Raw genomic sequence first — 204,696 nt, 5'->3', positions numbered from 1 at the left:
AAGTGGCGCAGCGGACGGGGCTCGAACCCGCGACCCCCGGCGTGACAGGCCGGTATTCTAACCAACTGAACTACCGCTGCACTTTCACAATATCGCAATTGTGGGGTAAACGATGTTAAGTCTTAAGTGGCGCAGCGGACGGGGCTCGAACCCGCGACCCCCGGCGTGACAGGCCGGTATTCTAACCAACTGAACTACCGCTGCACTTGAGAGCTTAACGTAAAGGCTTGGTGGGCGCTGACGGGATCGAACCGCCGACATTCTGCTTGTAAGGCAGACGCTCTACCAACTGAGCTAAGCGCCCTTAACGTCTTCATCGTTTGTGAGGTGCATTATAGAGAATCTTTAACAGGTGTCAAACGCTTTTCGACAACTTTTCAAAAAAATGCGAATGAATGATTAAAAATAAGTCATTATTAAGCAAAAAACAATTTTTTGTATTTTATTTAAGCACTTATTTTAATATTTTGATCATTCGGCTAATTAAACAATAATCTTTAAAATCCCATTTTAGGTTAAAGATTGTTCAGACAAATAGACAAGCGCATCTTCAGAGACTAAATCAAACAATTCAATAATTTCTTCATTACGCATTCGAATGCACCCATGTGACATTGGAACCCCCATCGGTTCTTTATCAGGTGTACCATGAATATAAATATAACGTTGCATAGTGTCGTGGCCTTCGCCTTTATTAAAGCCCTCTTCTAGACCATCTAGCCAAAGAATGCGTGACAATATCCAATCTCGCTCAGGAAATTGTGCGGCTAATTCACTGCTATAGACTTCACCTGTGGGTTGTCGTGCAATAAAAACTGCGTTTTTGGGAGATTGCATACCAAATTTTTTGGCAACCCGATGCCATCCGCGTGGGGTTTTCCCCGTATTTTCCTGTTCCCCAATTCCATTCTTACCCGTAGAAACCACATAAAACTTATTATGTTTAGGGAGGCTTAAAGTTTGATTTGCTAAATCGATAAGAATATCTGCATCTTCAAGTTTAAATTGGGACATCGAATTTCTTCTCTTATATCAACTCAACTATTTTGAGCTTTAATAAAAATTAATGGAAAACTTGTCATACGTCGCAAGTAAAAGATTATCAATTTTCTTTTATCCACGCGCGGCTTCACCGCTTGTCTTGCGCCAAAAATAAAAGATTATCAATCTTCTTTTATCTACGCGCAGTTTCACTGCTTGTCTTGCGCCAAAATTAAAAGATTATCAATCGTCTTTACTCTACGCACAGTTTCACTGCTTGTCCTGAGCCAAAATTAAAAGATTATCAATCTTTTAATTTTGGCTCAGGACGTAGCCATAACCAAATTGCAACAACGAGCATGGTAGTATCAGTGAAAACTTTCACCCAAAATGGTGCAGAAGTAAACAGCATTAAAATACCGCTTGCGGTCATCATAATACTGGCAATCCACTTCGCTTTACGCGGTACTGTGCCATTTGCTCGCCAGTCACGTAGAGTTGGTCCATATTTTGGATGATTTAACAACCATGCATCCATTTGAGGCCATCCCTTTGAGGCAGCCCAAGCAGCCAGAATAAGAAACACTGTTGTCGGCATGCCTGGTAAAATTGCTCCAATAATACCAAGCGTGATAAAAATCACGACCAGAGTTCGCCAAAACAATGTTCGCATATATAAACCTTAAGCTATTGTTGATCGTAGTATAAAGTGTTTTTCTGGTATTGTTTTGTTGATCGACCATGAAATTGGGATGAATTATTTCGAGTACTAAACGTATGAATATTGCCTCAGTTAAGACATCCTATTTTGAACCATGGTTACAGTTCAACCACCCAATGGTAAGACAATTAGCATTTACCATTGCTAGTCCTAATTTACTTTGCCAACTTCCCCAAAGCCTCTCTATTCGGCATAGTTTTCAATTACATTCTGATCAGACTTGGAAACAACATTTTCAAAATTATTTACCACGTTTACACAAGCTTGATGAGATGCCTGAGCCTTTACTCCAATTTATGTCTCGCCTTAAAAGTACACGTTTAGGTTTACGTTTTGAGAATTTACTTTGGTTTTGGTTACAGGAAGATCAATACCATTCTTATCAGTTGTTAGGCCATAGTATTCAAAAAATTGAGGGTGCAAGAACTTTAGGTGAACTTGATTTCTTAATTTTAAATAAAGAAACACAACAAGTTGAACACTGGGAAGTTGCTCTAAAATATTACTTGGGTGAAGGTCAGTTAAATTTAGAACAATGGATTGGCTTAAATAGAGAAGATACTTTGAGCAAAAAGCTGTATCACTTTACCGATAAGCAGTTCCAATTTTCAGAAGCTTTAGATTTTAAGGTACAACAGCGTTTTGCTGTTTTAAAAGGCCAGCTCTACCTACCTTTGAATTTAGGCCAAAAACAATCCATACCCAATTGGGTAAATTCAACACGTCGACTCGGATACTGGGGCACAACTATTCCTGACTCTAAATTTTATCGTCTAGAAAGACATGAATGGCTTTGTCCTAATAGACAAGCAAGTTCAAACGCTGCTTATTGGTGGACAGATGGCTTATATTGTAAGAACAAGGAAGATACACAGTTTTATATGTTTAGACGTCCTCCTCTACTAAGCCTAGCACCGGTTAACAACGAAAAAATGCCACTTTACAAGTAGGTATGGACTTCTAGAAACAATTTATAACGTTTTTACTATTAAATAGTCATGTTTCTTTTTACGTTTGTTTTTTAATCTAAATTTACTTCATTATTAAATTTAAACGGAGAAAATGATGAAAAAAGTTTTAGTCGCGTCTGTAATGATTGCATTTGTATTAACTGGCTGTAATACGTTCAAGGGTTTTGGTAAAGATGTCTCTAAAGCTGGTGATGCTGTAAGTAATACCGCACAAAAAACTGAGAATAAAATGTAAGTTATGCACAGCTTCGAAAAACCTTATCACTTCGATAAGGTTTTTTTATTTTTAAATACCCAACCTTCAGAGATTCGCCTATTATATTGGACTATATTTCCCCTACTCAGCATGCAATTTCCGGTATGAACCACTCAGACACTCTCTCGCTTAGCTTAGAACTTTTACAACAGCCTTCTGTTACTCCTGTTGACCATACTTGCCAAACTATTATGGCTGATCGTCTAGCCAAAGCTGGCTTTCATATTGAACCAATGCGTTTTGGGGACGTTGACAATTTATGGGCTCGACGCGGCACTGAAGGTCCTGTGTTTTGTTTTGCTGGACATACCGATGTTGTTCCAACAGGTCGTCTAGATGCATGGAATTCAGACCCATTTGCACCAGAAATTCGTGATGGCAAACTTTATGGTCGTGGTTCAGCTGATATGAAAACTGCGTTGGCTGCAATGGTGGTTGCATCTGAACGTTTTGTAGCAAAGCATCCAGACCATAAAGGTTCAATTGCTTTTTTAATTACTTCAGATGAAGAAGGCCCTGCTGTTAACGGTACAGTTAAAGTTATTGAAACACTTGAAGAGCGTAATGAAAAAATTACATGGTGTTTGGTCGGTGAACCATCAAGTACAAGTAAATTAGGTGATATTGTTAAAAATGGCCGTCGTGGTTCTTTAAATGGCGTACTACATGTTCATGGTAAGCAAGGTCATGTGGCTTATCCTCACTTAGCTCGCAATCCCATTCATGAAGCTTCGGCTGCCTTAGCAGAGTTATGCCAAACTGTTTGGGACAATGGAAATGAATACTTTCCTGCAACTTCATTCCAAATTTCAAATATTCATTCGGGTACTGGTGCAACCAACGTCATTCCAGGTACTTTAGAAGTTATTTTTAACTTCCGTTATTCAACAGAAGTTACAGCTGAGCAGCTTAAACAGCGTGTTCATGAAATTTTAGATAAACATGGTTTGCAATATGAGATTGACTGGAACTTATCTGGTTTGCCATTTTTGACGCCAGTAGGTGAATTAGTTAATGCCGCTCAAACTGCTATTTTGAACGTAACTGGTACTGAGACTGAGCTATCTACTAGTGGTGGTACATCTGACGGACGTTTTATTGCACCAACAGGTGCACAAGTTTTAGAACTAGGTGTTCTAAATGCAACTATCCATCAAATTAATGAACATGTAGATGTACATGATCTTGATCCTTTAACTGATATTTATGAGCAAATTTTAGAAAACTTACTTGCTTAAAAGCTTAAAGATCATTGATCTATATAAAAAGCATCCTCTTTAGGATGCTTTTTTATTATTTTTAATTATGAATATGTATTTGAAAATTCTGAAATATAATACGTAGTTATTAAATTAGATAATTTATTTTTGAGAATCTTTATATAGCATTCTTTTGAATGCTTATCTCTATACTGGAATATATGATTTTATATTTTAAAATTTATTTAATTTTTATAAAAAAGGAACTCATTTGAGTTCCTTTTTTTCTTTATAAACCTAGAGTTTTTTCAATATATTCTAGGTTAGGTATGTGGTAGCGTTGATCTTGCATACGCACATATTTAAATACTGTAGGGTGCTGTTCAGCTTCTTGGTATTCATCTATTTCATCAACAATTTCAGAAATACGTAAACGAACAGAGATCGGCATAGTTTTACACATTAAAGCAAAACGTTGGCTGATATCTTCCCCTTCAATTACCAGTGCTACAGCATATTGATCAGTTGCATTATGGACTGAGTATATAGGTAGCTTTACATCATGCCACTCAATATGTTTTACGCCATTTTTTACGTCCATGGCGGATAACACAATATTTTGCGGCAACAGCATAGGTACCTCATCATTACATTCAATGATATAGGCATCAATAAAACCAGTTGAAACCGTAATAAGATGCTGTAGCTCTTGTTGGTCCATATTACCGATCAAAGATGTATTTACACTACCTTTCATGATTTGACCTCGCTTTCAAACGCTACAAGTAAAGCATCAATATTTTCTAGTAGCTCTTCCTCTTGGAACGGTTTACCCATATATTGACTTACACCTAACGAGAATGCCCGTTCACGATGTTTTTCACCTGTTCTGGATGTAATCATAATAATTGGCATGTATTGATGCATATCATGATGTCGTACAAGATTAAGTACTTCGAAACCATCCATACGTGGCATTTCAATATCAAGCAGCATCAAATCCGGCTTAATATTTTCTAGCTGTTCTATGGCATCAACGCCATCTTTAGCCGTAACAACATCGTAGCCTTGGCGTTCAAGTAATCGAGACGTTACCTTACGTACAGTTACGGAGTCATCGACAATCATAACGAGGCGGCGCTCGTCTGATTCACGTTGTCTATATACTGCTTCATTGAGCTGTTTATGACGCGGTGTAGACTGAATTTGTCGTGCAATATTTTGCCCGTCTAAAATTAAACAAACCTGTCCATCACCTAAAATCGTGGCGCCTGCAATTGCCCCAATGCTAGCGAACTGTTGACCAATTGGTTTCACTACAATTTGAGCTCGAGAACCAATTAACTGATCGACAAGTAACGCCACAGTTTGACCATTGTTCGCTTTAATCATTAAGACAGGTAATGAATACATCATGCCATTTAGTCGTGGCATTGGTTGATTACCAACAAATTCAGAAAGATAACGTAATGGATATCGCTTATTTTCATATTCAAATAGTTCTTTAGGGCTTTCAAAATACTGCTCTAAAGAAGCTGGCGAAACTCGAACAATTCGATCAATTTGAGCAAGTGGAATTGCAAATTGCTGATCTGCCACTTTTACCATTAAGGCATCACTTACAGCTACAGTAGTCGGTACACGTATCGTAAATGTTGTTCCCTTACCATAAACAGAGTCAACGCTAACATGTCCACCTAAAGCTTTAATATCGCTCTGTACGACATCAAGACCAACACCACGTCCAGAAATCTGAGTAATCTGTTCTGCGGTACTTAAACCTGGATGGAAAATTAGCTGTAGAATATCTTGCTCTTCTAAATCTTGTTCTGGCTTGATCAGACCAGCAAGCAGTGCTTTTTGGCGCACTTTTTCAACATCAATACCTTGTCCATCATCGCTAAAGACAACAACAACGTCTGTTCCTTGACGCTGAATGTTCAGTTCAATACGCCCTGCTTCCGGTTTATTCACCTTTTGGCGCTGTGCCCGGTCTTCTAGACCATGGTCAATTGCATTTCTGAGCATATGCTCGAGTGGTGTCACTAAGCGTTCTAAAATGTTACGGTCTAACTCACCTTCGGTATTATTTACGAAAAGCTCAGCAGGTCTATTCAAGGCTGTAGATGTTTGACGCACAATTCGCTGCAAACGCGGTAACAAACGTGAAAATGGAACTAGACGTGTTCGCATTAAGCCTTCTTGAATTTCTGCCTGAATACGCGACTGTTGTAAAAGCAAACTTTCTGTATCTCTGATCTTGTGAGATAACGTATTTTTAAAGTCGACCAAGTCCGATGCAGATTCAGCAAGAGATTTCGATAACTGGTTTAAAGATGAATATTGGTCCATCTCTAAAGGGTCAAAGTCGGTATAGCGAGAATGCTCAATACCGTGTTTAGCAATAATTTGTGTTTCTAACTCGCCTTCCATTCGTCGTAACTGATCGGCCAGTCGTTGAATAGCTAATTCCATTTCAACCAATGTATGACCGAACTGGCTCAAGTCCATTTCAATTCGTGAACGGTTAATTGAGTTCTCACCAGACAAGTCAATCATCTTCTCGATCAAGTCGGCTGAAACACGGATCATTTCATTGTTCTGATCCAGACGTTCTGTTTGCTCCCATGCGCCCATCATTGGTGGTGGTTCTGTACCATCACCTTGTATGAAAGTCATCACAGGTTCTGAGCTAAACAAATCAGTTTTCGTTAACTTAGCCGGAATTTGGATATTCGTTTCAAAGAATTGAATATTTTCTAAACTTTGTTGTAATCCATCGAAATGCTGATAGTTATGCTTGAAAATAGCATCTTTTAGCCATGCAATTGCACTTTCGAGCAAATGGTCATAAATATTCGAGTTGAAGTGATGCAGTGCAAATTGTTCGAATGTATTTTCGAGTTGATAGGCAATCGCGTAGACGGCTTCTAAACCGACCATTCGTGCACCACCCTTCAAACTGTGCACAGCTCTTTGTAATTGAAGCAAGATACTTCGGTTTGTACGCTGCTCAAACCATTGTTTCAATAGCCCATCAGCCATTTCTAACAATTCAGCAGCTTCTTCTAAGAATGTCTGCTCAACAACAGCCGTAATATCCTGTTCTTCAACTACCGCTTCATTCTCTTCTGATGTAACGGATGTTATTGCTTCAACTGGCGTAGCTAACTCAGAAACAACGTTCTCAAATACCAGCTGATCATCATGAACTTCTAATTCTGTAAGAACAGGCTCAATTTCTGCCGGTATTTCATTGATTAATACTTCAGATATCAGCTCTTGTTCAGAGAAGATCTCACTTTCACTATCAAATACTTCAACCACTGGTACAGGTTGGAAGTTAGAGTTTTGACCTGCTCGTTTTAACGCATTAATTGTGTAAGGAGCTGCATAATCTAATTGTTGTTCACGCATGATTTGCAGACGGTCAGCCAAGTCATCTTGTACTAAACGGATAAAATCAATTAAAGGTGAAGTTGCAACTAACTGCTTTTGAATTAAACGCTCATATATGCTTTCTAATTCATGGGTAATCGAACCTAGATAAGTCGCCTGAACCATATTTGCTCCACCTTTCAAGGTATGCAAATAGCGCATTAGATTATTCAGGGCTGCAAAGTTTTCTTGCTCACCTACCCAAATATTGAGATCGGTATCAATTCCCTCAAGTAGCTCATCAGCTTCTTCAAGAAAGATATCTAAAAGGTCAGGATCAAAGTTTTGATTTACCTGTGTAGAGGAAATATATTGGCGATCTTGCTGTACACTCTGGCTTAATACTGCCCAGTCTGCAGAGTCTGATAAATTCTCTACCGTAACAGCAGCTTCTGGCTCTGGTTCGATATTAAGTAGTGGCTCAACAGAAGCAGGATCTTGCTGAGACAGGTCATTGTGTACGCTCGGAGTATGTAGGGTATAAAGTTTTAATTCTTCTAGAATACTTTGATGTTGCTTAACAATACCAACTCGCTGACCAGCAGCCAAGGCATCGAACAATTGAATAAGCTGTTGATGCGCTTTTTGATAAATTTCAAATATATAGTCTGATTGCAATAATAGAGGTTTATCAAGTAATACATCATAACTTTCTTTCAATTGACTGGTATATTCATGTAAACCCAGCATTGCTTGAGAATGTGTATGTTGTAACAGTAGATCAGCTTGTTCACTTAGACGTTCAAGATAATCTGGAAACTCATTACGAATTCCTTTCTCAAAATCTAATTCTGCATCTAACAATTCAGAGACATCTAACAACAATAGTTGTGATACCAAACCATGAGAAGGTGTTAATGGATCTGTTCGGTCACCATGTTGCTCAACGTAAGCATCCCATGATTGATTAAACTGCTGCAATCGAGCTTCAAGCTGTTCATTTGAACTATGTTTAGATAGAAGCTCTAAGCTATCTCTAATAAACTCACGATATTCTTGTAATAATAAAATTTCATCTGACTTAGAAGAAAGTTCTTCTTGCAACAGTATTTTAAATAAGTGCTCAACTTTGGTACTGGCTTCAAAAATTGTTTCGACCTGTGCCATCGCAGAACTGCCACGCAAAGTATGTAGCGCGCGTATTAAGGCATTATAACTATCATACTGATGCAGCTCTTGATTTAAGAACTGATGAATTGTAGTTAAATGCTCCTCTGCCTCTTCCATAAACAAGGTCAAAGTTTCATCTAGATTTATTGCAATTTCAGTATCTACATCTTCAACAATTGGCTCAGCCAATGAGTTTTGCTCAATATAGTCTAGCTCAAGCCCAGTTATTGTTTCGGCAGTAAGCGTATTTGAAAGCTGTAAAAGCTCTTCTAAAGCAGGTTCTAAACTTTGCTGTTGTTGTAGTTGTTGGCCTAATAAAATAAGCGGTCGAAAATCTACTGCATGTGCTCTTTTTTGCTTAAAGTTATCTACTAATTTAAGAAAATAGAACTTAAATACTAATTGAACATAGCTCTGGATTGCTGGAGTCAATTTAAGGGTTTGATTGATTACGCGATTAAGCGTGTCTTCAACTGTCCAAGCAAGCTCAGCTGAAGATTTAGCACCAATCATTCTTCCAGAACCTTTTAAAGTGTGGAAATGGCGGCGAATTTCAGTGAGCGTAGCAGTATTCTCAGACTGCATCCATTCATTTAATAATGGTTGCAAATCAACAAAAATTTCTTCAATTTCTTCAACAAAAATTTCAAGAAACTCAGCATCTTGTTCAGAATAGCTATCTTCAGGTAGCGTCATTGCTTCAGTTAAAGTTTTTAATATTTCTTTCATAGCAAAGGCTTCTTTTGCTTACCCCCTGAATGGGGAAAACTACAGAGTCAACACCAGAAAAATAGCTATTTCCCCAATATTTGTCTGGCGCTGCTCATACTTTTAAAAGAATAGCTATTATGAGAATAGCTATTCTCATCCCCCAATTTAGTCAGGTAATTTAAAGTCCGTTACTGACTCACGTAATGACTCCGACATATTCGCCAATTCAGATACAGAACGAGCAGTATCGAAAGTTGCCGTTGTTGTTTGTGAAGTAATTTCTTGTACAACAGTCATGGTTGCAGCAATGTGACTCGCAGAAGCTGATTGAAGTTTTGCTGCATCAGAAATGCTCGCAATTAAGTTTGCCAAGTCACCCGATACTTTTTGAATTTCATCAAGTGCAATACCCGCATCTTTCGCTAAGTTAGCACCACGTACAACCTCTGTTGTCGTTTGTTCCATTGAAATAACGGCTTCGTTGGTATCCGTTTGAATCGTTTTAACAAGCGTTTCAATCTGTTTAGTTGCCGAAGCTGAACGTTCTGCAAGACGTTGGACTTCGTCAGCAACCACGGCAAAACCACGACCTGCTTCACCGGCCATAGATGCTTGAATTGCTGCATTTAAGGCTAGAATGTTTGTTTGGTCTGCAATATCGTTAATAAGCGATACGATGTTACCAATTTCTTGTGAAGACTCACCCAAACGCTTAATACGTTTCGAGGTTTCCTGAATCTGTTCACGAATGGTATCCATACCCTCAATAGAACGGTTTACAACTTGTGCACCATTAGATGCAATATATACCGAACGTTGTGCTACTTGAGCAGATTCAGAGGCATTGGCAGATACTTGGTCAATCGACAATGCCATTTCATTCATTGCAGTTGATGCACCGGCAATTTCTTGTGCTTGGTGCTCAGATGCCTCTGCTAACTGGTTAGTAATATTTTGAGTATCTTGCGTATAACGTGCAACTTCCTGAGAAGTTTCATGGATTCGTGATACTAAGTCACGTAACTGGTCAATCGCAAAGTTAATCGAGTCGGCAATCGCACCAGTAAAGTCTTCAGATACCGTTGCATATGAACGTAAGTCACCATCTGCAAGATCGGCAATTTCATCAAGTAAACGTAAAATCGCATTCTGGTTACGATCATATTCTTCTTGTAATGTAGCTACACGTTGTTTATCTGCTTTACTACGAAGTGATAAAAGCTTTAAAACAGAAGTAATTAAGCCAAGAAGTGATAATGTCAGTACAGCAACTAACGCAAAAGCCTTCCAGCCATATTGGGTTTGCTCTGAAAGATCACCTAAAGCAGTTAACATTGCATCAGATTGAGAGAAGATCTCACTTGATGATTGACGTACGTTTACGATCTGGTTTGTATGCTTGAGGACAGAAGTTGCAGCAGATTTTAAAACTTTATCATATTCAGTTTTGATACCTTCCAAAGATTCACGCACTTCAGGAGATTCAACTTTAGCTACCCCCAACTCCGCATTTCCATTTAGCTGTGCATCTAAGTACACACCAAAAGTCTCAATATCAACACTAAAGTCATGCGCTGAGTTTTCAGAGTTCTCTGTACCAACGAAAACCGAGTTAATAGATCGTAAAATACGTTCCGCAATAAATACTTGGTTTTTAGCAATTACGACCTGATTACTTGATACTTTTTCGCGGACCATCTTATCAACCATCAAGTTTATTCAGCTTGAATCTCAGGAATAGAATCACTAATCGAGATATTCATATTATATAACTGGTTAATTACGTCCTGTTGTGATGAGATCAAGTCAATGTCATAAGACAAAGATTTCCACAGAGTCGCTACTTTTTTATATTCTTTTGAAGATGTACCATAAATATTTTCGACATTTTTTATATTTTTGGCAAAAGTTTGACGCGATTCAACCAAGTCTTTCATGGCTTGAGGTGAACCAGAAGCGGTCGCTTCTGTAGCCTGTCTAGAAATCGTTTGTGATAGTAAACGTAACTCACCCATACTACGTGTTAATTCGTTATGTCGAGGTACACTATAAAACAAGTAAGCAAGCGAAGTTGAAGCTAATACTAAACATAACAACGCTACATAAAGGATAGGCTTGGACTTTTTACTTTCCCCAAATAAACTGGCGTATTGCTCAATTTGTGACTGAATTTTCGCAATAAAGTTGACACTCGATTTTTCGTTTACACTACGATTGCCACTTTTCTTTTTAAGTTTAAAGCCCATACAGCTTCTCCCCAGAAAAATACACTGTGTATTAACAGCATAAAAATTAGTTTATAAATTTTGTCGATGCATTCATGTAATGTGGGTTTTGCAATAATCGACTAAATAAAAAAACATGCCAATGCTGATTGTGTTGGTGAAAATACCCTTGGCAATATTCTTTTAAATTTTCCTCCAAGTTTGAACTTTGAGAAAAAAAGCTTTTCTTATTAAAGTGTTGAATCCCCAAGACCTGATCAACAACCAATCCCACATATTGGTCGTGATGGCTAATACATAACACTTTTTGGGCAGCCGAAAATGAACTTCGTTGCCCTGAAATAAAATGTGCCAAGTCAGAAACTGAAAGTAATCTTCCCCGAATATTTGCCAGTCCCTTCACCCAACTTTGGGTATTTGGAACAGGTGTATATTTTGGTGGATAGATAACCTCTGACACTTCCCCAAGTGGTGCGACGAAGTATTGCCCTCTCATTTCAAAAGCAATTCCTGACCATCGCTCTGCTTCATTTTGGACTGAAGCGTAATTCTTGTTACCCCGTTTAGACAAACGAAGTAACTCAATAAATCCGTTCGCGGCCATACTCGATCCTATAAGACGGGTGTAGACCCGCCATTTATGTTTTTATGGATGGATGAGTTAATTTAGAAATTGTTTAATTACATCGATCAGTTGCTTTTCTTCAATAGGCTTAATCAAGTAATCAAGAGCACCCTGACGTTTACCCCATACTCGGTCAGTTGCCTGATCTTTAGTACTTACAATAACAACTGGAATATGCTTAGTGTCTTCATCACGGGTAATCTGGCGTGTTGCCTGAAAGCCATTTACACCTGGCATTACAACATCCATTAACACTAAGTCAGGCTGTTCTGCTTTTGCCAAAGTTACACCATCTGCACCATTAGATGCTTCAATTACATCGTAACCGTGCTTAGTTAGAATTTCTCTAAAACGATAAGTTTCTGTTGGTGAGTCATCAACAATAAGAATACGTGCCATTTCTTCTTTGCCCTTAAATTACTTAATTATGAACTTACATGATTACGAATCGCATTTAACAATTCATCTTTGCTAAATGGTTTCGTCAAGTATTCATCTGAACCTACCACACGCCCTTTTGCCTGATCAAATAGACCATCTTTACTAGAGAGCATGATAACGGGAATGTTCTGATAATTTTGAGAGTTCTTAATCAGAGCACAAGTTTGATAACCGTCTAAACGAGGCATCATGATATCTACAAAAACGATATCCGGATTCGCTTCAGCAATTTTAGATAAAGCTTCAAATCCATCGACAGCAGTAATCACTTCACAACCTTCACGTTGCAATAATGTTTCTGCTGTACGGCGAATAGTTTTTGAGTCATCAATAACCATTACTTTCAGATTTTGGAACGCATCTTCCATTTAATCCTCCATCCCCATAACATAAAATATAAATGCAATTTAACTTAAATTTGTTTTACAGATTTATACGCATTTTTAACATATCTATACTTCTATTTTCAATGAAAGGTTTTTGTCTACTTTCTCATTTATAAACAATAACTTTTAACCTCATCACACTTTCGAAAAAATTATCATTTTTTTTAGAATGTCGATATTTTTATTCAGTTAAATAATAGACCTCTTGCGAAAGTCGTTATTGCAAGTTCATCCGATTTACCAGTGCAGCGATTAAGTTAATGCGTAAACCGAATCTTTTCCGTCTATTTCGATAGCGTTCACTTAATATTCTAAATGTTTTCAATTGACTATTAATATGTTCGATCACAACTCGTATTTTTCCAATCATTTTATTGTACTTTTTCTCAACATCAAATAAGGGTAAATTCTTCTTTTTCTTTATTGGCATCAATAATTTAAAGCCATCTTGCTCTAATCCGTAGTACCCTAAATCGGTCATAACATATTTACAATGTTTGAATTTTTTAACCGTTCTTCTTGCCAATTTAATGTCATGCTGACTGCCATTCGATATATCTAGCCCTATGATTTGTTTGCTGTTCGGATGATAGATCACTTGTGCTTTTAGCGTATGTTTCTTCTTTTTACCACTGTAGAACTTACTCTGATTTTTTTTTCGGACGTTCTATTGAACATTCTGTCGCATCAATAATGACCCAGTTAAACTGTTCGTCTGCTGTGGTAATGCTTCGTTTTGGCAGAGTAAACCGTCTTGATTTCATCAATGCATCTTCAACCTTTTTAATGGTTCGATTCACATTACTTTCAGCGATATGGTAATTTGCAGCCAACTCCAATTGAGTGCTGTAATTCCGTAAGTAATTGAGTGTTAATAATAATTGATCCTCTATAGCTAAAGTATGAGGACGCCCAGATTTCTTTTTAAGTGATTCTACTTCTTTTAAAACTTCGATCATTTCACTAAAAACTGGTCGAGGTACACCAACCAAGCGCTGGAATTCAGAATCTGAAAAACGATTTAATTTCTGATATCTCATGAAATTTAGATTGAGGTGGTTTTTACTTTCGCAAGAGGTCTAATAACTAATATATTTAAGATTAATTATTTAAAAATAAGCGGTTTAGCTTTCTTTTTTGGGGAATTTTATGAATAAGCGGATGAAATATGCCTTTTATAGGACCTGCTTGTCTATTTTTATAAGCATTGCTTCTTGCGGAGCCCTGTTTTTCTCATCCCCAACTTTAGCTGCAAATGGTGCTCCTAAAGCTGTTTGGTATCGCTATTACGACCAGCATGGCATTGCTAATATTAGTACATCTGTAACCCCCGCTCATATTCGCTATGGATATGAGGCACTTGACCAAAATATGCAGGTCATTAAAAGAAATCATCCCTATAATTCTGAAGCTGATCTAAATCAATCTTCACAACGTGCATTATCTGCTCGATATAGGGAAGAAGATAACAAGTTAAAAAAAGCATATAGCAATAGTAAAACTGCGTTGATTAAAAGAGACCAAGCTTTATTGGCAATCAAAAAACAAATGAATTATCAACAGGAACAACTGAGTCAATTACAACAAGACAAAATTTTATTTAAACGTCAGGAAATGGAATATTTTCGTAAAGGTGAAAAGGTTCCTGAAAGGCATAAAACCCTAATTGAAAACAATCTGATGAATATTAATAAGGTTAAACAAACACTTGAAATACTTTCAAAAAACTATAACCGCACCAATAAAGACTATGAAAATATTATCGAACGTTTAAAAAAGCTTGAATAAGCGCACAGCTTTATCAAGAATAGGGGCAAAATAAAATTTGAATTACAGGATGATGCTGTATGCGCACAACGCATCTTACCCCTTCTACTTTTTTTAAATTAAGCTTAATTAGCTTGAGTTTGATTTTAGCTGCATGTCATCAGCAAGAAGCACCAAAAACCACAGCATCTGAACCAAAAAAAATTGAACTTATTCCTCAAGATTTAATTACTGTAAAAGAAGGTTCGCTTGCTGCTCAGACTGCCTTTACAGGAACTATTCGTGCGGTACAACAAAGCTCTATTCAAGCTCAAGTCAGTGCGACAGCAACATCTGTTAATGCAAATGTGGGACAAAAAGTACAAAAAGGCCAAGTTTTAGTCAGATTAAACAATCAAGATAATGCTGCACGTTTAGCTCAAGCTGAAGCAAATCTTGCTTCAGCTCAGGCACAAGCAGAGCTTGCACGTAATTTGATGAATCGAAAACAAAGACTACTTAATCAAGGCTTTATTGCCCGTGTAGAGTTTGAACAGAGTCAGGTAGATTATAAGGGTCAACTTGAAAGTGTTAGAGCTCAGCAAGCCAATGTTGATATTGCTAAAAAGGCTGATCGAGATGGTATTATTAATAGCCCGATTTCAGGTGTCATTACTAAACGACAAGTTGAACCGGGACAAACTGTATCGGTTGGACAAACGCTCTTTGAAATCGTTAATCCTGATCAATTAGAAATACAGGCAAAGTTGCCTATTGAACAACAATCTGCACTAAAAGTCGGCAGCCCTATTCAATATCAGATTCAGGGTAATTCAAAACAATTACATGCCATACTGACTCGGGTCTCACCTGTAGCAGACCAAGATAGTCGACAAATTGAATTCTTTGCGAGCCCTAAAGAAGCAATTGATTCACTCAGTATCGGCGCTTTTATTAATGGCATTATTTTGCAAAGTGATCACAATCAAGGACAAACTATTCCTTTAGATAGTATTCAAAACCTGCAACAAGATCCTTTCGTATGGGTGATACGCAATCAAACCATTCAAAAGGTCAAAATTCGGGTAGTTGAGCAGCGTTACAATGAAAATATTGCTTTGGTACAAGGTCTACAAAGCACAGATCAGGTAAGTCGTATCCAGTTTGACGATTCCGATATCAATAAAAAAGTGACGCTTACAGCCGAAAAAAATAAATAAGGTAGCAAATAGCTTATGTGGTTTACCCGAATCAGTGTGAAGTACCCCGTTTTTACCATTATGATGATGCTGTGCTTAATGGTACTCGGGTTAGCCTCTTGGAAACGCATGACCGTTGAAGAGTTTCCTAACGTAGATTTCCCATTTGTAGTGGTTACCACGCAATATGCTGGTGCTTCACCTGAAGCGGTTGAGTCTGATATTACAAAAAAACTCGAAGATCAAATCAATACAATTTCGGGCATTAAACAAATTACTTCACGTTCAAGTGAAGGATCATCGATGGTGATTGCCGAGTTTAATCTAGACACCTCTTCAGCAATTGCTGCTCAAGATGTTCGCGACAAAATTGCTCCGGTTATCGCTCAATTTCGTGATGAAATTGATACGCCGATTGTGCAACGCTACGATCCTTCATCTAGCCCGATTATGTCGGTGGTGTTTGAGTCGAATACGATGAGCTTGGCTCAATTAAGTTCTTATGTAGACAAAAAAATTGTGCCGCAACTTAAAACCGTTTCTGGTGTAGGTAATGTCAATTTACTAGGTGATGCGAAACGTCAAATTCGTATAAAAGTTCATCCTGAACAATTACAAAGCTATGGTATTGGCATTGATCAGGTCATTAACACACTAAAAAATGAAAATATAGAAGTACCTGCAGGAACTTTACAGCAAAAGAATTCTGAACTAGTGGTACAGATTCAATCAAAAGTTATTCATCCTTTTGGTTTTGGTGACTTGGTCATTGCTAATAAAAATGGCTCCCCTATTTTTCTAAAACAAGTGGCAACCGTTGAAGACACTCAAGCCGAACTGCAATCCAGTGCTTTTTATAATGGAAGAACCGCAGTCTCCATCGATATTTTAAAAAGTTCAGATGCCAATGTAATTCAAGTTGTCGATAAGACTTACCAAACCTTAGAGAAGCTAAAAGCTCAAATGCCTGCTGGATTAAACTATAAAGTCGTCGCAGACAGCTCCAAAGGTATTCGCGCTTCAATTAAAGATGTAGTACGTACCATTCTTGAAGGAGCAGGTTTAGCAGTTTTAATTGTTTTACTCTTTTTAGGTTCTTTCCGATCTACCGTCATTACAGGTTTAACTTTACCGATTACCCTGCTTGGAACATTAACGTTCATATGGGCTTTTGGATTTAGTATTAACATGATGACGCTGTTAGCTCTATCACTCAGTATTGGCCTATTAATTGATGACGCGATTGTAGTTCGAGAAAACATTGTTAGGCATACCGAGCTTGGCAAAGATCATGTCACCGCCGCTTTAGATGGCACCAAAGAAATTGGGTTAGCGGTACTCGCAACTACACTTACCATTGTGGCGGTATTTTTACCTGTTGCTTTCATGGGGGGGTTAATTGGGCGTTTCTTCTACCAGTTTGGGGTAACTGTAAGTACAGCTGTTCTTATTTCCATGTTTATCAGTTTTACACTCGACCCAATGCTTTCAGCACATTGGAAAGACCCGGTAAAGAAAAAGGAAAGTCGACTACAACGTTTCTTTAATCACATTTCTAGATTACTAGATGGCCTTACCCATATTTATGAAAAGCTGTTGAAACTTGCTCTGCGCTTTCGTTTTATTACAGTCATTATTGCGATTGCTTCACTGGTTGCGGCCTTAGGTTTATCTAAATTGATTGGAACCGAATTTGTACCAGTTCCAGATAAAGGTGAAATCCGTATTCAGTTCGAGACGCCGGTCGATGCTTCTTTAGAATATACTCAAGCCAAGTTACATCAAGTCGATCAAATTATTAGGCAATTTCCCGATGTGGTATCTACCTACGGGGTTGTAAATAGCACAATAGACTCTGGTAAAAACCACGCTGGTTTAGGAGTGACTTTAAAACCAAAACAACAGCGTAGTTCAGATTTAACAACGCTCAATAATGAATTCCGTGATCGTTTGCAAACCGTAGCGGGTATTCGTGTTACCTCCGTTGCTGCGGCTCAAGATTCAGTGTCTGGTGGTCAAAAGCCAATCATGATTTCGATTAAAGGAACTGACCTGAATGAACTTCAAAAAATTTCAAATCGATTTATGACTGAAATGGGTAAAATTAAAGGTGTGGTCGATTTAGAAAGCTCGTTAAAAGAACCGAAACCAACTTTAGGTGTTCATATTAATCGTGTACTGGCAAGTGACTTAGGGTTGTCTGTTTCCCAAGTTGCAAATGCGATTCGACCACTCATTGCGGGCGATAATGTCACAACGTGGGAAGACCGTGACGGCGAAACTTATGATGTAAATATCCGTTTAAATGAAAACAAACGTATGCTTCCGCAAGACGTGCAAAACCTATATCTCAACTCAAACAAAACTGGTGCAAATGGACAACCGATATTAGTTCCATTGAGTGCAGTAGCAACAACCGAGCAAAAATTCGGTGCGTCACAAATTAACCGACGCGATCTTGAGCGCGAAGTACTCATCCAAGCCAATACGTCAGGACGCCCAAGTGGGGATATCGGGAAAGACATCGATAAAATGCAAAAAGCATTTAAGTTGCCTGGCGGTTATACCTTCAATACCCAAGGTGCCAATGCAGATATGGCAGAGTCTGCGGGTTATGCATTAACTGCTATTACGCTTTCCATTGTATTTATTTATATTGTTTTGGGTTCTCAGTTTAATAGTTTTATTCACCCAGCTGCGATTATGGCATCTTTGCCCCTGTCATTGATTGGGGTGTTTCTTGCACTGTTCTTGTTCAGAAGTACCCTAAACCTATTTTCAATTATTGGCATTATTATGCTCATGGGGCTAGTAACCAAAAACGCGATTTTACTTATCGACTTTATTAAAAAGGCCATGGAACATGGGGAAAGTCGTTATGATGCTATTTTACAAGCGGGTAAAACCCGTTTACGCCCTATTTTAATGACTACTAGTGCTATGGTCATGGGTATGGTTCCATTAGCTTTAGGCTTGGGCGAAGGCGGAGAGCAAAGTGCGCCGATGGCCCATGCTGTTATTGGTGGTGTAATCACCTCTACCTTATTGACTCTTGTAGTAGTACCCGTCATTTTCACTTATCTGGATGACTTGAAAAACTTTATGCTGCGTCAAACTCGACGATTCATGTCATAATGCAGCAACTATCGTATAATCTGCGTTTTTATAACGCTTAACTTTTTAGGACTTTTTCCATGCGCGCAAGCCGCTTTTTATTTGCAACGTTGAGAGAAACCCCAAACGATGCTGAAGTGATTTCACATCAGCTTATGTTACGTGCGGGGATGATTCGTAAATTGGCATCTGGTTTATATACATGGCTGCCGATGGGAACACGTGTGCTTAAAAAAGTTGATGCGATTGTTCGTGAAGAAATGAATCGTTCAGGTGCTATGGAAGTGTTCATGCCCGTGACTCAACCCGCAAGCTTGTGGGAAGAATCAGGTCGTTATGAACAATACGGCCCTGAATTATTACGCTTCAAAGATCGTCACGACAACCCGTTTGTGCTTGGTCCTACACATGAAGAAGTAATTACCGATTTAGCACGTAACGAGCTAAAAAGTTATAAACAACTTCCTGTAAATTTCTATCAAATTCAAACCAAATTCCGTGATGAAATTCGTCCACGTTTTGGTGTAATGCGTTCACGCGAGTTCATTATGAAAGATGCATATTCTTTCCATGCAACTCAAGAATCATTACAAGAAACTTATGATGTAATGTACGACACTTATAGCCGTATTTTTACTCGCTTAGGTTTAGACTTCCGCCCAGTTCAAGCTGACACAGGTTCAATTGGTGGTTCAGCTTCACATGAATTCCATGTATTGGCTTCAAGTGGTGAAGATGACATCGCATTTTCAACTGAATCTGATTATGCAGCAAACGTTGAAATGGCTGAGGCTGTTTTAGTAGGTGAACGCGCAGCGCCTGCACAAGAATTTAAGTTGGTTGAAACACCAAACCAAAAAACAATTGCTGATGTATGCCAGTTCTTAAATGCTGATCCTAAACAATCAGTAAAAGCGTTATTGGTTCAAGGTATTGCAGACGAAAAAGGTAATGTACCTGTGGTTGCCCTATTCTTACGTGGCGATCACGAACTCAATGAAATTAAAGCTGAGAAACATCCTTTAGTTGCCGCTCCTCTTACGTTTGCAACAGAAGAGCAACTTCAAGCATTTGGCTTAACTGCTGGCTTTACAGGTCCACAAGGTTTGGTTGAAAAAGGTATCACTGTAATTGTTGACCGTGCTGCATCTGTTCTTTCTGACTTTGTTGCTGGTGCAAATGAAGCTGATAAACACGCTGTAGGCGTAAACTGGGAACGTGATGCACAAATTACTGAAATCTTTGATTTGCGTAATGTGGTTGAAGGCGATCCATCTCCAGATGGTAAAGGCACACTACAAATTAAACGCGGTATTGAAGTGGGTCATATTTTCCAACTTGGTACTAAATACTCTGAAGCATTAGGCTGTAAAGTTTTAGGTGAAGATGGCAAACCATTTACAGTAACAATGGGTTGTTACGGTATTGGTGTAACGCGCGTAGTTGCAGCTGCAATTGAGCAAAACTACGATGACAAAGGGATTATTTGGCCACAAGCAATTGCTCCTTTTGAAATCGCAATTGTTCCAATGAATGCACACAAATCACCTCGCACTCTTGAAGCAGCTGAAGCACTTTATGCTGAGCTACAAGCTCAAGGTTTTGATGTATTACTTGATGACCGTAATGAACGTCCAGGTGTTAAATTCTCTGACCTTGAGTTAATGGGCATTCCACACCGTATTGTAATTGGTGAGAAAGGCCTTGATGCTGGTACGTTTGAATATAAAGGTCGCCGCGATGCTGAAGCGAGCAATTTAACTAAAGAAGAACTTTTAGCTAAGTTAGCGCGTTAATAAAGACATAAATAAAAAAGCAGCTTTTAGAAGCTGCTTTTTTTACATTTAATTTTACGCCTGAACCGTTAAGTCTTTAATGGTTGCTGAAGATCCATTGGTTTTCACCGATTCAATCCCTTTATCGCGTGATGCTTCGCTCGCATAGAATTGGCTTGTACCAATAATTTGATGATTAGCAGCTTTTAAATTGAAGTAAGGTTTTCCATTTTTTGCAGTTAAACGATCATATCGTCCATCGTCACCACTATTTTTTTGAACTGACTCAATACCATTGACTGCCGATGCTTTCGCTTTATATAGCTCACTATTTAAAATAATTTCGCCATTACCAGCCTTAAGTACAAAGCGATATTGTCCATCACTCGCTTGTGAAATCTCGTACCATCCTGCCATAAGAACCTCGTTTTTTTGTTGGTGTGGGTATGACTTTCGTTATTATTCTGGACGAAAGTTATTTGTTATTAATGACAATATAAATGAGCAATGTAACTTTGGATAGTCTACTTTTTATACATTATCGTAATAAAATTATAAGGATGTTGAAAGTTTAAAAAGGTAGAGGACTGATAGGTACCTCTACCGAAATGTAATTAAAATTAACAAATTAAGCTTTTTTTACAAATTCAGATTTTAATTTCATCTGACCAATACCATCAATTTTGCAATCGATATTATGACCATCAGTTGCATCTGGTACTAAACGAATTGTTTTTACTTTTGTTCCCACTTTAACAACTGACGATGAACCTTTAATTTTTAAGTCTTTAATCACAGTGACACTATCGCCATCTGCCAAGGCATTACCATTTGCGTCTTTAATCACTTCTTGTTCATCAGCAATTGAGGCTTCCCCTTCCTTCCACTCATGTGAGCATTCAGGGCAAATTAATAAGTCGCCGTCTTGATAGGTATATTCTGATTGGCATTTTGGGCAATTTGGTAAAGACATAAAAAAATCTCAAAAAGTATATTATGCGAGATATGATTCATTTTTTAAAGTTTTAAATAAAAGACTTTTACCAAAAAAAAATTTATATATTTAACTTTTGCTGTTTTCTAATAAGTATTCTTTTAAAATAATTGCATGGTTATGTTCCACATCTTTTGCCGAATATAAAAGCGTGACTTTATGATGTGACACAAGGTCTTGTAACTCTTTAACTGCCGGGTTGCTTCTTAGTTCTTTTAAATAACGCTGTTTGAACTCATCCCAGTGTACTGCAGACTCTGCATGAAACCACTTACGTAGCTCAGTTGAGGGAGCTATTTCTTTTAACCATAAATCCAAGTGAGCATTTTCTTTACTTATCCCTCGGCTCCATAGCCGATCAACTAATATTCGTTTTCCATCCTCGGTACTTGCTTGTTCATAAATTCTTTTAATTTGTATGTTCATCTCTTTTTCTCACTAGAACGCCTCATTGTTTAGGCTTTATAAACAGATTTAATATTTTGTTCTCTTTTAATGTACTTAAAAAGAAAAGAGTGAGTAGCCTCTCTACTCACTCTTTTCTTATTTAATATTTAAAATTTTAAAAGGCGATTACTGATCTGGGATTTCGGCTTCCACCAACAACTTCAATAAAGATAAAGATTCTTGCCAACCTAAATAACATGCTTCCACAGGAATAACTTCTGGTATGCCTTCTTGGGTAATGTGAATTTCTGTGCCTACCAATACAGTTTTTAATGTAATAGTGACCTGCATCGTACCAGGTAAATTTGAGTCATCAAATTGGTCGTTATAGCGAATTAATTCATTTGGAATGAGTTCAACATAAGTTCCCCCAAATGAGTGTGTTGAACCTGTTGAAAAGTTGGTAAAACTCATTTTATATGAGCCACCCACTTTTGCATCAAAACTATGAACCTTCGCAGTAAAACCGTGAGGTGCCATCCACTTAACTAAAGCATCTGGATCGAGAAAAGCACGATAAACCCGTTCAGCGGGTGCTTTAAATACGCGATGTAATTTTACTGTACCTGTTGCCATTATGTTCTCCTTATTTTAAGTCCATTTAGGTTATAGAAATTATGTTTAGTAGCTTAAACCCTAGAATTTCATTTAACGTATATTTTTGGTGTTTTTTCCATTTATATAACCAGTTTCTGACAAAACTAAATTACGAAAACTAAGGCTGATTTTTTGATAAAAATGGAGCAAAATAGTCAGCAATCATAAAGAAACATATTGAATTTGAGATTAATCATGAGTCTGCTCGCTTTCTCCTCATATGCATTAAACGGTGTAGATGCACAGAAGTTTTTACAAGGCCAAGTGACTGTCGATACTGAGCGTTTAGCTGAAAATGAAACACGCTATACAGCCATTTGTGATCTTAAAGGCCGTATTCATTTTGGCCTATGGTTGAAAAAGATTAACGCTGAAAGTTTTGAGATTGTTGTTACTCAAGATCAAGCTGAAGAGTTTGCTAAGCATATTAAAAAATATGGCGCATTTTCAAAAATGACCTTAAGTGAACAAGGCGTTGTGTTTCCAAAAGTTGTAAATGGTCACACTGAGTTCAGCTCTACAGAAACTGATATTTCCGAATGGCAAAAACAAGCCATCATGACCGGTCAAGCATGGATTGCTCAAGCGACCGAACATGAGTTTCAACCACAAGAATTACGTTTACATCAACGTGAAGGCGTCAATTACGATAAAGGCTGTTACTTAGGTCAGGAAATTGTGGCGCGCCTTTGGTTTAAAGCAAAACCAAAACACTGGTTGCATCTAGTTCAAGGTACAGGTGAAGCACCTGCTCCAGCTACTCAATTAAATAACGATATTGAAGTAGTAAATAGTACCCAAACTCCTGACGGATATATTGCGTTAGTGGTTGCAAAACCAGCTGCTCTAGCTGAACTCGGCCTTCAAGTTCTCGATTTACCGGAAGCTTTAAGTGGTGATGTTGCTAGACCACAATAAACAGATTTAGCAAATAAAAAGCCCGTGGATGACCCTACGGGCTTTTCTATAGATACAAAATTCTAATAAATTCATTTAATTAGGGCATCAATTTTTTAATTTTTCTATGCCATCATAATCCAGATTGAAATCTAAGAGAAAAAATATGAAAACTAAACTTGCTACACTCATGTTGAGTCTGGCTTTTTTCGGTTCTGCTCATGCTGATGTCAAAACACTTGAACAAAATCTGAAAACAAATTACCCAGACTTACCTGTAAAAGGTGTTTATCAATCACCTGTGCAAGGTATTTATGAAGTGTATACAAGCGGTCGTATTGTTTATACCAATCAAGATGCTAAATACTTTTTTGTAGGCAATTTGGTTGATATCAAACAACAAAAAAATATGACAGAAGAACGAATTGCCGAATTGGGTAAAATTGATGTTAAAAGCCTACCTCTAAACCAAGCGATTAAATATGTAAAAGGTAAAGGAGAACGTACTCTTTATATTTTCAGTGACCCTGATTGTCCTTACTGTCAGCGTCTAGAACAAAATATGGTTGGGGTTGATAACGTAACGGTATATGTATTCTTATATCCGCTGACCAGTTTGCACCCCAATGCTGAAAAAGTTTCAAATCAGATCTGGTGTTCAAAGAACCCGTCTGAAGCTTGGACAAGTTATATGCTTAATCGCAAATTGCCGACTAACAGCAAAAGTTGCTCAAGCCCAATTCAAAAGAATATCGCTTTAGGTCAGAAATTAAATATCGATGGAACACCAACCCTATTCTTGCAAGATGGTCAAAGAATCTCTGGTGTACCAAGTGATGCAAAACAAATTGAAGCATTACTTAAATCAGTAAAATAATGCTATATGCCACTCTAGTTCTGAGAGTGGCATATTATTTTTCTCCATAGTTTGCTTTATAGACATCGTTTTATATACAAATCGGCTGTTTACTTTCATCTATCAATATTTATGATGAGAAGTTGAGTTGATTCAATACATCGATGGAATGATGTAGCTACAAAGTAAAAGGTTAAAAAGAAATGAAGAAATTACTCATCGCCAGCCTAATCGCCATTTCAAGTTCATCAATCTTTGCGGCAGACACTACAGCATCTGTGGCAAAAAATGATGTCTTTAAACAGGCTGAACAATTGTATGCGGCAAAAAATTATCCTGCTGCTTTCCAAGAAGTGCAGCGCCTTGCGCAGACAGGAAATGCTCAAGCGATCTATAACTTAGGTTATATGACGCAAATGGGACAAGGCACCCCTAAAGATAATGCCAAAGCTCTAAAATATTATGAAGACGCTTCAAACAAAGGTTATGCTCAGGCCAGTTATAGACTTGCACAGATTTATGAAACGGGTGAATTAGGCGTTGCAAAAGATAGTAATAAATTTAGCCAATATGTGCAAAAAGCATCAGCTCAAGGCTCTGATGATGCAACGGTAAAAATTGCGACCATTTTATTTGCTCAGAAAAAGCCACAGTCTCATCAAATTGCTTTACAAAAGCTAGCGCCTTTAATTCGAAAAGGAAACTACCCTGCTATTCAGGTCAAAGCACTTTATGATATTAGCCAAGGGGTTGAAAATAAAAACCCTCTCATGAAACGCCAAGGCATTGAAGCTTTACAAGCAATTGCACAAAAAGGTTATGCACCAGCGTCTATGGCTTTAGCGACTATGATGGCAAATGGCAATATCATTCCTCAGAACTTGCCTCAAGCAAAACAGATTTTTACTGAACTTGCTAACCAAAATGTTCCTAATGCTAGAGAATCTTTAGCTTCAGTCGAAAAGATTATTGCTGAGAAGAATAAACAAGCTGCAGCCGCCCCTACACAGCCTGCACCTAAAAAATAGCAAAGAAACAATAGCCCCGTATGGGGCTTTTCTTTTACCACCACAAAGCGATAAGTCCACTTACCCCAATAAAACCAATAATGGTACTTATCATTAAAGGTGTTAATGTTCTTTCATTTAAACCATATGCTTGCCCAAAAATACCAAAAGCAATTGGCATTGGAAGTGCCGCAATTAATGTTCCGGCATATAACATCTCTTGACTGACGTTTGGTAATAAAAGGAATAACCCAAAAATCACAACTGGCATAAGAATGACATTAAACCCAGCCAACAATACACTTTGTAAATTCACGGCGGTAATACCTATACCAACCAAGCTGCCGCCAATAGCAAATAGTGCTAGAGGCGAAGCTGTCCTTCCTAAAAGTTCTAAAGCTTGCCCAAGTTTTGAAGGCAGATGAATACCTAGCAAGATACAGCTCATCCCCACCAAAATTGCAATAATTACAGGATTTTTAATTAAATTTATGAATGTTTTTTTCAGTAAAGGCAAAAGCCGCTGCTGTTGATGTAATCCCGCTTCTGCCAAAATAAGCATTAAAGCGACGATTAATAAGTTTTCAATAATTAAAGTTAAAGATATATAGATTGCAGCATGACTACCCATGAGCATAGTCAAAATAGCAGTACCCATAAAACCTGTATTTGACATAGAAGCACCCATTGATATGACTGCACTATGGGTTAGGCTGTTTTTAAAATATTTCCGATAAATGATAAAAGCCAGAAAAAACAAGATTAAAGAGCCACCACCATAAGCAATAAAATAAGCGGGGTGCCAAATATCTTGTAAATTTTTATTGGCTAAGGATTGGATTAAAAATGCAGGAAGAGCAATTTTAATAACAAATGCGCTAAGAGCCTTAATTTGCTCAGGTGTCACCAATTTAATGAGAACACTACAGTACCCCATCAATAATAAAATCAAAATTGGTAAGATTACCTGAAAAACCACAGACTACTTCCTCACTCATTTCAAAAGAAAAACGGGCAAATCTTAATTTGCCCGCATATTTAAAAACTAAAAAGAATCAAAAAGCTGTTTTAAGCCATGTGGTTGACAACGCAAATATTGAGGAGCAATTTTGACTTTTGCCCCCAATGTAGCTGCAGCATGCCATGGCCAACGTGGGTCATATAACATTGCACGTGCAAGACCAATGGCATCAGCTTGTTGGTTTTCTAAAATTTGTTCAGCATGCTGTGGATCAGTAATAAGACCTACCGCAATCACAGGAATAGATACATGTTTTTTAACCTGCTCCGCGAATGGTACTTGGTAACCTGCCCCGATGGTAATATTTTGGTGTTCATGTAAGCCACCACTAGAGACATGGATATAAGCGGCTCCCAGTTGCTCTAAAGCTTTTGATAACCCAACTGTAGACTCAACGTCCCACTGTTCGTTACCATCCATCCAATCAGTTGCAGATAAACGCACCCCTACAGGATAACCCGCAGGAACAGCAAGTTTAATTGCCTGAAGTACTTCAAGCGTCATACGCATACGGTTTTCTAAAGAGCCGCCATATTCGTCAGTACGTTGATTGGCAATTGGAGATAAAAATTGATGCAACAAGTAGCCATGCGCCGCATGTACTTCGATTAGCTCAAAGCCCGCTTCAACTGCACGTTTTGCTGCAGCTGCAAAGTCTTGTTGAATTTGTTTAATTTCATCAACTGTTAATGCATGTGGCGCAGCATCGTGAACTGAAAAAGTACTTGTACTTGGAGCAACTGTTTGCCAACCATGTGGCTGATCTTTTGCAATTTGACCTTTCCCCAACCAAGGCTTTTCAGTTGATGCCTTACGTCCAGCATGTGCTAACTGAATTCCAAATGGCATAGGAGAAAGTGTTTTAACTTTTCCTAATAAAGTTTTGATTTGGTCACGTTGCTGATCATTCCAAAGTCCAAGATCTGCGTAACTAATTCGACCTTCCGCTTGTACAGCCGTAGCTTCTACAATGCATAACCCAGCTCCAGACAACGCGTAATTTGCCCATTGCTGCTCATGCCAATAGGTAATTTCGCCTTCATCAGTTGCCGAATACTGACACATTGGGGCAATTACAATTCTATTGACCAGTTGTAGCGAATCAAAATTAACCGTTTCAAATAATTTTGCCATTTTAAATTCCTAGAATTGTTTAATTACACGTAAACCTGCACTCCAGTTACGCCCATCAGCGGGTTCAAAGTAACGATCATTACCATCATTTACGATAACTGAACCCGCATAGTTTTTATCAAATAGGTTATCTACACGAGCAAAGCTTTTGACCTTCCAAGCACCTAAATCCCATGCATAACCAATATTTGCTGAAGTTACACTGTAGCTTGGTGCTGCGTCACTGTTGGTATCATTCACGTATACTTTGTCCATATACTGTACATCTACACCACCATATAGTCCGTGGCTCGGTTGCCAAGCTAAAGAAATGTAAGCCTGATTTTTAGCAATTCCAGGAATCGCATTGCCATCTGGAATTTGAGCAATATTGCCTAAAGCAGGAATATCCGCATCAAAAGTAGCATCTAAATAGGCATAGCTTGCTGTCGCTGTTAAATCTCGCCACAACTTTTTATTCCATGCAAACTCTACCCCTTCACGCAAAGTTTTATCCGCATTTCGGAAGGTAGAACGACCATTTGAGCTTCCTGCTGAAACAATGTCATTTTTGGTTTTAGTTTGAAAAACTGCCAAAGTAAAATCACCTAATTGGTTTTGTGATTTTAAACCAGCTTCATAGGTATCACTGGTCGATGATTTTAAATCAAAATTAAAACCTGACTTTGACGTATCGGCTGGATAAGCCATTTCAGTAAAGGTCGGTGTTTCAAACCCTTTGGCATAACTCATATAAGCCATGAGCTCAGGTAAAATTTGCCAACTTAAAGCAAGCGACGGTAAAACTTTATCGTAATCTGTTTTGCCACTATCATCACCGTTAACAGTCCCATACTGATCAGGCCCTGAAGTAAAATGATCTTTTGACTTGTAATGCACATTACTATAACGCACACCTGTATCTAGACGCCATGTGGGTAAGAACTGCCACGAAGCTTGTAAATATGGATCGATATTCCACAAAGTATTGTCTTCATTACGGCGTAACTTACCTTTCACACCATAAACACTATTCGCATTAAAATTTTCATAACCTTTACGGTCTTCATCCATTGCATCGATTGCAACCCCGACGCTTACAGTGGTATTTGGAAGTAACTCTTTACCTGTCCAACGGAAATCAGCACCATAATAATTACGTTCAAAATCAATTACACCACCCGCATGATTAGGATTTGCTTGGCCTGTGTAAATAGGTTTACCATCTTTTAATGTTACATCGCCTTTTGGAATAGATTGATACTGAGTGACTTGACGATTACCCAAATATGCCATGGCATAAAGTTCATTTTTATCATTAATAGGTTTAGACCATGTCATGCCCGTTTGAGTTTGTTCGATATCTTTACGAACATTAAATTGCTTTAAAAACGGAACTTGTTGCTTTGGATTCGCATTCCACTGATCATGCGTTAAACCCTGTGGATCATCGGCATTAATTTTGACATAGTTAGTCACCCAGTTGATTTTACTTCCATCATTAAGGTTCCAACTGAGCTTTGCATTATTTAATATTTTTTCTGCCCCGCTATGTTCTCGGTAACCATCAGTATCGAAGTATGATGAGCTAATAATATAACTTGGTTCATTCGCCCCTTTTGCTCCACCTTGTAGCACTAACCCAGCTCGGCTTTTATCGTGACTACCACCCGAATAGCTCAGCTCAATTGAGTCTTTCCCTTGCCCTTCTTTAGTAGAAGTTAAAATAGTCCCGCCTGATGAATTTCCATAAAGTGAAGAAAAAGGCCCTGTTAGGACTTCAACATGATCTAGACTGCTTAAGTCGATATTAGATGTTTGGCCCTGCCCATCTGGCATTGTTGCAGGGATACCATCCACATAAAGACGAATACCACGGACACCAAACGTAGAACGTGCACCAAAACCACGCATAGAAAGCTGTAAATCTTGCGCATAATTTTCACGGTTACGAATCTGTAAACTCGGTATGCCCTTCACAACTTCAGTTAAATTTACTTGTGAAGAACTATCCGCCTGAGGTGCCTCGATTCGGAAAACCGAAGCAGGTGTTTGTAAGTAAGTAGTATCAGTACGCGTTGCTTCTACATGTAAAGTTGGCAATTTGGCAACGTCTGAATTTAAGTCTTCTGCCCAAACAAGTGGGCTAGAAATACAGCCCATACTCATCAAAATACAGTAATGAAGTCGGTCTAAGCGTAATAAGGACATGCTTATTTCCTTTATTTATATTGTAGTTATGATAACAAAAAGCAGTGTCTTGTCTGGATATAGAATTCGGTTTACATTGTTGTAAATCTGGAACAGTCGTTTTGCGATATAAAAATTGATTTCCAGTTTAAGAGTTATCGGCTCAAAGATGGATGATCTTTCCAGCAATATCGTTCAGGCCAATCTTTTGCTTCCTCGGCATAATCAATTCCAATACGTGGCGTTAAAACCACTTCTGGCTGTGTAGTGGCTGCCTCAATCCATAGTCCAGATTCTTCACCTAAAGTGTGGCCTTTTAAAGTCCGATTAATGCCTAAATAACGCGTCAGTTTGCCAGGTCCAGCCAAAAGCTTATATTCTTTTTTAGTTGAAGCACCATTTAAAAATGCTGATCGAATCATCACTCCTTCAGGTACACCTTCTGTTTGAGTAATAATGTTGAGCATTTCATACATGCCATAAATTAAATAGACATAAATGGTACCACCATGGCGATACATCACTTCTGTTCGTGCGGTACGTTTGTCATTGTAGCTATGGCAGGCTTTATCACACACGCCTAAATAAGCTTCTGTTTCACTAATTGTACAGCGGATAACTTGTCCATCAGGTTGTCGCTTACATAATACGCAGCCGATTAAATCATATGCTACTTCCGAAGTTTCTCGTTGAAACCAGCTTAATGGTAAAATATCTGACATAGTATTCTCTGAAATATTACATACCACACGTTATACTTGATTAATCCAGTATATCTGTTAATTCTGCGAGTTGGCATGCCTGAGTTACCTGAAGTTGAAACCACCAAAACCAGTTTATTTCCCTTATTGAATCAAAAAGTTTTAAGTGTTGAAGTACGTAACCCTAGCTTACGTTGGCCAATACCAGATGATATTCAAAGACTTGTTGGGCAACGCCTGATTGGATTAAATCGTCGCTCAAAATATATTTTGGCAGAGTTTGAACAAGATCAAATGCTCTGGCATTTAGGCATGTCAGGTAGCTTTCGTCTGTGTCAACCAAACGATGAATTGAGAAAGCATGATCATCTGATTATTCAATTTGAAGATCAGCAGTTACGTTACCACGACCCACGTCGTTTTGGCTGCATTCTTTGGCTTAACCCTGAAACTCAAGGCAAACTCATCGATACTTTAGGCCCAGAGCCTTTAAGTACTGACTTTCATGCAGAATATTTAGCTTCCAAACTCAAGAATAAAGCTGTCGGCATAAAAATTGCACTCATGGATAATCATGTAGTGGTTGGTGTTGGCAATATCTATGCAACCGAAAGCTTGTTTAATGTTGGCATTCACCCAGCTCAGCCTGCTGGCGATTTGACTATGCAACAAATTGAGAAACTGGTTATCGAGATTAAGCGCATTTTAAAATCGGCAATTGATTTAGGCGGCTCGACTTTACGAGACTACAGCAATGCCATGGGTGAAAATGGTTATTTTCAGCAAACATTGCTCGCATACGGTCGTGCCGGAGAAATGTGTGTTAACTGTGAAACCACATTAGAAAACTTAAAACTTGGTCAACGCGCCAGTGTATTTTGCCCACAATGCCAACCGCTTAAAAAGCTGAAAAAGCCTTAATTTTTTGGAGAAAGACAACATGCAAACAGCAATTGTCCGACATATTTTAGTCAAAGATAAAGACTTAGCCGAACAGCTAAAAAAGAAGCTACAAAGTGGGGCTGACTTTGCCAAACTTGCCAAGCAATATTCTACCTGTAATTCAGCTAAACGTGGCGGTGAACTTGGTGAAGTCAAAAAAGGACAGTTGGTACCTGTTATCGACAAAGTCGTTTTTACTGCTGCTGAACGCGTGTTACAAGGTCCTATCAAAAGTCAGTTTGGCTATCATCTTTTAGAAGTTAAATTCCGAATGGGCAGCTTACGTTAGGACTCATTAATTTAATTATCGTTTTCAAAAGTATTAGCCTGGGCATTCATTTGATATGTCCAAGCTTTAATATATTCACCCGACTCTAGTTTTATATCAGCTGTCACGCGTTGGTATTGAAAGCCTTCAAAATCATCTAACATTTGCCAGTTTTCTGCTAACTTTTCTGTGCTAAACAAATAGCCTTCTACCCAATCTGCTTGTGGATCTAACTCTAAGGCCTTTAAGCCTTTGTCTGGCCCCCAATCTAAAATATGAATTACCCCTCGTACACTAGCTTTCGTCCAGCTTCCACCAATCTGCTCTAAAATATGAGCATTTGCTTTATTAGGGCATAAGGTTCCATATACAAAAAGCTGATTCATTAATTTATGTTCCTTGTTCAATATGCTTAGCTAAACTTAACTGTGACCTTGCAATTTTATCAATATCTCTAATCCAGTATAAAATACGATGTAATAAAAAACGGTACTCTAAGTACCGTTTTTTATTTGAAATCTGCTTAAGCTTTCTTTTTCAACTCATCACGAATTTCGCGCAATAATTGTACGTCTTCAGGAGTTGCAGCTGGAGCTTCTGGCTCATTCTTATCACGGCGAAGTTTGTTTAATAATTTAACCATTAAGAACACAACCCAAGCCAAAATCAGGAAATTAATTAAAATGGTCAGGAAGTTACCATAACTTAGTACATTGATACCTGCTTTTTGTAAGGCATCTAGAGATTGTAAATTATTAGGATTTGCACCTAATACGATAAATTTCTGCGAGAAATCAACACCACCACCAGTAATTACAGTGATAAGCGGCATGATGATATCTTTTACTAACGAGTCTACGATTTTGCCAAAAGCACCACCAATAATTACACCAATGGCTAAATCCATCATATTGCCTTTAATGGCAAATTCTTTAAATTCTTGAATAATACTCATCTAAACATCTCCAGATGTAGGGGGGAGGAACACATCATATTTTTCTTTTTTCACTGGCCTCTTATCCGTCTAGATAGTACTCGCCATGATATTGATAATTTAATATTTTTTTCAAAAAAAGAAAGCTATTTCACACTTTAACAACATATTTGCTTACAAGAAAAATATGATTTTAAGTTTACTTTCAGCTTTACCAGTAAGCAATAAAAAACCGCTAAACGAATTTAGCGGTTTGTCTTTTTTCATTTAAGAAAAATTATTTATCACGATTACGTTTACGTTCGTTTTCAGTCAAGTAACGCTTACGGATACGGATTGATTTTGGAGTAACTTCTACTAACTCGTCATCTTCAATGAATTCAAGCGCTTGTTCAAGCGTAAATTCAATTGCTGGTACTAAAGTTAAAGCATCATCTGTACCAGATGCACGAACGTTAGTTAATTGTTTCGCTTTAGTTGGGTTTACAACCATATCGTCTGAACGAGAGTTAATACCCACGATCATACCTTCGTAAACTTCTAACTGTGGTTTAGCGAACAAACGACCACGGTCTTGCAAGCTGAACAATGCATAGCCCAAGCAAGTACCTTGAACCATAGAAATCAACACACCGTTTTGACGTTTCGCAACAGTACCTTGTTTAACAGGGCCATAATGCGAGAAGCTTGAAGTCATGATCCCTGTACCAGAAGTCATAGTCAAGAATTCAGAACGGAAACCGATAAGACCACGTGAAGGAACAGTCGCTTCAATACGGATACGGCCTTTACCGTCAACTTCCATATTAGTCATTTCGCCTTTACGGTGACCCATTTGTTCCATTACAGCACCTTGATGCTGTTCTTCAACGTCAAACGTTACGTTTTCGTAAGGTTCTTGTCTTTCACCATCAATTTCTTTGATGATTACTTGTGGACGTGATACGCCCATTTCAAAACCTTCACGACGCATGTTTTCAATTAAAACTGAAAGGTGAAGTTCACCACGGCCAGATACTTTGAAACGGTCTGGACTGTCAGTATCTTCAACACGTAAAGCTACGTTGTGAATTAATTCGCGATCAAGACGTTCACGGATATTACGTGAAGTTACGAATTTACCTTCTTTACCAGCAAACGGAGAGTTGTTTACTTGGAAAGTCATAGATACTGTAGGTTCATCTACAGATAAAGCTGGTAATGCTTCAACATTTTTCGGATCACAAATCGTGTCAGAAATGTTAAGTGCATCAATACCAGTAATACATACGATGTCACCAGCAGATGCTGAGTCAACATCAATACGCTCTAAACCATGGTAACCCATGATTTTTAAGATACGACCGTTACGTGTATTGCCATCTTTGTCAATTACAGTAACAGGAGTGTTTAATTTTACTGAACCGCGTTGAATACGACCAACACCGATAACGCCTACGAAGCTGTTATAGTCAAGTGATGAAATCTGCATTTGGAATGGACCATCAACGTCAACCGCTGGTGGCTCAACGATGTCTACAATCGTTTCGAACAACGGAGTCATATCTTCTGCAAGTTCTTCAGGAGCAGGACCCGCTACACCACGTAAACCTGATGCATAAACGATTGGGAAATCAAGTTGCTCATCAGTTGCACCAAGGTTATCAAACAAATCAAACACTTGATCGATTACCCAGTCTGGACGCGCACTTGGTTTATCAACTTTGTTGATAATAACGATTGGTTTTAAACCACGAGCAAAGGCTTTTTGTGTCACAAAACGAGTTTGTGGCATTGGGCCTTCTTGAGAGTCAACAAGAAGTAATACGCAGTCAACCATCGACATAACACGTTCTACTTCACCACCGAAGTCGGCGTGTCCCGGGGTGTCCACGATGTTGATACGGTAAGTTGTATCAGTACGCTTATCCAACCAAGTAATAGAAGTGTTTTTCGCTAAGATGGTAATACCACGTTCACTTTCAAGCGCATTCGAGTCCATGACACGCTCAATCTCGCCTGCTCGGTCACCGAGAGCACCTGATTGCTGAAGTAGTTTATCGACAAGTGTGGTTTTCCCGTGGTCGACGTGCGCAATAATTGCGATATTACGGAGATTTTTGATATCTGACATGAAAATTAGAAACGCCTGAAATTTGAGGGCAAATTATACAGAAAAACACTACTCTTGAGTAGTGACAGTTTATTGACATTGACAAAAAAATTTCCCAATAGCTTGTATTTCGTTTTGTAAAGATAGGTATCTCGATTAGAATAGCGCCAATTTGCGAAATTGCGGCGTACTTACCCCCATGTCCAATCAACCATCACAAGACCATCTTGACCTCGTTTATGGACTAGATGACCGACCAAAACCCTTCGTGGCTTTTCTAGCAGCTTTTCAACATTTGCTTGCAATTATTGTCCCGATTGTTACACCTGGACTTCTCATTTGTTTAGCTTTGGGCGTTTCACGTACCGAAACTAACATGATTTTATCCATGTCTTTGGTCATTTCAGGAATTGCAACTTTCTTACAATGCAAAAAAGTTGGTCCTTTCGGTGCAGGTCTGCTCATTGTTCAAGGAACAAGCTTTAACTTTATTGGACCAATTATTGGTATCGGTAGTGCAATGGTTGCTGCAGGTACGCCAGTAAATCAAGTTATGGCTGCTATTTTTGGTGTGGTGATTGCTGGTTCATTTATTGAAATGGGTGTTTCACAAATTCTGCCATGGGTAAAAAGACTGATTACTCCGCTTGTGACAGGTATTGTTGTCCTTCTGATTGGCTTGACACTTATTAAGGAAGGCTTGATTAGTATGGGTGGTGGTTATCAAGCCATGCAAGATCATACTTTTGCAAGTTCTGATAACCTTATAATGTCTTGTACAGTTCTTGCCATCATTATTATCTTAAACCGCATACGCATAGTGTGGATTAAAAGCTCAGCTATTTTGATTGCTTTAGTTATTGGCTACATTCTTGCCGGCTTCATGGGTTATTTAGATTTCTCTGGTCTAAAAGACGCCCCAGTCATTCAAATTCCAACACCAATGCACTTTGGCTTAAGCTTCTCATGGGGCTTATTTATTCCAATGGCATTCATTTATTTGGTGACTTCATTAGAAGCAATTGGTGATGTCACAGCAACCAGCAAACTTTCAAACCAACCTGTAGATGGCCCTCAGTGGATGCAACGCATTAAAGGTGGCGTGTTAGTAAATGGCGCAAACTCTTTACTTGCAGGATTATTTAATACTTTCCCTAGTTCTGTTTTTGCCCAAAATAATGGGGTTATTCAACTCACGGGTGTGGCTAGTCGTTACGTAGGGATCTGGATTGCAGCTTTACTCATTATATTAGGTCTATTCCCTGCTGTAGCGGGTGTAATACAAGCTGTACCACAGGCAGTATTAGGCGGAGCAGTTATGGTAATGTTTGGTGCAGTTGCTGCCTCAGGCATTAACATTCTTTCATCTATCCATCTCGATCGTCGCGCACTTTTAATTATTGCAATATCACTTGCACTCGGTTTAGGTGTTGCCCAAGTTCCACAAATTTTGGAGCACTTGCCAGAGTTATTTAAAAATATTTTTAGTTCTGGTGTAGCAACAGGTGGTATTGCAGCACTAATTTTAAATATTGTTCTACCTGAAACCCACAAATAACCTATTTTTTAATTTTTTGATTACTGCCCAGTTTCCACTGGGCATTCTTCTTCATGAGAGATGTACATGGATCCTAGAAGTGAAGTGGTTTTAAGACAGCAAGACTATTTAAAAGGTAGACTCTTGTTGATTAATGCACCCAATGATGCCTTAGTCAGTCAATTACCTACTGCGGTTGATGCCTCAGTCTGGACATGGAATTATGCTGACTACCAAGGTTTCATTAATACAGGTACCCCAGCACATTTCTCAGTTGAGTTTCCATCACAAGAATTTGATCAGGCTTTAATTTTTGTGCCTAAATCAAAAGAGCTTTTAAACTATATATTGCATGTAGTGATGAGCCATTTAAAGGCTGATCAATCAGTTTTTCTAGTAGGCGAGAAAAAAGGCGGTGTTGAAAGAGCAGCTAAACAATTACAAAGTTTTGGCCAGATACTTAAACTCGATAGTGCACGCCATTGTCAATTATGGCATTTAAAAATTGAAAAAACTGAAAAAATCAAGCCTCTTGAAAGCTGGTTAAAAACCTATACTGTTCAAGCAAATGAACAAGAACTTACCATTTGCGCGCTACCTGGCGTTTTTAGTCAAAATCATCTAGATGTCGGAACTGCTGTTTTACTCCCTTATCTAAATCAGGTGAAATCAGGTAGAATTGCCGACTTCGGGTGTGGTGCGGGAATTATCAGTTGCTATTTGGCAAAAGTAAATTCAAGTAATATTATTCATGCCCTAGATATTGATGCCTTCGCTTTACGGTCAACGGAAATGACTTTTAGTCGAAATGGAATAGGTTCAGACCAGTTGAGATTGCAGCCCGTTACAGGAATTGCAGACGCCCCAACAGAACTTGATGCCATTGTCAGTAATCCCCCCTTTCATCAAGGTATTCATACCAACTACGATGCAAGTGAAGGACTCTGCCAGAACGCTAAAAAACATTTAAAGGCATCAGGTGAGCTATGGATTGTAGCAAACCGTTTTTTAAACTATCCGATCTTAATCGAGAAGCACTTTGGTCAGTGTGAGATTAAAACTGATCTACAAGGCTTTAAGGTGTTATATGCCTGTGCATAACAAACTATGTAAGGAATCTCCATGAGCGAAACACATGCTCCTGAAAAACTCCAGCGAAAGCTTGGGGCTCGTCATCTGAATATGATCGCCATTGGTGGTTCCATTGGTACAGGTCTCTTCCTTGCTTCTGGGTCAACCATTGCAAATGCAGGTCCAGGTGGGGCGTTACTCGCCTATTCCCTCATTGGTATTATGATTTATTTCTTAATGACCAGCTTGGGCGAACTTGCAACTCATACACCGACATCTGGCGCATTCTTCACCTATGGCAGTCGCTATGTGGAAGAAGGCTTTGGTTTCGCACTAGGTTGGAACTACTGGTATAACTGGGCAATCACGGTTGCGTTTGAACTCGTTGCAGTACAGTTTATTATGAAGTTCTGGTTTCCAGATATTCCTGGGTTCTATTGGAGTGCGCTCTTCCTCGTCATTATTTTTATGATTAATGCGATGAGTGTAAAAGGATTTGGCGAAAGCGAATTCTGGTTTTCAATGGTTAAAGTTATCGCTATTGTTGCCTTCATTATCATTGGTATTGCCATGATTATTAAGGTGATGTTGACACCAGGTGTGGCCACTTTTGGTAATTGGACTTACAAAGATGCGCCTTTTGTAGGTGGTTTACAAGCCATGATTGGTGTTGCCATGATTGCAGGGTTCTCATTTCAGGGAACCGAAATGGTGGGGGTGGCTGCGGGTGAATCGAAAGATCCAAAGAAAACGATACCACTTGCGATTAAACAGATTTTCTGGCGAATTTTATTATTCTATGTATTGTGTATTTTCATTATCGGTACACTCATTGCCTATGATGATCCAAACCTATTACAAGCTGCGACAACAGAAAATGTTGCACTTTCTCCTTTTACCTTGCTTTATGAAAAAGTAGGCTTTGCTTTCGCTGCGAGCTTAATGAATGCGGTTATTTTGACAGCTATTTTGTCGGCAGGTAACTCAGGTATGTATTCTTCTACCCGTATGTTATTTGATATGGCTCAACAAGGCCGCGCACCAAAATGGTTTGCAAAACTCGACAATCGTGGTGTTCCAATGAATGCCTTATATGCGACTACATTTATTGCTGCATTCTGCTTCTTAACGACTTTTATTGGGGAAAAACAAGTCTTTAACTGGCTTCTCAATATGTCTGGGATGTGTGGTTTCATTGTTTGGCTAGGTATTGCAATTTCACATTATCGTTTCCGTAAAGGTTATATTGCTCAAGGTTATAAGCTTGAAGATCTTGCCTACCGTGCTAAGTTTTTCCCATTTGCTCCATGGTTTGCCTTTATTCTTTGTTCTGTCATTATCCTTGGCCAGAACTATCAAGCTGTTTTAGGTGGAAAAATTGACTGGATGGGCTTACTTTCTACCTATATTAGCTTGCCTTTATTCTTAGTAATTTGGCTCGGATATAAATGGAAAAATAAGACTAAATTAATACCTTACGATCAAATGGATGTAAAACCAGAGCAAGATTAATAGTAAGCTTAAAGAGCTAATCAAAAATATCTAAATGTCAAAAACTTGATCTTTAGTTAAAAACAGGTAAAATGCCGTTCAGATTTTCAACGGCACTTTTTAAAAAAGGAGGACATCATGCCAACACTACAAGGTAAAACACAGTAACGATTTGGCACGATGTCAGCTCACGGACAAGTGTACAAATTTAATTCACTTGTCCGAATGCTCGAATTTAAGACCTAGCATTCGCTAGGTTTTTTTATGCCTATTCGGACAGAAAAATAAGAGAAAAATTATGGGCATACAAAAAATATTAAACGAAGAGGCGCTCTATGGTGTGCCGGTTAAAATTTTCACTCAAGATATAGATAGTGAAAGTATCGAACAACTAAAGAAAATGGCACAGCTGCAATTCATATACTCACATATTGCTGTTATGCCAGATGTTCACGTAGGAAAAGGCGCGACTGTAGGTAGTGTTATTCCGACTAAACATGCAATTATTCCAGCTGCAGTTGGTTTAGATATTGGTTGTGGAATGAATGCAATTCGTTTGAGTCTAAAAGCGTCACAACTTCCAGATAACTTAAGCCGTTTACGTGATGCAATCGAACGTAAAGTACCCGTCGGTTTTGCTTTACATAAACAGGTCAAAGCGAAAGCGTCGAGTATTATTCCACTCGAAAAGCGTTTACAACCGATTATAAAGAAACATCCAGGTCTAGTTCGTATGCTTCGGCAGTTTGATGCAACTTGGCAAAAACAATTAGGGACATTAGGAGGTGGTAATCATTTTATAGAGTTATGTATTGATGAAAATCAAGATGTATGGGTCATGCTCCATTCAGGTAGTCGCGGTCTTGGTAATGTCATTGGTACTTATTTTATTGAACTCGCCAAGAAAGAAGCACAACATCGCTTCGGGCATGTACCTGATAAAGACCTAAGTTATTTTGCTGGAGGTTCAAACAGTTTCAATGATTATGTAGAAGCTGTGGAATGGGCACAAGAATATGCTTTCGAAAATCGCAAAGAAATGATGCGATTAATCTTAGAAGCAATTCGACCTCTTCTACCCTCTTTTCAAATGACAAAAGAAGCAATTAATTGCCATCATAATTATGTAAGTCGAGAAACCCATTTTGGTGAAAATCTTTTAGTTACCAGAAAAGGAGCGATTAGAGCGGGTTTAGATGAGTTAGGAATTATTCCAGGTTCTATGGGAGCACGCTCTTATATTGTTAGAGGAAAAGCTAATCCTGAGTCTTTTTGTTCTTGCTCTCACGGAGCTGGCCGCAAAATGAGCCGAAGCAAGGCAAAAATACTTTTTAATCAACAAGACTTAATTGAACAAACGCAAGGAATTGAATGTCGTAAAGACAGTGGTGTTGTCGATGAGATTCCAAGCGCTTATAAGGACATTGATGAAGTTATAGCGAACCAGTCAGATCTTATTGAAGTGGTCCATACACTGAAACAAGTTTTATGTATTAAAGGTTAAAACATGAAAATTAAAGAAATGCCAAAAATTAAGGCTCGCAACCACGTAGCCCTTTCACCTTTACTTCAAAAAGGTGGCATGCATGAGACAGAAAAACCTCGTGCACAGCATCGTCGAGATAGACAAGATACTAAACAGCAATTAAAAAAAGGTGTTTGGTAAAACTGATCTAACCATGAACAACTGAGTACATATTATCAAGGAGATAGAGAAATGAAAAAATATTTTAAAAATCGCAATAAAAAAAGCGACTCTAACGAGTCGCTTTTTTACTGTTCAGAAACTCAAATTATTGAGCTTGTTGACCAGGTTGAACTACTACAGTACGGCTACCAGTAATTGTCGCGAATACACGACGGTTCATAGCACGACCTTCTTTAGTTTTGTTGTCAGCAATCGGTTGATCCCAAGCGAAACCTTGAGTAGACAAACGAGAAGCGTCAACATTGTATTCGTTTACAAGAGCTGATTTAACAGAGTTAGCACGAGCTAAAGATAAACGTTCGTTCAACTTACGTGGACCAGTGTTATCTGTGTGACCTTCGATACGTGCAGTAGCGTTAGGGTATTCAGTTAACTTCTCAGCAACTTTAGCGATTTCTGGCTTGTATTGGTCTTTGATGTTTGATTTGTTAGTATCAAAGAACACACGAAGTTCCATGTTAAGGTCTTCAGTTAACTCTTGTGGTTGTGGAGCAACTGGAGTTGGTTCAACTGGAGCAACTTCTACTACAGGAGCAGCAGGCTTCAAGTGACCACCAAGAACTACGTTTAAACCAGCAAGAGCTGTATAGTTCCAGAATTGTTCATCAAAGTTATAAGTACCACGAGCTTCTGTACGAAGAGATAAAGCATCGTTTAAGCGATAGAAAGCACCGATACCAGCGTTACCTAAAGTACCTTCTTCACCATTATGATAAGCTAAACGAGCATCATCAAAGTCATATTTATAATGACCAGCACCTAACAATACGTAAGGCTTAAATTTACTGTCATAGTTTTTAGTGATTAAATCAGAAGTAACATAGAAGTTACCATTGATTTGTTTTTGTTTGTATTCACCGTAGCTCGGATCTACATCACCTTTAACTTGGTTATATTCAGCTTCAAAACCTAACCATGGTGTTAACTCAATACCTAAAGCTGCACCAACGAATAAATCATTTTGAAGTTCAGGGCTGTTTGTTAAACTACCTTTGTCACCACCATTGTTGTGTTGGCTGTCTTGCCAAGTGTAACCAAGCAATAATGGAGTAACTGTTACGCCAGCATTAGCAGCAGCTAATGGAGCAGCAACAAGCATAGTAGCAAGTGCAATACGACTCAATTTCATGGATATCCTCCAGAGATAACAATTGTTGTTCAAGCTCAGCCTAAATTTATTGGCCCCTGAGATATTTTTACCCCAGTATTATTTTTAAGCTATTCACATTTGAATCATACAAACACTTGATAAACTTTCCAAGTGCTTGATAATTTTAATCAAGTAAATTATTGACAAAATTACTTACAATTTCCGTTGTAATTCGGTAATTTTTTACTCAACTAGCAAAAATGAATAACTTCTTTGTTTCGCTTACGGTGATTTTACCAGTATTCTAGCCAACTGATAACCCTTATTTAATTTTGTGTTTCCTTATTATAAAAAATAATATAAATCATTGTCAGAAAACATAAAATTGCTCTATTTATACATATATTAAGGTTTCTTAATGTTTAGATCTCCTGGTTTTACTATAGTTGAGCTCTCTATAACCCTCGTAATTCTTGTGATTATGTCAGTTATAGCCATTCCTTTATACCATCAATTTATGGCATCTGTAGAATTAAAAAATACTTCGCGTGTACTCACAATTCATATACAAAAAGCCAAATCGGACGCAATTATTAAGCATAAGAACATTGTTCTGTGTCCAAGTTCAGATCAGGTAATCTGTAATACAGATTGGAATAAACACTTAATCAGCTTCATAGATAGTAACCGTAATCTACAGCATGATTTAAATGAAGAATTATTAACCTCTATAGATCTTAACCATACTTATGGTTCTATGAAATTACAACGTTTTGGTAAAAAACAAAATAGTATTGTTTTTCAAGGAAGCTCGGGACTTCCAATCGAGTCTAATGGTAGTTTTATTTACTGTTCTTATGATCAGCTTAAAAATTTTAAATTAGTTCTTAGCAAAATGGGGCATGTGCGTGTCGAAGAATTAAAAAATTGTTAGAACTCTACAGTCTAATGCCGAGACCAATACATCCCTCATTTTGCAATATACTGCTTAAGTTTTAATGTTTTCTTAATTTGAGATAAAGAACAATCGGAGATTACAACAATGACTGACATCGTAATTGTTAATGGTGCTCGTACTGCTATGGGTGGTTTTCAAGGATCACTATCTGGTCTAACTGCTCCTGAACTAGGTGCAGTAACAATTAAAGAAGCAATCGCACGAGCAGGCTTGCAACCTACTGATGTCGAAGAAGTCATTATGGGTTGTGTACTACCTGCGGGTTTAAAACAAGGCCCTGCTCGTCAAGCGATGCGTAAAGCTGGTTTACCTGACTCTACAGGTGCAGTGACGATTAATAAGCTTTGTGGGTCAGGCATGAAAGCCGTGATGCAAGCAGCAGACATGATCAAAGCAGGCAGTGCTGAAATTGTGGTTGCAGGTGGCATGGAGTCAATGACTAATGCTCCTTATGTATTGCCCAAAGCACGTGCTGGTTACCGTATGGGTCATGGCGAAATTAAAGACCATATGTTCTTCGACGGTTTAGAAGATGCTGAAACGGGTCGTTTAATGGGTTCATTTGCTCAAGATATGGCAAATACACGTGGCTATACACGTGAGCAAATGGATGACTTTGCCATTCGTTCTTTAAAACGTGCTCAAACTGCAATTACTGAAGGCTATTTCAAAGATGAAATCGTCCCTGTTACTGTCTCTACACGTAAAGGCGATGTGATTGTTGACCAAGATGAACAACCTTTAAATGCGAAGATTGATAAAATTCCTTCACTTAAACCAGCTTTTGCAAAAGACGGTACAATTACCGCAGCAAATGCGAGTTCTATTTCTGATGGTGCTTCTGCATTGGTGTTAACATCAAGTGAAGTTGCAGCACAACGTGGCTTACAACCGCTTGCTAAAATTATTGCGACAGCTTCAAATTCTCAGCATCCTTCAGAATTTACCATCGCTCCTGTGGGTGCTATCGAGAAAGTTCTTAAAAAAGCTGGATGGAATGCTCAGGACGTTGACCTTTGGGAAATTAATGAAGCATTTGCTATGGTTACCATGTGTCCAATTGATGATTTCAAACTTGATGCAGAGAAAGTAAATATCAATGGGGGGGCTTGTGCCCTAGGTCATCCGGTAGGTTCTACAGGTTCTCGCATTATTCTTACACTTATTCATGCGCTTAAACGCACTGGCGGTAAAAAAGGTATTGCCGCACTTTGTATTGGTGGTGGTGAAGCAACAGCTGTTGCCATCGAAATTCTTTAATTAAAATCTGTTTAAAATCCCACTTCGGTGGGATTTTTTATGAAAAATTTACAAAAAAAGACCCACAAAATCACTTTTAAGTTTTAACTTATTCCTTTAAACGAAAACAACAATGGACAATAACAATGCAACTCAATCACTATCTCAATTTCCAAGGTCAGGCAGAACAAGCCTTTAATTTTTATAAATCGGTCTTTGGTGGTGAATTTGCTATGCTGAGCCGTTATAGCGACATGCCACCTAATGAGGGTGTAACATTATCTGAAGCCGAAAAAAATTTAGTGCTGCACGTTTCTCTACCGATTAATGAGTACACAGTACTCATGGCATCAGACACTATCGATCAATTCTGTACCCCGAATAGTGTATTTACTAAAGGTAATAATCATTACATCGCAATCAACCTTGAAAAAGATGAGCAAGAAAAAGCAAAACAGCTGTTCGATGCTCTATCTGTAAATGGACAAGTTGAAATGCCATTAGAAAAAACTTTCTGGGGTGCATTATACGGTGCATTTACCGATCAGTTTGGCATAAAGTGGATGGTTAACTGTCAGCTTGATACATAATATTTTTTAAGATCAGCCCCTTATAGAGACACTTACTATTTCTATAAGGGTCTTAAACATTAATATTAGAATACTGCGCAATAATCATTAAACCAACGGTAATAAAACCTATACCTACCCATCCAGCTACATCAATATTCTGCCCAAGAAAAATCTTTGCAAGAAAAGCAGTTGCTAATACACCTATTCCAGACCAAAGCACATATAAAATTCCCGCCTGCATATATTTCAAAGCAATAGCTGCACATGCAAAAGACCCAATATATAAAACTAGAGCAATTCCTTGAGCAGTTTTATTAACTAATCCATTGCCTTTAGCCGAATAAAATGTTGAGAGCACATCTGTCGCAATAGCAAATATTAACCACCAAGCACCGGGATTTATTTTTGAAATTAAGCCTAACATTCTTATTCTTCATTCATTTATTAAAAAGTAATTATAAAAAAAGCTGAACCTAAGTTCAGCTTCTTCATTTAAAATTATTTAAGCACCAGTTTGATAACTTGCTTGCGGTACGGCTGTTGAAGCTTGGTACGGGTTGGTAAAGTCTTGCAAACCAGCTGCCGCCTCTTGCACATCTTTACCTTCCTTAATTACAAAACTATCAAAACCTGAGCGCTTTAAGTAGTTTAAGACATCCTTAAACACATCGCCAGTTGCACGCAGTTCACCTTGGAAACCTTGACGACGTAATAACGCTGCAAATGAATATCCACGACCATCACCAAAGCCAGCAAACTCAATAAAGATCGCATCGAGTTCGCTAAGTGGGAATGTATGATCTTCTGGTGAATCGCTCACAGTCACATACAAAGCTTTTTTGCCTTGAACATTAGTTAATTGATCGAGTTGAGCTGTTGTTACAACAACATCACCTTGAGGAACCACACCATCTTCTGCAATGATTTGATAAGTATTGTCTGCAATCGTGCCGTCTTTATAAAGCACTGGTAGAGCTGTATTAAGCATATGCACGCTCCTTAAATGGTTGAATTCCTACACGGCGATATGTATCGACGAAACGCTCACCTTCAGTACGTAAATCAAGATAAGTATTTAATACTTCTTCAATAACGTCTGGAACAGCATCTGCTGCAAATGATGGGCCTAAGATGTCACCGATAGAGGCATCATGGTCTGAATTACCACCTAATGTAATTTGGTAGAACTCAGCGCCTTTTTTATCTACACCTAAAATACCGATGTTACCCACGTGGTGGTGACCACAAGCATTCATACAACCAGAAATATTTAGGTCTAAATGACCAAGATCATAAACTTTGTCTAAGTCTTCAAAACGACGTGTAATCGCTTCAGCAATTGGAATTGATTTCGCATTTGCAAGTGAACAGAAATCACCACCCGGGCAGCTAATAATATCGGTAATAAAGCCGATATGTGCACGTGCCATATTGTGTTGTTCAAGTGCTTGCCATACATCGAACAAGTCTTTTTGAGGCACATCTGCCAAAGCAATATTTTGTTCGTGAGTGGTACGAAGCTCACCGAACGTATATTTATCAGCAAGATCTGCAATAAAATTCATTTCTTCGGTGGTCATATCACCCGGTGCGATGCCTGCACGTTTTAGAGAAATCGTAACAATACGATAGCCTTTCACTTTATGTGCATGCGTGTTGATATTGAACCATTGTTTGAATTTTGGATGCTCAGCGAATAAATCCGTGAAATCTTCATCTGCCAAATCTTGATAATCAAACGGAGTGAACTCTTCATCCAGTTTTTTCAAGATTTCTGGCTGAATTTTTAGTGCTTCACGTGTGTGTTCAAATTCAGCTTCAACTTTCTGTGCAAATACTTCAGGTGTTAATGCTTTAACCAAGATTTTGATACGCGCTTTATATTTGTTATCACGACGGCCATGCAAGTTATAAACACGTAGAACAGCTTCTAAGTAAGCAATTAAATCTTCACGTGGTAAAAACTCACGAATGACACTACCAATGATTGGAGTACGGCCTAAACCACCACCAGCCATAATTTTATAGCCAATTTCACCTGCCTCATTACGCACGATATAAACACCAATATCGTGAAATGCAGTTGCTGCGCGATCTTTTTCTTCAAGTGCAGAAACAGCAATTTTGAACTTACGTGGCAAGAATGCAAATTCAGGGTGGAATGTACTCCACTGACGAATCAATTCACATGTTGGGCGAGGGTCTGCAATTTCACCAGCAACCACACCCGCATATTGGTCAGTTGTCGTGTTGCGTATACAGTTACCACTAGTTTGAATAGCATGCATTTGTACAGTTGCAAGTTCTGCCAAAATATCTGGCACATCTTCAAGTGCAGGCCAGTTTAACTGAATGTTTTGACGTGTTGATACGTGTGCATAACCACGATCATATTTTGTTGAAACTTCAGCAACTTTACGTAATTGTTTAGAATTCATTAAGCCATACGGCACAGCAATACGCAGCATAGGCGCATAACGTTGCACATATAAACCATTTTGCAAACGTAATGGACGATATTCATCTTCAGAAAGTTTGCCAGCTAAATAGCGTTCAGTCTGATCACGGAACTGAGCAACTCGTTCATTAACCAGCTGCTGGTCGAAATCGGTATATAAATACATGGCGTATGGCTAGTAGATTCATTATTAAGGCGGATAGCATAGCGAGCTTTTATTCATCAATAAAATGCTTTTTTTGCATATTTAATAACGATTTTATTGATAAGCTTATATACATCGATATAAAAAAGCCCAGATAAATCTGGGCTTTTTTGATAGCAAACGTTTATTTGTTATCTGGCAATGCATAAGCCACTAAATAGTCGCCCATTTTTGTACCAAATGAACCATGACCACCGGCCATGATCACAACATATTGCTTACCGTTGATTTCATAAGTCATTGGTGTTGCTTGTCCACCTGCTGGTAAACGTGCTTCCCATAATTTCTTACCATTCGTGACGTTAAAGGCACGGATGTAATTATCTTGAGTTGCACCAACAAACATAACATTACCGGCAGTAGAGATTGAACCACCTAAACCAGGAACACCAATTTTCACAGCTGGTAATTGGAACAGTTTTGGTAAGCTATCACGGATAGTACCAATACGTTTTTTCCAAACGACTTCATGAGTTTTCAAATCTACGCCAGCCACATATCCCCAAGCTGGTTGTTTACAAGGTAAACCAAGCGGAGATAGGAATGCGCTGATTTCTACACCATACGGTACGCCATACATTGGCTGAACACCTTGCTCAGTACCTGCACCTTTTGCAGTTTGCGCGCGGTTTGGATCAGCAGGAATTAGACGACTTACAAATGGCAAGCCAATCGGATTCATGACAGCAACTTGACGATCAGGGTTAACTGACATACCGCCCCATTCAAACACACCTAAGTTACCAGGGAAAACTAAAGTACCGTTTTCAGATGGTGGTGTATAAATACCATCGTAATTGAGACGTTTGAATGACACACGACACATAAGCTGATCAAGCATAGTGGCACCCCACATATCTTTATCAGTCAATTTATCTTGTGGTGCCAAGTTCAAGTCAGAGAATGGCTGAGTTTTTGAATAATGCTCGCCTTTAGTCTGTGGTCCGCGTTTAACTGTTTGTGGAACTGGTTTCTCAGTTACAGGAACAATTGGCTGACCATTACGGCGATCAAGAACAAAGGCATTACCTGTTTTGGTCAATACATAAATTGCTGGAACAGTTTTACCAGATTTGTCTTTAATATCTGCCAAAGATGGTTGTGACGGTACGTCCATATCCCATAAGTCGTGATGGGTTGTCTGGAAGTTCCAAATCAATTTACCAGTTGAAGCATTAATCGCTAACATAGAGTTTGCATAACGTTCTTTCAACTCGGTACGGTCACCACCCCAAATATCTGGAGTACCTACACCTGTTGGAACATAAACGATATCAAGTTTGGCATCGTATGCTAAAGGAGCCCAAGCATTTGGAGAGTTATGAACAAAAGTTGTGCCTTCACCTGGCATAGCATTTGGATCTGCTGCGCCAGTATCAAATACCCAAAGAAGCTTACCAGTGTTCACGTCATATCCACGAATCACACCAGATGGCTCTTTATTTGAATAGTTGTCTGTCACAGAACCAGCAATAACTACTGTTGAACCTGTCACAACACCAGGAGACGTTGGGTTATAACCACCTGGATAAGCATATGGCATAAACTCTTGTAAGTTCACTTCACCATTTTGACCAAAGTCAGTACATGCTTTACCAGTGTCAGCATTCACAGCAACTAAGCGCCCGTCATTAACTGGAACAAAGACTTTACGTGGACATTGTGTAGAGCTAGATTTCTTGCTTTGGAGGCTCGTTGCAAACTCAGTAGTATTGTTTGCATCGTAGTACATTACACCACGACAAGTTAAATGCTGGAACGATTTATCCGTTTTAAGTTTCGGATCAAAACGCCATTTTTCTTTACCAGTAGCCGGATCAATCGCAATTAATTGTTGGTGAGCCGTACAGATAAACATGTTATTACCAATTTTAATTGGCGTAACCTGATTGGTTGTTTCACCAGAATCATTATCTGTTTTGAAATCACCAGTACGTAGTGTCCATGCTACTTTCAAATCTTTGACATTTTGGTCATTAATTTGTTTGAGCGGAGAATAACGCTCACCAGCTTGAGTACGACCATAAGCTGGCCAATCACTCTCTGCTACACCTGGAACGGCTTGAGCAGTTTCTGGTTGAGGAGTTTTGATCTCACCATTAATTTCTTGTGGATCGTTGAAGATAGAATAAACCATCAACACGATTGCAATCGCTAAAGTTGAAGATAAGGCAACTTTACTTGATCCAAGGTTGTTGATTCCACGAGTCACTGCCGGAACCAATAACCATAAACCAAGAATACCTAAAATATCTAAACGAGGTGCAAGCGCCCAAAAGTCTGTTCCAACTTCCCAGACACTCCAGATAATAGTACCTAGCATTAATGCAGCATAAACCCACAAAGCAGTTGAAGCGCGCTTGTAGAGTTGCCATGTAACAATGAGAAGTAAGACTCCAGCTACAATGTAGTAAATTGAACCGCCTAGTGTAGCGAGCCAAATACCTCCAATTAACAGGAATAACGCCAATAACCCAATAATGATTACGGTAAACGTCGTTAATCCTGATCTTGAAGAAGGTTGATTCATAAACCACCTCTTATCAATCATCATTTTTATCGGAAAGATGTGCCAAAAACCTTATAGAAAAATGGCATCACCAATACATATAAAACAAAATTCAGGCATAAAGAAAAAAACGGAAGGTCTGGATACTTCAATCAATGATTTAGCCCTCGACAATCCGTTTTTCGGAATAATTACTTAGAATACGGTTGAGAATTTAATACCGCCTACCCAAGTGTTATCACCATTTTTTAATGCACCAACATGACGAACATATTGCACATTTGGACGAATAGTTAGCCAGTTAGTGGCATGAATACCATAGTAAAGCTCGGTATTGTATTCAGTGTCATATTCTTTGGCTTGAATATCGCTCCAGTCATCATTGATATGAATACGAGCAACGCCAAGTGCCAACTCATCTTGTGGACGTTGATTGAGCAAACCTTTGTAGACTAAGCCTACATTTTGCATATTATCAACTTTATTAGTATCTGAATCGTGGAAAGTAAGGTTCACAAAACCTGTTAAACCGCGATCAGTTTGATCAGCTGGCTGGAATAATTTTTGTTTCGCAGTTACCCAAACACCTTGCTTATGAGACGTTTTGGTTGGATTAGTAATTTCCTCTGCATCAGCAGTGCTGTAGTAATAACCTAAACGGTATTCACCAGGCATGCTTTGCACGCCTAATTTAGGTGACCAAACGACCTCTGCCGGAATAATTGCACCGTGAGAACCATCTGTGCTTAGGTTGAAACCTTTGCCACGCTCCAAGTTCTCTGGGTTATATTCATATACACCAATTTGCGTATATAAATCGGGTTGCACATTATATTTAACACGCATTGCCCATTGGCTAACTGGCCAGTTATACCACTGATCGCCTACCCAGTTACCCACTTGTGAACCACAGAGGGCCAAGTTCTGGAAGTCACAGTCAAAACTATTAAAGTCTTCACCTTCACCAAAACGACCAACTTTCACATCTAACTTCTGATCAAGGAATTTTTTCTTAATCCACAAGTCTGTTAAACGCCAAGTTTGCTCACGCCCCCACACTTCTTGTGCAGAACTAATGTGTCCAGCTAAAGCTGGAGAATGTTCAGAAAGCGATTGCCCATCACGATAAGTTAAAGTGATTTGAGCTTCAGTATCTTGCCACCCTAAAATTTTACCTAGGTCCAAATGCGAACCTAAAGCAAGTTGCCCTGTATAAGCGCTACCGTGTGTAGAAGTATTCTTTGAATCTAAAATACCGGCATATTCACCGGTATATCCAAAAGAAAAATCATAACCTTGTGCTTGTAACGCTGTACGTTGCCCGTTCCAATCACCCAACATCCAAGAACTATTTGGGTCAAATGCAGCAGCAGCTTGTGCATGCTGAACAAAAAGAGTAATTGATAAAACGGATAAACAGGAAACCATCAAAGATTTATGCGTTTTCATGTTTACGAACCTTTTATGTCTTTGTTTATAAAGGTTACGCTAATTTTATGTAAAGAAATTATTCAAAATGTTAATCAATTGATTAATCAGATAATAATCTTAGTACTTACTGTATAAGAAATAGCCCTCTAACCTTACCACTGCCCCTCGCCAAGCTTTTGACCTACAAAGGAATATCGCATTTGGGAACGTGAGAACTTAATTGGGCATGCAATTTGAGGTTCTGTATCTGCCGTATTATTTTGCAAAGGTACATTCACAATCCATCCACGTTGTTGTGCTAACGGTGAATTTAAAGCCTCACTTAAACTCAATACTGGCTCTACACACACATCAAGATTTGCAAAAATTTCATGCCACTCTTTAAATGTTTTGGTTTTAATTTTTTCCTGAATGGCTTGTTTAACTTCCTGTCGATCTTCGGCATCTAATGATGCACCTTTTTGCAATAACACAGGTAAATCTAATGCAGCAGATAAGCCAGCCATAAACTGCGGTTCAAGACTTCCAATCGAAAGATAACGACCATCTTGAGTCATATAATAGTCATAGAAAATACCTCCATTAAGCATTCCCTGTTCTGGCGCCTGTTCAACTTGTCCTGCAAGCGTAGCTGACGCAGCCATACTATTTAGACTCGCCACACAATCCGTCATGGAAATATCAATATATTGGCCTATACCACTACGACTGCGCTCAACGACCGCAGCCAAAATCGCAATAACTGCATGTAATGATCCACCTGCAATATCGGCAACCTGAATGCCAAGCGGTGGTGGACCACTATCTTGTCGGCCACTATATCCAGAAATACCTGCTAAAGCTAAGTAATTAATGTCGTGTCCAGCTCGATCTTTGTAGCTTCCTGTTTGTCCATAACCTGTAATTGAGCAATAAATTAAACGCGGGTTAATTTCTGCAAGCGTTGCATAGTCCAATCCTAAACGGCGCATGACATCTGGTCGAAATTGTTCTATGACAATATCAAACTCGGAAATCTTGGCTTTTATCAGATCAATACTGGCAGCATCTTTTAAGTCGAGAACAATCGACTGTTTATTTCGATTTAGATAACTATGTGCAGTCGCCTGTCCATTGGCATATGGCGGCATTATCCGAATGAGATCTGGACGTGATGGAGATTCGATATGGATGACTTCTGCCCCCATATCGGCCAAATACATTGTGGCAAAAGGTCCAGGTAAGAGCGTCGAGAAATCGAGAACTTTAAGTCCATTTAATGCTGTCGTCATCGTATTTTTAACCACTATTATTCGAATTTTCTTTTATATTAGTTAAGCAAATATTCTAAAACAATGTCATGTTCAGCCATTTACCTTGATCATTTCGGCAATTTAACATGTAAAAAGTGCTTTTACACTGTTGTAAATCGCCAATTTATTTTTTTAGACGGTCATTTAGGTCAATTTAAAGTGAACATCAAAGAGACTGAAGGATTCAATATGAGTCGCGATACGATTAGCATCCACTTCGTGAATGCGGCTTTGACAGGCGTAAAACGCCTTGGCATGGATGTCGAGACGTTACTTTCACATGTGGGTATCGAAGCGGAACTATTACGTCAACCTAAAGCTCGAATCTCACCAGAACAATATACCCGTTTTATAAAAATGTTATGGATGGTCACACAAGATGAACACGTCGGCTTTGATGTACAGCCGCGTCGTTTGGGCACTTTTGCCATTATGTGTCAGTTGATTATTCATGCAAAAACCTTGGGCCAAGCCCTTGAACTCTCATCTCAGTTTTATAAATTATTTGGTGATGAATGGTCAGTAACGCTAGAGCGTGACAAACACGAAGCACGTTTAGTACCTCTCATTCCAAAAACATTAGATCCAGATCATTTCATTACTGAAAGTATGCTCATGATTTGGCATGGTTTGGCATCTTGGCTGATTGAACGCCGCTTACCATTAGAACGTGTTCATTTTAGCTATCCGCGCCCTGCACATGCAGATGAATATGATGCTTTATTCTTTGCGCCAGTTATGCAGTTTGATGCACCACGTACTGAAATAACCTTTGCAGCTGATTATCTTGATTTACCAATCCGTCAAGATGAAAAAACGCTAGAAGAGTTCTTGAAAGCAGCCCCTGCTCAGCTTTTAGTAAAATTCAAGAACACCAACTCGCTGACTTCTCGTATTCGTGACGTACTTAAGAGTCAAATTGGTGAAGAAATGCCAACGCTTAACGACGTTGCATCAATGCTGTATTTATCTCCGCAAACTTTACGCCGCCGCTTAGCTGCTGAAGGTAAAAGCTATCAAGGCGTAAAAGACGCTCTACGTCGAGATGCTGCGATTCACTTATTGCTCAACCCTGAATTAACACTTGAAGATGTTGCTCAACAGGTAGGCTTTAGTGAAACCAGTACATTCCACCGTGCATTTAAAAAGTGGACTGGTGTAACTCCTGGCTTATATCGCCAACTACATGGTTACCACTAATTCTTAAATCTCTTTATATTCACATCTAGCCCAAGTTCAACTTGGGCTTTTTTATATCTCTATTGGCAAAAATCATCACCTGACTGGTGTGCTTATCGTCATTGCACTCCCTCTTAAAAACAGTACACTCAAAACACGACAAAGTTTAAGTAATAAAAAAAGGAACTGTTATGAGCGAGGCTTATATTATTGACGCCATTCGCACACCACGCGGAAAAGGAAAAAAAGACGGCTCTCTTTACGAAGTAAAACCAATCACATTACTCACCACTCTATTAAATGAATTACAGCAACGCCATCAGCTTGATACATCTAAAGTGGACGACATTGTTCTGGGCTGCGTAACGCCAATTGGCGATCAAGGTGGGGACATTGCCAAAACCGCAGCAATTGCCGCAGGCTGGAATGATGATGTTGCTGGCGTACAAATTAACCGCTTTTGTGCTTCAGGTTTAGAAGCCGTCAACATGGCAGCCATGAAAGTCCGCTCTGGTTGGGAAGATTTAGTGGTTGCTGGCGGTGTTGAATCAATGTCGCGTATTCCAATGGGTTCTGATGGCGGACCATGGGCGTTAGATCCAGAAACCAACCTTAAATCATCTTTTGTTCCACAAGGTATCGGGGCTGATCTTATCGCAACCTTAGACGGCTATAGCCGTGAAGATGTTGATAATTTTGCGGTGAAGTCGCAACAAAAAGCAGCGGCAGCTCAAGCAAATGGTTATTTCGATCAATCAGTTGTGCCAGTCAAAGATCACGCAGGTGTGGTGATTTTAGAAAAAGATGAATTTATTAAAGGCAATACCACACTCGAAGGCCTTGCAAAACTCAACCCAAGTTTTGAAATGATGGGGCAAATGGGTTTTGATGCAGTTGCTTTACAAAAATATCCAGAAGCACAAAAAGTAAATCATGTTCATCACGCAGGTAACTCATCAGGCATTGTCGATGGAGCAGCTCTCGTTTTACTGGCTTCAGAAAAAGCAGTCAAACAACAAAATTTAAAACCACGCGCTAAAGTTTTGGCGACTGCTCTCGTTGGTACCGACCCAACCATCATGCTAACTGGTCCTGCACCTGCTGCACGTAAAGCCTTGGAAAAAGCTGGACTAACAATTGATGATATTGACTTATTTGAAGTCAACGAAGCATTCGCAGCAGTTGTTATGCGTTTTATTAATGAACTCAACGTCCCTGCTGAAAAAGTCAATGTAAATGGCGGTGCAATTGCTTTAGGACATCCTTTAGGCGCAACTGGCGCTATGATTTTAGGCACCCTACTTGATGAGCTTGAACGACAAGATAAAAAGCGCGGTTTAGCGACGCTCTGTGTCGGCGGTGGTATGGGTATTGCGACCATTATTGAACGTGTATAAAAATTTAGGGATAGATAAAGATGAGTGCAATTCAATACGAAAAAAATGCCGACAATATTGTCATTTTAACGCTTGATTCAACTGGACAATCTGCAAACACCATGAATGCTGAGTTTCGTGACTCGGTTGATGAGGTCACTCAGAAACTTAAAGCAGAAACGGAACTTTCAGGCGTTATTTTCCGTTCAGCTAAAAAAACATTCTTTGCTGGTGGTGATTTAGATGAACTGATTCAAGTTCAACCTGAGCATGCAACTGACTTTTTCAATATGGTTGAGAAGTTAAAAGGACATCTAAGAACGATTGAAACACTAGGAGTTCCAGTTGTTGCAGCATTGAATGGCACGGCCCTGGGCGGAGGATGGGAAATCGCATTAAGTTGCCATCACCGTATTGCAATCAATGACCCAAAAAGCAAATTTGGCCTACCAGAAGTTACTTTAGGTTTACTTCCGGGTGGCGGCGGGATTGTACGTATGGTCCGTTTGCTCGGTCTTCAAAATGCATTTCCATTTTTAATGGAAGGTAAGCAGTTCGGTGTCGATAAAGCCAAATCTTTAGGCTTAATTCATGACACAGCTGAAAATGAACAAGAACTTTTAGATAAAGCGATTGCTTGGATCAAAGCCAATCCGAAATCTCAACAGCCTTTTGATGTGAAGGGGTATAAAATTCCGGGTGGCGATCCAAAAACTCCGGCAGTTGCACAAGTTCTTGCCATTGCACCAGCCATGTTAAAAGACAAAACCAAGGGCTGCTACCCTGCTCCTGAAGCGATTATGGCTGCCGCAGTGGAAGGCGCTCAAGTTGATGTTGATACAGCGTTGCGCATCGAGTCTCGCTATTTTACTCAACTAACAACAGGCCAAATTTCTAAAAATATGATTGGCACGTTCTGGCATGGCCTAAATGCAATTAAGTCTGGTGCAAGCCGCCCTGCCGATGTTGCCAAATGGCAAGCGACTAAAGTTGGTGTGTTAGGTGCGGGCATGATGGGTGCCGGTATTGCATATTCAACAGCCATTAAAGGCATTCCTGTTATCCTTAAAGATGTATCTGTTGAAAATGCTGAAAAAGGCAAAGCATATTCTCAGAAATTGCTAGATAAACGTGTTTCACAAGGCCGCATGACGGCAGAAAAACGTGACCAGATTTTATCGCTTATTACAGCTACAGCTTCTGCTCAAGACCTTCAAGGTTGTGATCTGATTATTGAAGCCGTATTTGAAAACCAAGAGCTCAAAGCGAAAGTCACTCAAGAAGCTGAACAATACTTAGTGCCTAATGGCGTAATGGCATCAAATACATCGACCCTGCCAATTACAGGTTTAGCGCAAGCAAGCAAGGATGATAAAGCGTTTATCGGTCTGCATTTCTTTAGCCCTGTCGACAAAATGCAGTTGGTTGAGATTATTAAAGGTAAAAACACCTCGGCAGAGACGCTTGCTAAAGCCTACGACTTTGTACAGCAAATTGGAAAAACGCCAATCGTTGTTAATGATAGCCGTGGCTTCTTTACCAGTCGTGTGTTTGGTACTTTTATTCAAGAAGGTATGCGCTTGCTTGCCGAAGGTGTCCACCCAGCACGTATTGAAATGGCAGCACTGAAAGCAGGCATGCCTGTGGGACCACTTGCGATTCAAGATGAAGTGTCTTTAACGTTGACCGAGCATGTTGCCAGTGAAGCACGTAAAGCACTGCAAGCCGAAGGCAAAGAGCTACCGAAAACACCGGTAGATGAAGTAATTCATACCATGATTCATGAGTTAAACCGTAAAGGTAAAGCTGCTGGCGCAGGTTTCTATGACTATCCTGAGAATGGTAAAAAGCACCTATGGGAAGGCTTAAACCGCTGGCAGAAAGATCACGATATTTCTGAGCAGGATATGATAGATCGCATTTTGTTTGTACAAGCCTTAGATACCTTACGTTGTTACGAAGAAGGTGTGTTGGAGTCGGTTATTGATGCCAATGTCGGTTCTATTTTTGGAATTGGTTATGCACCTTGGACTGGCGGAGCGATTCAATTCCTAAATCAGTATGGTGTTGATAAAGCAGAGAAACGTGCTGAAGAGTTGGCTGCCAAATATGGTGAGCGCTTCACGCCCCCAGCGTTACTCAAAACCAAAGCTGAGCAGAAACAAAATATTCAATAATTTAAATCTATTAAATATTTAAAAACTGCATAAACCTTACCCATATAAATATATTTTATTTATATGGGTTTTTCTTTATGACCTTTAAGATTTCAGCCTACTGCCTAAATATGCTATAAATAGACTTCATTTTTGTGCTTCTACAGCACATTCGAGAAATCCTTATGTCCGATAAAAATTCTTCCGAGTCAGCAGTTTTAGGCTGGAAATTTGTTCTGATCGTTGGTGTTTTAAGTGCGATTTTCCTTGGCTTTTTCTATTTAGCAATGAGTAATGAACCTGACTATATGCCAGGTGCTCAGCGCAAAGCTCAACAGCACGAAATGCAACAAAAAGCTGAAAAATCGACAGATCAACAAAGTCAGCATGACAACATGCCTGAAATGGACATGCAAGAACATCAGCATTCACATCAGTAATCAGATATTTTTAAAATGACAGATTTTTCCCGCAACGCACTGGTTGTAGAAGGTGGAGGCATGCGTGGTGCCTTTACCAGTGGTGTACTTGATGCTTTTCTACAACAACAGTTCAATCCTTTTGACTTATACGTTGGTGTATCTTCTGGTTCGACCAATGTGGCTAACTACTTGGCAGGCCAACAGGGCCGGACTTTAACCTTCTATGTTGACCACTCATTACGTCCTGAATTTATCGATTATAAGCGCTTCTTTAAAGGTGGCGATTTACTCGATTTAAAATGGATGTGGGAAATTGGCGAGCAAGAACATCCTCTTGATCAACAGAGCCTTTTTGCCAAAAATCCAGATTTTTATATGGTATTAACGCATGCTAAAACTGGTCATGCTGAGTATCTTCGTGCTGGTAAAGATAATTTGCTAAATGCACTGCGTGCTTCTAGCTCAATTCCGGTTTTGACTCGTCATCCCGTCGATATTATGGGTGAACCCTACTTTGATGGCGGCGTTGCAGATGCTCTACCCGTTCGCTGGACGGCTCAGCAAAGTGGTGTCAAAAAGCTATTAGTTTTACGTACTCGCCCGAAGAACTACTTTAAAGCAAGTAGTCGAGGCGACCAATTCCTTGCAAAATATGCTTTTAAACACCATTACGGTTTTGCAAATAGCTTGCGTAACCGCTGTGCTCGTTATAATGCTTCAGTTGAATTTGTTCGTAGCAGTAACCCTGAACAGCAAATTTTAGAGGTATGTCCACCGCCTCTTAAAAATATGGCAGGTCGTTTAACGACAAATCCGAAAAAGCTTCGTTACAGTTATGAAGTTGGTTTGGAAACAGGCTTACAAGCCATCGAAAACTGGAATGCGATGAAGTAATTCAAAGTTGAGATTTCTAAAAAGGAATCTCAACTTAACGCTAAAGTCATATCAATATGTGGAATACCACAATCTTGGTAAACCTCACCCTGCACTTTAAAACCTAGAGCTTCATAAAAAGCTGTCACATAAGTTTGCGCGGAAAGCTTTAAATAAGGCAATTTTTGATTACGGGCATAGTCAATAATATGCTGCATTAAAATTTTACCTATACCCTGCTTTCGATAAGGTATTAAAACAGCAACACGTCCTACACTATGCTGCGGTAACAAGCGTGCTGTAGCGATAGGCTGCTCTTTGTCATACACCATAAAGTGTACAGCAGTAGCGTCAAAATCATCCCACTCGTCTTCGGGTGCAATACCTTGCTCTTGAATAAAAACTTGTTCACGGATGTATTTGGCGTCCTTCTCAAGCTGTTTCCAATCACCCGCTATAATTTTATACATCCACTCACCTTCCTAGCATTTGCAACCAATATTTTCGATTGGCAACTGATCTTGTAATAACAATTCCAAGGTCTGTTTTTTAATCCCATACATTTCTTTCAATGCTTGAATTTGAGCCATAATTTTCGCATCAGGTTGAGAAACGTCTTTGCGTTTTGTTGCCAAAATCATTTTATTTTTGCTGGTATGCTCAAGTGATACAAACTCAAAAACTTTGGTTTCATAACCATACGCTTTTAAAAGTAACGCACGCAAAGTATCGGTCAACATCTCAGCTTGCTGTCCAGCATGAATACCAAACTGTAGCATGGGTTGTAAAACTTCAGGACTATGTAGTTGTGGACGTAATTCTTTGTGACAGCACGGCGCGCACATAATCATTGAAGCGTTCAAACGAATTCCGGTATGAATGGCAAAATCAGTCGCGATATCACACGCATGCAAAGCAATCATAACGTCCAGTTTTTCTGGCTGATAACTACGAACATCACCTTCAAAAAAGTCCAAATGATTAAAATGCACTTTGTCTGCCACATTCTGGCAAAACTCAACCAAGTTACGGCGCAGCTCTACACCTGTAATGAGCGGTATCTTTTGTTGTTCCTGCAAATAATCATACAAAGCAAAAGTTAAATAGCCTTTCCCTGAACCAAAATCGACGATGCGTAACTCTTTTTGCTCTGCATCGATCTGCTCATACGCATTCGCAAAAATTTCGATGAATTTATTAATTTGCTTCCATTTACGAGCCATGCTTGGAATGATTTGAGCTTTTTCATCGGTAATACCAAGCTCTTTTAAAAATGCACTACCTTGCTGTACATAACGCTGTTTTTCACGATCATGCGCTTGTACTGTTGGAGTCGTATTCGTACTTTGCTTTTTACCCATATTAAGCATGGCTTTTTTCTTATTTTTTTTAAGCTGAATTTCTTGCAGAGTTGAAAATAAATTTGCTTGTTTGCATTGAACAATCAGTGTTGCGATCTGCTCTAAACCCTCTTCAAAGGTATAGTTTTTGGTCACATCTTGAGTAGTATAATGATATAAAGCTGAAAGCTGTTTTTTCCCATTTAACTCCACAATACGGAAAGTGATTTTTTCTAGCTGTGCCACCTCTCCTTTATATTGGCTCAAAATCAAACGCTCAAAACTTTGCTCATCAAGCATTTGTTTGATTTCATGAAAGAATTGCTGTTCTTGCTCAAAGGAGAAAACCGACACAGATATACCTAAAGAATGGTGACTCATATAAAGTGAAAGTTTAAAGGGTATAGGATTAAAAATAAAATAACTTTACGACTGTTTTGTATTTCTATACATTTGTATTTTTAATCAAAAAAATAAACTTATGAGCAAATCGGTGTTAGAAACTTACGATCCTAAAGAAGAACTTTTTAATGCCTATAGCCATGGTGCTGGCGTTGTTATGGCCGTGATTGCATCTATCCTTTTAATTATAAAAGGTTCTTATCTTTCCACCGCACAGTGGGTAGGTTTGTGGGTATATTCATTTAGCCTCATTCTCGTTTTTACCAGTTCGACTCTCTATCATTTTGCCCAGACCCAAAACTTACGTTACTGGTATAAGAAACTCGACCACACTGCTATTTATTATTTAATTGCTGGGACATATACCCCGTTCTTGAGTATTGCGATACCTACACAAAAAGCTCATATTCTGCTTATTGCACTCTGGAGCATTGCTGCAATTGGTACACTTTTCAAGTTAGTTTTTATTCATCGTTTTCAGAAAATCTCTTTGCTCGCTTATGTTCTTATGGGGTGGCTTGCCGTTTTTGTAATGGATGATATGCGTATCTATTTAAGTAAAGATGCTTTGATGTTATTGATTACTGGAGGTTTAGCTTACACCGTTGGAGCATTGTTTTACGCGTTAAAAAAGGTAAGATATACCCATGCGATATGGCATATTTTTGTACTTTTAGGTGCAGGTGCACACTTTCTTGCAATCTATTGGTACGTTGTTTAATCCATTTTTCACTCATATTCAGTGATCCTGAAAGAGTCATGGAAGATGTTCTTTCACACTATTCTTTGAAGAAAAATATGCCTTTAAAGAGAATAGTAAACTAAAAATAAATTTTAACTGATATAAGGACTTATATGGAGTCAACCTCTGCGACAGCTGCTCCTGTAGTAGCCACCAATTCAAAAACACGGGTTTTGTTTGCAAGCTTAGTCGGTACAACCATTGAGTTCTTCGACTTTTATATCTATGCAACTGCTGCCGTGATTATCTTTCCACATCTGTTTTTCCCTGCTAGCAGTGGCAGTGCCGCAGTCTTACAGTCACTAGCAACCTTTGCGATTGCCTTTATTGCCCGTCCTATTGGTGCAGCGCTATTTGGCCATTTAGGGGATCGTATTGGACGTAAAGCAACCCTAGTGGCAGCATTACTCACTATGGGTATATCAACGGTATGTATTGGCTTACTTCCGACTTATGCTCAAATCGGGATTGTGGCTCCATTACTATTAGCGGTTTGCCGTCTAGGACAAGGCTTAGGTCTAGGGGGTGAATGGAGTGGCGCTGTACTACTTGCAACCGAAAATGCACCAGAAGGTAAGCGTGCATGGTATGGCATGTTCCCACAGCTTGGCGCCCCTATTGGTTTTATTTTAGCAACGGGTTCATTCTTACTTTTAAGTGCAGCTATTCCTGAACAAGCATTCATGCAATGGGGCTGGCGTATTCCATTTATTGCCAGTGCAATATTGGTTATTGTTGGTTTATATATCCGTTTAAAACTCCATGAAACTCCAGCTTTCCAGAAAGTTTTAGATAAGCAAAAAGAAGTTAATATTCCATTTAAAGAAGTTGTCACGAAACACACTGGAAAGCTTATTCTCGGCACAATTGCCGCAATTTGTACTTTCGTGGTGTTTTATTTGACCACAGTGTTTGCACTTAACTGGGGAACGACAAAACTGGGATATGCACGTGGTGAGTTTTTAGAACTTCAACTTTTTGCCACACTTTGTTTTGCAGCCTTTATACCTTTATCTGCTATTTTTGCAGAAAAATTTGGACGTAAAGCAACTTCAGTGGGTGTATGTATCGCTGCTGCGATCTTCGGATTATTCTTCTCTAGCATGTTAGAATCTGGAAATACTCTTATCGTTTTTCTTTTCTTATGTACTGGCCTATCAATTATGGGTTTGACCTATGGCCCGATTGGTACGGTTCTTTCTGAGATTTTCCCAACTTCAGTTCGTTATACAGGTTCAGCATTAACCTTTAACTTAGCTGGTATTTTTGGTGCATCGTTTGCGCCATTAATTGCCACAAAACTTGCTGAAACTTATGGTTTGTATGCTGTAGGTTATTATCTTACAGCGGCATCACTTTTATCATTGGTCGCCTTTTTACTTATTCGTGAAACCAAGAATGAAGATGTGAATAATCAGATTTAAGTATTTTCAAACACCCTAATATAAAAAAGCCGGTTCAAAATTGACCGGCTTTTTTATATATGAAAATTAATTCATTGATGCAGGGTTTGCTGGTGCAACACTGTTTGTCGCTGCAGGAGCAGTTACATTACTTGCCGCCACAGCTGCTGCGCCCGCAACTGCTGCTTCACCAATTAATGCAATTTTTGCTTTTTCTTGGCTTTTTGCAGATAGAGCTGGGTTAGTTGCCACAATACGATTAATGTTTGCAGAGTTTGCTGGAGCAATTGCAGCAGTTTGTAAAATGATTGGGCGATTACCTGTGTTACCCAATGTATAACGAATACCTGTACGAGGGCTAATTACCGTCGTATTCTCTTGTTTCACTACAGCCTGAGCCGAAGTTGGGCCTTTTGCCGCAAGAACCTTATCAACCGTTGTGGTTTGAGGTGCTGAAGCTGTTTCTGCTGCGAAAACAAAACTTGGTACAGCAAGAACAGTTAAAAATAAAGGTTGTAATACTTTTTTCATTGTCTTTCCAACATACACTCTGGATGAGAAGTAAATAGCATTTAATACTTAAAACTGCAAACATTATTCACAGGCTTACTACAAATGAAAAAAAAGCAGAACGATTGTTCTGCTTTTTTTATCACGAAAATTAAATTTTACCGTGACACTGTTTATATTTTAAACCAGAACCACATGGACATGGTGCATTACGACTTTCTGGTACTGGGAACATTTGTTGTTCACCAGCCGGCTCATTGAGTGCTTCTTGAGAGGCAGTCACTTCACCTGTTAAGCCATCTACATCGTCATGTTCAAAAGAAAGCTTCATCGACTCAGCTTGTTGCTGCTGTTGAGCTTCCATTTCTGCAAGTTCTTCTGGTGTTGGAATATGTACACGAGACAAATCAGTCACAACATCAGTTTTAATGACGCCTAACATGTTCACAAACAGGTTAAACGCTTCTTTTTTGTATTCCTGCTCGGGGTTCTTTTGCGCGTAGCCACGTAAGTGAATACCTTGGCGCAAATAATCCATTGCAGCTAAATGATCTTTCCAGTGGCGATCAAGAGAGTTTAGAACGAAATGACGCTCAAGCATTGCTGCTGACTCATCACCCATTTGCGCACGGCGTTGACGATAACGTTCGAGCACTTCATCACTAATACGCTCAACCAGACCTTCTTCATCAAGACGGCGGTCTTGTTCTAACCATTCCTGAACCGGAAGTTCAATACCTAAATCAATACGTAATGCATTTTCTAGACCTTCAATATCCCATTGGTCATGAATTGACTCAGGTGGAATAAAGTTGGCAATCATGGCTTGCATGACTTCACGATGCATCTCTTCAACGTAATCTTGTAAAGTATTTTCAGCTAACACTTCATCACGTTGTGAATAAATGATCTTACGTTGTTCATTATTCACATCATCGTATTTCAATAAGTTCTTACGGATATCGAAGTTACGTGCTTCAACTTTACGCTGAGCATTTTCGATAGAGCGACTTACCATTTTGTGTTCAATCGCTTCATTTTCTTGTAAGCCCATTGCACGCATCATGGCAACAACACGGTCACCTGCGAAAATACGCATGAGGTCATCTTCAAGAGATAAATAGAAACGAGAAACACCAGGGTCACCTTGACGGCCCGCACGACCACGCAGCTGGTTGTCAATACGACGTGATTCATGGCGTTCAGAACCAATAATGTGCAAACCACCTGCTTGCAATACATCTTCGTGGTCCTGCTCCCACTGTGCTTTTAGACGTGCTTCATCTTCTGCTGTTGGGTTTTCAAGCTTGGCAAGTTTCGCTTTCCAGTTACCCCCCAAGATAATATCTGTACCACGACCAGCCATGTTGGTTGCAATTGTTACTGCATTCGGGCTACCCGCCTGAGCAATAATGTCTGCTTCACGCTCGTGCTGTTTAGCGTTCAACACTTCATGGTGAATACCAGCTTGCATCAACTTAGAAGATAGAATTTCACTGGCTTCAATGGTTGCTGTACCAATTAGAATCGGTGCAACACCTTGCTCACGAATATTCATAATTTCTTGAATAATCGCATTATATTTGCCGTTACGGTTTAAATAGATTAAATCGTTTTGGTCATTACGAATCATTGGACGATGTGTCGGAATAATAACAACATCAAGACCATAAATTTCCTTCATTTCCGCAGCTTCAGTATCAGCAGTACCTGTCATACCTGAAAGCTTTTTATAAAGACGGAAATAGTTCTGGAATGTAGTTGTCGCTAATGTCTGGTTTTCAGGCTGAATTTCCAAACCTTCTTTTGCTTCAACTGCTTGGTGCAGACCCTCTGACCAACGACGACCCGGCATTGTACGGCCAGTATGCTCATCAACAATGATGACTTCACCATCATGAATAATATAATGAACGTCACGTTGGAATAAGAAATGCGCACGAATAGCTGCAGATACATGGTGAACAAGGTTTAGGTTTGTTGCCGAATATAAGCTTTCGCCTTCAGCCAACAAGCCCATTTGAATAAGTTCTTGCTCTACAGTTTCATAACCGATTTCAGTCATTTCAACTGAACGTTGCTTTTCATCAATCCAGAAATGCCCACCATCCGCAACTTTTTCTTCTTTTTGCGGGCGTAGTTTTGGTGGAATTGTATTGATTGCCGTATAGAGATGTGAAGAGTCTTCACTTTGACCAGAAATAATTAATGGGGTACGCGCTTCATCAATTAAGATTGAGTCAACTTCATCGATAATGGCATAGTGCAAGCCACGTTGTTTCTTTTCTGCTAAAGAAAACACCATGTTGTCACGTAAGTAGTCAAAACCAAATTCGTTATTGGTCCCATAAGTAATGTCAGCAAGATAAGCCGCTGCTTTTTCTGACGGTTCTTGCATTGAATAAATTGTACCAATGCTTAAACCTAAAAACTCAAATAATGGACGGTTTAACTCAGCGTCACGCTGTGCCAAGTAATCGTTCACGGTAATCACATGAACGCCTTCGCCACTTAATGCGTTTAAGTAACACGCCAAAGTACCCATAAGGGTTTTACCTTCACCGGTACGCATTTCGGCAATTTTGCCTTCGTGGAGAGTAATACCACCAATCAATTGCACATCGTAGTGACGCATGCCCATCACACGTTTTGCTGCCTCACGACAAACTGCAAACGCTTCAGGGAGTAACTTATCTAAACTTTCGCCATTGTTATAACGTTGTTTGAATTCTGGAGTTTTTGCAGATAAGTCTGCATCGCTTAAAGCTGATATCGTCGGCTCGAGCGCATTGATTTGCTCAACAATTTTGCGCATGCGTTTGAGTTCACGCTCATTTTTTGTACCGAAGATACCTCCGATCAGACTTGCCAACATGGATAAACTCTCTAAATCTTGCTTGGTCAAATGAATAAATTTTTTCTCAGTCGTTTATTATGGTGTCAGAAATTTGAAGTACAAGGGGTTTGCACAAAACCCATAAAAAAAATCTGATAGTTAGATAAACGGTTTTACCCTTTATCTAAGCCCCTTTAATGCATCTGGCACCTAAAACTCAACATTAACGCTTATCTATTGAACACAACTTCCGAGAAATCTAATTTAGCAAATTTATCTTAAAGTTACATTGATTCAGGCCATAAATTAACGAGTTTTAGTCATATATATTTACACTTATATAAAAAGTTCATAATAAAATACAAAAACAATAATTTTAATAATAAATAAATTGCGGCATAGTCATTTCAACATATAACAAATTTTAAGCAACTGAGGAAAGATCATGACATTACGATTAGGAGACACTGCCCCTGATTTTCAACAAGAATCAAGCGAAGGCACAATTAATTTTTATGATTTTTTAGGTAATAGTTGGGGTATTTTATTCTCGCATCCCGCTGACTATACCCCTGTATGTACAACAGAATTAGGCTATACAGCGAAATTAAAAGATGAATTTGAAAAACGTAATGTTAAAGCGATTGCCCTATCTGTAGATGACGTGGAGTCGCATAAAGGCTGGATTAATGACATTAATGAAACTCAAAATACTACAGTTAATTTTCCAATTATTGCCGACAAAGACCGCAAAGTATCTGAACTCTATGGTTTTATTCATCCGAATGCCAGTGAAACCCTTACTGTTCGTTCTTTAGTGATTATTGACCCAAATAAAAAAGTTCGTTTAATCATCACCTACCCTGCTTCGACTGGTCGTAACTTTAATGAAGTCTTACGTGTTGTTGACTCATTACAATTAACCGATAAGCATAAAGTGGCTACACCAGCGAACTGGCAACAAGGTGAAGATGTGGTCATTGTTCCTTCTTTAAAAGATGAAGAGGAAATTAAACAACGCTTCCCTAAAGGTTATACTGCGGTGAAACCTTATTTACGCCTTACACCACAGCCTGAGCAAGATTAAAGCCTTTAAAAAAGGCTTTAATCGAAGCGTAAGATAAGCGAAGCGCGTAGGCAAACATTTGAAAATTTGACTACAAGACAAACGCAATGCGTAGGCAAGCATCTGAAAGGTTCCCTGCAAGACAAACGCAGTGCGTAGGCAAGTGTCTGAAAGGTTCCCTGCAAAACAAGCGAAGCGCATAGGTAGACATTTGAAAAGTTGCCTAAAAAACCAATAAAGCGCGCAATCAATAATGAGAAAAAGCAAAGAAAACTAACTAAAGCTCATAAACGAATATTTCCATCTCCAAGCCATCTCATCCGATGGCTTTTTTTTGCATTATTGAATATACATGGTTTTTACTGTCGAGATCAGTTATAACTCCCAAGGAGTTTGTGCAAAAAACAAAAATCATGATCCATAAAATTCATCATTTGAAATGCGGCAGTATGTGTCCTGTCTGCGCACCATTATTTGGGCAGAAAGGCTGGAAAGCTGACGTTGTATGCCATTGTCTTTTGGTCGAAACTGATCGAGGCCTTGTGCTCATTGATACCGGATTTGGTCTGCAAGACTATTTACACATGCAACAGCGCCTTGGCTCTTTAGTCAAACGTTTGGGGAAAATTGAGCCGAATCTTGAATTCAGCGCGATTCAGCAAATACAAAAATTAGGATTTCATCCTAAAGATGTACAACACATCTTTGTGACTCACCTCGACTTTGACCATGCAGGTGGCATTTCGGATTTTCCTCATGCCACAGTTCATGTGTTAGCCGCTGAATATAATGCTGCACAATTGCCTAATTTTAAAGGTAAGCTTCGTTATAGAACCAATCAATATAATCATCATCGATACTGGAATTTTGTTGAATATCAGCAGGGTGAAAAATGGTTTAATCTTGAAAAAGTCAAAGGTTTCCCGTTATTCCAAGACGAAATTTTAATGGTGCCATTATTAGGCCATTCCGCAGGACATTGTGGTATTGCCATCAAACAGCAAAATCAGTGGTTATTGTTCTGCGGAGATGCTTACTACTCACACCTAGAGTTAAATCCTAAAAATAAATTAAGATCGCTGACCCTTCTGGAAAAAACATTTGCAGAAGACAATGAAAAGCGTCTTGTTAACCTGAAAAAAATACAGCATTTGGCTCAACATGAGCCAACGATTGAAATTATTTGTGCCCATGATCCTCATGAGCTTCGACGGTATCAAACATGAAAAAACTCTCCCTCATTGCTTTTGTTCTGTGTTTAAACCTACAAGGATGTATGCAACATGAAAGCATTGCACATGAGCATAGACCCAAAGATTGGGGAACTTTAGTTTCTCAAACCCATAATTTCTATCAAGTGAGTAATGATGTTTTTCGTAGCGAACAACCAAATGCAGCAATGATTCCCGAGTTAAAGCACCATCAAATTGGAACTATTATTAATTTAAGAGCTAAAGACTCAGATGAATTAGTATTTAAAAATGAAAATTTTAATCTTGTTCACATTCCTATCGACACATGGGCTATTAACAGACAAGATCTATTAAAAGTCATGCAGCAAATTAAAATTGCCAAACAAAATCACCAACGTGTTTTATTACACTGTTACCATGGTTCAGACCGTACCGGTGCCAGCGTTGCAATGTACCGAATTATTTTTGAAGATTGGACAATTGATGATGCTGTTAAAGAAATGAAACAAGGTGGATATGGTTACCATATTATTTGGAAAAATATTGACCGTTTATTCACCCCTGAAAATGTAAAATGGATTCAACAACAATTGTCGAATCCATCTTAACTAGATCTTGAATAAACTTATGATCAGATTAGCGCTGATCTAATGGCACCCAATCAATCACCCAAGCTGACTTCATGTTTAAACTGGAGTCAGAGGTAATTTTCTTACGAGCTGCATCTGCAGTATCACGGTCTTTTGCTGGTCCAACCATAATGCGAATACCTTTACTGGTTGGGCTTGTCGTGACCTTATAACCTTTAGCGCGTAGTTTAGAAACAACAGCATCTGCATTTGCCTGATTAGCAGCCAATGCAACCTGTACCATCCATTTCTTATCGCCATTTTCAAGCAATTCACGCGCTTTCTCAGCTTCAGCTTTTTTCTCTGCTTCAGCTTTATGTTTAGCTTCTGCTGTTTTCTTTTCTGCTTCAGCATGTTTCTTAGCTTCAGCTTTCTTTTCCGCCTCAGCTTGATGTTTAGCTTCTTCAGCCTTTTTCTCTGCTTCAGCCTTATGCTTTTTAGCTTCAGCAGCTTTCTTTTCTGCCTCGGCTTGTTTCTTAGCTTCTGCTGCTTTTTTATCAGCTTCGGCCTGACGCTTTGCCTCAGCGGCTTTTTTGTCGGCTTCTGCTTGCTTCTTCGCTTCAGCAGCTTTTTTATCTGCATCTGCTTTAGCTGTATCTACTGGCTTTTTTGTATCAGTCTGCTGTCCTTTTGTCTTACCTTCACCACCTGCAACTTCAGGAGGGATATTATCTGAACTTTCCTGCGCAGCAGCACGGCGTGCATTAATCGCAGCATATTCTGCAGCGGCTTTACGCGCTGCATCTGCTTCTGCTTGTTGTTGCATTGCCAAGAACTGAGCAGCACGAGCTTCTTGTTCCGCGACAGCTTTTTCACGGGAACGGCGTTGTTCTTCCAGAAGACGTTTCTCTGTTTCCACATCTACTGCAAGCGGCTGTAGCTGTACCATCTGCCCTTCTTGTGCGGATGGCTTTGGCTTAGCTTGTGGCTTCGGTGATGTAGAGGTTTGTGGTTCAGCGCCCACATGTTTTATTTCTTCATTTCCTTTTAGAAGTAATGCTGCCAATAAAACACCACCACCTAATAAAACAACGCCACCCATCCAGCGTTGTTTGTTATTCATTGACATTCTTCCAAATACTCCCAAATCGCTTCTAAAGTATGAAACGAACCACAGGCTAAAATCAGCTGATTGTTATTTGTCTGCTCAAGCGCTGATTTAAAAGCCTCTTTGATATTGCAAAATTGTTGTATTGTCTGGCCTTGTAGGGCGTCATTCAATTGCTGAATCGGTGCAGCACGCGGCACATTCAACTCAGCAATTTTCCAATGTAAAACAGTAGGTTTCAATAAATCGACTACTGATTTTATATCTTTATCTGCCAGCATTGAAAATACTGCGACAACTTCTGTGTACTGTTTATTGTATTCTAAGAAATTTCGCAATTGCTTTAACAAAAATTCAACACCATGTGGATTGTGTCCAGCATCGAAAATTATGGTTTTTCCATTGACTTGACGCACTTCAAAGCGTCCTGCCAAGCGAGCATTTCCAATGCCCTTCTCTAGCGCCGATTGTGAGATTTCAAGTCCGCTATTTAAGACAGCAGCAACTGCTCCTGCAATATTTTCAATTGCAAGTGACCCTAGTGGCAGTTTTAAAGTAGTTCCTTCACTTGCAAAATACCAGTGTTTTCCATCATTTGCGAGTTTATAGAAATAGTCTCTGTTAATCGCGTATAGTGTCGCTTTTGAACTATTGGCTTTTTCTTGAATGGCTTGAGGTAAAACTTGCTCACCTGCAAAAATGACTGGAATATCAGGGCGAATGATACCTGCTTTTTCAAAAGCAATTTTCTCGATGGTATCGCCTAACCAGTCAGTGTGGTCAAGTCCAATATTGGTGATCACAGCAATATTAGGGTCAATGACATTGACGACATCCAGACGTCCGCCTAAACCGACTTCAAGCACCCATACATCGCATTGTTGCTGTTTAAAAATGACAAAAGCAGCCAAAGTGGTTGCTTCAAAAAACGATAAGCTTAAATCGCAATCGCGACGAGCCTGATCAACTTGTACAAAAGCATCAATCAGGCTTTGATCATCAACCTCGACTCCACCTAATTTGACTCGTTCGTTAAACCGATAGATATGCGGCGATTGATACAACCCAACTTTATAACCTTGTGCTTTTAATATAGACGCAAGTGTTGTTGTAGTTGAACCTTTCCCGTTTGTTCCGGCAACAGTGAAAACTTTAGCAGTGGGTTTTGTCACTCCTAATTTTTCTGCTACGGGAATAACACGTTCCAGACCAAGATCGATCCCTGTAACGTGAACATGGCTCCAATAATTGAGCCATGTATCTAAAGAGTCTGTTGAAAGTGGAGCTTGTTGTTTCAAGGTAAGTTCATCAATTTCGATACAAGTCGAGATACAGTATCACGTAAAGCATGACGATGAACAATCTGATCGATTACACCATGATCAAGCAAATATTCAGCACGTTGGAACGGTTCTTCCAATGTTTCACGTACAGTTTGCTCAATTACACGTTTACCAGCAAAGCCGATCATTGCTTTAGGTTCTGCAATATGGATATCGCCCAACATTGCTAAAGAAGCAGTTACACCACCATAAACTGGGTGTGTTAACACTACGATATAAGGTAAACCTGCATCTTTTAATTTTTGAATTGCAGCAGAAGTACGCGCCATTTGCATAAGTGACAACATACCTTCTTGCATGCGTGCACCACCAGAAGCTGCAAAGCAGATTAAAGGTTGGCGTTTTTCAATTGCAAGCTCAGCCGCCTTAACAAAACGGTCACCTACTACAGTACCCATTGAGCCACCCATAAAGTCGAACTCAAAAGCACATGCAATCATGTCTACGCCATTTAAGTTTCCTTGCATAGCAATGAGGGCTTCCGTTTCACCAGTTTTAGTTTGCGCTTCACGCATACGTTCCGGATACGGTTTGCTATCGACAAACTTTAAAGGATCTTTCGCGCTAAATTCTTGACCTAATTCAGCTACAACATTGTCGAAGAACCAGTTTAAGCGATCGCGAGCTTTCATTTTTAAGTGTTCGTCACACTGTGGACATACATACGCATTGAAAGATATAGCTGTACGTGTCACTAAAGCATGACATTCAGGGCACTCAATAGTCGGCTCAGTAAATGTTGCTTTGAGAGTCTGTTGCTCATCTGCAACTTCAATACCTGGAACTGGACGCTGTGTCCATGGCGTCGAAGGGCTAAGAACTTTCCCTGATTTCACTTCTTGATTCATACTAACTCATCGAGCGCTGCTCGAAGCTCCTTGACTTTATTCACCGTCTGTTCAACAGCTTCATCAGCTGTTAACGTTGCAAAAGATTTAACGAAAGCACTACCTACAATCACGGCATCTGCAACGCTACCCATCGCTTTCGCTGATGCAGCATCACTAATTCCGAAACCAACGCCAACAGGAACGTTAGTTATACTTTTGATTTTTTCAATACGCGCAGCCGCTTCAGAAGTATCTAAAGTCGCTGCACCTGTTACACCCTTAAGTGAAACATAGTAGATAAAACCGCTTGCCTGATTTGCTACGTGTTGAATACGTTGATCAGTTGAAGTTGGTGCAAGTAAGAAAATTTGGTCCATATCATGCTGTTTTAAGATCGCACCAAATTCTTTTGACTCTTCTGGTGGTAAATCCACAAGTAATAAGCCATCTACACCACATTGTTTCGCATAAGAAACAAACTTCTCATAACCAATCACTTCAACAGGATTGAGATAACCCATCAAAACAACAGGTGTTTCTTGATCCTGTTCACGAAACTCTTTTACCATGTTCAATGCATCTAAGGTGTTCGTCCCTGCCGCAAGCGCGCGTTCCGCAGCAAGCGCAATAACCGGACCATCAGCCATCGGGTCTGAAAATGGTAAACCAAGCTCAAGAACGTCTACTCCTGCCGCAACCATTTTATGAAGTAACTGAACTGTTACTTGTGGCTGTGGATCACCCGCCATGACATAAGATACAAGCGCTTTACGTTGTTGGGACTGCAGCTTTTCAAAACGGGTGGCAAGACGTGACATAGGGTTGTGCTTTCCTTGAATTATTTAAAATTGAGGAGTTGTTTGTAGAAATACAAGAACACCGCATTTTAACGCTATTTTTTGCTCATTGAACAGGCCTAACGTTATGGCGATATTCGATTGTATGATTCATACAACCCATGGCGTACATTTATCAATATTTTGAAACTTTTCTCAATGATCAAAGCTTCCTATTTTTGAGCCATTATTCGTTTGCAATGTGAATAAAAAATCATCAAAAAATCTATTTCTCTGTATTTTTATGGGTGAGTTGCAATTGCTTTTTACGAGTTAATAATGTTTGCCCTGTTAAATTTTTATGTGCCCTCGCAAGTGCAGACTGATCGGAATAACCCAACTGGTCAGCAATCGCAGTAAGACTTTCATTTTGACTTAACAATATCTCGCAGCGCTTCATACGCTCAGTATCTAAAATTAATTTAAATGAAGTGTTTAATGCCTGTAGTTGACGCTGCAAGCTTCGTACTGAAACATTAAGTTCGATGGCAATATCTTCTATTTTTGGAGCCTGCTGCTTATGCTTTAAATATTCTTGTACGATCCAATGTATTTGCTGAACTAAATCGGTATGTATTTTCCGTTGAACCAAAGCTTCTTCAGCTTGTTTTACTAAAAGCTGCACTAAAGTCGGGTCTGCATGCTGGGGGCGAACATTTAAACTTTCACTTGCAAAAGTTAATGCATAGTACGGTCGGTCAAATGACAATTTGCACTGAAAGAAGCGTTGATAAAGAACCAATGGCCCCCGAGGTCGGTGTACAAATTCGACATGTTGTAAAAGAAAATCATGTAAGGGAGCAATCTCTTTAGCAAGCTGTACCATTGCGGCTAAGGTTAACTCACTAAGCACAATATTACTGTCATCAACCAAAGGCCAATATAAGCGAATTTTGGAAGCATCTTGCTCGATTTGTATAGGTACAACTTGCTCCCCATCTATTACTAGGCGATGAAATTTAGCAATATATTTAACCACTTGACCTAAGGTATCACTTCTGGAGGCCATATAACCCAACACGCCAAAATTGGCAGGTGTAATACAGGCTGCCATTTCTAAAGCCAAATTGGTCACTTGCAATCGAGATTCGGTTAGTTCTAAAAGCTCAGTAAAAAGATGTAAGGAGGACTGAGCATCAATAGAGGCAGATAAAATATTTTGTATTTGCCGAGTTTGAGTGTCATTTAAATTGAGTGACTGCCACGCTATTCCCTTTTCTTTTAAATACGTATTCCAAAGGTAAAAGTATCCATTTGAGATCGTAAACTCTTGCATGGCGTTTCCTTTTTTTACTGCCATATTGTCGCAAACTGTATAAAAATTGGCGATAACTGTCAAAACAAAGCCGACCATTCACGACATACTAATGAAAAGCTTAGTTGCGAGAAATACAAAGATGAACGCACATGTTTCTTATCAGGTCGAGCCAGTGGTTCGCAAAGATCTAGATTTTCATTTAAACGAAGCACCACGCTTTTGGTTTAATAACGATCCTTTTTTGACTCGCATGTTTGATGCACTCAGCTTAACCTTTCCCGACGGAGAGCGTTACTTCATTGAATGTGTGCGAATGTTCCGTGACAAAATTGATGATCCGGAACTACAAAAGCGAGTTGCAGATTTTATTAAACAAGAAGCTCAACATGGTATTGCCCATGACAAAATGAATCAGCTCATGAAAGAACAAGGTATGCCTGTGGATGAGTTCACAAGCACACTTAAAAAAATTTTCCGTTTTGAGCTCACCAAACGTTCACCACAATACAATATTGCAATGACGGCCGCGGCTGAACATTTAACAGCATTAATGGCAGAAACCTTTTATAACAATAAAAAAACCTTGGAAAATGCTCATCCTTACGTTCGCGCATTATTTGCATGGCATGCTATCGAAGAAATGGAGCATCGTGATGTGGCATTTGATGTCATGAGACAGGTGGGTGAAGTTCCAGAGTCAACCCGTCGCTTTGTACTTGTTTTAACAACTGTACTCATGTTTGGTTTTACCCTCTATAGAACCAACATCATGTTGAAATGTGATGGGTTTAGCCCTAAAGAAAGGTTATCGATGACACTCAAAGGTTTACCTTGGTTCTTTGGCAGAAATGGCACATTAACGGCTATGAAAAAGCAATATCTGGACTGGTTTAAAAAAGATTTTCACCCAAGCCAACATCCAGTTATTCGTCAGTACCCTGTTTGGATTGAGACTTTAGAAAAAACAAATGACCCTATCGCAGCGGGTGAGGCATTTTGGCAAGCAGGTTTATAACCTGCTTGTTACCATTTTGCATAATGTTGTTCTAATAGACCGTATTGCTCATTACAAGTAATCGTATCAATTGCTTCATGTTCAATAGTGCCAGTAATTTTAGCCTGCCACTGGTTGAATTGACTGCCAATCATTCTTAAATTTATATTTTCGTATCGGCACCAACCAATATGCACTTCTAGATTAAGTTTTCGATCTAAAGAGCTAATTTTCCATTTTTCATTATTTATTTTTTCGAACAAAACATCAGTGAGTGGAAATAAAACCCCATTTACCCATAAACAGTTTTCATTACCAAAACTTTCATTGACCCCAGAAGCCAAATTCAACCCAATACGTCGCCCCTGTTCATCCCAAAAATTACATGAAAGCCAGAACCATGCTGTCTCGGGACGTAAAAATCCACAAGTATCATCAAGCGATGCAAATGTCTTTTCATCAAATTGTATAAGTTGATTCTGTTTATTCATGAACATTCCCTCTACAGCTAAAGTAGTCTGCTTTTGGGTATAGGTCCAACCATTGATACCTGTTGGGGTACACAAACTTAAAATATCTGTTCCAGCACAAAAAATACGGGCACTCAGGCAAATTTCCCCATATTTAGTCACCCGAATATATCGCACACCATTAGCATGTTGAATATCTAGTTGATAAGGCGATTTAGAAAAATAACTTTGATTAAATAATGGCTGTTCATCAAGATGAGTTTTATGACCTAAAGGTTGAATGGCGTTCCACTCAATGACTTGTCCTGTTTCATGATCAAAAATATAGAAAAAACCATGTCCAACCCAACCAATATCTGCAATAGCTAGACCAATACTGTAGTGTTTATGCTGAATGCCACAGAATTTAAATTTTTTATACTTTAATTGCTTACGCCAGCCCTTTAAAACCTTACCATAAGGCGTTTTATAGATATAACGTTGTACATGAATAGTCGACGGTACAGATTCAAAACGCCCATAACGAGGCTGTCCATTTTCTTGAATTAAATCCATTATTTATTATCCGTTGATTTCCTGTTCATCTATTGACTAATAATAGACTGATCACTGACCAGTTGGCTACTTATCTGTTTTGGTCTTCAAATGACTTTTATTTAGCCATAAAAAAAGAGCATATTGATATGCTCTTTTTTCTGATATTCACTTAAATCTATATACGATAACTTAAACTCTTTGAGGGTCTATTTCAGTAGCTATGACCCACTCCATCAACAAAATCAAATTCAACTCTCGATTTAAGTGTAATTCAATTTCTAAAAGTTAAGCATCATCGTCACTTGCCTGTTCTGGCTCTGATTCTTGCTCGTTACTGTCCTGATTTTCCAATTTTTTCTCAGCGATTTTTGCTGCTTCATAGCCAGCAAAAGCACCAGCTGCTTTTTCTAGAAAACCTGCATCTGGATCTAATTTATCGACGCCTTGTTCCGCGATAATTGCACCAGCAATTTTACCTACTTCATCTAGAAGACCCATTTTGATTACTCCAAAGAGCTTATGTTGAGCTTCTAGTCTAAGCAGATGAATTGTAAATAGTGGTACAAAAAAGTTGCGATTTGAGCGAGCTATACATGAGATCAGCAACTTTTTATATTTTATTTTTGCCTTTAAGCTTTTTTTAAGAACAGTTAAAGAAGTAAATAAGTATTTTCCCAACGTGTTGGATTGAACTCACCTTGCACTAACTGTATATAACGACCCGCAATATGGTCAATAGGAATACAATCATCAATATCCACTACACGGTCAGTGTGTGGTTTATGCCACTCTTGATCTATAAACTGTTTACCTAATTGTTTTGCACTTACCCCATCAGGTGCAACAACCAAATGATAACTATGCAACTCACCAAAAGCTTGGGGTGTATATCCACCCAGATTAATCAAATATAACTTTAGATCTGAAGCTGATGGGGCTGCATCGGTAAACTGGATTTGATAGTTCTGCCCTTGAGAGCTAACCCCTGAAAGCTTGGCCCAAGCATCGATATGCAACCCTTGAGCCTCACCAAACCAAGCCTGTTTAAGTTGAGGGTAAACTTCTTCTAAAGTATCCCCTACAGCCATAACGATGTCATGGACTTCTGTATTGGCACGCGCATGACGGCCACCCAACATTACCATAAACAAACTTGGCATTTTTTCCTCTTACATCTCAACCATTTCTACGCCATCAATGCGTGCAACTGTCATTAAATCTTTATCGCCACGGCCTGAAACAGTCGCAATAATAATCTGATCTTTAGACATGGTTGGTGCAAGCTTAGATACATATGCCATAGCATGTGAGCTTTCAAGCGCAGGAATAATCCCTTCAATTTTGGTTAAGTCACGGAAACCTTGCAGCGCCTCAGTATCATTAATTGGCACGTATTCAACGCGCTTCATATCTTTTAAGAAGCTATGTTCAGGACCCACACCCGGATAGTCCAAACCTGCCGAGATACTATGTGTCTCGATAATTTGGCCTTGTGCATCACTCATGAGGTAAGTACGGTTACCATGCAATACGCCCACATGACCTGCATTTAAAGGCGCGGAGTGTTTACCAGTTTCAATACCGAAGCCAGCAGCCTCAACACCATACATTTTCACATTGGCATCGTTTAAGAACGGATAGAACAAGCCCATTGCATTTGAACCACCACCTACACATGCAACTAATGCATCTGGTAAGCGACCTGCTTGCTCCAAAATCTGTTTACGTGCTTCACGGCCAATAATCGACTGGAAATCACGAACGAGTTGAGGATAAGGATGCGGACCTGCAACTGTACCAATGACATAGTAAGTCGTATCAACGTTAGTTACCCAGTCACGCATTGCTTCATTCATGGCATCTTTAAGCGTTTTAGAGCCACTTTGTACAGGTACAACTGTTGCACCCAACAAACGCATACGGTAAACGTTCATGGCTTGACGTTTAACGTCTTCAGCACCCATATATACAACACACTCAAGACCTAAACGTGCTGCAATTGTTGCTGTTGCCACGCCATGCTGGCCTGCACCTGTCTCGGCAATAATACGTTTTTTACCAGAAAGCTTTGCAAGTAGTGCTTGACCAATCGTGTTGTTTACCTTGTGTGAGCCTGTATGGTTCAAGTCTTCACGTTTAAGGTAAATCTGCGCACCACCTAACTCTTTTGACCATCGCTCAGCATAATAAAGTGGACTAGGACGACCTACATAGTAGGCGAGGTCACGGTCGAATTCTGCCAGAAACTGTTCATCATTTTTCATGCGGGAATAGAGATTTTCTAAATCTTCTAATGCCGCCATTAAAGTTTCTGACACAAAACGTCCGCCATGGATACCGAAATGCCCATTTGCATCTGGGAATTGGGTATAGTCAATCACATTATTTTGCTGATCCACGTTGGACTCCTTGCATAAATCTTTCAATGAGTTGTTGGTCTTTTATACCTTTTGCGGACTCTACGCCTCCGCTCACATCTACTGCAAAAGCACCGGTAGTATGAATAGCGTCAATGACATTGTCAGGGGTTAAACCACCTGCCAAAATTAATGGAATATCAAGTTTCGGGAATTTAGACCAGTCAAACTGATGTCCTGTGCCCCCTTTAAGCTCAGGATGCCATGCATCGAGCAATACAGCACTGGCACCAGCTGCCTGATATTTTTGAATTTCAGCAACTACATCCAGATCAGGTTTAACCTGAATTGCTTTATACCAACGACGTTTACAATGGCGAGCGATGTCTTGGCATTGTTCTGGAGTTTCATCGCCATGTAGTTGTAATACATCTAGGGGAACACAATCAAGTACATCCTGAATTTCAGTGGCACTTGCATTAACAAACAAACCAACCATTTGTACATAAGGTGGAATAAGTTTTGCCAATTCTTCTGCCTGTTCAACTGTTACGTTTCGTGGACTTGGCGGAAAAAAAACAAAACCTATCGCATCTGCTCCAGCTGTGACCACTGCTTGAACATCTTGCTTACGAGTAATTCCACAAATTTTTGCTCGAGTACGCTTTTGGTTTGATGGGCTCATGATCTGCCTAAACTACAACCATTTTTTAAAATAAGTGTCATTGTAATGCAATTTTAGTCCCTTGCGTAAAAGTTCTCCGGGAATTGCTCGAAATGACATTGTAGGAAGCAATTCAGCACTTTATACTGCGTTCAAATGGAAGCAAGTGTAAGCAATTGATGCTTTAGGGAAGCTGGTGAAAGTCCGGCACTGCCCCCGCAACGGTAACAATGTAAAGCATATTTTTTAAGTCGAGATCGACTTACACCACTGCAGTGATGTGGGAAGGTGAATATGTCCATAAATGAATTATGGCGCTGAAGTCCGGAGACCTGCTTGTTTCATCTATCTACCCGATCATTCACGTGGGGTGAATGTATGGAGCATGTTATGTCTAAGTCTTTTCAACCTACTCGTCTGGTAGGTGCTATCGCTATTGCGATGGGGTGTTCGCCTATTATTTTTGCTGAAGATACAATAAACGCAACTCAGCTTGATCCAATTGTGGTAACTGCTTCTAAAAGTGCTGAAAAAGCAAGTGAAGTTCCGGCTCGTATTTCCGTGATTGATGAAAAAACCATTGAGCAGAATCCATTATTAAACGTTTCAGATATTATTCAACGTGACCCATCCATCTATGTAAAACAAAGCGGTGGTCTAGGTCAGATTTCTGAAATTTCGCTTCGTGGTACTAAATCAGTTCATACATTGGTTCTTAAAGATGGCGCTCGTTTAAATAGTCAAAATGAACTTGGTCCACTATATCCCGCATTTTTAGATACAACAGATGTTCAACAAATTGAAATATTAAAAGGTCCAGCATCAGTTCAGTATGGAAGTGATGCTATTGGCGGTGTAGTTCAGTTAATTTCTAAAAAACCTGAGAAAACAGGTGCTGAGCTAACGGGTATTTATGGTGAAAATAATACCTATAAGACTATTGTTAATGCCAATCTTGTAAGTGATCAAGGTTTCTATGCGCAACTAGGCGGACAGCGCTTAGAAAGTGATGGAACACGTATTTTTGAAAGCCAACCAGAAAATGAAAAGGCTGGATATGATCAAAAAGGTTATCACGCTAAAGTGGGCTTCTTTCAAGAAAACTTAATAGATGCTTCTGCTTCAATTAGTGAAAATAAAGGCACTAATATTTTCAGTAATGATTACATAACCAACACAGCACAGCGTCTATTCGAAAATCGAGTTATCAACACAAAAGTTGCTTATAATATTTTGCCTGATCTCATCATCAATGCACACTATGCAAATGTCCAAGATAAACAAAATGTTCCTGCTTACGACTCATATTACAATACTGAAAACAATGAAAGCGATCTAAACCTGAAATGGAAATTTACTCCAAATCAGAACATTTTGGTTGGTGCAACATATAACGATGCAAATTATAAAAGTAATACCATTCTTAACTCAGATAAGAGTGTAAATAGCACGGGATATTATTTACAGCATCAACTAAAGAATGATCTTTTTGACACCCAAGTTGGCGTTCGTTTAGAAGATAACCAGCGCTTTGGTACTCATACTGTTGGACAAGGTGCTATCCGTTATCACTTCTTACCTAATGCTAGTGTATATGCAAATATCGGTAGTGCTTTCAGGGCTCCGACCTTGAATGAACTATATTCACAATGGGGGGGTAATGAAAACTTAGCGCCAGAAAAAAGTACTTCTTATGAAATGGGTGTGAACTATGATCTTACTTCCAATGTGAGTACTAATTTTTCTGTTTATCATACAAAAATTAAAGATCTTATTGCCTACAATGCAGGCACTAATACAAATATAGCTAAGGCGAACTTTACTGGTGGCGAAGCTGGAGTAAAGTGGCATCAAGATGATCTGTTCTTATCTACTGAATATGCTTACGTAAAAACAGAAAATGAAAAAGACAATACAGAAATTGCTTATCGCCCTCGCCAGACTCTCACTGTAAGCACTGGTCTAGAAAATGCAGTGTATGGAATTAGTGCTTCGTTAATCGCTAGAGCTAAATCTTATGCAGATTCTACGAACTCTATGCGAGTACCAGGTTACGCAACAGTAGATTTAAATGCTTATTGGAACGTTATTCCTAACGTAAAATTATTTACCAATATTCAAAACGTAGGTGATGTTCAATATCGTGAAGTATTAAATACATATCCTTCAAATGACTGGTATGTTAATACAGGCCGCCAAGCTTCTGTTGGTGTAACTTTCCGCTATTAATTTTTCACCCTCATTATAAAAATATTTTCTTAACTCCAGTTTCGGGGTAATGTTCTGACCGACATTATCCCCTTTTTTATGTTCAGGATATCCATCATGGGACACCGTTTAAGCAAAATCTATACACGCACAGGCGATTCAGGTACCACAGGTTTAGGCGATGGCTCTCGTGTTGCCAAAGATGATTTACGAATTGCGGCACTTGGTGATGTCGATGAATTGAACGCCATTATTGGTGTACTGCGTGCACAAATCACAGCCAGCCAAGTGACTAATAAAGCAGAATGGGACAAAAGCCTGAGCTTGATCCAACATTGGCTTTTCGATTTAGGCGGCGAAGTTTGTATTCCCAATTACAATTTGCTTCAGCCCATTTGTATTGAATTTCTGGAAAAAGAAATTGATCGTATGAATGAAGATTTGCCTATGCTGAAAGAGTTTATTCTGCCATCTGGCTCTTTATCTTGCAGTTACGCTCATCAAGCGCGTGCTGTTTGCCGTCGTGCAGAACGATCACTTATGTCGGTACAGACTCGTGACCAAAATATTCAAGCCACAGCACTCCAACTTTTAAACCGCCTATCTGACTGGTTATTTGTCGCATCTCGTGCTTTACAACGTGCAGAAGGTGGACAAGAAGTGCTTTGGCAAAAAAATATTAATGAGATTATTTAAAAATAGACTAATTTAAGTATGGTCTCTGCTTTTGAAGAGACCATAACCAACAATAACTGAATAGAAGAAAATTATGCGCATTATTGGTCATCGTGGTGCACGCCGAGAAGCCCCTGAAAATACATTAGGCGGTTTTCAGCACATAAAAAATTTAGGTATTCGTGGTGTCGAATTTGATATTCGCCAGCTTCAGGACCAAGAACTGGTCGTTATTCATGATGATAATTTTTTACGTACAGCTGGAGTCAACCAAATTGTTGAGCAATCCACTTTGGCTCAAGCTTTATCATTTGATCATCGACAAAACTGGCCCAATTGGCCAAATTCAGAGCCAACCCCTACTCTTACAGGCGTTTTAAATTTACTTGATAACTTTGATCATATTGAAGTTGAGGTTAAAGCTGTCAGAGATATGGCATTTGCAGAAAAGTTAGTTCAAAAGCTTGAGTCTGAATTACAGGGGTATGAAAAAGTCGTGACTATTACAAGTTTCGATCTTCAAATTCTAACTGCCTTACGTGATATCAACTCTCAATTTAAACGCGGTTTGTTAGTTGAACTTCCGGTTGGAGCTACAGCGATTGAACTCGCTCATCAATTTGGTTGCTGTCATATTGGTTGGTATGACCAGCTTGCTACAGATGAAATGATTCAATTGTCTCACCAAGCAGGTTTAAACATTAGTGTCTGGACAGTAAATGATGTAGAAAGAGCGAAGAAGCTCCGTGATTTAGATATTCAGGGCTTAATTACAGATATTCCTACAACAATGCTCGAAACACTTTAAATGAAAAAAGGTGGTATTAACCACCTTTTATTTTTTCTCGGCCTGAATCAGGCGTTGTCCATTCTGATCAAGTAAATATAGGGTATTACCTACCAACTGGAAGCGTTGAATACGTTGTAAGGAATCAACTAGTTCTGCTTCTTGAGCCAAAGCACCATCACAACTTGAATGTCCCGCATTAACTTCCATATCAAGTTTCTTTTGGTTGAAATCAAATGTGTATCGTCCAAAAATACGGTTACATCCGGTATGGCCAGTTACAGTTTTGACTGCTGAGTTCAGTGAAAGAGTCGGCCATTGGTTAAAGAATTTTGCCTTATGACCATTAATCTGAGTGATTTGCCAATCAATATCTTGAACACCTTCCGGGCTCACTTTCTTTTTAACTACCGGAGTTTGTGCATGGTGTATGGGTTTTACATGGCCTTTTTGAACATTTTGTTGCGGCGCGCTTTGACATGCTGCCAATACAAGGCTGATTGCGATGAAAAGACATTTCAATGGCAATTTTCCTGCAATATCAATGCTATTCTTTTTTCTCAATCGCTGTATTTTCATTACACAACTTCTCCTATCTGAAATGTTGCCAAGCATGGTTTAATTCTGTTACGGTTCTTTCGATACATCTGTACAATAATGTTAGTGATTCTCACTATGCACGTGCTAATATGGTGTGCAAAATAGCAATAAATCTTGATGATTGGTTTTGCTATGTCGTTTTGTCTTTTTACCTTGTATGACAAGGTTTCTAGGAGCGCTGCCGGATATGACTTCCGCCCCACTCAAGGCCCCAATTAACTGGACCGCTAGCATTACCTTAATTGGTTTACCAATTCTTGCTGCAATCATAATCCCGATTTACGCGTATTATTATGATTTTAGTGTAAGCGCATGGGTAAGCTTATTTTTTCTTTTAGCTTTAAGTAGCATGGGGATTACTGCTGGTTATCACCGTCTTTGGGCACATCGTGCTTATGAAGCGTCGTTACCTCTTAAAATTCTTTTAATGATTGGCGGCACATTTGCTGTACAAAACAGTATTCTGTTTTGGGCATCTGGTCACCGTACCCACCATCGCCATGTTGACGATGTAGATGAAGATCCATATTCAATTGAACGTGGATTCTGGTATGCCCATATGGGGTGGATGATTCGCGATCATTCTCCATCTGAGCCAGACTTTAAAAATGCGCCTGATTTACTCAATGACAAACTGGTGATGTTCCAGCATAAATACTATGCTTTACTTGTCGTAGCAGTTCACGTTGGTATTTTAGGTTTAGTCGGCTGGGCAACTGGCGATTTATGGGGAGTTGTTCTTCTCGGTGGTTTAGTACGTTTAATCATTAGCCATCAAGTAACTTTCTTCATTAACTCTCTTTGCCATATGTTTGGTAAACGTCCTTATACCGATGAAAACTCAGCACGCGATAACTTCTGGTTAGCGATTGCAACATGGGGCGAGGGTTATCACAACTATCACCATATTTTCCAATACGATTATCGTAATGGTGTGAAATGGTGGCAATATGACCCAACTAAATGGCTAATTTGGACATGTTCTAAGATTGGTTTAGCAAAAAACCTGCGTCGTATTCCAAGCTTTAATATTAAAAAAGCAGAATTGGCAATGAAGTTTAAATATGCTGAACAGGATCTTGCGATTTATGGTCACGATGTAAATGCCGACATTAGTCAAATGAAGCAACGTATTGCTCAAGAATATGAAGCATTTACGCATACTTTAAATGACTGGGCGAAACTCAAAGAACAAGAGTTACAAGCAAAGAAAGCAGCAATGGCTGAAAAGATTCATAAAATGGATCATAAGTTAAAAGTTGATTTCCAATTGCTTGAACATCGTTTGAGTCATCACCGTGAGTGTCTAGAAACTTTAATGCGCAACATTAAAAAGAACACAAACGTCGTACCAGACTAATACGTCTCTAGTTCGAAATAGCGCCTGTAAAGCCATGCTTTGCAGGCGCTATTTTTTTGGCTCGTTTTTAACTATGGTATAGTGAAGTTCGCCTCAAATATTTAGTCCAGCCTATGCAATTTAATCCACTTTATTCATCACTCAATTCTAAGCTTTTTCATATACAGCAGCCTTCCCCTCTTCGCGGTGCAAAGGCTGGACACTTTAATCTAGCTTTAGCCGAAGAATTACAATGGACAGATGAAGAAAAAAAAGCATGGGTTGAGATCTGTAGTGGTCAGCGGACTTTCCCAGAGTTTCCACCTTTGGCAATGGTTTATGCAGGCCATCAATTTGGACAATGGGCAGGTCAGCTAGGCGACGGACGCGGTTTACTCATTGGACAAATTCTGAATAAAAAAGGTCAAACCATCGATTTGCATTTGAAGGGTGCAGGCCCTACCCCTTATTCACGCATGGGAGATGGCCGAGCAGTTTTACGTTCAGTTATTCGCGAATATTTAGCAGGTCATGCCTTAAATGCTCTAGGAGTCGCCTCGAGTCATGCAGTAGGTTTTACAAGCTCTAACCAAGGTGTACAACGTGAAAAACTAGAACCCGGTGCAATGTTGCTTAGGACATCTGAATGTCATATTCGTTTAGGGCATTTTGAATGGATCAATCAATATGCACCAGAGTTATTAGCTGAGTTCACTCAAAAATGCATTGAATGGCACTATCCAGAATGCCAACAAGAAGAACAGCCTATTTTAGCTTTTGCTAAAGCTGTGATTAGAAATACAGCCATTATGATTGCTAAATGGCAGCTGGTCGGTTTTGCTCACGGTGTGATGAATACCGATAACTTGAATATTACGGGCTCTACACTCGATTTTGGCCCATACGGTTTTATGGAACGTTTCCGTCCAAACTGGATTAACAACCATTCTGATTACCAAGGACGTTATACCTATCAAAACCAACCGAGTATTGCGCACTGGAATTTATGGACTTGGTTAAATAATCTCATTCCACTTGCTGAGCCTGAGCAAAAGGAGCAATTCAAAGAAACGTTGGCCGCTTGTCTAGAAGAATTTGAACCCACTTTTATTGAGCATTACACCACTGGGTTATGCAAAAAAATGGGGCTTCCTCATTTTCATAAAGACAGTACTGAATGCGGCTTAAGCTTTTTACGTATTTTGCAAACAGAGCAGCTTGATTACACTCAAAGCTTTATTCGCCTTCAAAATAAAGAATATAAGGTTTTACGTGATGATTGCCTTGATATTCGACAATTTGATGCTTTCCTTACGCAATACGAAAATATTCGTGAACATCAAGATACCGATGAACTTGATGCGAACATGCAAGAAGCAAATCCGATTTATATTTTACGTAATCATATGGCACAGCGAGCGATTGAAGCAGCGGAGCGAGATGATTTTAGTGAAGTAGACCGTTTGTTTAAGTTACTCAATCATCCTTATACAAGACAACCAGATTTGGAAAAACCTGAAGACTTAGGGCCATTGCCAAGCGATGTACCTGATGTAGCGGTGAGCTGTTCGTCTTAATTTTTTATCCACATTTTCTGTGGATAACATTGTGGTTATCCACAGAATAACTTTTCTAAGCAATTATTCTTCAGGATATTCGAAGCGATACCCTACACCGTAAACAGCTTGAATCCACTCATGACGGTTACCAGTTTCCGCCACTTCCGTGATTTTTCGACGCAAGTTTTTAATATGGCTATCAATAACTCGGTCAGCAACATCAAAGCTATCCGGATTAATATGGTCTAATAATTGTGCACGTGAATAAACTTGCCCCACATGTTCTAAAAATAGCTCAAGTAGGCGAAATTCTGTCGGCGTTAGACTTAAAGATTTTTGTTGATACCAAATTCTTTGTTGGGCTTTATCGATGCGGAACGAATCATTTTGTTCTGGCTCAGCCTTACGTTCCAAACGGCGTAAAACTGCTTGTACACGGGCAACTAACTCTTTTGGACTAAAAGGTTTGCACACATAATCATCTGCTCCCATATTTAGCCCTAAAACACGGTCAATTTCTTCAGTACGTGCAGTTACCATAATAATTGGTAAGTCTGACTGTTCACGTACCTTACGGCAAATCGTTAAACCATCCATTCTTGGAACCATTAAGTCCAGAATCATTAAATTAGGTTTACGTTGTTGAAAGCTCGTATAAGCATCTTGACCATCATGAAACATGCTTACTTCGAAACCAGCAGCCTCAAGATAATCACGCACTAGATGCGCTAACTCGACTTCATCTTCAACCAACATTACATGTTTCATGGGCCATTTTTCCTTTTATTTAACTCTGCTTTTTAAAGGTAAGTACACAACGTAAACCACCTAATGGTGAGTGTTCAAAACTTAGTGTACCACCAAGCGCTTGCGCAATTTTACAAGATAAAGCTAAGCCTAGTCCTGTTCCACCTGTACTACGCGTGCGCGAATCATCTACACGATAAAAACGTTCACCTAAACGTGATAATTGCTCATCACTTAAACCAAACGGACTGTCATCGACATATAAAGTCCACTCCTGAGACGTTTGACTTGTATGAATATGAATCTTTCCACCTGTTTCGGTATAACGAATACTATTACTAATTAAATTAACAATAATTTGTTTAAAGCGATCACGGTCTAATAATAATGGAACGCCCTCACCTTCCACCTCAATTTCCAGCGCTGCCTGTTCGAGTTTAGGTCTGAAATTTTCGACTTCTTGCAGTACAACATCCCAAGGGTTGACCGAACTTAAATAGCATTTAAGTTGCTGGGCATCGGCCTGTGCCAAGTCTGCAAGATCTTGAGTGAGTTTCTTTAAGCTTGAAACTTGTCGCATCATGGCATCGAGATGTTCAGGAGTCGCCTTTCGAATACCATCTTGCATTGCCTCGATTTGCGCTTGCAATACAGCTAATGGTGTTTTTAACTCATGAGATGTATCTGCAACCCATTGACGTCGTGATTCTTCATGTTGATGTAAAATCTCGGCTAAATGATTTAGTTGAGTTGATAAGTCACCTAGTTCATCATTTCGTTTAATCACAACTTGATGCTGATAATTACCTTTAGTTAATTCATTTGTTGCATTTAATAAACGCTGAATTGGCTTTTTAAAATAAGTTGCCATTAAAAGTGCTGCAACTAAACTCGACAGCAATGTTAAGGCATAAATTAAAAGTAAATAACGCTTTTGATTACTAAAGAAATTAATACTTAAAGCATCTTCTTTATCTAGGACTGGTTTTAGTCCTAAGTACCCTACCACCTCATTGTTGACGATGATGGGACGGTACGACATTTGATCTGAAGATGGCGGTTCACCCACTACAAACTGATGTTTGGCATCATATAAGGATAAACGAGAACTTAAGCCTAAACGGTCTGGTAAAGCAATAAAGCGCTTCTTACCATTTTGTGTCTCAATATCTTTGAGACTTCCTCTTTTTGACTTGTTTTTATTGTCATCACGTGGACGAAACTGGTTAGCACTTAACGGGAATTTTAAACCTTCAAATGGTTGATATTCAGAAGGTAAGTTTTTTTCTAGTGTGCGTAACTCTTCATCGCTAAAAATAGAATTTTTATTTGGAGATGCACCATCTGGAGAAACATTAATGAGAGTGTGTTCATCAAAAGAATGCTGCTGAATGGCAATGTCATATTGGCGTCTTAACCACCACTGTGAAAGACGATCGTAATCATCTGGAGCGGCTGTTCCTTCAATTTGTAAGATTTGGGCCTGAATCGCGTTTCCCCAATCATGATAAACGTTATAAACATTTCCAAGATTCGTCATGAGCCGATCTAGCTTTTGCATTTCAACATCGGCCACATATTTGGCAAAGTTCTTTTGCATGGTCCAGTGCAGAACACTCAAACTTGCAGTTGCAATTAACAGCGTGGTAAGCAAGACCGTTAAAAATAGCCGCAATGCAATGGGAACACGTAGAACGTTCAAAAGCACTCTCTCATTTTTATCCTATATTTTGCATTGTAACCAACAACGAAAAGAAAAACTCTCCATTGTTTCTTCATCTTTATTATCTAATCTTTAAGTCATCTTAAAACAAACATTAAAGGGCTTTAAACATGAAAATGACGGCTAAAATCGCATTATTCAGTGCAGCAATTGTAACTATGGGCAGTTTGGCAGCTTGTCAATCAAACCCTCAAACGCCTAATTCAGACCATCATATGATGAAAGATGGTCCACGTGATGGTCATCACCGCATGAAACATCGTGAATTTACACCTGAGCAAAAAGCAGCGTGGGAACAGCACCGCGCAGAACGTCAAGCTCGTTTTGAACAGATTCAAAAAGCATGTGAAGGCAAGGCAAATGGTCAAGCTGTAAATGTCCAAGTTGGAGATAGAACACTTGAAGGGACTTGTAATCTTCGTTTCGAACCAAAGCGTCCTCAACCACCAATGAATGCTCCTGCTCCAGTAGCACCACAAGCAAAATAATTTTAAAAATACCGCAATAAAAGGCGCCTATCGGCGCCTTTTTTGTGTACATAACTACTTACGATTTTGACTATTTGTCTCATCTAAACTTCACCAAAAGTGTTTACACTCAAAGCACTTACATAGTTCAAGTATTTTTTTCTTGACTTTGCAGTCACAAAGTAAAGGCCCTGAGGTGCTTGTACAGTTATGCAAGTTGTTGCACGATGTAATGGTTCAAGGTGCCTCTTATGGCACATTATCGTAGATTAGGATTATAACTCTGGTTTCACCAGTATTGAGGAACCCGATATGCCACAATACAAAGCGCCCTTACGTGATATGCAATTTGTTTTGCATGAATTATTAAATGCTGAAGAACACTATGCAAAATTACCTGACTTTCAAGGTAACGTAAGCCGTGAATTGGTTGATCAATATTTAGAAGCTGCGGCAGACTTCTGTGAAAATGAACTTTCTCCTTTAAACCAAGTTGGCGACCGCGAAGGTTGTACTTGGAATGATGGTGTTGTTACTACACCAACAGGCTTTAAAGAAGCTTATCAAAAATACATCGAACTTGGCTTCCCGTCTTTATCAGCAGAAGAACAATACGGCGGTCAAGGTTTACCTAACTCTTTAGGTATCGCAATTTCAGAAATGGTAGGTAGCTCTAACTGGGCATGGGGTATGTACCCTGGCTTGTCTCACGGAGCAGTACGTACATTAGAACATCATGGTTCTGATGAACAAAAAAATACTTACTTACCAAACCTTGTTTCAGGTGTTTGGACAGGTACGATGTGTTTAACTGAATCTCATGCAGGTTCAGACTTAGGTATTATCCGTACTAAAGCAGAACCAAATGCAGATGGTAGCTATGCAATCTCTGGCGAGAAAATCTTTATCTCTGCTGGTGAACATGATATGGCTGAAAACATTATCCATATCGTTCTTGCTCGCCTTCCAGGTGCACCAAAAGGGACTAAAGGTATTTCGTTATTTATCGTTCCTAAGTTCAATGTCAATGCAGACGGAACGATTGGCGAGCGTAATGCAGTACGTTGTGGTTCTATTGAACACAAAATGGGTATCCATGGTAACGCAACTTGTGTCATTAACTTTGACCAAGCTAAAGGTTACTTGATCGGACCTGAAAACCGTGGTTTGAACTGTATGTTCACCTTCATGAACACAGCACGTATTGGTACTGCGGTTCAAGGTTTATCTGCATCTGAGTCATCTTTCCAAGGTGCTTTAGCTTACGCGAAAGAGCGTTTAGCAATGCGTTCACTTTCTGGTCCTAAAGCTCCAGAAAAAGAAGCAGATCCAATTATTGTTCACCCTGCTGTTCGCAACATGCTTTTAACTCAAAAAGCATTTGCTGAAGGCGGTCGTGCACTTGTTTACTTACTTGCTCAATATGCAGATATCGTTGAAAAAGGCGAAACTGAAGAAGAGCGTAAGTTTGCTGACAACATCTTGTCTTTATTGACTCCAATTGCAAAAGCATTCTTAACTGAAACAGGTTCTGAGTCTGCTAAGCACGGTGTTCAAGTCTTCGGTGGTCATGGCTTTATTTCTGAGCATGGCATGGAACAAATCGTACGTGATACACGTATTGCCTGCTTGTATGAAGGTACAACTGAAATTCAAGCACTAGACTTATTAGGCCGTAAAGTTTTACAAACTCAAGGTGCAATGCTTCGTGATTTCACTAAGATTGTTCACAAGTTTGTAGAAGCAAATAAAGACAATGCTGCCATGAAAGAATTTGTTGAGCCACTTGCTGCGCTTAACAAAGAATGGGGCGACCTCACTATGCAAATCGGTATGCGTGCAATGCAAAATCCGGATGAAGTGGGCGCTGCTGCTGTAGATTACCTCTACTTCGCTGGTTACGTGACTTTAGCTTATCTATGGGCTCGTATGGCGCTTGTAGCACAAGAGAAATTAGCAGAAGGTACAACTGACGTTGATTTCTATAACGCGAAAGTTACGACTGCTCGCTTCTACTTCAAGAAAATCTTGCCACGCGTACGTTCTCACGTAGACGTTATTGCTGGTGGTTTAGACCCATTGATGTCATTAGATGCTGAACATTTCGCTTTCTAACCATAGTTAGTTGCGATATGCAATGTTAAAAACTAAAAAAGGACTGCTCAGTTTTGACGGTCCTTTTTTTATAAGATCAGTGATAAATTTAGACTTTAAATTCAATATCCATTTCGTTTTACAGGATATCTAGCACAAGTTGATGTGCATAAAAAAGGTGAACGATTATGCCAATTTACAATGCTCCTTTAGCTGATATGAAATTCATCTTAAATGATGTATTTAAAGCAGAACAATTTTGGCAGTCTAATGAGAAACTCGCTCATGTAGATGCTGCAACAGCTGAAGCAATTTTAGAAGAAATGGCTAAATTTGCTCAGAACGTGACTCATCCATTAAACCGTACTGGTGATGAAGAAGGCGCTCGCTATGAAAACGGCGAAGTCTTTACGCCTACTGGCTTTAAAGATGCATTTCGTCAATATGCAGAAGGTGGTTGGATTGGCTTAGGCGCAGATGAAGAATGGGGTGGTCAAGGCATGCCAAAAATGCTGACCGTTCTTGCCGATGAAATGTTATTTGCGACAAACCCATCTTTCATGCTCTACCCGCTTCTTTCAGTAGGTGCTGGTATGGCTTTAAGTAGCTATGCTTCTCAAGAGCAAAAAGAAACTTATTTACCTAAGATTTATTCCGGTGAATGGTCAGGTACCATGTGTTTGACTGAACCACATGCAGGTACTGACTTAGGTATTATTAAAACTAAAGCAGAACGTAATGAAGACGGTACTTATAACATTACAGGTACTAAAATCTTCATCACTGGCGGTGACAACGATTTAGCAGAAAACATCATTCACTTGGTACTTGCTAAAACTCCAGATGCTCCTGCTGGTTCACGTGGTATCTCGCTATTTATCGTACCGAAATACCTTGTAAAAGAAGATGGTTCTTTAGGTGACCGCAACCATGTTGGCCCAGGTTCTATTGAACATAAAATGGGAATCAAAGCCTCTGCTACTTGTGTAATGAACTTTGATGGCGCAAAAGGTTACCTCGTTGGTAAAGAAAACGAAGGTCTTGCTGCGATGTTCGTTATGATGAACTACGAACGTTTATCAATGGGTATTCAAGGTTTAGGTGCTTCTGAATTTGCTTATCAAAATGCTGCTCAATATGCGACTGACCGTTTACAAGGCCGTAGTGCAGCTGGTGTCCAATCACCAAGCAAGCCTGCTGATAGCATTTTAGTACATGGTGATGTACGTCGTATGTTGTTAAATGTACGTGCAAACAACGAAGCTTCTCGTGCATTTGCAGTCTATGTAGGTCAACAGCTAGATATCACTAAGTTCTCAACTGATGCAGAAGCTGTGAAAAAAGCGAATGATCGCGTTGCGCTTTTAACACCAATCGCAAAAGCTTACCTTACAGATACCGCATTCCAAGCAACTTTAGATGCTCAGATGGTATTTGGTGGTCATGGATATATTCGTGAATGGGGTATGGAACAATGTATTCGTGATCTTCGTATTGCGCAAATCTACGAAGGTACCAACGGCGTTCAATCTCAAGATTTAATTGGTCGTAAAACTATTAAATGTGGCGGTGCATTCATTGCTGAATACATTACAGAAATCCGTGACTTTGCAAATGATTTAGACACCGATTTGAACTTCATTAAAGATGCAACTTTAGATGCTGCAACTGAAATTGAAGCAATCACTCAGTTTATTATTGAACAAGCTGCTGAAAATGTAGATTTCCCAAATGCTGCTGCTGTTGATTACTTACATGCAGTTGGCTTACTCAGCTTCTCTTATATGTTTGCAAAAATTGCAGCTGCTGCTAAAGATAAATCTGGTGATTTCTACCAAAACAAACTTGCTTTAGCTCAATACTTTGTTGAACGTATCTTGCCAGATATTGATGCACGTATTGCTAAAATCAAAGCTGGTTCAGAATTAATTATGGGCTTTAGTGAAGACTACTTTACAAACCAAGCATAATTAAGATTTTTATAAAAAACGCCTGAGTAATCAGGCGTTTTTTATTTTGTATTTACTATTTCTATTGGCATAAAATTTGTTTATTTTCTAGGCATACTCATATTAAAAAGATTTTACTATGCCTGATCCGAAAAAGTTTGAAAGAACGCTCGACCGGTTTGGTCACTATGCCGTTGAAGCTTTTCATTATTTGGCTTTATTCATTATCGGTTGTATGGTGGCATGGTCAGCAGCACATACAGTTTATGAAATTTTAACTGTCAAAAAGTATGCTTCAATCGATGACATCTTATTGTTATTTATTTATCTGGAACTCGGCGCAATGGTCGGTATTTATTTTAAAACCAATCATATGCCTGTACGTTTTCTTATTTATGTGGCGATTACAGCCTTAACGCGTTTACTGATTTCAGATATTCAACATGACCATAAAGCAGATATCGATCAAGTGATTATTACTGGTTCAATTTTAATTTTAGCGATTTCAATTTTAGTGGTTCGTTTTGCTTCTTGGCACTACCCATCTGTAATGAAAGAAAAGCATTCAAAAACATCCAACTCTTTAAAAACTCCTCAACCACAAGATGACGAATTAGCATAAAAAAGGCCTCAATATTGAGGCCTTTTCATTTTTATATTTTAGTTTTAACGCACACGATAAACTTGGTGATGTGAATCAACTAATAAATATTGATTCGGTGTTTTCACCCAGTGATATCCACGTGGTGGTTCATATAAACGATGGGCACGCCAGTCCGAAACAAAATAACGGTTATCACGGTATTCTACAGGAATACGCTCCCCTCGCTTGAACACAACATATTCATGGCCACGGTTTGCATTTGACCAAACCGGTGGTCTATGGTCATCGCGTCGATCATAACGATGATCGTAGCGCTGTTCATAATGTCGATAGTCTTTACCGTGATAGTTATCCCAGCGATTATTTGAATCCGCCATCGCAGTAGCAGACATACCCAACATTAAAGTTGAAAGTACAAGAACGATTGGCTTTTTCATGGTGCATCCCTTTTGTCTTGATATAGAGCTAGATTAAAAGAGAGTCAAGGAGAAACCATGAATAAAACAGGCTTGATTGATATTGTTTGTAATGACTATAAAGAAAATATGAAGAATCTGTATCTGTGCTACCATTAGCATTTTCTAAGCTAGGTCAATTGCTGTGTCTGAAATCAGTTTTGAACGTCTTCATCAATTTTTCTGCAAAGTTCCAAGTGTACAAGAAGCCCGTATTATGGCGCATGGAGCAGATGGCGAACACGCTTGGTGGTTTAAGTTCAGTATTGATGTAGAACACCCACTTGCATGGCAAACCGTGCAAGAACTCGGCCATGTTTTAAACTATCTATCGACGAATGAACGTCTGCCTACGTTATTTTTTCCAGTGTCACCACCGCCTTATATGAATGGCGAAGCAAAAGACTTTTTGTCATGGATTATTCAATGTAATCATCCTGAATTTAACCCTGATGCCGTATGTGATTGGCTTGAAGCACGTTTACCTAATCCGGTAGATGATGAATCGCAGTGGAAGATTAAGACTGATTTGAGTGAAATAGAAAAGTTAGATGATAAGGCTTTGGATCAATTGATTCCGCCAACACCTTAAAATATTTCAAGTTTTATTCTCTATTTTTAATTAGCACGACGGGGTCTTACCGCTTTAAGTTCTACTTGTAGTAGCTAATTCGTTACTTTGGTTTTGCCCAAAGTAACCAAAAGCATTTGTCATCCACAAAACCTGAGGTGCGAATAGCAAAGATTAATAATCTTTGCCGTACCGCAAGGCGAAAGCTATGCTTGAGTTTGAACTACGCACTTTGTTTGTCTTGCGCTCGAAGCAAACGATGTTTGCTTTCCCTCGCTCAGGTTGTGGATGACTCTAGGCACACGGCATTTTTTGGAAAACTCCAAAGGTAGTGATTAAAAAGTCGATAACCCTGACCATTCCATAAAGCGATAAATCCAATACTTCACTTTAGACTCGTCTGCATACTTCGCATAATCGACGCTCATCTGTCTACCTTGTAGATTTGACCAAGAAGTATTGAAGTAATCCTGAGCATCTTTAAAAACTTGATCTTGAACTTTGCCTATAACCAACATATCCGTTTCAAGGTTGTAATTTTTTAAATTACGAGCAGTGAAATTGGCAGAACCTACAATCAACTCAGCTTGCTGGTCGTTATATTTCACAATCATTTTGCTATGGTTCTGTTCACCATGCGTGTCACACCAGCGAATTGGTATACCAGCAGTATGTAGTTCTGAAGCAACCTGACGGTTTGGAATACCATTCTTTTGTCTTCCAAATGCATCTTTATTTGGATCAAGCAGAACCCGAACCATAACCCCTCGTGCTTGTGCATTTTTTAGAGCTTGAATAATCTTGCGTTCAGATAGATAGAACATACTTAGATCGAGATGTTCTTTGGGTTTAGCCGAATTAATTAGTTTCAGTACAGATTCATAGATTGCGCCCTCAGTTAACACTTGAACCTGAGGCTTGGTTATATCTTTTTCGAAGTCACCTAAAATGAGTGATGGTGAGCTACTTCCAGACATCTGCGCAACAGCAGCTTCTGTTTGAAGAATATCAGTAGCTGTGGCTCCTGTTACAACCAACGCCACATTAGAGTGTCTCGAACTACCATCGTGTGGATTTGCTGAGGTGACCAATGATTTCCAACCAGCGTCAGTATCAACAACCAAGGTTTTACGGTGATTCGCTTTAAAATTAAATAGGTTCAGATAACTGCGTAATGTAATTTTTTCATTACCAAAAGGATTGGGTAACCAACCTTTGTCTGGATTATTTCCGATATTTTGGCAACAAATATACCAAAAACCAGACCAAAGTGGATTTGAAGCACGTAAAGGTGCCAGATTCGTTTCGATAACATCAACACCGGCTTGTCGTAATTGCCGATAATGCTCCGGACTTAAACCGCCATAAACTGAGTTAATCGGGTCAGTAATTAATACAATCTGGATTTGACGGTTTTGTCTTTTTTTACTAATCAACGCATTAGTAAGTTCCTGCATCAATGGTCTTTGCTTTATTTTTGAATCACCCACCTCTGAATTAAATAAAAACATATCGACCACAATAGTAGTCTTTGCCTCATCAATCATTTTTAAAATTTCATCAAAAATATGTTGATCAAGCTTCTGTTGACCATTGGCATCCAGATAAGTTTTATCTGCTAAAAATTTGACATCGGCATGTCTAAGCTTGCCACTAAAGTTAATGCCCTGTGGTAATGGTTTTACTGTGTGGTAAATTGCCGATGCAATATATGCAATAGCAACAACGCAAAGTAATACCGCCATATAACGACGCCCTGACCAATTTATTTTTTGATGAATTCGCTGAAAAATACGCATAAAAAAGACCTAACTTGATCATTCCAAATTAGGTCTTTTAGCTTGATTTTTCAAGTTTAGTTTCGTGTTAGGCCTTAGAAACTAAAGTTTACACCGACAGTAAAATTACGTCCGACTTGTGGAACATTTGCAAGGAAAGACTCATGTTGATAAATTCGGCTATCAAGCAAGTTGTTGGCATTTAAGAACACTCGGTAATCACCAATATTACTATATTTGCCGTTATAACCAACGCCTAAATTCAGCATGTTATAGCTCTGCCCTTTGGTTTCATAATTAGCAATATCATCTTGTTTGAATACATGATAATACTCGGCAGAACCATCCCATCCATCACCAAAATCTGCTTTAACTTTAGTACCTAAACGCCCACCCGGAATACGTGGTGCATTTTCATTATCAATTTTGCCGCGAACATAATCACCAAATAGCCCTAAATTATATACAGGTGAAATTTGGTAGCTTAGGTCAGCATCGACACCATAGAACTTAGCTGCATCTTGACTATATTGAATAAGACGGAAGCCTTGGAAATCATCCAATGTATTAGCATAAATGAAATTATCAAAACGGTTATGGAACACGCTTACGTTGTATTTCAAAAGATCATTATTAAAGTGCAAACCTAACTCAACATTATTTGAGCGCTCTTTCTTCAGGTCATCATTACCCAACTCATAAGTATTGGTCGCCATATGCACACCGTCCGAATACAACTCTTGAGCAAATGGCAAACGTTCTTGGTGTGATGTTGTGAGGGACAATTTGTATTGCGGAATAAATTCCCAGCTTGCTGTACCAGCAACCGAATATCCAGTACCCGTGTAATTCTTTTGATCTGACTCAATGTCGATAGTTTGATGATCAATACGCGAAGAAACTGCAAGATTGACGTTATTGATTTGTTTTTGTTGCAAACCAAATACGCTATAACGTTGGGTTTTGCTTGGATCCATAATCGACTCATCACCAACAATATTCAGTTTTTGTTGGGTATATTGCGCGCCAATTTGTCCTGTCCAACCCGCCCAAGCATTATTTTCTAATGTAACTCGGCTATCAATCCCTTTGCTTTTAAAAGTTGTTCCGACATCAGTATTATGCATTTCTTCATGTTGATAATCGGTATAGCTTGCTTGCGCTGCAACTTTAGCAAAACCTGCAAACGGGTCTCTTAACTCACCTTTTAAATCGTAACGCTTTTCTTTGAGATTAATCCATGAGGCATCATGTTCATGCTCATGCTCATGCTCATGCTCATGATCGGTTGATGGGTCGTCAGTTCCACACACAAGGTGCAAGCCATCACGTTCACATGAACCAAAAAGCTCATTATCGGCAGGAATACCATATTGATCATGACGCTGGCTAAATGAAGCACCGATAAAACCACGATCCCCAATCCAAGATAATCCAGCATTATAATTTTTAGAGTCGGCAAAAGTGCTATCCTGACGACGCTCGTCTGTTTGTAAATCTCTAGGCAAAATATAGTCATTCGCATCGCGCTTTAAACCACCGACACGTAGCGCAACATGGTCCCCTAAACCGACTGTCGCTTGCCCTGAATATAGTAGCTCATCACTACCTGAGTTGTAGCGGACACCGGCTTTTCCTTGATAGCCCTTGTCTGGCATGCTGGTTGGAATTTTTTCATCAACAACATTTACCAGTCCCCCCACAGAGCCTGCACCATATAATAATGCTTCAGCACCATTTAATATCTGAATATCTTGGGCAGAGTTTGGATCAACCGTAACGGCATGGTCTGGCGATACAGATGAAACATCCATTACATCTCCACCATTTTGTACGATCTTGACACGTGTACCGTCTTGACCACGAATGACAGGACGGCTCGCCCCTCCTGTATATTGAGCTGAATAACCCCCTGCCTGACCATTTAAGGCATTACCAATACTCGTTGCACCTTCTGCTAAAGACGTATTATTGGCTGGTGCTGTGGGTTCTGCTTTAACCGTAATTGTTGCCAATTCGGCAGGTTTCTCTTCCTTAGTATTTGTGTCATCCGCTGCCATCACTTGCTGAATAGAAAGTGATAATAATGAGAGAACAAAAAGCTGTGTTTTGAGCTGCATAGTCAATGCCCCATATTTTTTACGTTATATTATAACATTCCAAATGTTTTGCAATAAAAAACATTAACCAAAGGCATGTTTCGTTAGACTCGTTGTTTTGATGATGTGAGAAGCTTCGTTTTCCAATGCCTTTTACAATCTCTCATGCTGTTCTTGCTCCACCGATTGCTAAACTAAGTCGAAACACTTTGCCTGTTGCTGCCCTAGCTATTGGCAGCATGACACCTGACCTTTACCGCTTATTTACAGTTCAGTCAGGTATGCTGACTCATCAATGGAAGGGTTTGCTTTACCCAAACCTTGCATTAGGTTTATTGTTTTGCGTCATTTGGTATTTACTTTATCGACCTGTGGTTTACCGTTTTTTTGGTATTCAGCATGATTTGAAATTAGACTCTTTTAAACGTTTTATCTACTTTTTAATTGGAATTATATTTGCACTCATTATCGGTATTGCCACTCATCTCATTTGGGATGGTCTTACTCATTCTGACTTTCGAACTTTTATCTTCCAAGATTTTTTATCCCAAACGGTTCATTTCTTTGGTCGTCCCTATCCTTTGCATCGACTACTTCAACTCGGTTCTTCTGCTCTAGCATTACCTTTTTTAGGCTGGATGAGTATTCATTACTATCAAAAACATAAACAGCACTGGAAAATAAGTCATAAAATTAAAATTTTTGCATGGTCTCTGTTTATTTTATCTACCCTTTTGGGCTTATTTTCACTTTGGGATTATGCCCGTTACATTCCTCATGAGGTTTGGCATACCGACACCTATTACTTTACAGGTCGATCTATTAATGAATTCATGCAAGGCTGGTTAAGCACTTTTAGTTTAGGGTGCTTATTATTCCTGTTTTTAGATCGACAACAAAGAATGGGCTAAAGGGTAAACTTGCTGCCAAATTGCTCATTTTTAGCTAAATTATAGCTGTTTTTTGATCTAGTTCTTGTGGCATGCCATTCAACAGGGCATAATCGAAAACTTACTTTTTTGACGGTGCGCGGTTTACGCATCCGTCTTTTCAGCCAATATAGTTTGGATAATCTTCATCATGATGCGAACTCATTACTGTGGCTCTTTAACTGAAGCCCAAATCGACCAAACCGTTACATTATGCGGTTGGGTACATCGTCGCCGTGACCATGGCGGTGTTATTTTCCTTGATATGCGTGACCGTGATGGTCTCGTTCAAGTGGTTATTGACCCAGATACTCCAGAAGCATTTGCAACTGCAGATAAAGCACGTTCTGAATATGTATTAAAAATTACAGGTCGTGTTCGTCGCCGTTATGAAGGTACTGAAAACCCAAATATGGTGAGTGGTCAAATCGAAGTTTTAGGCAAAGAAATCGAAGTTCTTGCTGCTTCTGAAACTCCTCCATTCCCATTAAATGATGACACGATTAACGTGTCAGAAGAACACCGTTTAAAATATCGTTTCTTGGACATTCGCCGTCCTGAAATGTTAGAGCGTTTACGTTTCCGTTCTAAAGTAACTAACTTGATCCGTAACTATTTAGATGATCACGGTTTCTTAGACGTTGAAACTCCGATTTTAACTCGCGCAACTCCTGAGGGTGCACGTGACTATTTAGTACCAAGTCGCGTACAAAATGGTAGCTTCTACGCACTTCCACAATCACCTCAATTGTTTAAACAATTATTGATGGTTGGTGGTATCGATCGTTACTACCAAATCGCGAAATGTTTCCGTGATGAAGACTTACGTGCTGACCGTCAGCCAGAATTCACTCAAATCGACATTGAAACATCGTTCTTAAATGACGATGAAATCATGGATTTGATGGAAGGCATGACTGTTAAACTATTTAATGACTTGCTTGGCGTAAAGTTTGAAAAATTCCGCCGCATGCCATATAGCGAAGCGATGCGTGACTATGCATCTGATAAACCAGATTTGCGTATTCCATTGAAACTCGTTGACGTTGCAGATTTAATGCAAGAAGTTGAGTTCAAAGTATTTGCTGGTCCTGCAAAAGACCCTAAAGGCCGTATTGCAGCACTTCGTGTACCTGGTGCAGGTTCATTAACTCGTAGCCAAATTGATGAATACACTAAATTTGTTGGCATCTACGGTGCGAAAGGTTTGGCGTACATCAAAGTCAATGAAATCGAAAAAGGAATTGAAGGTCTTCAATCTCCTATCGTTAAATTCATTGAACCAATCGTAATGAAGTTACTTGAGCGTGTTGGTGCAGAGAATGGCGATATCGTATTCTTCGGTGCTGATAAAGCCAAAGTTGTAAACGATGCTATGGGTGCACTTCGTGTCAAGATCGGTCATGACTTGAACCTTGCAACTTGTGAGTGGGCTCCACTTTGGGTTGTTGACTTCCCAATGTTTGAAGAAACTGACGATGGCAAATGGACTTCTGTTCACCACCCATTCACACTACCTAAATCTAGCGTAGAAGACGTGAAGAGCAATCCAGGCGAAGCACTTTCTGTTGCTTATGACATGGTATTGAATGGTACTGAAGTTGGTGGCGGTTCTCTTCGTATTTACACATTAGAAATGCAAAAAGCGATTTTTGAAGCGCTTGGTATTTCTGATGAAGAAGCAGAAGAGAAATTCAGCTTCTTGCTTAACGCACTTCGTTATGGCGCCCCTCCTCACGGTGGTTTGGCATTTGGTCTTGACCGTTTAGTAATGCTTATGACTGGCGCGACTTCAATTCGTGACGTTATTGCATTCCCTAAAACGAAAACTGCTGAATGTCCACTTACTCAAGCACCTGCTCCTGTTGAAGCAAACCAACTTCGTGACTTGGGCATCCGCTTACGTGAAAAGCCAAAAGCTGAAGAATCTAAATAATTATTAGATTGTGAAATTAAAAAACCCTGCTTATGCAGGGTTTTTTAATAAATAATTTTTAATGAGATATTTCTTTTTCAAAACTCGAAACTGTATTAAATTTTTGTTCAAAAATCTGAATAATTTCTTTTTTTAGTTTTTCAAAATCAACCACTTGCTCATCATCATTTAAACAAATCTGTGGAAGGTGCTCATTTTTAATAACATGATTAATTTCAGGAAGATTTTGGATTCTTAAATTAAAATTTTGACCACGCTCAAATATATTTACGGGGCAAAAACGAGCAGAACATAACTGCCACAATCTGAACAAGTACTGATTAACATCTAAAGGCTGTCTAAATCGATGACTTGATACTTCCTTTAAGTAGTTTTCTTCTTTTTCCCAAACCTCTTCAAATATCGATTTCAAAAACGGTTGAGGTAAATGATTACTATAAAAGCTTGAGAATTTTCGATTATATAAACTTAAAAAGTTACCCCAATTATTACTGATTGAATAACGATGATTAAAAAGTGCGTAAGGATTTTTTCGAAATAATTTTCTCTTATCAAAATATTTATTAATAATCGCAACATCGGTCAAAGCAACAGCACCTAAAAAGTTCTCTTCTCCCACTACCATTAAAGGCTGTAGCCTAACTCCATCGCAAGGTAGACCATTTCTAAAGAAAAACTCAGGTTCTAGGGGGCTATTAATAAAAGTATCATCATTAAAATAGACAAAGTGCTCTGCAAGACCTTCTATTTTATGAATATTAATTTCGATAGCATGAGAGTTAAAAGTAGGTAAATAGTCTGGATTTATAATTTGATCATGGGTCACCAAGTTTAATTTTGGATGATTTTGTACTAAAAATTCTGGAAAATGACCACAAGTTACTAGATGAATTTTTCGTACCCAAGGACAGAATTTTTCAACAGATCTAAACCAATATTGAAGATTATCCCAATCACGATAACGGCATTCATCAATGACCTCAGTCACCTGTGTATTTGCTTCTTTAGATTTATAATATTTATAATCTTGCTGCCATTTAGTATCAGTTGAGTCGACCCAAATCATTACAAAATCAATAGGCTGCATTATTCTCCCCTAAGCTAAATTCAACAAGATAATGAAAGTTTTAGCAAATAAGAGGGATATTACTATTTATTAATGTTAATTAAAGTTCACAATTTCTTCATATTTTTATTATTTCTAAACAATTTCGTTAATTCATAGTCTATTGAGGTGACAGTGGGCAAATGGCATAATAGCTGCTCTTTTCTCCCGCATGGTAATTGATTATGGCAATGCGTCCTGACGTTCGTCGACATGCTTTAGTCGTGATTGTATTCTCTCTTGCGCAATGGTTTTTCATGCGCTATATCCTTTCACATGAACTATTTAATTTAACGACCAACCAACGCATTCTTTATTTCTGTGTAAGCAGCCTCGCAGGTGCATTACTTATTTTTGTAGCACTCATTTATATGGTGCTTAAAGGAAATGCGGATAAAAATTAATATCCGCCCTTTCATAAGAATTAGATAATTCTCAACCTATTTTCCAATATAGTTTTCACATAACTGAAGCAATTCCGGATGTCTATCATGCTGATGGACAATCGGAATAATTTCTTGTTTGCGATTGATAATAAAACCTTGATCATTAACTGCAATTTGATCTATTGGATACAGCCCAAGCGTTACAATAATAGATTCAAATGGCTGACAACGAATTGTGTTTGCTAACTCATTAGTAATTAATAATTTATTATGCATGGCTTGATCATAAATTCTTTCAGACATTTTTTGATATGGCTGTTTGCAGAATTCTTCAATCATCTTATTAATATAGACTTTAATTGATTCATAATCCCCAATAGTGACCCCAGAACAAGACACTTGCTTATCTTTTGCAAAATTATAAAAACTCTCTCCATATGCATCTAGAATCCATTTTTGGTTATATTGCTCAGTGCCTATCGTAAAGGCTGGATTTTCCATTCCTACAAATAATCCTTTACCAAGATTTTTAAAAGGATTACTTTGGAAAAATACATCTCGAACGTCGCTAAGCAATACATGTGAAGCATCAGGATGGCTTTCTACAATTTCCTTATATTCAAAGAAACGGCTCACATGCGGATAACCTGTGATTTTAAGCGCTTTTATCTTTGATGCAGAGTTTTCCTCATTTACTGTTAAGCTAATAATTCTCTTTAGAATATTTTTAAAAAATTTAAATTTATAAATACCAGAATATTTTGATTTGGATTTAAATTTCCCAATTGTTGAAATTTTAAAATCAATTTTAAATTTCTTAATATGAGAAAATGCCGTAACAAACTCTGCAAGTTGCTCTTGATATATAATTAAAACCAAGACCCCATTAAAATCTGACTTTTCCAAAGAACATACAAAGGAAGAGATAAGGCCAGCCTGATATCCTGTTGCTGACCCAATAATAATATTTTTTTGCTTAATCATAAAATTAGTAAGAAAACCTAAAAAAAACGGCTAAATTATATATTTATTAAGTATATATTTCTTTAATTTAACTCTTAAGTAATGTAAAAAATCACTGTCATCTTGAGAAAGAGGCGTAATTAGACTCCTTTCCTTTTCTAAGTAACTTAAAGCATCATTATTTTCAATAATGGGATGATCGAATAAAAAGCTGACATAGAAGCTAAAATCCCCTCGTCCTACAAGGCCCTGCCAGTGATCATAAATTTTTATCGGTTGATGATAATCAACCAACATTTGTGCCATTTTACGATCTACAACATAGGCATAAGCATAGGCAAGTTTTTCAAGATAGTCGTAATCAACTTTCAAAATTTTCTGGCTATATAATTCTTCAGGTAAAAATTTTCCACGAACGCGGTTGCAAATTTTCATTTGAATACCGCCCAAGCTTAGGAAAAAACAAGGACCTAAATTCAAAGAACGGATGTGTTTTTCTAAATCTTGAAAATCAATTTCAAATCTTTCGATCACATCATCTTCAAAAATAATTGCATATTCTTCATCGGAGCTTAAAAAATCTTTTAAAGCAGCAATATGAGACATGGCACAACCAAGCTCACCAGGCGTCATCGGTTTTTTCTTGCCAGCTACACCTTGTTGAAAATACTCACTAACACTTAAATTTTTCCCTATAACCCCAAATTGCTTAAATTCATCGCGATATTTGTAAAATGTTGGCTGAGAGTACAGCTTTTTTAAACGTTCACTATTCGTAGATTCAATACTGATTAAATATTTTTTCATTTCATTCAAATGTTAAAATGAGTCAGGGATAGTCTATCTAATTATAGTTATATCGAGTGTAAAATTTAATGCTAAATCGCCTAATCCAAAAAAAATGGTACAAGTACCAACAAGCAAAAAAAGCAAAAACTTTTGACTCCCATTGGTATATGCGTTTTGGCTGGTTAGAGCAACCTTTTACTACACTTGAGCAATTAGAATCACTCTTTGAAATCCACTCCCCTAGAAAGTTTACCTTTGCAGATAGTTTTTATGCTTATGAAAATGATCGTCATTTTATCTTCTTTGAAGAAGTTGATGATGAGCATCCTGTTGGTTTCCTTTCTGTTTTAGAAGTCTTTAAGGATGGCACCTACACACCACCTGAGACAATCTTAAAACTCGATTATCATCTATCCTATCCTTGCGTATTTAAAATAAATAGTACTTGGTACATGGTTCCTGAATCTTCTGCCAACAAAACTATTGAGCTTTGGAAATGTACTGATTTCCCGTTGAAATGGGAAAAGCATTCTAACCTTATCGAAAATATTGAAGCAGTCGATAGCACTCCTTTTTACCATGAAGGCTTATGGTATCTTTTTACCTCAACGCGTCGTGATTGTAAGAAATTCGGTGACCGTTTAGATTTATTTTTTACCGAAGATATTTTAAATCCTAACTGGCAAGAGCATCCAATGAATCCAGTATGCCGAGGCAGTCAGCAGTTCCGTATGGCGGGTAAACCTTTTATTTATAAAGGGCAACTGGTTCGACCAAGCCAAGATTCTTTAAAACGTTATGGCGGCAATATCGAATTAAAAGCGATTACTCAACTGAGCCCGACAGCTTATGAAGAAAAATTACTAGAAGTGGTTTTACCAGAATGGAATCAGGCAGATGACGGTTGCCATACAATTAATGTCGAAGATAACTTCGTGGTGCTTGATGCCATCCGCCTTACACCAAAAAATAGTTAAGTGTTCAGCAAACCTTTATAAATATTAAGCGTCTGCTCAGCCATGGCTGGTACAGTCAGTTCAGCCTTGGCCTTTGCATATAGTGGGCTGAAGTCATTTTGAGCCTCAGGTTGAAGTGCATATTCAATCGCTTTTGCTAAACTTTGTGCATCTCCAATTTCGGCTAGATATTGTTCTGGTAACCACTCGATCACTCCGTTCACTTTGGTTGAAGCCATTGCTTTATCAGCCTGTAAAGCTTCAACCATAACAAGTGGAAAACCTTCACGGTCTGATGATAAAACCACAATATCAGCCAATTGCACCAGATCACGTGCATCAGTTCTAAAGCCAAGAAAAGCGACCCGATTTTGCATGCTCAATTCGCTTACTTGCTTTTCCAAACTTGCTCGAAGTGAACCATCACCAACAATCCATAAATTGGCATCGATCTGCTGCATCGCCTCAATCAATAAACTGATATTTTTTACTGGTTCTAGACGTCCAATACACATAACAATTTTTTTGCTTGCGTCTAGCTCAGTAACATCTTTTTGAATCAATTGAAGTAGCTTTTGTTTATTTTCAGCAGTAAGTACGGGCTGAGGATATACACCGTTATAAACTACGTGTGCTTTAGACTCTGGAATGCCTTGCGTGAGGGCTTGGCTCACCGCAATAACGGCATCACCTACTAAATAAGCAGACTTATTCTTTTTCGTTCCGTGTACGGTCGTTACAAACTTTGGGCCAGATAAAAATGGCTTAATTCGGGCAATCAGTTCAGCCGCCTTTCCTGCTTGTGCATGAACAATAGCAGGTTGGATCTGTTGAATGAGATTTTTGAGTTGCCAGAGTAAAAAAATATTCCAACGGCTACGTGCAAAATCAACGGCATGAAAATGTACTTGTTGGCTAAACTTGTCTACATAGCAAGGATGTGCAATCACATGTACTTCATGATTTAAAGCAAGCTCATTAACAAGATTAAAAGTGTGCTGCTCTAAACCACCAACTCCACCGCTAGTTGCCAATACCTGAACAATTTTCATAGATTGCCTACTTATTTTTATCTTTATTCATCGTCTGTTCAAACAGTTTGGCTTCTTTTAAAAATGCATAAAACGCGTTAATCATACTATTTACGAAACCACGCCAACCATTTAAGAAACTACGGCGAATAAAATAAGACTTCATAAAAGTCACTGGCATCACCAAAACCAATTTTGCAATGCTTGGAGACTTTCCTTTTTGGAATTTCTCTAATGCTTTTAAGTTGGAATATTGGTTATTTTTTTCGACTTTAACGAAAATACTCGACTCACCATAATGATAAATATCGTGTTGAGCGCGCTGAGATTCACCATCTACAATTACATTTTCATGGACTTTATTGGCAAGATCATAATGCCCTTTAGACTTACGGAAAAAACGCACCTTTGCATGTTTTTTAGTATGTTTACTGTTCGGGACACCTAAAAATACATCATTAATTGGAGTGATTAATGCATCAAGCTTGTTCTGCTGAATAGTCTCAACAATCTCTTGTTTTAACTCCTTAGATAAGACTTCGTCGCCATCTAAATTGAGTACCCAATCATTTCGGCATTTTGCTAAGGCCAAACTTTTTTGCCCAGCATAACCCTGCCAGTCTTGATGAGAAATTTGGGTATTTTCAAAGCGCTTTGCAATTTCATAAGTATTATCAGTACTACCTGAGTCTAAAATAATAACTTCATCAAACTGACTGACACTTTGCAAAGTTCGCTCTAACCAAGCACCACAATTTAAAGTGACAATATAAACACTACATGGAATTTTATTCATAACTTATAACGTCCTTTAGCAAGGGCGATACGCATCTGTAAAGCATTCATGGCACCATGCGTGCTGACACGTGGAATATTAAATTGGTTATCTGCTTCATACGCTTCGATTTTTTTACGAGTCGATACTGCATTTTTAAAGCCAATATCTTGGGCCATTTTCTGGTGCTTTTCATTAAAACGACCAAATGGATAAGCAAAGCTAGGGCATTTTCCAACTAATGCTTCAACATCACGCTTAGACTGAAGCATCTCATTGTAAGCCGTTTGGTCATCAAGCTTAAGCAAGTTCACATGATGTTGAGTATGCGCACCGAACTCAATCAAACCAGAGTTCGCCATTTCATGGATTTGATCGTGAGTGAGCTTTTCAATACCTTCAATTTGCGTTGCCAAATAAATGGTTGCCTTTGCATTATATTTTTTAAGTAATGGATAGGCATAAAGATAATTATCCATAAAGCCATCGTCAAAACTTAAAGCAACCACATTCTTTTGATTCCGATATTGTTCAAGCTCAGAAACAAAGCAGAAGATAGCCCCTTTACGCGTCAACAACTGTAAGAGTTGTTCAAACTTTTCAGGGGGCATGTTCATACCAGAGGCAGCATCCTTAGGGGTAACCTGATGCAACATCACTATGCGTGGTAGTTTGTTCGAACGGAACGGAAGCCAGAATGTATAATTACCCAGCACATATAACAGTGCAGCAAGTATTAATAGGCCTACCGCAACGTACAAAAACCACATCATGCATAAACCTCATGTGACCATTCATAATTTTCTGAAAGGGGCTGCTTAAATGTCACCTCAACCATAAATTGAGTGATACGTTTAGCATTGAAAGATTTACGCGTTTTCTCCCAGCCCTCTTTCGCTATTTTTTCAGCCTGCTCTGGATTTTGATCAAAGAATTGGATCTTCTTAGCCAAATCAAACTGATCATCAAAGTAAACCACTTCCTGCTCAGTGTAGAGTTTCTCAAAACCTGGAATTCTTGGACTAAAGGTGAGTAAACCATTACCAGTCAACTGTACAATACGGTCAGAACTATACAAGGTTACATCATTACGACGTGAGTAATTAAGTCCCATTTTTGTTTCAGAAAGAACCTTATAATAAGCTTTACCGTAAACACCTGGTTGCTCAAAACAACCATAATATTGATAGTTTACATGACCTTGTTGCAGGGCATCTGCCAAATCTTTTAAGAATTTTTCACGTTCAGGTTCTTTATAGACCACACCGCAGAAAATAAATGTCTTATCAGTCTTAGAGTTTGAAAATTGCTGTAGTGTTTCAACGTTACGATGACCCACATTAGGCAGATAGGCTACGCTTAAATGAGGCTGCTTTAACTTCTGTAAATACTCACCACCCGTCGTACAAAAGATAGCGTCTAAATACGGGGAGAATGCTTTTACAAAGCCAAGTTTGCTCTCTAAATAAAGCGGATCAACATACCAAAATGCAATTTTAGTATTTGGATAAGATTCTTTAATTTGTCTTAGAACATCTGGACTCATCAAGTCACTATGTCCAATGAGCACCAAATCGGGTTCAATGTTATTGACGACTTTTAATACTTCTTTGTTGGCCCAATTGGCACCCAATTTTTTTGTTTTAAAAATCGTCCCCATTCGTGCCATATCACGAAAACTAAAATCATAAACGAAATGGCCATTTTCAATTAATCCGGCAGAAATTTTACGGTCTGTACAGTAAAAATGCGCGCCTTGTTTATTAAAGCCAAAATTTGCGATATGCAATATTTTCATTCTAAACTCTATAATTCCATCAATTCTGGAGATGAACTAAAATATTATATCATGCCTTAATTTATGTAGACCGTGTTATCAAAATATAGGATGATATCGCGCTTTTACACTTGGAACAGCTTGGCGTGATTTTTCGATTCAAAACAGGAAAGTTATGGTTCTTTATTTATTGCTTTATGCTGCTTGTTCCATCATGCATTATTTCCAGTGATGGTTTTTTCAAAGCTTTATATCCGCTTATTTTTTTCGTTTTTTTAATTTATCATTACCGCCGTTTTTTCTGGCTTAGTTTACCTATTTATCTTTTAAGCCCTTTTGCACTGTACTATGAAATTACCTATAACGCCCCAACTGAAATTTCAGTGTGGCTCACAATTTTAGGCAGCTCTACAACTGAAGGCAAAGTTTATTTATCGACATTAGATCTTCCTTTAGCAATTGGTTTGATTATTGCTTACATCATTCCTTTGATTTTCTTTTATTATTTCATTCCAAATCAAAGACTAAGCACTCCAATATGGCTACGCATTTTAGCGTTATGTCTTATTTTTTCGCCAATTCAACGCTACCTTAAAGCACCTGATCATCAGCAAGGGTTTCTAAATGTATATCGCCATTTTAAACAATCTTACCCCTTAAATTTACTTCTTGGTTTACCAGCAGCGAGTCTTGAAGTAAATCGAGTAAAAGATTTCATAGCCACACAAAACGAAATTGAATGTACACAAGTTAAGGAAACTCGCCCTACCATTACAGTACTAGTTATTGGGGAAAGTGCTCGACGCGACCGTTTAAGTTTGTTTGGCTATACCAAAAATAATACAACGCCTTATCTAGAAAAATATAAGAAAGATTTATGGTTATTTAATAATACGATTTCAGGCTCTTATATGACCAGTAAGTCTGTACCGACCTTATTAACAGGAAAGTTAAACGGGACTGATAATTTAAGCCCTTCTATTGTGAATGCTTTCAATGCAGCAGGCTACAAAACTTACTGGTTTAGCGCACAATCTCAATATGGAGAATATGATTCTCTTGTTTCAGCGTATGCCTCTTCTGCTCAAGAAACCCAATTTTTGACGCAACATTCATATTCAGCCTCACTAGAAACTCATTATGATGAGGAGCTACTCAAATCATTTGATCGAGCATTGGCAGAAAAAACACATCATAAATTCATCGTGTTACACCTTTATGGCTCACATGCTGATTTTACAAAACGCTATCCACCGCAATTTAATAAGTTTAAAGATACGTATGACAATACAGTACTTTATACAGACTATCTGCTCAATGAAGTTATTCAAAAATTAAAAGCAACCAATGTGGACGCCAACTTAATTTACACATCTGACCATGGACTGAACCTTGGAGAATGTAAAGAAAATAGTTCACTGCATTTAGATATGAAAAATAATTTTGATGTCCCTTTAATTATGTGGAGTTCAAGCTCATGGAAGCAACATCATCCAGAGATGGCGAGTACTCTTTCTAAAGAACAAAGCAGTGCAATCAGCTCAATTAATATATTACCTACACTCTTAGATATGAGAGGTATTCACTGTAAAAACATTTCTCAAGAGAGATCGTTATTTAATTCGAAGTTCAAAACATATCCAAGAGAAATTTTAGCAACATCAGAAACCATCAACTATGATAAAGGTCACGATGACAGCCAATGTCATTTAGTGAGCTGATAAACGACCCGATCCGCTTCCTGCAGGACCTGCCCTTCAGGAAGCAAATTTATATCAAACACATTTGCTATTAACTTTTTCTCTAGCAGTATATCAACCGAATTGGTAATACGATCTTGTTTGAGTCTGTCCATTGCAATCACACCGACTCGGCAACCTGCAGTAAGTGCCTCATAAATCATAGAAACACTATCTTCGGTTACCCACACAGCTTCTGCCTTTTGCATTTCCTCAAAAATCCAGCCTTGAGGAGTTTGCTCCACTGGAAATATCTGCAAACACTTAGCAAAGCTTTGTTGTTTTAAAATATCAATGAAACCTACAGGAGTACGACGTGAGGTGGTCAGGATAATCTCAGAATTTGAATTACACTCAACAATTTTTTGGACACTTAATAATACTTTTTCATGGTTCCACTGATGTCGTTTAGATGAACCACCCAATGCAATTAAAATTCTGCCTGCCTGATGTCGGTTTTCATTACGAATTGGATTCAATGCTCCACGCGTAACAATAACGCGCTCATTTGAAAGAATACCGTCATGCTCTGGAATCACAGCATAGTCAAACCAAGCAATAGGTAAATTTGGCTTCATTAAAATAACAGTCTTCGCCTTTTTAAAAATTTTACCCAGCAACCAGACACGAAAGTGCGTATGGCTCCCGACACCAAATATGAAATCGGGTGCTTGCTGAAGTAGAGAATTTTTTGAAGAGAAAAGCGCTTTAATTAAGGAAATAATAGGCAAGTCATTAATAGAAACTTCTTCAAAAGTTGCATTTGCCTGCTGTCTTTGCATTGCCTGAAACAAGCCTAAAGCCTGTGAACGATGCCCTGCTTTACCATCAGAGACATAGACAATATGCATAAAAGCTCCCTAACTAAAAAATAAAAAGGCGAAACCAATGTTCGCCTTTTCATGTTAACGGATTAACTTATTTTACGTAAGTTAACCAGTGTTCATATTTTGGATTTTTACCTTGAACTGCATCAAAGAAAGTCTTTTGGATTTCAGTGGTAATTGGACCACGGCAACCCGCACCGATTTGACGGTCATCGTATTCACGGATTGGTGTAACTTCAGCAGCAGTACCTGTGAAGAATGCTTCATCGGCAATATAGAATTCGTCACGTGTAATACGGCGCTCAACAACTTGGTAACCAAGATCTCTAGCAATCGTCATCACAGTTTGACGTGTAATACCGTCAAGTGCACCACCAGCGATATCTGGAGTATGTAAAACACCATCTTTAATCAAGAATACGTTTTCACCAGAACCTTGGCACACATAACCTTGTGGGTCCATAAGCATTGCTTCATCGTAACCAGAGTGCGCAACTTCTTGGTGAGCAAGAATTGATAATGTGTAGTTACCAGATGCTTTTGCTTTACACATGGTCACGTTTGGATGGTGGTGAGTAAATGATGAAGTTTTAACGCGAATACCTTTAGCCATTGCTTCATCACCAAGGTATGCGCCCCACGCCCATGCTGCTACTGCGGCATGAATAGTGTTATTTGTTGCAGCAATGCCTAGTTTTTCTGAACCGATCCAAATAAGCGGACGTAAATAGCAAGAAGCTAATTTATTTTCACGAACAACATCGATTTGTGCTTGCTCAAGCGCTGCTTGGTCAAACGGTACTTTCATTTGATAAATTTTTGCTGAATTTAACAAACGTTTTGTGTGGTCTTGAAGACGGAAAATTGCTGTACCCTTAGGAGTTTCATAAGCACGAACACCCTCAAATACGCCCATACTGTAGTGTAGTGTATGGGTTAAAACGTGAATCTTTGCATCACGCCAATCAATTAATTGTCCATCTTGCCAAATAAAACCATCACGATCAGCCAAATTCATGGAACACTCCAAATTGTTATAAAATCATTCACTATCCAACTCAACCGAGGCGGTTGGGTCTATTAATCTTTGCCATAAATTGCAAACGACCGCACGGGTACTACGCCAGTCCGCTGCGCTGACTTGCATGGATTGATTCGCAAGGGCTAAGCGGTGGCTTTCGGCACGTTCACTAAGATAGGCTCGAATTAATGCTGTGGCATCTTCACTGGATAAGCAGTCTGCTTTAGCAGCATCTTCTAATATTCTTACATTATCAGAATAATGGGCGAGATCGGGTTTCGTCCCGCTCCATGCAAGTACAGCATACTGTGCCATAAATTCGATATCTACGATACCACCTGCGTCCTGTTTTAAATGAAAAATACCATGTTTTTTTTGTTCAGAAGACGAACCTAAGTGGTCTTTCATTTTCTGACGCATTTTCAACACTTCTTCACGAACATAAGCCTCATCTCTAGATTGAGTCAATATCTCGCGGCGAAATATTTCAAATTTTTGGCAAAGCGTTTCATCACCAGCAATAGAGCGAGCACGAACTAATGCCTGATGCTCCCAAAGCCATGCACTTTTCAACTGATAGTGTTCATAGGCTTTTAGACTGGTCACTAATAAACCGGCCTCACCAGAAGGTCTCAAGCGTGTATCAATTTCATAAACGCGGCCATCAAGCGTTTGAGTGGTCATCAGTGACATGAACTTTTGAGCGACACGCATGGCAAACTCAAACCCACTAATAGCCTTAGTTCCATCGGTGTCAGCTTGTTCATCTAGATAATGAATAAAGACAAGGTCCAAGTCAGAACCATAGCCCAGCTCAATCCCACCTACTTTGCCATAACCAATGACAGCAAAGGCTTTATAGTCAAGAGAACAACGTTTTCCCTCGACATCTTTTGGGTAACCATGACGTTTTGCTACGGTCTGATAAGCTAAATGAAGAGTTGCATTGACACTAACTTCAGCAATATCTGTTAATGCATCAGATACTTTCATAAGAGGGCTTTCAGCTAAGACGTCACTTGCAGCGACCGTGAGCACATTGCTCTTTTTAAACAAGCGAAGTACCCGCATTTGGTCTTCAACCTGATCAATTTCAATACGAAGCAATTGCTGACGTAAAGAATCTTCCAAGTCCTTACGTTTTGGTAACTCAAAGTCCATCGATAAGAACTCATCCAACAGTACTGGATACTGAGTCAGCTCTTCACAAATCCACGGGCTTACTGTCGCCATTTTCACTAGGCGCTGTAATGCGCCCTTACTTTCAATCAACATGACCAAATACACTGTTCGACGCATGACTGATTCAATCAGCGGCATTAAACGTAACAGTGCAGTTTGTGGTTGTTCGGACTGCAAAATCGCTTCAATCAAATGAGGCCAGAAGGTTTTTAAACGCTGCACGGCATTTGAAGGAAGTTTTTTAAGTGCATGACCATGCCAAAACTCATGAATCAGATTTTTCGCATTATCATCTAACACTTCATCTAACTGCTGCTCTAACTGTCCAAAGTTCTCAGTTGCAGCATTAGAGCTAGTATCTTCAATCAGCTGTTTAAATTGAACTTTTACTTTTTGGCGTTTCTCGTTAAGAACATCAATAAATTCATTCCAACTCGTAAAACCCAAGGTATCTATAATGCGTTGTCGTAAATCTGCTTCTTCGGGTAATAATTGCGTTTGCTGATCGTTAAGAGCCTGAATTGCATGTTCAACACGGCGTAAAAACAGGTAAGCATCTTCAAGCTCTAATACGGCCTGTTTTTCCAACAAGCCTGCCTCACCAATATGCTCTAGACTGACCAAACACTGGCGGTCTTGTAACTCACGTTTAGAACCACCGTAAATCAGCTGAAAAACCTGAACAATAAACTCAATTTCGCGTATACCGCCTGCCCCGAGTTTAATATCATCCTCAATATGGCGACGTAAAACTTCACGTTCAATCATCGCTTTCATATCACGCATGGCAGCAAAAGCGGTGTAATCGACATAACGGCGGAATACAAAAGGACGTGTCATTTCTAATAAGTCTTGCCCTTCTTTACCCCCAGTGACAACGCGTGCCTTAATCCATGCATAACGTTCCCATTCACGACCATGCTGACTTAAATATTTTTCTAAAGCTGCATGACTAATCGCTAATGCCGAGCCATCCCCCCAAGGCCGTAAGCGCATGTCTACTCGAAACACAAAACCATCTGCGGTGATATGTTCGAGTAAATAAATAAGTTTTTGTCCCCACAAAATACAGAACTGCTGTACATCAATACATTTGCGACCATTGGTTTCGCCTTGCTCATCAAAGGCAAAAATCAGGTCAATATCACTTGATAGATTTAATTCCTGTGCCCCAAGCTTACCCATGGCAACCACAATCAAATCTTGAACTTTACCTGAATAACTTAAGGGTTCGCCGTGTTTAGCAACCAATGCAAAACGAGCAAAAGCTTTTGCTGCACAAATACTTGCATCGGCAAAGTTAGAAAGTTCACGAGTAAGTGTAACGACATCCGTCAGTTGATTGGCATCTTGCCAGATCCAGCGAAACATTAAACGACTGCGTAGTATACGAAGCGCACGCATCCAAGTTATTTCATCGGCAATGCCTTCAAGCGTGGTGTCTACAAGCTGATAAATTTGTTCTGTTGAGAGCGGTGCAGCAAATTGATCTATTTGATAATCTTGTTCTAAAACAGCCTGATGTAACCCTAAAACTTGTTCAGCATATTGGCTGGCACGCAATGTTTTTTGTAACTGCTCCGCATTCATATAAAAAAGCTCTTTTCCTCAGACTCTCTTTTTAGTTATAGCAGTTCACGTAGTAATAGGAAAAGGGATTAAACCAATTTTGCTTCAGATGAATCATGATGCTCAATAAGCGTCTCATGACTTTCTTGAGCTGAAGGTAATAAAACTTTAAATGTTGTTCCTACACCTTCTTTGGAACTCACACTAATTTGGCCCTGATTAATCTCAATAAAACGCTTACAGAGACTCAATCCTAAGCCCGCACCTTTTTCCCCTGCAGTACCTTTAAAACTGGCTGTAATGCGTGGGTGAAATAAATTTGCCATTTGTTGTTCGGTCATGCCAAGACCTGTATCACGTACAGTGATTTCGACATTTGTGCCCGCTTGCTTAGCCTCAATGAATACTTTGCCAGAACCATCAACATCAGTAAATTTCAATGCATTTGAGACCAAGTTTTGGATCACCGAAGTCATCATATTGATATCGGCATAGATTTTTAAATCTTCGGAAACCGCATTTACCAATTCAATATTTTTCTTTAAAGCCAACGTATGCAGCACATCACAGACAATATTGCTCACTTGTCTAAGTTTAAAATTAATAGGGTGATAAACAAAACGCCCACCCTCTGCCATCGCCCATGTCAGCAAACTTTCCAGTAAGTTATAGGTCGATTGAGAAGTGTCATATAAATAGTCGGCAATATTTTGAATACTCGATTCATCCAGTGTTTCACGCTCTTTAGCCAACACTTCGGAGAAACCTAACAAGCCATGAAATGGTGCCCGCAAATCATGTGAAATAATAGAAAAGAACTTTGTTTTACTCGAATTAAGGGCGACTTGTTGCTCATAGAGTTCATTTAATTCTTCATAATTAAATTTCAACTCGATTTGTTGCATAAAACTAGAACAGTAATCGAGCAACAACTGAATTTGATCATTTTCAAAATTGGTTTCACCGTCATCAAAGAAAACGGCAAACCCCATAGAAGTCTGGTCAGGCTGCACCAAATGGACAGCTAAGGCACGACCACACTCAATATTTAGCTCTTTTAAATAGTTGATTAAATTTTGATAAGAAGGATGATCGTGATGAATCACCTGTTGTTTAGCAAAACATTGTTTTAAGTGTCTTGAAGGTTTAAATGAAATAGCAGTCATGCCTTCAGGACAATGATGCCAGAAATAAGGTTCCTGATTAAAAGTGAGCAAAGCTTTTTGACACTTCAACAGGCGAACACTAAACCGGAAAAATTGCTCAATATAGTTCTGCTCGGCATTTAATCCAAGTAATAGTGATATTCTACAAGCACTTAATTGCTCGACCTGATGTAGTTCTAATCGCTGTGTCATGCCCGCCTCACAGATTTTGTCGTTGTTAGTCGGAACCGCTCTTTGAGAAATGTACTTATAATCATTATGATCTAATACAAACTTTAACACAGTACATTAAAAGAGCAACTTTCTTTTCGAAATAGAAATGTGAAGTTTCAATTAAAGGTTTTCAGATACATAAAGTGGGTATGCTTTAGAAAAATACAACAATTATTTGAAGGTGAGGAGTTGTAAGTAATAAGAAATAGAGATTCAAAAAGGTAAAAATTATCTTAAATCTTCTTATAAGTATTACCGCTTAGCTTCGACTTAAATTTTAGCTTTAATAAATGCATTTCATATTTAAATAAAGTCTTCTTAAATTAAAAAAATCTTTAAGTTATAAATGTATAAAAGATTCAAACCCAACCGTCAGAACTAAAGTAAGTAGTTCACAATTTCTTGAAGTCTATGAACTTTTTTATCCAACAAAAAACCCCTAAGCCGTTAGCTTAGGGGTTTTCTTAGAATCATAAGATTCTGAATCTTGGTCCCGAGGGTCGGACTCGAACCGACACGTCATCTCTGACAGCGGATTTTGAGTCCGCCGCGTCTACCAATTTCACCACCTCGGGAGAGGAAGTATGTTTGTGTTGCGTATATTAGCGCGTTTGTAAAACTTGTCAAACCCTAAGTGAATATTATCGTTCACTTTTAGATCATTTAAACATTTTTCATAATTTAGGGCAGAAGCACAGCCATAAAAAAGCGAAAAAGTTTATACTAGGCCCAATTTTTGCGGTGTTTTTTCCTAAATATGCAACTGTCTGACTTTTCCTTTGAATTACCCGATGAACTTATTGCCCGTTACCCTCTCGAATCACGTAGTGCTTCACGTTTATTGCATTTAGACGCAAAGGGTCAATATCACGATCACATGTTCACAGATATTATCGATCTGTTTGAAGAAGGTGATTTGTTGGTACTCAACGATACCAAGGTCATGAAGGCTCGTCTTAAAGGAAAACGTGCCACAGGTGGGGCTATTGAGATTCTGGTTGAGCGTATGCTGAACCACACCACAGCGTATTGCCATATTAAATCGAGTAACTCGCCTAAAGCAGGAGCTGAGCTTTTTGTCGGTGCAGACAATATTCCTGTAATTGTGCGAGGCCGTCACGAAAACTTATTTGTCGTTGAGTTTTCACAGCCAATTTTACCTGTACTTGAGCAATATGGTCAGTTACCTATTCCGCCTTACTTTAACCGTGAAGCAGAAGAAATTGACACTGAACGCTATCAAACGGTCTTCCATAACCCAGAAAAAATTGCCAGTGTGGCTGCACCAACTGCAAGCTTGCACTTTGATGAAGAGTTGTTAGCAAAGTTAGATCAAAAAGGGGTTAAGAAAACGTTTGTGACTCTTCACGTCGGTGCAGGTACTTTTATGCCTGTACGCACTGATGACATTACCAACCATGTCATGCACAGTGAATGGTGTGATGTTCCTCAAGAAACCATTGATTTAATTTTAGCGACTAAAGCACGTGGCAATAAAGTAATTGCTGTTGGTACAACCGCAACGCGTGCATTAGAAAGTGCAGCCCAAGCGCATGGCGGAAAAATCGCAGCATGGACTGGTGATACGCAAATCTTTATTTATCCGGGTTATGAGTTCTGTATCGTAGATCGTTTAATTACCAACTTCCATTTACCTGAGTCTACCCTGCTCATGTTAGTTTCAGCATTGTCAAATAGAGACAATATTTTGGCTGCTTACGAACATGCAGTTAAAGACCGCTATCGCTTCTTTAGTTATGGCGATGCAATGCTGATTGATAAATTAGAAGTTTAAAAATTAAAGCTGGGTTAAATCTTATTAGTTAATTTGAGGTCTAACCCAGTATCTATAATTAAAATAAAAATAGTCTTGGTATTTCTATTTATCTCTTTCAATTTAAAGGATAGTCTAGGTTTAGCACTTTATGATAATCATCTCATTACCTTCATGCCAATTGATACCGTACAACAAGCACTTCATATAAGACGTAAAAAAAATACACAGGTCTTTCGTAATATTGCTCGACTTTGGGATGCGGGACAAAAGTCACAAACAGATCAAGAACTCTTAAATGCATTACATCCATGGCGTGAAGATCATAACCTGCGTTTTGTTAATGTATTACCGCATTTGTTAGGTATTTGCAGTATTACGACTTTATTATTTGGATACTTTCTTCATCCTCATATTCAATATATTTGGAGTCTGTTATGGGCATTTTTAACGGGTTTTCTGGCCTATTTGCTCTATGAACCGCAAAAACCTCTAGCCGAAGTCATTCACTATTTAGAAAAGCGTATGACTGCTTTACGTTATGGCCTACAGTTTCAACATTTACCAGCTTATCTTCCTATTCAAGCCCAACCCATTTTAGTCTTAAGCAGACTAAAGCAATATTTCCCATTGTTTAATCGAGGCAATGAAGCGAATGAAATTACAGAGTTTGCTTCAGTGACATGGAATGATGGCATTACAGATCATCAAGTCCTGCTATTTAAATACCACTATGTAAATAATTTACCTATTCTTCAAGATCAAAACAGCGATAAAAAAATAGTAAAAGAGATTCATAAAGACTTATGGGGTGCTTTTATTTTTCAGATGCCAGCCTTAGGTATTGCTGTAAGTAATCAACGTTCTCGCTTTTTTGCACCCTACTTAAGCGAATGGCAAAGTACTGATATTCTGATTAACCAAAAGCTCAATATCTTCGGTACTGATCAACATCAATTAGCTAAAGAAATTAGTCCAAGTTTAACTTTAAAACTTCATGATTTTTTTCAACATTTTACCGGTGATTTAATTTATCATCATGAAGAGCAAATATTATGTTATCTCGGTGAGCAAGATCTTTTTCAAACCACCAGCAAACGTAGTGAAATTCATGATATTCCAGCATTACGTGGACATTTACGTACCATGACCATGCCGCAATATGAAAAATTTCAACAATTAATGCTTAATTTAATTAAATAAATCTCTCGTAGTGCCCAACTGGCAACTTATAAAAAATAAGAAGTTAAAAGGTTCAATGAGAGAATAAAAATAAGAGGAGTGAAAATGAAAGGTTTATTCATTTTCTTGGGGATATTCGTTGTACTGATTGCATGGGGCATTCACATTCGTAACAGCATTGTGCGTTATTTTAACGCGACCAAACGCGCTTGGGCTGAGGTTGCAAATTTCGAACGCCAAAAAGTAAAAACACTTGAAGCATTAGAAACTACTCTCAATCAATATACTCAGTTCGAGAAGTCGACTCTAGAAAAAGTGACTGCCTTACGTCAGCAAATTCTCAGTTTAAATGTCGATCATACTGATATTGCTCAATTACAGCAGATTGAAAAAATGAGCAAAGAGCTGATCCGCAGCCTAAATGTTATAGTTGAAAACTATCCTGAATTAAAAGCAGATACACTCTATAGTAAAATGATGGATGATATTCAGGAACAAAACGAAAATGTTGGCGCTGCAATCAGCATTTTTAACCGCAATGTCGAAGTATTTAACAACCAGATTGAAGTATTTCCAAATAATCTGATTAATACGATGACTTTATCTAAAAAAGCAATTCGTCCTTTTCGCGATAATTTGGCTACAGACAATTTTGACTACAAACCTAACTTTTAGTCTTAATAAAAAAGTGGCCATTCAATCGGGAAATTGACCTATTTTATAGCCAGCTACATTTAGTAGTAGAACTACGTCGCAGAATCAAGGAAAATAGCCCTCTTATTTTTAGGGCTATTTGTGTTTTTAAATTGGTCTTCCTGTTTAAAAACTCCTCATATTACAGCCCCTATTTAGCAGCGAACTGTTTTTTCGCCCTTGCACTGCCCTGCGGCATTGCTTGCTATTGTTCAGGATTTTTAGATGAAGTTTGAAAAATTAGGTCAGTCGGGTCGTGCCCGTCGTGGTCGTTTAACTTTAGAACATGGTGTTGTTGAAACACCTGTTTTTATGCCAGTGGGGACTTACGGTACAGTCAAAGGTATGTTGCCGCGTGATATCGAAGATATTCAGGCACAAATTATTTTAGGTAATACTTTCCATTTATATTTGCGTCCGGGCCTTGAAGTAATCAAGCAACACGGCGGATTACATGACTTTATTAAATGGAATAAGCCAATTTTAACTGACTCTGGCGGCTTCCAAGTATTTAGTCTTGGCGCTATGCGTAAAATTAAGGAAGAAGGTGTTACTTTCCGTTCCCCGATCGATGGTTCAAAAGTGTTTTTATCGCCTGAAATTTCAATGGAAATTCAGCATGTATTGAACTCTGACATCGTCATGATTTTTGATGAATGTACACCGTACCCTGCAACACATGAAGAAGCACAAAAATCATTACAGCTTTCTTTGCGCTGGGCAAAACGTTGTAAAACGCATCACCACGATGAGCTTAAAAATAAAAATGCCTTATTCGGCATTATTCAGGGCGGTATGTATGAAGACTTACGTGATGAGTCTTTAAATGGCCTTCTTGAAGTTGGTTTCGATGGTTATGCAATTGGCGGTTTATCTGTAGGCGAACCAAAAGAAGAGATGATCAAAGTTTTAGATTATCTTCCAAACAAAATGCCACATGACAAGCCACGCTACTTAATGGGCGTAGGTAAACCTGAAGATATCGTTGAAGCGGTGCGCCGTGGTGTCGATATGTTTGACTGCGTAATGCCAACACGTAATGCACGTAATGGTCATTATTTTGTCACTGATGGTCTGGTACGTATTCGTAATAGTAAATATCGCCATGACCAAGGACCACTTGACCCACACTGCGATTGCTACACATGTAAGAACTTTACCCGTGCTTATCTGTTCCACCTTGAAAAATGTGGAGAGATGTTGGCGTCTATGCTCGGTACTATTCATAACTTACGTTATTACCAACGTTTAACTGAAGGTATGCGTGACGCATTAGATAATGGCACTTTTGATGAATTTGTTCAGGACTTTTATGCCCGCCGTGGATTAGAAGTTCCACCTTGCCCTGTCGATGAATAAGTGAGATTTGCGCTCAACCTCAAGACAAGGTAAATTGCAAAACGAATTAGGATTATGTCAGATATCTGACTCATATTTTTTAACTTTAGGAAATTAAAATGAGCTTGTTCATTTCTACTGCACATGCAGCTCCAGCAGCAGCCCAAAGCCCTGGTCTTTTGCCAAACATTTTGATGATTGTTGTATTCGTTGCAATCTTCTATTTCTTAATCTGGCGCCCTCAAGCAAAACGCGCAAAAGAACACCGTTCTTTAATCGAAAGCTTAGGTGTAGGTAGCGAAGTTGTTTTTGCTGGCGGTTTAATGGGCAAAGTAACCAAACTTGAAGGTGACTATGCGGTTGTTGAACTTAACCGTGGTGTAGAAGTAAAAATTCAGCGTGCCAGCGTAATTTCTGTATTACCTGAAGGCACTCTAAATAACCTTTAATCATAAAACAGTCGTGCTTTAGCACGGCTTTTTCATTTAAGAAGAAAGCGAATGCGTTACCCTGCATGGAAATATTTACTGATTCTGGTTGTTCTGGTAGTCAGTACATTATACGCACTGCCTAGTCTATATCCGGATGAGCCCGCAGTTCAAATTTCCGGTGCCAAAGCTGGTACCCAAATTGATCAAAGTGTGGTGCAAAAAGCAGAGCAAATTTTAAAAACAGCAAATATTGCAAGCCACGATAATACTTTTACAAATAATGCTGCTCTCTTGCGTGTCAGCTCTTCTGAAGCGCAGTTAAAAGCAAAAGAAGTATTACGCCGTGACTTAGGTGATCAATACGTTGTTGCCCTAAACCTTGCACCAACTACACCAGAATGGTTGCAAAAAATTGGGGCTAAACCAATGAAACTTGGTTTGGACTTACGTGGTGGTGTTCACTTCTTGCTAGAAGTAGATATGGACAAAGCCATTTCCCAACGTATGGAAACCTCTGCAACTGATTTGCGTCGTCAGTTCCGTGAAAACAAAATTAAATTTAACAACCTTGCGTTAAATAATAATGTGATCACTGTTCAATTTGCTGACAATGCTGATCGTGATGCAGCAATGGATTTTTTACGCCGTAATGGTAATGAATATACCCAACAGGCATTAGCGAGCGCGACAGGTTCGACCTTAAAACTCACTTATACTGATGTACGTCGTCAAGAAATTCAGGCATATGCAGTCAATCAGAACTTAACAACACTACGTAACCGTATTAACGAACTTGGTGTTGCAGAAGCATTAGTACAAAGTCAGGGTAGCAACCGTATTGTCGTTGAATTACCGGGTGTTCAAGATACAGCAGAAGCTAAACGCGTTTTAGGACGTACTGCTAACCTCGAATTCCGTTTGGTATCTGACTTAAATGATCAATATATTGACCCATATACGGGTAAATATAACGGTCAACCTTTACCTCCGGGTACAGAAGTTTTCGCTTATCAATCTTTAGATAGCGGTCGTCAACTTCTGTTGCAACGTAACCGTATCTTGACTGGTGAACGTGTTCAAAATGCAAGTTCTGGCTTTAGCCAAGACTCTGGCGGTGCCGAAGTAAATATTACGCTCGACAGTGCTGGTGGTAAGCTCATGTCAGATGCAACCCGTAATGCTGTTGGTAAACGCATGGCGGTATTGTTCATCGAAAACAAGCAAAAGATTAGTTACGTTACAGATCCAAAAACTGGTGCTCAAACAGAAGTTCGTACACCATATACCGAATCTGTCGTCATTAATGCTGCAACAGTTCAAGCTGTTTTAGGTTCAACTTTCCGTATTACCGGTTTAAGTTCACCTCAAGAAGCATCTGAACTTGCATTGATGCTACGCGCTGGTGCTTTAGCTGCGCCAATGTACTTCGTTGAAGAACGTGTGGTGGGGCCAAGCCTTGGTCAAGAAAACATTGATAAAGGTGTACTCTCAACTCAAATCGGTTTCTTGCTCGTTGCAATCTGGATGGTCGTGTTCTTCCGCGTATTCGGCTTGATTGCGAACTTTGCACTTGTATTTAACTTGGCAATGATTTTAACCGTTATGTCTTGGATAGGGGCTTCACTCACCTTACCGGGTATTGCTGGTATCGTTATTACTATTGGTATGGCAGTCGATGCCAACGTACTGATATGTGAGCGTATTCGAGAAGAAATGCTCTGGGGTGCCTCACCCAAACAGGCCATTGTGGCAGGTTATGATCGAGCCTATAACACGATCTTTGACTCGAACTTAACTACGTTCCTCGTTGCATTCATTCTGTTTGCAATTGGTACAGGTCCGATTAAAGGTTTCGCCGTAACATTAATGATTGGTATCGTATGTTCGATGTTTACTGCAATTACAGTAACACGCGCAATTGTACAAATCATTTATGGCAAACGCCGTAATTTGAAAAAGTTGAGCATTTAAGGAGATCTATGATGACTAAAGTGACTCAACAGCCTTCAAAACAATATGGTCGTCCGGATGATGCAAAAATCATCCCGTTTATGAAGATTGCTAAACCAGCAGCAATCTTCTCGATCCTTATTACTTTAGCGAGTATTTTCTTTATCGCGACTAAAGGTCTTAACTTAGGTTTGGACTTTACAGGCGGTGTTTCTGCCGAACTTAACTATGCGCAACCAGCAAATCAGTCTGAAGTTATTCAGGCTCTCGACAAAGCTGGTTTTAAAGATGCCGTAGTACAAACGCTAGGTAGTAATAAAGACTTACTCGTGCGTATGCCGGTACAAGAAGTTAAGGTTGAAGATCTTAATAACGCGATCACCAAAGCTGTGCAATTACCAAATAACGCTGCCGAAGTTCATAAAGTGGACTCTGTAGGCGGTCAAGTGGGTAATGAGCTTTATGTTCGTTCAGCTGGAGCGGTTGCTCTTGCACTTATCTTAATGTTGATCTACGTGACCATTCGCTTTGAGTTTAAACTCGCGATGGGTGCTGTAATGTCTTTATTCCATGACATCATCATCATTATTGGTGCTTTTGCATTATTCCAATGGCCATTTGACCTTACAGTTTTAGCTGCTGTACTCGCGGTGATTGGTTTCTCGCTTAACGATAACATCGTGGTATCAGACCGTATACGTGAAAACTTCCGTAAAATTCGCGGCGCGACTCCACGTGAAATCGTGGATATTGCCTTAACTGAGACTTTACGTCGTACTATTCATACCTCAATGACATTATTGCTTGTAGTACTTGCAATGATGTTCTTAGGCGGTGATGGCTTACACTGGTTCTCTGTTGCAATGTTTGTAGGTGTCTTTGTCGGTACTTATTCTTCGATTTATATCGGTACAGCATTTGCATTGTGGCGTGGTCTTAACCGTCAGGACTTTATCGTTCAGGTTAAACCTGAATTTGAAGATGAAATTCCTTGATTGTCTAAATAAGACTATTAAAAAAACCGCGATTTATTCGCGGTTTTTTTTATTTGGTGCAAAAATTATTTACGGCGTAATGCATCCGAAATTGCTTCAACCAATTGTTGAGAAATTTCTTGCTTCGATGCTTTTTCTAACTCACGCTTTTTCATATGGTAGCTTTGGGCAAAGAAAACAGTCATCGCATTTTCATCCGAAGCAAAACCAATATCAGCACGAGAAACATCGTTACACGCAATCATATCTAGTTTTTTAGCAACCAGTTTACCCGCTGCATATTCTTCAACATTTTGCGTTTCGGCAGCAAAACCCACCATAAATGGACGTTTTTCCTGAGCGGCAATAGTTGCCACAATATCCGGATTTTTTACAAGGGAAACATTCAGCTCATCCCCTGCTTTCTTAATCTTGTGCTCAGCCACTTCAGCAACGCGATAATCAGCTACTGCCGCTGTAGCAATGAAAATGTCACATCCGGTCTCAAGTGAACTCATGCTGACATCTAACATTTGTCGTGCAGATGCAACATTTACACGTTGAACACCATTTGGCGTATCTAAACTTACAGGACCAGCAATTAAAGTCACTTTTGCGCCCGCCGCATAACATGCAGCCGCTAAAGCAAAGCCCATTTTTCCAGTACTATGGTTTGAAATATAACGAACAGGATCAATCGCTTCACGTGTTGGTCCAGCAGTAATCACAACTCGCTTACCAGCCAACAAACCAAATTTTTCAGCAATCGCACGTTGGGCTTGATGGAAATAACCCGCCACTTGCCTTGCAATTTCTTCCGGTTCTGGCATACGACCTAAACCAACATCTCCACAAGCCTGTTCACCTGAATCTGGCATAATCACATGTACGCCATCTTCAACCAGAGTTTGCAAATTACGCTGGGTTGCTTTTGCAGCCCACATTTGCTGGTTCATTGCTGGTGCAACCCACACAGGTGCTTTAGTTGCTAAAAATAAAGTACTCAGTAAGTCATCTGCCAAACCATTAGCAAACTTAGCCAGCGTGTCACAGCTTGCCGGAGCAACCAGTAACAAATCAGCCCAACGAGCCAATTCAATATGGCCCATTCCAGCTTCAGCTTCTGGGTCTAAAAGCTCGGTATGTACAGGATTTCCAGAAAGAGCCTGAAACGTTAGAGGGGTAATAAATGCTTGAGCTCCGTGTGTCATCACAACCCGAACGTCAAAACCATAATCTTTAAGACGACGGACCAAAATGGCACTCTTATAGGCAGCAATCCCACCTGTAACAGCTAAAACAATGTTTTTATGAGGAATAACACTTAAATCAAAGCTCACGAACAGGATACCTTTCTGTTGCAGTGGCGCTCACAATAGCATTAAATACGCGCAGACCCAAGATTGATTGGGCAAACAAAATAAATTTTTAAGCAGAATATTGCTGGGGAATATGAATACTTCTATTAAAAATTGGCCAGAACAAGAACGGCCAAGAGAACGGTTATTACAACAAGGCCCTCAAAGTCTCTCTGACTCTGAATTACTCGCGATCTTTCTTCGCTCAGGTTCACGTCAACATTCGGCTGTTGAACTCGCCCGCTTACTGATTCAACAATTCGGAAGCCTCAATGCTGTTTTCGATGCTTCTTTCAATGAATTAGCTCAATTTAATGGTATTGGAGCTACGAAGTATTCCCAATTATTGGCCGTAAAAGAACTTGGACGGCGTTATCTCGACTATCATTTTAGTCAAACTGAACTAAGCCTTCATTCATCTCATTTAGTTCTAGATTATCTGCGTTATGAGTTAAAAGGTGAAAAACAGGAAGTCTTTGCGGTACTTTGCTTAGATGCCGAACTACGAAAATTGCATTTTAAAAAGTTATTTTTTGGTTCAGTTCAACACTGCGCCGTTTCAGTGAATCAAACCTTACGATATGCCTTACAACAGCACGCTTGCCAATTGGTAATAGCTCATAACCACCCATTTGGTTCCGCACAGCCCTCTCTCGAAGATATTAAACTCACAGAGCAACTTGAACAGGCCTGTCAGCTTTTAGAAATTCGTCTACTGGACCATTTTATTATCTCGCCAGAAGGTAGCTTTTCATTTGCTGAACAACAACTGCTCAACCCTACTTCAATAGCCGTTCAATGATATTGACAAAGCATCACTAAGCTTAGAATATCAAAAACAAAAATAGCGACGTTTAAAATAAAATGATTGTTCGTGAACAGCCCAGTATTTTTAAAGTTTTATTCTCTTGGCGAGGGACGATATTACCAAAAATTTTGCCCTCTTTAGGGGTGGTAATGCTGATTTCGGCAATCATTGGTGGGGTTGAATATATTAATCTCTACCGTTTTCCAGAAATTCCTTTAGTTGGCTTCACCTTAATTGGCGTTGTACTTTCTATTTTTTTAGGCTTTAAAAATACGGCGTGTTATGACCGGTGGTGGGAAGCACGGAAACTATGGGGTGTACTCATTGCGACTTCACGTCACTTTGACCGCGACTGTCGTATTTTAACTCAAGCCCGCCGTGAACGAGTCATTCATCACGTTATTGTGTTTGCAAATGTGTTACGTGACCGTTTACGCCGCCAAACGGCCAACCCAACCGAATTAATACAAACCAGTGGTATGAGTCAACAAGCATTGACTCAGCTATACCAACAAAATAATGCGCCGCAATATACGCTCAGTCTTATTCAATGGGAGTTATTACAAGCGCTTAAAGAAGGTGAAATCTCAGATATTATTTATGCTCAAATGAATAAAAATGTTGCAGATTTAAGTGTTGTACAGACTGGCTGTGACCGTATTGCAAATACTCCTATTCCTTTTGCTTATTCAGTCTTGCTCAACCGCACTGTTTACTTTTTCTGTTTTATGTTGCCATTTAGCTTAGGTTCTTTGCTTGGCTTAGCAACACCTTTACTGGTTGGAATTTTGGCATATACCTTCTTAGGTCTAGATGCCCTAAGCTCTGAAATTGAAGAACCTTTTGGTACTCAAAGTAATGATTTACCATTAGATGCAATGGTCCGGAGTATCGAAATTGAACTTTTAGGAACGCTGGGTAAACCAACACCTCCTCCAATTCAAGCTCAAGATAACAACTTACTCTAGGACATTATTAGAGAAAACGTTCCCAAATACCCAACTGATCACTCTTTGGTTTAGGCGTATTACCTAATTTAATCCATGGCATATTTTCACCATGAAAATCACTGCCAATTGAAACCGCCAGATGATGCTGATCAATCATACGATCAATCATTTGGCGAGTAGATAAAGGATCTACAGGTGGCGGCAACTCTACGGCGTCACCACCACAACTCGCAAATAACTCAATCAAATAGCGTGTATTAGTTGCAGATAAATCATAACGAGTTGGATGAGCTAAAACTGCCAAACCTTTACTATTATGAATAACCTCTATCGTTTCTTTTAAGCCCAAGCCTTCAAACTTTACAAAGGCACGCTTACCTTCTTTTAAAAAACGGTCAAAAGCTTGTTGAGGACGACTCACTACATTCTTTTCAACTAAGGTTTTGGCAATGTGTGTTCTGGTAATACGGTCTGGTTGATTTTCAACTTTATCAAGCACATCCTGATAAATATCAAAGCCAATACACTTTTTTAATAGTTCACAAATAACTTCTGCTCTTTGTGCTCTAATTCTTTTTTGTTGTTCTAATGCTTCCAAAATTGGTGCTTCATCTTGCATGTTTAAAGCCACAATATGCACGCCATAGCTTTTTTTTGTGCTTGGTCTAGACCATTGGCTTGAGATCTCAACACCAGAAATAATTTTTAAATCATGGGCTTGCGCTGCTTTCTTTGCACGCTGCAAGCCATCCATTGTATCGTGATCAGTAAGCGCCAAGGTATGCAACTTCACATCCACAGCAGCTTGCACCAGCAATTCCGGAGACAAAGTTCCATCAGAAATATTGCTATGTGTATGTAAATCTATGCCTTGCATCTTTTATACTATGCCATTCACCAAACCTGATCAGATACTCTAACATGAAAGCACTTCTGGACTTTGTTCCATTAATTATTTTCTTCTATTTATATAAAACTGTTGATCCTGCGAATGCTCATCACCCGTTGCTAAAATTGATCGGTTCCGCTGGCGGTGTAAATAACAATAATATTCTGGTCGCTACAACAGGCTTAATTATTTCAATGCTTATCGTGTATGGTGCTTTGTTCATCATTCAAAAATTCCGCCTAGATAAACAGCAGTGGATTGTACTGTTTATGACAGTTATTTTTGGTGGCATTACACTCATGTTAAGCGATGATTTTTATATTCGTTTAAAAGCTGCAATTTTGAACTTAGTATTTGCTGGTGCTTTCTTAGTTTCACCTTGGTTTGGTAAGGAACGTAAACCTCTTATTAAACGTTTATTCGATCCAATTTTAGAGCTAAGCGAAAAAGGTTGGAAAAATTTAAATTTCGCTTGGGCAGCTATGTTTGTCGTCATGTCCGGTTTACATATTTTCTTCGCGTTTTTATTTCATGGCGGAAAATATTGGGGTGAATTTACGGCATTTGGTGACATGATCGTCATGTTTTCATTTATCATTATTCAATTCATTATTTTACGCAAACATTTTAAGTCAACAGATGCTTAATGTGATTTCGGTTTGATTATAGAGATACGATGACATGCCTTTTTTTGTTCTAAGCTGTACCGATAACGAAGGAACTCTAGAGAAACGTTTAGCAGTACGCCCTCAACATATCGAACGTTTACAAAAACTTGATGATGAAGGTCGTCTTGTTGCCGCTGGAGCTATGCCAAAAGATCCGAATGATCCACAGGCTGGTTTTTACGGTAGTACTATGATTGTAGAGTTTGATAGCCGTGAAGCTTTAGATGAATGGTTAAAAGAAGAACCATTTTTGAAAGAAGGCATTTATAGCCATATTGATGTCAAACCGTTTAATAAAGCATTTCCAAAAGGGTAAACGCATGCAGTTTGCAACCAAAAGCTTTCTTGGCTTGTGTTTGATCTGTTCAACTGCCGGAGCAGTTGAACCTGCTGCGACGCCAGCAACACCATCTACTGTGCCTTCAACTCAGGCGCCTAAACCAGCGCCTACTTCTGCAACTGTAGCCAAACCGACCGCTACAACGGCGGCAACTACAGCACAGCCGCTTACCGCAGAACAAATCGCAAAAAATAAGCAGCAGCAAGATGCAAAAATCAAAGCTTTAGTTCAAGATCAGGCATCTCGTCTAAAACAGCTAGAACATGCAAATCTTGAAGCACTTGCACAAAACCAAGAGTTACAGCTAAAGAACGATAACTTGTCTGTTCAGGTACAAGTTTTACAAAGTGAACGTAGTGCTCAAATGTTCTTATATGGCGCAGTAACACTAGCAGGCGGCGTACTACTTGGTTTCTTTATCGCTAGTTATGTTTACACCAAACGTCGTCGTCAGTGGTAATTCTGAGCGACTTATTAAACCGAATGAACAAATCAAACCGTATACAAACTGCTGAGCTGGATTGGGAATCTATTGATGGTATTGAGGTTCCCATTTCCAAACAATTTGGTGATGTCTATTTTTCCAAAGATAATGGTCTGCTCGAAACAAGACATGTATTTTTAAATGGCAATGACCTATCAGAACGATTAGCTAATTTACAAGACTTTGAATATTTTAGTGTAGGAGAAACCGGGTTTGGTACCGGTTTAAATATTCTTGCACTCTGGCAGCTTTGGCAGCAGGTCCGTCCTAATAACCACAGCCATTTACATGCAATTAGCGTAGAAAAATTTCCTTTAAGCAAAGCAGATCTCATCCGTGCACTCGATGTATGGGATGAACTTAAGCCACTTGCGAAACAACTTATTGAACAATATCCCTTGCCTATTGCAGGTTGCCATCGTTTAAGTTTTCCAGAAGAACGTTTTAGCATCGATCTATGGCTAGGAGATGCGCAAGATATTTTTCCAAGTATGGTAAAAACGAAAGCAGTGAATGCTTGGTTCCTAGATGGTTTTGCACCTTCATGCAATCCAGACATGTGGGAGCAGAATGTTTTAAACAATATTGTACGTCTTTCTGACTATGGCACTACCTTTGCGTCATTTAGTGTAGCTGGTGTTCTCAAACGTGGGCTAAAGGCTCATGGAATTGATATTTCACGTCCTCGCGGTTTTGGACACAAACGAGAAATGCTTAAAGCAGTTTGGAAATTACCTTTAACTGAAGAAATTGCATCAGAACCAGATCTCACCCGTTCTCATTTTAAGCAGCATATCGCCGTCATTGGCGCAGGGATTGCTGGTTTAAGCACAGCTTGGGCATTTGCCGAACGTGGGCATCAAGTTAGTCTATTCGAGCGTACAGCGCCTTTATCAGGAGCTTCTGGCAACCCTTTAGCATTGCTCAATCCTAAATTATGCCCAATTGAACAAAGTCATGAGCATCTAATGACTTTAAGCTGGCAACATGCACTGAATTTCTATAAAAAATTTCAAGCGTTTCGCCCAATTCAAATACAGCAAATGGCATTAAAAAATGCCCAAGATCTTCTCGATCTTGCAGACCAATATCCTGCGGATATTGTTACGCATCAAGCCAGCTCATTAGAATCGGACTATCCACACATTTTATTGACTGAAGCAGGAGCGGTTTCTCCACATCAACTACGTGATGAAATTTTGCAACATTCAGGTATTGAACTGAAAATTGCCAATATCACAGCACTTGTTTCTTTTGAAAATAAAGTTCAATTAAAGAATTATAATGAAATCATTGCAGAGGCAGACCATGTTGTGGTGTGCTGTGCCCGAGAAAGTGCCGCTTTATTTGAGAACTATCCCCCTTTAAAGCCAATACGTGGACAAGTAAGCTGGGTTGATAATTCTTTTGGACCTCTACCTTTGCATGAAGCGTATAGCTATGGTGGCTACTGCATGCAGCTTAACTCTTCTCAACTCATTTTAGGGGCATCTTTCTATCCGAACCGAGAAGATCAAGAAGTACAGCTTGACGATCATGTGCATAACTTTGAATTAATCCACAGTGTCTTCCCTACTTATGCAAAACAATTACCACCTGTAGAACAATGGCAAGGTCGGGCAGCTGTGCGTGCTCAAAGTCCAGATTATTTCCCACTTGTAGGCAAAATGCAGAGTGAAAGCCGTATTTCTACCTTTGCAGGTCTAGGTTCAAAAGGTTTTTTATTTGCGCCGCTTTGTAGTGAAGTTTTAGTGGCCCAAATTTTAGGTGAAGCTTGTCCTGTTCCAAAAAGCCTATTAAAGAAATTAAGTGCCGAGCGCTTTCAAAAGAAAGTTAAACCTAAGAAACCTTATTTCCAATCTCAATAGTGCACTTGAGAAAATTTTGTTCCAATAAAAAAGCACCCGAAGGTGCTTTTTTTATGCGCCCTGCTCTAGAGGTAAACCTGCATCACGAGCTGCACGCGTCCCCCCCATCAGCACGACATATTCACGCGAGGCATCTAAGTCTTCTAGTTTCTCAGCTGCACGAGGAGCTTTGCTACCACCACCACATAAAATATAAATCGGCTGATCCGCAGCGACCTGGTTCAAAATATCAGCATTTAAATCATTAATCGGGCGACTTACCGCACCTTTAACATGCCCTTCTGCATAAGCACTTGAATCACGGACATCCCAGATAACAGCGTTTTCTGGGAACTCAAATGTTGTAATTTCTTGTTTACGGATCATTGTGCACTCCTTTGATGTAAACAACACTTGGCAAATGAAGAAAACCCTCTTAGCATCTCAAATATTCTTTCACTTTGTAAAGGTCTAAACTATGCCTTCTTTCGATATTGTTTCTGAATTAGAGTTATTTGAAGTTAATCATGCGGTTCAAAACACACAAAAAGAGATTGCAACACGCTTTGACTTCCGTGGTCACGATGTTTCTATCGAATTAAATGAAAAAAATAAAGAGATTAAAATCAGCACAGAAAGTGATTTCCAGTGTGAACAAGTTTATAACATGTTAGAAAATCATTTTTATAAACGTAAAATTGATGTGCAGGCACTTGATCCACAAAAAGCTGCTGCGTCAGGTAAAAATTTTGTACAAGTCATTAAGCTTAAAGATGGTCTTGACTCTGATACAGCAAAAAAAATTAATAAAGCCATTAAAGAAAGCGGCGTTAAAGTGCAATCTTCTATTCAGGGCGACAAAATCCGTGTGACCGATAAAAAACGTGACACTTTGCAACAAGTCATGACTTTTTTACGTGAACAACAATTCGGTGTGCCATTACAGTTTAATAACTTTAAAGATTAATATCTTTTAGCGACATTCAAAGTTAAGGTAATCCCATGTCTCAATCCAATCGACTATTAAAACTGGTAAAAGCAACTTCAAAATTTCCTAAAGGTGTTCGAAGTACGCTTTGGAGCAAGGCATTTGGCCGTATTGTGCCAATGGTGGGTACAGCAAATATTCGCTATCTAGAAGTAGATGTAAACCATGTAACTGTTCGCTTAGAGAACCAGAAAAACATGCAGAATCATATTAAAGGTGTACATGCAGCAGCAATGGCACTTTTAGCAGAGACTGCAACAGGTTTTTTAACGGGTTTACATATTCCAGATAACCGCATTTTATTAATCAAATCATTACATGTTGATTATTTAAAAGTTGTTGAAGGTGGTTTGACAGCAACAGCGACTCTCTCTGCAGAACAGCAAAAATATATTGCTGATCATGAGAAAGGTGAACTTATTATTCCGGTTACCGTTATTGATGATGCGGGTAATGAACCGATTCAATGTCAAATGCTGTGGGCATGGTTACCTAAACGTAAGAAATGATAACTAATCTAAAATATTTTTAGATTGATATTTACCTCAAGATATAAAACTATAACTTTATATCTTGAGGTCACAATGAAAAAAATACTGATCCTATCCTCGTTATTTACCAGTTTTATATTTACAGCTGTGACGACTCACGCTGCCGAACCCACAAATAAAACCAATAAAATTGTTCAAACAAAAACTGAGTCAATCGATAAAATAAGTGCCCAAAATAAAAAAATAGTAGTCGACTTTTATGAAGGTGTCTTTTTAAAACATCAAGTTAAAGAATATGCCGACCGTTATATTGGTCATCAATATATCCAACACAATCCCAACGTTCCTGATGGGAAGGCTCCTTTCGTAAATTTCTTTACTGAGAAATTCCAAAAAAATCCACAAGCAAAAAATGAAATTAAGCGCGCAATCGCTGAAGGTAATCTGGTGGTTTTACACGTCCACTCTACGGAAAATGACAAAGATAGAGGCAGAGCAATTGTTGATATTTTCCGTGTAGAAAATGGAAAAATTGTAGAGCACTGGGATGTTATACAAAACATTCCCGAACAAAGTAAAAACTCTAATACAATGTTTTAGTTTTAAAAATTAAACTATTTATTAAAAAATTAAAGCCTGAATACTGATATTCAGGCTTTAAATGTTTTATTGAGTTTCTAAAAACTTCTGCTTCGCTTCTTCAGGAATTTGTCGCTTATTACCTTTTACATCAACAGCAACAAAGGTAAACACCCCTTCGGTAATACGAATTGGGGCACGAGAATCATCATGACTGTCCCAAACTTCAATTTGCATTTGAATAGAGGTATTACCTACTTTTAAGATTTTGGTATAGCAGCTAATCACAAAGCCTACTTTTACCGGAACCAAAAAGGTCATCTGATTAATGGAAATCGTGGCACAACGTCCACGACTAAAACGCTCAGCGTGAATTGCTCCAGCCAAGTCCATTTGTGACACGATCCACCCACCAAATACATCACCGCTCCAGTTTGTATCTGCTGGCATGGCAATCGTTTGTAAGGATAAAATTCCTTCTGGTTTGGTATAAGCTTCTGACACCTTAGCTCCCGAAATTCGTTTGAAGTTGTTGATCTAGCCACTGCTGCAATTCAGGAGCACGTAATGCGCCGCTCATTCGAGCAACTTCTGTGGTTTTATTCATTAATACAAGGGTAGGAATACTTCTCACATTAAATGCTTGGCTTAAGCGAGGAGATTCTTCAGTATTAATCTTGGCAAAAATAACACGTGGATTCTGTTTTGCTACTTGCGCAAAATGTGGCGCCATCATTTTACAAGGTCCGCACCATTCTGCCCATAAATCTATCAAAATAGGCAGATCACTATTCGTGATATAGTTACTAAAGTTTTGTTCATTTAACTCAATCGGTGCAAGCGGAAGTAATGGCTGATGGCATTGGCCACAACTCGGTTGCGCACTAAGTTTTTCCTCTGGAACTCTATTTTTTGCACCACACGATGCACATACAATAATCATTTACATCACTCCTATATGTTGATGTAAAAATTCTAATTGGGTCGTCACTGCTTTTTCAAACCATGCGCCGTGATAGATATCAAAATGTTTCATATCCCACTCATGATAACTCACAAAAGGAGCAATATTGGTCGCAGCTTCACGACTAGACTCAATTGGAATTAAAGAATCATGCTGAGCAGCAATAAATAAAACTGGGATATTAATCTGACGGACGAGTTGAATTGGACGGTAACGCATCAAATTAAAAAAAACACGCGCAGGGACTTCGCCACTCCAATAATAATCTGGATTCACAATCGACAAATATCCATAGTAACTATCTGCTGTTGGCATAAAACATAATTTAAATTGGTCAACAACAGGTAATCTCTTGGGATTAAGGCCCATCTTAGAGCCCATATAATCTTGGCTCGACAATTTTAAAGCTTGGGGATAACGCTGTAATGGATATAGTTTTGCTGTTTCAGCACCGTCTACATATGGAATTTGTACCATAATGGCCTGAATATTTTTTAATTCAGAAGCTAAACTTAGAGCATATCCACCACTTAAAGATGTTCCCCACAATACAATCCGTCTATTATCGATAAGCTTACAGGTGGAGGCGTATTGAATTATGGTCTTCCAATCCTCTAATTGAGAATTGATAGAAATCATTTCTCGGGGCTTACCTGTACTCCCACCCCAATATCGATAATCAAATAAAATCACAGCATAGCCTGCCTGTGCAAAACGCTGTGCATATTGGATAAGCTTGAATTGACGCAATCCAGCAAAACCATGTGCCATGATAATTACCGCAGATTTATTATTTGTTTTTGGAATATAAAAGTCAGCTGCGATCATTTCCTGATCACATGGAACATATAAAGGCTCAACCGTATAAGCGTGCATATGTGCTCCGTGGCATTATGGTCGAAGTAATGAATTTACAAAAAACATCCTGATCGCCTTTTAAAAATCTATAGTTGTTCTTTTACATAACTTTTATCTATGTAGGAACAACGTTTTAGTGTCTTGTATCTCAGGTTAAGCTTAATGCTATGATACAGCATAAGAGGTTTTATTAAATTTTGGAGTGACGAAATGTCAGATAATGTTGGTTTCGCAGGTCAAATTGGTCCAGAACATGTAGATCAAGTTGTAGAAAAAGGATTTAAATCTATTATTAATAACCGTCCGGATATGGAAGGCGGTCCAGAACAACCAACAAGCGCTCAAATTGAAGAAGCAGCACGTCAGGCAGGACTAGATTACGTTTACCAACCTGTAGTTGCAGGTCAAATTACTGAGCTTGATGTCCGTACTTTTGCAAATCACTATAATGAACTTCCAAAACCTGTTCTCATGTTTTGCCGAACAGGAAATCGTTCAAACAATCTTTATCAATTAGCAAAGCAAATGGATTTATTAGACGATTAAATTATTGAATGAGCCAACGACAAGCTCTATTTTTCCTTAAAAGTAGAGCTTTTATTAATAAAAAGAATATATATAACTGTATCAATTCAACATATATATAAATAATTTTCAGTTAAAGTATTCAAATCACATTAAATTTCTCAGTTCTCTTATGAATAAACTTATATTTTTATTGGTCAGTTGTCTTATTCTTAGTGCATGCTCATCTATGCAGGTCCGACCTACCGTAGGTGTTAGTATGGGAACACAACTCTAAAAAAAGAAGCAGCATTTAAGCTGCTTCTTTTTATATTAATTACCATTTGAACAGTTTGGATCTATTCCATATGGACTTAATATATTCGGAGCAATAAGATCACTTACAGTAACATCTTTAGTTAAATAACCTAAAGTCAAAGATGTAGATCCTTTAATTAAACTTCCCGAAACTGTAGATTTAGCCGTTAACTGAACAGTTAACCAAGATGCATAAATTTTAGGGTATTGAATCTTAAGATCAAAACGACCATTTCCATCTGTTGTATATTTATTATTAGTTGCAGCAGTACCTGAACTATTAATATACGATACTACCTGAACTGTAGAATTTTCTTTCAGCGGCTTTAATTGATTAACAACCTCGCCATTAATATTTACGGCTTGAACTGGTGAAGTACATGCAGCTCTAGCAATAGGTAAATATTCATCTGCCTTACCATCTGCAGGAGTAGACGTGTCAACAAAAGCAAATTGCCCCTTATAATAAGCAAGCGCATTAACGCCCATTGTTACGTCTTGATTTGGTATTGGCTTACCGTCAACATCAGTCACTTGTACTGAGATATTTTTATAGTAGTAAACCCCATCACTAGAGTCTTCCATTGTGGTCGGATTATATGCTACAGAAATAGCGCCTACTGCTACTGGTACATCAGAATTAACAACATCGAGTTTATACGTATAAACTTTTGTTGATTGACCAAAATTAGCTTCTAAAACAAGATCATCTGTCACAAATTGTGCAGCACTATATGATGAAGATCTTTGATTTTCACTAAAAGATAAAGTATAGCTGATCTGACCATTTGCATCAGTTTGTGTCGCATTAGGAGTAAATTTGACACCATTTAAAACAGAATTTCTAACTTTAAGTGTAATCGCTTGATTTGCTAAAGTTGCACCATTTGCATCTACAGCTGTTAATGTAACAGTTGTCTGATCACCTCTAACATTTAATGAGGTCTTTGTAGCATCAAACAATACAATACTCGTAGTATCAGCTTCTGTAGTGCTATTACTACCTGTTACTGTTACAGTCTGTTCTTGCGTAAGAGTATCATTATTCGTGTAGGCTATTAATTTAAAACCATTTTTCACCAAATCATTTATTGAACTCGATGTTTTTGGTGTCTTTATAATATATACAGCATTACCTGCTGCATCTGTAGTTTGAATTGATGCTCCTTCTATAGTTACGTTATTTGTTGGATCTTCTAATTTCAATCTAACTTTAGCGCCAGCAACGCCACCTTTATTTATATCTAAAGCTCTAACAGTAACCGTTAAAGTGTCATTCGTTGCAGCAACTGATAATTTATCTAGTTCTATCTTTAAAGCTGTAGCAGTCGTTTGTTCAGAACCGCTAGTATTGCCTCCAGATGAGGAATTATTACTATTTGATGAACCATTCTGATAATAACCATCACCACCTCCACCGCCACAACTTGCCAACATAATTGACACAGCAATAGCCGACAACTTTAAGGTAAGTTGCTTTTTATACATACTTTTCATTTCCCCAATCTTTCCTAAAGGTATAAGATTTTTTAATTATTTATATTATTAGTGTAATCATATTTACCATACTCTGTAAACATAAATTACATTGTGTTTTATTATGTAACTTATTAAATGAAAAATTTATAGATATTAGGATTTATAATGTTCGATATAATTATCATTGGCGCAGGTACTGCTGGTATTAGCGCATATAAAGAGGCTGTTAAACATACCAATAATATTTTAATTATCAATGATGGGCCATGGGATACAACTTGCGCACGTGTAGGGTGTATGCCAAGTAAAGTCCTCATCTCTACAGCAAATCGTATGCATGACCTCCAAAATGCTCAAGAAGTTGGGTTAAATGCTTCTGTAGACATTAATACTGATCAGGTTATGGAACATGTAAGAAACTTACGTGACCGTTTTACAAAGGCGACTCTCAAAGATGTAGACCAATGGCCAACTGAACATAAAATTTCAGGTAAAGCCCATTTTATTGATTCAGAAACTATTGAAGTAAATGGTAAACATTATCAATCAAAAAGCTTTATTCTGGCAGTTGGTTCCACTCCTAATTATGATCAAACATGGAAACAAGAATTAGGTGATCGCCTTATTACCACAGACCAAATATTTGAATTAGATACTCTACCTAAATCTCTTGCCGTTATTGGAAGTGGAGTAATTGCTCTTGAGATCGCACAAGCTATGCATCGATTAGGCGTGGAAACAACTATATTTGCTCGTAGTAAAAGAATTGGAATATTTACTAGCTCTAAATTACAGCAACTTGCTCAAGAAGAGTTAAGCAAAGAATTAAACTTTTTATTTGAGACATTACCAGCCGAAGTTAAGTCTACTTCTGGTGGCGTTATATTAAATTATAGAATCAATGGAGAAGAAAAGTCTCTTCAAACTGAGTATGTGCTATCCGCGACAGGTCGTTCAAGCTTATTAGATAACTTAAAACTAGAGAATATTGATAAATCATTTCAGAATATTAAGTTATTGCCTATAAATGCGAAAACAAAACAGCTAGATAACTATCCAATTTTTATTGCTGGGGACGCTTATACTTCAACGCCATTACAGCATGAAGCTGCACATGAAGGTAAAAAAGTTGTTTATAACTGTTTGAATTATCCACAGGTTAATTCAGTTAAGACTCTTACTCCATTAGGCATAGTATTTAGTCATCCAGAAATGGCAATTGTGGGACAAAGTTATAAACAACTAAAAGACAATGGAATAGATTTTGTCACAGGTGAAGCATCTTACGAAAGACAAGGAAGAGCTATTGTTCTTGGAAAAAATAAAGGAGCTATTGAAGTTTATATAGAGCGAAAAAGCCATAAACTACTTGGTGCCGAGTTATTTACTGAGGCGACAGAACATATGGCTCATCTCTTAAGTTGGATCATTGGTGAAGAATTAACTTTAAATGATATTTTAGAGAAACCTTTTTATCATCCAACTCTTGAAGAAGGTTTACGCACTGCCCTTAAACATGCACGCAGGCAATTAAAATAATTATTCTTAGAAGGTTTTTCTTAATTAAAGTTAACTCTCTATATCTCTAAAATAGAGTAACTGTGTAAATCTGATTTTTAGTTATGTGTTTTCTATGAATTAAATTTTCACTTTATTTCGCGCAATAAAAAACACCCCCACTCTTTAGAATGGGGGTGTTTGGAATAATGAGCTGGCGATGACTTACTCTCACATGGGTAACCCCACACTACCATCAGCGCTAAGAGGTTTCACTTCTGAGTTCGGGAAGGGATCAGGTGGTTCACTCTTGCTATGGTCGCCAGCACAACTGTTTATGGATACTTGCTTTGGTCTTATTAACTGCCGAAGCGTTTTCCAAATCTTTACAGACTGGGCTGATTGAATCTGACTGTGTTCATTTTAGCTAAGCGTTTAACTAAATCAAGTTGCTTTGTAGATTTATGAATCGATTGATGCTTTATATACAACTGCTTGGGTGTTGTATAGTCAAGCCTCACGAGCAATTAGTATTGGTCAGCTTCACATATCACTATGCTTCCACATCCAACCTATCAACGTCCTAGTCTCGAACGGCTCTTTAGAGGAATAAATTCCTAGGGAAATCTTATCTTGAGGTAGGCTTCCCGCTTAGATGCTTTCAGCGGTTATCCCTTCCGAACATAGCTACCCGGCGATGCGACTGGCGTCACAACCGGTACACCAGAGGTTCGTCCACTCTGGTCCTCTCGTACTAGGAGCAGATCCTCTCAAATTTCCAGCGCCCACGGTAGATAGGGACCGAACTGTCTCACGACGTTCTAAACCCAGCTCGCGTACCTCTTTAAATGGCGAACAGCCATACCCTTGGGACCTGCTTCAGCCCCAGGATGAGATGAGCCGACATCGAGGTGCCAAACACCGCCGTCGATATGAACTCTTGGGCGGTATCAGCCTGTTATCCCCAGAGTACCTTTTATCCGTTGAGCGATGGCCCTTCCATACAGAACCACCGGATCACTAAGACCTACTTTCGTACCTGCTCGACTTGTGGGTCTCGCAGTTAAGCGCGCTTTTGCCTTTATACTCTACGCGTGATTTCCGACCACGCTGAGCGCACCTTCGTACTCCTCCGTTACTCTTTAGGAGGAGACCGCCCCAGTCAAACTACCCACCAGACACGGTCCTCGTCCCGGATAACGGGACAGAGTTAGAACCTCAACATTACCAGGGTGGTATTTCAAGGACGGCTCCATTGGAACTAGCGTTCCAACTTCAAAGCCTCCCACCTATCCTACACAAGTAAGGTCAAAGTTCAGTGTCAAGCTGCAGTAAAGGTTCACGGGGTCTTTCCGTCTAGCCGCGGGTACACTGCATCTTCACAGCGATTTCGATTTCACTGAGCCTCTGCTGGAGACAGCGCCGCCATCATTATGCCATTCGTGCAGGTCGGAACTTACCCGACAAGGAATTTCGCTACCTTAGGACCGTTATAGTTACGGCCGCCGTTTACTGGGGCTTCGATCAAGAGCTTCGCTTACGCTAACCCCATCAATTAACCTTCCAGCACCGGGCAGGCATCACACCCTATACGTCCACTTTCGTGTTTGCAGAGTGCTATGTTTTTAATAAACAGTTGCAGCGGCCTGGTTTCTGCGGCTGTCATCAGCTCAGGAAGCAAGTTCCATCACCAACAACAGCGTACCTTCTCCCGAAGTTACGGTACCATTTTGCCTAGTTCCTTCAGCAGAGTTCTCTCAAGCGCCTTGGTCTACTCGACCTGACCACCTGTGTCGGTTTCGGGTACGATTCCTGTGTAACTGAAGCTTAGAGACTTTTCCTGGAAGCATGGTATCAGCCACTTCGCTGTACAAGTACAGCTTGCTATCGGATCTCAGTATAGAGTACCCCGGATTTGCCTAAGATACATACCTACATCCTTCCACCTGGACAACCAACGCCAGGCTGACTTAACCTTCTCCGTCCTCTCATCGCATTACACAGAAGTATTGGAATATTAACCAATTTCCCATCGACTACGCCTTTCGGCCTCGCCTTAGGGGTCGACTCACCCAGCCCCGATTAACGTTGGACTGGAACCCTTGGTCTTTCGGCGAACGGGTTTTTCACCCGTTTTGTCGTTACTCACGTCAGCATTCGCACTTCTGATACCTCCAGCATACTTCTCAATACACCTTCATCGGCTTACAGAACGCTCCCCTACCACTTGACTAATGTCAAATCCGCAGCTTCGGCACATAGTTTTAGCCCCGTTACATCTTCCGCGCAGGCCGACTCGACTAGTGAGCTATTACGCTTTCTTTAAAGGGTGGCTGCTTCTAAGCCAACCTCCTAGCTGTCTATGCCTTCCCACATCGTTTCCCACTTAACTATGATTTTGGGGCCTTAGCTGGCGGTCTGGATTGTTTTCCTCTTGACTACGGACGTTAGCACCCGCAGTCTGTCTCCCGGATAGTACTCATAGGTATTCGGAGTTTGCATCGGTTTGGTAAGTCGGGATGACCCCCTAGCCGAAACAGTGCTCTACCCCCTATGGTATTCGTCCGAGGCGCTACCTAAATAGCTTTCGGGGAGAACCAGCTATCACCAGGCTTGATTAGCCTTTCACCCCTATCCACAAGTCATCCCCTGGCTTTTCAACGACAGTGGGTTCGGTCCTCCAGTTAGTGTTACCCAACCTTCAACCTGCTCATGGATAGATCGCCTGGTTTCGGGTCTATACCCAGCAACTAAACGCCCTATTAAGACTCGATTTCTCTACGGCTCCCCTATACGGTTAACCTCGCTACTGAATATAAGTCGCTGACCCATTATACAAAAGGTACGCAGTCACACCACGAAGGTGCTCCCACTGCTTGTATGCATGCGGTTTCAGGATCTATTTCACTCCCCTCACAGGGGTTCTTTTCGCCTTTCCCTCACGGTACTGGTTCACTATCGGTCAGTCAGGAGTATTTAGCCTTGGAGGATGGTCCCCCCATATTCAGACAAGGTTTCACGTGCCTCGCCCTACTCGTCATCATTATGTGTGCCCTTTCGTGTACGGGAATATCACCCTCTACGTTCGCACTTCCCAGAGCGTTCCACTAAAACACACATAACTTAATGGGCTGATCCCCGTTCGCTCGCCGCTACTGAGGGAATCTCAATTGATTTCTTTTCCTAAGGGTACTGAGATGTTTCACTTCCCCTCGTTCGCCTTGCAACACTATGTATTCATGTTGCAATACCTACCTTAAAGTAGGTGGGTTCCCCCATTCAGACATCTCCGGATCAAAGGATATTTGCCGCCTCCCCGGAGCTTTTCGCAGGCTATCACGTCTTTCATCGCCTCTGACTGCCAAGGCATCCACCACATGCACTTAATTACTTGACTATACAACCCCAAACAGTCGATGTTACCTACAAGTTAGTAACTTCAACATTTCAGTTTAGAGCACTGTGTATTTAAACACTGTACAGCTTCAATCTAAATTCATATACCAAAACGCTTGATTCAGTTAATTTGCTAGTTCTCAATTAACTCCAAGATCAGAATTACTTCATCTCTCTTTGTTATTGAGTGAACAATTTATTTCAGACTCAATTTTGCCAATCTGTTAATGAATAAACATGCCTTCATCAGGTCATGCTTAATACTGTGATACTTAAATCACAGAAGTTAATAAATCAAGACCGAAATCTCTATTTACTAATTTCTGTAATCCGAACTTATCTTAAGTTCTGGTGGAGACTAGGAGAGTCGAACTCCTGACCTCCTGCGTGCAAAGCAGGCGCTCTACCAACTAAGCTAAGTCCCCAGCTTACATCATCAGTCATGTATCTTTTATCTATAACTTTAACCAGTCAAAGTCATGGTGGGTCTGACAAGACTTGAACTTGTGACCCCACGCTTATCAAGCGTGTGCTCTAACCAACTGAGCTACAGACCCTCAGATACATCTATGAAGAACAACTTGTTGTGGATTCTTACCAATCGTCAATCTTTCGTTAAGGAGGTGATCCAGCCGCAGGTTCCCCTACGGCTACCTTGTTACGACTTCACCCCAGTCATCGGCCACACCGTGGTAACCGCCCTCTTTGCAGTTAGGCTAGCTACTTCTGGTGCAACAAACTCCCATGGTGTGACGGGCGGTGTGTACAAGGCCCGGGAACGTATTCACCGCGGCATTCTGATCCGCGATTACTAGCGATTCCGACTTCATGGAGTCGAGTTGCAGACTCCAATCCGGACTACGATCGGCTTTTTGAGATTAGCATCACATCGCTGTGTAGCAACCCTTTGTACCGACCATTGTAGCACGTGTGTAGCCCTGGCCGTAAGGGCCATGATGACTTGACGTCGTCCCCGCCTTCCTCCAGTTTGTCACTGGCAGTATCCTTAAAGTTCCCGACATTACTCGCTGGCAAATAAGGAAAAGGGTTGCGCTCGTTGCGGGACTTAACCCAACATCTCACGACACGAGCTGACGACAGCCATGCAGCACCTGTATGTAAGTTCCCGAAGGCACCAATCCATCTCTGGAAAGTTCTTACTATGTCAAGGCCAGGTAAGGTTCTTCGCGTTGCATCGAATTAAACCACATGCTCCACCGCTTGTGCGGGCCCCCGTCAATTCATTTGAGTTTTAGTCTTGCGACCGTACTCCCCAGGCGGTCTACTTATCGCGTTAGCTGCGCCACTAAAGCCTCAAAGGCCCCAACGGCTAGTAGACATCGTTTACGGCATGGACTACCAGGGTATCTAATCCTGTTTGCTCCCCATGCTTTCGCACCTCAGCGTCAGTGTTAGGCCAGATGGCTGCCTTCGCCATCGGTATTCCTCCAGATCTCTACGCATTTCACCGCTACACCTGGAATTCTACCATCCTCTCCCACACTCTAGCTAACCAGTATCGAATGCAATTCCCAAGTTAAGCTCGGGGATTTCACATTTGACTTAATTAGCCGCCTACGCGCGCTTTACGCCCAGTAAATCCGATTAACGCTTGCACCCTCTGTATTACCGCGGCTGCTGGCACAGAGTTAGCCGGTGCTTATTCTGCGAGTAACGTCCACTATCTCTAGGTATTATCTAAAGTAGCCTCCTCCTCGCTTAAAGTGCTTTACAACCATAAGGCCTTCTTCACACACGCGGCATGGCTGGATCAGGCTTGCGCCCATTGTCCAATATTCCCCACTGCTGCCTCCCGTAGGAGTCTGGGCCGTGTCTCAGTCCCAGTGTGGCGGATCATCCTCTCAGACCCGCTACAGATCGTCGCCTTGGTAGGCCTTTACCCCACCAACTAGCTAATCCGACTTAGGCTCATCTATTAGCGCAAGGTCCGAAGATCCCCTGCTTTCTCCCGTAGGACGTATGCGGTATTAGCATCCCTTTCGAGATGTTGTCCCCCACTAATAGGCAGATTCCTAAGCATTACTCACCCGTCCGCCGCTAGGTCCAGTAGCAAGCTACCTTCCCCCGCTCGACTTGCATGTGTTAAGCCTGCCGCCAGCGTTCAATCTGAGCCATGATCAAACTCTTCAGTTAAAATCATTTTGCACCTTATTTATAGACAAGGTGCCAATTCTGGCTCATCAATTACTGACTTAAATTTCGCTCAAATAAACTTCGAGTAATTTAAACCAATCAATCAATGAAAATTATTTCGATTAATCAATCAGTAAAAATCCACACAAGTTGTTCTTCAATTCTCTTAATGATCTTCTTCCTGGTTCGTCACCAGCAAGCTAGGTCGGCTATATTACTCTTAATCTCTTAAAAGTCAACAGGTAATTTCGATATTTTTAAAACTTACTTCTCAAACCAACTTAACATCAAATTCATCACTTAAAGTAACCAATCTAATCTCAAGTAACTGTTTTTCAACAAGTTTCTATCTGCATCACCGCCGATGGATGTGCATTATAGACCATTAATATCCCTTTGCAATACCTTTTTAACATCCTACGCATCAACCGATCATTTTTTAGGCTTTTTAGTCAAAATTAGATGAGATATTAAACTTTTTTTAGTTAATCAACTTCATGTAGAATAGATTATTCGTGCAATTGATTTGGCATTAACTCACCATGTGGCACTCCGCTAAGAAAGTATTATTCTGCATACTTGTAGTGTTTGCTACGAGTGGGCCTGCGTATGCCAATTCAAAACATAATTTCTATGTGCTGACTTTATCTATTTTAAGTTATAGCAAATGGGAGAATGTAAGCACTCCTACTCTTTGTGTAATTGATAATGCTTCAATTACTTCTACTTTTCAGTCTTATATTCAGCAATTATCTTATAACTATCGTGTACAAACGGTTAATGCTAAAGATTTTCCTAAGTCGCATTGCCAAGCTGTTTATTTCTCTACAACCTCTCCTCAGCAGCAACAAAATTTAATTCAAAATTATCCATATCGTTCTTTGCTTTCTTTAAGTATTAATAATCCAGAATGTGAAGTTGGTAGTATCTTTTGCTTATATGACCAAAATAATTACACCACTTTTAAAGTTAACTTAGATGCATTAAGCCACTCCAAGGTCCATATTGATCCAAGGGTATTACTCTTGGCTAAGAATGCGGAGTAAGGGCTATGATATCTAAGTTGTATCAGTCCACTTCTCTACATGCTCTTTTTAGAAAGTCTCAATTTACGATTTTTGCTATTACTTTTTTTATTTGTTCTTTTACCTTTGTATCTATTTCCGTTTTTACTATGGAAACTTATGCAAAGCAGAATTTGCAGTTACTCAGCCATACGCTTCTAGAGCGTATTCAGCCAGCTGTCGTATTTAATGACAAGATCACGATAGAACAGATTTTAAATGAATATACAAATGATCATTCTATTCGAGCAATTCATATTTATGATTCTGAACATCATTTAATTGCACAAAGCTTTAAATTGTCGAGTCAAACTTCAGTTTTAGAAGGATGGTTTGATCACTGGTTTTTAAATGAGCCGGTACATTTAACAATTTATCATCACCAGCAGAATGTAGGTGAACTCACACTTTTTGGTAGCTCTGAAAAAATATTGCAATTTTTAAAGATGATTATGGTCGGTCTTGCGATTGCAATGCTATTTATTGTTTGTGCTTTATGGTGGTCAGTGAATTTGACTTATCGTCAAATTATGCAAGCGATTTATCCACTCACAAATATTGCTCAAATCGTAAGTGAACAAAAAGCTTATAACCTTCGTTTTCCTTATAACCGAATTAAAGAGTTTCAAGATCTAAATACCGTATTTAATGAGTTACTTGAAGAAATTCAGATTTGGGATAATCAACTGCAAAAGGAAAATCGTAAATTATCTTTTCAAGCCCATCATGACCAGCTTACTTTATTACCGAATAGACATTATTTTTATCAAATATTGTTAGATATGTTTGAAGATAAGGATTTTGACAACAAGTCGGCCTTATTGTTCATAGATAACAACAACTTTAAATCAATTAATGATCAGTTCGGACACTTAGCTGGTGATGAAGTTTTGAAAGAGATGGCGAAAAGGTTACAAACGCGCTTACGTCATCAAGACTTTATTGCCCGTTTAGGCGGAGATGAATTTGCGGTTATTTTGCATTCCATTACGCATGCTGATCATTTAATATCTATTGCTGAAAATTTACTCGAAAGCTGTAAAGAACCTTTGCATCTAAATGATCAAACGATTTATTTCAGTTTTAGTGTAGGGATTGCTTTATCCCAATTTGCGTCTAGTCCAGAAGATTTTATTATGCAAGCAGATCAAGCGATGTATAAGGCTAAGACTTCTGAGCAACATTGGTTTATTTATAAACCAGAGAATTAAATTTAGGCTAATTTATGAATACAAGATCTTTGAAACTCTCCTTTATTGCATTGCTGTGCATTGCGCTTGCAGGCTGCTTGAGTTTTGGTCCTTTGAAATATCGTCAAGTAAAAATGCTAAAAAAAGAGGGTTTTGTACTTACTAATGAAGGTTGGACTCTAGGTTTACCAGAACGCTTATTATTTGATTTTAATGACGCAACATTAAAACAAAGTCATGAGGCAGAGCTCACACGTTTAGCAAATCAATTGAATAAATATGATTTGAATAAATTAAAAATTGTTGGTCACACTGACGATGTAGGTAATCCTGAATACAACCAAAAGTTATCTGAAGAACGCGCGCAAAGTGTTGCGAACCTTTTCTTGACTCACGGTTTTAAAAAGGAAAATATTTACGTTATTGGGCGTGGTTCAACTCAACCCTATGTACCGAATACAACCAATGAAAATCGGGCAATTAACCGTCGTGTTGCAATCGTTATTATTCCTTAGGTTTCTAATTATAAAAAAGCCAATCCTTTGTGATTGGCTTTTTTATTTTATACAAGCTCAATAATATCAATAGTAGGCGGCACCCGAAATCTTAATGGTATTCCAACCATACCCGTTCCTACGGTGACGAAAACATCAGCATGTTCATGTGAATAAAAGCCACGTTTATGACCTAAGATTGATACTTTTTTCATAATATAGTTGGTTACCCAAGGAAGTTCGACCTGTCCCCCATGAGTATGTCCAGATAACATTAAGGGGCGATTAGGTAATTTGGGAACCATATCTACAGTATCGGGGTTATGGGACAAAATTAACCAAGGCTTATCTTGAGGTAAGTCTGGCATTGAACGCATATCGGTTTTCCCAGCCCAAAGATCACCAATACCAATTAAACGAAATTCATCAAATTCAACAATTTTCCCTTCAATATCCATAACTTCATTGTAGTGAAGCGCATCTTTTAATAGTTGTTGAATAGGAGGCCCTGGATATTGTTCATCGTGATTTCCAGGAACAGAGTACACAGGGGCCTGAATATCTTTGAGTACACTCAATTCTTGTACCAACTTATCTTCTGGCTCATAAGTCCAGTCTCCTGCCACAACCACTAGGTCTGGCTTTTGTTCATTGAGTTTTTTCACAATGATTTTGAGTTGTCGCTCATGGCCAGAAAATAAACCTATATGTAAATCGGCAATTAAAGCAACTTTTACAGGCTTATTAAAACGGCGATCTGGATTCAAACGATACTGATGAACATCGACACGTACCATATGCGGTTCTATAAAACGCGCATAAATGAGAATACCGCTTAATAAAAATATAAAAATAGTCTGATGAATTGAGTAATACCCCATCCAACCTGCATATAAATTAAAGAACCAAAGTGGAATAAGGAGATAAGATAGATAAAAAGCAAGTAAGTGAACAAAAGCTTTAAATGGATGAATCGTCTCGGTACGCGATTGATGAACCCAAGCTTCGACAATTCCCCATAAGGCAAGTATTGAAAAAATAAAGTAAAAACAAAAGATGATTGAATTTGGGTTCCACATTACGATTCTCGACTTATCTTATATTGATTGCTAGTAATCAAATTCAATATTTATCTTTCAATATGCACGAATTATACTCTAGCTCACCTTATCGTATGTATTGATTATGGCACAATCCTTTCATTCCAAACAGCTTCAAACTCATCAACAGGCTAAAGGCTTTTTGATCAAAGCTTCTTTAATTGTCTGTTCAAGTTTTGCTGTAACTTTGACAGGTTGTAGCACACTACCTAAACATCGGGTTGAACCAGTTCAATACGCGCGTGATATCGATACATCTCAAACTTCACTTGCAAAAATTATTACACCTTTACGTGAGCAAAATCCAAATTTAACGGGTTACCACATTTTAAATGATCCGTTAGAAGCTCTCGCAGCTCGTTTAAGGTTGATTGATAAAGCCGAGAAGACTTTAGACTTACAGTACTATATTTGGGATAACGATAAGGTCGGTGCTTTAGCTTTACATGCCATTATTCGTGCTGCCGATCGTGGCGTTAAAGTGCGTTTATTGATTGATGATAATAATGCTAAAAAGATGGAAGGTGTTTTACTGGCCCTTTCTCAGCATAAAAATATTGAAGTTAAATTATTTAACCCATACCGTTTTCGTAAATACCGCGCGATGGATATGCTATTAGACTTAAAGCGTATCAATCATCGTATGCATAATAAGAGTTTTATTGCCGATAATCAGGTTGCGCTTATTGGTGGGCGTAATATGACAAATCAGTATTATAACGTTAGTGATAGTTATCAATTCTCTGATGTCGATGTCATGTTAGTCGGTGCTGCTGTTGATGACATCGTAAATTCTTTTGATGACTACTGGAATCATGAATATGCATACTCAGTCCAGAGTATTGTCAGTGCTCAACAACACCGTTTACGATATGAAAGTTTGAAAGAACAACTAGATGCTCACTATCAACAAGCCACTGTTCAAAACTTTCTCAATTTAACGTCTAGATCGCATGCTTTTGATAAATGGTTAGACCATAACATTCAGTTTGACTGGGTGAAGGCAGAGGTTGTGAAAGACTCTCCAGATAAAATTAAGTCAAAAGCAAAAAAAGAAGAGCATTTGAATTTCCAATTGATTAATCATTTGGAAAAGCCAGAAAGCAATGTTGATTTGATTTCTGCTTATTTTATTCCTGAAAAGCAAGGCGCTAAAATTTTAAGTACCCTCGCCAAAGAAGGGGTAGAAGTTCGTGTTTTAACAAATTCATTTAAAGCTAATGATGTTGCTGTGGTTCATGCATTTTATGGTCGATACCGAAAAGAGCTTTTGAAAAACGGCGTACAACTTTATGAGTTTTTACCAACTCCAGATAAACGTAATTTAAATAAAAATACAGATGAGTTGGCAACCAAAGCAAAAGTAAACATGAAAGGTTTAAGTCGCTCAAGTTTACATACTAAACTCATGGCTTTAGATGAACAGGTTTTTATTGGATCATTTAATTTTGACCCACGTTCAGCCTATTTAAATACTGAAATTGGTGTAATTTTAGATAGCCCATCACTGGCTAAAACAATTCACCATACGATGGATGAAAATTTAAATAAGTATGCTTATAAATTAAAACTAGATCCGAATAATAATATTTATTGGCAACAAGAAACTTCAAAAGGCCCTGTCATTTATAGAAAAGAGCCAGAAATGAAATGGTGGCAAAAGGCAGGCATGAAGTTTCTTTCATGGCTGCCTCTCGAAGGTTTTATGTAATTAACTTTTTGGCTTAAGTACTTTTTGATGTAATTGAGCCAAACCTTCTACCATTTTTTGTTGGACTTCTTGAGTTAAACTTTTTACATCATGTCCTTCTACCGAGATAGGAGGCAATGTTAATAAATGAGCCGTTACTTTTGGCATTTCTAGCACACGCTGAATATGCTCAACAAAAGACATCTCCCCAATAAATGGTGCAACGGTATCTAATTCGCCATGACGATTTACATAACAGATTAAACATACCTGTACCGGACGCTCTGCTTCAATAGCAGCTCCAAGTAAACGACCATGAACTTTTTTAACAGAATGACCATCTGTAGTAGTCGCTTCTGGGAAGAATAAAACTGGAATATTTTGTTTTAAGAACCCAGTAATTTGCTCTCTAATTCTAATAGAGTCACCAGACCCACGCTTAATAAATAAAGTACCACCGCCTTTTGCTAAGTTACCAAGAATAGGCCAATTTTCTATTTCGGCTTTCGCTAAAAAGAATACACGCGCACCTGAACCTAAAACAGCAATATCAAGCCAAGAAATATGATTACTTACCCATAAAGCTGGTTCTCTCGGAATTGTGCCATGCACTTGAACATCAAGGTTAAAGACTTTACATAAACGGCGGCAAAAATATTGGACGTATCGTGTGTTAACAGGGTTATTTGGATCTTTATAAAGTCCATGACGATAAACTAAGTAAAAACCTTCACTGATTGCCGCTGTCGCTGAAGTAACTTTTTTTCCGTATAAACCTATTTTTGAAAATTTCTTTAATGTTGAATTCACTATACTTTGCGTTTGAGCCATAAAATTTCACTAACGATCAATCATTGTTATACCCATCTCGAGCCATTCTATACGTTTCGGAATAAAGTTGCATCGCTATGCGATAGAAGCAAATAAAAAATAAAATGTATGTAGATAATCTAAAGGATAAGAGCAAACCCTTTCCCCTTTTACTCAAGTTTCCACTAGAATAAAGTTTTAGCCTTTTCAGGATTTATAACCACGTGGAATATGTTGATCGGCATCAAGGCGGTGAACGCACAATATTAGTGAGTGTGTCTGTACAATTATTAGATGATCTGGATGCCGAAGAGTTTGCTCTACTTGCACAGTCTGCTGGTGCAGATATTCTTGAACACATTAAAGTGCAACGTAATAAGCCAAATCCTAAGTTTTTTATTGGTTCCGGTAAAGTCGATGAAATTGCAGAACAAGTTCGTGATTTAGAAGCAGGACTGGTTATTTTTGATCATGCTTTAACACCTGCTCAAGAACGAAATTTAGAAAGAATATTAAAATGCCGAGTCATTGACCGTACTGGTTTAATTCTAGATATTTTTGCGCTGCGTGCCCGCACCCATGAGGGTAAATTACAAGTCGAGCTTGCTCAGCTTAAACATTTATCAACTCGCCTGATTCGTGGTTGGTCTGCTGACTTTGAACAACAAAAAGGTGGTATTGGCTTACGTGGTCCCGGTGAAACCCAACTCGAAACAGACCGTCGCCTCATTCGTGTGCGTATTACACAATTAAAAGATAAGTTAGATAAAGTTCATCAAACTCGTATACAAGGGCGGGCGGCAAGACAAAAAGCTTCAATCCCAACCGTATCCTTGGTAGGTTACACCAATGCGGGTAAATCCACATTATTTAATATTTTAGCAAAAAGCGATGTGTATGCAGCCGACCAACTGTTTGCAACTCTTGATCCAACCTTACGTCGTTTAGAATGGGATGGTATTGGTACTGTTGTGCTTGCAGATACTGTAGGTTTTGTGCGAAACCTACAACATGATCTAGTTGAATCTTTTAAAGCAACTTTAGAAGAAACGCTTGAAGCCACCCTACTTTTACATGTCATTGACAGCAGTAGCCATGACATGCTTGATCAGATTGAAGCTGTTGAAGGGGTTTTAAAAGAAATTGGAGCAGATTCACCTGTCCTTCGTGTCTACAACAAAATCGATTTAAGTGGTGAAGAGGCTAAAATTATTTATTCACAGCCTCATGTTCCTGATCGTGTGTATGTTTCAGCACATTCAGGTTTAGGGCTAGATTTACTACGTCAAGCAGTCCAAGAATGTTTAATGGGGCAACTTCAACAATTCTCATTAAAACTTAAACCTGCTTATGGCAAATTGCGTACCCAGCTTTATGCTTTAAATGTGATCGAATCTGAGCATTATGATGATGAAGGAATTTTACATATTGATATACGAATTGCACCTCATAAGCTTGAGCAGTTAATTCGTCAAGCCAAACTCCCTATCGACGAGATATTGGGTGAACGAGCGAGTCAGTTTAAAAGACCATTGGAAGAGTTTGAAATCAAGCACTAGATCAGTTAAAACTTGATAAGTACACTTTTAGAGATAAAAAATATGGATAAGATCAAAAGTATAGATTGGGCAGCATGGGTAGGAACTTTTCTACTTATTATCGGTTTCCGTGAAGGCTCAGTCGTCGTTATGCGTGCTTTTGGTCATCCAGAATTAGGTAACTTAGTTGGTTTAATTAGTTTACTCATCATCTTACTCATTTGGCGCAAGTTTAAGAAAATCCCCTTAAGACTTGTCGACACCAATAATAAAATTATGAAAGAAAGTGGTTTTGCTTTTTTACCCATTTGTGCAGGTTCATTAATTATGTTGGTGCATATGGGTAAAGAAATTCCTTTGTTTCTCTTCGTATTGGTGGTGAGTACCCTTATACCCTTGTGGGTCTATGCAAAAATGGCCAAACATTGGTTATAAGGAGAATAAAATGTTTATGATTTTATATGGATTTTTGATTACGCTAGTTGGCTATCTTTGTGCAAAACCTTTAAACCGTCGTTTCCCTCAAGTGCCTCTTTTAGTTTTTGGTATGTTCATTGTGATTGGTTTATTGTCAATCTTGAAAGTTCCTTATGAAGAATACCGTATTTACGTAAATGATTTATTTAGCCATTTATTAGGATATGTCACAGTTGCTTTAGCTATACCATTAGCTGCAATGCGTTATGACGACTTACCTCTTAAATCGGTTATTGGCATTTTATGCTTTGCGAGTATTAGTGCTGTTGCTTTACCAATGGGACTCGCTTATTTATTGCATATGTCTGAGCCTACTATTTTGGCTTTTGCTACACGCGCCGTAACTACGCCTATTGCTTTAAATATCGCGACTTTGCTACATGCTCCAGAAACTTTAGTCACTCTGATCGTGATTTTATCTGGCGTTATTGGTGCAGCATTTTCACCATTTTTACTTAAGCATATTCATGATGAAAGAGCATCAGGTTTAGCTCTAGGCTTAGCTGCCCATGCAATTGGAACTGCTCAAGCTTGGCAGCGTGGCCCTGTTGCGGGTCGTTATGCTGCATTTGGTATGGCCTTAAATGGGGTATTTACTGCAATCTGGCTACCAACCTTCATGTTATCTTTTGGAATACATTGATTAAAAAGTAGTTTAAATAAACATTGAACCCGTTATTAATTAGAAATAAGATGGACTTTCAAATCTAAAAGGATTTTTTGATTATGGGGAAATTTTTTGTTGGAGCTTTGCTCCTATTGGGAATGAATACTGCTACTTTTGCAGCCGATATTACCGGTCTTTGGCAAACAATTGACGATAAAACTGGCACACCTAAGGCTCACGTAGAAATACGTAAAGAGGCGAATGGTACGTATGCAGGAAAAGTTGTAAAAATCACACCGCGTCCGGGTTATACACCAAAAGAAATTTGTGATAACTGTCCAGCGCCTTATACCAATAAGCATATTGTAGGCTTGGATATTGCGACTGGCTTAAAACAAGTTGATAGTACAACCTATACCGGAGGAAAAATTCTAGATCCAAATACTGGTAAAGTTTACGGATTAAAAGCCAAACTCAGTGCAAATGGTAACCGTCTACATATGCGCGGTTATCTTGGAGTTTCTGCTTTAGGCCGCAATCAAATCTGGATTCGACTAGAATAATTTTCGAAAATAAAAAAGCCGCTTTTGCGGCTTTTTTATTACATCACAGGGTTAACTACTGAAAATATTTGCTGATCTTCAAGACGGTAAGCAATTAAGTTCTTACCCCACACACAACCACCATCAACATTTTGAATATGATCACTAATAGTTCTGCCTTCTAAAGCAGCCCAATGTCCAAAAAATATTTGATGTGTTTGTGCAGCTTCACTTGGAAATTCAAACCAAGGTAAATAACCTTCCGGCATTGGTGCATCTAAAGTATCTTTAAAACTAAATTCTAAAGTACCTTCTGCATTGGTCAAACGCATACGTGTTAAATAATTGGTAATGCAGCGTAGACGGTCATTACCAGTTAAGTCATCTGTCCAAAGATCCGGTCTCGAACCATACATTTCAGCCAAAAAAGCATCTAGCACAGACAGATCATCATCTGCTAATACCGCTTCAACTTCTTTCGCTAACGAAGCCGTTTTTGATGCACTCCAAATACAAGGTATACCAGCATGCGTTAGCACAGTTTGTTCATTTGGAAATAAACATAATGGTTGTTTACGCAGCCAGTCGATGAGTTCATCACCATCTACAGCATCAATAACGTCCTGCGTACGATCTTTTTCTTTAATTTCTTTAAGACCACGAGCACAAGCAATGAGTGTTAAGTCATGATTACCCAATACTGTAGCGGCAGCCCCTCGATCGGCTAGTTTCTTAATGAAACGCAGTGCACCTACCGAGTTCTCCCCACGTGCAACCAAATCACCAGCAAACCAAATAAAATCCTGATCAGGATCAAAACGTATTTCTTTTAGTAATGCTTTGAGTGCTTCAAAACAACCTTGCACATCTCCAATTACATAGTTATAACGCTTGGTCATTTATGCCACCATTTGATCTGCCAAAGCTACGAACTCAGCAAGTGTCAAAGTTTCTGGACGAGCCATTGGATCAACTCCTGCTTTTTCGAAGCCATCTTCAGCTAACATACCTTTAAGACTATTTCTTAGAGTTTTACGACGTTGAGTAAATACGTGTGCAACCAAACGAGCTAAAGCTTTCTCATCTTTCGCAACAATCGATTTTTGTTCATAAGGAACTAAACGGAATACAGCACTGGTCACTTTTGGTGGCGGATTAAATGCGCCGGCAGGTACTTCAAATAAAAACGTAGGCTGGCAATAATATTGAATCATTACCGATAAACGACCATATTCTTTTGTATTTGGTTCAGCAGTAATACGTTCTACCACTTCTTTTTGCAACATGAAATGCATGTCTTTAACTTGACTACCAAATTCCAAGAGATGAAAAAGTAATGGTGTAGAAATGTTATAAGGCAAATTACCAACAACGCGTAATGGGCGGCCATCTTTTACAAGTTGGCTAAAATCATATTTTAATGCATCAGCTTCTACGATAGTTAAACGTTCTGGATGTGGTACACGTTCTGGTAAGCCTGCTGCTAAGTCACGGTCTAGCTCGACTACAGTTAAAGCCTCACACTCTCCAATTAAAGGAGAGGTTAAAGCAGCCAAACCTGGGCCAATTTCAACAATATTGTCGCCTGGACGCGGATTAACAGAGCGTACAATTTTGGCAATGACTCGCTGATCATGTAAGAAGTTTTGACCAAAACGTTTACGAGCTTTATGCCCTTCATCTTTCGGGTTTAGGGCATTAATTTGATACATAGAACATTTCCAACATGAAAAATTTAACTCGCTGCCAACGATAAAGCTAAATCGACAGCGACATTTAAACTTGAGCTTTTTGCCAAACCTGTCCCAGCTAAAGACAGAGCAGTACCATGATCGACTGAAGTTCGAATAAACGGTAAGCCCAATGTGATATTAATTGCTTCACCAAAACCTTGTGATTTTAGCACAGGTAAACCTTGATCATGGTACATGGCAAGAACAGCATCGGTATTTTTAAGGTGATCAGGAGTGAATAAAGTATCTGCTGGCATACTTAAACTGATTTTAATGCCTTGAGAGCGGTAAGTTTCAAGAACCGGATTAATTGTATCAATCTCTTCATGTCCCAAGTAACCATCTTCACCTGCATGAGGGTTTAATCCACACACTAATACTCTTGGATCGTTAATTTTAAACTTGGTTTTTAAGTCATGAAGTAAAATGTCTATCACTTGATGTAAGCGTTGTTTGGTAATTGCATCGGCTACCTCTCTTAAAGGCAAATGTGTAGTCGCTAAAGCTACCCGCAAGGTTTTTGTTGCGAGCATCATGACAACACGCTCTACACCAGCGAACTCTTGATAATATTCAGTGTGACCACTAAATAAAATACCTGCATCATTAATGACCGATTTTTGTACTGGCGCAGTAGCCACACCTACACTTTTACCTGACATTGCATAATCAGCTGAGCGACGTAATTGTTCTAATACATAAGCTGCATTAGCTGGGTTTAATTGGCCATCGATGACTTCTGTTTTTAACGCGACGTGCTCTATATAAAGTTCGCCTTGCAAACATGATTCAGCTTGCCCTGTATACTCTAAAAACTTAATGTCCATGCCTAGCTTTTGAGCACGTTGTTGCAATAAATTTCGGTCAGCCAAAACAACAATCGGACGCTCATCAATGCGTTCCGCCAGACTTAAGCAAATATCTGGACCAATACCAGCAGGCTCACCGGAAGTGATATATAAAGGCAGCACAATCACCCCAGACATATAACAAGAATTTGTTTCATTTTAACATATCTGCCATTCATCAGTTTATGTATTAAATTATCTAACTTAAACTGGATTTTTCTTGTGACTTTGAACAAACTCGTTTAGAATGCTCGCTCCTTTTGTTTGGACAGATTCCATAGTCCAAACCAACTATAATAGGTAGTGGTTTAATGAAAACTCTCAGCGCTAAGCCAGCTGAAGTTCAACATGACTGGTATGTTGTTGATGCTTCTGGCAAAACTTTAGGTCGCCTTGCGACTGAAATCGCTCGTCGTTTACGCGGTAAGCATAAAACTTCTTATACTCCTCACGTTGACACTGGCGATTACATCGTTGTGATTAATGCTGAACAAATTCAAGTGACTGGTAACAAATCACTTGATAAGAAATATTATCGCCATACTGGTTTCCCTGGTGGTATCCGTGAGACTAACTTCGAGAAGTTAATTGCTCACAAACCTGAAGCTGTTCTTGAAAAAGCGGTTAAAGGCATGTTACCAAAAGGTCCTCTTGGTTATGCAATGATCAAAAAAATGAAAGTGTACGCTGGTACTGAGCATCCTCATGCTGCTCAACAGCCACAAGTTTTGGACATCTAAGGGATACAGCACATGGCTACTAATTATGGTACAGGTCGCCGTAAGACCGCAACTGCACGTGTTTTCTTGTCAGCTGGTACAGGTAAACTCGTTATTAACAACCGTACTTTAGAGCAATATTTCGGTCGTGAAACTGCTCGTATGGTTGTTCGTCAACCTTTAGAACTTTTAGAAGTTACTGAAAAGTTTGACCTTTACATCACTGTTAAAGGTGGTGGTATCGGTGGTCAAGCTGGCGCGATCCGTCACGGTATTACTCGTGCGCTTATCGCTGCTGACGAAACTTTAAAACCTGTTCTACGTCAAGCTGGTTTCGTTACTCGTGATGCTCGTGAAGTTGAACGTAAGAAACTTGGTTTACGTAAAGCTCGTAAACGTCCTCAATTCTCTAAACGTTAATTCGTTTACCGAATCGGACAAAAAGCCTTGGTTATCCCAAGGCTTTTTTATTGCTTATTCATTTTAAGCATGAGCGAAACAGATAAATATATGAAACTCTATCTATGGCACCGTGATTTCCACTCATATTTTTAGTATTCTAACCGATTCACACAACCATACCTTGTGATATGTCGGTCGAAAACACTTCAATTCAGGGAATTACCCTTTACAGCCATGCTGATGATTTCCGTTCTCACTGGATCCGTTTTTTATTGGCAGAAAAGCAAATTAAATATCAATTGATCGTAACTGATCATGAAGATGAGGATTTAGCGAGTCTAAACCCTTATAACCAATTACCAATGCTACTTGAGCAAAACCTCAAATTATTTTCCGCTCCAATTATTGCTGAATATCTCGATGATCGATATCGTCAGAGCAAGCTTTACGCTGATGCTCCTATGGCACGTGCAGAACAACGGCAATACATTTGGCGTCTTGAAAATGATTGGTTTAAATTGGCCGATCATATGCTCAAACATGCAGATACTTTAAATGTAGAACAAAAGCAAAAAGCGCAAAAAGAATTACGTGATACCTTAATTTCTCTTACTCCCCTATTTCAGCATTTCCCTTATTTTATGTCCGAAAATTTTTCAATTTTGGATTGTATGCTCGCCCCAATTTTTGTGCGGCTTAATAGCATGGGAATTGATTTACCAAAGCAGCAGTGTCGGCCTATATTTTTGTACTGTAAACGTATCTTTAGCCGCCCTTCTTTTGTTAAATCAATGACGCCCCAAGAGAAAACCCGTTACAATGAACAATTAAATATGGAATAGTGTGATATGTCTGAGCAAACTATTGAATTAACCCCTACACGTCCTTATCTTGCTCGCGCAATCTATGAATGGATTTGCGACAATCAACTCACCCCGTATTTACTCGTTGATGCAACACAACCACATACGGATGTACCACAACAATTTGTGAAAGATGGCCAAATTGTTTTAAATATTGTGCCCCATGCTGTACATCAACTGCTTATTAGCAATGATGCCGTAACCTTTTCAGCACGTTTTGGCGGTGTTTCTAAAGATATTTATGTCCCTATCCAAGCTGTTTTGGGTATATATGCACGCGAAAATGGACAAGGTTTATTCTTTGATCCAGAAGAATATGCCAATGTAGCGCCTGTAGAAAATACGCTAGACTCTGAAGCACAAGAAACAAGTGAACCAACCAAGAAAAAGCCAACATTAAGAATTTTAGATTAATTTTAGAGGAATAAAGTATGGCATTTGATTTAGTCCAATACTTTGCTGAGCAAATAAAAATTCAAAAGCCTCAGCTTTTAAATCAATATCCAGCCAATGAGAAAAATAAGCTGATTGATGAAGTGAATGTGCTCACTCTTGGAAAGTTAATTAGCTTATGGCGTCAAGACGACAATAAAATTTATAATGAAATCAAAACAGCCGATCCATTATATATTCAAGAAATAGCGCGTCATTTAACAACTTCCAAGCACAATCAGTCGATTTTAAAAAATGCCGAACTTGAGCAAAGTATTTCAGAAATTTTGACCTTACAGCTAACTGAGCTTAATCAACTTGATGAAACTGGAGGTTTCGGACAGAACGGTTTAAAAGAGCTCATTTTAGGGCAAGTTGAACATTTATCAGGACAGGCTGAGGATTGGGTTTGGTCAACAAACCACCTAACAGAGCTCATTGGTTCTAAACCTGTTGAACAAGAAGAGCTATCATTGGATGCAACAATGAAGGAGTTCAACCAAATGGTTCACCAAGCCCAACCGCATCATGAAGAATTACACATCGAAGAGCAACCTATCGAAACTTTTATTCCGGCATGGTCAAAAGTTATCGCACCTCTTGTTGCTTTAGCTATTTTAGGTTACCTATATTGTATTTATACACATCTTATTTAATTTTATTATAATTATTTAAAAGAGGAACTTATAGTTCCTCTTTTTCTATTTAAATAAACATAATTTATCAATAAATATTGTTTTAACATTCTATTACAATTATTAAAATTAATAATAGAAATTATATAATGCAAACATGAGCACAGTATTAAATATTTAATGTAAAAACAATCTTATAATATTTTTTATAAGATGACATTTTTGGTCACTTATTTACTAAAACAACAATTTTGAAATTTATTTGATTTATTGACTTCAACTTGAGTAAAAATATAATGATTTTTAACTACTTTTAAGGAAAAAGTAGTAATTATAACTTTATAATCCTGAGAGATAAAAAAATGGCTAAACTTTCTTTAGATAGCTTAACTGAAATTGATGGTTTTATTGCATCTGCACTTGTTGATTCAGAAAGTGGTTTATCACTTGCTACACAAGGCGGTGGGGATATTGATTTAGAGCTGGCAGCTGCTGGAAACACAGAAGTCATTCGCGCAAAACGAAATGTAGCTAACGCATTAAAATTAAATGACAATATTGAAGATATTTTAATTACGTTAGGGAAGGCTTATCACTTAATTCGTCCTTTAGAAAGTAATAATAATTTATTCCTTTATTTAGTACTTGATCGCGCCAAGTCGAATTTAGCCATGGCTCGTCATGAGTTAAAGTCCTTTGAAAAAGAGCTCGATTTTAGTTAATTAATTTAAGCTGTGCTCTTTATACTTAATATAAAGAGCACATATAACATTACAATATTACTTAATAAAAATTTAAAATGATACTATGGATAGCTATTGCATAAATATTGCAGTTTCTGGTTTAAGCTTAAAAGTTGCAGACGAATTAAAAATTTTAATACGTGATTTGATATCTAATCAATATGGAATTAACTGGGTTAACATTTCTAGTAATCAGATTGATTTATTAATTATTAATGAAAACTTTTTTGATGCAGACAATATTCAAAATATTCTTAATAAGAAAAAATTTCCTTATTTAAAAATTACAAAAACACCTTTAGAAAATGGAGGCACTATACACGAACATACCTTACACTACCCTTTAGAAAAAACAGAACATCTCCGTTCATGGTTACAAGCAAATGTATTATCTCTTTTAAAACATACTGATGTTCGTTCCAACTCAACTTTATTAAATGAAATATCTATCATAGATGAGCAATTTATAAAAAATTTGCATAGCTCTGAAAATATTAAATTACATTTATTTGATGACAAGGGTACCTTGGCAATTATTGATAATAGAACTCAAATTGCTTGGTTAGAACCTTCTCGTCAAAAAACACAGACCAATATGAGTTTTAACTTTACCTTTGCAAAAACATCAGACTTTACTAAGGTTTCTCGTAAAAAGGATTATTACTTACAGGATTGGTTGTGGAATTTAATTTGGTGTTCAAAAGAATTTGAGAATTTAGCGTCAGCTGATGGTTACTTTAAAATTAATCATTGGCCACAACCCTATCAAAAAGAATATAGAAAAGTAAGCCTACAGCTCTCTGCCTGTTTTATTCAGGGAGCAAAAGTCACTGAAGTAGCTAAACAACTCAACCAACCTATCGATGTTGTTCTACGTTTTATTACAGCATGTTTAATGGCAAATAATGGGCAATATGTTTCCGCGAATAAGTGTTTTTACACGCCACAGACTCATTCAGAAAACTCAAATACAGAAAGTCATTTTTTAAAAAATTTTATAGGGAAAATTCGACGCCGTTTTGGCTTTTAAGGAACACTATGATTATTCAACAATATAAAATTGTCTTCGCAGGCAGTATGGGGGCTGGTAAAACAGAAGCGATCAAATCGCTATCTGAAATTCCAATTTTAGAAACAGAAGCATTTAATACTGATGTACAAAGTCATCAAAAATCACAAACAACTGTAGGGATTGATTACGGCGAAATTACTTTAGATGATGATATTAAAATTGGGCTATATGGAACCCCTGGACAAAGCCGTTTTGATTTTATCTGGTCAGTTATTTGTAAAGGTGCGATTGGTATTATTCTTCTGTTAGATCACAATAGCTCTACTCCAATTGCTGAACTAGAAAGTTACTTGGAAACCTTTAAAAATTATAATGATAATATTGCGATTGGTATTACGCATATTGATGAAAATAAAGAATCTTCACTCCAACAGTATCGCAACTGGTTAGCAGAAAACGAACTTCAATATCCATTATTTTTTATTGATGCAAGAGAACAAGAGCAAATTTTAATGATGGTTGAATCATTAATTGCATCACTTGAAGTTAAGGTAGGCGCAACATCTCAAGGGAAAGATCATGCTTAGTATTCCAGTTCAAAAACGAACCGCTCCAACACAATTGCTACAACTTGCAAAAAGTGAAGCTCAAAAAATTCTTATGAATACACGTGGTGTAGACTTTGTCATGATTTGTTCTTCAGATGGGTTTGAATTGGCAACAGTGAGCCACAAGAACTACCCTAATACCACCAAATTAGCAGCGGTGAGTAGCTCGATTTTGGCCATGGTCAGTGCATTTTTAAAAGAGATTCAACTGACTGGCTGTAATAACATCACATTAGATGCAGATAATGGCAAAGCCATTTTAACAGCGATTCCTGCTCTCCATCATCCGATGGTTATGGTTACCCTAAGTAATAGAGATGTGCTTTTAGGGCAGCTGCTTTATAGCCTAAAAAAAGCAAGCCAAGTGATTGCAGAGGCAGATGGAGAATAACTCTTAAACTGCTATAAAAAAATACCGCCCAATAAGAGCGGTATTTTTCAATTAAGTTTGAATAGTAAATAGCATTTGCCGTTTTTTGACTTGTTGACCCTGTTGCCCTAACACATCTTCAACTACACCATCTACATCAGCTTTAATCTGCTGCTGGATTTTCATAGCTTCAAGCACTAGTAAGGTTTGACCTCTCACCACTTGATCGCCTTTATTCACCAGAATATTAACCACAGCACCATCCATTGGTGCACGAATTTTGCCATCTCCCGCTACATCGGTAACTTCTGGCGCAGCATAGGTCACATTGCGTATCACAATATTACCATTATCTCGGTCTAGATAAAGTTGATCACTATCTAATACATATTGAACACGGCGACGAATACCATCAATTAAATAAACTAGGTACTCTGACGTTCTCTCAAGCACATCAATACAAACTGATTGATCACAGAACTGAGCCGTAAATGTGTTATTTACAGATGAAACCTGCAATTGAATTTGCTGATCGGCAATTTGTAATTTTAACGGTAATGGCACACCAAGCCCAGTTTGCCACACCGCAGTACCTTTATTTTGGCTAAATAATGCCGCAGCAATCGCTAAAGTTTCTAAAGATAAAACTTGATGGTGTAAGCTCGGATCATTTTGGAAGTGCTGTTGGATGAATGCAGTATTGGTATCCCCTCCAACAACAACTGGATGGCGCAGTAAATTGACCAAGAACTGTTTATTACTATTCACTCCAAGTAAAACACTATCATCGACTGCACGAGCCAGTAAGCGAATCGCATCCTGACGGGTTTTCCCATATGCAATCACCTTTGCTACCATCGGATCGTAAAATGGGCTGACTTCATCAGTTGCCAACATGCCATGATCGATTCGCACATTTGGTAAAGTTGCAGGCTTCCAGCGTAAAACCTTGCCTGTTTGGGGTAAGAAATCCTGACGTGGGTCTTCTGCATACAAACGTACTTCGATCGCATGTCCATTGAAGTTCAACTCCTGTTGCTTTAAAGGTAAATGCTCACCATTCGCCACACGCAGCTGCCATTCAACTAAATCTAGCCCGGTAATAAGCTCAGTGACCGGATGTTCTACCTGCAAACGGGTATTCATCTCTAAAAAGTAAAATGCACCCGATGCATCAAGCAAAAACTCAACTGTACCTGCCCCGACATAAGCACATGCTTTTGCCGCTGCTACAGCTGCCTCGCCCATTTGCTGACGTAGTTCAGGCGTCATGACTGGACACGGCGCCTCTTCAACTACTTTTTGATGGCGACGTTGGATCGAACAATCACGCTCAAACAAATACACATAATTGCCGTGAGTATCACCAAAAACCTGAATTTCGACATGACGCGGAGCAATAACTGCTTTTTCTAAAATAAGCTCCCCCGAACCAAAAGCATTTTCAGCTTCTGAACGTGCAGTTTGCAACGCCTCAATCAATTCAGATGCTTGTTGTACCAAACGCATGCCACGACCGCCGCCACCCGCAGAAGCTTTGACCATAATTGGAAAGCCAATTTGCTCGGCTTGAGCTGCTAAATATTCGAGATCTTGTCGGTCACCTTCATAACCCGGCACACAAGGGACGCCCGCCTCAATCATGGCAATTTTTGAAAGGCGTTTACTGCCCATTAACTCAATTGCAGAAGCGGTAGGTCCAATAAATGTAATCTGGTTGTCGATACATGCCTGAGCAAAATCAGTATTTTCTGACAAAAAACCATAACCGGGATGAACAGCATCTGCCCCTGTTTTTTTGCAGGCTTCGATAATTTTAGCAATGGAAAGATAAGACTCCGATACTTTAGATGCCCCAATGTAAACAGCTTCATCTGCTTCTTGCACATGACGGGCATTACGGTCTGCATCGGAATAAACTGCGACAGTTTGGTAACCCATTGCCTTGGCTGTTTGCATAACTCGAACTGCAATTTCACCACGATTGGCAACCAGTATTTTTGAAAATTTCATTATTTTTTTATCCTTATCTTTTATGACTCATCGGCCCAATTTGGTAACCTTTTCTGGATAAAAGCCATCGTTCCTTCTTGACCTTCAGCTCCACCAACCGCTTGGGCAAACTGCTGAGCTGCATCATTGAGCAATTTATTTAAAGGCTCATTGAGTGTTCGATGTAACAATGCTTTGGTCACACGCGAAGCTTGAGGAGCTGCTCGTTTAATGTGTTGAATGGTTTCCTCTAAAGCTTGTTCAAGTTCAATTTCATTATGTGCAATTTGATGAACCACACCGACACTCAGTGCCGTATGCCCTTCAAAGCGCATACCTAATAAAGCTAATCGGCGTGCTTGAGTCAGGCCAATACGTTTCACCACAAAAGGAGCAATTTGAGCAGGAATCACACCAAGCCCAGTTTCAGGTAAACCAAACTGCGCATTGTCACGGCTAATGGCAACATCAGAAACACATGCCAGCCCAAAACCTCCACCTAACACCGCACCTTCTAAAATGACCACAACAGTTTGCGGTGCAGCTTCAACTTGCTCAAGCATGGCACCAAAACGGCGGTTAAAGTCAGCATAAGGTTGTAGACTACCGACATGAGTTGCTTCAACTCGTAAGGCAGCCATGTCTTTAATATCCCCACCTGCACAAAAAGTCCCGCCCTCACCACGGATGATGACCGCGCGAATTAAAAGGTCATCGCGAATGGCAGCAAAAACTTGCTGAATTGCATTGACCATATTCAAGTTCATGGCATTACGGCTCTCCGGTCGGTTTAACCAAAGATATAAAATACTGCCGTCTTGTTCTAATTGAATACTGTCATCAATATCTATAGCTTGTAGAGATGCTGAAAGTGTCATGGCTGATTCCTTATTTTTGTTTTTTTGGCAAGATATCCATAAGTTTGCATATAATCCCCAACATAATCTCATCTGCCCCACCGCCAATAGAGCCTAAACGACCATCACGATACAACTGTGATGCAGGGTTATCCCACATAAAGCCGTTACCACCCCAGTATTGCAGACAGCTATCAGCAACTTCACGAGTTAAACGTCCAGCTTTGAGTTTTGCCATAGATGCCAGCTTGGTCACATCTTCACCTGCAATATGCTGTTCACACGCTTGGTAGGTTAATGCTTTAAGTGCTTCTATTTCAGTCATGAGTTCAGCAAAGCGGAAGTGAATATATTGGTTATTAATAAGTGGCTGACCAAACGTCGTACGCTCTTTGGTATAGGCGATAGTCTTCTGGATTAAATTTTCCAAACCACCAATAGCATTAGCACAAGCCCATAAACGCTCTTCCTGAAATTGCATCATCTGCATCATGAAGCCCATACCTTCAACACCAACCAAGTTGCGCTGAGGTACACGAACATTGTCTAAATAAACTTGTGCTGTGGTCGTTGAACGCATCCCTAATTTATTAAGTGGCTCGGAAAAACTAATCCCTTTAGTTTTTGCCGGCACAATAATCATCGACTTGTTGACGTGTGGTTTATCGTCAGATGTATTGGCTAAAAGGCAGAAGAAATCAGCCTGCAATGAGTTGGTAATCCACATTTTGCTGCCGTTAATGACATAGTCATCGCCATCTTTTTTAGCAGTCGTTTTAATAGCAGCAACATCCGAACCAGCATGCACTTCTGATACCGCAATTGAGGCAACATATTCCCCAGCAATGGCTGGTGTTAAAAACTCATCGCGTAATTCTTTACTACCAAAACGCGCCAAAGCAGGTGTTGCCATATCGGTTTGTACACCAATGGCTAAAGGCACACCGCCGCAAGCCGCATATCCAATTTCTTCTGCAACCACAAGGTTATAGGAATAATCTAACGCTAAACCGCCATTTTCCTCAGGCTTACAAATCCCTAATAAACCAAGATCACCCATTTTTTTAAATACGTCGTGGATTGGAAATTTCCCCGCAGCCTCCCATTCTGGAATATGTGGATTCAGCTCATTTTGAACAAATTGACGTGCTGTGCGACGTAATGCTTCATGTTCGGCAGTAAACTTCATGGTGTTGTTCCTATTAATTTTTTTAATTACGGTAAAGGTTGATTAAAAACGGGACACACCAAAACGGGTCGGATTCAACTCGCGTTGCTGTGCTTCATAAATGGTTTGTAAAAGGAAAATAAGTAATTTTCGGGTATCTCTCGGGTCAATAATGCCATCGTCATGAAGCATAGCCGTATTGAAAAGCGCGGTAGATTGCTGCTCTAATTTCATGGCCGTACTTTGCTCAAGAAAATCGAGCATTTGCGGATTCGGTTCCTGACCAGACGCCTTTTGCTTTCCTTCTGCCACAATACGTAATACTTTTCCAGCCTGTGCAGAACCCATTACAGCAACATGCGAGTTCGGCCAAGCAAAAATAAAATCTGGCGATAAACTCCGACCACACATTGCGTAGTTACCAGCACCATATGACCCTGCTACAACGATTGAAATTTTAGGTACAGTACAATTGGCAACCGCTTGAATCAGTTTTGAGCCATGCTTAATAATGCCATTTTGCTCGGCATCGGTTCCCACCATAAAGCCAGTAGTGTTATGTAAGAACAATAAGGGGCGGTTAGTCTGTTCACATAAGTGAATAAACTGAGCTGCTTTTGCTGCTCCTTGAGGGGTAATCGGACCATTATTGGTAATAATACCGATATGCAAGCCTCCAATTTTTGCCCAGCCACATACCGTTAAGTCATCATATTCCTGCTTAAATTCTAGAAAATCTGAATCGTCAATAATGCGTGCAACCACTTCTTTCATATCAAATGGTTGTTTAGGATCACTTGGGATAACACCCAATAGTTCCTCGGTATCGTAACGAGGCTCTTTATAAGTCACATCAACTGGTTTGATTTGCTCTTTCCAGTTCAGGTGTTCAAAAATTTCACGTGCCATCCGAATACCGTCAGCATCATTTCCTGCTAAGTATTCTGCTGTTCCAGCAACCTGCGCATGCATTTCTGCCCCGCCCAACTCTTCAGCTGTTGCCACTTCGCCAGTGGCAGCCAAGAGTAAAGGGGGACCTGCAAGAAGCATCTCGGTTTGTTTGCGTACTACAATGACATAATCTGAAAGACCTGGTTGATAAGCACCACCTGCCGTTGCATTACCATGCACCACTGCAAGTTGGGGAATACCTGCTGCAGACAAACGTGCCTGATTGGCAAAGGTCATACCACCATAGGTAAATACTTCAGCAGCATAATTTAAGTTAGCGCCCCCACTTTCGGTCAGCGTAATCAGCGGGAGTTTTTGTTCTAAGGCAATTTTTTGTAAACGCAAAGTTTTTTGTACGCCCATAGGAGACATGGTCCCGCCCTTAATTGCACTATTACTTGCAGAAACTAGACAACGCACACCACTAACAAAACCAATGCCGGCAATTACTCCACCACCTGCTTCGGAACCATCTTTGTCATCATGCATGTTGTAGCCAACCAAACCACAAAGCTCAACAAAAGGAGAATCAGCATCGAGTAATAACCGCACACGCTCATGCGGCAGAATCTTGCCCTTTTTATCGAATTTCGGTTTAGCAGCATATGATTTATCAATGCTTTTTTGCTGAATTGCACGGACTTCACTCAGCTGAGCAAGTAGTGCCTCTTTATTTTTTTGATACTGTTCACTCCCAACAGCAATTTCGGATTGGAGAATGGTCATTTTTTATTCCTCACTCCAAACCTAAACTATTGTTTTGTTCGGCTTTCTCAGTCTTATCTTTTTTAAAAATTTCAGGAATAAACGCACGATGGAAACCATTATAAGACTGACTATTTGTCGCTTCGGCTAGTGGATACATGCGTGTCCCTTGTGATGCTGCACCATCAATACGCAAAGTTACACCTGACACAAAAGCCGCAGCATCTGACAGTAAATAACAAATCGCCGAAGAAACTTCTGATTCAGTTCCCATGCGTTTTAGCGGTACATTGCTAGCAAGACTTGGAATAATCACTTTGGCAAAATCACCGCTATAATTATCCATACCGGATGACACAATCCATCCTGGTGCAACCGCATTTACACGAACGCCTGATTTGCCCCACTCAACCGATGCTGTTTTAGTTAAGTTATCGACCCCCGAACGCGCAGCACCAGAATGTCCCATTCCGGGCATGCCGCCCCACATATCAGCAGTCATATTGACAATACTGCCACCATGTTTAGCCATCCATTGGTTATAAGCTTCACGCATTAAATAGAACGTTGCGTGTAAATTATTACGCACGACTGCATCGAAACCATTCGCCGAAATATTCTCTAAAGCTGAGGGGAACTGGCCGCCTGCATTATTTACCAAACCATCGAGTTTGCCGAATTTCTCTATCACTTCGGCAATCATATTTTTCACTTGTTCTTCTTCACGGTTATCACAAACAATAAAATGAACCCGACCACCATCTTCTATAATTTCTTGGCTTACTTTCTCTAATTTTTCAATTTTGCGTCCTGTAATCACTACTTGAGCGCCGAGGGCTGCAAGCTCATGTGCCGTACAACGGCCAATTCCTGAGCCACCACCTGTCACAATAATGACTTTATTAGCGAAAGCATCTGGTCTAAAAATTGATTGATAACTCATCTTTGTTTCATCCATTCATTTTATTTTTCTAAAAGATGTGCCGGAACTTTAACTGGCATATCCAATAACTGTTGGGCAAAGGCTTTGCCTTGCGGGTCAATACGCAAGCTGGCAACACCACCACCACCTAAAGCATTCTCCAACATAAAATTTAGTGCATTTAAACCCGGTAACTCATAACGAATTACTCGCCCTTTCTCAGCATTCAAGACATGTTGCATATAGCTTGCAACAGACTGTTCAGTTAGTGCTGCACGAATCCATGGTAAATAGTCTACTTTACGTGCAATCACGCCAATATTGCTATGATTGCCTTTATCACCACTGCGGGCATGCGCAATTTCAATCAAAGGAACTTCAATTTCATCTCCTTGATAAATTGCATTTTCACCTGCCTTTAAAGTAGGCAATTGCTCTGTAAAAACTTCTTGTGGAATCTCAACAGGGTAGCGTTTTCCTTCAAAATCGATTTCGACACTTACCTGATTTTTATCTATTAAAAATGAAAATAACTTAATCACTGGAGATGCTTTTGGTCGGCCTCCAACAATTCCTGCCAAGGCTGGAGCCATACCTGTAGAGGCCTGAGCAATTTCAGATGCAAAGAACATACATGCTTCTTTAAACATGTGTTTTACAGCTATTTTGACCACCACTTCACGACTATTTAATGTTTGGGCATGTTCGCCATAAGTACTTTCAATACCTAAGATTTCAACCGACTTTTCACTAAAAGGTGGCACCGAACGCATTGTTAAAACACGTTCGCACTTAGTCAAAATCGCATCAGCAATAACTTGTGCTTTTTGTGGTGCCTCACGGCCTGCAATTAAGAAACTCACTAAAACCCGATAACCATCAGGATAGGTCGCGCTGACTTTATATTGTGCAGTCGGAGCTTGTCCTTTTGCGCCCGTTACACGAACCCGATGCTCCCCAACTTGCTCTAAATGCACGTGGCTGAAATCAGCAATTACATCAGGTAGTAAATATGCTTGAGGATTACCTATTTCATAAACAATTTGCTCTGCAACTGTAGCAGTAGAAACCAGACCACCTGTACCTTGAGGCTTAGTTACAATAAATGAGCCATCCTCACTCACTTCAACCACTGGAAACCCCATGTTGTCGAAGCCCTGCACCAATTGCCAATCGGTAAAGTTACCACCCGTACATTGGGCACCACATTCGATGACATGACCTGCTAATGAACCTTGCGCCAATTTGTCATAATCATCGAGCGACCATTGATATTCATGAAGCAAAGGTGCAAGCACCACAGCAGAGTCAACCACCCGACCCGTAATCACAATATCGGCACCTAAGTCTAAGGCGTCACGAATAGCAACCGCGCCTAAATAAGCATTACTGCTCGCTACCTGTTCAGGCAAAGCTTCTCCGCTAAACATTTCTTGAATATTCTGTAATTTTAACTGCTCATGTTTTGGCAAAAGATCATCACCTAACACCACAGCCACTTTCAGATCTAGACCATACTCTTTAATAATTTTTTGTAAGGCATCCCGACAAGCTAATGGATTAACACCACCGGCATTACTAATCACTTTAATCTTTTTTTCAGCAATTTTTTTCAGCAAAGGTGCCATGACTCGGCTGACAAAGTCTAAAGCGTAACCATGTTTCGGTTCTACCATCTTCGCTTTTGCCATAATCGACATGGTAATCTCAGACAAATAATCAAAAACCAAATAATTAATATCGGTCAAATGCACTAACTGAAAAGCGGCAGTATTGGTATCTCCCCAAAACCCAGAGGCACAACCTATTTTTACGACTCGATGATCATCCTGCTGATTATTTGCCATTCTATTTCTCATTATTTTGTCTAAAAATCAGCCTCAACATTACCAAGCAAGCGCTTGGTTTGTAAAGCGCAAAATGTTATTGTAATGTTGACCAAATCTTCCAAATTCAGAAAATAATCTGAAATGTGATGAAATTTAGAGAAATTTCCGTTATGGATTTTTAGATAAGGGAACAAACTGAACACATGATTGCCACTTCAATTGAACAAATTCCAAATATTTCTTGCTTTGACGATAGCCCGCGTGGTCGTTTATTACGGGGGGCTGCCTATTTATTCCACAAGCAAGGCTATGACAAAACGACTGTACGTGAACTTGCTCAATTTATTGGAATTCAATCGGGAAGTTTATTTCATCACTTTAAAAGTAAAGATGACATCCTCGCTCATGTAATGGAGGAAACCATTATTTACAATCTTGCTCGTTTAGAAGAGGCAGCACATCAATCTACTGATCCAGAACAACAATTACGAGCCCTTATTAAAGCTGAGCTTATTTCAATTACTGGCGATACAGGTGCAGCCATGGCTGTGTTGGTTTATGAATGGTTTGCTCTGTCAAAAGAAAAGCAAAATTACCTGTTAAAAATGCGTAATGAATATGAGCAAATCTGGCTCGACGTCATTGAAAATTTACGCACACAAGGTAAAGTCAAACACGATGCTTTTATTTGGCGACGCTTAATTGGCGGTGCAATTTCATGGACTGTAACTTGGTATAAATCTGAGGGTAAAGTCAAAATTGATGAGTTAACTGAAATGGTCTTGGTGATGGCTTTGAAATGAAAAAAGGTGGCTCAACGACCACCTTGTAAAAATTAATAACTCAGCTGTTTACTAATTAAATCTTTCATAATTTCTTCAGCACCACCACCAATCATATTGACCTTCACTTCACGGTAAATACGTTCCGACTTGGTACCTCGCATAAACCCCATACCACCCAATGTTTGTACAGCTGCATCAGCACAAAATTGCATAGTGCGAGTCGCAACATTTTTCAGCATCGAAATTTGCGCTACTAACTCAGGCCCTTGTAGTTTTGGCTGAGTCATTTTCCATGCAGTTTCTTCAAGCAATGCCCGTGTTGAGGTTAATTGCGTTGCCATATCTACCAATTTATGACGAACCACTTGATGATCAATTAATCTCTTACCAAAAGTTTTTCGTTGTTGTGCCCAATCTAAAGCTTCTTCATAACAGACTAATGCATACCCATAAGCGACTACTCCCAAGAAGAACCGCTCCATATTAAAGTTATTCATAATAACTTTAAAACCAGCGTTTTCTTTGCCGAGCAGATTTGATGCAGGTACTCGTACTTGGTCAAAATGCAAATGAGCTGTATCTGAAGCCCACCAACCCATTTTCTTTAGAGGTGTTTTAGTAATTCCTTCACTGTGCGCATCAACGAGCAACATTGAAATGCCTTCAGCTCCAGTTTTTGTGGGGTCTGTACGTACTGCAACAGTGTAGTAATCTGCACGGATTCCTGAGGTGATGAAAGTCTTCTCACCTGAGACAATATAATAATCCCCTTCCCGAACAGCTTTAGTTTGTAACGCTGCCACATCAGACCCGCCACCTGGTTCTGTAATTGCTAATGCAGAAATTTTTTCACCGGAAATAATCTCTGGGAGGACTCTAGCCTTTAATTCCTCACTTCCAAAATGTTGAATTGGAGGGGCACCAATTGTGTGCACCATGAGTGAAGTATGTACTCCGCCAGAACCCGCCTTTGCCATTTCAATACCAGCGAGTAATGAATAGAATGGATCTGCATCAGGAATACCACCATATTCTTCAGAAAAACCTAGACCCAATAGGCCAATTTCAGCAGCCTTTTTATAAAGCTCTCTAGGAAATGTCTCGGCCTCATCCCACTCATTAACAAAAGGTGCCATTTCTTTTTGCACAAATCGACGAACATTGTCAGCAAAAGCAATGTGTTGTTCATTATAGTAAATTGGGTTGAGTTGCATATTTAGAAATGTCCTGAAGTTTTTATTTAATTCCTGAACATATCTTGTCATGTTTACTGTTAATCAAAAGTTGCAAGAATCTTCAATTTCTTGGCATAAAACATCAAATAGAATTATTTTTATTTAAGTACAACACCTATATTTTTAAACAACAACGAAAACCACGTACAGCATAATAAGACTGTGCTCCATTATGATAAATGAAGACTCGGCCATAACGACGATCAGCAAAAAGTGCTCCACCCAATTTACGAATCTCGACTGGGGTTGCAAGCCAACTCGATGTTTTAAGATCAAACTCTTCAATTTGCTGTAATTGACGATATTGCTCTTCTGTTAAAAGCTCAACTCCCATTTCATTAGCAAGATCTATTGCACTGTTTTTAGGAGGATGATCTTTTCTAGATTCTAAAGCCTCACGATCATAGCAAAGGCTTCTACGGCCTTTTGGGGTTTCAGGAGAACAATCTACAAATAAATACTGATCTTTCTGCTGGTCAAAAACAATAACATCAGGCTCTCCTCCAGTACTTTCCATTTCTTGCAATGCCCATAGTTTGTCTGGAGATTTTATTAATTTATCCCGTACATTCGACCAATCGACTTCTTTATGACGATGTGTGTTCTTTTCAAATCTCGCCTTTAACAGTTCAAGCAGTAAATCTAATTGTGTTGAATTTAACTGTTTTTTAGTGTTCATTGGATAAACCCCTAATAGCGATTAAACTGAACGTCCATCAAAATAATTTATTTTTATCTTATCTAAGTCAATACCATCTATACATCGTACATTAATCGCAAAGATTGAATTACCTTGATTATCTATACCTTGGGCATATAGATGAATACCACAATTTTTACAGAAATGATGGTTAATCACATGTTTATTAAAAGTATAGTTCGCCAAATTATCAGGAGTGTCCAAAGTAACTTTAACTTGATTAATCGGTAGAAACCAAAGTAAAGATCCTTTCTTCTGGCAAATGGAACAATTGCAAGATAAAACTTCTGTTAGCTCACCTTCCGCGGCAAACTTTACCTGACCACAATGACAACTTCCTTTATATTCCATTTCATTTTCCCTATTTCTAATTTTTTATAGTTTTATAATACCCTCTATTGTAGATCATTTTTTAATCTTATTTTAGATTTGGGCCTTCTCTTTATAAAAACTTTAATAAATTAAGATAATAGATAATTATTAATTCCAAAAATATTGGCATTGTTTACATCTATTACCATTTTTAAAAGAAAATAAAGGTAAACCTAAGAACATGAGTGCCATAAAGGCTGATTTTTTTCTTTTTGTGTAAGGTTCAATATCATAACTTCCGCAGTTAGGACATCGTCCTTTATTTTTTCCAAACTCTTGCTCTAAGTCTTCACTAAAATCTTTTTCAAGAAGTGCTTTCGCATCATTGAGGTCTTTTTCTAGTACTAATAATCGGACTCCACCCAATGCATTTGAATAAAACCAGTCCATGTTAATTGTATGTTCATTTTCAATACGAACGGGAATTCCAAAAGCCTCTAATTGAGTCTTTGCAATTTGTGCCTCATAAGGAAATGAAAAAGTTTTAACTAAAATCCATTGCATATACATATTAAATTTCTAATTAGGTGAATAATTTTAGATTAGCTCTATTTTTTTATAAATTGAATTAAATTTAATATCTCAAGCATTGGACATAAAATTCCTGCACAATAAAAAACACCCCCACTCTTTAGAATGGGGGTGTTTGGAATAATGAGCTGGCGATGACTTACTCTCACATGGGTAACCCCACACTACCATCAGCGCTAAGAGGTTTCACTTCTGAGTTCGGGAAGGGATCAGGTGGTTCACTCTTGCTATGGTCGCCAGCACAACTGTTTATGGATACTTGCTTTGGTCTTATTAACTGCCGAAGCGTTTTCCAAATCTTTACAGACTGGGCTGATTGAATCTGACTGTGTTCATTTTAGCTAAGCGTTTAACTAAATCAAGTTGCTTTGTAGATTTATGAATCGATTGATGCTTTATATACAACTGCTTGGGTGTTGTATAGTCAAGCCTCACGAGCAATTAGTATTGGTCAGCTTCACATATCACTATGCTTCCACATCCAACCTATCAACGTCCTAGTCTCGAACGGCTCTTTAGAGGAATAAATTCCTAGGGAAATCTTATCTTGAGGTAGGCTTCCCGCTTAGATGCTTTCAGCGGTTATCCCTTCCGAACATAGCTACCCGGCGATGCGACTGGCGTCACAACCGGTACACCAGAGGTTCGTCCACTCTGGTCCTCTCGTACTAGGAGCAGATCCTCTCAAATTTCCAGCGCCCACGGTAGATAGGGACCGAACTGTCTCACGACGTTCTAAACCCAGCTCGCGTACCTCTTTAAATGGCGAACAGCCATACCCTTGGGACCTGCTTCAGCCCCAGGATGAGATGAGCCGACATCGAGGTGCCAAACACCGCCGTCGATATGAACTCTTGGGCGGTATCAGCCTGTTATCCCCAGAGTACCTTTTATCCGTTGAGCGATGGCCCTTCCATACAGAACCACCGGATCACTAAGACCTACTTTCGTACCTGCTCGACTTGTGGGTCTCGCAGTTAAGCGCGCTTTTGCCTTTATACTCTACGCGTGATTTCCGACCACGCTGAGCGCACCTTCGTACTCCTCCGTTACTCTTTAGGAGGAGACCGCCCCAGTCAAACTACCCACCAGACACGGTCCTCGTCCCGGATAACGGGACAGAGTTAGAACCTCAACATTACCAGGGTGGTATTTCAAGGACGGCTCCATTGGAACTAGCGTTCCAACTTCAAAGCCTCCCACCTATCCTACACAAGTAAGGTCAAAGTTCAGTGTCAAGCTGCAGTAAAGGTTCACGGGGTCTTTCCGTCTAGCCGCGGGTACACTGCATCTTCACAGCGATTTCGATTTCACTGAGCCTCTGCTGGAGACAGCGCCGCCATCATTATGCCATTCGTGCAGGTCGGAACTTACCCGACAAGGAATTTCGCTACCTTAGGACCGTTATAGTTACGGCCGCCGTTTACTGGGGCTTCGATCAAGAGCTTCGCTTACGCTAACCCCATCAATTAACCTTCCAGCACCGGGCAGGCATCACACCCTATACGTCCACTTTCGTGTTTGCAGAGTGCTATGTTTTTAATAAACAGTTGCAGCGGCCTGGTTTCTGCGGCTGTCATCAGCTCAGGAAGCAAGTTCCATCACCAACAACAGCGTACCTTCTCCCGAAGTTACGGTACCATTTTGCCTAGTTCCTTCAGCAGAGTTCTCTCAAGCGCCTTGGTCTACTCGACCTGACCACCTGTGTCGGTTTCGGGTACGATTCCTGTGTAACTGAAGCTTAGAGACTTTTCCTGGAAGCATGGTATCAGCCACTTCGCTGTACAAGTACAGCTTGCTATCGGATCTCAGTATAGAGTACCCCGGATTTGCCTAAGATACATACCTACATCCTTCCACCTGGACAACCAACGCCAGGCTGACTTAACCTTCTCCGTCCTCTCATCGCATTACACAGAAGTATTGGAATATTAACCAATTTCCCATCGACTACGCCTTTCGGCCTCGCCTTAGGGGTCGACTCACCCAGCCCCGATTAACGTTGGACTGGAACCCTTGGTCTTTCGGCGAACGGGTTTTTCACCCGTTTTGTCGTTACTCACGTCAGCATTCGCACTTCTGATACCTCCAGCATACTTCTCAATACACCTTCATCGGCTTACAGAACGCTCCCCTACCACTTGACTAATGTCAAATCCGCAGCTTCGGCACATAGTTTTAGCCCCGTTACATCTTCCGCGCAGGCCGACTCGACTAGTGAGCTATTACGCTTTCTTTAAAGGGTGGCTGCTTCTAAGCCAACCTCCTAGCTGTCTATGCCTTCCCACATCGTTTCCCACTTAACTATGATTTTGGGGCCTTAGCTGGCGGTCTGGATTGTTTTCCTCTTGACTACGGACGTTAGCACCCGCAGTCTGTCTCCCGGATAGTACTCATAGGTATTCGGAGTTTGCATCGGTTTGGTAAGTCGGGATGACCCCCTAGCCGAAACAGTGCTCTACCCCCTATGGTATTCGTCCGAGGCGCTACCTAAATAGCTTTCGGGGAGAACCAGCTATCACCAGGCTTGATTAGCCTTTCACCCCTATCCACAAGTCATCCCCTGGCTTTTCAACGACAGTGGGTTCGGTCCTCCAGTTAGTGTTACCCAACCTTCAACCTGCTCATGGATAGATCGCCTGGTTTCGGGTCTATACCCAGCAACTAAACGCCCTATTAAGACTCGATTTCTCTACGGCTCCCCTATACGGTTAACCTCGCTACTGAATATAAGTCGCTGACCCATTATACAAAAGGTACGCAGTCACACCACGAAGGTGCTCCCACTGCTTGTATGCATGCGGTTTCAGGATCTATTTCACTCCCCTCACAGGGGTTCTTTTCGCCTTTCCCTCACGGTACTGGTTCACTATCGGTCAGTCAGGAGTATTTAGCCTTGGAGGATGGTCCCCCCATATTCAGACAAGGTTTCACGTGCCTCGCCCTACTCGTCATCATTATGTGTGCCCTTTCGTGTACGGGAATATCACCCTCTACGTTCGCACTTCCCAGAGCGTTCCACTAAAACACACATAACTTAATGGGCTGATCCCCGTTCGCTCGCCGCTACTGAGGGAATCTCAATTGATTTCTTTTCCTAAGGGTACTGAGATGTTTCACTTCCCCTCGTTCGCCTTGCAACACTATGTATTCATGTTGCAATACCTACCTTAAAGTAGGTGGGTTCCCCCATTCAGACATCTCCGGATCAAAGGATATTTGCCGCCTCCCCGGAGCTTTTCGCAGGCTATCACGTCTTTCATCGCCTCTGACTGCCAAGGCATCCACCACATGCACTTAATTACTTGACTATACAACCCCAAACAGTCGATGTTACCTACAAGTTAGTAACTTCAACATTTCAGTTTAGAGCACTGTGTATTTAAACACTGTACAGCTTCAATCTAAATTCATATACCAAAACGCTTGATTCAGTTAATTTGCTAGTTCTCAATTAACTCCAAGATCAGAATTACTTCATCTCTCTTTGTTATTGAGTGAACAATTTATTTCAGACTCAATTTTGCCAATCTGTTAATGAATAAACATGCCTTCATCAGGTCATGCTTAATACTGTGATACTTAAATCACAGAAGTTAATAAATCAAGACCGAAATCTCTATTTACTAATTTCTGTAATCCGAACTTATCTTAAGTTCTGGTGGAGACTAGGAGAGTCGAACTCCTGACCTCCTGCGTGCAAAGCAGGCGCTCTACCAACTAAGCTAAGTCCCCAGCTTACATCATCAGTCATGTATCTTTTATCTATAACTTTAACCAGTCAAAGTCATGGTGGGTCTGACAAGACTTGAACTTGTGACCCCACGCTTATCAAGCGTGTGCTCTAACCAACTGAGCTACAGACCCTCAGATACATCTATGAAGAACAACTTGTTGTGGATTCTTACCAATCGTCAATCTTTCGTTAAGGAGGTGATCCAGCCGCAGGTTCCCCTACGGCTACCTTGTTACGACTTCACCCCAGTCATCGGCCACACCGTGGTAACCGCCCTCTTTGCAGTTAGGCTAGCTACTTCTGGTGCAACAAACTCCCATGGTGTGACGGGCGGTGTGTACAAGGCCCGGGAACGTATTCACCGCGGCATTCTGATCCGCGATTACTAGCGATTCCGACTTCATGGAGTCGAGTTGCAGACTCCAATCCGGACTACGATCGGCTTTTTGAGATTAGCATCACATCGCTGTGTAGCAACCCTTTGTACCGACCATTGTAGCACGTGTGTAGCCCTGGCCGTAAGGGCCATGATGACTTGACGTCGTCCCCGCCTTCCTCCAGTTTGTCACTGGCAGTATCCTTAAAGTTCCCGACATTACTCGCTGGCAAATAAGGAAAAGGGTTGCGCTCGTTGCGGGACTTAACCCAACATCTCACGACACGAGCTGACGACAGCCATGCAGCACCTGTATGTAAGTTCCCGAAGGCACCAATCCATCTCTGGAAAGTTCTTACTATGTCAAGGCCAGGTAAGGTTCTTCGCGTTGCATCGAATTAAACCACATGCTCCACCGCTTGTGCGGGCCCCCGTCAATTCATTTGAGTTTTAGTCTTGCGACCGTACTCCCCAGGCGGTCTACTTATCGCGTTAGCTGCGCCACTAAAGCCTCAAAGGCCCCAACGGCTAGTAGACATCGTTTACGGCATGGACTACCAGGGTATCTAATCCTGTTTGCTCCCCATGCTTTCGCACCTCAGCGTCAGTGTTAGGCCAGATGGCTGCCTTCGCCATCGGTATTCCTCCAGATCTCTACGCATTTCACCGCTACACCTGGAATTCTACCATCCTCTCCCACACTCTAGCTAACCAGTATCGAATGCAATTCCCAAGTTAAGCTCGGGGATTTCACATTTGACTTAATTAGCCGCCTACGCGCGCTTTACGCCCAGTAAATCCGATTAACGCTTGCACCCTCTGTATTACCGCGGCTGCTGGCACAGAGTTAGCCGGTGCTTATTCTGCGAGTAACGTCCACTATCTCTAGGTATTATCTAAAGTAGCCTCCTCCTCGCTTAAAGTGCTTTACAACCATAAGGCCTTCTTCACACACGCGGCATGGCTGGATCAGGCTTGCGCCCATTGTCCAATATTCCCCACTGCTGCCTCCCGTAGGAGTCTGGGCCGTGTCTCAGTCCCAGTGTGGCGGATCATCCTCTCAGACCCGCTACAGATCGTCGCCTTGGTAGGCCTTTACCCCACCAACTAGCTAATCCGACTTAGGCTCATCTATTAGCGCAAGGTCCGAAGATCCCCTGCTTTCTCCCGTAGGACGTATGCGGTATTAGCATCCCTTTCGAGATGTTGTCCCCCACTAATAGGCAGATTCCTAAGCATTACTCACCCGTCCGCCGCTAGGTCCAGTAGCAAGCTACCTTCCCCCGCTCGACTTGCATGTGTTAAGCCTGCCGCCAGCGTTCAATCTGAGCCATGATCAAACTCTTCAGTTAAAATCATTTTGCACCTTATTTATAGACAAGGTGCCAATTCTGGCTCATCAATTACTGACTTAAATTTCGCTCAAATAAACTTCGAGTAATTTAAACCAATCAATCAATGAAAATTATTTCGATTAATCAATCAGTAAAAATCCACACAAGTTGTTCTTCAATTCTCTTAATGATCTTCTTCCTGGTTCGTCACCAGCAAGCTAGGTCGGCTATATTACTCTTAATCTCTTAAAAGTCAACAGGTAATTTCGATATTTTTAAAACTTACTTCTCAAACCAACTTAACATCAAATTCATCACTTAAAGTAACCAATCTAATCTCAAGTAACTGTTTTTCAACAAGTTTCTATCTGCATCACCGCCGATGGATGTGCATTATAGACCATCCAAATCCCTTTGCAATACCTTTTTTAATATTAGCGCAACGACAGTTCGCTTTTTGATCAAAAATGATAAAAATATTCATTTTTTATATAAACACGGTTGTAAAAGCATCAATTTATCTAAGATTTTCTCATCTTGATTCTTCTCTTGCCATCTTAATGGACGGCAATCGATATATTCACAATATCCACCTTCTCCTTGAAGGCATTGATCATTCCAACTTAGCTGATAACGGAAACTTCCAATATATCCAGCAGCGAATCCAAATTTGTAATCACCACGACTTTCTGCATAGAGTTCGAAAATTACTTTTCCATTTTTTTTACACTGCCAAGAAAACTCTCGAGGTAAATACATTTCACGTCCATGTGGTGTTTCAACCTTTGGATAAACCCGATGGATATGGAAATTAACATCTTCCGTAAATGTGACAGCAGGCTTTCCTAGCTCTTGAATATCTAAACGTGAAAACAGAATAATATTCCATTGATTTCTTATTTGAGAAAGTGTGATTTGTGTTGTTTCATTTAAATTAATAATCTGGCAGGTATAAAAACATAAAGATAAGAAAGGTAAATGCAAGGCCCGAGCATGTTTAAAACGTCCTAATCCATTGACTTCATATTTCTGCCCTTTATATAAAATCTCTCCTTCACAATGACATAAAACAGACCAGTAGTCAGATATTCCCCACTGTAGTGCTGAAGAATTGGAAATATCAGAAGGTGTTTGGACAACTAAGTCACAACTCATTTCAGAATCTGTTCGTCTAAGCTGAACTCTTGGAATTTGCCATTCAATAAGATCTGTTTTATCAAATTGGTAACTATTAGGAGTAAGTTGACATTGTCTTCGGATAGAATAGGTTTTTAAGTGACTTACACTGTGTAGGCTGTTACTAACCAGTACTGTTGCTGTATCAATTGCTGAAGTCACAATACTGTTTGCGTTATAGCAAAGTGGAATTCTAGGCTGCCCGATTAGACTAATATAATTAAAATAACGAAGTGGGGCCGGTAAATTTGGAAGGATTAAGCCTTGATAGACAACTTTAAAGAAGCCTCTAGCGGGTTGATAAACAACACCCTCATTTGAGTTGAGGCTCAGTTGCTGTAATTGATTTATTGGACTCATCAACTTAGGCATACTGAACCTCATCTAATTTATGTTTTGATAGTCTCGTTATTTTTTTTAGCTAAAAGTGTGGTAACAAAACCTGATAGAGCATAGATGATTGAAACAATCAGAATACCCATTGGGATATTATAAGTGATTGCTGCAAAAATCAGTACTACCGGCAACATAACTACAAAAGGAACACGTTTGCGGTCCATTTGCTTAAATGAATAATATTTAATATTGGAAATCATAAGTAAACCAACAACAACCATGATTACCGCATTAATGACCTGAATCGCAATATCACGTAAATCGAAAATAAACGGATAATCACGAGCCACCCATACAAGCGAAATAATGATAATTGCAGCTAATGGACTTGCAATACCAATAAAATAGCGTTTATCAACTACTCCAATTTGAACATTAAAACGCGCCAAACGGAATGCTGCACAAGCCGTATAAACAAAACAGCATGCTAAGCCGATGCGACCTAAATCATGGAGACTCCAACTATACATCAGCATTGCTGGCGCCACACCAAATGCTAACAAATCAGATAAAGAATCATATTGCTCACCAAAAGCACTTTGAGCACCAATAGCTCGGGCAACACGTCCATCTAATCCATCGAACAAAGCAGCAAGAAAAATGGCATAGATCGCTTGTGTAAATTCGCCATTCATACTTGCAATAATGGAATAGAAACCAGACAACAAAGCGGCTGTCGTGATTAAGTTAGGCCAAAGATAAATACCTCGGCGCTTCACTTTTTGTCCTTCCGGATTATCTTCTTCTTCAACCACTTCGAACGTAATCCCATCAAAAGAATGTTCATTATGAGTTAAATCTTGCTCTGGTTTAGGCGCATTTGTCATTATTTTCTATTCCAAACATGTGCATTGATTTAGATTAATTATTACTCACCCACTAACCAGCGAACAGCAGCGTGACCACCTGTTTCTTGCATACGTAAGTGAGGAAATAACCATTGTAGGGCTTGGTCTGCTTGCTCAGAAAACTGCCAAGGTGGGTTAATTACCAATAAACCACAACCATTCAGTCCTACAGGTGTGTCATCTGGCCATACACAAATTTCACAAATTAATTGACGGCGAATTCCAGTTTTAAACATTTTCTTTTCAAAACGTTCAATCATTGCGCGGTCTTTGATTGGATACCAAACTGCAAAGACACCTGTTGGCCATTTCTTATAAGCGCTTTGCAAGAGCTCAACCAATTGTGGAAAGTCTTTACGTTCTAATTCGTAAGGCGGGTCAATCATAACCAGACCGCGCTTTTCTTTCGGTGGAATTACACCGAGCAGACCTTCATATGCATCACGCTCATGTAAACCTGCACGTTTATCGCGAATGTTATGACGTAATTGCTGAAAAACATCGCGCTGCATTTCAAATATAGTCGCTTTGTCGATTTCACGCATACCTTGCAAAGCAAACCAAGGAGAACCCGGATAGCTACCTTTACCCTCTTCGGTACGTAATTCTTCTACAAGTTTTAAGTATTGCTGGATTGCTTCAGGAGCTTGTCGCTTTTCCATTTCAGAAAGCTGTACAAGACGATGAATACCCGTTAGGAATTCTCCTGACTTTTGTGCAGGTGCTTGAGATAGATCATATTTTCCTGCCCCTCCATGCGTATCGATATAACGATAAGGTTTATCTTTAGCATTTAAACGGTTGAGAAGCTGTAGCAAAAGCACATGCTTCATAACATCTGCAAAGTTGCCCGCATGGAAATGGTGACGGTAATTCATGTTGACTTTAATTCCTCAATTCAACGAATAGTTTAACATGAAAAAAATATTCTTTCGTAAGGTTGTGATCATCTAAAATAAGGCTGCTTGATTTTCTTACGATCGATATGAGGTTATATGCGCTCTCGACCACTTCCTGACAGTTGGAATCTGAACCAGATTTTAGATGACTTAAATGCACATGGTTTTGCAATTGTAAACCATGCCTATTCTACTGAGTATCTTGCTCAAGTTGCCACAGAGTGTAGTCATCACTTTGATGAGTTCCGTGAAGCAGGGATTCAAAATGGTGTAGTAAGTACTATTCGAAGCGATCATATTTTATGGATTAATGAGTCACTTCCTATTGCCGAACAACATGTCGAAACCCTAACTTCATTTTGCCAACATCTAAATCAAGCTTTCTTTTTAGGAATTAAGGAGGTTGAAGCGCATTTTGCCTGTTATAACGCAGGTGAATTTTATGCATTACATCGAGATAATCCTCAACAAAAAAATGATCGTATTATTTCTACTGTTTATTATTTACATCCTGAATGGCAGGATGATTGGGGAGGACAATTACGCTTGCAGGACAAAAATGATATTTGGCACATTATTACGCCAGAACCTAATCGCCTAGTTATTTTCCAAAGTAATTTGCTTCATGAAGTTTTAGTTTCTAAACAGCAGCGTTTATCAATTACAGCTTGGCTTCGTAGTGGAAACTCGATTTGGGGTTAGATAAGTGCTCTTTAAATTTCTTAAATAAACCCGATATAAGAGCTATTGATTAAAAAGGGCGAAGGCGTATGTCTATTGAAACAAAAATGATTGTGAGCAGAATTGGTGAAACAGACCAACTCTATTTAACTGAGAATACGCCCGAACTTGCTTTGGAACGTGCAGATTTACGTATGCAGCTCGTTGTATTAAGCCGTGTTCGTCAAGAGCAAATTCATTTTTTGCAAGAAGCTATTGTTTTGCTTGAGCAAGCTCGTATGGAATACGATGAAATGCCGATGCGTTTGTATTTGAATTTATCTCTTCATTTAGCTAAAGCGTATATGATTTATTTTGAGCTAAATAAAGAAAAACGCTTTGCGCTCATTGCACAGCAAATTTTAAAGCCCTTAGCTCACCATCACCATAGTGATATATACTTTTTCTTGGCTTATGCTTCGGCAGCGCAGGAAAAACCAGCTCTTACCCGACATTGGCTTACAAAATATCTATCAACTGCTCAATGTGATCTTGAGTTGGTTCATGAACACCCGGTATTTCATCCAATACGCCATGAGCCATGGTATAAAGAATTATTAAAATTCAAAACCCACTAAAGTGTGAATTTTAAAAGGCCTGTTATTTATAAACAGGCCTTTTTATTTGGTTATTTTTTTACACTATCTTCGTGTAGCTGCTCATTAAGTTCATCAATGACGACAATCCACTCATCATCTTTTTCCCAATGGCTTTTTAGGAAATCACTTTGACCTTGGGACCAAAAAGATGCTTCATGTAACTTCTGCTCAGCGGGTAACTGATGCGTTTTTATAAAATTTTCAATACTCGCGTCATCAGCATCTAAACCCAATTGCTCGAATAAAAGTTGTAATGTCGGTTGCTGTTCAAACATTGTTATTCTCCCATGGCTTCTTTTCAATAATCTAGCAACAATAGATGTTAGTTGTATATCTAGGTCTATATTTTCTTGTTGTTTTTTGTGTGTTCTTATTAAATTTCAAATATAAAAAAGCACCCTACAAGAGAGTGCTTTTCCAATTCATTTAACTAATGAATTATTTTAGCATGTCAGCAATTGCTGCACGTTCTTCTTCAAGCTCGTTTAGAGTGAAGTTGATACGCTCACGGCTGAATTCATCGATTTCTAAACCTTGAACGATTTTGTATTCACCGTTTTCTGTTGTTACAGGGAAACCGAACATAACGCCTTCAGGAATACCATAAGAACCATCAGATGGAATACCCATAGTTACCCACTTGCCGTTTGTACCAAGTGCCCAATCGCGCATATGGTCGATTGCAGCATTAGCAGCAGAAGCAGCAGAAGACAAACCACGCGCTTCGATAATCGCAGCACCACGCTTACCAACAGTTGGAAGGAATACGTCTTTGTTCCAAGCTGGATCGTTGATCTTGTCTTTTAAGCTTTCACCATTTGCAGTAGCAAAACGGTAGTCAGCATACATTGTTGGAGAGTGGTTACCCCAAACTGTTAATTTTTCGATGTCAGCAACTGCAACACCAGCTTTTTGAGCAACTTGAGTCAATGCACGGTTGTGGTCAAGACGTAACATTGCTGTGAAGTTTTTCGCTGGAAGATCTGGAGCAGATTTCATTGCGATGTAAGCGTTTGTATTTGCAGGGTTACCTACAACTAATACTTTAACGTCACGGCTAGCAACTTCGTTTAATGCTTGACCTTGGCCAATGAAGATTTCACCGTTAACTTTTAACAAGTCAGCACGTTCCATACCAGGACCACGTGGGCGAGAACCAACTAATAATGCATAGTCAGCATCTTTAAATGCAACTTTAGGATCATCAGTCCCGATCATGCCAGCCAATAAAGGGAAAGCACAGTCATCAAGTTCCATCATTACGCCTTTAAGCGCTTGTTGTGCTTTTTCAACTGGAACTTCAAGCAATTGTAAAATAACAGGTTGATCTTTACCTAACATTTCACCGCTTGCGATACGGAATAATAAGCTGTAACCAATTTGACCTGCAGCGCCAGTCACGGCAACACGAACGGGTTGCTTCATGTAATTGTCTCCAATGAGTGTCCTTAATCGGGCTAAATAGCGATTCTACTTAACCAAATCATCATAAACGGCAAAGATTGTACTCTAAAGAAGTTGCAGATGCATGTAAAAGCGACTCATTTTCACCAAAAGTCTGATAGAAAATACAAATTAACCTTTACAAATAGATTCAATGTATGGTGAGCATTTTTCTGTGAAATGGTAGCTACTCTTAATAGCTACCTTTAATTGTAATTTCGCTTGGGCAATTAGAGACTACATGATTTGAACATTGCTTATATTGGCCATTTACTGTGTAGCAAACTTTAACTTCAGTAAGTACAACATCGGAACGTGAAAGTTGGCACGAAAAACGAATGCCATTTTGTGGCAAACTCGGGTTAAGCTTTGTAAATTGTTGACGTAATGTAGATTGTTGCATTTCTACATTACTAGAACTGGTTAAATTGGCAGGTATTTTTAATCGTTCAGCGAAGTTAATAATTGTACGGAAATACTGACTGGCGTTCATAGGTACACAGCCACCAACACTCTTCCAAAGTTGCACACGAGCGTTGTTGTCTGGCATCACTCGAGCAACGACTTTAGCTTGCAAGGGCGAAAGAGTGGCAGAACTTTCAGTTGAACAGTCCGTTCTAGTTGTTTCAGGCATTAAACCCGTAATTGTGAGTGAGTACCCTTCAAGACATTTACGCTGCTTCTGTTTAGAAGGATCTAACGAACAGACAGCAGGCGTCATCTGAACATGCATGACATAACCTTGCACGTTTACAGGTTCCGCATGTAAAACAGAACTCATCAATCCAATGCTTGCACAGATGAGCCACCATGCAAGTTGCGATATTGGATGAAGTCCTAGATATCTATATTTCATTTAATTAAAACTTGGTTATGCCAATTAAAAGAATGTTCCATCATTCATCATCTAAAATTAAGGTGATGATCGCATTGGAATGACTTTCATACGCTGTATTAGCGACTGAGCGCCTTGCCCCAACACCACTCCATAATGGGTCGCATTTGTCATGACATGCTTGACATAATCTCTAGTCTCAAGCAATGGAATGGTTTCTGTATATTGATCAGCTTCAATCGGTTGGTAATCGGGTTGCCAACGTCTTGCACGATTTGGGCCAGCATTATAGCCTGCTGTCGCTAAAACAGGGTTATTGCTTAACTGCCCTTGAATCATTGATAAATAAAATGTTCCATAACGAATATTGGTATTCATTTCACTTAACGCCGCCGGATTATATGTCTCTCCCATCTGACGAGCAATCAACTTTGCTGTATCAGGCATAATTTGCATAAGGCCACCAGCTCCTACATGAGAACGTGCCGAGGTAACAAACCGACTTTCTTGACGCATTAAACCATAAGCCCACGCAGGATCAATTCCAGCATTGTAACTATGACTTACGACATTAGTCTTATGCGGAGTCACATAACGATACGTATCATTATGTTTATTCGTTGTACGATCTGCTGCGTAAATTGCACGATCATACCATCCCATATCGTGAGCACGTTTTGCCGCAGCCAATAATAATCCATCGTCATGCTGAAGATATGCTTGACGGACTGCCCAGTTCCATTCACGGTTGGTATACGTTGGATTTGCGTTAATACGTCTTAAAGTAAATGCACGATTAAAGTGAATATTTTGATCTAGACGGCGTAAATCGCTTGCAGTCGGCTCGTCGTTATATGGCTGATGGTTATAACGTACACCTAACCGGTCTTTTGCAAGAAGATTGTGATAATCATCCCCACTTTCAGCTAATTTTTTATAAATACGCTGTGCCGTGTTTTTAGAGTTACTATCGCCACGTTGTTCTGTCGCACGGGCTAACCAATATTGCCAGCGATCTTCTTGTTTCTGGGAAACTGACATGCTATCAATCGCACGAATTAAGCTTTCCCATGCGCTAAAGCGAATAGCTTGTCGTGCATAAATTTCAGCTTCTTCAGGACTTAGCGGATAACCATAGCTGGCATCAAAATATTGAAGTACTTCACGGTTAAAATTATTTTTCATCACCGTCGTGCCACCGATATAAGCCACGGTTCGATAAAGATACTTTTGCACGCTCTCTGGAGTACCTTGCGCTACACGCTGTACATTTGCAAAAGCATTACCTAAATCATTATTCGCTAAACGACCTAATGCGAAAATCAAATAGGCATAATCTACATCGTTGGTCTTTGGAGCGGTCCATAAATAATTAAGAGGATTCGCCTGAATCTGGTTGAGCTGAGCCAAAGAAAGATTCATTCCAAGACTTTGAGCAGTTGCAAGAGCTTGTCCTGATAAGCCTGAACGTAGCTGTACCCACAGACGCTGTTGCTTATCTTGGTTACTCATTAATGGACTGGTAAGCATCATACGACCTAGCCCAACACAAGAGTCTGGTTGTGATTCAGTGGCTAACCAAACATCTTTATATTCTGCAAATACCAATGCATCACCACTTTTAGCTCGTACCTGTGCCAAAGCACAATTTTCGGCTGGGTCAGGGTTAGAGACATAAGGTAACAATGGCTGTGCAGATACAAAATCAGCTTGTTTAACTTTTTCTTCAACATAATCCGCTGCAAGCTTCTCTGCCATAGCAGATTGTGGATAGCGCTGGGCAAAACTTACAATTGAAGTTGGAGATTGAAATCCTAAATTACTGTTTAACTTCCAGTATTCAGGATAATAGCCCAACACATCATTTTGCATTGCAGCCTGATATTGATCTAATAAAGCAGTATTACCACTATTGGCGGCATTTAATGCATCGTTAAATTGTTCTTCTGCGGCATAAGACAATGAACAACCAAGTAAACACACAGCTCCTAACCAGCTACGATGTGCATATTTATTTTTCATCACACGACTCTTGTTTGATGAGCTCTTTTTACCTGGTCTCATAAATGTGCTAAACCCTGACTATCCACCTTTAGGCATAGTTTAATTATTCTTCGTACATTCTTTTGTTGTGTTATGTAACTATCTGATTCGACATCATTAAAATTTATGTCATTTGTCTTCATAAATCATGTGCAGCTTATGGCAGTTTATTGTTATCTGTCTGGCTCAAATACTGCTATAATGATCGGTTTGACCCGTTTTGGGTCATTTTATTATTTATCTAGATCGATCTGTTAGGAGCCTACATGACGGTTCAAACCTTCATTCCCAATGGTGCCAAAGCTGCCTCAGAAAACACTGTTACCCAGCCAACGCACACCACTGATGTTTCAATAAAGAAATTATATATTGAAACTCAAGGGTGTCAGATGAATGAGTATGACAGTCACCGTATGGCAGACCTTTTAGGGGATTCTCACGGTTACGTTTTAACAACTAACCCTAATGAAGCAGACATTCTGCTCATGAATACGTGCTCTATCCGTGAAAAGGCACAAGAGAAAGTATTTAGTGAATTAGGTCGTTGGCGCAAGTTAAAAGAACAAAATCCTGATCTTGTGATTGGTGTAGGTGGTTGTGTTGCATCTCAAGAAGGTGACAACATTCAAAAACGTGCGCCATATGTCGACATGATTTTTGGCCCACAAACCTTACACCGTTTACCACAAATGCTTGACCAACATCACGCACAAGTGGAAAAGCCGAAAAAAGAAAAAATTAAGCTCGTTGATATTTCATTCCCGGATATTGAAAAGTTCGACTTCTTACCTGAACCGCGCGTAGAAGGTTTCAAAGCATTCGTTTCTATTATGGAAGGTTGCTCTAAATACTGTTCTTTCTGTGTGGTTCCATATACTCGTGGCGAAGAGGTTTCTCGTCCACTTGATGATGTGCTTGCAGAAATCGCGGGTCTTGCTGAAAAAGGCGTTCGTGAAATTAGCTTACTTGGTCAAAATGTAAACGGATATCGTGGTGAAACATTCGAAGGTGGTATTTGTACCTTCCCTGAATTGTTACGACTCGTTGCAGAAATTCCTGGAATTGGCCGTTTACGTTATACAACTTCACACCCGCTTGAGTTCTCCGATGAACTTATTCAGTGTTATGAAGATTTACCTCAAATGGTTTCACACTTACATCTGCCAGTACAAAGTGGATCAAATGATGTACTTAAAGCAATGAAGCGAAATCACACTATTGATGTATACATCGACAAGATTGCCAAGTTACGTAAAATACGCCCGGATATGCATTTATCGAGCGATTTTATTATTGGTTTCCCAGGAGAAACTGACGAAAACTTTGCAGAAACATTGCAATTTATCAAAGATTTAGACTTCGATCACTCTTATAGCTTTGTTTACTCAAAACGCCCTGGCACACCAGCATCTGACTTACCAGATACAACTCCTGAACATGTTAAAAAAGAACGTTTAGCACAAGTTCAACAAGTCATTAAGCAATCTAGTATTGAAAAAACTGATGCAATGCTTGGCAAAATTGAACGTGTACTTATCGAGAAAGTGTCTGATCAAGACCCTAATATTTTAGTAGGTACAGCAGACAATACTCGCTTAGTAACTTTTGTAGGTGATGCTTCTTGGGTTGGCCGTTTTGCCGAGATCGAGATTACTGAAATTAAAACTTTAAATTTAGTTTACGGTGAACTCTTGAATCTTGAGCCTGACGTGGCGTAATGTAGAGGTATTCTAAAGTCTACTGAAAGGTTTTCTCTTGACTGCAGCGATTCGACGTACCGTAACATTTCCTGAAATTTCAATGGAACGTTTAAAGAGCATCTTGGGTGCCTATAATGGGCACCTTAAGCAAATCGAACAGCGTTTAGATGTCAAAATTACTCATCGTGGAGATGTTTTTCACATAGATGGTGAGATAGATGCTGTTGGGAGAGCCGAAGCATTATTGCAACGACTCTACGAAGAAACTGAAGAGTCTCAGCAAATCAGTGCTGATCTATTACATCTCTTGATTCAATCTTCACAAACTGAACGTAATTTCGAGTTAGTTGGTGAAGAGATGGAAGAGCATGATGCGCCAATGGATGTCTATTTCCAGACTCGAAAAGGTCGCATTAATCCACGTGGTGCCAATCAAAAACGCTATGTACAACGTATTTTACAAAGCGATATTTCTTTTGGTGTAGGCCCTGCTGGTACAGGTAAGACTTATTTAGCAGTTGCCGCCGCAGTCGACATGTTAGAGCGTAATGAAATCCAGCGGATTTTACTTGTTCGCCCTGCGGTAGAAGCAGGAGAAAAGCTCGGTTTCTTACCTGGTGATCTCACCCAGAAAATTGATCCATACCTACGTCCTCTTTACGATGCCCTTTACGAAATGCTTGGCTTTGAAAAAGTTGCCAAGTTAATCGAGCGTCAAGTGATTGAAGTGGCGCCTCTTGCTTATATGCGTGGCCGTACACTTAACCATTCATTTGTAATTTTGGATGAAGCGCAAAACACTACGCCTGAACAAATGAAAATGTTCTTGACCCGTTTAGGTTTTGGCTCTCGTGCAGTGATTACAGGTGACATTACTCAAGTAGATTTACCTCGAGGCCAACAATCCGGTTTGGCACACGCCCTTCGTGTACTTGAGAATATTAAAGAAATTCATATTACCCGTTTCCATTCTCGCGACGTTGTACGTCATCAACTTGTTCAAAAAATTGTTGAAGCGTATGAAGGTTGGGATGGTGAACAACAGCGTCTTAATGCTGAAGCACGCGCTGAACGTAAAGCACGCCAAGAAGCATTAGTCGCTGAAAACGATACAGCAGCAGACCTGCAACATCAGGATGCCTAAGGATTCACTTTGAAAATCAGTTTAAGTTTACAACAAGACTTTCAATCCCCTGAGTTAGAGCTCAAACGAGCTCAACTCAAAAAAATTATTGAGACAACTTTACGCCACGTTGGCTACAAAGAAGACTGTGAAATTGGTGTTGCCTGTGTTGATCTGGAAGAAAGCCATCAACTTAACTTGCAATATCGTGAGAAAGATAAACCCACCAATGTTCTCTCGTTTCCAAGCGACATTCCCGAAGAAGTCCTACCAATGCTTGATGCATTACCACTAGGTGATTTGGTGATTTGTATTCCAGTGGTACTACAAGAAGCTCTGGAACAAAAGAAAACTGCCCAAAATCATTTTGCACATCTTTTAGTACATGGTGTTCTGCACTTACTCGGCTATGACCATGAAATAAGTGATGAAGATGCAGAAGAAATGGAAGGTTTAGAGATCGAAATTTTAGCTAAACTCAATATTGCTAATCCTTATCAGGAATAACCAATTTCTCTCAAACTATTAAGAAAGCAAATAGCTTCTTAATTCATTTTAAAATGTGGATATCCTAAAAGTTATCCACATTTTTTCATTAATGAACTTCAAACTCGGCTTCAGCTGGATCAAAACGCCAAGTACGTACAATACGTAGCTCGGAAATATCCTTCATATTTGTATCAAAACGACCAAACGGTGCTCCACGACGTACTGATGCCTTTGCTGCCTCATCTAAAACTGGATGTCCTGAACTTTCAAGTAAACGAATTGCACGAATTCCCCCTTGAGCATTTAAAATTACCATAAGGCGGACTTCACCTTTTAGCTGTTGCTGCTTGGCTTCTTCTGGATAATAGCGGTTACCGTAAAGCTCTACTTTTTCACGGAATTTATCTAGATAAGCTGCTGAGGCATCTTTCTTGGCTTGAATACCATCTACTGTTTTTATTTTTTGTTGGCGGCTGAAATCTTGCTGACGTTGCAAATATTGAGCTTCAAGGCTCGCGACCATTGCGGCTTTTGCTTGAAATTGGCTCTGTAACTGTTCAAGTGCTTTTTTCCTTTGACTCTCCTCTGCTTGTTTCTGCCAACTCAACACAGTCATTAATACTTTTTCTTCAAATTTAAGTTCTCTTTGTTGCTGCACTTTTTCCAAAGTGTCTAACTGAGCTTCGCCAGTTGAAGCATCAGTCGGCATAGGCGTCGGAGAATTACTGGACATTCGATGAGCCGCTCGAAAAGTTCCCGAACCCTGCTGGTCTGCTTGAGCTAAAAAGTCTGCATGCTTAACGATCTCTTCTGTAGGACGAACCGATATCGCAATTTCTTTAGTCGATTGTTCTGATGGTGCAGGCATCGCAAAATGGATGAGCAGTATAAAAGTATGCAATAAGATTGCGAGTATTATCGCGACAATAAAGACTCGGTCTTGCCACCAATAATGAAAAGGCTCTATAGAAAGACTTCTTTTTTTCAACATAATCTTAAAAGCATATAAATGCCTTTTCCCCAGAGTATTAATAACCGAACAAAATACAAACTGATATTCAAATATGGATAAAAGTGTGATTCACTTCAAAGATGGGTTTTTATCCATTTTCATTTTGTGAAAATGTATCAATTAAATTTGTTACACTGCAATATCAAAACCTGTTTTTAACATAATAAAGAGTGTGTTGTTTCTTTAATAATTCATCTTCTGGAAGTTCTTTTATGCAAACGCTATTTTCCTCATTAGTCAAACGTCTTCATAAAGTCTACCGAAAAGCTGAAGCCTTCATTGAGGAAGAAAGAGATTTTACATTGTCGCAAACTTTTCTAAATGCGACCTTAGAACGTTACGTGACTAATAATGTCGAGTTTTTAGATGATCTACATGCAGACCTTTATCATGACTGGTTAAGGCTCTATGCCACAATGCATGTTAAAGGTTTAGAGACAACTTTATCTGTCGACTTAAAATTGATACAGATGGAATTCAACAAAGAACAGCAACTTATTGTATTTGAACAAATTAGCAATACACAAATTGTAGAAGCTAAATATAAAAATTTCTGGCAAAAAATTGCTGTAAAAGCTGCTATTTTTTACTATCACAAAATTCTAAAAAAAGATCCATTGGGCATGATTTTAGAACGTTTTAACGTAGCCCAAGAAAAAGACGACCTTATCTTTCTAGACCTAAATCGTTGGTTCGGTAAAAAAGCCAGCATTATTGAAACTTTAGGAAAGGTGCATATCAACTATGCTCGAGTACGTGAAGCAGAATTAGTCGTCTTTGGTAACGTCAATCTTGCCGCGTTACTTTTCCGAGACCAAGAAGATGATTTTGAAGGTGATCTTGAAGACACTGAAATTACGCCAATACAGCAAAAAGATGCATAACAACTGTATGAGCTAAAGAAACTCATTGTTAAAAAACACAAAGAGATTACATATTTAGCATAAATCCTGATTTTTTCTCCATGATCAACAGGCATAATATGCAAAAGTCATAGATGCATCAGCACTGACCTTTCAGTCTGTACAAGGATATTTACTTATGGCAACAAAATTTCTGAAATCATTCAGCATCGCAACTGGTATTTCGACAACTTTGCTTATTGCAAGTTTCTCTAGCCATGCACTTGCCATGAGCCCATTTCAGGCAAATTATCAGTTTACCTATAATAATAAAGGCATGGGTTCAGCAACACGCGCACTTAGTCAACAAGGCAATAACTGGACTTATCTATTCACTGCAAAAGCAGGCGGAATTGCTTCTGCGAGCGAAACAAGTAAATTTAGTTTTGCAAATGGCAAAATCGGATCACAAAGCTTTAGCCGTACCAGTAAAATTTTAATTCATAACAATACTATGAATATTAATTTTAACCCTGGCAATAAGACAATTAGCACCAAGAAAGATGATAAAGCACGAACATTTGCTTGGCAGCCGGGCGTACTTGACGAGCTAAATGCTGAATTGCAAGTGCGTGAAGATTTAAAAAATGGTTCACTTAAGTCTTCGTACCCTCTTGCCGATGCAAAAGAAGTTGAAAACCGCCGTTTTGTAAAACAAGGCAGCGAAAAAATTAAAACTTCTTATGGCACTTTTGATACTGTAAAAGTTGTCTTAGAACATGGCCGACCAGATCGTAGTACGATTTTCTGGCTAGCGCCTAAATTAGACTACTTACCAGTTAAGGTAAGTCATATTGATGGCAAAACATCTTATGGTTTGTTATTAACAAGTTATAGCGGTAAAACGAATTAAAGCTTGCATTTTTTCGGATGCTTTTTAAAATACGCATTTGCTTTAAAAGCATCCGTCTAGAGGATTCTCCCGTGCACGCACTAGAACAGAAAATCTTAACAGAAGGTATCGTTCTATCTGATCAAGTGTTGAAAGTCGACGCTTTCTTAAATCACCAAATTGACCCTGTCCTCATGCAGCAGATTGGTAAAGAATTTGCCGCTCGCTTCAAAGATGCAGGGATTACCAAGATTATTACCATTGAAGCTTCAGGTATTGCGCCAGCAATCATGGCAGGTTTAGAACTTGGTGTACCTGTGATTTTTGCTCGTAAATATCAATCGCTGACTTTGAAAGACGATTTATATCGCGCCAAAGTGTTTAGTTTTACTAAACAAACAGAAAGTACTATTGCTATTTCAAATAAACACATCAACTCAAGCGATAAAGCTTTAGTAATTGATGACTTTTTGGCAAATGGTCAAGCTGCACTCGGTTTGATTGACTTAATTCACCAAGCAAACGCAGAGGTTGTAGGTGTTGGTATTGTGATTGAGAAATCATTCCAACCTGGCCGTGATTTATTGCTTGAGAAAGGTTACCGCGTTGAATCATTAGCACGTGTTAAATCACTTACTGATGGCACAGTAACTTTTGTTAAAGAATAAAATTGTTTCAATAAAAAAAGAGCGGACTTTCGCTCTTTTTTTATTTTTATAAAACTATAGGCAAAGCTTTTTTACCATTTCACCTAAACGTCTACCTTGTGCTTCACATAAAAGCTTTTCATCTTGGCTTAAACTTTGGTCATGTCTAGGACCACTCACATGGCTTGCACCATAAGGAGTTCCGCCAGTTTTCGTATTCGACAACGCAGGAATAGAATTTGGCAAACCTAAAATCATCATGCCGTGATGAAATAATGGAGGTAACATCGTCAACAAAGTACTTTCTTGTCCACCATGCATTGAACCAGAAGAAGTAAAAACACATGCCGGTTTATCATGCAAAGCACCATTCAACCAAAGACTTGTGGTCTGATCCCAAAAATACTTCATTTCGCTCGCCATATTACCAAAGCGGGTTGGAGACCCTAGAGCTAAGCCTGCACAATTGGCTAAATCCTCTAAAGTACAATAAATATCGCCTTCTTCGGGAATGCTCGGTTCAGCCTCAGTTACAACTGTTGCAATATTGGGTACTGTTCGTATTTTTACGCTGATACCTACAGATTCAACACCATTCGCAATAAGATGCGCCATTTCTTTAGTAGAACCATATTTACTGTAATAAAGCACAAGAATGTAAGGTTGCATCGGTTTCATGAATTTTGTTAAAAAGAACACTATACGGTATTTTTTATTTTTTTGGCTTAGCCAATTTTATGAAATTTTAAAGGTGATTGATTTTTAAAGGCAACCGTAACAAATATTTGTAAAAGCTTTTTACTACCTTTTGTTACCATGATACATAGGGAACTTTCAGAATACTTTTTTATTCTTTAGGTTAAAGTTTTCCTCACACCAACCATAGTGTTCTCAACCGAATACACCGGTGAATATCAATCACCCACATCATGATTAAAAAAATCGGGATAGATGACGCATGTTAGAACGTTTTTTGAAGAGACTTCCTTTTTATAACAAGACCTGGTTTCAATTTATTTTATTCGTAATTAAGCGTTTCGAAGCTGATCGTTGCCGGGAACAGGCAGGCTCTCTCACCTACACAACTCTTTTTGCCGTTGTGCCGATGCTAACGGTATTTTTGGTTATTATTTCTTCAATTAAAGCGTTAGAACCAGCCAGACAACAGTTACAGCACTTAATTTATAGTAATTTTTTACCTAAAAGCACAATTGCATTTGATAAAGCACTTAATGCTTTTACTGAAAAATCTAGCAATTTAACTGTGATTGGCGTGTTATTTCTATTTGTCACCACAGTTTTAATGCTGACTACAATTGAAACTGTTTTTAATCGTATATGGCGAGTAAAAGAAACCCGTAGCGGCATTGTTGGCTTTATGCGTTATTGGACCATTATCTCACTTGGTCCGATTATTTTAGGCAGTGCATTTGTTATTTCATCAACTGTTGCATCTATGAACTTATTGAGTAATAACTTCACGGGCTATCAACTTGATGGTGCATTCTTGCTCTGGCTTATTTCTTTTGTTCTTACTGTTCTAGGTTTTTTCATTTTATATTGGACTATTCCCAACCGCACAGTCCCTCTATTTTCAGCAGCAATTGCCGCCTGTTTAAGTGCTGTACTGTTTGAAATACTCAAAAATTTATTTAGCTTTGTGATGTCAAACTTTACCAGTTATGAAATCATATATGGCGCATTTGCAGCAGTACCTATTTTCCTATTATGGGTCTTCTTATCTTGGAATATTGTGTTGCTCGGTGTCGAGGTGAGTTTTGCGCTTACTGCTTTTCATTCGGGTAAAGAACAAAAAAGACATCCCGTACTCATGCTACTTGATATTTTAGAATTATTTTATAAAAAGCAAAAACTTGGTGAAAGTGTAAGTGATAAAGAAGCATTGGCAATTTTAGGCCGTGGTGAGATTGGCCGTTGGCCCGCTTATGTTGTTTTGCTTGAAGAGCAAAATTTAGTGAAACGTACAGATAAAGATGAATATGTTTTAGTGCGTAATTTATCTCAAGTCGATTTTTGGAGCTTCTTTACCGCATTGCCTTATCCACTTCCTTTACGTCCGGATGTATTAAATGTACATGATGATGATGAATGGATGGAAAGAATTGGCCCTGCTTTAGTAGAATCAAATGACTATTTAGCTGCGAAACTCTCAATTCCACTTTCAACAATTTTTGAAGAGAAATAATATTTAACTCACAACAGGGCTTAACCTTTGTTTGGTTGGCCCTGCTTTAGACTCATCACAACTATTCCAGATAGCACTAAAATACTTCCAAAAATAAATTTAATTTCTAATTTTTCATTTAACAACAAAACACTAAACAGCACACCAAATAGTGGCGTCAGAAAAGAGAAAACTCCTAATCGTGAAGCTAAATAATTTCTGAGTAGCCAAAACCATAATAGTAAACTTGCAAAAGATACAATTAATGTTTGAAAGCTTAAGCTTAGAATTGTTAAAGCTGTTAAATGAATAGTTGTTTGACCTGTCAAAAAAGCGATTGAGATTAATAAAATAAAACAACCCGTTAATTGATAAAATAAAGTTTGAGTTGCTGGTGCTTGGGCTAAAGAAGATAAACGAACGATAATGGTACTCAGTGCCCATGCAAGTCCAGCCATAAGTGCATATAAATCACCTAATAAAACTTGCGCTATAGCTGGTGCATTTATAGCTGTGGTTGTAGGGTAAAATGTAATAATAATTCCCATAAAAGCTAAAGCAATACCTCCCCATTGCGCTCGGTTCAAGCGTTCAGTAGGAAATTTCCAATGTAATCCTAAGGCGACAAAAATTGGAGCGGTATAGAGTAAAACTACAGTGTGAGAAGTCGAAGTAAACTTTAAAGCTTCGGTAACGAAATAAAACTCTAATGAAAAAAATAAAGCGACAAGAGCACCAGCTTTACATTGCTGATAAGAAAACAGATGAATCGAATGATCATGCCACAATAAAGGTAGAACTAGAACTGCAGATAAACCAGAGCGTAAAGCAATTTGCATAATCGGTGAAATATCTGGTGCTGCTATTTTCAGAACCACCTGTTGCAGCCCTAAGACCATACATAAAAGCACCATTAAAGCCGAGGCTCTGGCATCCAGATTTTTGCGCTCTTCCATATAGCACCTTTCTTTATAGCGAAAAATCTGACTATAGAACTGTCTTATTTACATGATATAGTGAAAAACAGACAACACATAAGCAATTTCAGGCAATTTTCAAAGATGAAAAAATCAGCTCAAGGTGTGCAGGATTTTCAGGAAATTCCTGCTCATAATGCCATCCCTGATTTGCTTTGGTTCCGTGTCCGCAATGCACCCGCAGAAACGATTTATCCTCAACATGCGCATGCATGGGGTGAGTTTATTTATGCGTTTAGTGGTGTACTCGAAGTTAATATTGATCAAATTAATTATTTAACTCCGCCTCCTTATGGGATTTGGTTACCGCCTTATACCAAACATAGCGGAATTAACCGCAACCAAGTAACTCATGCAACTTTATATATTCATGAAAGCCTGTGCCAAAAGTTACCGCAAAAGGCAGGTATATTATTAACCTCCCCGCTTGTACCTGCTTTACTCGATCACTTGAGGCAAAATCCCCAAGAAGAAACCCGGGTCGAATATATACGGCTACTCCAAGTTTTATTAGATCAACTCATAAAAGCTGATTTGGTCGGTAGTTATTTACCTACAACAAATCATCCAGCCTTAGCCAAAATACTAAATGATTTACATCAATGTCCTGCAGACAATAGTACTTTGCAAGAACTTGCTGAACGGAACAATATGACCGAAAGAACGTTAGCTCGTTACAGTCAAAAAGAGTTAGGAATGTCTTTACATGAGTGGAGACAAAGACTAAAAGTCATGAAAGCGATGACTATGCTCAATCAAGGTAAAACCATAGAAAGTATTGCTTTTGATTTAGGCTACGCCAGTGCATCAGCATTTATATATATGTTTAAACGTTGGATGGGCTTTACACCAGACCAGTTCAGAAAGCTCTATCAATAAATTAATGTTGGGTATAATAAAAAACCCTATTATTGGTTCAATAATAGGGTTCAAAACTTAGTGAGATAAATCAAATTATGCTTTCACAAAGGTTTCCCAAATAAAATCCTGAGTCGCACCTTTCAAAGTCATTTTTAGCTGATCACCAGCATGTAATGGTCCTACACCCGCTGGCGTGCCAGTCATAATGACATCGCCCGGTTCAAGTGAGAACACCTGATTAATATCTGTTAATAGATTAGCTATATTAAACATGAGTAAGGCGGTATTACCATCTTGACGCAGTTCATCATTAATATGAAAAGTAAATTTAGTTTCTTCCCAATTCGTAATTTCACTTACATCTACCCAGTCCGCAAGTACGCATGAGCCATCAAATGCTTTTGCTCTTTCCCAAGGTTGACCTTTATCTTTTAATTCATTTTGTAAGTCACGTAATGTCAAATCCAACCCTAAAGTCACTGCACCAATAGCTTGTAGTACTTTTTGCGGATCGGTTTCTCCTTTTAGTGGCTGATCAATACGTAAAACAAACTCACATTCGAAATGACAGCTACCCCAAGCAGGATTCCACGAAATACCTTCATCTAAACCAATCAAACTACTTGGCGGCTTGATAAACAATACTGGTCGTCCCGGCATTGCATTGTTCAGCTCTTTTACATGATCAGCATAACTTCTGCCCACACAAACGATTTTTGAAGGACGTGTTTTCATGAGGCTTCCTTTATTGTTGCGGCTAATAATTCCAATAATTTACTTCTTGAATGTATTTTCAAATATAGTTTGATCTGAAGCTTGAGCAAAGGCACGTTTCGGTACAATAATGACCGTTTTATTTTTTAACTCAAGCATATAAGTTAGTTTACCTTTGGCAAAAGTCTGCACATCACCATACTGTACAACTTGTTTACGGCCAGCGGCATAAAGCTCAAAGTAATCTTGGTATAAATCGATCCCCTGCTCGCTCTTACCAAATTGATAACGAACAAATTGACGTTTAAACATCATAGGTAAAAGCCAATAGCGCATTAAACCTTGCATAATCAGGAAAAAAATACCCAAAGCAACATAGTAGCGACCAACGCCTGATAAGCCTAAATAAAAACCCCAAATAACAATTGCAATACTAATAACAGGGGTTAAAAAACGTGTGAATTGTTTCTTTCCGAATGTCACCAAGCCAAACCCGTCTTGAGACTCTTCTAAATTTAAATAATAACGTAAAGATAAAGCGCTTTTTTGCTCGGTCATCACTATGTATCAATATTGAATAAATCGAAACTATTAGAGCATATTCATCTACGCTTTAAAATGAATCAAAAGTGATTTTTTATTTTTGCTCGAACTATAAAGCCTTCACTCATACAAGCTGCTTACTCGTTTCATATATAGAACGTAGATTCATATTTTTAAGGCTTATTCCATATCTTTAAATTTATAAAATACTTCTATTGTCTCTTTAGTGGAATACGTCATGTCTTTCTTTGCAAAACTATTTGGCTTAAATCAAAAAACGACAGCTCAAGAAGATGTGGCTTTAAAAGCCGCTCAAGAGCTAGAATCTTCAAATGAAACTTCTTTTATAGAACTCATTAAAAATCGCCGCTCTATTTATGCAATTGGAAATAACTTAAGCCAATCAAATGATGAAATTGAAAAGTTAATTCAAGAAGCAATCAGACACAGCCCTTCTGCTTTTAACTCTCAATCATCTCGCGCTGTCATTTTATTTGGACAATCACATCATAAATTCTGGGATACAGTTCTTGAAGTTTTAAAAAGTATTGTTCCAGCTGAAGCTGTATCTGGAACAGAACAAAAAATTCAAAGTTTTGCTGCTGGTGCAGGCACAGTTTTGTTTTATGAAGATCAGAACGTGGTTAAAGGTTTACAAGAACAGTTTGCAGCTTATGCTGATAATTTCCCGATCTGGTCAGAGCATTCAACAGCAATCGCACAATTTGCGGTCTGGAACATTTTAACCGAACAAGGTATTGGCGCTTCATTGCAACACTACAACCCAATTATTGATGAAAAAATTAATGTTTTATTTAATATTCCATCTGAATGGAAGCTAAGAGCTCAGTTAGTTTTTGGTTCTATTGAAGCTAAAGCTGGTGAAAAAACCTTTATTGATGATGAAAGTCGTTTTAAAACATTCGGATAATAGTTTTTTTGAATTTAGAACTTTTTAAAGCTGGTCGCCATGTGCACCAGCTTTTTTATTAGAATCCATATAAAATATGGCACAAAAAAACCGCTATATAGCGGTTAATTCTTCAAGTGGTGCGCTCAGAGAGATTCGAACTCCCGACCCCTTAGTTCGTAGCCAAGTGCTCTATCCAGCTGAGCTATGAGCGCGTACTTGATGGAGGGCATTATACGCAGTTTTTTCATTTTAGAAAGACCTTTTTCATCTTTTTGTCATCAAGCGTCTAGTTCTTAGCCATAATAAAATACCTCAGCAACATAGCTGTCCAAAAAAGGATTATTTGCCCATAAAATGTATTTGAAATATTTTTTTGCAATTAAAGTTTTCTGTCTTCATCTATCCAATTTGGGCATTTTGGCCAAATTGACAGAAATAAAAGCCTAGCTTTTTAGTCAGGATTATATAAATAATATATTTCTACTTATGCAAAAGTATTTTTATAAATAAAATTATTTAGCATTAATAATTATAAAAAATAATAATAAAATGAGAGAAACATACATTCATCTTCAAACTATATATTATAAAAAAAATTATTATTTTTATGTCTAAATCAGAATGAATAACTAATTGTCAAAATATTATAAGTATCAAATTATTTGAGTAGAAATATGCATTGACACTTTTTGAGATCTACCCAATACTAAATTTTAATTATTGAGAAACATATCTCAATAATTGCCTAACGCAATAAATAAATACTTACTTAAAAATACATAAATATACAGGAAATAGACCATCATGTTCTTACTGAAAAATCTCGTATCTTCGATAACAAAAGTTACTCAGGACCTGGGTAATGTTGTATCGGTGAATCCTGTTGTAAACACAGGTTCTCCTGTTAATGTAAACGTTTCTGACATAAATATTGCTAATGGAAATGTTTCAACATCAGGCTTACTCTCTAATGTACTTTCAACTGTAACCAATACAGTCTCGCATGCTACAACAGGATTAGTTTCTGATGTAGTGGGTACCGTAACTGGTACTGCAGGCTCAACAAATCCATTAGGAACCATAACCAATGTGGTAGGTGGTTTAACTGGTGGCGTGACTGGCGGTAGCCCTGTTGGTGGATTAACTAACGTTATTGGTGGTGTAACTGGCGCTATCGGCGGTGTAACGGGAGGTGCTACTGGTAGCAATCCTGTTGGTAACGTGACCGATATTATTGGCGGTGTAACTGGTGGTGTAGTCGGAGGCGGAACTTCTCCACTGGCACCAGTTGTTAACGTCGTACAAAGCGGTATTGACGTGCTCCAAGGTGTCGAAAGTCTAAAAACCACCATTATTAATACAGGCATTAATACTGTTGCGGACACTGTAGTTGGCGTACTTCCTCAAACTGAACATCCTGTTACTGATATTGCTCACCTCGGTACATTAACTTTTGAAACTTCTCGCGATACTGTAAATGGTGCTTTAGAAACAGTTTCTCATTTAGTAGGTGGTGACATCCAAGGAGCTACCCAATCTGCAACAGGTATTCTT

Annotated in this window: 183 protein-coding genes, 9 tRNA genes, 6 rRNA genes, 3 pseudogenes and 1 riboswitch; of the genes and pseudogenes, 94 read left to right on the top strand and 107 right to left on the bottom strand. The window is 39.2% G+C overall.

Annotated elements, in window-relative coordinates; genetic code table 11:
• Positions 1 to 3 precede the first annotated feature (3 nt).
• The 5 genes from F984_RS21575 to F984_RS21555 form a co-directional block, all read right to left on the bottom strand.
• A tRNA-Asp gene (locus tag F984_RS21575) sits at positions 4 to 80 on the bottom strand.
• 47 nt (positions 81 to 127) lie between these two features.
• Positions 128 to 204 (bottom strand) — tRNA-Asp (locus F984_RS21570).
• Positions 205 to 228: 24 nt separating this feature from the next.
• Positions 229 to 304: transfer RNA gene (locus tag F984_RS21565), tRNA-Val, on the bottom strand.
• A 206-nt stretch (positions 305 to 510) separates the two neighbouring features.
• Entirely contained in the window at positions 511 to 1,014 is a 504-nt protein-coding gene (gene elsL / locus F984_RS21560; RefSeq protein WP_000077301.1) for a cell wall-recycling L,D-carboxypeptidase ElsL, read from the bottom strand.
• Positions 1,015 to 1,285: 271 nt separating this feature from the next.
• Complete coding sequence (locus tag F984_RS21555; RefSeq protein ID WP_002051275.1) at positions 1,286 to 1,654, bottom strand: YbaN family protein; 369 nt, start codon at positions 1,652 to 1,654, stop codon at positions 1,286 to 1,288.
• 104 nt (positions 1,655 to 1,758) lie between these two features.
• Between F984_RS21555 and F984_RS21550 the strand changes: the two genes are divergently transcribed.
• The 3 genes from F984_RS21550 to dapE all read left to right on the top strand — a co-directional run bounded on the left by F984_RS21550 (position 1,759) and on the right by dapE (position 4,167).
• A complete protein-coding gene (locus F984_RS21550; RefSeq protein WP_004712096.1) occupies positions 1,759 to 2,652 on the top strand; it encodes a DUF1853 family protein in 894 nt (297 codons plus the stop codon).
• A 112-nt stretch (positions 2,653 to 2,764) separates the two neighbouring features.
• The gene (locus F984_RS21545) at positions 2,765 to 2,908 is read left to right on the top strand and encodes an entericidin A/B family lipoprotein (RefSeq protein ID WP_002051109.1); all 144 of its coding nucleotides are present in this window, start codon (positions 2,765 to 2,767) and stop codon (positions 2,906 to 2,908) included.
• Between the two features lie 125 nt (positions 2,909 to 3,033).
• Positions 3,034 to 4,167 carry a succinyl-diaminopimelate desuccinylase gene (dapE, locus tag F984_RS21540; RefSeq protein ID WP_025469382.1) on the top strand — a complete coding sequence of 378 codons (1,134 nt, stop codon included), beginning with the start codon at positions 3,034 to 3,036 and terminating at the stop codon, positions 4,165 to 4,167.
• Between the two features lie 250 nt (positions 4,168 to 4,417).
• On the opposite strand, the gene F984_RS21535 is transcribed toward dapE, so the two are convergent.
• The 7 genes and pseudogenes from F984_RS21535 to F984_RS22690 form a co-directional block, all read right to left on the bottom strand.
• Entirely contained in the window at positions 4,418 to 4,885 is a 468-nt protein-coding gene (locus F984_RS21535; RefSeq protein WP_002051358.1) for a hypothetical protein, read from the bottom strand.
• Complete coding sequence (locus F984_RS21530) at positions 4,882 to 9,405, bottom strand: hybrid sensor histidine kinase/response regulator (RefSeq protein WP_004712090.1); 4,524 nt, start codon at positions 9,403 to 9,405, stop codon at positions 4,882 to 4,884. Before F984_RS21530 ends, F984_RS21535 begins: the two co-directional genes overlap by 4 nt.
• Before the next feature lie 147 nt (positions 9,406 to 9,552).
• Positions 9,553 to 11,633: pseudogene (locus F984_RS0104130) on the bottom strand (methyl-accepting chemotaxis protein).
• Between the two features lie 46 nt (positions 11,634 to 11,679).
• Positions 11,680 to 12,216: a chemotaxis protein CheW gene (locus tag F984_RS21525; RefSeq protein WP_002051357.1), complete on the bottom strand. Its 537-nt coding sequence runs from the start codon at positions 12,214 to 12,216 to the stop codon at positions 11,680 to 11,682.
• Positions 12,217 to 12,273: 57 nt separating this feature from the next.
• The gene (locus F984_RS21520; protein ID WP_002051151.1) at positions 12,274 to 12,636 is read right to left on the bottom strand and encodes a response regulator; all 363 of its coding nucleotides are present in this window, start codon (positions 12,634 to 12,636) and stop codon (positions 12,274 to 12,276) included.
• A gap of 26 nt (positions 12,637 to 12,662) precedes the next feature.
• Positions 12,663 to 13,046, bottom strand: coding sequence for a twitching motility response regulator PilG (gene pilG / locus F984_RS21515; protein ID WP_000389061.1), 384 nt, complete (start codon positions 13,044 to 13,046; stop codon positions 12,663 to 12,665).
• A gap of 235 nt (positions 13,047 to 13,281) precedes the next feature.
• Positions 13,282 to 14,104 (bottom strand): IS5-like element ISAba27 family transposase gene (locus F984_RS22690; protein ID WP_076611894.1). Its coding sequence is split into 2 segments (ribosomal slippage): positions 13,282 to 13,722 and positions 13,724 to 14,104, totalling 822 coding nucleotides; the frame shifts between segments, so codons are not numbered across the junction.
• Between the two features lie 109 nt (positions 14,105 to 14,213).
• On the opposite strand from F984_RS22690, the gene F984_RS21500 reads away from it, so the two are divergent.
• From F984_RS21500 to F984_RS21485, 4 genes are read left to right on the top strand one after another with little or no spacing between them, the layout of a single operon-like run.
• Positions 14,214 to 14,852: a hypothetical protein gene (locus F984_RS21500; protein ID WP_004712085.1), complete on the top strand. Its 639-nt coding sequence runs from the start codon at positions 14,214 to 14,216 to the stop codon at positions 14,850 to 14,852.
• Positions 14,853 to 14,911: 59 nt separating this feature from the next.
• On the top strand, positions 14,912 to 16,030 hold the full coding sequence (locus tag F984_RS21495; RefSeq protein WP_004712084.1) for an efflux RND transporter periplasmic adaptor subunit: 1,119 nt from the start codon (positions 14,912 to 14,914) through the stop codon (positions 16,028 to 16,030).
• Positions 16,031 to 16,045: 15 nt separating this feature from the next.
• Entirely contained in the window at positions 16,046 to 19,144 is a 3,099-nt protein-coding gene (locus F984_RS21490; protein WP_025469380.1) for an efflux RND transporter permease subunit, read from the top strand.
• A 59-nt stretch (positions 19,145 to 19,203) separates the two neighbouring features.
• A complete protein-coding gene (locus F984_RS21485; protein WP_004712081.1) occupies positions 19,204 to 20,919 on the top strand; it encodes a proline--tRNA ligase in 1,716 nt (571 codons plus the stop codon).
• Positions 20,920 to 20,973: 54 nt separating this feature from the next.
• On the opposite strand, the gene F984_RS21480 is transcribed toward F984_RS21485, so the two are convergent.
• The 4 genes from F984_RS21480 to F984_RS21465 form a co-directional block, all read right to left on the bottom strand.
• Positions 20,974 to 21,315, bottom strand: coding sequence for a YegP family protein (locus F984_RS21480; RefSeq protein ID WP_002051302.1), 342 nt, complete (start codon positions 21,313 to 21,315; stop codon positions 20,974 to 20,976).
• A 211-nt stretch (positions 21,316 to 21,526) separates the two neighbouring features.
• Positions 21,527 to 21,871 (bottom strand): zinc ribbon domain-containing protein YjdM, encoded by a 345-nt coding sequence (locus F984_RS21475; RefSeq protein ID WP_004712078.1) that lies wholly within the window; start codon positions 21,869 to 21,871, stop codon positions 21,527 to 21,529.
• 90 nt (positions 21,872 to 21,961) lie between these two features.
• Positions 21,962 to 22,318 carry a DUF488 domain-containing protein gene (locus F984_RS21470; protein ID WP_004712076.1) on the bottom strand — a complete coding sequence of 119 codons (357 nt, stop codon included), beginning with the start codon at positions 22,316 to 22,318 and terminating at the stop codon, positions 21,962 to 21,964.
• Positions 22,319 to 22,465: 147 nt separating this feature from the next.
• Positions 22,466 to 22,918 carry an SRPBCC family protein gene (locus F984_RS21465; RefSeq protein WP_079377110.1) on the bottom strand — a complete coding sequence of 151 codons (453 nt, stop codon included), beginning with the start codon at positions 22,916 to 22,918 and terminating at the stop codon, positions 22,466 to 22,468.
• Between the two features lie 213 nt (positions 22,919 to 23,131).
• On the opposite strand from F984_RS21465, the gene ygfZ reads away from it, so the two are divergent.
• The 3 genes from ygfZ (at position 23,132) to F984_RS21450 (ending at position 25,717) form a co-directional block, all read left to right on the top strand.
• Positions 23,132 to 23,854: a CAF17-like 4Fe-4S cluster assembly/insertion protein YgfZ gene (gene ygfZ, locus F984_RS21460; protein WP_004712071.1), complete on the top strand. Its 723-nt coding sequence runs from the start codon at positions 23,132 to 23,134 to the stop codon at positions 23,852 to 23,854.
• 145 nt (positions 23,855 to 23,999) lie between these two features.
• The gene (locus F984_RS21455) at positions 24,000 to 24,710 is read left to right on the top strand and encodes a DsbC family protein (RefSeq protein WP_004712069.1); all 711 of its coding nucleotides are present in this window, start codon (positions 24,000 to 24,002) and stop codon (positions 24,708 to 24,710) included.
• Positions 24,711 to 24,892: 182 nt separating this feature from the next.
• On the top strand, positions 24,893 to 25,717 hold the full coding sequence (locus F984_RS21450; protein ID WP_002051569.1) for a tetratricopeptide repeat protein: 825 nt from the start codon (positions 24,893 to 24,895) through the stop codon (positions 25,715 to 25,717).
• Between the two features lie 34 nt (positions 25,718 to 25,751).
• Here F984_RS21450 and F984_RS21445 read toward each other — a convergent pair whose 3' ends face one another.
• The 4 genes from F984_RS21445 to F984_RS21430 all read right to left on the bottom strand — a co-directional run bounded on the left by F984_RS21445 (position 25,752) and on the right by F984_RS21430 (position 30,742).
• Positions 25,752 to 26,675 carry an AEC family transporter gene (locus tag F984_RS21445; RefSeq protein ID WP_004712067.1) on the bottom strand — a complete coding sequence of 308 codons (924 nt, stop codon included), beginning with the start codon at positions 26,673 to 26,675 and terminating at the stop codon, positions 25,752 to 25,754.
• 66 nt (positions 26,676 to 26,741) lie between these two features.
• Positions 26,742 to 27,851, bottom strand: coding sequence for an NADH:flavin oxidoreductase/NADH oxidase (locus F984_RS21440; RefSeq protein WP_004712065.1), 1,110 nt, complete (start codon positions 27,849 to 27,851; stop codon positions 26,742 to 26,744).
• 9 nt (positions 27,852 to 27,860) lie between these two features.
• On the bottom strand, positions 27,861 to 30,041 hold the full coding sequence (locus tag F984_RS21435) for a TonB-dependent receptor family protein (protein ID WP_004712063.1): 2,181 nt from the start codon (positions 30,039 to 30,041) through the stop codon (positions 27,861 to 27,863).
• 134 nt (positions 30,042 to 30,175) lie between these two features.
• Complete coding sequence (locus tag F984_RS21430) at positions 30,176 to 30,742, bottom strand: DNA-3-methyladenine glycosylase (protein ID WP_004712061.1); 567 nt, start codon at positions 30,740 to 30,742, stop codon at positions 30,176 to 30,178.
• A gap of 75 nt (positions 30,743 to 30,817) precedes the next feature.
• Here F984_RS21430 and mutM point away from each other — a divergent pair, with 75 nt between their 5' ends.
• Entirely contained in the window at positions 30,818 to 31,642 is an 825-nt protein-coding gene (gene mutM / locus F984_RS21425) for a bifunctional DNA-formamidopyrimidine glycosylase/DNA-(apurinic or apyrimidinic site) lyase (protein ID WP_004712059.1), read from the top strand.
• A 19-nt stretch (positions 31,643 to 31,661) separates the two neighbouring features.
• Positions 31,662 to 31,952, top strand: a complete 291-nt coding sequence (locus F984_RS21420; protein WP_002051379.1) for a peptidylprolyl isomerase — start codon at positions 31,662 to 31,664, stop codon at positions 31,950 to 31,952.
• 11 nt (positions 31,953 to 31,963) lie between these two features.
• Here F984_RS21420 and F984_RS21415 read toward each other — a convergent pair whose 3' ends face one another.
• The 3 genes from F984_RS21415 to typA all read right to left on the bottom strand — a co-directional run bounded on the left by F984_RS21415 (position 31,964) and on the right by typA (position 34,978).
• Positions 31,964 to 32,317 (bottom strand): gamma-glutamylcyclotransferase family protein, encoded by a 354-nt coding sequence (locus F984_RS21415; protein ID WP_004712057.1) that lies wholly within the window; start codon positions 32,315 to 32,317, stop codon positions 31,964 to 31,966.
• A gap of 137 nt (positions 32,318 to 32,454) precedes the next feature.
• A complete protein-coding gene (gene mscL / locus F984_RS21410) occupies positions 32,455 to 32,886 on the bottom strand; it encodes a large conductance mechanosensitive channel protein MscL (RefSeq protein WP_004712056.1) in 432 nt (143 codons plus the stop codon).
• A gap of 256 nt (positions 32,887 to 33,142) precedes the next feature.
• On the bottom strand, positions 33,143 to 34,978 hold the full coding sequence (gene typA, locus F984_RS21405) for a translational GTPase TypA (protein ID WP_004712053.1): 1,836 nt from the start codon (positions 34,976 to 34,978) through the stop codon (positions 33,143 to 33,145).
• A gap of 178 nt (positions 34,979 to 35,156) precedes the next feature.
• Here typA and F984_RS21400 point away from each other — a divergent pair, with 178 nt between their 5' ends.
• From F984_RS21400 to F984_RS22915, 5 genes are all read left to right on the top strand, one after another.
• Positions 35,157 to 36,515, top strand: a complete 1,359-nt coding sequence (locus F984_RS21400) for a uracil-xanthine permease family protein (RefSeq protein WP_004712050.1) — start codon at positions 35,157 to 35,159, stop codon at positions 36,513 to 36,515.
• Between the two features lie 66 nt (positions 36,516 to 36,581).
• Positions 36,582 to 37,595, top strand: a complete 1,014-nt coding sequence (locus tag F984_RS21395) for a class I SAM-dependent methyltransferase (protein ID WP_002051385.1) — start codon at positions 36,582 to 36,584, stop codon at positions 37,593 to 37,595.
• Positions 37,596 to 37,616: 21 nt separating this feature from the next.
• Positions 37,617 to 39,077 (top strand): amino acid permease, encoded by a 1,461-nt coding sequence (locus F984_RS21390; protein WP_002051328.1) that lies wholly within the window; start codon positions 37,617 to 37,619, stop codon positions 39,075 to 39,077.
• A gap of 277 nt (positions 39,078 to 39,354) precedes the next feature.
• Positions 39,355 to 40,560 (top strand): RtcB family protein, encoded by a 1,206-nt coding sequence (locus F984_RS21385; protein ID WP_004712047.1) that lies wholly within the window; start codon positions 39,355 to 39,357, stop codon positions 40,558 to 40,560.
• 3 nt (positions 40,561 to 40,563) lie between these two features.
• Entirely contained in the window at positions 40,564 to 40,722 is a 159-nt protein-coding gene (locus F984_RS22915; protein WP_004712046.1) for a hypothetical protein, read from the top strand.
• Positions 40,723 to 40,849: 127 nt separating this feature from the next.
• Here F984_RS22915 and omp38 read toward each other — a convergent pair whose 3' ends face one another.
• Positions 40,850 to 41,893, bottom strand: a complete 1,044-nt coding sequence (omp38, locus tag F984_RS21375; protein WP_004712042.1) for an outer membrane protein Omp38 — start codon at positions 41,891 to 41,893, stop codon at positions 40,850 to 40,852.
• Between the two features lie 379 nt (positions 41,894 to 42,272).
• On the opposite strand from omp38, the gene F984_RS21370 reads away from it, so the two are divergent.
• The 3 genes from F984_RS21370 to F984_RS21360 all read left to right on the top strand — a co-directional run bounded on the left by F984_RS21370 (position 42,273) and on the right by F984_RS21360 (position 44,641).
• Positions 42,273 to 42,788: a GspH/FimT family pseudopilin gene (locus F984_RS21370; RefSeq protein ID WP_004712040.1), complete on the top strand. Its 516-nt coding sequence runs from the start codon at positions 42,273 to 42,275 to the stop codon at positions 42,786 to 42,788.
• 108 nt (positions 42,789 to 42,896) lie between these two features.
• Entirely contained in the window at positions 42,897 to 44,072 is a 1,176-nt protein-coding gene (locus tag F984_RS21365; RefSeq protein WP_004712038.1) for a thiolase family protein, read from the top strand.
• A gap of 125 nt (positions 44,073 to 44,197) precedes the next feature.
• A complete protein-coding gene (locus F984_RS21360; RefSeq protein WP_002051396.1) occupies positions 44,198 to 44,641 on the top strand; it encodes a VOC family protein in 444 nt (147 codons plus the stop codon).
• 52 nt (positions 44,642 to 44,693) lie between these two features.
• Here the strand turns inward: F984_RS21360 and F984_RS21355 are convergent, their stop codons facing one another.
• From F984_RS21355 to F984_RS21330, 6 genes are all read right to left on the bottom strand, one after another.
• Complete coding sequence (locus tag F984_RS21355) at positions 44,694 to 45,047, bottom strand: DMT family transporter (protein ID WP_002051463.1); 354 nt, start codon at positions 45,045 to 45,047, stop codon at positions 44,694 to 44,696.
• A 78-nt stretch (positions 45,048 to 45,125) separates the two neighbouring features.
• Positions 45,126 to 45,611, bottom strand: coding sequence for a DUF934 domain-containing protein (locus tag F984_RS21350; protein ID WP_002051429.1), 486 nt, complete (start codon positions 45,609 to 45,611; stop codon positions 45,126 to 45,128).
• Positions 45,604 to 47,247: a nitrite/sulfite reductase gene (locus F984_RS21345; protein ID WP_004712033.1), complete on the bottom strand. Its 1,644-nt coding sequence runs from the start codon at positions 47,245 to 47,247 to the stop codon at positions 45,604 to 45,606. Before F984_RS21345 ends, F984_RS21350 begins: the two co-directional genes overlap by 8 nt.
• 163 nt (positions 47,248 to 47,410) lie before the next feature.
• The gene (locus tag F984_RS21340; protein WP_002051504.1) at positions 47,411 to 49,816 is read right to left on the bottom strand and encodes a glucose/quinate/shikimate family membrane-bound PQQ-dependent dehydrogenase; all 2,406 of its coding nucleotides are present in this window, start codon (positions 49,814 to 49,816) and stop codon (positions 47,411 to 47,413) included.
• A gap of 174 nt (positions 49,817 to 49,990) precedes the next feature.
• The gene (locus F984_RS21335) at positions 49,991 to 51,223 is read right to left on the bottom strand and encodes a carbohydrate porin (protein WP_079377139.1); all 1,233 of its coding nucleotides are present in this window, start codon (positions 51,221 to 51,223) and stop codon (positions 49,991 to 49,993) included.
• 155 nt (positions 51,224 to 51,378) lie between these two features.
• A complete protein-coding gene (locus F984_RS21330) occupies positions 51,379 to 52,497 on the bottom strand; it encodes a CaiB/BaiF CoA transferase family protein (protein ID WP_004712030.1) in 1,119 nt (372 codons plus the stop codon).
• A 210-nt stretch (positions 52,498 to 52,707) separates the two neighbouring features.
• On the opposite strand from F984_RS21330, the gene F984_RS21325 reads away from it, so the two are divergent.
• The 5 genes from F984_RS21325 to F984_RS21305 all read left to right on the top strand — a co-directional run bounded on the left by F984_RS21325 (position 52,708) and on the right by F984_RS21305 (position 58,545).
• Positions 52,708 to 53,718 carry an AraC family transcriptional regulator gene (locus tag F984_RS21325; protein ID WP_002051267.1) on the top strand — a complete coding sequence of 337 codons (1,011 nt, stop codon included), beginning with the start codon at positions 52,708 to 52,710 and terminating at the stop codon, positions 53,716 to 53,718.
• Between the two features lie 170 nt (positions 53,719 to 53,888).
• Entirely contained in the window at positions 53,889 to 55,094 is a 1,206-nt protein-coding gene (locus tag F984_RS21320) for an acetyl-CoA C-acetyltransferase (protein WP_004712028.1), read from the top strand.
• A gap of 20 nt (positions 55,095 to 55,114) precedes the next feature.
• Complete coding sequence (locus F984_RS21315) at positions 55,115 to 57,250, top strand: 3-hydroxyacyl-CoA dehydrogenase NAD-binding domain-containing protein (RefSeq protein WP_004712025.1); 2,136 nt, start codon at positions 55,115 to 55,117, stop codon at positions 57,248 to 57,250.
• Positions 57,251 to 57,414: 164 nt separating this feature from the next.
• The gene (locus F984_RS21310; protein ID WP_004712023.1) at positions 57,415 to 57,669 is read left to right on the top strand and encodes a hypothetical protein; all 255 of its coding nucleotides are present in this window, start codon (positions 57,415 to 57,417) and stop codon (positions 57,667 to 57,669) included.
• A gap of 15 nt (positions 57,670 to 57,684) precedes the next feature.
• The gene (locus F984_RS21305) at positions 57,685 to 58,545 is read left to right on the top strand and encodes a patatin-like phospholipase family protein (protein WP_004712022.1); all 861 of its coding nucleotides are present in this window, start codon (positions 57,685 to 57,687) and stop codon (positions 58,543 to 58,545) included.
• 29 nt (positions 58,546 to 58,574) lie between these two features.
• Here the strand turns inward: F984_RS21305 and F984_RS21300 are convergent, their stop codons facing one another.
• Positions 58,575 to 58,994: a GNAT family N-acetyltransferase gene (locus F984_RS21300; protein WP_004712021.1), complete on the bottom strand. Its 420-nt coding sequence runs from the start codon at positions 58,992 to 58,994 to the stop codon at positions 58,575 to 58,577.
• Positions 58,995 to 59,006: 12 nt separating this feature from the next.
• Positions 59,007 to 60,218, bottom strand: coding sequence for a class I SAM-dependent methyltransferase (locus F984_RS21295; RefSeq protein ID WP_025469379.1), 1,212 nt, complete (start codon positions 60,216 to 60,218; stop codon positions 59,007 to 59,009).
• Positions 60,219 to 60,345: 127 nt separating this feature from the next.
• Between F984_RS21295 and trhA the strand changes: the two genes are divergently transcribed.
• Entirely contained in the window at positions 60,346 to 60,987 is a 642-nt protein-coding gene (gene trhA / locus F984_RS21290) for a PAQR family membrane homeostasis protein TrhA (RefSeq protein WP_017394135.1), read from the top strand.
• Between the two features lie 134 nt (positions 60,988 to 61,121).
• Positions 61,122 to 62,432, top strand: a complete 1,311-nt coding sequence (locus tag F984_RS21285; RefSeq protein ID WP_004712018.1) for an MFS transporter — start codon at positions 61,122 to 61,124, stop codon at positions 62,430 to 62,432.
• Positions 62,433 to 62,498: 66 nt separating this feature from the next.
• Here the strand turns inward: F984_RS21285 and F984_RS21280 are convergent, their stop codons facing one another.
• The gene (locus tag F984_RS21280; protein ID WP_002051244.1) at positions 62,499 to 62,942 is read right to left on the bottom strand and encodes a hypothetical protein; all 444 of its coding nucleotides are present in this window, start codon (positions 62,940 to 62,942) and stop codon (positions 62,499 to 62,501) included.
• 130 nt (positions 62,943 to 63,072) lie between these two features.
• Positions 63,073 to 65,796 (bottom strand): preprotein translocase subunit SecA, encoded by a 2,724-nt coding sequence (gene secA / locus F984_RS21275; RefSeq protein ID WP_004712017.1) that lies wholly within the window; start codon positions 65,794 to 65,796, stop codon positions 63,073 to 63,075.
• A gap of 406 nt (positions 65,797 to 66,202) precedes the next feature.
• On the opposite strand from secA, the gene F984_RS21270 reads away from it, so the two are divergent.
• The 3 genes from F984_RS21270 (at position 66,203) to F984_RS21260 (ending at position 68,624) form a co-directional block, all read left to right on the top strand.
• A complete protein-coding gene (locus F984_RS21270) occupies positions 66,203 to 66,844 on the top strand; it encodes a peroxiredoxin (RefSeq protein WP_004712015.1) in 642 nt (213 codons plus the stop codon).
• Positions 66,845 to 67,236: 392 nt separating this feature from the next.
• Positions 67,237 to 68,049, top strand: a complete 813-nt coding sequence (locus tag F984_RS21265; RefSeq protein WP_176563846.1) for an MBL fold metallo-hydrolase — start codon at positions 67,237 to 67,239, stop codon at positions 68,047 to 68,049.
• Positions 68,046 to 68,624, top strand: coding sequence for a dual specificity protein phosphatase family protein (locus F984_RS21260; RefSeq protein ID WP_004712009.1), 579 nt, complete (start codon positions 68,046 to 68,048; stop codon positions 68,622 to 68,624). The genes F984_RS21265 and F984_RS21260 overlap by 4 nt, the downstream gene beginning before the upstream one ends.
• Before the next feature lie 28 nt (positions 68,625 to 68,652).
• Here F984_RS21260 and F984_RS21255 read toward each other — a convergent pair whose 3' ends face one another.
• From F984_RS21255 to F984_RS21235, 5 genes are all read right to left on the bottom strand, one after another.
• On the bottom strand, positions 68,653 to 69,714 hold the full coding sequence (locus tag F984_RS21255) for an SPOR domain-containing protein (RefSeq protein WP_004712006.1): 1,062 nt from the start codon (positions 69,712 to 69,714) through the stop codon (positions 68,653 to 68,655).
• Positions 69,705 to 70,991: a bifunctional tetrahydrofolate synthase/dihydrofolate synthase gene (gene folC, locus F984_RS21250; RefSeq protein WP_004712005.1), complete on the bottom strand. Its 1,287-nt coding sequence runs from the start codon at positions 70,989 to 70,991 to the stop codon at positions 69,705 to 69,707. Before folC ends, F984_RS21255 begins: the two co-directional genes overlap by 10 nt.
• A complete protein-coding gene (gene accD, locus F984_RS21245) occupies positions 70,988 to 71,884 on the bottom strand; it encodes an acetyl-CoA carboxylase, carboxyltransferase subunit beta (protein WP_002051365.1) in 897 nt (298 codons plus the stop codon). Before accD ends, folC begins: the two co-directional genes overlap by 4 nt.
• Entirely contained in the window at positions 71,881 to 72,684 is an 804-nt protein-coding gene (trpA, locus tag F984_RS21240; RefSeq protein ID WP_004712002.1) for a tryptophan synthase subunit alpha, read from the bottom strand. Before trpA ends, accD begins: the two co-directional genes overlap by 4 nt.
• Positions 72,685 to 72,928: 244 nt before the next feature.
• The gene (locus F984_RS21235) at positions 72,929 to 73,978 is read right to left on the bottom strand and encodes an AraC family transcriptional regulator (protein ID WP_004712001.1); all 1,050 of its coding nucleotides are present in this window, start codon (positions 73,976 to 73,978) and stop codon (positions 72,929 to 72,931) included.
• 121 nt (positions 73,979 to 74,099) lie between these two features.
• Here F984_RS21235 and F984_RS21230 point away from each other — a divergent pair, with 121 nt between their 5' ends.
• Positions 74,100 to 74,975, top strand: coding sequence for a metal-dependent hydrolase (locus F984_RS21230; RefSeq protein WP_004711998.1), 876 nt, complete (start codon positions 74,100 to 74,102; stop codon positions 74,973 to 74,975).
• 8 nt (positions 74,976 to 74,983) lie between these two features.
• On the opposite strand, the gene F984_RS21225 is transcribed toward F984_RS21230, so the two are convergent.
• From F984_RS21225 to F984_RS21205, 5 genes are all read right to left on the bottom strand, one after another.
• Entirely contained in the window at positions 74,984 to 75,979 is a 996-nt protein-coding gene (locus tag F984_RS21225; RefSeq protein ID WP_004711995.1) for a DUF2804 domain-containing protein, read from the bottom strand.
• 267 nt (positions 75,980 to 76,246) lie between these two features.
• Positions 76,247 to 76,459: a hypothetical protein gene (locus tag F984_RS21220; RefSeq protein WP_002051387.1), complete on the bottom strand. Its 213-nt coding sequence runs from the start codon at positions 76,457 to 76,459 to the stop codon at positions 76,247 to 76,249.
• 152 nt (positions 76,460 to 76,611) lie between these two features.
• Entirely contained in the window at positions 76,612 to 77,121 is a 510-nt protein-coding gene (locus F984_RS21215) for a DUF1543 domain-containing protein (protein ID WP_004711993.1), read from the bottom strand.
• A 9-nt stretch (positions 77,122 to 77,130) separates the two neighbouring features.
• Positions 77,131 to 78,360 carry a tryptophan synthase subunit beta gene (gene trpB, locus F984_RS21210; protein WP_004711992.1) on the bottom strand — a complete coding sequence of 410 codons (1,230 nt, stop codon included), beginning with the start codon at positions 78,358 to 78,360 and terminating at the stop codon, positions 77,131 to 77,133.
• On the bottom strand, positions 78,344 to 79,003 hold the full coding sequence (locus F984_RS21205; protein WP_004711989.1) for a phosphoribosylanthranilate isomerase: 660 nt from the start codon (positions 79,001 to 79,003) through the stop codon (positions 78,344 to 78,346). Before F984_RS21205 ends, trpB begins: the two co-directional genes overlap by 17 nt.
• 126 nt (positions 79,004 to 79,129) lie before the next feature.
• A riboswitch (cobalamin riboswitch) is annotated at positions 79,130 to 79,336 on the top strand.
• A gap of 24 nt (positions 79,337 to 79,360) precedes the next feature.
• On the opposite strand from F984_RS21205, the gene F984_RS21200 reads away from it, so the two are divergent.
• The 3 genes from F984_RS21200 to F984_RS21190 all read left to right on the top strand — a co-directional run bounded on the left by F984_RS21200 (position 79,361) and on the right by F984_RS21190 (position 82,673).
• Entirely contained in the window at positions 79,361 to 81,211 is a 1,851-nt protein-coding gene (locus F984_RS21200) for a TonB-dependent receptor plug domain-containing protein (protein WP_080631589.1), read from the top strand.
• A gap of 96 nt (positions 81,212 to 81,307) precedes the next feature.
• On the top strand, positions 81,308 to 81,886 hold the full coding sequence (locus F984_RS21195; protein WP_002051539.1) for a cob(I)yrinic acid a,c-diamide adenosyltransferase: 579 nt from the start codon (positions 81,308 to 81,310) through the stop codon (positions 81,884 to 81,886).
• Between the two features lie 73 nt (positions 81,887 to 81,959).
• The gene (locus F984_RS21190) at positions 81,960 to 82,673 is read left to right on the top strand and encodes a glycerophosphodiester phosphodiesterase (RefSeq protein ID WP_004711985.1); all 714 of its coding nucleotides are present in this window, start codon (positions 81,960 to 81,962) and stop codon (positions 82,671 to 82,673) included.
• Between the two features lie 27 nt (positions 82,674 to 82,700).
• On the opposite strand, the gene F984_RS21185 is transcribed toward F984_RS21190, so the two are convergent.
• Positions 82,701 to 83,231, bottom strand: a complete 531-nt coding sequence (locus F984_RS21185; protein WP_002051369.1) for an META domain-containing protein — start codon at positions 83,229 to 83,231, stop codon at positions 82,701 to 82,703.
• A gap of 208 nt (positions 83,232 to 83,439) precedes the next feature.
• Between F984_RS21185 and F984_RS21180 the strand changes: the two genes are divergently transcribed.
• Positions 83,440 to 84,612, top strand: a complete 1,173-nt coding sequence (locus F984_RS21180) for an acyl-CoA desaturase (RefSeq protein ID WP_002051241.1) — start codon at positions 83,440 to 83,442, stop codon at positions 84,610 to 84,612.
• 113 nt (positions 84,613 to 84,725) lie between these two features.
• Positions 84,726 to 86,168, top strand: coding sequence for a protein adenylyltransferase SelO (locus F984_RS21175; RefSeq protein ID WP_004711981.1), 1,443 nt, complete (start codon positions 84,726 to 84,728; stop codon positions 86,166 to 86,168).
• A 63-nt stretch (positions 86,169 to 86,231) separates the two neighbouring features.
• Here F984_RS21175 and F984_RS21170 read toward each other — a convergent pair whose 3' ends face one another.
• Both F984_RS21170 and baeS read right to left on the bottom strand, forming a co-directional pair.
• The gene (locus F984_RS21170; RefSeq protein ID WP_002051374.1) at positions 86,232 to 86,918 is read right to left on the bottom strand and encodes a response regulator; all 687 of its coding nucleotides are present in this window, start codon (positions 86,916 to 86,918) and stop codon (positions 86,232 to 86,234) included.
• Between the two features lie 19 nt (positions 86,919 to 86,937).
• On the bottom strand, positions 86,938 to 88,599 hold the full coding sequence (gene baeS / locus F984_RS21165) for a sensor histidine kinase efflux regulator BaeS (RefSeq protein ID WP_004711979.1): 1,662 nt from the start codon (positions 88,597 to 88,599) through the stop codon (positions 86,938 to 86,940).
• A 131-nt stretch (positions 88,600 to 88,730) separates the two neighbouring features.
• Between baeS and F984_RS21160 the strand changes: the two genes are divergently transcribed.
• From F984_RS21160 to F984_RS21145, 4 genes are all read left to right on the top strand, one after another.
• Positions 88,731 to 89,108: a hypothetical protein gene (locus F984_RS21160; RefSeq protein WP_004711976.1), complete on the top strand. Its 378-nt coding sequence runs from the start codon at positions 88,731 to 88,733 to the stop codon at positions 89,106 to 89,108.
• 291 nt (positions 89,109 to 89,399) lie between these two features.
• Positions 89,400 to 91,202 carry an acyl-CoA dehydrogenase C-terminal domain-containing protein gene (locus F984_RS21155; protein WP_004711974.1) on the top strand — a complete coding sequence of 601 codons (1,803 nt, stop codon included), beginning with the start codon at positions 89,400 to 89,402 and terminating at the stop codon, positions 91,200 to 91,202.
• A gap of 167 nt (positions 91,203 to 91,369) precedes the next feature.
• Positions 91,370 to 93,151 carry an acyl-CoA dehydrogenase C-terminal domain-containing protein gene (locus F984_RS21150; RefSeq protein ID WP_004711973.1) on the top strand — a complete coding sequence of 594 codons (1,782 nt, stop codon included), beginning with the start codon at positions 91,370 to 91,372 and terminating at the stop codon, positions 93,149 to 93,151.
• 118 nt (positions 93,152 to 93,269) lie between these two features.
• Positions 93,270 to 93,752 (top strand): phosphate-starvation-inducible protein PsiE, encoded by a 483-nt coding sequence (locus F984_RS21145; protein WP_004711971.1) that lies wholly within the window; start codon positions 93,270 to 93,272, stop codon positions 93,750 to 93,752.
• A 44-nt stretch (positions 93,753 to 93,796) separates the two neighbouring features.
• Here the strand turns inward: F984_RS21145 and F984_RS21140 are convergent, their stop codons facing one another.
• Positions 93,797 to 94,171, bottom strand: a complete 375-nt coding sequence (locus F984_RS21140) for an RcnB family protein (protein WP_002051261.1) — start codon at positions 94,169 to 94,171, stop codon at positions 93,797 to 93,799.
• Positions 94,172 to 94,334: 163 nt separating this feature from the next.
• On the opposite strand from F984_RS21140, the gene F984_RS21135 reads away from it, so the two are divergent.
• Positions 94,335 to 94,781, top strand: coding sequence for a hypothetical protein (locus F984_RS21135; protein WP_004711969.1), 447 nt, complete (start codon positions 94,335 to 94,337; stop codon positions 94,779 to 94,781).
• Between the two features lie 314 nt (positions 94,782 to 95,095).
• On the opposite strand, the gene F984_RS21130 is transcribed toward F984_RS21135, so the two are convergent.
• Together F984_RS21130 and znuD are read right to left on the bottom strand one after the other, a co-directional pair.
• Positions 95,096 to 96,559: a phospholipase D family protein gene (locus F984_RS21130; protein ID WP_004711967.1), complete on the bottom strand. Its 1,464-nt coding sequence runs from the start codon at positions 96,557 to 96,559 to the stop codon at positions 95,096 to 95,098.
• Positions 96,560 to 96,633: 74 nt separating this feature from the next.
• The gene (gene znuD / locus F984_RS21125) at positions 96,634 to 98,658 is read right to left on the bottom strand and encodes a zinc piracy TonB-dependent receptor ZnuD (RefSeq protein WP_004711965.1); all 2,025 of its coding nucleotides are present in this window, start codon (positions 98,656 to 98,658) and stop codon (positions 96,634 to 96,636) included.
• A 125-nt stretch (positions 98,659 to 98,783) separates the two neighbouring features.
• On the opposite strand from znuD, the gene F984_RS21120 reads away from it, so the two are divergent.
• Positions 98,784 to 99,548 carry a DUF4184 family protein gene (locus F984_RS21120; protein WP_004711963.1) on the top strand — a complete coding sequence of 255 codons (765 nt, stop codon included), beginning with the start codon at positions 98,784 to 98,786 and terminating at the stop codon, positions 99,546 to 99,548.
• 169 nt (positions 99,549 to 99,717) lie between these two features.
• On the top strand, positions 99,718 to 101,502 hold the full coding sequence (gene aspS, locus F984_RS21115) for an aspartate--tRNA ligase (protein WP_004711960.1): 1,785 nt from the start codon (positions 99,718 to 99,720) through the stop codon (positions 101,500 to 101,502).
• A gap of 58 nt (positions 101,503 to 101,560) precedes the next feature.
• On the opposite strand, the gene F984_RS21110 is transcribed toward aspS, so the two are convergent.
• Positions 101,561 to 102,589 carry a stealth conserved region 3 domain-containing protein gene (locus F984_RS21110; protein WP_004711958.1) on the bottom strand — a complete coding sequence of 343 codons (1,029 nt, stop codon included), beginning with the start codon at positions 102,587 to 102,589 and terminating at the stop codon, positions 101,561 to 101,563.
• Positions 102,590 to 102,792: 203 nt separating this feature from the next.
• On the opposite strand from F984_RS21110, the gene F984_RS21105 reads away from it, so the two are divergent.
• Positions 102,793 to 103,011: a hypothetical protein gene (locus tag F984_RS21105; protein WP_004711956.1), complete on the top strand. Its 219-nt coding sequence runs from the start codon at positions 102,793 to 102,795 to the stop codon at positions 103,009 to 103,011.
• Between the two features lie 36 nt (positions 103,012 to 103,047).
• Here F984_RS21105 and F984_RS21100 read toward each other — a convergent pair whose 3' ends face one another.
• Positions 103,048 to 103,977, bottom strand: a complete 930-nt coding sequence (locus tag F984_RS21100; protein ID WP_004711954.1) for a hypothetical protein — start codon at positions 103,975 to 103,977, stop codon at positions 103,048 to 103,050.
• A gap of 30 nt (positions 103,978 to 104,007) precedes the next feature.
• Positions 104,008 to 104,763, bottom strand: a complete 756-nt coding sequence (locus F984_RS21095; RefSeq protein WP_004711953.1) for a glycosyltransferase family 25 protein — start codon at positions 104,761 to 104,763, stop codon at positions 104,008 to 104,010.
• 68 nt (positions 104,764 to 104,831) lie between these two features.
• On the opposite strand from F984_RS21095, the gene ghy reads away from it, so the two are divergent.
• Positions 104,832 to 105,722 (top strand): glycosyl hydrolase Ghy, encoded by an 891-nt coding sequence (gene ghy / locus F984_RS21090; protein WP_004711952.1) that lies wholly within the window; start codon positions 104,832 to 104,834, stop codon positions 105,720 to 105,722.
• Here ghy and F984_RS21085 read toward each other — a convergent pair.
• From F984_RS21085 to F984_RS21070, 4 genes are read right to left on the bottom strand one after another with little or no spacing between them, the layout of a single operon-like run.
• A complete protein-coding gene (locus F984_RS21085; RefSeq protein WP_004711951.1) occupies positions 105,719 to 106,753 on the bottom strand; it encodes a glycosyltransferase in 1,035 nt (344 codons plus the stop codon). The two genes, ghy and F984_RS21085, sit on opposite strands and share 4 nt — an antisense overlap.
• A 7-nt stretch (positions 106,754 to 106,760) precedes the next feature.
• Complete coding sequence (locus F984_RS21080; RefSeq protein ID WP_004711950.1) at positions 106,761 to 107,528, bottom strand: glycosyltransferase family 2 protein; 768 nt, start codon at positions 107,526 to 107,528, stop codon at positions 106,761 to 106,763.
• The gene (locus F984_RS21075) at positions 107,525 to 108,280 is read right to left on the bottom strand and encodes a polysaccharide deacetylase family protein (RefSeq protein ID WP_004711949.1); all 756 of its coding nucleotides are present in this window, start codon (positions 108,278 to 108,280) and stop codon (positions 107,525 to 107,527) included. Before F984_RS21075 ends, F984_RS21080 begins: the two co-directional genes overlap by 4 nt.
• Positions 108,277 to 109,305: a glycosyltransferase family protein gene (locus tag F984_RS21070; RefSeq protein WP_004711948.1), complete on the bottom strand. Its 1,029-nt coding sequence runs from the start codon at positions 109,303 to 109,305 to the stop codon at positions 108,277 to 108,279. The genes F984_RS21075 and F984_RS21070 overlap by 4 nt, the downstream gene beginning before the upstream one ends.
• Positions 109,306 to 109,430: 125 nt before the next feature.
• On the opposite strand from F984_RS21070, the gene F984_RS21065 reads away from it, so the two are divergent.
• A complete protein-coding gene (locus tag F984_RS21065) occupies positions 109,431 to 111,005 on the top strand; it encodes a phosphoethanolamine transferase (RefSeq protein ID WP_228128012.1) in 1,575 nt (524 codons plus the stop codon).
• On the opposite strand, the gene F984_RS21060 is transcribed toward F984_RS21065, so the two are convergent.
• From F984_RS21060 to F984_RS21040, 5 genes are all read right to left on the bottom strand, one after another.
• Positions 110,990 to 111,874, bottom strand: a complete 885-nt coding sequence (locus tag F984_RS21060) for a mitochondrial fission ELM1 family protein (RefSeq protein ID WP_004711944.1) — start codon at positions 111,872 to 111,874, stop codon at positions 110,990 to 110,992. The two genes, F984_RS21065 and F984_RS21060, sit on opposite strands and share 16 nt — an antisense overlap.
• A gap of 67 nt (positions 111,875 to 111,941) precedes the next feature.
• Positions 111,942 to 112,868, bottom strand: coding sequence for a branched-chain amino acid transaminase (locus tag F984_RS21055; RefSeq protein ID WP_002051336.1), 927 nt, complete (start codon positions 112,866 to 112,868; stop codon positions 111,942 to 111,944).
• 24 nt (positions 112,869 to 112,892) lie between these two features.
• Positions 112,893 to 115,643, bottom strand: a complete 2,751-nt coding sequence (gene glnE, locus F984_RS21050; RefSeq protein WP_004711940.1) for a bifunctional [glutamate--ammonia ligase]-adenylyl-L-tyrosine phosphorylase/[glutamate--ammonia-ligase] adenylyltransferase — start codon at positions 115,641 to 115,643, stop codon at positions 112,893 to 112,895.
• 68 nt (positions 115,644 to 115,711) lie between these two features.
• Entirely contained in the window at positions 115,712 to 116,980 is a 1,269-nt protein-coding gene (locus F984_RS21045; protein ID WP_004711938.1) for a sensor histidine kinase, read from the bottom strand.
• 509 nt (positions 116,981 to 117,489) lie between these two features.
• Positions 117,490 to 117,576, bottom strand: a tRNA-Leu gene (locus F984_RS21040).
• A 182-nt stretch (positions 117,577 to 117,758) separates the two neighbouring features.
• On the opposite strand from F984_RS21040, the gene queA reads away from it, so the two are divergent.
• The 7 genes from queA (at position 117,759) to secF (ending at position 125,364) form a co-directional block, all read left to right on the top strand.
• Complete coding sequence (queA, locus tag F984_RS21035; RefSeq protein ID WP_004711935.1) at positions 117,759 to 118,796, top strand: tRNA preQ1(34) S-adenosylmethionine ribosyltransferase-isomerase QueA; 1,038 nt, start codon at positions 117,759 to 117,761, stop codon at positions 118,794 to 118,796.
• 153 nt (positions 118,797 to 118,949) lie between these two features.
• Positions 118,950 to 119,978 carry a hypothetical protein gene (locus F984_RS21030; RefSeq protein WP_004711934.1) on the top strand — a complete coding sequence of 343 codons (1,029 nt, stop codon included), beginning with the start codon at positions 118,950 to 118,952 and terminating at the stop codon, positions 119,976 to 119,978.
• An 84-nt stretch (positions 119,979 to 120,062) separates the two neighbouring features.
• On the top strand, positions 120,063 to 120,632 hold the full coding sequence (locus F984_RS21025; protein ID WP_004711932.1) for a LemA family protein: 570 nt from the start codon (positions 120,063 to 120,065) through the stop codon (positions 120,630 to 120,632).
• Positions 120,633 to 120,875: 243 nt separating this feature from the next.
• Positions 120,876 to 122,009 (top strand): tRNA guanosine(34) transglycosylase Tgt, encoded by a 1,134-nt coding sequence (tgt, locus tag F984_RS21020; RefSeq protein WP_000667232.1) that lies wholly within the window; start codon positions 120,876 to 120,878, stop codon positions 122,007 to 122,009.
• Between the two features lie 98 nt (positions 122,010 to 122,107).
• Positions 122,108 to 122,437, top strand: coding sequence for a preprotein translocase subunit YajC (gene yajC / locus F984_RS21015; protein ID WP_000051669.1), 330 nt, complete (start codon positions 122,108 to 122,110; stop codon positions 122,435 to 122,437).
• A gap of 51 nt (positions 122,438 to 122,488) precedes the next feature.
• Positions 122,489 to 124,390 carry a protein translocase subunit SecD gene (gene secD, locus F984_RS21010; protein ID WP_004711928.1) on the top strand — a complete coding sequence of 634 codons (1,902 nt, stop codon included), beginning with the start codon at positions 122,489 to 122,491 and terminating at the stop codon, positions 124,388 to 124,390.
• An 8-nt stretch (positions 124,391 to 124,398) separates the two neighbouring features.
• Positions 124,399 to 125,364: a protein translocase subunit SecF gene (secF, locus tag F984_RS21005; RefSeq protein WP_006580293.1), complete on the top strand. Its 966-nt coding sequence runs from the start codon at positions 124,399 to 124,401 to the stop codon at positions 125,362 to 125,364.
• A gap of 65 nt (positions 125,365 to 125,429) precedes the next feature.
• Here secF and coaBC read toward each other — a convergent pair whose 3' ends face one another.
• Positions 125,430 to 126,683 carry a bifunctional phosphopantothenoylcysteine decarboxylase/phosphopantothenate--cysteine ligase CoaBC gene (gene coaBC, locus F984_RS21000; protein ID WP_004711924.1) on the bottom strand — a complete coding sequence of 418 codons (1,254 nt, stop codon included), beginning with the start codon at positions 126,681 to 126,683 and terminating at the stop codon, positions 125,430 to 125,432.
• A gap of 100 nt (positions 126,684 to 126,783) precedes the next feature.
• Between coaBC and radC the strand changes: the two genes are divergently transcribed.
• Together radC and F984_RS20990 are read left to right on the top strand one after the other, a co-directional pair.
• Entirely contained in the window at positions 126,784 to 127,503 is a 720-nt protein-coding gene (gene radC / locus F984_RS20995) for a RadC family protein (protein ID WP_080631587.1), read from the top strand.
• 62 nt (positions 127,504 to 127,565) lie between these two features.
• Positions 127,566 to 128,477 (top strand): bestrophin family protein, encoded by a 912-nt coding sequence (locus F984_RS20990; RefSeq protein ID WP_004711921.1) that lies wholly within the window; start codon positions 127,566 to 127,568, stop codon positions 128,475 to 128,477.
• A gap of 7 nt (positions 128,478 to 128,484) precedes the next feature.
• Here the strand turns inward: F984_RS20990 and F984_RS20985 are convergent, their stop codons facing one another.
• Positions 128,485 to 129,336, bottom strand: a complete 852-nt coding sequence (locus F984_RS20985; RefSeq protein WP_002051475.1) for a PHP domain-containing protein — start codon at positions 129,334 to 129,336, stop codon at positions 128,485 to 128,487.
• A 44-nt stretch (positions 129,337 to 129,380) separates the two neighbouring features.
• Between F984_RS20985 and F984_RS20980 the strand changes: the two genes are divergently transcribed.
• Genes F984_RS20980 through mnmC form a run of 4 tightly spaced genes read left to right on the top strand, consistent with a single transcriptional unit; the run spans position 129,381 to position 132,708 of the window.
• Positions 129,381 to 129,995, top strand: coding sequence for a septation protein IspZ (locus tag F984_RS20980; protein ID WP_002051143.1), 615 nt, complete (start codon positions 129,381 to 129,383; stop codon positions 129,993 to 129,995).
• A 34-nt stretch (positions 129,996 to 130,029) separates the two neighbouring features.
• Positions 130,030 to 130,332, top strand: a complete 303-nt coding sequence (locus tag F984_RS20975; RefSeq protein WP_002051453.1) for a YciI family protein — start codon at positions 130,030 to 130,032, stop codon at positions 130,330 to 130,332.
• 4 nt (positions 130,333 to 130,336) lie between these two features.
• Positions 130,337 to 130,816 carry an SH3 domain-containing protein gene (locus tag F984_RS20970; protein ID WP_002051472.1) on the top strand — a complete coding sequence of 160 codons (480 nt, stop codon included), beginning with the start codon at positions 130,337 to 130,339 and terminating at the stop codon, positions 130,814 to 130,816.
• 23 nt (positions 130,817 to 130,839) lie between these two features.
• Positions 130,840 to 132,708, top strand: coding sequence for a bifunctional tRNA (5-methylaminomethyl-2-thiouridine)(34)-methyltransferase MnmC2/FAD-dependent 5-carboxymethylaminomethyl-2-thiouridine(34) oxidoreductase MnmC1 (mnmC, locus tag F984_RS20965; protein ID WP_004711917.1), 1,869 nt, complete (start codon positions 130,840 to 130,842; stop codon positions 132,706 to 132,708).
• Between the two features lie 51 nt (positions 132,709 to 132,759).
• Here the strand turns inward: mnmC and F984_RS20960 are convergent, their stop codons facing one another.
• Positions 132,760 to 133,074, bottom strand: coding sequence for a rhodanese-like domain-containing protein (locus tag F984_RS20960; protein ID WP_002051246.1), 315 nt, complete (start codon positions 133,072 to 133,074; stop codon positions 132,760 to 132,762).
• Positions 133,075 to 133,165: 91 nt separating this feature from the next.
• Between F984_RS20960 and F984_RS20955 the strand changes: the two genes are divergently transcribed.
• The 3 genes from F984_RS20955 to F984_RS20945 all read left to right on the top strand — a co-directional run bounded on the left by F984_RS20955 (position 133,166) and on the right by F984_RS20945 (position 134,766).
• Positions 133,166 to 133,654, top strand: coding sequence for a YajQ family cyclic di-GMP-binding protein (locus F984_RS20955; RefSeq protein WP_002051423.1), 489 nt, complete (start codon positions 133,166 to 133,168; stop codon positions 133,652 to 133,654).
• A 35-nt stretch (positions 133,655 to 133,689) separates the two neighbouring features.
• Positions 133,690 to 134,184: a DUF4442 domain-containing protein gene (locus F984_RS20950; protein ID WP_004711916.1), complete on the top strand. Its 495-nt coding sequence runs from the start codon at positions 133,690 to 133,692 to the stop codon at positions 134,182 to 134,184.
• A gap of 75 nt (positions 134,185 to 134,259) precedes the next feature.
• On the top strand, positions 134,260 to 134,766 hold the full coding sequence (locus F984_RS20945) for a nuclear transport factor 2 family protein (RefSeq protein WP_002051498.1): 507 nt from the start codon (positions 134,260 to 134,262) through the stop codon (positions 134,764 to 134,766).
• A 66-nt stretch (positions 134,767 to 134,832) separates the two neighbouring features.
• On the opposite strand, the gene F984_RS20940 is transcribed toward F984_RS20945, so the two are convergent.
• The 3 genes from F984_RS20940 to F984_RS20930 are packed head-to-tail and all read right to left on the bottom strand — an operon-like array spanning position 134,833 to position 136,585.
• Positions 134,833 to 135,249 (bottom strand): acyl-CoA thioesterase, encoded by a 417-nt coding sequence (locus F984_RS20940; RefSeq protein WP_002051216.1) that lies wholly within the window; start codon positions 135,247 to 135,249, stop codon positions 134,833 to 134,835.
• Between the two features lies 1 nt (position 135,250).
• Complete coding sequence (gene trxC / locus F984_RS20935) at positions 135,251 to 135,688, bottom strand: thioredoxin TrxC (protein WP_002051446.1); 438 nt, start codon at positions 135,686 to 135,688, stop codon at positions 135,251 to 135,253.
• Complete coding sequence (locus F984_RS20930) at positions 135,689 to 136,585, bottom strand: alpha/beta hydrolase (protein WP_004711915.1); 897 nt, start codon at positions 136,583 to 136,585, stop codon at positions 135,689 to 135,691.
• Positions 136,586 to 136,777: 192 nt separating this feature from the next.
• Here F984_RS20930 and F984_RS20925 point away from each other — a divergent pair, with 192 nt between their 5' ends.
• Positions 136,778 to 137,113 (top strand): protein tyrosine phosphatase family protein, encoded by a 336-nt coding sequence (locus F984_RS20925; RefSeq protein WP_002051574.1) that lies wholly within the window; start codon positions 136,778 to 136,780, stop codon positions 137,111 to 137,113.
• Between the two features lie 291 nt (positions 137,114 to 137,404).
• Here the strand turns inward: F984_RS20925 and F984_RS20920 are convergent, their stop codons facing one another.
• Positions 137,405 to 138,886: an Ig-like domain-containing protein gene (locus F984_RS20920; RefSeq protein ID WP_004711913.1), complete on the bottom strand. Its 1,482-nt coding sequence runs from the start codon at positions 138,884 to 138,886 to the stop codon at positions 137,405 to 137,407.
• A gap of 147 nt (positions 138,887 to 139,033) precedes the next feature.
• Here F984_RS20920 and F984_RS20915 point away from each other — a divergent pair, with 147 nt between their 5' ends.
• A complete protein-coding gene (locus F984_RS20915; protein WP_004711911.1) occupies positions 139,034 to 140,407 on the top strand; it encodes a dihydrolipoyl dehydrogenase in 1,374 nt (457 codons plus the stop codon).
• 170 nt (positions 140,408 to 140,577) lie between these two features.
• Here F984_RS20915 and rrf (F984_RS20910) read toward each other — a convergent pair.
• From rrf (F984_RS20910) to F984_RS20890, 5 genes are all read right to left on the bottom strand, one after another.
• Positions 140,578 to 140,692 (bottom strand): 5S ribosomal RNA (gene rrf / locus F984_RS20910).
• A gap of 179 nt (positions 140,693 to 140,871) precedes the next feature.
• Positions 140,872 to 143,762: ribosomal RNA gene (locus F984_RS20905) — 23S ribosomal RNA — on the bottom strand.
• Positions 143,763 to 144,110: 348 nt separating this feature from the next.
• Positions 144,111 to 144,186 (bottom strand) — tRNA-Ala (locus F984_RS20900).
• 55 nt (positions 144,187 to 144,241) lie between these two features.
• Positions 144,242 to 144,318, bottom strand: a tRNA-Ile gene (locus tag F984_RS20895).
• A 59-nt stretch (positions 144,319 to 144,377) separates the two neighbouring features.
• Positions 144,378 to 145,915 (bottom strand): 16S ribosomal RNA (locus F984_RS20890).
• The 16S, 23S and 5S rRNA genes sit together here with 2 tRNA genes alongside, the layout of an rRNA operon.
• A gap of 542 nt (positions 145,916 to 146,457) precedes the next feature.
• On the opposite strand from F984_RS20890, the gene F984_RS20885 reads away from it, so the two are divergent.
• Genes F984_RS20885 through F984_RS20875 form a run of 3 tightly spaced genes read left to right on the top strand, consistent with a single transcriptional unit; the run spans position 146,458 to position 148,684 of the window.
• Positions 146,458 to 146,961, top strand: coding sequence for a regulatory sequestration protein YfiR (locus tag F984_RS20885; protein WP_004711910.1), 504 nt, complete (start codon positions 146,458 to 146,460; stop codon positions 146,959 to 146,961).
• A 5-nt stretch (positions 146,962 to 146,966) separates the two neighbouring features.
• Positions 146,967 to 148,190 (top strand): diguanylate cyclase DgcN/YfiN, encoded by a 1,224-nt coding sequence (locus F984_RS20880; protein WP_004711907.1) that lies wholly within the window; start codon positions 146,967 to 146,969, stop codon positions 148,188 to 148,190.
• 14 nt (positions 148,191 to 148,204) lie between these two features.
• The gene (locus F984_RS20875; protein ID WP_001097560.1) at positions 148,205 to 148,684 is read left to right on the top strand and encodes an outer membrane lipoprotein YfiB; all 480 of its coding nucleotides are present in this window, start codon (positions 148,205 to 148,207) and stop codon (positions 148,682 to 148,684) included.
• Between the two features lie 47 nt (positions 148,685 to 148,731).
• On the opposite strand, the gene F984_RS20870 is transcribed toward F984_RS20875, so the two are convergent.
• The gene (locus F984_RS20870; protein ID WP_004711906.1) at positions 148,732 to 149,742 is read right to left on the bottom strand and encodes a metallophosphoesterase; all 1,011 of its coding nucleotides are present in this window, start codon (positions 149,740 to 149,742) and stop codon (positions 148,732 to 148,734) included.
• A gap of 106 nt (positions 149,743 to 149,848) precedes the next feature.
• On the opposite strand from F984_RS20870, the gene F984_RS20865 reads away from it, so the two are divergent.
• A complete protein-coding gene (locus tag F984_RS20865; protein ID WP_004711904.1) occupies positions 149,849 to 151,474 on the top strand; it encodes a phospholipase D family protein in 1,626 nt (541 codons plus the stop codon).
• Here F984_RS20865 and F984_RS20860 read toward each other — a convergent pair whose 3' ends face one another.
• On the bottom strand, positions 151,475 to 152,284 hold the full coding sequence (locus F984_RS20860; RefSeq protein ID WP_004711903.1) for a lysophospholipid acyltransferase family protein: 810 nt from the start codon (positions 152,282 to 152,284) through the stop codon (positions 151,475 to 151,477).
• Positions 152,285 to 152,487: 203 nt separating this feature from the next.
• Here F984_RS20860 and hflX point away from each other — a divergent pair, with 203 nt between their 5' ends.
• The 4 genes from hflX to F984_RS20840 all read left to right on the top strand — a co-directional run bounded on the left by hflX (position 152,488) and on the right by F984_RS20840 (position 155,448).
• Entirely contained in the window at positions 152,488 to 153,822 is a 1,335-nt protein-coding gene (hflX, locus tag F984_RS20855; RefSeq protein ID WP_002048698.1) for a ribosome rescue GTPase HflX, read from the top strand.
• Positions 153,823 to 153,864: 42 nt separating this feature from the next.
• The gene (locus tag F984_RS20850; protein ID WP_002048719.1) at positions 153,865 to 154,236 is read left to right on the top strand and encodes a hypothetical protein; all 372 of its coding nucleotides are present in this window, start codon (positions 153,865 to 153,867) and stop codon (positions 154,234 to 154,236) included.
• Between the two features lie 10 nt (positions 154,237 to 154,246).
• Positions 154,247 to 154,921, top strand: coding sequence for an LrgB family protein (locus F984_RS20845; RefSeq protein ID WP_002048722.1), 675 nt, complete (start codon positions 154,247 to 154,249; stop codon positions 154,919 to 154,921).
• Between the two features lie 83 nt (positions 154,922 to 155,004).
• Positions 155,005 to 155,448: a DUF2147 domain-containing protein gene (locus tag F984_RS20840; protein ID WP_002048729.1), complete on the top strand. Its 444-nt coding sequence runs from the start codon at positions 155,005 to 155,007 to the stop codon at positions 155,446 to 155,448.
• Positions 155,449 to 155,486: 38 nt separating this feature from the next.
• On the opposite strand, the gene F984_RS20835 is transcribed toward F984_RS20840, so the two are convergent.
• From F984_RS20835 to pdxA, 3 genes are read right to left on the bottom strand one after another with little or no spacing between them, the layout of a single operon-like run.
• A complete protein-coding gene (locus F984_RS20835) occupies positions 155,487 to 156,326 on the bottom strand; it encodes a symmetrical bis(5'-nucleosyl)-tetraphosphatase (RefSeq protein WP_004711900.1) in 840 nt (279 codons plus the stop codon).
• The gene (rsmA, locus tag F984_RS20830) at positions 156,327 to 157,139 is read right to left on the bottom strand and encodes a 16S rRNA (adenine(1518)-N(6)/adenine(1519)-N(6))-dimethyltransferase RsmA (RefSeq protein ID WP_004711897.1); all 813 of its coding nucleotides are present in this window, start codon (positions 157,137 to 157,139) and stop codon (positions 156,327 to 156,329) included.
• Positions 157,140 to 157,162: 23 nt separating this feature from the next.
• On the bottom strand, positions 157,163 to 158,146 hold the full coding sequence (pdxA, locus tag F984_RS20825) for a 4-hydroxythreonine-4-phosphate dehydrogenase PdxA (protein ID WP_004711896.1): 984 nt from the start codon (positions 158,144 to 158,146) through the stop codon (positions 157,163 to 157,165).
• A 173-nt stretch (positions 158,147 to 158,319) separates the two neighbouring features.
• On the opposite strand from pdxA, the gene rplM reads away from it, so the two are divergent.
• The 9 genes from rplM to F984_RS20780 all read left to right on the top strand — a co-directional run bounded on the left by rplM (position 158,320) and on the right by F984_RS20780 (position 163,813).
• Entirely contained in the window at positions 158,320 to 158,748 is a 429-nt protein-coding gene (rplM, locus tag F984_RS20820; protein ID WP_002048731.1) for a 50S ribosomal protein L13, read from the top strand.
• A gap of 12 nt (positions 158,749 to 158,760) precedes the next feature.
• Complete coding sequence (gene rpsI / locus F984_RS20815) at positions 158,761 to 159,147, top strand: 30S ribosomal protein S9 (protein WP_002048725.1); 387 nt, start codon at positions 158,761 to 158,763, stop codon at positions 159,145 to 159,147.
• Positions 159,148 to 159,317: 170 nt separating this feature from the next.
• Positions 159,318 to 159,971 (top strand): glutathione S-transferase N-terminal domain-containing protein, encoded by a 654-nt coding sequence (locus F984_RS20810; RefSeq protein WP_002048702.1) that lies wholly within the window; start codon positions 159,318 to 159,320, stop codon positions 159,969 to 159,971.
• A gap of 6 nt (positions 159,972 to 159,977) precedes the next feature.
• Entirely contained in the window at positions 159,978 to 160,406 is a 429-nt protein-coding gene (locus tag F984_RS20805; RefSeq protein ID WP_004711892.1) for a ClpXP protease specificity-enhancing factor, read from the top strand.
• A 17-nt stretch (positions 160,407 to 160,423) separates the two neighbouring features.
• On the top strand, positions 160,424 to 161,080 hold the full coding sequence (locus F984_RS20800; protein ID WP_002048692.1) for a hypothetical protein: 657 nt from the start codon (positions 160,424 to 160,426) through the stop codon (positions 161,078 to 161,080).
• Positions 161,081 to 161,421: 341 nt separating this feature from the next.
• Positions 161,422 to 161,781, top strand: coding sequence for a roadblock/LC7 domain-containing protein (locus F984_RS20795; protein WP_001096608.1), 360 nt, complete (start codon positions 161,422 to 161,424; stop codon positions 161,779 to 161,781).
• Positions 161,782 to 161,866: 85 nt separating this feature from the next.
• Positions 161,867 to 162,832, top strand: coding sequence for a hypothetical protein (locus tag F984_RS20790; protein ID WP_004711889.1), 966 nt, complete (start codon positions 161,867 to 161,869; stop codon positions 162,830 to 162,832).
• A gap of 8 nt (positions 162,833 to 162,840) precedes the next feature.
• Positions 162,841 to 163,401, top strand: a complete 561-nt coding sequence (locus tag F984_RS20785) for a GTP-binding protein (RefSeq protein WP_004711887.1) — start codon at positions 162,841 to 162,843, stop codon at positions 163,399 to 163,401.
• Positions 163,394 to 163,813 carry a roadblock/LC7 domain-containing protein gene (locus tag F984_RS20780; RefSeq protein ID WP_000949092.1) on the top strand — a complete coding sequence of 140 codons (420 nt, stop codon included), beginning with the start codon at positions 163,394 to 163,396 and terminating at the stop codon, positions 163,811 to 163,813. Before F984_RS20785 ends, F984_RS20780 begins: the two co-directional genes overlap by 8 nt.
• A 51-nt stretch (positions 163,814 to 163,864) precedes the next feature.
• Here the strand turns inward: F984_RS20780 and F984_RS20775 are convergent, their stop codons facing one another.
• Genes F984_RS20775 through F984_RS20750 form a run of 6 tightly spaced genes read right to left on the bottom strand, consistent with a single transcriptional unit; the run spans position 163,865 to position 172,234 of the window.
• On the bottom strand, positions 163,865 to 165,805 hold the full coding sequence (locus F984_RS20775; protein ID WP_004711885.1) for an acetyl/propionyl/methylcrotonyl-CoA carboxylase subunit alpha: 1,941 nt from the start codon (positions 165,803 to 165,805) through the stop codon (positions 163,865 to 163,867).
• 20 nt (positions 165,806 to 165,825) lie between these two features.
• Positions 165,826 to 166,662 carry an enoyl-CoA hydratase/isomerase family protein gene (locus F984_RS20770; protein ID WP_004711882.1) on the bottom strand — a complete coding sequence of 279 codons (837 nt, stop codon included), beginning with the start codon at positions 166,660 to 166,662 and terminating at the stop codon, positions 165,826 to 165,828.
• Between the two features lie 10 nt (positions 166,663 to 166,672).
• Positions 166,673 to 167,830: an acyl-CoA dehydrogenase family protein gene (locus tag F984_RS20765; protein WP_004711881.1), complete on the bottom strand. Its 1,158-nt coding sequence runs from the start codon at positions 167,828 to 167,830 to the stop codon at positions 166,673 to 166,675.
• A gap of 42 nt (positions 167,831 to 167,872) precedes the next feature.
• Positions 167,873 to 169,486, bottom strand: coding sequence for an acyl-CoA carboxylase subunit beta (locus F984_RS20760; RefSeq protein ID WP_004711879.1), 1,614 nt, complete (start codon positions 169,484 to 169,486; stop codon positions 167,873 to 167,875).
• Positions 169,487 to 169,496: 10 nt separating this feature from the next.
• On the bottom strand, positions 169,497 to 170,408 hold the full coding sequence (locus F984_RS20755; protein ID WP_004711876.1) for an SDR family oxidoreductase: 912 nt from the start codon (positions 170,406 to 170,408) through the stop codon (positions 169,497 to 169,499).
• Between the two features lie 20 nt (positions 170,409 to 170,428).
• The gene (locus F984_RS20750; protein WP_004711875.1) at positions 170,429 to 172,234 is read right to left on the bottom strand and encodes an acyclic terpene utilization AtuA family protein; all 1,806 of its coding nucleotides are present in this window, start codon (positions 172,232 to 172,234) and stop codon (positions 170,429 to 170,431) included.
• 185 nt (positions 172,235 to 172,419) lie between these two features.
• On the opposite strand from F984_RS20750, the gene F984_RS20745 reads away from it, so the two are divergent.
• Positions 172,420 to 173,019 (top strand): TetR/AcrR family transcriptional regulator, encoded by a 600-nt coding sequence (locus F984_RS20745; RefSeq protein ID WP_002048684.1) that lies wholly within the window; start codon positions 172,420 to 172,422, stop codon positions 173,017 to 173,019.
• Between the two features lie 32 nt (positions 173,020 to 173,051).
• On the opposite strand, the gene F984_RS20740 is transcribed toward F984_RS20745, so the two are convergent.
• The 12 genes and pseudogenes from F984_RS20740 to F984_RS20685 all read right to left on the bottom strand — a co-directional run bounded on the left by F984_RS20740 (position 173,052) and on the right by F984_RS20685 (position 184,583).
• Complete coding sequence (locus tag F984_RS20740) at positions 173,052 to 174,215, bottom strand: acyl-CoA dehydrogenase family protein (RefSeq protein WP_004711872.1); 1,164 nt, start codon at positions 174,213 to 174,215, stop codon at positions 173,052 to 173,054.
• Positions 174,216 to 174,351: 136 nt separating this feature from the next.
• Positions 174,352 to 174,915: a DUF4256 domain-containing protein gene (locus tag F984_RS20735; protein ID WP_004711870.1), complete on the bottom strand. Its 564-nt coding sequence runs from the start codon at positions 174,913 to 174,915 to the stop codon at positions 174,352 to 174,354.
• A 21-nt stretch (positions 174,916 to 174,936) separates the two neighbouring features.
• Complete coding sequence (locus tag F984_RS20730) at positions 174,937 to 175,287, bottom strand: GFA family protein (RefSeq protein ID WP_004711869.1); 351 nt, start codon at positions 175,285 to 175,287, stop codon at positions 174,937 to 174,939.
• 129 nt (positions 175,288 to 175,416) lie between these two features.
• Complete coding sequence (locus F984_RS20725) at positions 175,417 to 175,812, bottom strand: putative signal transducing protein (RefSeq protein ID WP_025469377.1); 396 nt, start codon at positions 175,810 to 175,812, stop codon at positions 175,417 to 175,419.
• A gap of 153 nt (positions 175,813 to 175,965) precedes the next feature.
• Positions 175,966 to 176,080, bottom strand: a 5S ribosomal RNA gene (gene rrf, locus F984_RS20720).
• A gap of 179 nt (positions 176,081 to 176,259) precedes the next feature.
• A 23S ribosomal RNA gene (locus F984_RS20715) occupies positions 176,260 to 179,150 on the bottom strand.
• 348 nt (positions 179,151 to 179,498) lie between these two features.
• A tRNA-Ala gene (locus F984_RS20710) sits at positions 179,499 to 179,574 on the bottom strand.
• A gap of 55 nt (positions 179,575 to 179,629) precedes the next feature.
• A tRNA-Ile gene (locus F984_RS20705) sits at positions 179,630 to 179,706 on the bottom strand.
• 59 nt (positions 179,707 to 179,765) lie between these two features.
• Positions 179,766 to 181,303 (bottom strand): 16S ribosomal RNA (locus tag F984_RS20700).
• A 443-nt stretch (positions 181,304 to 181,746) separates the two neighbouring features.
• Positions 181,747 to 182,833 (bottom strand): annotated as a pseudogene (locus F984_RS20695) (DUF6670 family protein).
• A gap of 17 nt (positions 182,834 to 182,850) precedes the next feature.
• On the bottom strand, positions 182,851 to 183,684 hold the full coding sequence (pssA, locus tag F984_RS20690; RefSeq protein ID WP_002050746.1) for a CDP-diacylglycerol--serine O-phosphatidyltransferase: 834 nt from the start codon (positions 183,682 to 183,684) through the stop codon (positions 182,851 to 182,853).
• Positions 183,685 to 183,725: 41 nt separating this feature from the next.
• On the bottom strand, positions 183,726 to 184,583 hold the full coding sequence (locus F984_RS20685) for a 23S rRNA (adenine(2030)-N(6))-methyltransferase RlmJ (protein WP_004711861.1): 858 nt from the start codon (positions 184,581 to 184,583) through the stop codon (positions 183,726 to 183,728).
• A 117-nt stretch (positions 184,584 to 184,700) separates the two neighbouring features.
• Between F984_RS20685 and F984_RS20680 the strand changes: the two genes are divergently transcribed.
• Both F984_RS20680 and F984_RS20675 read left to right on the top strand, forming a co-directional pair.
• Positions 184,701 to 185,306 (top strand): 2OG-Fe(II) oxygenase, encoded by a 606-nt coding sequence (locus F984_RS20680; RefSeq protein ID WP_002050740.1) that lies wholly within the window; start codon positions 184,701 to 184,703, stop codon positions 185,304 to 185,306.
• Positions 185,307 to 185,374: 68 nt separating this feature from the next.
• Entirely contained in the window at positions 185,375 to 185,902 is a 528-nt protein-coding gene (locus F984_RS20675; RefSeq protein WP_002050748.1) for a hypothetical protein, read from the top strand.
• Positions 185,903 to 185,952: 50 nt separating this feature from the next.
• Here the strand turns inward: F984_RS20675 and F984_RS20670 are convergent, their stop codons facing one another.
• The 4 genes from F984_RS20670 to F984_RS20655 all read right to left on the bottom strand — a co-directional run bounded on the left by F984_RS20670 (position 185,953) and on the right by F984_RS20655 (position 190,223).
• Positions 185,953 to 186,198, bottom strand: a complete 246-nt coding sequence (locus F984_RS20670) for a DUF2789 family protein (protein WP_004711858.1) — start codon at positions 186,196 to 186,198, stop codon at positions 185,953 to 185,955.
• A 163-nt stretch (positions 186,199 to 186,361) separates the two neighbouring features.
• Positions 186,362 to 187,348, bottom strand: a complete 987-nt coding sequence (locus F984_RS20665) for a malate dehydrogenase (protein ID WP_002050778.1) — start codon at positions 187,346 to 187,348, stop codon at positions 186,362 to 186,364.
• A 211-nt stretch (positions 187,349 to 187,559) separates the two neighbouring features.
• Positions 187,560 to 188,222, bottom strand: a complete 663-nt coding sequence (locus F984_RS20660) for a ribonuclease T2 family protein (RefSeq protein WP_004711857.1) — start codon at positions 188,220 to 188,222, stop codon at positions 187,560 to 187,562.
• Between the two features lie 57 nt (positions 188,223 to 188,279).
• Entirely contained in the window at positions 188,280 to 190,223 is a 1,944-nt protein-coding gene (locus F984_RS20655) for a lytic transglycosylase domain-containing protein (RefSeq protein ID WP_002050761.1), read from the bottom strand.
• Between the two features lie 287 nt (positions 190,224 to 190,510).
• Here F984_RS20655 and miaB point away from each other — a divergent pair, with 287 nt between their 5' ends.
• The 3 genes from miaB to ybeY are packed head-to-tail and all read left to right on the top strand — an operon-like array spanning position 190,511 to position 193,574.
• The gene (gene miaB / locus F984_RS20650; RefSeq protein ID WP_002050781.1) at positions 190,511 to 191,962 is read left to right on the top strand and encodes a tRNA (N6-isopentenyl adenosine(37)-C2)-methylthiotransferase MiaB; all 1,452 of its coding nucleotides are present in this window, start codon (positions 190,511 to 190,513) and stop codon (positions 191,960 to 191,962) included.
• Positions 191,963 to 191,999: 37 nt separating this feature from the next.
• On the top strand, positions 192,000 to 193,088 hold the full coding sequence (locus tag F984_RS20645) for a PhoH family protein (protein ID WP_002050786.1): 1,089 nt from the start codon (positions 192,000 to 192,002) through the stop codon (positions 193,086 to 193,088).
• A gap of 9 nt (positions 193,089 to 193,097) precedes the next feature.
• Entirely contained in the window at positions 193,098 to 193,574 is a 477-nt protein-coding gene (gene ybeY / locus F984_RS20640) for an rRNA maturation RNase YbeY (protein ID WP_004711856.1), read from the top strand.
• Positions 193,575 to 193,662: 88 nt separating this feature from the next.
• Here ybeY and F984_RS20635 read toward each other — a convergent pair whose 3' ends face one another.
• Entirely contained in the window at positions 193,663 to 194,547 is an 885-nt protein-coding gene (locus tag F984_RS20635; protein WP_004711855.1) for an energy transducer TonB, read from the bottom strand.
• Between the two features lie 233 nt (positions 194,548 to 194,780).
• Here F984_RS20635 and F984_RS20630 point away from each other — a divergent pair, with 233 nt between their 5' ends.
• From F984_RS20630 to F984_RS20620, 3 genes are all read left to right on the top strand, one after another.
• The gene (locus F984_RS20630; protein ID WP_002050771.1) at positions 194,781 to 195,452 is read left to right on the top strand and encodes a hypothetical protein; all 672 of its coding nucleotides are present in this window, start codon (positions 194,781 to 194,783) and stop codon (positions 195,450 to 195,452) included.
• A gap of 157 nt (positions 195,453 to 195,609) precedes the next feature.
• Positions 195,610 to 196,323, top strand: coding sequence for a DUF3108 domain-containing protein (locus F984_RS20625; RefSeq protein WP_002050776.1), 714 nt, complete (start codon positions 195,610 to 195,612; stop codon positions 196,321 to 196,323).
• Between the two features lie 71 nt (positions 196,324 to 196,394).
• Positions 196,395 to 196,970 carry a xanthine phosphoribosyltransferase gene (locus F984_RS20620; protein WP_002050789.1) on the top strand — a complete coding sequence of 192 codons (576 nt, stop codon included), beginning with the start codon at positions 196,395 to 196,397 and terminating at the stop codon, positions 196,968 to 196,970.
• A 54-nt stretch (positions 196,971 to 197,024) separates the two neighbouring features.
• Here F984_RS20620 and wrbA read toward each other — a convergent pair whose 3' ends face one another.
• Entirely contained in the window at positions 197,025 to 197,627 is a 603-nt protein-coding gene (wrbA, locus tag F984_RS20615; RefSeq protein ID WP_004711852.1) for an NAD(P)H:quinone oxidoreductase, read from the bottom strand.
• Positions 197,628 to 197,907: 280 nt separating this feature from the next.
• Between wrbA and F984_RS20610 the strand changes: the two genes are divergently transcribed.
• Positions 197,908 to 199,155 carry a YihY family inner membrane protein gene (locus tag F984_RS20610; protein WP_002050751.1) on the top strand — a complete coding sequence of 416 codons (1,248 nt, stop codon included), beginning with the start codon at positions 197,908 to 197,910 and terminating at the stop codon, positions 199,153 to 199,155.
• A 20-nt stretch (positions 199,156 to 199,175) separates the two neighbouring features.
• Here the strand turns inward: F984_RS20610 and F984_RS20605 are convergent, their stop codons facing one another.
• On the bottom strand, positions 199,176 to 200,090 hold the full coding sequence (locus F984_RS20605; RefSeq protein WP_004711848.1) for a DMT family transporter: 915 nt from the start codon (positions 200,088 to 200,090) through the stop codon (positions 199,176 to 199,178).
• A gap of 105 nt (positions 200,091 to 200,195) precedes the next feature.
• Between F984_RS20605 and F984_RS20600 the strand changes: the two genes are divergently transcribed.
• Positions 200,196 to 200,990 carry an AraC family transcriptional regulator gene (locus tag F984_RS20600; RefSeq protein ID WP_004711846.1) on the top strand — a complete coding sequence of 265 codons (795 nt, stop codon included), beginning with the start codon at positions 200,196 to 200,198 and terminating at the stop codon, positions 200,988 to 200,990.
• Between the two features lie 75 nt (positions 200,991 to 201,065).
• On the opposite strand, the gene F984_RS20595 is transcribed toward F984_RS20600, so the two are convergent.
• Both F984_RS20595 and F984_RS20590 read right to left on the bottom strand, forming a co-directional pair.
• Complete coding sequence (locus F984_RS20595) at positions 201,066 to 201,707, bottom strand: fumarylacetoacetate hydrolase family protein (protein WP_004711844.1); 642 nt, start codon at positions 201,705 to 201,707, stop codon at positions 201,066 to 201,068.
• A gap of 39 nt (positions 201,708 to 201,746) precedes the next feature.
• Positions 201,747 to 202,244 carry a YcxB family protein gene (locus F984_RS20590; RefSeq protein WP_004711841.1) on the bottom strand — a complete coding sequence of 166 codons (498 nt, stop codon included), beginning with the start codon at positions 202,242 to 202,244 and terminating at the stop codon, positions 201,747 to 201,749.
• Positions 202,245 to 202,467: 223 nt separating this feature from the next.
• On the opposite strand from F984_RS20590, the gene F984_RS20585 reads away from it, so the two are divergent.
• Positions 202,468 to 203,160 (top strand): nitroreductase family protein, encoded by a 693-nt coding sequence (locus tag F984_RS20585; RefSeq protein WP_004711840.1) that lies wholly within the window; start codon positions 202,468 to 202,470, stop codon positions 203,158 to 203,160.
• A gap of 117 nt (positions 203,161 to 203,277) precedes the next feature.
• Here F984_RS20585 and F984_RS20580 read toward each other — a convergent pair.
• A tRNA-Arg gene (locus F984_RS20580) sits at positions 203,278 to 203,354 on the bottom strand.
• A gap of 592 nt (positions 203,355 to 203,946) precedes the next feature.
• Here F984_RS20580 and F984_RS22910 point away from each other — a divergent pair.
• Positions 203,947 to 204,696: pseudogene (locus tag F984_RS22910) on the top strand (hypothetical protein); the annotation flags it as partial.

Source organism: Acinetobacter nosocomialis NIPH 2119 (assembly GCF_000368085.1).
GTDB lineage: Bacteria > Pseudomonadota > Gammaproteobacteria > Pseudomonadales > Moraxellaceae > Acinetobacter > Acinetobacter nosocomialis.
This window is presented reverse-complemented; position numbering and strand designations above follow the sequence as displayed.

Bases quoted from the DNA above. Each gene is read 5' to 3' on its own strand.
- F984_RS21025 (WP_004711932.1), top strand. From the start codon at position 120,063: ATGAAAGGTTTATTCATTTTCTTGGGGATATTCGTTGTACTGATTGCA.
- F984_RS21305 (WP_004712022.1), top strand. From the start codon at position 57,685: ATGACAGATTTTTCCCGCAACGCACTGGTTGTAGAAGGTGGAGGCATG.
- F984_RS20655 (WP_002050761.1), bottom strand. From the start codon at position 190,223: ATGAAAAATAAATATGCACATCGTAGCTGGTTAGGAGCTGTGTGTTTA.
- F984_RS21525 (WP_002051357.1), bottom strand. From the start codon at position 12,216: ATGGCCGCGAACGGATTTATTGAGTTACTTCGTTTGTCTAAACGGGGT.
- F984_RS20930 (WP_004711915.1), bottom strand. From the start codon at position 136,585: ATGCACGCTTATACGGTTGAGCCTTTATATGTTCCATGTGATCAGGAA.
- F984_RS20610 (WP_002050751.1), top strand. From the start codon at position 197,908: ATGTTAGAACGTTTTTTGAAGAGACTTCCTTTTTATAACAAGACCTGG.
- F984_RS21355 (WP_002051463.1), bottom strand. From the start codon at position 45,047: ATGTTAGGCTTAATTTCAAAAATAAATCCCGGTGCTTGGTGGTTAATA.
- F984_RS21345 (WP_004712033.1), bottom strand. From the start codon at position 47,247: ATGTATTTATATACCGATTTCGACCAGCAGCTGGTTAATGAACGAGTT.
- F984_RS21320 (WP_004712028.1), top strand. From the start codon at position 53,889: ATGAGCGAGGCTTATATTATTGACGCCATTCGCACACCACGCGGAAAA.
- F984_RS20915 (WP_004711911.1), top strand. From the start codon at position 139,034: ATGTTCGATATAATTATCATTGGCGCAGGTACTGCTGGTATTAGCGCA.
- F984_RS21260 (WP_004712009.1), top strand. From the start codon at position 68,046: ATGAAAAAACTCTCCCTCATTGCTTTTGTTCTGTGTTTAAACCTACAA.
- elsL (WP_000077301.1), bottom strand. From the start codon at position 1,014: ATGTCCCAATTTAAACTTGAAGATGCAGATATTCTTATCGATTTAGCA.
- F984_RS21080 (WP_004711950.1), bottom strand. From the start codon at position 107,528: ATGAATAAAATTCCATGTAGTGTTTATATTGTCACTTTAAATTGTGGT.
- F984_RS21520 (WP_002051151.1), bottom strand. From the start codon at position 12,636: ATGGCACGTATTCTTATTGTTGATGACTCACCAACAGAAACTTATCGT.
- F984_RS21230 (WP_004711998.1), top strand. From the start codon at position 74,100: ATGAACGCACATGTTTCTTATCAGGTCGAGCCAGTGGTTCGCAAAGAT.
- dapE (WP_025469382.1), top strand. From the start codon at position 3,034: ATGAACCACTCAGACACTCTCTCGCTTAGCTTAGAACTTTTACAACAG.
- mnmC (WP_004711917.1), top strand. From the start codon at position 130,840: ATGAACAAATCAAACCGTATACAAACTGCTGAGCTGGATTGGGAATCT.
- glnE (WP_004711940.1), bottom strand. From the start codon at position 115,643: ATGAATGCGGAGCAGTTACAAAAAACATTGCGTGCCAGCCAATATGCT.
- F984_RS20805 (WP_004711892.1), top strand. From the start codon at position 159,978: ATGTCTGAGCAAACTATTGAATTAACCCCTACACGTCCTTATCTTGCT.
- secF (WP_006580293.1), top strand. From the start codon at position 124,399: ATGATGACTAAAGTGACTCAACAGCCTTCAAAACAATATGGTCGTCCG.
- trxC (WP_002051446.1), bottom strand. From the start codon at position 135,688: ATGATTATTGTATGTGCATCGTGTGGTGCAAAAAATAGAGTTCCAGAG.
- F984_RS21185 (WP_002051369.1), bottom strand. From the start codon at position 83,231: ATGAAAATACAGCGATTGAGAAAAAAGAATAGCATTGATATTGCAGGA.
- F984_RS21470 (WP_004712076.1), bottom strand. From the start codon at position 22,318: ATGAACATACAAATTAAAAGAATTTATGAACAAGCAAGTACCGAGGAT.
- F984_RS21070 (WP_004711948.1), bottom strand. From the start codon at position 109,305: ATGAAAATATTGCATATCGCAAATTTTGGCTTTAATAAACAAGGCGCG.
- F984_RS20625 (WP_002050776.1), top strand. From the start codon at position 195,610: ATGGCAACAAAATTTCTGAAATCATTCAGCATCGCAACTGGTATTTCG.
- F984_RS20775 (WP_004711885.1), bottom strand. From the start codon at position 165,805: ATGAAATTTTCAAAAATACTGGTTGCCAATCGTGGTGAAATTGCAGTT.
- F984_RS21480 (WP_002051302.1), bottom strand. From the start codon at position 21,315: ATGGCAGGATGGTACGAGATTTCACAAGCGAGTGATGGACAATATCGC.
- F984_RS21390 (WP_002051328.1), top strand. From the start codon at position 37,617: ATGAGCGAAACACATGCTCCTGAAAAACTCCAGCGAAAGCTTGGGGCT.
- F984_RS21415 (WP_004712057.1), bottom strand. From the start codon at position 32,317: ATGAATCAGCTTTTTGTATATGGAACCTTATGCCCTAATAAAGCAAAT.
- mscL (WP_004712056.1), bottom strand. From the start codon at position 32,886: ATGAGTATTATTCAAGAATTTAAAGAATTTGCCATTAAAGGCAATATG.
- F984_RS21225 (WP_004711995.1), bottom strand. From the start codon at position 75,979: ATGGATTTAATTCAAGAAAATGGACAGCCTCGTTATGGGCGTTTTGAA.
- F984_RS20660 (WP_004711857.1), bottom strand. From the start codon at position 188,222: ATGAAATATAGATATCTAGGACTTCATCCAATATCGCAACTTGCATGG.
- F984_RS21455 (WP_004712069.1), top strand. From the start codon at position 24,000: ATGAAAACTAAACTTGCTACACTCATGTTGAGTCTGGCTTTTTTCGGT.
- mutM (WP_004712059.1), top strand. From the start codon at position 30,818: ATGCCTGAGTTACCTGAAGTTGAAACCACCAAAACCAGTTTATTTCCC.
- F984_RS21120 (WP_004711963.1), top strand. From the start codon at position 98,784: ATGCCTTTTACAATCTCTCATGCTGTTCTTGCTCCACCGATTGCTAAA.
- F984_RS21400 (WP_004712050.1), top strand. From the start codon at position 35,157: ATGTCCAATCAACCATCACAAGACCATCTTGACCTCGTTTATGGACTA.
- F984_RS20630 (WP_002050771.1), top strand. From the start codon at position 194,781: ATGCAAACGCTATTTTCCTCATTAGTCAAACGTCTTCATAAAGTCTAC.
- F984_RS20875 (WP_001097560.1), top strand. From the start codon at position 148,205: ATGAATACAAGATCTTTGAAACTCTCCTTTATTGCATTGCTGTGCATT.
- F984_RS21095 (WP_004711953.1), bottom strand. From the start codon at position 104,763: ATGAAAAAATATTTAATCAGTATTGAATCTACGAATAGTGAACGTTTA.
- F984_RS21145 (WP_004711971.1), top strand. From the start codon at position 93,270: ATGCCTGATCCGAAAAAGTTTGAAAGAACGCTCGACCGGTTTGGTCAC.
- F984_RS20955 (WP_002051423.1), top strand. From the start codon at position 133,166: ATGCCTTCTTTCGATATTGTTTCTGAATTAGAGTTATTTGAAGTTAAT.
- F984_RS21530 (WP_004712090.1), bottom strand. From the start codon at position 9,405: ATGAAAGAAATATTAAAAACTTTAACTGAAGCAATGACGCTACCTGAA.
- F984_RS20685 (WP_004711861.1), bottom strand. From the start codon at position 184,583: ATGAATTACCGTCACCATTTCCATGCGGGCAACTTTGCAGATGTTATG.
- F984_RS21555 (WP_002051275.1), bottom strand. From the start codon at position 1,654: ATGCGAACATTGTTTTGGCGAACTCTGGTCGTGATTTTTATCACGCTT.
- F984_RS20785 (WP_004711887.1), top strand. From the start codon at position 162,841: ATGATTATTCAACAATATAAAATTGTCTTCGCAGGCAGTATGGGGGCT.
- typA (WP_004712053.1), bottom strand. From the start codon at position 34,978: ATGTCAGATATCAAAAATCTCCGTAATATCGCAATTATTGCGCACGTC.
- pssA (WP_002050746.1), bottom strand. From the start codon at position 183,684: ATGACAAATGCGCCTAAACCAGAGCAAGATTTAACTCATAATGAACAT.
- znuD (WP_004711965.1), bottom strand. From the start codon at position 98,658: ATGCAGCTCAAAACACAGCTTTTTGTTCTCTCATTATTATCACTTTCT.
- rsmA (WP_004711897.1), bottom strand. From the start codon at position 157,139: ATGTATCAAATTAATGCCCTAAACCCGAAAGATGAAGGGCATAAAGCT.
- F984_RS20585 (WP_004711840.1), top strand. From the start codon at position 202,468: ATGTCTTTCTTTGCAAAACTATTTGGCTTAAATCAAAAAACGACAGCT.
- F984_RS20770 (WP_004711882.1), bottom strand. From the start codon at position 166,662: ATGACACTTTCAGCATCTCTACAAGCTATAGATATTGATGACAGTATT.
- F984_RS21190 (WP_004711985.1), top strand. From the start codon at position 81,960: ATGCGCATTATTGGTCATCGTGGTGCACGCCGAGAAGCCCCTGAAAAT.
- F984_RS21200 (WP_080631589.1), top strand. From the start codon at position 79,361: ATGGAGCATGTTATGTCTAAGTCTTTTCAACCTACTCGTCTGGTAGGT.
- F984_RS20990 (WP_004711921.1), top strand. From the start codon at position 127,566: ATGATTGTTCGTGAACAGCCCAGTATTTTTAAAGTTTTATTCTCTTGG.
- tgt (WP_000667232.1), top strand. From the start codon at position 120,876: ATGAAGTTTGAAAAATTAGGTCAGTCGGGTCGTGCCCGTCGTGGTCGT.
- trhA (WP_017394135.1), top strand. From the start codon at position 60,346: ATGAGCAAATCGGTGTTAGAAACTTACGATCCTAAAGAAGAACTTTTT.
- ghy (WP_004711952.1), top strand. From the start codon at position 104,832: ATGCTAAATCGCCTAATCCAAAAAAAATGGTACAAGTACCAACAAGCA.
- F984_RS20590 (WP_004711841.1), bottom strand. From the start codon at position 202,244: ATGACCGAGCAAAAAAGCGCTTTATCTTTACGTTATTATTTAAATTTA.
- F984_RS20810 (WP_002048702.1), top strand. From the start codon at position 159,318: ATGTCGGTCGAAAACACTTCAATTCAGGGAATTACCCTTTACAGCCAT.
- F984_RS20780 (WP_000949092.1), top strand. From the start codon at position 163,394: ATGCTTAGTATTCCAGTTCAAAAACGAACCGCTCCAACACAATTGCTA.
- F984_RS21350 (WP_002051429.1), bottom strand. From the start codon at position 45,611: ATGCTTAATACAGCTCTACCAGTGCTTTATAAAGACGGCACGATTGCA.
- F984_RS20880 (WP_004711907.1), top strand. From the start codon at position 146,967: ATGATATCTAAGTTGTATCAGTCCACTTCTCTACATGCTCTTTTTAGA.
- F984_RS21545 (WP_002051109.1), top strand. From the start codon at position 2,765: ATGATGAAAAAAGTTTTAGTCGCGTCTGTAATGATTGCATTTGTATTA.
- F984_RS20760 (WP_004711879.1), bottom strand. From the start codon at position 169,486: ATGACCATTCTCCAATCCGAAATTGCTGTTGGGAGTGAACAGTATCAA.
- F984_RS20865 (WP_004711904.1), top strand. From the start codon at position 149,849: ATGGCACAATCCTTTCATTCCAAACAGCTTCAAACTCATCAACAGGCT.
- F984_RS20970 (WP_002051472.1), top strand. From the start codon at position 130,337: ATGCAGTTTGCAACCAAAAGCTTTCTTGGCTTGTGTTTGATCTGTTCA.
- pilG (WP_000389061.1), bottom strand. From the start codon at position 13,046: ATGGAAGATGCGTTCCAAAATCTGAAAGTAATGGTTATTGATGACTCA.
- F984_RS21550 (WP_004712096.1), top strand. From the start codon at position 1,759: ATGAATATTGCCTCAGTTAAGACATCCTATTTTGAACCATGGTTACAG.
- pdxA (WP_004711896.1), bottom strand. From the start codon at position 158,146: ATGTCTGGGGTGATTGTGCTGCCTTTATATATCACTTCCGGTGAGCCT.
- F984_RS21045 (WP_004711938.1), bottom strand. From the start codon at position 116,980: ATGACACAGCGATTAGAACTACATCAGGTCGAGCAATTAAGTGCTTGT.
- F984_RS20985 (WP_002051475.1), bottom strand. From the start codon at position 129,336: ATGCAAGGCATAGATTTACATACACATAGCAATATTTCTGATGGAACT.
- F984_RS20605 (WP_004711848.1), bottom strand. From the start codon at position 200,090: ATGGAAGAGCGCAAAAATCTGGATGCCAGAGCCTCGGCTTTAATGGTG.
- F984_RS21535 (WP_002051358.1), bottom strand. From the start codon at position 4,885: ATGAAAGGTAGTGTAAATACATCTTTGATCGGTAATATGGACCAACAA.
- rpsI (WP_002048725.1), top strand. From the start codon at position 158,761: ATGGCTACTAATTATGGTACAGGTCGCCGTAAGACCGCAACTGCACGT.
- F984_RS20790 (WP_004711889.1), top strand. From the start codon at position 161,867: ATGGATAGCTATTGCATAAATATTGCAGTTTCTGGTTTAAGCTTAAAA.
- F984_RS21335 (WP_079377139.1), bottom strand. From the start codon at position 51,223: ATGGTTTCCTGTTTATCCGTTTTATCAATTACTCTTTTTGTTCAGCAT.
- rplM (WP_002048731.1), top strand. From the start codon at position 158,320: ATGAAAACTCTCAGCGCTAAGCCAGCTGAAGTTCAACATGACTGGTAT.
- F984_RS21330 (WP_004712030.1), bottom strand. From the start codon at position 52,497: ATGACGACAGCATTAAATGGACTTAAAGTTCTCGATTTCTCGACGCTC.
- F984_RS21385 (WP_004712047.1), top strand. From the start codon at position 39,355: ATGGGCATACAAAAAATATTAAACGAAGAGGCGCTCTATGGTGTGCCG.
- F984_RS20635 (WP_004711855.1), bottom strand. From the start codon at position 194,547: ATGTTGAAAAAAAGAAGTCTTTCTATAGAGCCTTTTCATTATTGGTGG.
- F984_RS20665 (WP_002050778.1), bottom strand. From the start codon at position 187,348: ATGAAGCAACCCGTTCGTGTTGCCGTGACTGGCGCTGCAGGTCAAATT.
- F984_RS20680 (WP_002050740.1), top strand. From the start codon at position 184,701: ATGCGCTCTCGACCACTTCCTGACAGTTGGAATCTGAACCAGATTTTA.
- F984_RS20925 (WP_002051574.1), top strand. From the start codon at position 136,778: ATGTCAGATAATGTTGGTTTCGCAGGTCAAATTGGTCCAGAACATGTA.
- secD (WP_004711928.1), top strand. From the start codon at position 122,489: ATGCGTTACCCTGCATGGAAATATTTACTGATTCTGGTTGTTCTGGTA.
- F984_RS21485 (WP_004712081.1), top strand. From the start codon at position 19,204: ATGCGCGCAAGCCGCTTTTTATTTGCAACGTTGAGAGAAACCCCAAAC.
- F984_RS21175 (WP_004711981.1), top strand. From the start codon at position 84,726: ATGCAATTTAATCCACTTTATTCATCACTCAATTCTAAGCTTTTTCAT.
- F984_RS21475 (WP_004712078.1), bottom strand. From the start codon at position 21,871: ATGTCTTTACCAAATTGCCCAAAATGCCAATCAGAATATACCTATCAA.
- F984_RS21280 (WP_002051244.1), bottom strand. From the start codon at position 62,942: ATGAAAAAAGTATTACAACCTTTATTTTTAACTGTTCTTGCTGTACCA.
- F984_RS21220 (WP_002051387.1), bottom strand. From the start codon at position 76,459: ATGGGTCTTCTAGATGAAGTAGGTAAAATTGCTGGTGCAATTATCGCG.
- F984_RS20800 (WP_002048692.1), top strand. From the start codon at position 160,424: ATGGCATTTGATTTAGTCCAATACTTTGCTGAGCAAATAAAAATTCAA.
- aspS (WP_004711960.1), top strand. From the start codon at position 99,718: ATGATGCGAACTCATTACTGTGGCTCTTTAACTGAAGCCCAAATCGAC.
- F984_RS20840 (WP_002048729.1), top strand. From the start codon at position 155,005: ATGGGGAAATTTTTTGTTGGAGCTTTGCTCCTATTGGGAATGAATACT.
- F984_RS20765 (WP_004711881.1), bottom strand. From the start codon at position 167,830: ATGAAGTTTACTGCCGAACATGAAGCATTACGTCGCACAGCACGTCAA.
- F984_RS21365 (WP_004712038.1), top strand. From the start codon at position 42,897: ATGACTGACATCGTAATTGTTAATGGTGCTCGTACTGCTATGGGTGGT.
- F984_RS21150 (WP_004711973.1), top strand. From the start codon at position 91,370: ATGCCAATTTACAATGCTCCTTTAGCTGATATGAAATTCATCTTAAAT.
- omp38 (WP_004712042.1), bottom strand. From the start codon at position 41,893: ATGAAATTGAGTCGTATTGCACTTGCTACTATGCTTGTTGCTGCTCCA.
- F984_RS21215 (WP_004711993.1), bottom strand. From the start codon at position 77,121: ATGCCAAGTTTGTTTATGGTAATGTTGGGTGGCCGTCATGCGCGTGCC.
- F984_RS21395 (WP_002051385.1), top strand. From the start codon at position 36,582: ATGGATCCTAGAAGTGAAGTGGTTTTAAGACAGCAAGACTATTTAAAA.
- F984_RS21435 (WP_004712063.1), bottom strand. From the start codon at position 30,041: ATGTCCTTATTACGCTTAGACCGACTTCATTACTGTATTTTGATGAGT.
- F984_RS21325 (WP_002051267.1), top strand. From the start codon at position 52,708: ATGAGTCGCGATACGATTAGCATCCACTTCGTGAATGCGGCTTTGACA.
- F984_RS21060 (WP_004711944.1), bottom strand. From the start codon at position 111,874: ATGCATATTGTCTATGTCTCTGATGGTAAAGCAGGGCATCGTTCACAG.
- F984_RS21440 (WP_004712065.1), bottom strand. From the start codon at position 27,851: ATGGCAAAATTATTTGAAACGGTTAATTTTGATTCGCTACAACTGGTC.
- F984_RS20975 (WP_002051453.1), top strand. From the start codon at position 130,030: ATGCCTTTTTTTGTTCTAAGCTGTACCGATAACGAAGGAACTCTAGAG.
- F984_RS21235 (WP_004712001.1), bottom strand. From the start codon at position 73,978: ATGCAAGAGTTTACGATCTCAAATGGATACTTTTACCTTTGGAATACG.
- secA (WP_004712017.1), bottom strand. From the start codon at position 65,796: ATGTTGGCAAGTCTGATCGGAGGTATCTTCGGTACAAAAAATGAGCGT.
- F984_RS21340 (WP_002051504.1), bottom strand. From the start codon at position 49,816: ATGAATCAACCTTCTTCAAGATCAGGATTAACGACGTTTACCGTAATC.
- F984_RS20600 (WP_004711846.1), top strand. From the start codon at position 200,196: ATGAAAAAATCAGCTCAAGGTGTGCAGGATTTTCAGGAAATTCCTGCT.
- F984_RS21450 (WP_002051569.1), top strand. From the start codon at position 24,893: ATGAAGAAATTACTCATCGCCAGCCTAATCGCCATTTCAAGTTCATCA.
- F984_RS20670 (WP_004711858.1), bottom strand. From the start codon at position 186,198: ATGTTTGAACAGCAACCGACATTACAACTTTTATTCGAGCAATTGGGT.
- yajC (WP_000051669.1), top strand. From the start codon at position 122,108: ATGAGCTTGTTCATTTCTACTGCACATGCAGCTCCAGCAGCAGCCCAA.
- F984_RS20795 (WP_001096608.1), top strand. From the start codon at position 161,422: ATGGCTAAACTTTCTTTAGATAGCTTAACTGAAATTGATGGTTTTATT.
- F984_RS21100 (WP_004711954.1), bottom strand. From the start codon at position 103,977: ATGATTAAGCAAAAAAATATTATTATTGGGTCAGCAACAGGATATCAG.
- F984_RS20835 (WP_004711900.1), bottom strand. From the start codon at position 156,326: ATGACCAAGCGTTATAACTATGTAATTGGAGATGTGCAAGGTTGTTTT.
- F984_RS22915 (WP_004712046.1), top strand. From the start codon at position 40,564: ATGAAAATTAAAGAAATGCCAAAAATTAAGGCTCGCAACCACGTAGCC.
- F984_RS21360 (WP_002051396.1), top strand. From the start codon at position 44,198: ATGCAACTCAATCACTATCTCAATTTCCAAGGTCAGGCAGAACAAGCC.
- F984_RS20845 (WP_002048722.1), top strand. From the start codon at position 154,247: ATGTTTATGATTTTATATGGATTTTTGATTACGCTAGTTGGCTATCTT.
- F984_RS21430 (WP_004712061.1), bottom strand. From the start codon at position 30,742: ATGTCAGATATTTTACCATTAAGCTGGTTTCAACGAGAAACTTCGGAA.
- F984_RS21315 (WP_004712025.1), top strand. From the start codon at position 55,115: ATGAGTGCAATTCAATACGAAAAAAATGCCGACAATATTGTCATTTTA.
- accD (WP_002051365.1), bottom strand. From the start codon at position 71,884: ATGAATCAAGAAGTGAAATCAGGGAAAGTTCTTAGCCCTTCGACGCCA.
- F984_RS20595 (WP_004711844.1), bottom strand. From the start codon at position 201,707: ATGAAAACACGTCCTTCAAAAATCGTTTGTGTGGGCAGAAGTTATGCT.
- F984_RS21300 (WP_004712021.1), bottom strand. From the start codon at position 58,994: ATGTATAAAATTATAGCGGGTGATTGGAAACAGCTTGAGAAGGACGCC.
- F984_RS21310 (WP_004712023.1), top strand. From the start codon at position 57,415: ATGTCCGATAAAAATTCTTCCGAGTCAGCAGTTTTAGGCTGGAAATTT.
- F984_RS21155 (WP_004711974.1), top strand. From the start codon at position 89,400: ATGCCACAATACAAAGCGCCCTTACGTGATATGCAATTTGTTTTGCAT.
- F984_RS21500 (WP_004712085.1), top strand. From the start codon at position 14,214: ATGAATAAGCGGATGAAATATGCCTTTTATAGGACCTGCTTGTCTATT.
- F984_RS21490 (WP_025469380.1), top strand. From the start codon at position 16,046: ATGTGGTTTACCCGAATCAGTGTGAAGTACCCCGTTTTTACCATTATG.
- F984_RS20755 (WP_004711876.1), bottom strand. From the start codon at position 170,408: ATGAGTTATCAATCAATTTTTAGACCAGATGCTTTCGCTAATAAAGTC.
- F984_RS21270 (WP_004712015.1), top strand. From the start codon at position 66,203: ATGACATTACGATTAGGAGACACTGCCCCTGATTTTCAACAAGAATCA.
- wrbA (WP_004711852.1), bottom strand. From the start codon at position 197,627: ATGAAACCGATGCAACCTTACATTCTTGTGCTTTATTACAGTAAATAT.
- miaB (WP_002050781.1), top strand. From the start codon at position 190,511: ATGACGGTTCAAACCTTCATTCCCAATGGTGCCAAAGCTGCCTCAGAA.
- F984_RS20725 (WP_025469377.1), bottom strand. From the start codon at position 175,812: ATGCAATGGATTTTAGTTAAAACTTTTTCATTTCCTTATGAGGCACAA.
- F984_RS21170 (WP_002051374.1), bottom strand. From the start codon at position 86,918: ATGAAACATGTAATGTTGGTTGAAGATGAAGTCGAGTTAGCGCATCTA.
- F984_RS21055 (WP_002051336.1), bottom strand. From the start codon at position 112,868: ATGAATTTGGCTGATCGTGATGGTTTTATTTGGCAAGATGGACAATTA.
- F984_RS20735 (WP_004711870.1), bottom strand. From the start codon at position 174,915: ATGAACACTAAAAAACAGTTAAATTCAACACAATTAGATTTACTGCTT.
- F984_RS20745 (WP_002048684.1), top strand. From the start codon at position 172,420: ATGATTGCCACTTCAATTGAACAAATTCCAAATATTTCTTGCTTTGAC.
- F984_RS21265 (WP_176563846.1), top strand. From the start codon at position 67,237: ATGATCCATAAAATTCATCATTTGAAATGCGGCAGTATGTGTCCTGTC.
- F984_RS20960 (WP_002051246.1), bottom strand. From the start codon at position 133,074: ATGATCCGTAAACAAGAAATTACAACATTTGAGTTCCCAGAAAACGCT.
- F984_RS21420 (WP_002051379.1), top strand. From the start codon at position 31,662: ATGCAAACAGCAATTGTCCGACATATTTTAGTCAAAGATAAAGACTTA.
- F984_RS20860 (WP_004711903.1), bottom strand. From the start codon at position 152,284: ATGGCTCAAACGCAAAGTATAGTGAATTCAACATTAAAGAAATTTTCA.
- F984_RS20740 (WP_004711872.1), bottom strand. From the start codon at position 174,215: ATGCAACTCAACCCAATTTACTATAATGAACAACACATTGCTTTTGCT.
- F984_RS21370 (WP_004712040.1), top strand. From the start codon at position 42,273: ATGTTTAGATCTCCTGGTTTTACTATAGTTGAGCTCTCTATAACCCTC.
- F984_RS21030 (WP_004711934.1), top strand. From the start codon at position 118,950: ATGCCAATTGATACCGTACAACAAGCACTTCATATAAGACGTAAAAAA.
- F984_RS20945 (WP_002051498.1), top strand. From the start codon at position 134,260: ATGAAAAAAATACTGATCCTATCCTCGTTATTTACCAGTTTTATATTT.
- F984_RS21285 (WP_004712018.1), top strand. From the start codon at position 61,122: ATGGAGTCAACCTCTGCGACAGCTGCTCCTGTAGTAGCCACCAATTCA.
- F984_RS20730 (WP_004711869.1), bottom strand. From the start codon at position 175,287: ATGGAATATAAAGGAAGTTGTCATTGTGGTCAGGTAAAGTTTGCCGCG.
- F984_RS21085 (WP_004711951.1), bottom strand. From the start codon at position 106,753: ATGAAAATTGTTCAGGTATTGGCAACTAGCGGTGGAGTTGGTGGTTTA.
- ygfZ (WP_004712071.1), top strand. From the start codon at position 23,132: ATGAGTCTGCTCGCTTTCTCCTCATATGCATTAAACGGTGTAGATGCA.
- F984_RS21130 (WP_004711967.1), bottom strand. From the start codon at position 96,559: ATGCGTATTTTTCAGCGAATTCATCAAAAAATAAATTGGTCAGGGCGT.
- F984_RS20750 (WP_004711875.1), bottom strand. From the start codon at position 172,234: ATGGCAAATAATCAGCAGGATGATCATCGAGTCGTAAAAATAGGTTGT.
- F984_RS21105 (WP_004711956.1), top strand. From the start codon at position 102,793: ATGGCAATGCGTCCTGACGTTCGTCGACATGCTTTAGTCGTGATTGTA.
- F984_RS21110 (WP_004711958.1), bottom strand. From the start codon at position 102,589: ATGCAGCCTATTGATTTTGTAATGATTTGGGTCGACTCAACTGATACT.
- F984_RS20920 (WP_004711913.1), bottom strand. From the start codon at position 138,886: ATGAAAAGTATGTATAAAAAGCAACTTACCTTAAAGTTGTCGGCTATT.
- F984_RS20950 (WP_004711916.1), top strand. From the start codon at position 133,690: ATGTCTCAATCCAATCGACTATTAAAACTGGTAAAAGCAACTTCAAAA.
- F984_RS20870 (WP_004711906.1), bottom strand. From the start codon at position 149,742: ATGTGGAACCCAAATTCAATCATCTTTTGTTTTTACTTTATTTTTTCA.
- F984_RS21255 (WP_004712006.1), bottom strand. From the start codon at position 69,714: ATGTCAATGAATAACAAACAACGCTGGATGGGTGGCGTTGTTTTATTA.
- F984_RS21195 (WP_002051539.1), top strand. From the start codon at position 81,308: ATGGGACACCGTTTAAGCAAAATCTATACACGCACAGGCGATTCAGGT.
- F984_RS21075 (WP_004711949.1), bottom strand. From the start codon at position 108,280: ATGATGTGGTTTTTGTACGTTGCGGTAGGCCTATTAATACTTGCTGCA.
- queA (WP_004711935.1), top strand. From the start codon at position 117,759: ATGCAACTGTCTGACTTTTCCTTTGAATTACCCGATGAACTTATTGCC.
- trpA (WP_004712002.1), bottom strand. From the start codon at position 72,684: ATGTCACGTCTTGCCACCCGTTTTGAAAAGCTGCAGTCCCAACAACGT.
- F984_RS20675 (WP_002050748.1), top strand. From the start codon at position 185,375: ATGTCTATTGAAACAAAAATGATTGTGAGCAGAATTGGTGAAACAGAC.
- F984_RS20885 (WP_004711910.1), top strand. From the start codon at position 146,458: ATGTGGCACTCCGCTAAGAAAGTATTATTCTGCATACTTGTAGTGTTT.
- F984_RS21140 (WP_002051261.1), bottom strand. From the start codon at position 94,171: ATGAAAAAGCCAATCGTTCTTGTACTTTCAACTTTAATGTTGGGTATG.
- F984_RS21160 (WP_004711976.1), top strand. From the start codon at position 88,731: ATGAAAATGACGGCTAAAATCGCATTATTCAGTGCAGCAATTGTAACT.
- F984_RS20980 (WP_002051143.1), top strand. From the start codon at position 129,381: ATGAAAGCACTTCTGGACTTTGTTCCATTAATTATTTTCTTCTATTTA.
- F984_RS21495 (WP_004712084.1), top strand. From the start codon at position 14,912: ATGCGCACAACGCATCTTACCCCTTCTACTTTTTTTAAATTAAGCTTA.
- F984_RS20850 (WP_002048719.1), top strand. From the start codon at position 153,865: ATGGATAAGATCAAAAGTATAGATTGGGCAGCATGGGTAGGAACTTTT.
- F984_RS21180 (WP_002051241.1), top strand. From the start codon at position 83,440: ATGACTTCCGCCCCACTCAAGGCCCCAATTAACTGGACCGCTAGCATT.
- F984_RS21205 (WP_004711989.1), bottom strand. From the start codon at position 79,003: ATGAGCCCATCAAACCAAAAGCGTACTCGAGCAAAAATTTGTGGAATT.